The organism is Vibrio sp. Vb2131, assembly GCF_033338535.1.
GTDB lineage: Bacteria > Pseudomonadota > Gammaproteobacteria > Enterobacterales > Vibrionaceae > Vibrio > Vibrio alginolyticus.
Genome location: NZ_JAWOSW010000005.1, coordinates 115,343 through 293,177 on the forward strand (window position 1 = coordinate 115,343; position 177,835 = coordinate 293,177).

Annotated in this window: 174 protein-coding genes and 1 tRNA gene; 73 read left to right on the forward strand and 102 right to left on the reverse strand. The window is 45.0% G+C overall.

Features of this window, described 5'->3' with window-relative positions; all coding sequences use genetic code 11:
• The first annotated feature begins 176 nt into the window (after positions 1 to 176).
• A complete protein-coding gene (gene fusA, locus R7E38_RS07935) occupies positions 177 to 2,201 on the forward strand; it encodes an elongation factor G (RefSeq protein WP_318081725.1) in 2,025 nt (674 codons plus the stop codon).
• A gap of 75 nt (positions 2,202 to 2,276) precedes the next feature.
• On the opposite strand, the gene R7E38_RS07940 is transcribed toward fusA, so the two are convergent.
• Complete coding sequence (locus R7E38_RS07940) at positions 2,277 to 2,471, reverse strand: hypothetical protein (RefSeq protein ID WP_005373920.1); 195 nt, start codon at positions 2,469 to 2,471, stop codon at positions 2,277 to 2,279.
• A gap of 187 nt (positions 2,472 to 2,658) precedes the next feature.
• Here R7E38_RS07940 and R7E38_RS07945 point away from each other — a divergent pair, with 187 nt between their 5' ends.
• The gene (locus tag R7E38_RS07945; protein ID WP_226083365.1) at positions 2,659 to 3,471 is read left to right on the forward strand and encodes an aminoglycoside phosphotransferase family protein; all 813 of its coding nucleotides are present in this window, start codon (positions 2,659 to 2,661) and stop codon (positions 3,469 to 3,471) included.
• On the opposite strand, the gene nqrM is transcribed toward R7E38_RS07945, so the two are convergent.
• From nqrM to R7E38_RS07960, 3 genes are read right to left on the reverse strand one after another with little or no spacing between them, the layout of a single operon-like run.
• Positions 3,449 to 3,658 carry a (Na+)-NQR maturation NqrM gene (nqrM, locus tag R7E38_RS07950; RefSeq protein ID WP_017635136.1) on the reverse strand — a complete coding sequence of 70 codons (210 nt, stop codon included), beginning with the start codon at positions 3,656 to 3,658 and terminating at the stop codon, positions 3,449 to 3,451. The genes R7E38_RS07945 and nqrM overlap by 23 nt on opposite strands.
• Before the next feature lies 1 nt (position 3,659).
• The gene (locus R7E38_RS07955) at positions 3,660 to 4,166 is read right to left on the reverse strand and encodes a NifB/NifX family molybdenum-iron cluster-binding protein (protein WP_226083363.1); all 507 of its coding nucleotides are present in this window, start codon (positions 4,164 to 4,166) and stop codon (positions 3,660 to 3,662) included.
• Complete coding sequence (locus R7E38_RS07960; protein ID WP_005373924.1) at positions 4,163 to 4,453, reverse strand: DUF134 domain-containing protein; 291 nt, start codon at positions 4,451 to 4,453, stop codon at positions 4,163 to 4,165. The genes R7E38_RS07955 and R7E38_RS07960 overlap by 4 nt, the downstream gene beginning before the upstream one ends.
• 500 nt (positions 4,454 to 4,953) lie before the next feature.
• Here R7E38_RS07960 and R7E38_RS07965 point away from each other — a divergent pair, with 500 nt between their 5' ends.
• From R7E38_RS07965 to ompV, 4 genes are all read left to right on the forward strand, one after another.
• On the forward strand, positions 4,954 to 5,853 hold the full coding sequence (locus R7E38_RS07965; RefSeq protein ID WP_005387211.1) for an ABC transporter permease: 900 nt from the start codon (positions 4,954 to 4,956) through the stop codon (positions 5,851 to 5,853).
• The gene (locus tag R7E38_RS07970; RefSeq protein WP_005387213.1) at positions 5,846 to 7,075 is read left to right on the forward strand and encodes a quaternary amine ABC transporter ATP-binding protein; all 1,230 of its coding nucleotides are present in this window, start codon (positions 5,846 to 5,848) and stop codon (positions 7,073 to 7,075) included. The genes R7E38_RS07965 and R7E38_RS07970 overlap by 8 nt, the downstream gene beginning before the upstream one ends.
• 273 nt (positions 7,076 to 7,348) lie before the next feature.
• Complete coding sequence (locus R7E38_RS07975; protein ID WP_005373930.1) at positions 7,349 to 7,882, forward strand: copper resistance protein NlpE; 534 nt, start codon at positions 7,349 to 7,351, stop codon at positions 7,880 to 7,882.
• Between the two features lie 222 nt (positions 7,883 to 8,104).
• On the forward strand, positions 8,105 to 8,881 hold the full coding sequence (ompV, locus tag R7E38_RS07980) for an outer membrane protein OmpV (RefSeq protein ID WP_226083361.1): 777 nt from the start codon (positions 8,105 to 8,107) through the stop codon (positions 8,879 to 8,881).
• Between the two features lie 75 nt (positions 8,882 to 8,956).
• Here ompV and R7E38_RS07985 read toward each other — a convergent pair whose 3' ends face one another.
• The 3 genes from R7E38_RS07985 to R7E38_RS07995 all read right to left on the reverse strand — a co-directional run bounded on the left by R7E38_RS07985 (position 8,957) and on the right by R7E38_RS07995 (position 12,464).
• Complete coding sequence (locus R7E38_RS07985; protein ID WP_064354517.1) at positions 8,957 to 10,624, reverse strand: ABC transporter substrate-binding protein; 1,668 nt, start codon at positions 10,622 to 10,624, stop codon at positions 8,957 to 8,959.
• Between the two features lie 160 nt (positions 10,625 to 10,784).
• Entirely contained in the window at positions 10,785 to 11,399 is a 615-nt protein-coding gene (locus R7E38_RS07990; RefSeq protein WP_005373936.1) for an outer membrane beta-barrel protein, read from the reverse strand.
• A 180-nt stretch (positions 11,400 to 11,579) separates the two neighbouring features.
• On the reverse strand, positions 11,580 to 12,464 hold the full coding sequence (locus tag R7E38_RS07995; RefSeq protein ID WP_005387224.1) for a LysR family transcriptional regulator: 885 nt from the start codon (positions 12,462 to 12,464) through the stop codon (positions 11,580 to 11,582).
• A 93-nt stretch (positions 12,465 to 12,557) separates the two neighbouring features.
• Between R7E38_RS07995 and R7E38_RS08000 the strand changes: the two genes are divergently transcribed.
• Positions 12,558 to 13,439 carry a DMT family transporter gene (locus R7E38_RS08000; RefSeq protein WP_005373940.1) on the forward strand — a complete coding sequence of 294 codons (882 nt, stop codon included), beginning with the start codon at positions 12,558 to 12,560 and terminating at the stop codon, positions 13,437 to 13,439.
• A gap of 63 nt (positions 13,440 to 13,502) precedes the next feature.
• On the opposite strand, the gene R7E38_RS08005 is transcribed toward R7E38_RS08000, so the two are convergent.
• The 4 genes from R7E38_RS08005 to pncB all read right to left on the reverse strand — a co-directional run bounded on the left by R7E38_RS08005 (position 13,503) and on the right by pncB (position 17,176).
• On the reverse strand, positions 13,503 to 14,282 hold the full coding sequence (locus R7E38_RS08005; protein WP_226083359.1) for a class I SAM-dependent methyltransferase: 780 nt from the start codon (positions 14,280 to 14,282) through the stop codon (positions 13,503 to 13,505).
• Between the two features lie 170 nt (positions 14,283 to 14,452).
• Positions 14,453 to 14,971 (reverse strand): glycine zipper 2TM domain-containing protein, encoded by a 519-nt coding sequence (locus tag R7E38_RS08010; RefSeq protein ID WP_005373945.1) that lies wholly within the window; start codon positions 14,969 to 14,971, stop codon positions 14,453 to 14,455.
• A gap of 214 nt (positions 14,972 to 15,185) precedes the next feature.
• A complete protein-coding gene (locus R7E38_RS08015) occupies positions 15,186 to 15,545 on the reverse strand; it encodes a hypothetical protein (protein WP_017819785.1) in 360 nt (119 codons plus the stop codon).
• Positions 15,546 to 15,865: 320 nt separating this feature from the next.
• On the reverse strand, positions 15,866 to 17,176 hold the full coding sequence (gene pncB, locus R7E38_RS08020) for a nicotinate phosphoribosyltransferase (protein WP_132936988.1): 1,311 nt from the start codon (positions 17,174 to 17,176) through the stop codon (positions 15,866 to 15,868).
• Positions 17,177 to 17,474: 298 nt separating this feature from the next.
• Between pncB and R7E38_RS08025 the strand changes: the two genes are divergently transcribed.
• The 4 genes from R7E38_RS08025 to R7E38_RS08040 all read left to right on the forward strand — a co-directional run bounded on the left by R7E38_RS08025 (position 17,475) and on the right by R7E38_RS08040 (position 20,320).
• A complete protein-coding gene (locus R7E38_RS08025; RefSeq protein ID WP_005373953.1) occupies positions 17,475 to 18,200 on the forward strand; it encodes an NUDIX domain-containing protein in 726 nt (241 codons plus the stop codon).
• A gap of 32 nt (positions 18,201 to 18,232) precedes the next feature.
• Positions 18,233 to 18,886, forward strand: a complete 654-nt coding sequence (locus R7E38_RS08030; protein ID WP_033906301.1) for an isochorismatase family protein — start codon at positions 18,233 to 18,235, stop codon at positions 18,884 to 18,886.
• A 29-nt stretch (positions 18,887 to 18,915) separates the two neighbouring features.
• Complete coding sequence (locus R7E38_RS08035; RefSeq protein ID WP_042523322.1) at positions 18,916 to 19,272, forward strand: VOC family protein; 357 nt, start codon at positions 18,916 to 18,918, stop codon at positions 19,270 to 19,272.
• Between the two features lie 154 nt (positions 19,273 to 19,426).
• Entirely contained in the window at positions 19,427 to 20,320 is an 894-nt protein-coding gene (locus R7E38_RS08040; RefSeq protein WP_005373960.1) for a DMT family transporter, read from the forward strand.
• Here R7E38_RS08040 and R7E38_RS08045 read toward each other — a convergent pair whose 3' ends face one another.
• Positions 20,321 to 21,061, reverse strand: coding sequence for a DNA-binding transcriptional regulator YciT (locus R7E38_RS08045; protein WP_054865466.1), 741 nt, complete (start codon positions 21,059 to 21,061; stop codon positions 20,321 to 20,323). It abuts the gene before it with no gap.
• A gap of 217 nt (positions 21,062 to 21,278) precedes the next feature.
• Between R7E38_RS08045 and R7E38_RS08050 the strand changes: the two genes are divergently transcribed.
• On the forward strand, positions 21,279 to 21,758 hold the full coding sequence (locus R7E38_RS08050) for a peptide-methionine (S)-S-oxide reductase (RefSeq protein ID WP_054701515.1): 480 nt from the start codon (positions 21,279 to 21,281) through the stop codon (positions 21,756 to 21,758).
• 38 nt (positions 21,759 to 21,796) lie between these two features.
• On the opposite strand, the gene R7E38_RS08055 is transcribed toward R7E38_RS08050, so the two are convergent.
• From R7E38_RS08055 to R7E38_RS08070, 4 genes are all read right to left on the reverse strand, one after another.
• Positions 21,797 to 22,852, reverse strand: a complete 1,056-nt coding sequence (locus R7E38_RS08055) for an NAD(P)H-dependent flavin oxidoreductase (RefSeq protein ID WP_042523324.1) — start codon at positions 22,850 to 22,852, stop codon at positions 21,797 to 21,799.
• Positions 22,853 to 23,039: 187 nt separating this feature from the next.
• Positions 23,040 to 24,443: an ethanolamine permease gene (gene eat / locus R7E38_RS08060; RefSeq protein ID WP_005373969.1), complete on the reverse strand. Its 1,404-nt coding sequence runs from the start codon at positions 24,441 to 24,443 to the stop codon at positions 23,040 to 23,042.
• 11 nt (positions 24,444 to 24,454) lie between these two features.
• Positions 24,455 to 25,339, reverse strand: a complete 885-nt coding sequence (eutC, locus tag R7E38_RS08065) for an ethanolamine ammonia-lyase subunit EutC (RefSeq protein ID WP_203345297.1) — start codon at positions 25,337 to 25,339, stop codon at positions 24,455 to 24,457.
• Entirely contained in the window at positions 25,332 to 26,744 is a 1,413-nt protein-coding gene (locus R7E38_RS08070; protein WP_025768012.1) for an ethanolamine ammonia-lyase subunit EutB, read from the reverse strand. The genes eutC and R7E38_RS08070 overlap by 8 nt, the downstream gene beginning before the upstream one ends.
• 184 nt (positions 26,745 to 26,928) lie before the next feature.
• On the opposite strand from R7E38_RS08070, the gene R7E38_RS08075 reads away from it, so the two are divergent.
• Entirely contained in the window at positions 26,929 to 27,879 is a 951-nt protein-coding gene (locus tag R7E38_RS08075; RefSeq protein WP_064376176.1) for a helix-turn-helix domain-containing protein, read from the forward strand.
• A 44-nt stretch (positions 27,880 to 27,923) separates the two neighbouring features.
• Here the strand turns inward: R7E38_RS08075 and R7E38_RS08080 are convergent, their stop codons facing one another.
• Complete coding sequence (locus R7E38_RS08080; protein WP_005373975.1) at positions 27,924 to 28,451, reverse strand: TetR/AcrR family transcriptional regulator; 528 nt, start codon at positions 28,449 to 28,451, stop codon at positions 27,924 to 27,926.
• A 122-nt stretch (positions 28,452 to 28,573) separates the two neighbouring features.
• Here R7E38_RS08080 and R7E38_RS08085 point away from each other — a divergent pair, with 122 nt between their 5' ends.
• Positions 28,574 to 28,795: a hypothetical protein gene (locus tag R7E38_RS08085; RefSeq protein WP_017635120.1), complete on the forward strand. Its 222-nt coding sequence runs from the start codon at positions 28,574 to 28,576 to the stop codon at positions 28,793 to 28,795.
• Positions 28,796 to 28,893: 98 nt separating this feature from the next.
• On the opposite strand, the gene R7E38_RS08090 is transcribed toward R7E38_RS08085, so the two are convergent.
• Together R7E38_RS08090 and R7E38_RS08095 are read right to left on the reverse strand one after the other, a co-directional pair.
• Positions 28,894 to 29,265 carry a VOC family protein gene (locus R7E38_RS08090; RefSeq protein WP_053304622.1) on the reverse strand — a complete coding sequence of 124 codons (372 nt, stop codon included), beginning with the start codon at positions 29,263 to 29,265 and terminating at the stop codon, positions 28,894 to 28,896.
• Between the two features lie 59 nt (positions 29,266 to 29,324).
• Positions 29,325 to 30,215: a LysR family transcriptional regulator gene (locus R7E38_RS08095; RefSeq protein ID WP_104976287.1), complete on the reverse strand. Its 891-nt coding sequence runs from the start codon at positions 30,213 to 30,215 to the stop codon at positions 29,325 to 29,327.
• Positions 30,216 to 30,324: 109 nt separating this feature from the next.
• On the opposite strand from R7E38_RS08095, the gene R7E38_RS08100 reads away from it, so the two are divergent.
• Positions 30,325 to 30,936: a LysE family translocator gene (locus R7E38_RS08100; RefSeq protein WP_203345296.1), complete on the forward strand. Its 612-nt coding sequence runs from the start codon at positions 30,325 to 30,327 to the stop codon at positions 30,934 to 30,936.
• Between the two features lie 131 nt (positions 30,937 to 31,067).
• Here the strand turns inward: R7E38_RS08100 and R7E38_RS08105 are convergent, their stop codons facing one another.
• From R7E38_RS08105 to R7E38_RS08115, 3 genes are all read right to left on the reverse strand, one after another.
• Positions 31,068 to 31,277, reverse strand: a complete 210-nt coding sequence (locus R7E38_RS08105) for a hypothetical protein (RefSeq protein WP_005373984.1) — start codon at positions 31,275 to 31,277, stop codon at positions 31,068 to 31,070.
• Positions 31,278 to 31,382: 105 nt separating this feature from the next.
• Positions 31,383 to 32,981, reverse strand: a complete 1,599-nt coding sequence (gene groL / locus R7E38_RS08110) for a chaperonin GroEL (RefSeq protein ID WP_042523329.1) — start codon at positions 32,979 to 32,981, stop codon at positions 31,383 to 31,385.
• A 33-nt stretch (positions 32,982 to 33,014) separates the two neighbouring features.
• Complete coding sequence (locus tag R7E38_RS08115) at positions 33,015 to 33,305, reverse strand: co-chaperone GroES (RefSeq protein WP_005373989.1); 291 nt, start codon at positions 33,303 to 33,305, stop codon at positions 33,015 to 33,017.
• Positions 33,306 to 33,572: 267 nt separating this feature from the next.
• Between R7E38_RS08115 and R7E38_RS08120 the strand changes: the two genes are divergently transcribed.
• Positions 33,573 to 33,923 (forward strand): rhodanese-like domain-containing protein, encoded by a 351-nt coding sequence (locus R7E38_RS08120; protein ID WP_064376174.1) that lies wholly within the window; start codon positions 33,573 to 33,575, stop codon positions 33,921 to 33,923.
• Positions 33,924 to 34,016: 93 nt separating this feature from the next.
• Here the strand turns inward: R7E38_RS08120 and R7E38_RS08125 are convergent, their stop codons facing one another.
• The 4 genes from R7E38_RS08125 to R7E38_RS08140 form a co-directional block, all read right to left on the reverse strand.
• On the reverse strand, positions 34,017 to 34,415 hold the full coding sequence (locus R7E38_RS08125; RefSeq protein WP_005388696.1) for a GFA family protein: 399 nt from the start codon (positions 34,413 to 34,415) through the stop codon (positions 34,017 to 34,019).
• Between the two features lie 252 nt (positions 34,416 to 34,667).
• A complete protein-coding gene (locus R7E38_RS08130) occupies positions 34,668 to 34,931 on the reverse strand; it encodes a DUF3012 domain-containing protein (RefSeq protein ID WP_005373992.1) in 264 nt (87 codons plus the stop codon).
• A 194-nt stretch (positions 34,932 to 35,125) separates the two neighbouring features.
• Positions 35,126 to 36,145 (reverse strand): type 2 isopentenyl-diphosphate Delta-isomerase, encoded by a 1,020-nt coding sequence (gene fni, locus R7E38_RS08135; RefSeq protein WP_213910101.1) that lies wholly within the window; start codon positions 36,143 to 36,145, stop codon positions 35,126 to 35,128.
• 238 nt (positions 36,146 to 36,383) lie between these two features.
• Entirely contained in the window at positions 36,384 to 38,183 is a 1,800-nt protein-coding gene (locus tag R7E38_RS08140) for a cation:proton antiporter (RefSeq protein ID WP_005373994.1), read from the reverse strand.
• A 440-nt stretch (positions 38,184 to 38,623) separates the two neighbouring features.
• On the opposite strand from R7E38_RS08140, the gene R7E38_RS08145 reads away from it, so the two are divergent.
• The gene (locus tag R7E38_RS08145) at positions 38,624 to 41,287 is read left to right on the forward strand and encodes a DUF2339 domain-containing protein (protein WP_411978671.1); all 2,664 of its coding nucleotides are present in this window, start codon (positions 38,624 to 38,626) and stop codon (positions 41,285 to 41,287) included.
• An 88-nt stretch (positions 41,288 to 41,375) separates the two neighbouring features.
• Here R7E38_RS08145 and R7E38_RS08150 read toward each other — a convergent pair whose 3' ends face one another.
• Genes R7E38_RS08150 through flgB form a run of 12 tightly spaced genes read right to left on the reverse strand, consistent with a single transcriptional unit; the run spans position 41,376 to position 51,366 of the window.
• Entirely contained in the window at positions 41,376 to 42,416 is a 1,041-nt protein-coding gene (locus R7E38_RS08150) for a flagellin (protein WP_136976308.1), read from the reverse strand.
• Between the two features lie 18 nt (positions 42,417 to 42,434).
• Positions 42,435 to 43,334: a flagellar hook-associated protein FlgL gene (flgL, locus tag R7E38_RS08155; protein WP_005373998.1), complete on the reverse strand. Its 900-nt coding sequence runs from the start codon at positions 43,332 to 43,334 to the stop codon at positions 42,435 to 42,437.
• Between the two features lie 13 nt (positions 43,335 to 43,347).
• On the reverse strand, positions 43,348 to 44,721 hold the full coding sequence (flgK, locus tag R7E38_RS08160) for a flagellar hook-associated protein FlgK (RefSeq protein ID WP_226083356.1): 1,374 nt from the start codon (positions 44,719 to 44,721) through the stop codon (positions 43,348 to 43,350).
• Complete coding sequence (locus R7E38_RS08165; protein ID WP_005384422.1) at positions 44,722 to 45,270, reverse strand: rod-binding protein; 549 nt, start codon at positions 45,268 to 45,270, stop codon at positions 44,722 to 44,724.
• A 10-nt stretch (positions 45,271 to 45,280) separates the two neighbouring features.
• Positions 45,281 to 46,417 (reverse strand): flagellar basal body P-ring protein FlgI, encoded by a 1,137-nt coding sequence (locus R7E38_RS08170; protein ID WP_411978672.1) that lies wholly within the window; start codon positions 46,415 to 46,417, stop codon positions 45,281 to 45,283.
• On the reverse strand, positions 46,402 to 47,073 hold the full coding sequence (gene flgH, locus R7E38_RS08175) for a flagellar basal body L-ring protein FlgH (RefSeq protein WP_017635111.1): 672 nt from the start codon (positions 47,071 to 47,073) through the stop codon (positions 46,402 to 46,404). Before flgH ends, R7E38_RS08170 begins: the two co-directional genes overlap by 16 nt.
• Before the next feature lie 32 nt (positions 47,074 to 47,105).
• Positions 47,106 to 47,891 (reverse strand): flagellar basal-body rod protein FlgG, encoded by a 786-nt coding sequence (gene flgG / locus R7E38_RS08180; protein ID WP_005374008.1) that lies wholly within the window; start codon positions 47,889 to 47,891, stop codon positions 47,106 to 47,108.
• Between the two features lie 24 nt (positions 47,892 to 47,915).
• Positions 47,916 to 48,647 (reverse strand): flagellar basal-body rod protein FlgF, encoded by a 732-nt coding sequence (gene flgF, locus R7E38_RS08185; protein ID WP_005374009.1) that lies wholly within the window; start codon positions 48,645 to 48,647, stop codon positions 47,916 to 47,918.
• Positions 48,648 to 48,659: 12 nt separating this feature from the next.
• Positions 48,660 to 49,856, reverse strand: a complete 1,197-nt coding sequence (gene flgE, locus R7E38_RS08190) for a flagellar hook protein FlgE (protein ID WP_137282833.1) — start codon at positions 49,854 to 49,856, stop codon at positions 48,660 to 48,662.
• Positions 49,857 to 49,883: 27 nt separating this feature from the next.
• Positions 49,884 to 50,567 (reverse strand): flagellar hook assembly protein FlgD, encoded by a 684-nt coding sequence (flgD, locus tag R7E38_RS08195; protein ID WP_005384410.1) that lies wholly within the window; start codon positions 50,565 to 50,567, stop codon positions 49,884 to 49,886.
• The gene (flgC, locus tag R7E38_RS08200; protein WP_005374012.1) at positions 50,567 to 51,001 is read right to left on the reverse strand and encodes a flagellar basal body rod protein FlgC; all 435 of its coding nucleotides are present in this window, start codon (positions 50,999 to 51,001) and stop codon (positions 50,567 to 50,569) included. The genes flgD and flgC overlap by 1 nt, the downstream gene beginning before the upstream one ends.
• A 2-nt stretch (positions 51,002 to 51,003) precedes the next feature.
• Positions 51,004 to 51,366 carry a flagellar basal body rod protein FlgB gene (flgB, locus tag R7E38_RS08205; protein WP_005374013.1) on the reverse strand — a complete coding sequence of 121 codons (363 nt, stop codon included), beginning with the start codon at positions 51,364 to 51,366 and terminating at the stop codon, positions 51,004 to 51,006.
• Positions 51,367 to 51,443: 77 nt separating this feature from the next.
• On the opposite strand from flgB, the gene flgA reads away from it, so the two are divergent.
• The 4 genes from flgA to R7E38_RS08225 all read left to right on the forward strand — a co-directional run bounded on the left by flgA (position 51,444) and on the right by R7E38_RS08225 (position 53,844).
• Positions 51,444 to 52,241 (forward strand): flagellar basal body P-ring formation chaperone FlgA, encoded by a 798-nt coding sequence (flgA, locus tag R7E38_RS08210; protein ID WP_025768020.1) that lies wholly within the window; start codon positions 51,444 to 51,446, stop codon positions 52,239 to 52,241.
• 136 nt (positions 52,242 to 52,377) lie between these two features.
• Positions 52,378 to 52,659, forward strand: a complete 282-nt coding sequence (gene flgM, locus R7E38_RS08215) for a flagellar biosynthesis anti-sigma factor FlgM (protein WP_005374016.1) — start codon at positions 52,378 to 52,380, stop codon at positions 52,657 to 52,659.
• Positions 52,660 to 52,679: 20 nt separating this feature from the next.
• Positions 52,680 to 53,117: a flagellar export chaperone FlgN gene (flgN, locus tag R7E38_RS08220; protein ID WP_005374018.1), complete on the forward strand. Its 438-nt coding sequence runs from the start codon at positions 52,680 to 52,682 to the stop codon at positions 53,115 to 53,117.
• Positions 53,098 to 53,844 (forward strand): lytic transglycosylase domain-containing protein, encoded by a 747-nt coding sequence (locus R7E38_RS08225; protein ID WP_137282834.1) that lies wholly within the window; start codon positions 53,098 to 53,100, stop codon positions 53,842 to 53,844. The genes flgN and R7E38_RS08225 overlap by 20 nt, the downstream gene beginning before the upstream one ends.
• 435 nt (positions 53,845 to 54,279) lie before the next feature.
• Here R7E38_RS08225 and R7E38_RS08230 read toward each other — a convergent pair whose 3' ends face one another.
• A complete protein-coding gene (locus tag R7E38_RS08230) occupies positions 54,280 to 54,798 on the reverse strand; it encodes an NUDIX hydrolase (RefSeq protein ID WP_005374021.1) in 519 nt (172 codons plus the stop codon).
• Between the two features lie 277 nt (positions 54,799 to 55,075).
• On the opposite strand from R7E38_RS08230, the gene R7E38_RS08235 reads away from it, so the two are divergent.
• Together R7E38_RS08235 and R7E38_RS08240 are read left to right on the forward strand one after the other, a co-directional pair.
• Complete coding sequence (locus R7E38_RS08235; protein WP_005374023.1) at positions 55,076 to 55,342, forward strand: DUF333 domain-containing protein; 267 nt, start codon at positions 55,076 to 55,078, stop codon at positions 55,340 to 55,342.
• 248 nt (positions 55,343 to 55,590) lie between these two features.
• Complete coding sequence (locus R7E38_RS08240; RefSeq protein ID WP_005374025.1) at positions 55,591 to 56,247, forward strand: hypothetical protein; 657 nt, start codon at positions 55,591 to 55,593, stop codon at positions 56,245 to 56,247.
• On the opposite strand, the gene R7E38_RS08245 is transcribed toward R7E38_RS08240, so the two are convergent.
• Positions 56,237 to 57,079 (reverse strand): YdcF family protein, encoded by an 843-nt coding sequence (locus R7E38_RS08245; RefSeq protein ID WP_137282835.1) that lies wholly within the window; start codon positions 57,077 to 57,079, stop codon positions 56,237 to 56,239. The two genes, R7E38_RS08240 and R7E38_RS08245, sit on opposite strands and share 11 nt — an antisense overlap.
• Before the next feature lie 131 nt (positions 57,080 to 57,210).
• Between R7E38_RS08245 and R7E38_RS08250 the strand changes: the two genes are divergently transcribed.
• Entirely contained in the window at positions 57,211 to 58,581 is a 1,371-nt protein-coding gene (locus tag R7E38_RS08250) for an L-serine ammonia-lyase (RefSeq protein WP_137282836.1), read from the forward strand.
• A 121-nt stretch (positions 58,582 to 58,702) separates the two neighbouring features.
• On the opposite strand, the gene R7E38_RS08255 is transcribed toward R7E38_RS08250, so the two are convergent.
• Positions 58,703 to 58,939, reverse strand: a complete 237-nt coding sequence (locus R7E38_RS08255) for a hypothetical protein (protein WP_005374030.1) — start codon at positions 58,937 to 58,939, stop codon at positions 58,703 to 58,705.
• Between the two features lie 248 nt (positions 58,940 to 59,187).
• On the opposite strand from R7E38_RS08255, the gene R7E38_RS08260 reads away from it, so the two are divergent.
• On the forward strand, positions 59,188 to 60,063 hold the full coding sequence (locus R7E38_RS08260) for a LysR family transcriptional regulator (RefSeq protein WP_005384388.1): 876 nt from the start codon (positions 59,188 to 59,190) through the stop codon (positions 60,061 to 60,063).
• Positions 60,064 to 60,131: 68 nt separating this feature from the next.
• On the opposite strand, the gene R7E38_RS08265 is transcribed toward R7E38_RS08260, so the two are convergent.
• The 5 genes from R7E38_RS08265 to R7E38_RS08285 all read right to left on the reverse strand — a co-directional run bounded on the left by R7E38_RS08265 (position 60,132) and on the right by R7E38_RS08285 (position 65,853).
• The gene (locus R7E38_RS08265; protein WP_137282837.1) at positions 60,132 to 61,001 is read right to left on the reverse strand and encodes a LysR substrate-binding domain-containing protein; all 870 of its coding nucleotides are present in this window, start codon (positions 60,999 to 61,001) and stop codon (positions 60,132 to 60,134) included.
• A gap of 200 nt (positions 61,002 to 61,201) precedes the next feature.
• Positions 61,202 to 62,182, reverse strand: coding sequence for an OmpA family protein (locus tag R7E38_RS08270; RefSeq protein WP_053307160.1), 981 nt, complete (start codon positions 62,180 to 62,182; stop codon positions 61,202 to 61,204).
• Positions 62,183 to 62,636: 454 nt separating this feature from the next.
• Positions 62,637 to 63,761: a carboxypeptidase family protein gene (locus tag R7E38_RS08275; RefSeq protein ID WP_176311420.1), complete on the reverse strand. Its 1,125-nt coding sequence runs from the start codon at positions 63,759 to 63,761 to the stop codon at positions 62,637 to 62,639.
• Between the two features lie 113 nt (positions 63,762 to 63,874).
• On the reverse strand, positions 63,875 to 65,275 hold the full coding sequence (locus R7E38_RS08280; RefSeq protein ID WP_176311419.1) for an FAD-dependent oxidoreductase: 1,401 nt from the start codon (positions 65,273 to 65,275) through the stop codon (positions 63,875 to 63,877).
• Positions 65,276 to 65,493: 218 nt separating this feature from the next.
• Positions 65,494 to 65,853, reverse strand: a complete 360-nt coding sequence (locus tag R7E38_RS08285) for a DUF3316 domain-containing protein (RefSeq protein WP_064369428.1) — start codon at positions 65,851 to 65,853, stop codon at positions 65,494 to 65,496.
• 412 nt (positions 65,854 to 66,265) lie between these two features.
• On the opposite strand from R7E38_RS08285, the gene R7E38_RS08290 reads away from it, so the two are divergent.
• Together R7E38_RS08290 and R7E38_RS08295 are read left to right on the forward strand one after the other, a co-directional pair.
• Entirely contained in the window at positions 66,266 to 67,192 is a 927-nt protein-coding gene (locus tag R7E38_RS08290) for a VirK/YbjX family protein (protein ID WP_005384371.1), read from the forward strand.
• Positions 67,193 to 67,204: 12 nt separating this feature from the next.
• Positions 67,205 to 67,756: an outer membrane beta-barrel protein gene (locus R7E38_RS08295; protein ID WP_149192177.1), complete on the forward strand. Its 552-nt coding sequence runs from the start codon at positions 67,205 to 67,207 to the stop codon at positions 67,754 to 67,756.
• A 68-nt stretch (positions 67,757 to 67,824) separates the two neighbouring features.
• Here the strand turns inward: R7E38_RS08295 and R7E38_RS08300 are convergent, their stop codons facing one another.
• From R7E38_RS08300 to R7E38_RS08320, 5 genes are all read right to left on the reverse strand, one after another.
• Positions 67,825 to 68,730 (reverse strand): EamA family transporter, encoded by a 906-nt coding sequence (locus R7E38_RS08300; RefSeq protein WP_176311418.1) that lies wholly within the window; start codon positions 68,728 to 68,730, stop codon positions 67,825 to 67,827.
• Positions 68,731 to 68,796: 66 nt separating this feature from the next.
• Positions 68,797 to 69,501 carry a phosphonate utilization transcriptional regulator PhnR gene (gene phnR, locus R7E38_RS08305; protein ID WP_005442366.1) on the reverse strand — a complete coding sequence of 235 codons (705 nt, stop codon included), beginning with the start codon at positions 69,499 to 69,501 and terminating at the stop codon, positions 68,797 to 68,799.
• Between the two features lie 9 nt (positions 69,502 to 69,510).
• On the reverse strand, positions 69,511 to 71,235 hold the full coding sequence (locus tag R7E38_RS08310) for a putative 2-aminoethylphosphonate ABC transporter permease subunit (RefSeq protein WP_226083350.1): 1,725 nt from the start codon (positions 71,233 to 71,235) through the stop codon (positions 69,511 to 69,513).
• Between the two features lie 8 nt (positions 71,236 to 71,243).
• Positions 71,244 to 72,350: a putative 2-aminoethylphosphonate ABC transporter ATP-binding protein gene (locus R7E38_RS08315; protein WP_226083349.1), complete on the reverse strand. Its 1,107-nt coding sequence runs from the start codon at positions 72,348 to 72,350 to the stop codon at positions 71,244 to 71,246.
• A 269-nt stretch (positions 72,351 to 72,619) separates the two neighbouring features.
• A complete protein-coding gene (locus tag R7E38_RS08320; protein ID WP_038890633.1) occupies positions 72,620 to 73,630 on the reverse strand; it encodes a putative 2-aminoethylphosphonate ABC transporter substrate-binding protein in 1,011 nt (336 codons plus the stop codon).
• 266 nt (positions 73,631 to 73,896) lie between these two features.
• Between R7E38_RS08320 and phnW the strand changes: the two genes are divergently transcribed.
• From phnW to phnX, 3 genes are all read left to right on the forward strand, one after another.
• Entirely contained in the window at positions 73,897 to 75,000 is a 1,104-nt protein-coding gene (gene phnW, locus R7E38_RS08325; RefSeq protein ID WP_226083348.1) for a 2-aminoethylphosphonate--pyruvate transaminase, read from the forward strand.
• 26 nt (positions 75,001 to 75,026) lie between these two features.
• Positions 75,027 to 76,406, forward strand: coding sequence for an aspartate aminotransferase family protein (locus R7E38_RS08330; RefSeq protein WP_226083347.1), 1,380 nt, complete (start codon positions 75,027 to 75,029; stop codon positions 76,404 to 76,406).
• Between the two features lie 89 nt (positions 76,407 to 76,495).
• A complete protein-coding gene (gene phnX, locus R7E38_RS08335) occupies positions 76,496 to 77,311 on the forward strand; it encodes a phosphonoacetaldehyde hydrolase (RefSeq protein ID WP_226083346.1) in 816 nt (271 codons plus the stop codon).
• Positions 77,312 to 77,396: 85 nt separating this feature from the next.
• Here the strand turns inward: phnX and R7E38_RS08340 are convergent, their stop codons facing one another.
• The gene (locus R7E38_RS08340) at positions 77,397 to 78,425 is read right to left on the reverse strand and encodes a LacI family DNA-binding transcriptional regulator (protein WP_005442357.1); all 1,029 of its coding nucleotides are present in this window, start codon (positions 78,423 to 78,425) and stop codon (positions 77,397 to 77,399) included.
• Positions 78,426 to 78,673: 248 nt separating this feature from the next.
• On the opposite strand from R7E38_RS08340, the gene R7E38_RS08345 reads away from it, so the two are divergent.
• Genes R7E38_RS08345 through R7E38_RS08355 form a run of 3 tightly spaced genes read left to right on the forward strand, consistent with a single transcriptional unit; the run spans position 78,674 to position 80,730 of the window.
• Positions 78,674 to 79,117, forward strand: a complete 444-nt coding sequence (locus tag R7E38_RS08345; protein WP_005384357.1) for a PTS sugar transporter subunit IIA — start codon at positions 78,674 to 78,676, stop codon at positions 79,115 to 79,117.
• A gap of 59 nt (positions 79,118 to 79,176) precedes the next feature.
• Complete coding sequence (locus tag R7E38_RS08350; RefSeq protein ID WP_005374080.1) at positions 79,177 to 79,464, forward strand: PTS sugar transporter subunit IIB; 288 nt, start codon at positions 79,177 to 79,179, stop codon at positions 79,462 to 79,464.
• Positions 79,465 to 79,473: 9 nt separating this feature from the next.
• A complete protein-coding gene (locus tag R7E38_RS08355) occupies positions 79,474 to 80,730 on the forward strand; it encodes a PTS ascorbate transporter subunit IIC (RefSeq protein ID WP_005374089.1) in 1,257 nt (418 codons plus the stop codon).
• 201 nt (positions 80,731 to 80,931) lie between these two features.
• Here R7E38_RS08355 and R7E38_RS08360 read toward each other — a convergent pair whose 3' ends face one another.
• Both R7E38_RS08360 and R7E38_RS08365 read right to left on the reverse strand, forming a co-directional pair.
• Positions 80,932 to 81,294: an ATPase gene (locus R7E38_RS08360; protein ID WP_158159452.1), complete on the reverse strand. Its 363-nt coding sequence runs from the start codon at positions 81,292 to 81,294 to the stop codon at positions 80,932 to 80,934.
• 9 nt (positions 81,295 to 81,303) lie between these two features.
• On the reverse strand, positions 81,304 to 83,334 hold the full coding sequence (locus tag R7E38_RS08365) for a S8 family serine peptidase (RefSeq protein ID WP_176311413.1): 2,031 nt from the start codon (positions 83,332 to 83,334) through the stop codon (positions 81,304 to 81,306).
• 466 nt (positions 83,335 to 83,800) lie between these two features.
• Between R7E38_RS08365 and R7E38_RS08370 the strand changes: the two genes are divergently transcribed.
• On the forward strand, positions 83,801 to 85,057 hold the full coding sequence (locus R7E38_RS08370) for a type 2 secretion system lipase (protein WP_017819748.1): 1,257 nt from the start codon (positions 83,801 to 83,803) through the stop codon (positions 85,055 to 85,057).
• A gap of 151 nt (positions 85,058 to 85,208) precedes the next feature.
• Here the strand turns inward: R7E38_RS08370 and R7E38_RS08375 are convergent, their stop codons facing one another.
• Positions 85,209 to 85,811 carry a TetR/AcrR family transcriptional regulator gene (locus R7E38_RS08375; protein ID WP_005384344.1) on the reverse strand — a complete coding sequence of 201 codons (603 nt, stop codon included), beginning with the start codon at positions 85,809 to 85,811 and terminating at the stop codon, positions 85,209 to 85,211.
• A 111-nt stretch (positions 85,812 to 85,922) separates the two neighbouring features.
• Between R7E38_RS08375 and R7E38_RS08380 the strand changes: the two genes are divergently transcribed.
• Positions 85,923 to 86,465: a carboxymuconolactone decarboxylase family protein gene (locus R7E38_RS08380; protein ID WP_005374097.1), complete on the forward strand. Its 543-nt coding sequence runs from the start codon at positions 85,923 to 85,925 to the stop codon at positions 86,463 to 86,465.
• 96 nt (positions 86,466 to 86,561) lie between these two features.
• Here the strand turns inward: R7E38_RS08380 and R7E38_RS08385 are convergent, their stop codons facing one another.
• From R7E38_RS08385 to R7E38_RS08395, 3 genes are read right to left on the reverse strand one after another with little or no spacing between them, the layout of a single operon-like run.
• Positions 86,562 to 87,938 (reverse strand): efflux transporter outer membrane subunit, encoded by a 1,377-nt coding sequence (locus R7E38_RS08385; protein ID WP_176311412.1) that lies wholly within the window; start codon positions 87,936 to 87,938, stop codon positions 86,562 to 86,564.
• 14 nt (positions 87,939 to 87,952) lie between these two features.
• On the reverse strand, positions 87,953 to 89,917 hold the full coding sequence (locus R7E38_RS08390) for a MacB family efflux pump subunit (RefSeq protein WP_064369486.1): 1,965 nt from the start codon (positions 89,915 to 89,917) through the stop codon (positions 87,953 to 87,955).
• Between the two features lies 1 nt (position 89,918).
• Positions 89,919 to 91,094 carry an efflux RND transporter periplasmic adaptor subunit gene (locus tag R7E38_RS08395; protein ID WP_021821302.1) on the reverse strand — a complete coding sequence of 392 codons (1,176 nt, stop codon included), beginning with the start codon at positions 91,092 to 91,094 and terminating at the stop codon, positions 89,919 to 89,921.
• A gap of 771 nt (positions 91,095 to 91,865) precedes the next feature.
• Between R7E38_RS08395 and R7E38_RS08400 the strand changes: the two genes are divergently transcribed.
• The 4 genes from R7E38_RS08400 (at position 91,866) to R7E38_RS08415 (ending at position 95,093) form a co-directional block, all read left to right on the forward strand.
• Positions 91,866 to 93,209: an OmpP1/FadL family transporter gene (locus tag R7E38_RS08400; protein WP_226083344.1), complete on the forward strand. Its 1,344-nt coding sequence runs from the start codon at positions 91,866 to 91,868 to the stop codon at positions 93,207 to 93,209.
• Between the two features lie 78 nt (positions 93,210 to 93,287).
• Positions 93,288 to 94,007 carry a carbonic anhydrase gene (locus R7E38_RS08405; RefSeq protein ID WP_005374104.1) on the forward strand — a complete coding sequence of 240 codons (720 nt, stop codon included), beginning with the start codon at positions 93,288 to 93,290 and terminating at the stop codon, positions 94,005 to 94,007.
• A 79-nt stretch (positions 94,008 to 94,086) separates the two neighbouring features.
• Positions 94,087 to 94,638, forward strand: a complete 552-nt coding sequence (locus tag R7E38_RS08410) for a YtfJ family protein (RefSeq protein WP_005374105.1) — start codon at positions 94,087 to 94,089, stop codon at positions 94,636 to 94,638.
• Between the two features lie 20 nt (positions 94,639 to 94,658).
• Positions 94,659 to 95,093, forward strand: a complete 435-nt coding sequence (locus R7E38_RS08415; protein WP_005480927.1) for a hypothetical protein — start codon at positions 94,659 to 94,661, stop codon at positions 95,091 to 95,093.
• A 78-nt stretch (positions 95,094 to 95,171) separates the two neighbouring features.
• Here the strand turns inward: R7E38_RS08415 and R7E38_RS08420 are convergent, their stop codons facing one another.
• On the reverse strand, positions 95,172 to 95,711 hold the full coding sequence (locus R7E38_RS08420) for an NUDIX domain-containing protein (protein ID WP_176311410.1): 540 nt from the start codon (positions 95,709 to 95,711) through the stop codon (positions 95,172 to 95,174).
• A gap of 51 nt (positions 95,712 to 95,762) precedes the next feature.
• A complete protein-coding gene (yjjG, locus tag R7E38_RS08425; RefSeq protein ID WP_005374109.1) occupies positions 95,763 to 96,437 on the reverse strand; it encodes a pyrimidine 5'-nucleotidase in 675 nt (224 codons plus the stop codon).
• A 138-nt stretch (positions 96,438 to 96,575) separates the two neighbouring features.
• Here yjjG and R7E38_RS08430 point away from each other — a divergent pair, with 138 nt between their 5' ends.
• The 6 genes from R7E38_RS08430 (at position 96,576) to R7E38_RS08455 (ending at position 100,765) form a co-directional block, all read left to right on the forward strand.
• The gene (locus R7E38_RS08430; protein ID WP_005384329.1) at positions 96,576 to 97,499 is read left to right on the forward strand and encodes a LysR family transcriptional regulator; all 924 of its coding nucleotides are present in this window, start codon (positions 96,576 to 96,578) and stop codon (positions 97,497 to 97,499) included.
• 120 nt (positions 97,500 to 97,619) lie between these two features.
• Positions 97,620 to 97,934: a hypothetical protein gene (locus tag R7E38_RS08435; RefSeq protein ID WP_176311409.1), complete on the forward strand. Its 315-nt coding sequence runs from the start codon at positions 97,620 to 97,622 to the stop codon at positions 97,932 to 97,934.
• 47 nt (positions 97,935 to 97,981) lie between these two features.
• On the forward strand, positions 97,982 to 98,668 hold the full coding sequence (locus R7E38_RS08440; RefSeq protein ID WP_005497912.1) for a helix-turn-helix transcriptional regulator: 687 nt from the start codon (positions 97,982 to 97,984) through the stop codon (positions 98,666 to 98,668).
• Positions 98,669 to 98,832: 164 nt separating this feature from the next.
• A complete protein-coding gene (locus R7E38_RS08445; RefSeq protein ID WP_021035913.1) occupies positions 98,833 to 99,015 on the forward strand; it encodes a hypothetical protein in 183 nt (60 codons plus the stop codon).
• Positions 99,016 to 100,079: 1,064 nt separating this feature from the next.
• On the forward strand, positions 100,080 to 100,397 hold the full coding sequence (locus R7E38_RS08450; protein WP_226083341.1) for a hypothetical protein: 318 nt from the start codon (positions 100,080 to 100,082) through the stop codon (positions 100,395 to 100,397).
• Entirely contained in the window at positions 100,385 to 100,765 is a 381-nt protein-coding gene (locus tag R7E38_RS08455) for a hypothetical protein (protein ID WP_005374128.1), read from the forward strand. Before R7E38_RS08450 ends, R7E38_RS08455 begins: the two co-directional genes overlap by 13 nt.
• An 87-nt stretch (positions 100,766 to 100,852) precedes the next feature.
• Here R7E38_RS08455 and R7E38_RS08460 read toward each other — a convergent pair whose 3' ends face one another.
• Positions 100,853 to 101,407 (reverse strand): sugar O-acetyltransferase, encoded by a 555-nt coding sequence (locus R7E38_RS08460; RefSeq protein WP_042523386.1) that lies wholly within the window; start codon positions 101,405 to 101,407, stop codon positions 100,853 to 100,855.
• Positions 101,408 to 101,536: 129 nt separating this feature from the next.
• The gene (locus tag R7E38_RS08465; protein WP_005374132.1) at positions 101,537 to 101,935 is read right to left on the reverse strand and encodes an OsmC family protein; all 399 of its coding nucleotides are present in this window, start codon (positions 101,933 to 101,935) and stop codon (positions 101,537 to 101,539) included.
• 202 nt (positions 101,936 to 102,137) lie between these two features.
• Here R7E38_RS08465 and msrB point away from each other — a divergent pair, with 202 nt between their 5' ends.
• A complete protein-coding gene (gene msrB, locus R7E38_RS08470) occupies positions 102,138 to 103,280 on the forward strand; it encodes a peptide-methionine (R)-S-oxide reductase MsrB (protein ID WP_005374134.1) in 1,143 nt (380 codons plus the stop codon).
• A gap of 33 nt (positions 103,281 to 103,313) precedes the next feature.
• Positions 103,314 to 103,460, forward strand: coding sequence for a DUF2256 domain-containing protein (locus tag R7E38_RS08475; protein WP_005374142.1), 147 nt, complete (start codon positions 103,314 to 103,316; stop codon positions 103,458 to 103,460).
• A 61-nt stretch (positions 103,461 to 103,521) separates the two neighbouring features.
• Here R7E38_RS08475 and R7E38_RS08480 read toward each other — a convergent pair whose 3' ends face one another.
• From R7E38_RS08480 to R7E38_RS08490, 3 genes are read right to left on the reverse strand one after another with little or no spacing between them, the layout of a single operon-like run.
• The gene (locus R7E38_RS08480; RefSeq protein ID WP_017819732.1) at positions 103,522 to 104,229 is read right to left on the reverse strand and encodes an SDR family oxidoreductase; all 708 of its coding nucleotides are present in this window, start codon (positions 104,227 to 104,229) and stop codon (positions 103,522 to 103,524) included.
• Complete coding sequence (locus R7E38_RS08485; RefSeq protein WP_226083339.1) at positions 104,229 to 105,773, reverse strand: cryptochrome/photolyase family protein; 1,545 nt, start codon at positions 105,771 to 105,773, stop codon at positions 104,229 to 104,231. The genes R7E38_RS08480 and R7E38_RS08485 overlap by 1 nt, the downstream gene beginning before the upstream one ends.
• Positions 105,773 to 107,125, reverse strand: a complete 1,353-nt coding sequence (locus tag R7E38_RS08490) for a DASH family cryptochrome (RefSeq protein ID WP_226083336.1) — start codon at positions 107,123 to 107,125, stop codon at positions 105,773 to 105,775. The genes R7E38_RS08485 and R7E38_RS08490 overlap by 1 nt, the downstream gene beginning before the upstream one ends.
• 349 nt (positions 107,126 to 107,474) lie before the next feature.
• On the opposite strand from R7E38_RS08490, the gene R7E38_RS08495 reads away from it, so the two are divergent.
• Positions 107,475 to 108,488: a GGDEF domain-containing protein gene (locus R7E38_RS08495; RefSeq protein WP_054728615.1), complete on the forward strand. Its 1,014-nt coding sequence runs from the start codon at positions 107,475 to 107,477 to the stop codon at positions 108,486 to 108,488.
• 90 nt (positions 108,489 to 108,578) lie between these two features.
• Here R7E38_RS08495 and R7E38_RS08500 read toward each other — a convergent pair whose 3' ends face one another.
• On the reverse strand, positions 108,579 to 109,157 hold the full coding sequence (locus R7E38_RS08500) for a hypothetical protein (RefSeq protein WP_226083325.1): 579 nt from the start codon (positions 109,155 to 109,157) through the stop codon (positions 108,579 to 108,581).
• Positions 109,158 to 109,331: 174 nt separating this feature from the next.
• Between R7E38_RS08500 and R7E38_RS08505 the strand changes: the two genes are divergently transcribed.
• Complete coding sequence (locus R7E38_RS08505) at positions 109,332 to 110,888, forward strand: DUF3612 domain-containing protein (RefSeq protein WP_080773721.1); 1,557 nt, start codon at positions 109,332 to 109,334, stop codon at positions 110,886 to 110,888.
• A gap of 387 nt (positions 110,889 to 111,275) precedes the next feature.
• Here R7E38_RS08505 and R7E38_RS08510 read toward each other — a convergent pair whose 3' ends face one another.
• Positions 111,276 to 112,631 (reverse strand): diguanylate cyclase, encoded by a 1,356-nt coding sequence (locus tag R7E38_RS08510; protein ID WP_226083322.1) that lies wholly within the window; start codon positions 112,629 to 112,631, stop codon positions 111,276 to 111,278.
• A 132-nt stretch (positions 112,632 to 112,763) separates the two neighbouring features.
• Between R7E38_RS08510 and R7E38_RS08515 the strand changes: the two genes are divergently transcribed.
• Both R7E38_RS08515 and R7E38_RS08520 read left to right on the forward strand, forming a co-directional pair.
• Positions 112,764 to 113,369, forward strand: coding sequence for an alpha-ketoglutarate-dependent dioxygenase AlkB family protein (locus R7E38_RS08515; protein ID WP_182015931.1), 606 nt, complete (start codon positions 112,764 to 112,766; stop codon positions 113,367 to 113,369).
• Positions 113,370 to 113,438: 69 nt separating this feature from the next.
• Entirely contained in the window at positions 113,439 to 114,527 is a 1,089-nt protein-coding gene (locus tag R7E38_RS08520) for a DUF3541 domain-containing protein (protein WP_085569244.1), read from the forward strand.
• Positions 114,528 to 114,581: 54 nt separating this feature from the next.
• Here the strand turns inward: R7E38_RS08520 and R7E38_RS08525 are convergent, their stop codons facing one another.
• On the reverse strand, positions 114,582 to 115,790 hold the full coding sequence (locus R7E38_RS08525) for a NupC/NupG family nucleoside CNT transporter (RefSeq protein WP_017635515.1): 1,209 nt from the start codon (positions 115,788 to 115,790) through the stop codon (positions 114,582 to 114,584).
• Positions 115,791 to 116,349: 559 nt separating this feature from the next.
• Here R7E38_RS08525 and R7E38_RS08530 point away from each other — a divergent pair.
• A tRNA-Leu gene (locus R7E38_RS08530) sits at positions 116,350 to 116,433 on the forward strand.
• A gap of 32 nt (positions 116,434 to 116,465) precedes the next feature.
• On the forward strand, positions 116,466 to 117,077 hold the full coding sequence (locus tag R7E38_RS08535) for a DUF2913 family protein (RefSeq protein WP_054574504.1): 612 nt from the start codon (positions 116,466 to 116,468) through the stop codon (positions 117,075 to 117,077).
• A gap of 78 nt (positions 117,078 to 117,155) precedes the next feature.
• On the opposite strand, the gene R7E38_RS08540 is transcribed toward R7E38_RS08535, so the two are convergent.
• Together R7E38_RS08540 and R7E38_RS08545 are read right to left on the reverse strand one after the other, a co-directional pair.
• On the reverse strand, positions 117,156 to 118,556 hold the full coding sequence (locus R7E38_RS08540) for a tryptophanase (RefSeq protein WP_054728609.1): 1,401 nt from the start codon (positions 118,554 to 118,556) through the stop codon (positions 117,156 to 117,158).
• A 298-nt stretch (positions 118,557 to 118,854) separates the two neighbouring features.
• A complete protein-coding gene (locus R7E38_RS08545; protein ID WP_047102825.1) occupies positions 118,855 to 120,099 on the reverse strand; it encodes an NADH:ubiquinone reductase (Na(+)-transporting) subunit B in 1,245 nt (414 codons plus the stop codon).
• Between the two features lie 159 nt (positions 120,100 to 120,258).
• Here R7E38_RS08545 and R7E38_RS08550 point away from each other — a divergent pair, with 159 nt between their 5' ends.
• From R7E38_RS08550 to R7E38_RS08560, 3 genes are all read left to right on the forward strand, one after another.
• Entirely contained in the window at positions 120,259 to 121,647 is a 1,389-nt protein-coding gene (locus tag R7E38_RS08550; RefSeq protein WP_054579216.1) for a cytochrome ubiquinol oxidase subunit I, read from the forward strand.
• A gap of 10 nt (positions 121,648 to 121,657) precedes the next feature.
• The gene (cydB, locus tag R7E38_RS08555) at positions 121,658 to 122,656 is read left to right on the forward strand and encodes a cytochrome d ubiquinol oxidase subunit II (protein WP_226083320.1); all 999 of its coding nucleotides are present in this window, start codon (positions 121,658 to 121,660) and stop codon (positions 122,654 to 122,656) included.
• 174 nt (positions 122,657 to 122,830) lie between these two features.
• A complete protein-coding gene (locus R7E38_RS08560; protein ID WP_053349385.1) occupies positions 122,831 to 123,223 on the forward strand; it encodes a hypothetical protein in 393 nt (130 codons plus the stop codon).
• A 46-nt stretch (positions 123,224 to 123,269) separates the two neighbouring features.
• Here R7E38_RS08560 and R7E38_RS08565 read toward each other — a convergent pair whose 3' ends face one another.
• The 5 genes from R7E38_RS08565 to R7E38_RS08585 all read right to left on the reverse strand — a co-directional run bounded on the left by R7E38_RS08565 (position 123,270) and on the right by R7E38_RS08585 (position 128,674).
• On the reverse strand, positions 123,270 to 123,752 hold the full coding sequence (locus R7E38_RS08565) for a hypothetical protein (protein ID WP_033906248.1): 483 nt from the start codon (positions 123,750 to 123,752) through the stop codon (positions 123,270 to 123,272).
• Positions 123,749 to 124,066 carry a GrpB family protein gene (locus tag R7E38_RS08570; protein ID WP_033906247.1) on the reverse strand — a complete coding sequence of 106 codons (318 nt, stop codon included), beginning with the start codon at positions 124,064 to 124,066 and terminating at the stop codon, positions 123,749 to 123,751. Before R7E38_RS08570 ends, R7E38_RS08565 begins: the two co-directional genes overlap by 4 nt.
• 144 nt (positions 124,067 to 124,210) lie before the next feature.
• Positions 124,211 to 125,443 carry an L-2-hydroxyglutarate oxidase gene (gene lhgO / locus R7E38_RS08575; RefSeq protein WP_053349387.1) on the reverse strand — a complete coding sequence of 411 codons (1,233 nt, stop codon included), beginning with the start codon at positions 125,441 to 125,443 and terminating at the stop codon, positions 124,211 to 124,213.
• Positions 125,444 to 125,451: 8 nt separating this feature from the next.
• Entirely contained in the window at positions 125,452 to 127,575 is a 2,124-nt protein-coding gene (locus R7E38_RS08580) for a TRAP transporter permease (RefSeq protein WP_226083315.1), read from the reverse strand.
• 88 nt (positions 127,576 to 127,663) lie between these two features.
• Positions 127,664 to 128,674, reverse strand: coding sequence for a TAXI family TRAP transporter solute-binding subunit (locus R7E38_RS08585; RefSeq protein ID WP_017635521.1), 1,011 nt, complete (start codon positions 128,672 to 128,674; stop codon positions 127,664 to 127,666).
• A gap of 836 nt (positions 128,675 to 129,510) precedes the next feature.
• Between R7E38_RS08585 and brnQ the strand changes: the two genes are divergently transcribed.
• Together brnQ and R7E38_RS08595 are read left to right on the forward strand one after the other, a co-directional pair.
• A complete protein-coding gene (gene brnQ / locus R7E38_RS08590) occupies positions 129,511 to 130,821 on the forward strand; it encodes a branched-chain amino acid transport system II carrier protein (protein ID WP_226083314.1) in 1,311 nt (436 codons plus the stop codon).
• Between the two features lie 103 nt (positions 130,822 to 130,924).
• Complete coding sequence (locus R7E38_RS08595) at positions 130,925 to 132,133, forward strand: GGDEF domain-containing protein (protein ID WP_226083313.1); 1,209 nt, start codon at positions 130,925 to 130,927, stop codon at positions 132,131 to 132,133.
• A 43-nt stretch (positions 132,134 to 132,176) separates the two neighbouring features.
• On the opposite strand, the gene R7E38_RS08600 is transcribed toward R7E38_RS08595, so the two are convergent.
• Positions 132,177 to 133,526 (reverse strand): sigma-54-dependent transcriptional regulator, encoded by a 1,350-nt coding sequence (locus R7E38_RS08600; protein ID WP_053349389.1) that lies wholly within the window; start codon positions 133,524 to 133,526, stop codon positions 132,177 to 132,179.
• A 178-nt stretch (positions 133,527 to 133,704) separates the two neighbouring features.
• On the opposite strand from R7E38_RS08600, the gene R7E38_RS08605 reads away from it, so the two are divergent.
• On the forward strand, positions 133,705 to 135,765 hold the full coding sequence (locus R7E38_RS08605) for a sensor histidine kinase (protein ID WP_226083312.1): 2,061 nt from the start codon (positions 133,705 to 133,707) through the stop codon (positions 135,763 to 135,765).
• 147 nt (positions 135,766 to 135,912) lie between these two features.
• The gene (locus R7E38_RS08610; protein WP_213972276.1) at positions 135,913 to 137,304 is read left to right on the forward strand and encodes a glycoside hydrolase family 1 protein; all 1,392 of its coding nucleotides are present in this window, start codon (positions 135,913 to 135,915) and stop codon (positions 137,302 to 137,304) included.
• 99 nt (positions 137,305 to 137,403) lie between these two features.
• Here the strand turns inward: R7E38_RS08610 and R7E38_RS08615 are convergent, their stop codons facing one another.
• Entirely contained in the window at positions 137,404 to 139,440 is a 2,037-nt protein-coding gene (locus tag R7E38_RS08615) for a PhoX family protein (protein ID WP_017635525.1), read from the reverse strand.
• A gap of 266 nt (positions 139,441 to 139,706) precedes the next feature.
• Here R7E38_RS08615 and R7E38_RS08620 point away from each other — a divergent pair, with 266 nt between their 5' ends.
• Complete coding sequence (locus R7E38_RS08620) at positions 139,707 to 140,045, forward strand: YggL family protein (RefSeq protein ID WP_017819719.1); 339 nt, start codon at positions 139,707 to 139,709, stop codon at positions 140,043 to 140,045.
• Between the two features lie 1,332 nt (positions 140,046 to 141,377).
• Positions 141,378 to 142,277, forward strand: coding sequence for a LysR family transcriptional regulator (locus R7E38_RS08625; RefSeq protein WP_017819717.1), 900 nt, complete (start codon positions 141,378 to 141,380; stop codon positions 142,275 to 142,277).
• Here the strand turns inward: R7E38_RS08625 and R7E38_RS08630 are convergent.
• A complete protein-coding gene (locus tag R7E38_RS08630) occupies positions 142,245 to 142,589 on the reverse strand; it encodes a DUF5329 family protein (protein WP_053307122.1) in 345 nt (114 codons plus the stop codon). The genes R7E38_RS08625 and R7E38_RS08630 overlap by 33 nt on opposite strands.
• Positions 142,590 to 142,671: 82 nt before the next feature.
• Positions 142,672 to 143,685, reverse strand: coding sequence for an MBL fold metallo-hydrolase (locus R7E38_RS08635; protein WP_031780877.1), 1,014 nt, complete (start codon positions 143,683 to 143,685; stop codon positions 142,672 to 142,674).
• A gap of 155 nt (positions 143,686 to 143,840) precedes the next feature.
• Between R7E38_RS08635 and R7E38_RS08640 the strand changes: the two genes are divergently transcribed.
• The 3 genes from R7E38_RS08640 to R7E38_RS08650 all read left to right on the forward strand — a co-directional run bounded on the left by R7E38_RS08640 (position 143,841) and on the right by R7E38_RS08650 (position 146,184).
• Positions 143,841 to 144,455: a TetR/AcrR family transcriptional regulator gene (locus R7E38_RS08640; RefSeq protein WP_025768062.1), complete on the forward strand. Its 615-nt coding sequence runs from the start codon at positions 143,841 to 143,843 to the stop codon at positions 144,453 to 144,455.
• Between the two features lie 329 nt (positions 144,456 to 144,784).
• The gene (gene rimK / locus R7E38_RS08645) at positions 144,785 to 145,690 is read left to right on the forward strand and encodes a 30S ribosomal protein S6--L-glutamate ligase (RefSeq protein ID WP_005374224.1); all 906 of its coding nucleotides are present in this window, start codon (positions 144,785 to 144,787) and stop codon (positions 145,688 to 145,690) included.
• Positions 145,691 to 145,755: 65 nt separating this feature from the next.
• A complete protein-coding gene (locus R7E38_RS08650) occupies positions 145,756 to 146,184 on the forward strand; it encodes an ATP-dependent zinc protease (RefSeq protein ID WP_005384193.1) in 429 nt (142 codons plus the stop codon).
• 66 nt (positions 146,185 to 146,250) lie between these two features.
• Here R7E38_RS08650 and R7E38_RS08655 read toward each other — a convergent pair whose 3' ends face one another.
• Entirely contained in the window at positions 146,251 to 146,976 is a 726-nt protein-coding gene (locus tag R7E38_RS08655; RefSeq protein ID WP_225455359.1) for an MBL fold metallo-hydrolase, read from the reverse strand.
• A 323-nt stretch (positions 146,977 to 147,299) separates the two neighbouring features.
• On the opposite strand from R7E38_RS08655, the gene speA reads away from it, so the two are divergent.
• From speA to R7E38_RS08675, 4 genes are all read left to right on the forward strand, one after another.
• Complete coding sequence (gene speA, locus R7E38_RS08660; RefSeq protein ID WP_031778854.1) at positions 147,300 to 149,210, forward strand: arginine decarboxylase; 1,911 nt, start codon at positions 147,300 to 147,302, stop codon at positions 149,208 to 149,210.
• Position 149,211: 1 nt separating this feature from the next.
• Positions 149,212 to 150,132, forward strand: coding sequence for an agmatinase (gene speB, locus R7E38_RS08665; RefSeq protein ID WP_053307121.1), 921 nt, complete (start codon positions 149,212 to 149,214; stop codon positions 150,130 to 150,132).
• Between the two features lie 409 nt (positions 150,133 to 150,541).
• Positions 150,542 to 151,747, forward strand: coding sequence for a multidrug efflux MFS transporter EmrD (gene emrD, locus R7E38_RS08670; RefSeq protein ID WP_005374234.1), 1,206 nt, complete (start codon positions 150,542 to 150,544; stop codon positions 151,745 to 151,747).
• A gap of 311 nt (positions 151,748 to 152,058) precedes the next feature.
• On the forward strand, positions 152,059 to 154,224 hold the full coding sequence (locus R7E38_RS08675; RefSeq protein ID WP_213910083.1) for a S9 family peptidase: 2,166 nt from the start codon (positions 152,059 to 152,061) through the stop codon (positions 154,222 to 154,224).
• 217 nt (positions 154,225 to 154,441) lie between these two features.
• Here R7E38_RS08675 and R7E38_RS08680 read toward each other — a convergent pair whose 3' ends face one another.
• The 10 genes from R7E38_RS08680 to R7E38_RS08725 all read right to left on the reverse strand — a co-directional run bounded on the left by R7E38_RS08680 (position 154,442) and on the right by R7E38_RS08725 (position 162,071).
• Positions 154,442 to 155,464 carry a porin gene (locus R7E38_RS08680; RefSeq protein WP_206958688.1) on the reverse strand — a complete coding sequence of 341 codons (1,023 nt, stop codon included), beginning with the start codon at positions 155,462 to 155,464 and terminating at the stop codon, positions 154,442 to 154,444.
• Between the two features lie 215 nt (positions 155,465 to 155,679).
• Complete coding sequence (locus R7E38_RS08685; protein WP_226083310.1) at positions 155,680 to 156,549, reverse strand: metal ABC transporter solute-binding protein, Zn/Mn family; 870 nt, start codon at positions 156,547 to 156,549, stop codon at positions 155,680 to 155,682.
• A gap of 22 nt (positions 156,550 to 156,571) precedes the next feature.
• Positions 156,572 to 157,447: a metal ABC transporter permease gene (locus R7E38_RS08690; RefSeq protein WP_005393560.1), complete on the reverse strand. Its 876-nt coding sequence runs from the start codon at positions 157,445 to 157,447 to the stop codon at positions 156,572 to 156,574.
• Positions 157,447 to 158,175 (reverse strand): metal ABC transporter ATP-binding protein, encoded by a 729-nt coding sequence (locus R7E38_RS08695; protein ID WP_017635536.1) that lies wholly within the window; start codon positions 158,173 to 158,175, stop codon positions 157,447 to 157,449. Before R7E38_RS08695 ends, R7E38_RS08690 begins: the two co-directional genes overlap by 1 nt.
• Positions 158,175 to 159,101 carry a metal ABC transporter solute-binding protein, Zn/Mn family gene (locus R7E38_RS08700; protein WP_065275096.1) on the reverse strand — a complete coding sequence of 309 codons (927 nt, stop codon included), beginning with the start codon at positions 159,099 to 159,101 and terminating at the stop codon, positions 158,175 to 158,177. The genes R7E38_RS08695 and R7E38_RS08700 overlap by 1 nt, the downstream gene beginning before the upstream one ends.
• A 22-nt stretch (positions 159,102 to 159,123) precedes the next feature.
• A complete protein-coding gene (locus R7E38_RS08705; RefSeq protein ID WP_054576195.1) occupies positions 159,124 to 159,675 on the reverse strand; it encodes a DUF6162 family protein in 552 nt (183 codons plus the stop codon).
• Positions 159,672 to 159,992, reverse strand: a complete 321-nt coding sequence (locus R7E38_RS08710; RefSeq protein ID WP_005374251.1) for a hypothetical protein — start codon at positions 159,990 to 159,992, stop codon at positions 159,672 to 159,674. The genes R7E38_RS08705 and R7E38_RS08710 overlap by 4 nt, the downstream gene beginning before the upstream one ends.
• A 42-nt stretch (positions 159,993 to 160,034) precedes the next feature.
• Positions 160,035 to 160,865 (reverse strand): DUF4198 domain-containing protein, encoded by an 831-nt coding sequence (locus R7E38_RS08715; protein ID WP_025768070.1) that lies wholly within the window; start codon positions 160,863 to 160,865, stop codon positions 160,035 to 160,037.
• 15 nt (positions 160,866 to 160,880) lie between these two features.
• Entirely contained in the window at positions 160,881 to 161,420 is a 540-nt protein-coding gene (locus R7E38_RS08720) for a DUF2271 domain-containing protein (RefSeq protein WP_033906231.1), read from the reverse strand.
• A 21-nt stretch (positions 161,421 to 161,441) separates the two neighbouring features.
• Positions 161,442 to 162,071, reverse strand: coding sequence for a PepSY-associated TM helix domain-containing protein (locus R7E38_RS08725; RefSeq protein ID WP_005374254.1), 630 nt, complete (start codon positions 162,069 to 162,071; stop codon positions 161,442 to 161,444).
• 378 nt (positions 162,072 to 162,449) lie between these two features.
• Here R7E38_RS08725 and R7E38_RS08730 point away from each other — a divergent pair, with 378 nt between their 5' ends.
• Positions 162,450 to 162,938 (forward strand): hypothetical protein, encoded by a 489-nt coding sequence (locus R7E38_RS08730; RefSeq protein WP_042523421.1) that lies wholly within the window; start codon positions 162,450 to 162,452, stop codon positions 162,936 to 162,938.
• Positions 162,939 to 163,005: 67 nt separating this feature from the next.
• Here R7E38_RS08730 and R7E38_RS08735 read toward each other — a convergent pair whose 3' ends face one another.
• The 9 genes from R7E38_RS08735 to R7E38_RS08775 form a co-directional block, all read right to left on the reverse strand.
• Positions 163,006 to 164,178 (reverse strand): tetratricopeptide repeat protein, encoded by a 1,173-nt coding sequence (locus tag R7E38_RS08735; protein ID WP_053304673.1) that lies wholly within the window; start codon positions 164,176 to 164,178, stop codon positions 163,006 to 163,008.
• Positions 164,175 to 164,795 (reverse strand): energy transducer TonB, encoded by a 621-nt coding sequence (locus R7E38_RS08740; protein ID WP_005374256.1) that lies wholly within the window; start codon positions 164,793 to 164,795, stop codon positions 164,175 to 164,177. The genes R7E38_RS08735 and R7E38_RS08740 overlap by 4 nt, the downstream gene beginning before the upstream one ends.
• Positions 164,795 to 165,199: an ExbD/TolR family protein gene (locus R7E38_RS08745; RefSeq protein ID WP_005374257.1), complete on the reverse strand. Its 405-nt coding sequence runs from the start codon at positions 165,197 to 165,199 to the stop codon at positions 164,795 to 164,797. Before R7E38_RS08745 ends, R7E38_RS08740 begins: the two co-directional genes overlap by 1 nt.
• Positions 165,196 to 165,750: a MotA/TolQ/ExbB proton channel family protein gene (locus tag R7E38_RS08750; protein WP_005374258.1), complete on the reverse strand. Its 555-nt coding sequence runs from the start codon at positions 165,748 to 165,750 to the stop codon at positions 165,196 to 165,198. The genes R7E38_RS08745 and R7E38_RS08750 overlap by 4 nt, the downstream gene beginning before the upstream one ends.
• The gene (locus R7E38_RS08755; protein WP_226083305.1) at positions 165,750 to 167,117 is read right to left on the reverse strand and encodes a MotA/TolQ/ExbB proton channel family protein; all 1,368 of its coding nucleotides are present in this window, start codon (positions 167,115 to 167,117) and stop codon (positions 165,750 to 165,752) included. The genes R7E38_RS08750 and R7E38_RS08755 overlap by 1 nt, the downstream gene beginning before the upstream one ends.
• The gene (locus R7E38_RS08760; protein WP_206955101.1) at positions 167,118 to 167,885 is read right to left on the reverse strand and encodes a DUF3450 domain-containing protein; all 768 of its coding nucleotides are present in this window, start codon (positions 167,883 to 167,885) and stop codon (positions 167,118 to 167,120) included. It abuts the gene before it with no gap.
• Positions 167,886 to 167,959: 74 nt separating this feature from the next.
• Positions 167,960 to 170,053, reverse strand: a complete 2,094-nt coding sequence (locus tag R7E38_RS08765) for a TonB-dependent siderophore receptor (protein ID WP_206955103.1) — start codon at positions 170,051 to 170,053, stop codon at positions 167,960 to 167,962.
• A gap of 207 nt (positions 170,054 to 170,260) precedes the next feature.
• A complete protein-coding gene (locus tag R7E38_RS08770; RefSeq protein WP_064369509.1) occupies positions 170,261 to 171,634 on the reverse strand; it encodes a sensor histidine kinase in 1,374 nt (457 codons plus the stop codon).
• Positions 171,634 to 172,299: a response regulator transcription factor gene (locus R7E38_RS08775; RefSeq protein WP_017635544.1), complete on the reverse strand. Its 666-nt coding sequence runs from the start codon at positions 172,297 to 172,299 to the stop codon at positions 171,634 to 171,636. Before R7E38_RS08775 ends, R7E38_RS08770 begins: the two co-directional genes overlap by 1 nt.
• Positions 172,300 to 172,529: 230 nt before the next feature.
• On the opposite strand from R7E38_RS08775, the gene R7E38_RS08780 reads away from it, so the two are divergent.
• Entirely contained in the window at positions 172,530 to 173,240 is a 711-nt protein-coding gene (locus R7E38_RS08780) for a glycerophosphodiester phosphodiesterase family protein (protein ID WP_005374268.1), read from the forward strand.
• Between the two features lie 35 nt (positions 173,241 to 173,275).
• Here R7E38_RS08780 and R7E38_RS08785 read toward each other — a convergent pair whose 3' ends face one another.
• Positions 173,276 to 173,758 carry a L,D-transpeptidase family protein gene (locus R7E38_RS08785; RefSeq protein ID WP_005374271.1) on the reverse strand — a complete coding sequence of 161 codons (483 nt, stop codon included), beginning with the start codon at positions 173,756 to 173,758 and terminating at the stop codon, positions 173,276 to 173,278.
• 237 nt (positions 173,759 to 173,995) lie between these two features.
• On the opposite strand from R7E38_RS08785, the gene R7E38_RS08790 reads away from it, so the two are divergent.
• Together R7E38_RS08790 and R7E38_RS08795 are read left to right on the forward strand one after the other, a co-directional pair.
• Positions 173,996 to 174,991, forward strand: a complete 996-nt coding sequence (locus R7E38_RS08790; protein ID WP_054579202.1) for a 2-hydroxyacid dehydrogenase — start codon at positions 173,996 to 173,998, stop codon at positions 174,989 to 174,991.
• 85 nt (positions 174,992 to 175,076) lie between these two features.
• On the forward strand, positions 175,077 to 175,433 hold the full coding sequence (locus R7E38_RS08795) for a YibL family ribosome-associated protein (RefSeq protein ID WP_005374274.1): 357 nt from the start codon (positions 175,077 to 175,079) through the stop codon (positions 175,431 to 175,433).
• A 157-nt stretch (positions 175,434 to 175,590) separates the two neighbouring features.
• Here R7E38_RS08795 and R7E38_RS08800 read toward each other — a convergent pair whose 3' ends face one another.
• Together R7E38_RS08800 and R7E38_RS08805 are read right to left on the reverse strand one after the other, a co-directional pair.
• Positions 175,591 to 176,622, reverse strand: coding sequence for a hypothetical protein (locus tag R7E38_RS08800; RefSeq protein ID WP_025768076.1), 1,032 nt, complete (start codon positions 176,620 to 176,622; stop codon positions 175,591 to 175,593).
• Positions 176,623 to 176,725: 103 nt separating this feature from the next.
• Positions 176,726 to 177,487 carry a cytosolic protein gene (locus tag R7E38_RS08805; RefSeq protein WP_226083303.1) on the reverse strand — a complete coding sequence of 254 codons (762 nt, stop codon included), beginning with the start codon at positions 177,485 to 177,487 and terminating at the stop codon, positions 176,726 to 176,728.
• Positions 177,488 to 177,835: the final 348 nt, after the last annotated feature.

Here is a 177,835-nt window from a genome sequence, read left to right on the forward strand (position 1 = left end):
ATGCTAAGATTCCAGTAGTCCAAGAAGGTGGTCTTATGCATCGAGTCATCCGGAAAATGACGTGGAAAACGAATAGGCGGTAATCCCGCCCTACTCCAATGCAGTGCGTGGGTTTCTATAACAACCCACTTCCTAGCAATTCGTAGGTTTTTCACGCCATCTTGCAAGGAGGCTTTATGCCTATCAATAAAATACGCAATATCGCTTTTGTCGGCCAAACCGGGACCGGTAAAACCACGCTGATAGAAAAACTGCTCTTCACCTGCGATGCCACCCACCATTTAGGCAGCGTAGAAAAAGGCGATACCGTTACCGACTTCGACCCTCAATCCATCCAATATCAACACAGTATTGAAGCAACGCCAGTCGCACTGCGCTGGAATAAACACCGGCTCAATATCATCGACACTCCGGGACAAAACGAGTTACTTAGCCGTACTATCAGCGTTTTTCCTGCCGTTGAAACATCCGCCCTTGTCATCGACCCTCAAACACCACTTAACCAAACTTCCGATCGCTTATTCACCTTTGCAAAAGAGCAGCAAAAATGTCAGATGATCATCATCAATAAGCTCGATAACCACGGTAGTCAGTTAGAAAGATTGATGGAGAACATCGTTGAGCATTTTGGTGACCACTGCTTGCCGATCAACTTACCTTCGACTGACGGGGAATCTGTAGTTGACTGCTATTTCGAACCAGAATTGGGACGAGAAACCTTACTTGTAACGGTAGATGAAGCTCATGAGACCTTGATTGACCAAGTTATCGAAGTCGATGAAGAACTAATGGAACTGTATCTGGAACAAGGCTCCGAACTCACCGCAGAGCAACTGCATGATCCGTTTGAAGAAGCACTGAGAACTGGACATGTGATTCCGATCTGTTTTGTCTCAGCACAAACCGGGGCGGGCGTCGAGCTGCTGCTACGTACCTTGGCGGAGATCATGCCCATGCCAAACGAAGGTAACCCTCCTCTACTGGAAAAGAACAGCAAAAAAATCAAAGTAAATTGCGAAACCTTAGAGCACACCGTCGCACACGTGTACAAAGTCAGCGTCGACCCATATATGGGAAAACTTGCCTACTTACGTGTGTATCAGGGTGAAATCAATGCGGGCAGCCAGCTTTATATTGGCGAAAGCAACAAAGCATTTAAAGTTGGGCACTTATATCAACTGCAGGGCAAAGATAGAACCGAGATCCCTCGCGCGCTTGCAGGCGACTTCTGCGTTTTAGCCAAAGTGGATGATCTCGAATTCGATTCAATCGTTCATGACTCTCACGAAGAAGATGGAGTTCAACTCAAAACGTTGGATCTTCCTGACTCCATGTATTCTTTGTGCTTGAAGCCTCTTAAGCGTGGAGATGAGCAAAAATTAGGAGATGTGCTGAATAAAATCGCCAGTGAAGACCCTTCTCTGCGCATCGAACATCGCGCTCGCACCAACGAAACCATCATCAGCGGCCAAGGGGAGTTTCACCTCAAAGTCGCATTAGAAAAGATGGCGAACGTGTACAAACTGGACGTCGAAACCTGCCAACCAAGCGTCGAATACTTTGAAACCATCACCAAACCTGCCGAAGGGCATTATCGACACAAAAAACAAAGTGGCGGTGCAGGCCAGTTTGGTGAAGTGCAATTGAAGGTTCGTCCACTCGAACGTGGCGCCGGATTTAAGTTCATCAACAAAGTGGTGGGTGGCGCTATTCCAACCGCGCTCATTCCTGCTGTTGAAAAAGGTATTTTGCAAGCGTTAGAGGAAGGCGCGATTTCTGGCAACCCAATTAAGGATGTGGAAGTCACCGTTTATGACGGTAAATATCACTCCGTCGATTCAAAAGAAATTGCGTTTGTCATCGCAGGTAAGAAAGCGTTTTTAAATGCGATTAACAACGCAGCTCCTATTGTGCTAGAACCCATTGTCCAGATGGAACTGCACATCCCAACCGCGAATGTTGGCGATGTTTCTGGTGATTTATCTGGAAACCGAGGCTTAATCGAAGGCTCCGAGCCAATAGACAGCAGCTTCACTTTACTCAGAGCCAAGTCACCAGTAAATGAGCTGCAAGATTACGCTCGTCGATTGCGCTCCATCACGGGTGGTGAAGGCAGTTTTAGTATGACTTTAAGCCATTACGAGCCCGCGCCACCAGCAGTGCAAAAACAGGTCTGCCAAGGCAGTGCACAACAAGGTTAATTCCCTACGATTCAAATCAATAACATAAACAAAAAAGCGCCCTCATTTTGAGGGCGCTTTTAGGTAAAAGAAAAATTATTTATCGAGAGACAAACCTATCTGACTGATTTTGCTTTCAAACTCTTCGATGCTGTTCGCTTTGTAAGTCGGAGCACCGTTAAAGTAGCGCGGTTTCTCTGGCAGCATCGCATTTTTCAGCTCTTGTTCTTGATCGATATTGTCATGGTAAACCGTTACACGATTTGGAATATCCTGCTTCATTACAGCCATTTTGGTTCTCCTTTATTAAGACGAATAGTAAGCGTAGAACGAATTTATCGGAGTACAGGCGAGACTGTGTAAAATTTAGACACTCACAGCAAAATCATATTTAAACGGTTGCATTTAATATTTTTGAGGCACTTTGTCGTGGCTATTGGAAAACGTGAGTGCAGCGATTAAGGTGAGCTCTCTCTACATGAAGACAGGAAGTCCGGTGTCGCAACAAGAACTCAACCAAATGGGCAGTGCCAAAGTTTTTCTCATCGAAAAAGATTGCGTCCAAGTAATAGAAAAACGTAACCCTACTCAAATAGAAGTGGCGTTTTATCAACGCTATGCCGAGCAGTTTAACGCGCTTGGAATACACGTACCGCGCTTGATTCAACTCGACGATCAGAAAAACGTTCTGTACATTGAATACGTTCCCCACGCAGTCGAGCAAGCATTCTTACTTGAAGATGATCGAGTCATTGAACAACTCGTCAAACTGCACCGACTTCCACCAACATCAGATGGTGTTTATCACCGCCACCAGTGGACACCACAAGCGACTCAACAAGCACTCACTACACTTAAACTGGGCTCAGAGACAGAACAGTTCTTCCACCAGCTACAACAACGATCGGCGCACCTTTTTGATAGGCAGAACTTGATCTCCGGAGACACCAATACAGGAAACTGGGGACAGCGCGAAAATGGCGAGCTGGTGCTGTTCGACTGGGAGCGCTTTTCTACAGGGCATGTCGCGATAGATTTAGCGCCGCTCATCGAGGGCATGGGCACATTTGATGATTACTTGAACGTAGCAGACAAATATATAAAGTGCGCAGAGAAAGGTGAAACAACAGAATTGGCGCGCGATATCGGACTAGCAAAAGCGTGGATCGTTGTCGAGGTAGTCAACATACTGGTCTCCAGAGAGAATCCGCAGACCAGCAAGTATTTGGACTGGTTTCGGCAAACCTTGCCGCAATGGGCCAAAAGCCTTAGCGCTCAGGTGATGAGTTAGGCTCTGAGATTTGATATAAACGCCTTTCAGGTTCTGCGCATGAGGTTTCGCAGTTGCATACTTTATCAACACCGACGTTGTTTAAACCGCCGCAACTTCCTTGAATACGCTTGTTATGAAAAATGACGCCAAGTGACATCAACAAAATGATTGCGAGAAAACCAAGAAAGGTAAATAACCAAACCATATTAACCTGCCTTATTAGCCATCGACTCTAGCTTAAGTATAGCAGGGCTAGATGTTGCTTTGAGTAGCGCTTTAGGTCTTGCCAACAAGGAGGGTTTTGATTTTTGGCCACCACAACCACAGGAGCCGCAGCCGCCTTTTTGTTTGTGAACACCTTTCTTATGATTGTTTGATGGGCGTCCTTGAGAGGGCTCAATCAAAGGCTCTCTTGGAACCGCAAGCACATCTTCCAAGGAACTACGAGTAGACAGCCTAAATACTGGCGTGCCACTGCTAAGTAGCTTTGCCAATACACGTTCACCGATATTTCGCACAAGAACAGCATCCACATTGTACCCTTTTAGAGACTGAATCAACTGAGACTTCGCATTACAACCCGCTTGTGGCATAGAAGCTATGTTCGCTAAGTTTTTTAGCATACCGTCAGTATCAGAATAAATAGCGATGTATGGTGCTTTTACAAAGTGGTTTGCCACCCGCTCACCATCATTAGGAATAGCATAAATCATAAGTTTGACTCCTCATTCGGAAAAACTAATGCATGACCTTCAACTAAACTTTTTGCGACTTTCAATCTTGCACTTTTTACTGTGTTACCAAAAGTTTGTCTAGAAACGCCCATCTGCTCCGCAGCTTGCTGCTGGCTAAGCCCCTCTAAGTCGGCTAAACGTAGCGCTTCTAACTCTTCTGGTAATATGGCGACTTGCTCCAACTGATTAAATGGAATGCCATTGGGCTTAAAGCAATGGTGAGCCGCACGTCCGCATATTCGTCTTTCTATCTTTGGTCTTGCCATCATTGTCCCTCAAAAACACAGAGTCAAATTACGCCTTAAACTGGCATATGCCAATAACATTTTTAGCATATGCCAATAAACTAAGTTTGCAAAAATCAACACGACAAATACGTAATACATCAGCATTAATTAGACATCTAATAATTTAGAAATTTCGATGACAAACGAGCAAAAAGATCAATTCTAATTAACCGGATAATAAAAACGTTAGTTTGCGCAGATTTTTCATACAAATACACGCTAATGTGTTCATTTTATTGAAGAAGAAAAACTATAATCCAAGCAAATCATTAGTTTGAACACTAATGATTGTTTTATTTAAAAGGATGTATACCTAAGGAACGAAAAAGAGAAGCTTGACGATATTCGCCTGAGCTTAAAGAGTAATACGTTCGATAAAGAACCTGTCGAACGACCATTACTTGGCCTAGGTGCCCTACTCTTCTTGCCAAATTAAGTTTCTTGAAAGCGCTTAGGTATATCAGAAAAAGGAAGTACATATGTCTGACTCAAATTGGCTCAGCGAATTCCCGGAAATGGATGCCTCTGATCTCAGGGCGATTCGCAAAACACTCGACGGCGCCTACAGAGATTTCTCTCGCGAGTATGGTGAACTCATTGAGTCTCTGTTTGATCCGCTCCTGGCGTTTCTTGTCTGGTTTGAAAAACTTCTGATTTCTACACCTTGGTTCATTATTTTAGGTGTCTGCACCACTCTCGTTTATGCCGCTAGCCGCTCTTGGAAACTGGCCGCTGCATGTTTTGGTTCGCTGATTCTGATTGGCTATTTTGGAATGTGGGAAGACACTATGCGTACGCTCAGTATCATCACTGTATGTACTATGCTTGCCATCGCACTTGGTATCCCTATCGGCATCGCTATGGCGCGCTCTAATCACATTCAGTCGGTGGTAACACCATTACTCGACGTCATGCAAACCATGCCGGCATTTGTGTATCTCATTCCAGTTGTGATGTTATTGGGCATCGGGAAAATTCCTGGCCTTATCGCCGTAGTGATCTACGCGATTCCACCGGTTATTCGTTTAACCAATTTGGGCATTCGTCTAGTTGATAAAGAAGTATTGGAAGCCGCAACCGCATTTGGTGCCAGCACTCGGCAACGGCTTTTTGGGGTTCAGCTTCCGCTTGCAATGCCAACCATCATGGCGGGAATTAACCAAACGATCATGATGGCACTGTCAATGGTGGTCATCGCATCAATGATTGGGGTAAAAGGTTTAGGTCAGCCTGTTCTAAAGTCTATTACCAATCAATATTTCACTCTTGGTCTTCTCAATGGTTTAGCAATTGTCGCCCTAGCAATCCTTTTTGATCGTGCTTCACAAGCGTATGCGAAACGCACTCAAGCTCATTTAGGAGACTCAAAACATGACTAGTCCACTTATCGAAATCAGCGGTCTTTATAAAATCTTCGGTACCAGACCCAATAGCGTGATTGAGCGCGTTAAGTTGGGACATAGTAAAGAGCAGGTTTTAGCGGAAACGGGCCACACGGTCGGACTAAAAGACATCAACCTGCAAATTCAAAAGGGTGAAATTTTTGTCATTATGGGATTATCCGGTTCTGGAAAATCCACCATGATTCGCCACTTCAATCGATTAATCGATCCAACCATGGGGCAGATCTTGGTAGAAGGGGTGGATGTCATGCAACTTTCTAACAAAGAACTTGAACAGTTTCGCCGTCACAAGATGTCTATGGTGTTCCAACGCTTTGGCTTGCTGCCTCATCGCACTGTTATCGACAACATCGCATATGGTTTGGAAGTTCAGGGAATGAATAAAGAGGCGCGCTTAGAAAAAGCAAATGAATGGTTAGAAACCGTTGGACTGACGGGTTATGAGCACCAGTATCCTGCTCAACTATCGGGTGGACAGCAACAGCGTGTGGGCCTTGCACGGGCACTGGCTACCGACGCCGAAATACTGTTGATGGACGAGGCTTTCTCAGCATTGGACCCTCTGATTCGAAGCGAAATGCAAGATCAGTTGGTAGAGCTGCAACAGAAGCTGCACAAAACCATTATTTTCATTACTCATGATTTAGATGAAGCGCTTCGACTTGGCGATCGCATCGCGATTCTTAAAGACGGTGAACTTGTCCAACAAGGTTCACCAGACGAAATTTTACTGCATCCTGCCGATGAGTACGTTGAAGCCTTTGTAAAAGACGTCAATAGAGCGCGAGCACTGACCGTCGAAACGCTGATGCAGCCACCTTCGTACTGTGTTCGCGCTGAAACCATTGAAGATGCACTAAGTGAAATGAAACGTGTTAAACGTGATTATGCCTACCATGAGACCAATGCAGGCTATCAAGGCGTGATAACACAGCAAGGATTGCTAAACGCAGCGAAGTTAACTCATATATCAGATTGGCGTGATGATATCTATGAAGAGGTGCCTATCATCTCTCCACATTTAGCCATTGAGCAAGTGCTGACTGAAGTCATGTCGTGTGAACATTCACTGCCCGTCATCGATGAGCACGGCCATTTGAAAGGCGAATTAAATCGTCAGGTTATTGCGGAGCTGTTTTCTGATCAACGAAGCACAAAACGAGGCACTTCACGCTCAAGCTTCAATAACGTTTCTTAGATGATGTTGATAATACAGCTCACAACAATGTGGGCTGTTATCAATTAACTCACTCCCACTCCCACTCCCACTCCCCTTTTTAGATATTTATCTGTGGGCTCAAGCTTGATACCCCAAGCAACATTTACATTGTTCTGATTTTCCTGACAATTTCATGCTCATATCCGGTTTTATTGACATAGTTAGATCATTCTATTGCTTTTTGATGACGCAAATCCTCGATAAATGTCTACTATTACTCTCATACAAAATCTTGATTTAAAGAGGGATAAAATGAAAAAGACAATGTTGGCACTAACAGGCGCGGTAATCATTCTTGCAGGCTGTCAAGATGAGAAACCTGCCGAAACAAGCGCAGTTGAAGTACCTCAGGCAACGGAAACTGAAGTCACCACCAGTGCAGACGTTACGACTGAGACAATTGACACGTTACCAGTAGAAGAAGAACAGGTAATTACTGAAGAGACATTTGTAGACTCTGAACACAACGCACAAAGTGCTCTGGACTGGAACGGCACCTACAAAGGAACACTACCTTGCGCGGATTGTGCTGGTATCGATATGACCATCACACTAAATCAAGATGGCACTTACGTACTTGAAGAAAGCTACCAAGACAAAGAAGACGGTCAATCAAAATCTGAAGGTCAATTCACTTGGGACGCAAATGGCAGCATCGTAACGTTGACAAATGAAGATGCACCAAACCAATACTTTGTTGGTGAAAACGTACTTATGAAGCTAGACATGAATGGCGAAAAAGTAACGGGTGACCTAGCACCACTATACAACTTAACGAAACAGTAAGAAGTTAGTATCAATACCTGATAAATACCCCAAATCCGAGCCACCCCAGCTCGGATTTTTTCGCTGTTTTAACGAAAGCTATTCCAGCAACCTTTCTATTCTGAAGCAACATTCTGCTTCTTACCCTGATTGTTCATTACATTTCCATACGCTTTGCCGATAGATGCTTACAACGTCATTTTGTACAGTGTTCAAAACAAAACAGAACAACTCGGAAAAATGATGAAAAAAACATTAATTGCACTACTTACTCTGACAGCTGCTGGCTCAGCTTTCGCTGGCGATACTTACATTCGTAACGGTAACATCTACAACAAAGAAGGCGGTTGGAACGTAGAAGCTGGTGTGGCTCAAGGCAGCGATCTTTTCAAAGATCAAAAGCATAATACAGCACCAATTCTCAACGGTGGTTACCATGGTGACGACTTTAATGCCGACCTAAGTGGCATTAACTACCGCTTCTTCGGTAACACCAATGAGTTAATCAACATGAGTGCCTACCTTGTAGGTAGTGGTGTAATGCGCGACGGTGATACAGCCAAAAGCCTGAAAGGCACAGATAAACGCCGCTTCGCCGTCGATCTAGGTTTAAACGCAGACTTTACACTGGATCAAAACAACGTCATTTCTACGTACCTTCAGCACGATATCAGTGGTGCTTACAAAGGTTACTTAGCGGGCGCGACTTACTTCCACATCATGAAATTCGGTAGTGTTGATTTTGTTCCTTTTGCTAACCTAACTTATCAAAGTGAAGACTACGTAGATTACTACTTTGGTGTAAAACAACGCGAAGCAAACGCAAACCGCAAAGCATACAAAGGTGATTCAACGGTAAGCTATGGTGTGGGCTACAAACTTGTTATGCCAATCAACGACAACTGGCAAGTAAGCCAAATGACACAATACACGCGCCTAGGCAGCGGTATCAGCGACTCATCTATCGTTGATAGTGCAAACCAATGGGTTGTTGGCGCAAGTGTGTCGTACAACTTCTAATCCGATACGCCCTTATAAAGCCATCATTTCGATGGCTTTATGCGTTGGACATTTGCATAATCTTGAACACCGACTCTAGTGTGAATGAGCAATCCATAACCTATGTAAATCGCTATAGCCTGTATTCTTCACCTGCACACCTCGCACTTGCTGTGTTTTTGTCACTTCTTCGTAGCCAACAAACAAAGGCAAATATAGGTACTGATCGCGCAGCGCTTTCTCTAGGTTTAATAAAGACTGTAGCGAGTGATCATCTGCCATCGCCCTGCGAACCTTTTCTCTATGGCTTAACATCTGGCTTTGATCAAAACTAAAACGCAGTCCAGTTGCTATCGACAGCCATTCGAAGATGCCATATTCAAATGGTGCTTCCATGACTTCCTCAATGAAGAGCAAATCTGCTTGGTGAGACACTACCTCAGGAAAACTAATGTCATCAATAACAATGATCTCTAACTCTAATCCCGTTGCACGAATCACACTGTGCAACCATTCGGAATGACGAATTAAACTCGGAATCGTCCAGACAGGTTCAGCTAATACCACTTTACCTTTCAGTTTAGGTATCACAACACCATCTGTTATTGATAAATCTTGCTCGTGAGTCTCTAACTGAATGCTGTCAACGGCACTTGGCGCATCATAAATTCGCTTTTGCACATGGATGTAATCAGCGAGTTGATACCAAGTCTCTTTTGTGAGTTGGGATTCCACGCGTTCGCGGTAGGTCAAATATGAAAATGCGCTAATTTTTTCCACTTCAACGTGATCGGAGCTTTGGTTAAAGCTCAACATATTTAAGGTTTTAACATCACCATGAGACAGCGTTATTTGATCTAACAATGCGCGTGCTGAAAAATACTCTTTGTGCGCTTCAAGAGTCATACTCTCCTGGTTCCAGCCGCTGATTTTAAATGGTCCAGTCCCTATGTGGTAGGAATAACTAGAACCGAAAGAGACGACATCTCGACATAGAATAGACGCATGAGGAGTTGCTAGCATGTATGGAAACAACTTGTTCGGATACTTCAATATAATTTTTAAGCAGTTAGATGTTTCTGCAACCACGCTATCAATACACTGCCAGAGCTCGTGAACTGGTCCTTTTATCTCCCTAAGTCTTTCTATACTCCAAACCACATCCTGTATGTTAAGGGGCTCGCCATCATGGCGATATATGCCTGGCCGCAACCATAACGTCATTACCTTGCCTTCCATTTTCCATTCGTGTGCTAACGATGGCTCGATACCACCATTGGAATTTTGGGTCAGCAATACGTCATAAACGCTTTTCGCGACGTGTAATTCAGTGTGACGGTAAGTATTCGCAGGGTCGATTTTGGATACCCAAGGGTAAGAAGAAATCAAAATAGCGTTATTTGATTCATTCAATCGATTCACTTTTTCAGAAGCGATAGTTAGTGCTCTAACCGCGGTTTGACCGAACCAATCAATAAGTTTCGTTATTGAGTTCATTCTTCCTCTGCCAAGCTCCTCAACCAAAAACTCGGTCATCGCTTGTTGGAGGGAAATATTAATACTGAGACGGCTAGCGTTACTTCGGCCAATCGCAGGTTGCCAATCGACCCAATCGTAAGTGGCAAGCTTTTTCATCACAATAGAAACATTGCGCCTCGACGTGCAAATCACCGCTTCTAGCTCAGAAAGCGTAACAAGGTGATACTGGTGAGGTTCAAAGTGCTTTAACAGTAGATCCAGATACCTAAGATTGACATCGTTCACAAAGATTCCTAAGAGTTATTCCAAAGCAAAAAAATAGCACAGGACGCTTAGCAACTAAACTTCCTGTGCTATATCTAAACAAATTCAAAGCTTGGACTCAGCTCGACCAACAGAAGTCAAAAACGTTTACTAAGCCAAGAGGTAACTTGAATAAGTATTCTTAGAAACGGTAGCTCATACCTACAGAGAATACATTGATGTCTGCATCAACCGTTACTTTTTCATTGCCAAATTTCGCAATGTCTAGCTCAGGCATCATGTATTCCCATTCAACTTGTAGAGCAAAGTTTTCAGTAATAGCGAACTCTGCGCCTAAACCGTACATGCCTGTTACAGTGCTGTCAGAAATGGTGGTATGGCCTGCGCTACCGTCAATCACAGAGTTGCTAATTTTGAATTCAGCATTGAAGTAAGAAAGACCAGCTTTAGCAAAAAGGTTGAAACGATCGCCAATCGGTAGAGTCGCTTTTGGCTGAATCGATAGATACTTCATATCACCAACAGTAACAACTTTGCCGTCTAAAGCATCGTAGCCACCAATGGCTGCTTCTAGAGAAATGTATTCGTTGAATTTGTAACCACCGAATACTTTGCCTGAAAGGCTTGAGTCATCTTCAAGTTTAAGTTTAGTGCTAGCGTTAGTACCACCACCATTGATAGAGCCATTAACATCACCAAACGATGCTTGACCTACAGATGCACCAACGTAAGGAGCTGCGTTTGCAACAGAACATGTTGCTAGAAGGGCTGTCATTAGCCATGTTTTTTTAAACATTGTATTTCACTGCCTGTTAATTATTGAGGTTGTGTTTTGCCCATCCTTAAGCATGCCATGCTATCCATTTCACTTGGTTTCAAAACCAAGTGGATGTTAATGAATAAAAACTCAATAAAACATGAAATATTTAGACACAACTTTGCCACTTTCTTTCTTAATTTTGACAATTTAGTCATTTCACAAGCATTGCTGCTTCAACCAGTTAGTGAGCTTGATGATTTCCGCTTGCTTGGCTCGACTCTTTTTATGAATAAAATAAAAGCTGTCGCCGGTTTCCAATCCATGCGAAGGGATATACACCAAATCGTGCGCTTTATCTCTTTCATTAAGCATAAAATCATTCGCAAATGCGATGCCTTGGTCATAACGCGCCGCCTCTATTGCCAACAACATATGACTAAAATGTTGAACATCGACATCTTTCGGCAAGGTGTAACCGCCCGCTCTGCACCACTCAGCCCAGTCTTTTCCTCTCTCACGATAAATTGAGTCTGTCGACAAAATAGGGTATCGCCAAAGCGCTTCTGGAATCGGTTGATCTTGCAACTCTTTCCAAATTTTATGGCTGCAGACCGGATACAGCGTCTCCGCGTATAACTTTACCGACATGTAGTTTCGCTTTGGCTTTTCTACCGTGATAAAACAATCGCCAACGCTGTCTGTCTGTTCAGGATCACCAACGACCATATTGAGTGTCAGATCGATTTCTGGATGTAAGCGCTTAAAATCAGACAAACGAGGAATAAGCCACTTTACGGCAAGCGAGCTATAAATCGCCAACCGTATGCTGCCTTTGTCCCCTTCTCGCACCTTTTGGCTGGCCATCGCAATTGAGCTAATTGCTGGGCTAATATCCTCTAAATAGCGGGTGCCCGTATCGGACAAAGAGAGCTTTCTGCCTTGACGGATAAATAATGATTCACCCAAATAATCTTCTAATAGTCGTATCTGGTGACTAACGGCACTTTGCGTCACATTGAGTTCTTCAGCAGCAAGCGAAAAGCTAGAGTTTCTGGCAACAGATTCAAAACAGTGAACCGCTCTGAGTGGTGGCAATTTCATTATCTAAAAATCTCATACTTAAACTAATAAATATCACTTCACTTCATCCTATGACATCACCTACTCTTTGGCAAAGAAAGAGGAGAGGAAAAAGTGAAAGTTACATCGGTCGGAGCAGCGATGCTGCTATTAATTGTTGGAAATCTCATTGCGGTGCTTTCGGACTCTTTAATTAAAAGTGTCGGAAATGAAGTGCCTATTTTTCAATTTGTCTTTTTCCGACAAATTTCAGCGGTGCTTTTCCTGCTGCCAGTCTACTTGCTAACAAAAAATGCGCCTTTTCTTGAAGGGTTTAAGTGGCATGCTGTTCGCGCTCACGTATGGTTACTTGGTGCAATATTCATGGTTTTGGCGATCTCATCTTTACCGCTCGCAACTGCGAACGCGATCTTTTACGCCGCGCCATTGATCATGTTGCCGCTTGCAGCAATCTTTTTTGGCGAACAGCTATCTAAACAATCGGTCGCCGCAGCGATAATGGGCTTTGCCGGTGTATTGGTCATCATTCGTCCAGACCAAATCGATTGGGCAGCGATTTCAGCTTTAGTTGTTGCAATTACTTTAGCAATCAATAACTTGCTCATTCGAAAACTGCCAAAAAATCAGTCTGTGATGCAAACATTATTGATGACAAACTTGGCAGGTATTCCAGTAGCCTTCTTGCTTGTTCTGATCGAAGCAGAACCTTGGGACTGGAGTGCTTTCCCTGTTGCTGCTGGCTCAAGTCTGTTCATCATGATTTATGCAGCAACATGTGTCATCGCTTACCGCTCGATCGATAGCAACAAAATTGCCAGCGCTGAATACAGTGGCTTAATTGGTGCCGTGTTTGTGGGATTGATTTGGTTTGGAGAAGTGCCAGATATATTTATGGCAATAGGAACCATTATGATTGTTGTGCCTCTGGTTTGGCTTTCTAAACGAGAACGTCGTAAGAAAAAGTTGCAAGAGCAACAAGAAGCGCACGTTACTTAAAGTTGTGCTCTAACCCAAAGACTAAAAAACCGAGCCGTAAGCGCTCGGTTTTTTTATGTGGCTCTAATCGGTTTTTACGTAAGCGACTACGTGAGATAAAAACTGCCTTGCAAAGCGATCATTAAACCGGATGCGATATTCATGCTCGGCTTCCGATACTAGACGCCAGCCTTCAGCAAAGTATTCTTTGATATCATCAACCGCCTCTTCTTTATTTTTGATGTGTTTCGCGTTCCACTGATAAGTGCAAGAGACAACGATCAGCCCACCCACCTTGGTGGTTTTTTTTAGAGCATTGATCACGCTAAGTGGCGACTCACATTGATCAATCACATTTAAACATACGACTAAATCAAAGCGAGATTGGAGAGTATCGAGCTCAAAAGGCTGGTTAATTAGCGTCAAATCAACATGAGCACATTTCTGTACGATATCTCTATTCTCTACCTCTAAAGTGTTTAAGGTGTTCACATCGTGAAGGTAAGTAAGCCCGACGCGTTGTTCTTCTATTAATCGTTGCTTCAAGCCATCCATTAACCTATTTGAAGGCTCCACAAGCGTCGCTTCTTTAAGGTTAGGTAAGCGTTGCACTAGCTCATAATAATTTCTTCCCAGCGCCGCCCCAACCTCAAGTAGGGAGTACGGCTGAACGCTGCTTTCGATTACCGCTTGCGCAATAAAATCAGCAACTTGGGAGCAGTGAGGTGATGACAAAAAAGAAAGTGGGACTTGTTTTGAGCGACTGGTTATCATCTCAATCTGTTGCTCCTCAATGAACTTGTCGAACCATTGCGCCTCGAAATAACCAGCCAAACCGTGCTCGGTCAGGTAAAAATCTTCCATGTTTTTTCCGTTCGTACTTTAAGAAAAGTGATTGTATCGAACGCGGAAATTAACGGGTATTTCTGGCCGCACATTCCAATGGGAAAACAGATGAAAACGCCGCTTATGTGAAAAAGCCCTTTCATCTCAAAGATAAAAGGGCTTGTTAATCGCTTCGGTTAAGTCGCTAACTATTGTGGTAGAACAACGTTACCATCTTGAATTGGGAACGTTTTTGTCGCTGGTTTGCTCGCCAAACGAACCGTCGTTGGTGCACCTGAAACTTCGTAAGTGACGTCGTAACCCACTACTTTATCAGATGTCGTATATTCTGTATGACACTGTTTTTTCGTCGTTGTTACTACATCACCTTTTTGCACATTTTCCTGGATCTTACGACCTGTCAGTGCACCAGCAATCGTACCAGCTGCAGTTGCAATCACTTTACCTGAGCCACCACCGATTTGGTTGCCCAGCGCTGCTCCAGCTGCTGCGCCACCAACCGTACCAATAATTTTATTGTCATCCGCAGGGGCAACTTGCTCGGTTACTACCACGTCTTTACATACTTGGTGCGGCTTTTTCACCGTTTCAGTCACCGCTTCAACCAAAGTAATGTTTGCTTGAGTTGGAGCTGGTGGCGTTTTGTCTTTACAGCCTGCTAGTACAGCAACAACTGCCGTTGCAATTGCGATAGATTTCATATTCATGATTTACATCCCAGTATGGTTTGCTTTGATGAGCGTTATGGTAAATCGCAAAAGGGAAATCACATCAGACGAAAACAAACCCTCTGTTATTAACAAGTAAAGAAACACTGTTTTATAAGAGGTACGTCAAGAAACACTCAGCAGAATGTCAACAGAGATAAAACTGTATCACTACTGATTATGATTGGGCTGGACTAGTCTATGAGATTTATTTTTAAGCCAAGCTCAAAAATAGTTCGTCATCCGTTAAATACTTATGACGGTGGCTTAGATTACGCACGTGCATAAACATAAAATCAGGGAAACCAGGCGCTATAATGTTATTTGGTTCCCAGCATACACCGCCAACAAACACATATCGCCCCTGCTTGTCATCTTCGTGAAGGGGGTTATTAAGAGGAGAAGAAAACTCTGCTCGGCAACCTTCAACCACACAAACAATTTGTCCTTTAAAAAGGCCAATCACGCGCTTTACAAGATTTGCCTTGATACCACACCTCCATGCTTGGCGAGTGGCCATCTCATAGCCATATTTTCGGATCGCTTTCTTTTGCAAATGTACTACTAGGTTCATTTTGACTCCTGATTCAAGCAACTACGTGAAGCCCAAAGTCATAAAAGCAGATAGACGTCTATACCCGAGTGAGCTCATGGTACGTGGGAATAAACTACGTGATTAGACTGAGTTTAGTGTCGGATGAGATACACCGTCCACGATGCTGTAACGTATCGATTTACACCTATCAAAGGCAGATAACACATCAACTTTTGAGTGCTTTCCTGCGCTGTATCTGGTTACTTCTGTATATTACTATAACGAAATCACCCTCCACGTTTACCTATATAAATTTGTCGTAACGATAGAGGGTGCTTATCATGGAGAGAAGATAACGCCTACGCGTCGATGAGATAATTTTGACCTTCAGTTTCTAAACGATCAATCATTTTACGACACTCATTTAAATCAAGAGGTTGTTCAAAGCGGCGCTTGAGATTCATCAAAAAGAAGATATCTTCACACATGGCTTTCTCAGGTTCGTCACTGATTTTGGCGACCGGTGAACCATTGCACGTGACCATTTTTATCACGATAGAAAGTGGCTGGTAGGCTTCACCATCTTTATTGACATAATCACCCATATCATTGGCAAGAAAAGTACCGATACCAAAACTCACCTGAATACGTCCTTGGAAATACTCGCAAATATCTAACGCTTGTTCGAAGTTAAGTCCGTCGGTAAACACCAGTGTTTTTGTTAATGGGTCTATATTCAGCGACTGGTAGTGTGCAATGATTTTTTCACCCCAGCTATAAGGGCAACCACTATCGTGACGTACACCGAAGTACGCGTTACTTAGTTCTTCATCAAAGTCTTTAAGGAAAGCATCGATACCAATCGTATCGGTTAACGCAATACCTAGTGCACCATCAAACATTTTTTGCCAACGTTGCAACGCCACTTTTTGCGAATCTCGCACATTCACCAGAGCTTGGTGTCCCATAAACCATTCATGAGCAACGGTGCCGATAGGCGTCAAATTCAGCTCTTTTGCTAAGTGATAGTTGCTTGTTCCTGTCAAACATTCCGGCACTTCCTGGCACAAATATTCCAGCATAGTGCGCTGAGCTTGAAAGGAAAAACGTCGACGCGTCGACATGTCAGAAAATTTAAAGTTAGTAATGTTACGACGTTTTAGTTCCGACTTTAGGTGTCGAACTTTCTCTTCTAAAACAGTGGTAAATTGCGCAACAGGGATGTCTGACCAACGCTGACGGCTACGAACTTCAGACACGATGCTCATGATGATCGTTTCGTACAAGATGGTGTCTCGCCACAAACCGTTAATGGTAATTCTTAACTGGCTTGAGCCATCAGCCATGGCTTTGTTATGGAAAGAGACATCGCTTTGTGGGTTGAAACGGAAATGGCGCAGTGCATCAACAAAGTCAGGATTCAGGTAAGGCGCGACACGCTTAATATATTCAATTTCTTCTTGCGTAAATTGAATATCTTGCAGTTTAAGGACTTCGGCTTTTACCTCGGGCAAAAGCTCAGAGAGGTCTTCCTCACTGCGCACGATAAACTTATATGACACCATCGCATCAGGGTAAAGCGCTGTTACAGCGCTCATCATATTGACTTTGTAGACATCGAAATCCAAAGCACTTTGAATGATGCGGGAAGAAAATAGTTTGGTGGTCATTAGGTGCCCTTCTACATGCCCTTCCTGGGTATATAACTTTTTGTTACTAACTAATTTGCGTAAACAATAAACACCCATCTATAGTTTGTCAACTTTTGTTACTAACCACTCATTTTTATAAGGTTTTTTTGTCTAGAATTCGAGCAAGCATTGTGAATAAGTCAGAGTCATCCGTAAATTTATGCTCAAACCGTATTACGAACACTACCAAAAACGTTTCTAACAACTCGTTACTTACCCATTGATTGACCACTTGTTATGCGCTAGATTACTTACAAATCAATATTAGGACCCAACCATGATCGTATCTGTCGACATTATTCCATTCAGGCTATCTGGCTGTGCCGATAAGGGATTGGAAGTGTTGTTGATTAAACGTTCAAATCCAAATCGGCCATACCATGGAGTCTGGGCACTACCGGGCGGATTTGTCTTTGATAAAGACTTAACCAGTGAAGGCGGACGCCCGGCCGATGAAAACTTTGAAGCGGCGCGTCGCCGAATTTGCCGTGAGAAAATCCATACCTACCCTCGCCATTTTAGCGAAGCATTTATCGACGGTGATCCAAAGCGCGATCCAGAAGACTGGAGCTTAAACATTACGCACTACGCCTTAGTTGATCGTAACAATGTAGAGCAAATAAATAATGCAGGTGTACCGGAATGCCAACTTAAATGGTTTTCGCTACAGGCTATTCTCAATGGAGAAGAAACCCTCGCATTTGATCATCAAAAAACCATTGAAAAAGCGTGGCAAAAGCTTCGTGCATCCATTGAATACACATCGGTTCTTTTGTTTGCATTAGACAAAGAGTTTTTGGTTGCGGACATCATTTCTGCTTATCAAGAGTTTGGTATTGATATCAGCCGAATGACGATTAAGCGCCGCTTGATAGATTCAGGCGTACTAAAACCCACTAATAAAGTCGCTTCAACCAACAAAGGCAAAGGTGGAAAACCCGCAATGGTATATACGCTGACTAGCGACGAAGTAACCTTTTTTCAAAACTGTTTGCGTGGATAAACGCAGACAATCAGACAGACAAGGAGTCTGCCATGACTGTTCGAGTAAACTATCAAACTACAGCAGTGATCGACGTTGATCCAGAGAAAGGCTTTAGTGAGTTATGTCCAAATGAACTGCCCGTTGCAGGTGCGTTGGAAATCGTACCGGAGCTTTTGAACAATCATGCCAAAGGCCGATTAAAACTGGTCAGTCGTGACTTGCACCCACCGAAAGCAAAATGGGATGCAGAATCGCCAGCCAATATGCTTGAGCCCGTTGGTTTACCGAATGTGGATATAAAGTGGAACCGTCACTGTGTGCTTGGCACAACAGGTTCTGAGCTGCTAGATGGCTTACCACCCGTGTTGGACTACGATTTTCAAGTTAATAAAGGTATGGATCCTGACGCACACCCTTACGGTATTTTTTTCCATGATATTGCCGACACCAAAACGACAGGCGCGCATGAATTTCTAAAGTTCAACGGGATTGATACCTTAGTTATCGGTGGCCTTGCCTTAGACTTTTGTGTGAAAAAATCCGTCATGCAAGCGCTGGAACTTGGCTACAATGTGGTAGTTAATCTTGCTTCAACTCGTGCGGTGCTGCCTGATAATGTAGAGAATGTGCTGACAGAGCTCAGAGATAATGGCGCATTATTTGTCGAAAAAGCGGACGACATCATCGTAGAAAAGTTCGCTTAGAAACGATAGTAACCGAGAAGGATTTCACCATGCATCAACATGAAAAATTGAATTACGTTGAATTTGGTTCCACTAATGTCAGTGCGACCAAACAATTTTTTGAGCGTGCTTTTGACTGGAGCTTTACCGATTATGGTCCAGAATATTCTGCATTTTCAGGACAAGGGTTGGATGGCGGATTCTTCAAATCTGAGTTTATAAACCAAACCGCAAATGGTGGCGCACTTTTAGTATTTTATAGCTCAGACATTCAGGCCACTCAGACAAAAGTAGAGCAGCATGGTGGAAAAATTATCCGCCCTATTTTCGAATTCCCCGGCGGCTGTCGATTCCACTTCACTGAACCGAGTGGAAATGAATTCGCAGTATGGTCAGAGAGCCATTAAGTGATCACAAATCAACAACACACCATCAACGTGAGCCCAAGCTAGCCAGATCCGGAACTGGCATTACATTTCTGGTTGACCTCATCCTTGGTTTAATTCACTGTTAGCGCAACAATTAATCGATGAGGCGCTAGACCTCGACCAAGGATGTCAAATGACTGCCGTCAGTTTTTTTCGCTTACTCTGCCTCGCTGCTATTTGGGGTGGCTCGTTTCTGTTTATGCGAGTCGCCGCCAACACATTCGGGCCGGCTTACTTAATCGAATTTCGAGTTACATTTGCCGCCGTCGCTTTGTTATTGATCGCCGTATATTTGAAGAAGAAACTCACGTTAACTGCGCATACTAAACACTTCTTTATTATTGGCTTATTCAATAGCGCAGTTCCATTTTTACTCTTTGCGTACGCAGCCCAGACACTGAATGCATCAACTTTAGCAATATTGAACTCAACCGCCCCAATATGGGGAGCACTAGTTGGCTTTGTTTGGTACCGCAGCCCACTCACAGCGAAATCTGTTCTCGGTATGCTAATAGGCATTGGAGGCGTTGCAGTCTTGGTCGGCTTAGATACTTCAACCATAGGTGAAGAAGCCATGCTCCCTATTGCCGCCAGTTTGATGGCTTCTTTCAGCTATGGCATTGCTACCAACTACACTAAAAATGCGCCACAAGTACCAGCTTTTGACAATGCTCACGGCAGTATGTGGGCGGCGGTTATTTGGGTACTGCCGCTGCTACCATTCTTACCAATGCGTGCAGAACCAAGTCATTTCGAATGGAGCTCTGTTGTCACGCTCGGCGTTGTATGCACAGGGTTCGCTTATTTGCTCTATTTCCGCTTAGTTTCTGATATCGGCCCAGCGTCAGCACTGACTGTCACTTTTCTTGTTCCTGTTTTTGGTATCTTATGGGGCTACTTGGTGCTAGATGAGCCCGTCGGCTCTAACACCATCATAGGAACAATTCTAGTGCTTAGCGGCACTATGCTAGTCACCGGTTTCTCCCCAACAGCAATGCTCGCGAAGCGAAAACGAAGCGTGGCTTAATCAGCCTAATATAACTTCCACACCTCGCTTTTTGATTTGTTCAAGGTCGCTTTTCGGAGCGGCTTTGTCAGTCAGCAGCACTGATATTTCGTCAGTCTTACCAATTGATGAGGGATAAATTTGCCCAAATTTACTAGAATCCGTTAGAACAATATTGCGCCTTTTTTTCGCAATGATGGTTTCTGCGATCTCAGCGCGCATCATGTCGCGGCTAGTAAAGCCAGTGTCTTGATGGAAGCCGTCAATACCCAAGAAGGCCGTGCTGAAATGAATGTTCTCAATACACAACTTAGTCAGCGGTCCGACCAAGCTCTCGCCTTGGTGCTGATACACGCCACCAAGCAAGATAATGTTGGCAGAAGTGTTACGGATGAGATGGGCGATATACGCCGATGGCGTAATAATGGTCACATCGCCGCGCTCAGCCAATGTCCGAGCCAACAACGCATTGGCACTGCCTCCTTCAATCAGCACTGTCTCATTCGATGCGACCAAATCCGCAGCTTGGTTTGCGAGCGATTGTTTAATATCGAAACGTACTTCTAGGCGGGCATCAATGTCATCACTTTGCAACGCGGTAGCTGCGCCGTGAACGCGCTTTAGGTAGCCCTGTTGCTCCAGAAAGTTCAAATCCTGTCTGATGGTCACACCCGACACGCCAATGATGTCAGAAAGCTCTGTGACTTGAACGCGTTTACGGTCGTTCACTAATTGCAGGATTTCATTTTGTCTTGGGTTCACAGGTTCGCTCCTTATTGATGAGCTTACAGTATACTCACCTGATGTTTCATATGAAAAGAACTTGAAAGTAAAAAGGAAAAAACGCGTGGTCTGATTAGCCAAGCTGTACCTTGCGAATATCGCTCCCATCAACAGATAATAGGGCAACGAAAATGGGATGGAAGAAGAGGGGTTAACTCCCTACATCCCAACAACGGTAAAGACTAGGATAAAAGTAATGGAAGAAATTTACTTCGCAGGCGGTTGCCTTTGGGGCGTGCAAGAATTTATGCGCCACCTTCCGGGCGTAATCAACACAGAAGCCGGGCGAGCAAATGGCACAACGGATAACACTCAATCCGAATACGATGGCTACGCAGAGTGCGTGAAAACCCAGTTCGACCCTGAGCAAGTTTCGGTTGAAACTTTAATGGGGTATTTGTTTGAGATAATCGACCCTTACAGCGTTAACAAGCAAGGTGAAGACGTAGGTGAGAAGTACCGTACTGGTGTTTATAGCCAAAACGAACAGCATCTCACCATCGCGAAAGCGTTTATCGCAGCACGACCGGACGCCGACAAGATCGCCGTAGAAGTACTGCCACTCACAAATTATGTGCCAAGTGATGATGAGCACCAAGACAGACTCACAAACTTTCCGAATGATTACTGCCACATCCCATTAGATTTACTACATAAATACAGGGATAACTCGTAACCATTCAGTCAGCATCGCTTTAAAAGGCAAGATGCATATCAGTTTAAATCGATGCCTTCCACTAATGACAATGTCATTTCTGCCGCCGATATTTCCTTACAACCCGACGAGTTTTGTCCGCACCACAACGGTGTGAATTCATCTCGGTTTTGCTTTTCCATAAGCGCTCTTAGTTGAGCCATTTCAATGGAGGCGTATGGGAATTTCGGCGCAAACTCACTGATGTAGCCTAGCTCCGACATCGCGCGATTCACAATGCCTCTCGCTGGTCGGCCCGAGAAAACATTGGTCACAGCGGTATGTTGCGCGCGTTCACTGGCAATGGCATATCGATGTAAAGACGATGTTTTCGCCTCATCACACAACAAATAGGCGCTGCCAACTTGAACGGCACTCGCTCCTAATCTCAACGCGGCTTCCACCCCACTTCTATCAGCGATTCCGCCTGCAGCAATAACAGGCAAATTCACCCGTTTGGCGATTTGTGGTAATAACGCCATCAAACTTAATTGAGTAGTTAAATCATCCGATAAAAACATACCTCGGTGTCCACCAGCCTCCAAGCCTTGGGCGATAATACCGTCAACGCCTTTTGCTTCTAGCCAAAGTGCTTCGTCCACCGTGGTCGCTGACGAAAGGATCTTCCCTCCCCACCCTCTAATTCGAGCTAACAGATCATCGTCTGGCAAACCAAAGTGGAAACTGATCACTGGCGGTGCAAATGGTTCAATCGCGTCAGCAATATCATGATTGAAAGGCATCCTTGTCGGAGCGTTTGGCTGAGCCTGAACGGTTGCATCAACCTCGGAAAAATACGGTTGCAGCGTTTTTTGCCACTTTTCGTGCTTGTTGGCGTCATACTCCGGCATTTCATGGCAAAAGAAATTGAGGTTAAACGGTCGGTTAGTTGCCTGCTTGATAAGTTGAAGTTCTTTTACGATGGCGTCTTTGTTCAGCATTCCACAAGGTAACGAGCCAAGCCCGCCAACATTACTGACGGCTATGGTCATTTGGCTGTCTTGCACACCGGCCATTGGCGCTTGAATAATCGGTAACTCTGTTCCCAAAAGTGTATTAAATACCTTATTTATCATGACCTTTCCTTGAAAACTTAACCTTTACCTGTGATGGATCTGCGCCATCGTTATCCAGACTAGACTTTCACATGATTAACCACTTATAAAGTTAAAGTGATGCATTTGTGCGCTATGCACTTTTGATAGAAATGACAAAGGGAGCCTATGGCTCCCTTAATATGCTGAATAACAAGAATCAGAGTGACTATCGTACGACATCTGATTCAAGCTCTAGCTCTGCTACAGACAGCATGGCAAACTCTTCCTCGGCGGTTGCTGCCACCAATTTGTTGCGGCTGTATAACCCATAATAAACACCACCGATAAGAAACAATCCCATTGTCATGAAAAAGGCCGAGGGATCAAAAGCATAAACACCTGTCATTGCGATCAAAGAAAGCACCAGAGAAATACTCGAAGTAATTATCCCACCAGGCGTTTTATATGGACGAGTTAATTCAGGCTGTTTAATTCGCAATAAAATATGGCTCAAGGACATTAATGCGTACGATACAGTCGCACCGACAACAGCCATCGCCAAGATTAAGTCCCCCTCACCCGTAAGTGAAACCAAGAACCCAAAAACGCCCGGAACCAACAGCGCACGAGAAGGCACTTTTTTGTCACTGGTTAATGACAAAGTTTGCGGTAAATAACCCGCGCGGGAAAGCGCAAACACCAAGCGGCTGTAACCATAAATGATAGAAAAGAAAGAAGCGATAAGACCAGCTAACCCGAGTAAGTTCACAGCCATTGCTACCGTTGAATTGCCCGTAAGCTTTAGGGCGTCAACTAATGGCACCGCGCTATCGCCTATGACCTTTGAGCCAACCGCACCAGCCAAAAGGACGACTACGAGAGTTGCGGTTAGCAATAAAAACAGCATCGCACCAATGATGCCTTTGGGAACATCTTTTGCCGGATTTTTTGCCTCCTCTGCCGCTAAAGGCACACCTTCAACCGCAAGAAACAACCACATTGCAAATGGCAACGCAGCCCATACGCCATACCACCCAAACGGCAAGATTTCTGTTGCCTGAGCCGTCGCCGGAGCAATATCGAATAAGTTATTAACGTCAAAGTGACCAATAAGCACAGCAGCAGTAATGAGAATAGCTAGCACAGCCAAACCACTGATGACCATCATTACTTTGAGAGCTTCGCCAACACCTGCCATATGAATAGCGATAAAGACGGCGTAGAAAAGTGCGTAAACAACAGGGCCATCGATACCAACCAATTCATTCACTGCTGAGCCAATAAAAATCACTATCGCAGCAGGCGCTAGCGCATATTCAATCAAAACTGATAAGCCAGTGAAAAAGCCACCTGTCGGCCCCATCGCCTGTCTTGCGAAGCTGTAACCACCACCCGCAGCAGGAATAGCCGCAGACATTTCAGCTAAAGACAATACTAGCGTGAAATACATTACTGCCATCGCGATAGCAGCAATAAGAAAGCCTCCCCATCCTGCTTGAGCGATGCCAAAGTTCCAACCGGCGAAGTCACCAGATATAACATACGAGACACCTAAGCCAGCAAGTAAAATCCAACCTGCGGTGCCTCTTTTTAGCTGCCTTTTGGCCAAGTACTCCTGATGTTTAGACATAGTAAATCCTTCTACTTTGATGAAATTAAAAAGTTGTCGCTGTGTTTATCTTCAACACTTGCGCCACTTGGCTCATTGATATCGGAGCGATCTTTCAGATTCACTCCTGACAGTTGTAATTTTCGAGCCTCCTTGAGCAAGTAAAATGCGCGTTCACAGGCATCGTCATAGTTGAGCCCCTGAGGGCGCACATTGGAAATGCAGTTTCTTTGGGAATCTTTAGAGCCTCGTTTAGCCCCCCAAGTGAGATACATACCCATGCTATCCGGAGAAGTTAGACCGGGCCTCTCTCCAATTAAAACCAGCACGGCCTTAGCGTTAAAACATTCACCAACATCATCCCCTACTGCTACTCTTCCTTGCTTTACGATTGTGATAGGTGTGAATTTCCATTGATGTTCATCATCAGCACTTAAAAGAGAAATCAATCGCGTAACAACAGGCACGGCATGGTTTTGAATTGCGACGGAAGAAAGTCCATCAGCAATAACAATCGCAAGATCAATGTCAGTGTTATGCTCATTTGCTATCGAGTTGAGCGTTTGCCAAGAAGATTCATCGAGCTGCCGTCCTAAATCGGGCCTTTGCAAGTACATAAGCCGATCACTCACTTGGCTGCTCACTACCACTGGAGGCTCTAAGGTATTTTCAAGAATCGAGTAAGAGTCCGACAAACCAGCAACGAGAGACTCAATATTCAAACTGCAATGCACTGCATCCATAGCTTGGGCATGATCCAGCTGAAATGAGAGTAACTCGTTGGTTGGTACACTGTTTCCGCTGCGACCCAGAGCGATCCGAGCAGAGGTGAAGTCGCGTAACTTGCCCCACGGGTTGTGTGTGACAACTCCAGACTCATCTTGTGGAGACTGAGCAATGGTGATTACTTTACCCATGAGAATACCCCTTATTCAGTTGGTTAATTGCTCCCGAAAACGAGCGAGAGATTTGCTCACTTAACCGAACGTCTTGCACGCTCTCGAAAATCTGCATCTCCATTAACCATTTTTCAAACTCTGGTGCTGGCTTCAAACCGAGTACTTTTCTTGCGTAAAGGGCATCGTGAAATGAGGTAGTTTGATAGTTGAGCATGATGTCATCAGACCCTGGAATACCCATGATGAACGAGCACTCGGCCACACCTAATAGTGTCAGCAAGTTATCCATGTCATTCTGATCGGCATAGGCATGATTGGTGTAACAGATATCGCAACCCATAGGTAAACCAAGCAACTTCCCACAGAAATGATCTTCAAGCCCAGCACGAATGATTTGTTTGCCATCAAACAGATACTCAGGGCCAATAAACCCAACAACTGTATTAACCAACAAAGGATCGAACTGTTTCGCGACAGCATAAGCACGGGCTTCACAAGTCTGTTGATCGACCCCATGAAATGCATTCGCAGACAGCGCGGTACCTTGTCCGGTTTCAAAATACATCACATTGTTTCCTACGCTACCTCGATTCAAAGACAACGCGGCTTCATGGGCCTCTTTCAAAATCGACAAGTCGATTCCGAAGGTATCATTCGTCCCTTGCGTGCCACCTATCGACTGAAAAACGAGATCGACTGGTGCACCCATTTCAATGGCTTCTATCGTGTTCGTTACATGAGTTAACACACAAGACTGAGTCGGTATTTGATAGTGTTGAATCACCTCATCCATTAAGTTCATTAACTTGATAGCTTGAGGCACATTATCTGTTGCCGGATTGATACCGATAACCGCGTCGCCATTTCCGTACATCAGACCATCAAAAATGGTCGCTGCGATACCGTTGAGAGAATCAGTGGGATGATTCGGCTGTAAGCGAGTAGACAGGCGACTCGGCAAACCAATCGTATTCCGAAAAGCCGTGACAACTTGGCATTTTTTAGCAACGAGAATCAAATCCTGGTTGCGCATAATCTTACTGACTGCGGCCACCATTTCTGGTGTTAAACCTTGACGAATTTTAGCCAACGTTTCACCATCGGCTTCTTCACTCAGCAGCCAATTTCGAAAATCTCCGACCGTCAAGTGCTCAATCGGCTTAAAGGCTTCAAGGTCATGCGTATCGATAATTAGACGAGTGATATCGTCGCTTTCGTATGGAATAACCGCCTCGTTAAGAAACGTTTTAAGTGGTAACTCAGACAGCGCCATTTGTGCGACTACACGTTCTGCCGCTGACTGAGCACAAACCCCGGCTAACGCATCGCCTGAGCGCTCCGGTGTCGCTTTCGCCATCAAGTCAGCTAATGACTTAAAGGTATAGACTTTACTTCCTTGTTGCCGACGATAAGTTGCCGTCATTGCTCTTCCTCTTCACTATTTGGTTCGCTTTTTGCTGAACTATCAATAAGCTTTAAGAAAGTATTGCCAAATGTGTTCCGTAGCGTTATCAAAAACTGGCAACATTTATAAACCAATAATAAACAATGAGTTATGTAAATACTGCTCCAACATGACTCACAAAAAAGGAATGAGCATCACAAGGATGAGTAACCAAATGCCCCAAACTGCACCAATGCTGTGCATCCATCACACTAAGGATGCAAACCAACAAGCTGCGAGTCTGATAAACTGGCAACAGGAATATGACCAACTCAGCGATGGTCGATTTTTAGGTCAAATTCGAGAACGACGATTTCCCAATTTCCATGTATTTCGTGAAGACAGTAACCGCTCGCTAAGACAGCAATGCAGGGTTGAACAGGGAGGTATTTGGTTGGGTTTGAGTACGGAAAATAAGCCGCTACACCTAAATCACAGTCAGTTTAATTCAAGCCAACTTTTGCTTAGGCAAGGTGGCGCTGATTTTGAGTTAATGACACCGGAGCAGTTTTCTATCTATGGAATAGTGCTCGACAAAAACTTCGTTCACATCATAGAAAATCAACTTGAGCTTGGGAGCATCCAAAACAACACATTGCACTTAACGGGGTTGACGGAAAAACACATTCAACAACTTAAATACTACTTAGGCATGTTACTTGGTTCCGCCGAGCCAAGATGGTCTGAAACCACACATCAAGCAATCTTAAAAGATATTGTGCTGGAGTTGTTCTCACTCAGTTCACTGCACACGAGCCATCCGATATCAATCTCTCATCGTCAACACGTGATGCACCGTATAAAACAACAGCTACAGGATCTAGACTACCGTACGCCGATAACCGTCAGTGAACTGTGTGACGCAGTACACGTCAGTCGTCGCACACTACAGTACACCTTTGAACATTGCTGTAATACTTCCCCAAAGCAGTTCATACATCGAATGCGCCTGAATCAAGTACGTAGAGTGCTACAAAGCCCTGAAGATAATCGAACAATTGCAGAAATCGCTTTTGACTTTGGTTTTTTCCATCTCGGGCAGTTCAGTCAAAGCTACAAGCGGCTATTTGGTGAGACGCCAACTGAAACGAGAAAATGGGAGCCCAGCAAATAAAATGACAGGCAGTATATTCTTTCAGCTCCTGCGTTGGGGCCATGTTATGCAGTCGCAATGATTTGCTGAAACTTAGCATGAAGCTCTTCAAGTGCCGCTTCAACATCCGGTTCTGCACGGCTCAAGTGCGAGATTAACGTCATAAAATAGCAGTCAAAAATCAGCGGTATTTTTCCCTCAAGGACGGAGCTTCCGTTTACAGATTGAAACAAAGCTTGGTTAAACGACTGATAATAATCCAAATCCCAAATCACCTCTTTCAACAAAGCTCGGCTCAGCTCAACGTTCGCAAAATAGTAGCGATAGTATTTCTCCGTCAGCGCCAAACCAATGTCGATATCGGTTTTACCTTCCACACTGACTAGCGTTTCTTGGCTGATCTGTTGCAGTTGCGCCAGCATCCCTTCGCGCAAAATCGACAGTTTAGTCGGGAAATGGCTAAACACTGTGCCATCGGCTACTCCTGCTTCTCTCGCTATCTGCCTTGTGGTCGTCATGTCATAGCCATTTTGAGCAAAAGATGCCCATGCGGCTTTTAGAATTTTATCTCTGGTTTGTTGTCGCTTCGTCATTGATGTGTCTGCTTAATGAGCCTGAAAGGATCATACCTTGCGTGGTTGAGATTGACAAATTGAGCGCGCTCATTTATAAAATTGAGCATGCTCATTTTATATAAAAACAAAAGGAATCGCTCATGTACGTATTAAACAAACTAGGCCAAGGATTGATTTTCTTCCCGACCATCTTCTGCTTTTCGTATATTTTAAGACCGATATTAATGGTCATCCTTATTCCAGGAGGACTCGCACTTTTGGCGTTAATCGGTGGCGCAGAAGTCAGAGCGGAACTCAAAGCCATGCTGCTTGAGGAGTTTTTTGGCGTTAGCCCATCGCACACCACCTCGAAAAAGGCGTGAGTGCGCTACAAACGTTGGCAAGGCTAAGTAAAAAAGAAAACGCGCAGATATCGAGATCTCAATACCTGCGCGTAGATGCGGTGAAAATAAGACTGGCTTTAGTCAGTATTCATGTTCTGGCCAATTCGCCATAAAACGCCACTAGGGTCAAACAAACAACATTCGCGTATGCCCCAAGGTTGCTCGACTAGCTCTGTCAAACGCGAACCAAATTCCTCATGACCCACTTTGGATAAGTGCTGATGCCAACTTTCTGCGTCTTCTACGAGCAAGTGCATCATGAAGTTATTGCCGTGTTCTGGCTCATAAAAATTCTGTAAAAGAAACGCGCAGCTACCTTGAGAGAAGTATGCTACATCACCGAAGTCCGACGCCATTTCAAAGCCAATCGCCTCATAAAAGCGTTTTGATAGCGCGTAATCTTTCGCCGGAACAAATGATTTGATTTCAACAATATTGAGGTTTTCCATTTCCAATTTCCTAAGCCTTTTTCCATAAAACTGACTGACGTAATCTCGCTCTATGCCTTCTATTCGCCTTGCGTAATCTGCTGTGATGACAGTGGCACACACTCTGCCATTTGCGTTTGTAACCACGTGATAAATTTATGTTCGAGTTCTGTACGCTTTTTATCTTGACTCAATAAAACGTAATTGCAACTTGATGGAGAAAACCCAAATGGTGCGACCAAATTACCACGCTTAATATCGTCCATGACAAAAGGATACGATCCCATTGCGACGCCTAAGCCATCCACTGCGGCTTGTATGCAAAAATAAAAATGCGCGAATGATTGCTGAGTGTTGCCGTTGAAAGTTTCACAACGTGTTGATTGCTGCCAATCCGCCCAAGCATTCGGTCTGGTTTGGCTATTCAACAGTCGAGCTGCTTTCAAATTGTCTTTAATGAATTGCCAATACTCAGGAGAAAATACCGGCCCCACCCACTCTTCCACAAGAATGGTTTTGTCGTAATCGTGATGCTGCGCAAAATCGTCTCGACGAATCGCCATCGAAAGCCCAGTTGATCCTAATGTTACCGGGCCACCAGCCGTCGACAAACGAACATCAGCACGGTGTTCATCATTAAACGCGGCCAACCTTGGCATCAACCAGCGCATGGTTAATGTCGGTTCACAAGACACTTCAAGATGCTGATGCTTCTCTTGAATAAGCGTATTCACGCCTGTTTCTAGCGTTTGGAATGCCGTTTCTGTGTATGTCTTGAGTAATTCGCCTTCCGCCGTCAACACGACTTTCCTGCCCTCTTTGAAGAACAAGGGTTGAGACAGATATTGCTCAAGTTGCTTGATCTGCTTACTCACGGCTCCGTGGGTAATGTTCAGTTTGTCAGCCGCTTCAGTGTAGCTTGAAGAACTCGCCGCAACGTGGAAGACATAAAAAGATTTCAGGTGACGCATCTGTGAGTTTTTCTCACCAATATGGGAATATTTTTCGATTATAGTTAGTAATAAAGACGCCTACAATTTCGCTACATCCCAGACTTCATCATTCAAACAGGAAATCGATATGGAATTTGTAACTCTTGCGTTATTAGGTGTGCTTATTGTCATTAGCCCTGGCGCAGACTTTGTTTTGGTATTAAGAAATAGCTTAAATCAAGGACGAAAAGCAGGCGTGTATAGTGCGATTGGTATCAGCATGGCGATCAGCATCCACATCGCTTACTCCATGCTGGGGATCAGTTACTTAATTTCACAAAATGAATGGTTGTTTAATCTCGTGCGCTATCTTGGGGCCGCTTATCTTGTCTACCTTGGGATTAAAGGAATATTCTCCTCGCAGCCTGCGTCAAACTCAGAAACCATTCAACAGAGCGAGTATTCAATGTGGCGATTTTTCATGCAGGGATTTCTGTGTAATTTACTCAATCCCAAGACGATGCTGTTTTTTCTGAGTATTTTTAGCCAAGTGACTTCTCCCGACTCTAATCAGCAACACATCGCCTTTTTTTACGGGATTTATATGATTGCGCTGCATGGTATTTGGTTTTCTATCGTTGCTGTTTTATTCACGTCATCCCAGCTACAAGCTTTCTTGTTGAAGATTAAGCATCGACTCAATCAAGCATGTGGGGCGGGATTGATCATTTTCGGCGCAATGCTGGGCTTAAAGGTGTAGTGCGCTTGCGGTCCGATTACCCCAGTTCAAATTGATCATTGAACAAGTGGCAGTAATCAAATAAAAATCTACATTATCAATACTTTAAATTAGAAAAAAACAGCCAACGTGCGCTGGCTGTTTCGATACAGTTAATGGATGACCCGAGCGTCCCCTTTAAATAACTGAGACAGATCGATAGTGAATATCGTCACTGTCGGACGTTTAGGCAGAGCATTTTCGATCGAAAACTCTGGCCCAGCTGGAACGAGGGGGAAGTGAATAGCAGTCGGCCACGTTGACGAAGCTTCATTACCGCCCGGCTCAGATATTGAGAAAGAAAACGCAGGTAAACGGGTCATAACACTTACCTCAAATGACTGATTAGCGGGCTCAAGCGAGCCCGCTTAGGTTTTGCAATGTTATTGTTATTTTAACGCTTACTTAATCACTAACGATTGATGACGTTAGATATCAAGTTCTTTGTCTTCAACGTGGTTGGTGATCATCGCTTCAGTGGTGATCATCAAGCCAGCAACAGACGCAGCGAATTGAAGCGCTGAGCGTGTTACTTTCGCAGGGTCCAAGATACCCATTTCGATCATGTTGCCGTATTCACCTGTTGCAGCGTTGTAACCGTAATCGGCATCACCCGCTTTGACAGCGTTCGCCACAACAGAAGCTTCGTCACCTGCGTTAGTTGCGATTTGACGAAGAGGCTCTTCCATTGCACGTAGCGCAACTCGGATACCCACGTTTTGGTCATCATTGTCGCCTTTTAGATCCGCCAATTCTTTCGCGATCTTAGTTAGGGCAACACCACCACCAGCAACAATACCTTCTTCAACCGCTGCGCGGGTAGCGTGTAGCGCATCGTCCACGCGGTCTTTCTTCTCTTTCATCTCAACTTCGGTTGCAGCGCCGATCTTGATCACCGCTACGCCGCCAGAAAGCTTCGCAACACGTTGTTGAAGCTTGTCTTTATCGTATTGAGAGGTGGTTGTTTCGATTTGTTTTTCAATCGAAGCCACACGATCAGCAATCGCGCTTGCTTCTGCTGCACCACCCACAATGGTTGTTGTGTCTTTGGTGATGGTAACTTTCTTCGCACTACCTAGTTGCTCTAACGTTGCTTTTTCGAGCTCTAGGCCGATTTCTTCAGAGATGACCGTACCAGCAGTTAGTACCGCAATGTCTTCCATCATCGCTTTACGGTTGTCACCAAAGCCAGGCGCTTTCACCGCGGTCGCACGCACGATGCCGCGCATGTTGTTCACAACCAATGTCGCTAGCGCTTCACCTTCGATGTCTTCAGCAATGATCAATAGCGAGCGAGAAGATTTCGCCACTTCTTCTAGTACAGGCAATAGCTCGCGGATGCTGCTGACTTTTTTGTCCACCAATAGGATGTAAGGGTTGTCTAGCTCTACGCTGCCATTTTCTTGGTTAGTGATGAAGTATGGCGACAAGTAACCGCGGTCAAATTGCATACCTTCAACCACAGACAATTCGTTGTTTAGACCTTGGCCTTCTTCAACCGTAATCACGCCATTGCGACCCACTTTCTCCATCGCTTCTGCAATGATTTCACCGATCGCGCGATCGCTGTTTGCAGAAATGCTACCCACTTGGGTAATGGATTCTTTGTCGCTGCATGGCTTAGACATTTCACGTAGTTTCTCAACCGCCGTTTCAGTGGCTTTGTCGATACCACGTTTTAGGTCCATTGGGTTCATGCCAGAGGCTACCGCTTTAAGACCTTCATTGATGAAAGATTGCGCCAGTACGGTAGCGGTCGTTGTACCGTCCCCCGCTTCATCATTCGCTTTGGACGCCACTTGTTTCACCATTTGTGCGCCCATGTTTTCGAACTTATCTTTCAGTTCGATTTCTTTCGCTACAGACACGCCATCTTTGGTGATGGTTGGCGCGCCGTAAGATTTATCAAGCACAACGTTGCGGCCTTTCGGGCCTAGTGTCACTTTTACTGCGTCCGCCAGTAAGTTCACACCTTTCAGCATTTTTTGACGTGCGTCATTAGCAAATAATACGTCTTTTGCAGCCATGGTTATCTCCTCAAAAAACTACTACAAAAATAATTACTCAACGATTGCTAACACATCAGATTCGGACAGAATTAAGTATTCTGCGCCGTCAATTTTCTCGGTTTTCACGCCGTAACCGTCATTGAAAATGATTTGGTCGCCCACTTTGACTTCCATCGCAGCGCGTTCGCCATTTTCAAGACGTTTACCTAAACCAACAGCAATGACTTTCCCGCGGTTTGATTTTTTCACCGACTGAGAAGTTAAAACGATTCCCCCTTCAGATTTATTTTCCACCTCTTGTCTTTCAACAATTAGCTTGTCATTTAAAGGACGAATTTTCATTTTTAAGTGCCTCCTACTTGGAACCAAAAATAAAAGACAAAATAAACATCAAGATGGATTTGCGAGTCGACAGCTCGCTTTCGATGAAAATAATAAGGTCGAAAAATGAGAGTTCAAGAGGTGAATTTGATAAAAATTTTTTATTAAATTAAATAAAATTTTCTATCGAATTATCGTATTCACAACCACTTAGCATCTCTTTATGATGGAAAATATGCTCAATCAAATCTAGAGTGGTTACGTACTCTTAAAAAGGATAATCAAACAATGAAAAAGGCCGTATCTCTATTTCTTGCAACGTTGTGCGTTGGCTTCCTCTCACCCAACGTGTCGGCTTCTGAACGCGCTGAACAAGGGTGGCAATTGATTGACAAGGGCGCGATGATTGTCGATGTGCGTACGCCGCAAGAGTTTTCTGAAGGGCATTTGGATAATGCCGTCAACTTCCCTTTATCTGAACTTGATAAACATTTTCAAGACGTCGATAAAGATCAAGCTATCGTGTTGTACTGTCGCAGTGGTAACCGCTCTGGCAAAGCGTATCAATACTTACAATCGCAAGGCTTTACGAATCTGCACAATGCAGGTGGCTTAGAAGAACTACAAAACGCCAAATAGTCGTCTCCGTTCTAATATACAAAGTAAAAGCACAGAGCGTGTCGCAAGCGTATTGTAACGCGCTCTGTTTCTAAATACTTATCTACAACAACTCTATTTTGGCCCAGCATCAAATTGAGTCAGGTTATCCGATATCTCGAGCCACGGCGCTTTCGACGCGACAAAAATATGGAAATCAGGCTTGTGAGAAGGTGTGTCATCCAAGATACCAAGGCGAATATTGACGATCCCATTGTTCTTTTTCGAATACAGACTTGATCCGCAGTGGCGACAAAAGCATAGCATGGTATTTTCGCTTTTCTGATAAGTTTGAATATCTTCTTTCCCTTGGATAATAAGCAGTTTATCCAACGCAATACCACCGGCAGATGAATAGTCAGAACCTGTGAACTTGCGGCATTCAGAGCAATGGCAATTTCCCATGTACTTAAATTCATCTGCCACTTCCAACTTTACCTTGCCGCACAGACATGAGCCTTTTAGTACTTCCATTTGAATTCCTTTTTGTTATGAATCTAATTGAACTAGATGGCTATCTCGACACCATGCCACTGCAATACGAAAAATTAAAGACAGGCAATACAGGTTTTCAAAAATGAAACGAAAATGTAAAACATTCCATTCAGAGGGAAGTGCGCTCGACACGTGAAAAATCGAGCTATTTTAGATACAAAAACACCAAGCAATAACGCTTGGTGTTTACCTCACAGAATGTCACCTCAGAAAAGGCGCTTTCCGCTGTGCTTAAAAAATGCAGTGTTTAGTAAAGCTGGTCGCTTCGTTTGCAGTCCAGTCACCTTTCGGCTTATCTTTCAGGTTTTCACACCATTGCTCGCTGCCGACACCATCTTGCAGAACACAATGCTTTGCAAAGTCTACCGCGTTGTCTGCTGTCCATTCTGTTTTTGGCTTATCGCGCATGTCGTTACACCAGCCTTCAGTGCCCACTTCATCACTACAAGCGGTCAAAGCAGAAGCCGCCAACATCAGCATGACTAGTTTTTTCATAAATTTAAGGTTCCAGTTGCAAACAATAGTAAAATTAAACTCAATCTCTTCAACACGAGCCCATTCAAATGTCTGAATAAAGGCGTCACTAGCTGAAGTGACTTTTGTATCAACTATAACGAAATTATCAGTCTACGTGTTAAGACACCGAAAAATTATTGAGCGACTCTGTGTAAAGCGCGCCATTCTAAAAGCTATAGGCAGCGCGCTTTCGTTAGCTCACCAACCTTAGAAGAGCCAGTACCAAAGCACGCTAAACGCAGCTCTAATGCCATTTGTTCAAAGTGATCGACGACAGATTGCGTGCTGATCGTCGCAGCTTTTAATACTGCACCTGCTTGCCCAATGAGATTAGCCCCCAGATGAATGGCTTTCGCCGCTTCAAGCCCATTACGAACACCTCCCGAGGCGATCAAGGGTAATGTAGGATGCAGTGCGCGGATTTGAGCCAAACATGTTGCTGTAGGGACACCCCAATCGCGGAAAAGCTCGGCTGCACGCTGCATTTTCGGATTATCTTGGCAATACCCTTCAACCGCACTCCAGCTTGTGCCACCCGCGCCCGCAACGTCAATTGCATCCACACCAGCATCAATTAATCGCTGCGCAATGTGTCCGCTAATACCAAAACCGACTTCTTTGATAATGATAGGAACCTTCACGCGAGATTTAAGCATCTCAATTGCCTGGAAAACACCAACCCAATTGTGGTCGCCATTTTTCTGAAACGCTTCCTGCATTGGATTAACGTGCACAAACAAGGCATCGGCTTGAATCGCCTCAACCGCACGTTGCGCATTATCGAGTTTACCTTTATCGAGCAATTGAGCGGCTCCAAGATTGGAATACAACGGTACTTCTTTCGCCAACTCACGAATGGTTTTACCCAAGCCCGAATGCTGACTTTCTTCTAAGCTAATCCGTTGCGAGCCGACGCCCATGGCAATACCTAATTCACTTGCGGCTTCAGCCAAACGACAATTGATCGTTTCTGCGTCTTTTGCTCCGCCAGTCATCGAGCTAATCAAAAATGGTAGCGCTAATTGATGACCAAGAAACTCTGTCGATAAATCGATCGCGTGAAAGTCACATTCTGGCAGCGCACAGTGTTCAAACTCGACAGACTCAAAACCCGCCGTTTTATGCTTCATGCTCATATCATGATGTAAAACAGCATCTAGGTGTAAATCTTTTCGGTTAGTTTGCGGAGCCATAATGTCACCCTAAAGTAAAACAGTCGCGCAGTATTGCGATCCTTATCAGTAACGTCAATGCGAATTTTGTGAATTTGCCGGATTACTTTTCCGAAACGAGTAATGAATCTCGACTGCCCCTGACATTATAAGAAAAGAAACTCGCTTTCCGTTTTAAACAAGCCGGCAAGTTTCTCTTCAAATTGAGATAATCAGCGTACGATACCCATGATGAAAATGGATCACATTGCTCTGTAGTTTACTTTACGCTGTCCGACAGAATTAGCGACACAACAGTGCTTGTCGTCGTTGGTTCAAACTGTTCGGGATCATCACAGAATTGAATTTTTCCTTTTTCTTCTACATGGAACAGCGGTACAACTGAACTACCTTTGTGATGCGCTAAATAATCTTGATACGTGAAGTTATCGCTCAATTTCGTGTGTTTAACCTCTGCACCACGACTTAACATACTGGCTAGCTGGGTATAGCTTACATTGCCGCCCATCAGCAATTTACCATGGTACTCCTGAGCCACGGAGTGCTTCTCGCTGCCATTGCCGTTGGTTTTCACTTTTTGTAAGCAGTGAACTTTATCTTCCCCAAACTCGTCGACGAATTGCATGCAAGCCATAATGTTGAAATGCTGATCGGGCGTTAATGCAACCACTTGTCCAACTCCTATCAAGTTCAAGTTGTCGTCCGCGTGACTAGAAATAGGGTTGCCGTAATAGTAATCCAACCCCAACATACGAACCTGACTGATGTACTCCCAGTTTGAGTCAGTCATTAATACGCGGCGGTCATAACGCGCCAGCGCCTGCCCTATTTCTCTTGCTACTCGGTTAGCACCAATCAACAAGAAGCCGCGTGGTGCTGGCTCTGCAACGCCCAACGTCAGCGCTACAGGACGTGCCGTCGCACTTTGTAACACGACCGTTCCTATAATCACCATGAAGGTCATAGGGACCAGTAAAATCGCTTCATCAATGCCGTATTCGGTCAATTTGATCGCGAAAAGAGACGAAATCGAAGCAGCAACAATACCGCGCGGTGCAACCCAAGACAAAAACAGCTTATCTTTAAGACGCAAGTTGCTGCGGAAGGTTGAAAGAAAAATCGATAACGGACGCGACACTAACTGCATAAATACAAACAACAATAACGCACCGCTACCTAGCGCAGCAAAATCATCCAGACTGATTCGAGCCGCAAGGAAGATGAACAATCCGGTGATCAGTAAAATGGTTAAATGCTCTTTAAAGTGCAGAATTTGCTGAATATTGATGTCTTTAGCGTTTGCGAGCCACATACCCATTACGGTGACGGTTAGTAACCCAGCTTCAGACTCAATGTGGTTAGAGACCGAAAATACACCTAGAACCACCATCAAAACCGCAAATGGCTGCAAATATTCCGGTAGCCAAGAGCGACGCATGATCGTCGCAACTGCATAGCCTGAGGCCGCACCTAGCATGACACCGACAGCAATGATCGTCCCAAACACTTCGACGCTATTTATCGCGCTGTGAGATACGATAAACTCGTAAACCATCACAACAAAAAGCGCACCGAGCGGGTCAATCAAAATCCCTTCCCATCGCAAAATGTTAGCAAGCGTACTGTTAGGTCTTACGGTTCGTAGAAGTGGCACGATGACCGTCGGCCCTGTTACTACGGTTAAGCTGCCGAACAACATGGCAAGCTCCCAAGTAAAGCCGAGGAAATAGTGTGTTGCGATACTGGTCGCCGCCCACGAAATGATCGCCCCGATGGAAACAATGCTCCATACCGAACCACTCACGCCACGAATTTCTTTAAAATTTAAGGTCAAACTGCCTTCAAATAAAATCACTGCCACCGCCAAAGAGACCAACGGAAAGAGCAAATTACCTAATATCTCATCAGGATTTAACCACTGCATAAATGGCCCGACGATCAGCCCTGCCAACAACAAAAATAAAATCGCTGGCAAACGCAATCGCCAAGCTAACCATTGGCAACCTAAACCAATAACCCCAACCGCTGACAGCACCAGCGCTTCATTACCCACTTGCATCAATAATTACCTGTTTTTGTCTTTTTTCGCGTGAATGCGCTATACCCGAATACATTCAGCCTTACGGTCAAATAGAAACAACCGAACGTGCAAATCAAACGACTGACCTTCGATGACATCGCTACGAAACGCACATGTTTGAAGTCCTTTGGCGATCGCATCAGAACTATGAATATAGTTGACCCCCAATGACTTAACGACTCATTTTTGTTCATCAGGTCTTAAAGTGGCACACAAGTGTGCGACTTTGTCGAATTCATCATTACGCATTGAGTTTCATTATGTAGAATAATTTCTGAAGAAAGCGCGGAACCTAGCACTATATGAGGCTAAGGCATAGAGCATGAACTAAGCTTTAGCGTAAGTGCTCAAAGTTAAGAATCGTGGGTCACGCGACGTACGCAAGGAGAAATGGATTGTACGTAATACTAGCACTGTTCATGGCGTGTCTCGCCATCCTCATCGGAGTGAAAGCCGCCAACCGAGCTGCACTTTTAGAAAAAGAACTAACCAAACTTCGTGAGGAAGTCACATCACTACGAGCCAGTGTCCATGGGGGCTCAAGCCCACAAGTGCACCAACAATCCAGCATCGAAAAAGACACACCATCTGTAGCGACGTCACCTCACATAGAATCACCACAGAAAAATGTCTCATCCTCTGGGGAACATGATCCAGCTGCCAACCTAGACTTGGACCAGAGCGCTGCGAATCAAGGGTACGCCCAGACAAGAGAAGTGCAACTGGATGTTTTTAGTCAAGAAAATGAGTCATTCCTTCAGAGTAAAGTTCAGAGCCTGCTTAGCAACATTCAAGAAAATTGGTTGGTTTGGGTAGGCGCATTGGCCATGCTGATCGGTGGAGGTTATCTCGTACAGGTGATTGGTAGTCACATCCAGTTTTCGCCATTTATGCGAGTGTCCTTTGCCTTTGTGATCTCATTACTTATGGTGCTTGTTGGCGAGTGGTTTCACCGTAAAGAACAACAGAATCCGCAACGGGCAGCACGAGCCCAAGGCTTTACGTATGTTCCTGCTGCTGTTACCGGTACGGGATTAACGGGCATTTACTGCACCGTCATTTTTGCCTTTGTGGTTTATCAAATGCTAACGCCGAGTATCTCGTTGATCATCTTGGCTTCAGCGGCATTTTTCAGTTTAGCATTATCATTGCGACAAGGGCCGTTAATGGCCGTGCTTGGCTTAATTGGTGGCTACACAGCACCACTGTGGATTGGGGGTAATGAACCCAACTACTTTTTGTTAGCCGGATACATCTGCGCAATTTCGTTCGCGGCGACCTTATTGATGCAAAAAGTGCGTAGGTCATGGATTACGCCAAGTATCGCGATTCCACATGTCATTTGGATGTTGCTGTTGATTGAGAGTACACCAACAGAACTGTTGTTCTCGTGGCTCGCGATTTATCTCTCCATCACTTTGTATCTCATTTTCGCGGTTCCGAGAATGGGTTGGATGCTCAATCCTCGCTTTCGTCACTATCAAAGCAAGTGGACAAACTCGCCGACCGCTACCGCTCTCGCAACTGCTTTATTGACCTTTTCTGCCGTCACCAGAATGCCGGTTCTGAACACTCTACAAATGGCGTACTGTTATACGCTGCTTGTTGCGATCATCTGGCTACCAGCACTTCGTACAGGCTGGTCATTACGTGTATTTTTGCCATCCATTCTCGTCTCAGCAACCGCGCTGATTGTTCTTACCATCGCTTTTAATGCGCTGTATATGTTAGAGCGAGAAGCTAGCATCCTATTCGCATTGGCGGTGAGTATTGCGCTGATCTGCTATCGAACATATTGCCAATCACTTAGTGACCGTTCGCAACTCAGTGGGCTGCTTCTGCTGGTACTGGCTCCCGCGATGAGCTTAATTACGTTGTTTTATATTGACGAATTTATGCAAGGCTACCTGTGGTATTGGACTGCATTCTGCGCATTGATGGCCACTTACTACGTTGTGCTTGGTCAGCGTGCACGTTCGTTGGCATTAGAATGCTCTGCCGTTATGCATGCTTTAATCGTAGGTATCGCTTTTGTTTGGTTGAGTGATACTTGGTTAACAACAGTAATCTCAATACAAGTTGCGATAATGGCCTTACAGGCTCAAGTCGGGTTATTTCGACCTGCGAGTTGGGCGATTAAAGTGGCAATGGGAATACTGGTTATCCGACTCACGCTGCTACCTTTCATACCCGAATGGCAACCGGTAGAAGCTGGGCATTGGGCTTGGGTTCTGGTGAGTTATCTGCCTTCTCTCTTCATCTTGTCTTATGCTCGTTCAACACTAAAACAAGTGGACCGAGAACTGACCAACTGGTTTGAAGGGGCGTTTTTACATGTATTCTTAATGGCATTGTTCACCCAAACTAACTACTGGTTAACGGGGCAATATGGTTACTTGGGGAACATCGACTTCACAAGTGCGGCAGTCTTTGCCAATCAAGCATTAGTTATGGGTTTGGTATACAGCTACCGCAGCCAATTTGCGCAACGCTTAAGCCGTATCTACGAAATCTATAGTTACTTGCTTTGGTGCGCGTTCGCTATATTGATTATTTTGCTTAATACGGCAGAATCGCCGTTGGTGACTGACAACGTCTCGGCACAAGCACTTCCCATCTTTAACATGCTGAGTATCGGCTGGCTGTTACCAGCTTGCATCCTGCTTATCGCAACCTTTAAACGCTGGAATACGTTGCAAGTTCATCGATTTGCGATTGCTAGTCTAGGCTTTTTACTTGCAGCCATTTGGTTGGGGATGTCTATCCGTCAATTCTGGCAAACCACATCGATGATGCTGTATCAGCCAACCAGCATGGCAGAGTTGTTCAGTTATTCAGTGGCTGGCTTGCTCGTAGGTGGATTGCTGACTTGGCGCGGCGTGACCCAACAGGGGCTGATGATGCAGCGTGTCGGTCTAGTGGTCCTTGCCGGTGTCGCACTGAAAGTATTCTTATGGGATGTGAGCTCTCTGGATGGGTTCTGGCGAGCGATAAGCTTCTTAGGCTTAGGTGCGTCTTTGATAGCACTTGGATGGCTATTCCAGAAATTGAATCGTTCGGTGGCAAAAGCACTCGAGCCCTAGACGAGTCAAAGAGAGATTCCCGACAGTGCGCTGTTTTCGTTATTGGGGGACGATAACAGTGTAAAGCCGGGAATCATTGGAGTGTTCGTTACTTCAGTAAAGCGACCACAGTATGACGACGCACGTTTGCTTGCGCATTCAATGCCTGAAAAGTTGAAGTAAACTCGCCAGACTTTTGCATGAATCCATCCAGTTTTGCATTCACCTCATTGACTGAAAGCTGTGCGGTTTTGGTTTGGATAGAACGCATTTGAGTATTCAGTTCACCATGAAAAGCTTTCGCTTCCTGCAAGCTCGTTTGAACTTGTTTCAGATGCTGATTTACTTTGGCAATCGTCTGCTTGATGCCGTCGCGTGAGCCTAGATCAAACCCGAGCTCCGCAATACCATCTGGCTCAGACTTTAAGTTCAAAACGTTAGGCTGTCCCGCAGGGAAGCGGTGCCCTTCCCCCGTTACCATCACCTTTTGCTGCATTTGTTGATAAGCGTTGTCTCTGGCTTCAAACAAAATGCTGCCATCATCGGCTAATGAGGCTCGCATTCCTAACGCAATCAAGCTGCGATCCAGCATTTTGACCGTTCGCTCACCGTCTGATTGTCCATCAAACTGAATCATCACCGCTTGACCTTGAGGAAAATCCAAACGGATTTGCTCGGCCTTGTCGCTTAAGCGATGAACATTCAAACCTGGAATAGAAAAGCGACGAATATCCGCTTTATCCAGTTTTAAGTGCAGTTCGTTATTTAGGACTTTCTGGCCATCGAAACGTGCTTGCTCAACGACTTTTTGGATGGTGGCTTTAGAGCGAACCAATGTATCCTGCAAACCAGGAACATTTTGTACGCCTTGATTAACAGCTTGCGTCAAACCACGTTTAATTTGCGTGAGCTCTTTGCCAATCACCTGCAGCGATTTGGACGCGATCTGAACCGCCGTGGCTTGCTGCTGACCCTGCGTAAGCTGAATACCAGATACAGAGTAGGCTGACGCAGTGTCAGCCTGAATTTGCGCCGGGCGCGGTTTAATTGCCGTACTTGAGTCTGCAGAACGGGTCGGCATGATAGAGGCTTGTTCTTGTCCACCTAAGCGTATGCTATGGGGTCTAACCTCTACTGTACTCATTACCATAAAAAGAACTTCCTAACCTTATAAACGGTCAAACAGCGACAAACCATCGATCTTCACATAGCTTGCTTGCGTTGCTTGCAAAGCGGCCATGTAATTACTCAATCGTACCGACGCTTCACCATAGTCCAGAGCAGAGAGGTCTCCAGATACCTTGTCAACGAACAGCTTGTTTTCACTGTGCGCGCCACCAACAAGATCTAAGTTGTTGTGTCGACCACCAATCTCAGTCATGGTCCCTAGTACGTTTGAAAAAGTATCGTCGATAGCGCTGATACTCGCCTCAACTTCAGCTCTGAAGTTGGCGGTAGGGCTCTCAAACTCTTTGATCAGCGCATCAATTTGGTTAAGCACGTTATGGCCTCCCCCAAGGTCCAATATTTCTTTTGCAGTCATATTGGAATCCATCGTGACACCTTTAGCAATTGTTACTACGCGCTTGTCACTATTACCTTCAATTACGTAGCTGCCGCTCGCTTTACTTACAGCCGCAGTATCCGTTTTAGTACCAGAGAAAAGGTAGTGCCCTTCTTCATCCTGCGCGTTAAAAGACGACTCAATAGAGTCACGGTAACTCTTAAGCTCTGTAATCATACCGCCACGACTTTCGTCAGTAAGAGAGCCGTTCGCACCCCAAAGCGCGATGTCTCGCATGCTTTTTAAGCTTTCTTTGATCGAATCTAAATGGGTTTCTTGACTCGATAGCGTCGTTTTTACGTTTTCAATGTTGTTTTTGTACTGAGCAATCGCACTGGTTTCTCGGTCTAAGTTAAGCAACTTGATCGAAGCCATTGGATCATCAGACAGCTTGGTTAAGCGCTTGCCAGTAGACATCTGTTGCAGAGCTTCGCCTAATCCCGCGCTATTGCTCTGCAAGCTGTGCAACATCATTTGACTAAATTGATTGTCACTAATTCGCATCTAAACTTTCCTCTTAGAATAACTGCAGAATAGAATCGAGCAGTTGATTTGCTGTGCTGATCACTTTCATGTTGGCATTGTGCGCATTAGCAAACATCATTAGGTTAGCCGCTTCTTCATCGCTGTTTACGGAACTAACATTATCGCGAGCTGCGTGCGCTTGCTTGTTCATGGCTAACTTCGCTTGATAATCAGCATTAGCTTGGCGTGCTTTAATTGCGGTTTGACCCACCATTGAACTAAAGGCATCGTTCAAGCTTACTGAGCCGTAACCTGATACCGCCACTGGCTTGTTGCTTAACTCGATCAATGATTGCAACGCATCTGCGTTACCAGGTGTTCCATCACTTGAGAACGCAAGCTCATCTGGAGTTAGCTTGGTAATATCCAAACTGGCTGCAGGGTTTGCTGGGTCATAGCTGAACAAAGGTTTACCTGGGTTGCCATTTAAGTCTTTGCCAGTCGCAAGCACGGCGTTGTATTCATCCGCGAGAGCTTTCGCCATGTCATTCAGAGCCAATTGGTTTGGTTTCAACACTTCGGTTTGATAGTCATTAATCGCACCTAATTTGCCACCAAGCGAGTCACCAATCGCAAAACTTTGATTCGAGAACGTGACGTGTAAGTCCGCCAAGTAAGGATCACTCGGGTCAGGAATGGCTTCCAGTTTGCCATGGTCCGTACCCATCACAAGCGGTTGACCAGAGGTTAGTGTGACCTGAACACTGCCGTCATGCTGCTGTGTTGTTTTGATTTCAATGGTTTGAGATAACTCACCGATTAACCTATCTCGTTCATCCATTAACTGTGATGGGTTACCACCTGTACCTTGCATCTCTACCAGTTGCTTGTTCACCTTCGCGATATTTTCCATAAGGCTATTCGCGTGGTTAAGCGCTGCATTACGTTGATCGCTCATGTCTTTATGTTGATTGTATAAAGATTCGGTAAGCGTATTAAAACGGCGGGCCAAAGCTTCAGATTCGTTAATGATCTGCTGGCGGTAAGGTATGGATTCCGGCTTAACGGTCGCATCGTTAAGCGCAGCGTTTAGCGAGTCCAAGCCAGCCGATATACTGAAACCATCGGCACCAAGCGTATTCTCCAGCTGACTCATGTTACTGGTGTATCCAGATGCGTATGCCGCCATACTGTTAGTCGACCACGTTTGCTTAATCAGAAATTTATCAGTAACGCGGCGAATGCTAGTGACTTCTACCCCTAAACCTGGACTTAAGCGATTGGCTTTACCATCATCGACAGACGCCATCAACGCTTGTTGACGACTGTAACCCACGGTATTCACGTTTGCCACGTTTTGCGCGGTTACGTCTAGGGCCACACGGTTCGCGCCTAAACCTGAAAGGGCAATATTAACTAGGTTCATTTACAGCTCCATTTTTCTGATCAACGGCTGAGAAAACGCGGTAGTCATACCGGCCTCACCGAATACCTGTTTAACAGAGGCGACGGCTTGAGAAGCGGTATTAAATAGGCTTGAATTCTTCTCCACCTCTTTAGAATCTACTTGTGAGATAGATTCAGAATTCGAACCTTTACCATCGTTAGCGGATGAGATGTTGCGCGCAGCATCGAAAGCAACCTCACGCATAGACGGGCTCAGCTGCTGGATGAGCATATTGGCAATGCCTGAGCTCTGTTTCTTTGCTAGTTCCATCGCCAGCTGTCCGTCATACATATCACGGAATACCCCTTGTTGCTGACTGGCAAACGGGCTGTCTTTATCAGCAAGAGCGTCACTACTGCTGCGCATTTGGCGTAACACCATTTGTAGGAACATTGCCTCAAATTGACCTGCGACGACTTCAAGTGCGCCTTCTTGATCACGACTATGCTTGATGTTAGCCAATGCACTATTGTCGTGATAAAGCATCGAATTTAACTGAGTTTGTTCATTGGTACTGTCTAGCTTCATCCTTAACTCCTTATATCACGACCAATTCAGCGTTCAATGCACCCGCTTCACTCAAAGCTTGCAGGATAGACATCAAGTCTGTAGGCGTGGCACCTAAACTATTTACCGCATTAACTATGGTGTTAAGTTCCGTGCCTGGAGGCCAAATCACCATCTGAGCGAGATCTTCATTCACATCAAGATCCGTTTGGTTAACGACTTTCGTATCGCCATTTGCAAACGCATTAGGCTGACTAACTTGTTGTGATTCAGAAATTCGCACGGTTAAGTTACCGTGACTTACTGCTGCTTCACTCACTTTGACACTCTTACCGATCACCACGGTGCCAGTGCGAGAGTTAAAGACAATACGAGCAGGTTTACGGCCTTCAACAACGCTCATTTCTTCAAGCATCGACATCATGACGACACGCTGCTGTGTATCTTTTGGTGCACGCATATCAATGCGCGCTTTATTGATCGCAACTGCAACGTTAGGTCCAAAAGTGTTGTTAATTTCACGCGCAATATTTTTTGCTGTAGTGAAGCTAGGCTTGCGCAGGTTTAGGGTGATTTCATCACGTTGGTTGAAATCGGTTTTGATTTCTCTCTCTAAAGTCGCACCATTCGGAACGCGACCCGCCGTTGGTGTGTTCACTTCTACTTTGGAGCCACTTCGCCCCTCTGCAGATAAGCCCCCCACAACCACGTTGCCTTGCGCAATCGCGTACACTTCGCCATCAATACCACGTAAAGGCGTTAGCAATAACGTACCACCGCGAAGGCTCTTTGCATCACCGATTGAAGACACAACCACATCCAACGTTTGTCCTGGGCCTGCCATTGGATCAACGGACGCTGTCACACTCACAGAAGCCACATTTCGTAACTTAGGGTTCATACTGTCATCAATTTGAACCCCAAACTGACGTAGCATGTTGGTAATAGATTGAGAGGTAAATTTCACTTGGTTTCGGTCACCTTGGCCGGCTAAGCCAACCACCAAACCATAACCAACCAGTTGGTTTTCTCGAATGCCGCGAACATCGACCAAGTCCATGATCGGAATTTCCGCTTCAGCACGTGAAGTGCCTGGTAGTCCCATGGTCAACACCAATAGGAGAGACATAAAGAAAGATTGCATTGTCTTCATTAGAAAGGTACCCATGGGCTGTTGAAGAACTGAGTTAGCCACCCGGCTGCGTTGCTGTCAGCTAGGGCTCCGCGACCTGCGTAGGTAATTCTTGCATCAGCAATTCGTTGAGAAGAAACTTGGTTACTGCGGTTAATATCATCCACACGGACGATACCGGTTAGGCGAATAAACTCGTCGCCTTGATTAAGACGAAGCCATTTTTCACCGCTGATACGCAATACGCCATTAGGTAATACTTCGTGTACCGTTACAGTAATGGCACCTTGAAGCTTGTTGCCTTGTGAACTTGATGCACTGCCATCGAAGTTACGTTTGCCATCCACGCTAACCCCTAACTCATCGATAGTTTTCGTGCCTATGGTCGGCGCCACAAAGTTAATTGCTGAACTTTTACCGAACTTAGTACCCGCATTTTTACTCGATGAGGTTTCTTCTGATAGTTGAACCGTTAATACATCGCCAACTCGGTAAGCACGACGATCCTGAAACAGGGTCATCGTGTATTGGTGACGATAAAGGCTACCAGATTGGGTTTCCGGCAGCGTGTAATCGAGCGTTGGTGGTGCATATTCCTCAGCATTCGGCTCAGGCGGAATAAATTCCTGACGGCCAGCACATCCCACCAGCAACACGGCGGCTACTGCCCAACTCTTAGAAAGCCATTTCATTGCTTTTTCCTTCATCATCACCAATTTCATACTTACATTGATTGCGAAACAAACTTCAGCATGTCATCTGCAGCAGAGACCACTTTCGCATTCATCTCATACGCACGTTGAGTGGTGATCATGTCGACCATCTCTTCTACTACTTGTACGTTTGACCCTTCCAGTGCACCTTGCTTGATAATGCCGGCACCATCAGCTCCTGCAATCAGCTCATCAGCTGGACCGCTGGCTTCCGTTTCACGGAATAAGTTGCCACCCATGGCCTCTAAGCCGGCTGGATTGATGAATTTTGCAAGTGTAATTTGACCAAGCTGCTGAGGTGTTGGATCGTCTGCTGTTGTTGTAGTCACGGTGCCATCAACACCCACAGAGAAAGAGACCGCATTGTCTGGGATCTGGATTTGAGGCTCTAAAGGCAGGCCCTGACTGTTCACCATTAAGCCTTCTGAGTTTCGATGGAACTGACCATTACGTGTATACATGATCTGTCCGTCCGAGTTTTCTATTTGGAAGAAACCCTGACCCATTACAGCAAGATCCAACTCTTGCGTTGTGTTTTGGGTATTACCTTGCGTGAACACTTTTTGTGTGCCAACAACGCGAACACCGCTACCTAGCTGAATACCACTTGGTAGTTCGTTAACTTGGTCTACTTGAGCGCCTGGTTGACGCTGAATGCTGTAGAAAAGATCTTCAAATACGACTCGGTCACGCTTAAAGCCAACCGTGTTTACGTTTGCTAGGTTGTTAGAAATGGCAGTCATCTTCGTGTCTTGCGCTGCCATGCCTGTTTTACTTACCCATAATGCTGAATGCATTTTTTACTCCTTGCGGGGCGAGACTTAGCTCGCCGCCATTAATTTGTTACCAGCTTTTGCTAAAGTTTCCGCCGTTTTCATCATGCGAACTTGCATTTCAAAGTTGCGCGTCAGCGACATCACACTAACCAATTCATCAATAGCAGATACGTTACTGCCCTCAATGTGCTCAGGAGAGAGTTGCACGGTTTCATCTGCCGCGAATGGCACGCCATCTACGCTGTGCAGCAAGCTATCGCTCTCTTTTTGCAGTTGATTAATTTCCGGTTTAACCAACTTCAAAGTGCCTGCCACAATTTCTGCGCCGCCACCTGGTGGGATCACTGAGACTTGACCACGCTCGCTGATTTCAATCTTTTGATAATCCGGCACAACCAAAGGACCATTGTCACCGAGGACAGGGAACCCATTGATTGTTAGAGCGCCAAAAGTATCGACCTGAATATTGCCTGCACGGGTGTAAGCTTCGTTACCCGCTGGGGTTTCTACAGAGAGATACCCCTCACCCATAACCGCAACGTCCAACGGACGTCCTGTTTTCACAATATCGCCAGCGTCGAAACGTGTTGAGGCAGAGTTGGTCACAACCATAGTGCGACCATCAAAACCTGGGCCTTGCATCTCTACACTACGCACACGCTCCATATCCGCTCGAAAACCCGCAGTATCAGCATTTGATAAGTTGTTTGAACGAACGTGCTGCGCTTTAAGAACTCGGCTGGCACCCGACGTTGCCGTAAATAACAAACTATCCATGCAAAACTCCCATTACACCGCGTTAAACAAAGCTTGAGTAAGCTTGTCGCTGGTAGAAATTGTCTTTGCGTTTGCTTGGTAGTTGCGTTGTGCAGTCATTAGAGCAACAAGCTCGCTGGTTAAGTCAACGTTAGAACCTTCTAATGCACCCGGAGTTAAGTCACCCATCGTACCTGAACCCGGAACACCCATAATTGGAGCACCTGAGCTAAAGCTTTGAGTCCATGATGTTCCACTCACTTTCGCTAAGCCTTGTGTGTTTGCAAAATCAGCAAGAACAACCTGACCTTGTAGCTGTGATTGGCCGTTAGTGTAAGTCGCGTAAACCATGCCGTTACCTTCAACGCGTACACCTGCAAGTTCACCTGATGTGTACCCGTTAGGGCTATTAGTACTTACGCCAAAAGCTGCACCAAATTGCGTGCTGCCTTTCAGGTTAATGTCTACACTCATCGCGTTCGCGCCTGCAGCAGGGAATGAAACATTAAACGGTGCAGTCGGTGTTGAAAGCGAGCCATCTTTACCAAACGTTACAGGCACAGTTGCTACTGGCGTCGTACCGCCATCTACTTGAACGTTCACTTCCCACGAGTTAGAAGCAGTCTTAGTAAAGTACTGAGTTACCGTGTGCGAGTTACCCAATGAGTCGTAGACTTTTGTTGTGTAAGACGAGTTAAATGAGCTTGGATCTTTTGGATTGAATGGCGTTACGGCTTTATCAATAACAGACGCGCTTGCGTCGAAGTTCGCAACAAAATCTAAGCTGTCTGTTGCTTTAGCATTCAGCGAGGAAGTCGATACCTGAATATTACCCACAGAACCTGTCATTAGGTTGTTGTTGCTATCGACACTGTAACCTTGAAGCTTTGCACCGCTGTTAGCCGTAACAAAGTTGTTCTTATCCGTTGAGAACACACCTGAACGTGTGTACAACATTTGACCCATATTATCTTTAGTAACAAAAAAGCCACCGCCATTAATAGCTAGGTCCATCGCGCGGCCAGTTCCTGTGATACTGCCGTCTTTGTCGAAGTTCTGTGAAATTGACGCGACTTCCACACCACCAAGTTGCATGCCGTTATATACAGCGGAGAATTCTGTGCGGCCACCTTTAAAACCATACGTTGATGCGTTGGCAATGTTGTGACTGATTGTGTTTAGCTCTGTGTTGGTCGCGTCCAGACCACTTAGTGCGATGTTAAAACTCATAAATAGACCTCTGATTTCCGTATTTGGTTAAGCACCAAACTGAGTGATTTGATAGAAAGGAACGTTGCCAACGCCATGGACATTGACTAATGCTGCGCCACCGGTATTAGGAATGCGCACTTGCTCAACAGTGCCTGCCATCAGCACATTTGGACTTGCTTGCCCTTCTTGCACTTCTACGGCCACTGAGTATTTGCCTGGTTTAAGACCAAGTTCTTCAGGATTAATTGAAAAGTCGACGTCACCTTTACCGTGAGCACCTAGTGGCACTTTAGTTGATTGTCCAAATTCATCTTTAACAACTAACGTGACTTGGTTTGAGCTATGAGCGAGTTCGATTTTTCCGTTTTGTACGTCTTCACCAAGCTGAAATTCATCCGCGTTGACGTAAACCGTTTGCCCAACAAGGCCCGCTGTTGACAGCACTTGCATGTTGTCCAGTAACACCATGCTCTGTTGCATTGTCTTAGACATATTCTCGGTACTTTGTACCTGCGAGAACTGAGCCAATTGACCAACGTATTCCGTACCATCAAGGGGATTAAGTGGGTCTTGGTTTTGAATTTGAGCCACCATCAAAGAAATAAACTCATTCTCCAATGAAGAAGCACTGTTCATGTCTTTAGGGTTTGGTGAGATACCGTTGCTGTCTTTTGCTTTTGTATTTACTGGAGCGTCAGACGATAAAGGGGTGTATTGTGCAATACTCATTAGCTACCCTGCCCTAATCTAAGCAGACCTTGCTGCATACTTTTTACATTGGCTAATACTTCAACATTCGTTTCGAAGCTGCGTGTTGCGGACATCATGTCTGCCATTTCAGCAACTACATCAATATCTGGGTAAAACACATAGCCTTCATCATTAGCCAGTGGGTTGTTCGGCTCAAAACGCTTCTCTGCATCTCCAGCATTTTTAACAACGTCAACAATGCGAACTTCTGCATTGGGATAAGCTCCATTTTCCGTTGTCATTTGCGTTTTTTGGTACACAGTCGCAAATACTGGCTTAAGCGCTTTATAAGCATCTTCTGGATTTGCAGATACTGCATCTGCGTTTGCTAAGTTACTGGCTACCGTATTCAGACGCACAGTTTGTGCTGTCATCGCGGAACCAGTGATCGAGTAAATATCAGTGAATGACATAATTAACGTCCCTCAATCGCTTTCGCTAAGCCATTAAATTTCATGTTGAGAAACGTCAGGCTAGTTTGAAAGTCCATGTTGTTTTGCGTGAATTTTGCTTGTTCAACACCAAGCTCTACGGTGTTGCCATTTTTGCTATTCTGGTAAGGCACCGAGTATTGGGCCTGAACCTGGAACTTTGGCACCGGTTTGTTCACACCACCTGCCGTCACTTGGTTCATTACGGTGGTGAAACTTAGGTCTTTCGCCAAATACCCAGGGGTGTCAACATTTGCTAGGTTACTGGCGAGGACTTTGGTACGCTGAACGCGAAAATTAAGTGCCTCTGGATGTACTCCTAAAGCATTTTCAAATGTGATCGCCATGCATCTTCCTTACAGTTGGCTCGAATACGCCAACATACAAACAAGATACGTGCCATAAAAAATAGCTATATATATCAATGACTTACAAACAAGGATGGAAGCCAAACTTCCGGTTCTCGGAAAGCATTAAAAACAAGAGGAAAGTGTCCACTTCCTCAACAATAATGCTGACGTTACTCGCTTTGACATCAGAACAAGCATTCGCCAACACCAATGACAAAACCCTAAGCGTTGAAGAGATAAAATCCGTTGTAGCAACGGATTTCGAACAAGAGGTGGATCGCGTAGCGCTCTCCAATCAGTGGGGGAAGTACAAACTGGACTTCGACATGTGGGTGCCCGGTTCCGCCAATCACTTGCCAGAATGTCAATCGCCTTTAGTTATCACAGGTCGTGACAACAACACGTTGCCAGTCGGTAACCTCAAGCGCTCAGTCAGCTGCGACAATATCGCATCACCATGGCGAATTAACGTTACGATAAAGTCTTCGCTGACTCTGCCTGTTTTGGTCGCGACAACCACGGTTGGCCGAAATGAAGTCGTAACGGCTAAACACATAAAGCTTGAAACCCGAACCATCTCTCGCCAAGACGATTTTTATACTCGCCCCGAGCAAGCAGTAGGCTTAGAAACCTCTCGTCGTTTGAGGGCTGGACAAGTGGTTAATCCATCCAATTTGTCGGCCCCACCTCTAATCGAGAAAGGCAATGAAGTCATAGTCATTGCGAGCAAAAATGGATTTAGTGCCAGCACAAAAGGAGTCGCCTTAGAAGATGGAGCGAAAGGGCAACAAATTGACGTGGAAAACCCAAGTTCGGGCAAGGTCATAAGAGCAGTCGTAACTGGATTAAACCAGGTTCATACTCAATTTTGATTTTTTGACTCGGGGTAACATTTTTTAATTTTGGCTCTCGTCAGTAACACTGAACTTCGAGTACAAAAAAAATATTTAATGTTTATCACATTCTAACCGCCTACTTAATTTAGAACATGATGATGAGGACCACAGCATGAAAATCGACAAAGTCGCGGGCGGTCATGTCCCACAAACAAAATTACAGCAAGCAAGCAAACAGCCTGTCGACGTCGTCGAACAGAGCAAAGTACACGAGCCTGCATTTCAAGCGAATACCGTAGCGATAGATCGCGCTCAAGCTGAAATGGCATCACTACCTGATGTTGATATGGAAAAAGTAGAACAAGTACGCAACGCATTAGCGCGTGGTGAACTTAGCCTAGATACAAAAGTGCTATCCAAGGCAATCATGCAGTTCCATACAGGTCACGAGTAATAAAACGCTAGGAAGACATCATGGCAAGCGCAGTATCGCAGCGAATTCAACAATTTGTTCGCTCTATATCTGAGGATATTAAGCTTTATCAACAACTGCTTCCTTTGCTGCAGCAGCAAAAGGTATTGTACTTAAAGTTTGATGGAGAGGCACTGAACGACAATGTTCAGAAACAAATGCCGATACTCAATAAACTCAGCCGCTCCGCCAATGACAGAAGCCAGTGTATGCGAGCGCTGGGGTTAGCGTGTAATGACGCCAGCGTAAAACGAATTTTCAATGCTTTGCCTGCCCAAATAGGTATGCAAGCTAGAAAACAATGGGCGCTATTGGAAACGTTGGTAAGTCAGTGCCAACAATACAATCAGAGCAATGGCCACAGCTCTGCGGCGTTCCATGAGTTGGTCAGTCAACTCAAACAACCTGTGCAACACACTTATGAAGATAAATCGTTCTAAACGATGTTCGTCTTGCCTACAGATTCAGTCGCCATCTCGGCTGAGTACTGTAGGCCTTTTTATTTTTATTGCCTTTCTGTCCTACCTTCCAATCACGTGCCAGGCAAAACCAAATGCTGTCGATATTCAAACGCAGTATCAAGTATTAGCCCCATACAAACCACAAATTGCCAAGCGTCTCGATTCATCCAAGCCGGTAATTAACCACATTTTCAAACAGCTTCAAAACCACTCATTACCAAATAGCCTAGCCTTAGTGCCAATGTTAGAGTCTTCTTACAATCCCAAAGCCGTTTCTCACGCTAACGCCGCCGGACTTTGGCAGCTGATACCAGCCACAGCGAAACGATTCGGATTAACGATAAATACAAAACAAGACGATCGCTTTGACACAGAAGCCAGCACAACGGCCGCGCTCAAGTACCTGGCGTTTTTATACAACAAATTCGATCAAAATATGGCTCTCACTTTAGCTGCATACAATGCCGGAGAAGGACGTGTTGCACGTGCTATTCAGCGAGCAGGAAGTCGAGATTTCCAACAACTCACGCTGCCTAACGAGACTCGCCAATATGTCAGCCGCTTCTATGCATTGGAAAAGTTGATAGATATCGGTCAGTTACAATCCTCATCATTTCAACCTTTACTCTTGTTTGCTCCAGACGCTCCTATGATTTCACAACCGCTGGTCGACTTTAGCCGACTGCCTCCGCTAGTTAATTTGTGATAAAAGCTACGACAGAGCTCAATGTCAGAGAAACGTAAAATTACAAGATCCTGTTCGGCGAATTTGAAAACTCGTGATCTCTATGCAAACGTGTGCAAAAAAGTTGAGGTAAGGTATCTCAAAGATAAGAAAGAGTAGTGGTTTACTAAAAAGCGCCCCAATTGCGCTTGGCAATTGGGTAGATATGCGTCACATTGCGTTTGCAAAAAAACATGAAAACCAATGGTCAGACCTAATAATTATTTACACACTAAATGTAAAACAGCTATTGTTTTCATAGTTCGAAACAAATCTAACATATCAAGATGACGCTTCGCTTGCGCGTCTGGAATAAGTCCGGGTTCCGGGGGGGAGTCCGGACTTTTTTATTGCTCTAAAATCTTTGCCCACAATAGAGCCAACAGAAGCTAAGTCGTAATGATGCAAACTAGCTGTTTATAGTAATTCTTTAGAAATCAACTGAAGTAAAAACGTTTCGCGCTCAATGCTCATGCCTTTTTTCGGGCTTTCTGCCATCGTTTTTTCATTGTGTGCAATTGCTTCGTGTATGTTCATCCATACCGGGCGCATTCCATTTTTAACTTCGTAATCTTCATACGCCGTTTCGCCTAGCTCACGTTCGATTTTACATGTATAACAATACGACACCATGTGCATCACGTCAGCGTCATCCTTGTACCACGGACGAAACTCCTCAAAGATTCCGAAAGGCTTAATACCATGTATATTTTGGGCGCCCGTTTCTTCCTCTAATTCACGGACTAATCCAGCAATGACATCTTCACCATCATCAATACCACCGCCTGGTAGCGTGTAGTCATGGTAACGTTCTGTATAGAGCAACAGCACATCTTCACCATCAAGTACAATGGCTCGCGCTGCATTGCGCTGAAAAACAATTTTGTCATCCAAATGCTCTATGTCTGGATGAACGGTCGATTTTAAATGTCTCATCGAAAATACCACGGTCAATGTTTTGTGCGCATATTACCGAATTTCACACTTTAAATCATTGTTGTAGGCAAAGTACGTTCGAGCGCTTGTCAGGGAGTGATTGATATGACCTTCACAACAATACGCCTAGAACAAAAGTGTGACGTGCTAATCAGCAATAAATGAGAATATCTAAATTCTTATACGTCCCTCTTACTTTTAACATCGATAAGACAATAATCTCTTAAAGTTGCCTATAATCAATACAATACTCGCCCACCCCATGCGGAGATAAAGAATGAAAAAGACAAATTTAATGATGGCTATGGCTGCAACATTGGTACTGGCTGGTTGTTCAACTTACGAGGGAGCGACCCGATCAACTGAGTATACCTCCGTTGCAAATCCCGCAGCCGTATACTGTGTTCAGCAAGGTGGTGAGCTGGATACCGTGTCGGAAAACGGCGAACGTGTCACTTACTGTGTGCTGTCGGACAATGAACGCGTCGAGCAATGGGAATACTATCGCGAGAATCACAAAGAAAATGAGGGTGACAACTACTAATTATTTTTATCGATACGTCACCTTCCCTCTATCACTTAGGAGCCTTTGGGCTCCTTTTTATTTGATTTATCAAAGTGTTCTTACGTTGTTTTTACATATCTCTGACTTTACCGCACATCGACCCTATATCGAACAGTGTTCTATTCTTGACATTCCCCTGACATAACTTTCCACTTGGACAATAAAATTCCAAACACAGATCACACTAATTCACATTTCTTCCACATTTTCTGGGACAGGTGAGCAAGATGAAAACACAAATAGTAAAAGAAGCCGAGTCAGCCCCAAGCAACGTTGTTACTGAAAAATCAAAGCGCATTATTTATAAATCGAGTTTAAACGCCTTGATGATTGTCGCTATAAGTATTCTCGTTAACCTTAGTCTTCGTCTTGATTATGTCGTGTTGGGATCAAGCCTTGGCGAGCTTTCCGTTACAGAAACGCTCCAGCTTGTGATGCTTGCTATTGCATCATGGTCGTTTTTCAGCTTATCGAAACAACAGCCTCAGCTAAAGCATGCGGCTATTTTGATTGCAGGATTTTTTGCAGTACTGATTATTCGCGAAACGGACTATTGGACAGACATGATTCATCATGGCTCTTGGGTTTTCCCAGCACTTGCTGTCACCGCACTGGCTTGCGCCAAAGCCTACCAAGGTGGTAAAGGTACCATGAACGAAATGGCGACTATTTTAACAGTGCCACATATGAAGCTATTAGTTGGCGCTGTGATGCTATTATTAGTCTTCTCTCGTCTGTATGGTATGGGCAGTTTTTGGCAACAAGTGATGGACGAAAATTACATCCGTGATGTTAAAAATATCTCAGAAGAAGGTATAGAACTGCTTTGCTACTGTTTGATCGCATTAAGCGCCGTCCGCACAAAACGCGAGCTTAATGAATAGACTCTGGGTCAAAGCGACGGTTCAATGCAGTCAGTATCGGATGGAAGATACTTAATGCCTTTTCCGCAGCACCCACAGATTCATCCAAGGCCGTCATTTCGACGGCCTTTTTCATTTCTTCAATATGTTGCAAAGCCTCTTTATCGAGCGGTAAAGAGAGCAATTTGCGAATAGCATCTCTTGCGATCATCAGTGGCTTTTTTCGGACAATTGATAAGTCTCGGAAAAATGCGCCATGCTTGACCCCTTCTAAATAAACTCGGTAGGTTGTGAGTTCATCGAGTAGCAAGAATGTCTCCGCCATAAGCCCTTTATGTGGGTATGGCACGCGAATATGTTTGCTGATATCCAGTGGAATATTGAGAGTCACCCCAATGGATTCGCAATCGGATTTAAGTACTCGTAATAAGCCTTGCTCATCCATCAAATTCTGGATATCAATGATTCGTTCGAGGTGGTAGTCATTAGACAGCAAGATAACCTCAACCGGATGCCCCGACCATAACTCGAACAACCCACTTTTGCACAAAACTTGGGAAACATAACGCATGTTTTGAAACGTGTTCAACGACTCCGTTTCTAAGAGTATATGACGTTCAGGGAACGGATTCACAGAGTCTGCGTTTAGGGTTCTAAAATACGCGTACATCGCCTCTGCTTCAGAAACACTTTGTCCTTGCGTTACTCCGCCACAAAAAATAATCGCCGTTCGCTCTGTCGGTAGTGATGCAGTCCTACAAGACAAAACTTCGACTCTGGTTATGCCCTCAGAGGTCAACCTGTTATTGACGAGGCGTTTACCTAAAACGATGACGATGTTGTCTAACTTCATTTTAAAATCTCGCGCTTAGTTGGCAGTGTTACAAAAATCTTCTTTCACTCCCGACCCACAAGCTTTAACATCTAGTTAACAACACTGTTCTAGAGACCTTTATAAAGGTTCACTGCTAAAGGAAGTCAATTATGCTGTCGATTTTCGATATATTTAAAATTGGTGTCGGGCCATCCAGCTCCCACACTAATGGTCCTATGCTTGCCGGATTCCATTTCACTCAGCTAGTTAGCGACTCTATGGCGAAAGTGCATCGGGTGCAAGTGGACCTTTATGGCTCATTGTCACTGACAGGTCGAGGGCACCATACAGACCGAGCCACGGTCCTTGGTTTGATGGGAAATAAACCTGATACCATCAAAATGAGCAGTGCCAAAAGTGCGCTACAAAATACCATAGACAATAATACGCTCATGCTCGCCGGTACACACCAGATTGAGTTTAGCTACGACCATGACATCGTCTTTCATAGCGACAACCTTCCCCTGCATGAAAATGGCATGACGATTACGGCATTAGACGCTGCTGGAGATCAAGTAGCGTTTGAAATTTATTACTCCATTGGGGGCGGATTCATCGCCACCGCCGACGAACTAGAGAACGGCACGCAACAAGATGAGGTCGCAGTACCATTTCCGTTTACATCCGCAGATGAGATGCTGGAAAAAGCCGAGACGAACGGTTTCAGCTTGGGAGGCATGATCCTCCAAAACGAACTCGCATTTCGCTCAGACGAAGAAATTAAACAAAGAGCAGAGCAAATTTGGAAAGTGATGTCGCTCTGCATGCAACGTGGCTTCGATACGGAAGGGATTTTGGAAGGTGGTCTAAATGTCACTCGTCGAGCACCAAACCTTTTGAAAAAGCTCGAAGCCAACGCTGCAGTTGAAAACGATCCGATGGAGATCATGGATTGGATCAATCTCTTCGCCTTTGCGGTTAGTGAAGAAAATGCAGCAGGAGGGCAAGTCGTTACTTCTCCAACGAATGGCGCAGCAGGGGTGATTCCGGCGGTATTGATGTACTACCATCGCTTCATCAAAGAGCTCGATGTTAAACAGCTAAAAGACTTTCTCGCAGTCGCCGGCGCTATCGGCATCTTATATAAAACTAACGCGTCAATTTCTGGTGCAGAAGTGGGGTGTCAGGGAGAAGTTGGGGTTTCTTCATCCATGGCTGCCGCTGGCTTAACAGCGCTAAGAGGGGGCAGTAACGAGCAGATTTGTATTGCTGCGGAAATTGCGATGGAGCATTCATTGGGTATGACTTGTGACCCGATTGGCGGCTTGGTTCAAGTACCTTGTATTGAAAGAAATGCCATGGGAGCAATGAAAGCGATTAATGCATCGCGTATGGCATTAAAGCGCACAAGTAAATGTTTAATTTCGTTAGATAAAGTTATCGAAACCATGTATCAGACTGGTAAAGATATGAATAAAAAATACCGTGAAACCTCTTTGGGGGGCTTAGCTGTCATTCATATGGCACCGCCATGCGAATAATGGCAAGTGGTCATTGCGCTTAGCTTCTCACCATACGCTTATCTGGTAATTATGATCTGATGATATTACATATAGAAATGCCGCGTTCTTCGCGGCATTTTCTTAACAAGAAACTATTCGATTAATCACGTCGACCACGAAGTTCAATTTTTTGAGTTGCAGCATCCGAATGGATTGTTACACCGCCATAGGCCATTTCATTGCGACCCTTCAGCGTCAATTGAGAATCTGCACGCTCTACGTCAACCTGATTTTTCGTTGCCATCGTCATATCAATCGTGCCTGTGTATGACCCATCGCCAGCAAATGCTACGTTTGTTGAGCAAACCATCAAAACAAGTGCGATTAGTTTTTTCATACATCACCTCTATTATCGTTCTTACTTTCTGTCGGTGGAAAAACTGTAACAACAGAAACGCGCTCATACGAGGAAAGCCATTATTTACCAAATGGAAATCCATGCTAATAAACTGATGTAACCAAGAATAACTTATCGTTACCTTCAATAAATCAGGGATAAGGCAGCAACGTAAATTGACCGAGCGTTGTCTTTTCTTCAGAAATTCAGCGATATGATTTGTCGACAAAAGCCAAGCGAGACAATGTATGAGCGTTAATCTGGATATTCAAAATATTTTGGTATTAAAACGGATGTATGAGTTACGTAACGTCCGGTTAGTCGCAGAATCACTCGGTAAAACGTCAGGAGCAATCAGCAAAAATCTGACAAAGATGAAAACTCAGCTCAATGATCCGCTATTCGTTCAGACCAAAAATGGCTTTGAACCAACAGCTTTTGTGGAAGCGAACATTGCGCATTTTGAGCAAATAATCAACAGTATTGATTCCATCAAACCACAGCATTTTTCACCAGCTCATTTTGACGGTTCAATCACTATTTATGCCAACACATTGTTTTGGGAGTACTTTGGTGACAAGTTTTACTTGGAGTTACTAAAGCACGCCCCAAACGCAAAATTCTCATGTTTGCGCTGGGGTAGCGAAGCAAAAAAACGATTAATTGACGGTGAAAACGCCATTGCGATTCATTACTTTGATGAAGATCTGCCACAGTCAATTGTTCAGACCGAACTAGGGCGAGGAAAAGCGGTATTTTTTGTTCGACAAGATCATCCCGCTCAAAACTCCCAAGAACTAGAAGAATACCCTTTTATACTTTTTAAAACGCCGGGATGGAACGACTACCGATACCCAGTGTTGGAAAGGCTCAAACATATGGGTTTTAGAACCACACCTAAAGTGGAAATTGAGCATCCAGCGATGATTCAAAAAGTGCTTCTGCAAACGAATCATTTTGGCATAACGATGAGTGGACATGTTCCTAAGGGTTGCCGGAGTATCGCGCTTCCTGCTGGGCTAGAGCTTGATGTTCGCTACGTGATGAGCTGTCGTCGCTCTCAACAGCAAGCTCCGGTAAATCAGTGGTTATTAGATGTCATTAAGCATGTCGCTCAGTCCTAGACTGATGACTTGCTACTGCTAATAATAGCTAAACCACACATGCGCTCTACTCACTCGCTGAACGAACATTAAAGACTCTGTATTAACCATTGAGCAAAGGTGTTTACGTGTGATTTTTCGGATGCTCGAACCATCATATAATGTGCACCAGAACTTGGCATATGCCAATTTCCAGCCTGGACTAATACGCCCTGTTGCAGCTCATCCTCAACAAGAAAGTCTCTTACCAGCAACACGCCAAGTTGATTAATCGCAGCATGAATAGCAAGCAATGAGTGTTCAAACTCGGCGACGACTTTGCTCAACTTCCCTTGGTAACCTTGGTGTGAAAACCACTCTTGCCAAGATTCATGATAACCGCTAGTACAGATTTTAGGCGCTTTAGCTAACTGCGAGAGGTCATTTATCGGGTTTAAATGCATAAAGCCGGGGCTTGCGACAACAATCCAGTTTTCTTGGGTTAATCGTATGGCTTCTTGCTCTTGCCAATCTCCATCTCCGTTAATAATTTCGATATCCGCAATCGCACTGGCGTTTGGAACCGTATTAGCAGTTGTCGAGACTTTAAAGGAAATGTCTGGGAATTGTCGCTGAAAATCAGCCAATCTTGGCATTAACCACTGAGAGCAAAAGCTGTGAGCGACATGTAAGTTAACTTGCGTATTCTTGGGACGAGCAAATAAATGCTGCGTCGTGGTCGATAATGTTTGAAGCACATGATTAACCACAGGCCAGTATTCTTGTGCGGAGCAGGTCAGCGTAAGGTGAGTGCCCTTGCGCTCGAATAACGTCGCATTGAGCTGTGACTCTAGCGATTTCACCTGTTGGCTTACGGCCGCACGAGTCACATTTAGCTCCTCTGCAGCTTTTGTAAAACTCTGTAGTCGAGCCGTGGCTTCAAAAGCTCGGAGCAAATTGAGCGGCGGTAAACTTTGCATATCATTCTCCCAGACATTTAGCTGTCATGCTATGAACTGGTGATGACAAATTGATGAAGGTGCTGAGTTTACGTATGTTGAGCATATGTCAAAGCGTCCCGATATAACTATGTTTCTACACAACTACTTAGTTTGTTAAGCGGGATCAAAAAAGCCAGCGTGATACACGCTGGCTTTTGGAACTTTATCTTAAGCAGGAATTATTCTGCTTTTTCAGTTGTTTGGTATTCAAACGCAGGAACAACCACTTCAACACGACGGTTCATTTGACGACCTTGACGTGTCTCGTTGCTTGCCACTGGGTTAGCTTCACCCATGCCTTTCACTGTCATACGCTCAGCCGCAATACCTTTTGCTTGGAACTCGTCAGCAACGGCTTTCGCACGTTTTTCTGTGAGTTGTTTGTTGTAAGCAGCAGAACCTGTCGTATCGCTGTAACCCGTGATCTCAACTTGAGCTTGTGGGTAAGTATTCATCAAATCAACGGTACCAGAAAGGTTCGACGTGTCTTTCACTTCTGCACTTTCTAAGTCGAATTGTACTGTCGCTGTTGTTTGAGCAGGGTAAACGTGATCTACAATGCGTGTTGCAGGACGTGCTTCTACCATCTCTTCAACGGCTTTTTCTTGAACGACTGGCTCAGAACCAAACTTGTAGTTGAAACCGATACCGAAGAAATCTGAATCCATGTCTTCAATTACATCATCAGACATATCTTGGTAGCGTTGGTATTCAGCACGTAGGCTCCAGTTGTAGTTGATTTGGTATTCAGCACCCAGAGAGCCAGTTGGTACGAAATCTTTCTCGTCACCAGCCATCATGTATGCAGCACCAACTTTCGCGAATAGATTCCAAGAATCCGTTAGCGGTAGGTTAAATTTAGGAGCAAGCGTCAACGCCCAAAGATCACCATCAACGGTGTTTAGGCCAGGCTTTTTGAAGTTTGCAGTGAAGTCACCAAGGTAATCAACACCATACTCTGCTGCAACGTACTTGTTGAAGCTGTAGCCTAAGTGCATAGATGCTGCAAAACTGTCGTCGTCACAAGGTTCGTTTAGGTAACACGCATCGTTTAGAGAGTTGTAACCTATTTTACCGCCCATGTAAGTGTCAGCAAGTGCAACGTTTGAGATCACACCACCAGCAAGTACAGTAGCCACTGCTATAGCGATTTTTTTCATTATTCTTTTCCTTTTTCTTGTACACAAAGCAACACATCGCGGCAGCATACTGCCGTAAAATATGAAGCCGTAACTTTCTCTTTTCTTCGAATAGAAATAGCTAAATAGCGTAGGAAAGAATCAAAAATGATATTCAAACGCCAATGACGTAAAACGGAAAAAGGTAACCTCAAGACCATCTATTCATGAGCTTCATCCGCATACCCAACCGAAAAACAAAGTTCGTTGCGTTGGTTTAGCCATAGTCAATTCGTTGCGGAGAATATCACAAAGAAGCCAACTTTCTGTGACGCAAATCACCATAAAAAGCCACTTTCTCAAATTTAAGAATCATCATTTAAGCTTGTGAATGGCAACAAATTTTTACAGGGGAGCGTGGATCTGGAGAGCACAAAAAAACAGCTCATTTAAATGAGCTGTTTTCGAAATAATGAAAAAGCGTTAACTCGTCGCGCTAAATTTTATCCGCTACGGTTAACGTTGCAGCTAATACATCTTGCCCAAACAAGACACTACGCTCAGGAGACCAACCGTAAAGTGGATCTGGGTGATTGTTGTTATCTTTAAATGGCATTTCGATTGTGTAAGACAAGCATTTGAACTGCTCTGCAACCCAATTTGAACCCACCGTCAAATTCGCTTTACCAGGCTCATCTTTATCGTAACCAATCTCATCTTGGAACTCTGGCGTAATAGTCAGTAACGCTTGCTTAAATGATGTCTCTAAAGCGGCAAGATTTTCATCGTAAGAAGGAATACCTTCTGAGCCAGCGACGAAGTTATACGGAATCGCTTCATCGCCATGAATATCTAAAAACATGTCAACACCCGTTTCCAGCATGCGCTGACGCACAAGGTAGACTTCTGGGCTCTTTTCCATTGATGGCGTTTGCCATTCACGATTTAGGTTTACACCTACTGCGTTGGTACGCAAGTGACCGCGAATACCACCGTCTGGGTTCATATTTGGTACGACGTAAAGCACCGCTTTTTCAAGCAATGCACGCGCAACCGTGTCGTTTTCATCTAACAGACGTTGGACCATACCTTCCATGAACCATTCTGCCATCGTCTCACCTGGGTGCTGACGTGCAATCATCCAGATTTTCTTTTTACCTTCTTCTGGCTCACCGAAAGTAAGCAAGCTCATGTCGTTGCCGTCTAATGTGTGGCCTAGTGTTTCAAGTTGGCAGTGGTGCGCGCTTTGTGCCATGTGTAACAAGTCTAAATGACGATCGTACGTGTATGGCGCAAAGTACGCGAAGTAAATTGAGCTGCGCTCAGGGATTACAGTGAAAGTCAGCGTGTCGCCATCGAACTCTGCCGGTACTCGGAACCATTCTTCACGATCGTAAGACGCAACCACATCGTAACCTTGCCATCCTTCTGGATAAGCCGATTTAGCCAAATCAAGCAATTTGATGGTGTGTGATTGCTCGGCTTCTGTCTCAAGACGGAAGTGGAACCACTGGTAGAATTCCGACATATTGTCGTTAGGAATTTTGAGTTGGATGTCGTTTTTGTCGTCCGCTTTCACTACGTGAATGCTGCCGCTATCGAAGTTGCTGAATACTTTCATTTTATGACTCACCTTTTAAATCTGAGCTTGAAAGACAGAGGCTAACACAAGGCTTCATCGCGCCCCAATGACTTTCACTGCAAACTGTCTCGTTTGTGGCTAAAGTCTTCAGTTTAGTCAAGTTTATCCGCTTTGCCTGCTGGTCCCGCGAGTTTTGCTAGCCACTTATCCCAGATGAATGGCGTCTGCTCGTTATCTTCTGCTTCCTCTTTGCGACGTACCGCGTTGCGTACCATCATTGCTCCCGTCCAACGGAATGGCTCTGGCGGGAAATGCCCCAACGGCCCTTTGGCTAAACCGCTTTTCGTCCATTCATTATCGATTCCCAATGCCAACGAAGATAAGATTTTTCCGCCCATTCGAGTCTGCGCTACACCATTGCCTGAATAACCAAATCCGTAAAAGATATTGCTCTGTTTATCTAGCTCGCCGAAAAAAGGGAAACCAGTAGCAGAACGATCAGAGCCCCCCGTCCATGAATAAGCAAACTCCTCTCCTCTCAAATGAGGAAACAACTTATCGAACGACTTGCGCAGTAGACCTTGGTAGCGTGTTGGCTTGTTAAACATTGCGTCAACTTGGTTATTGAAAGAAAACTGATTGCCGCCTTTCCCCAACATCAAACGGCCATCTGGCGTATCTCGGTAATAGTGTACAAAAATACGAGAATCCAACACACTAGAACCTGCCTGCCAACCAGATTGAGGTAGTGCGTCACCAAGCGGCTTGGTGATCACCATGTCGGAAGAGACCACCACGATACTGTTTTTAAACTGTTTAAACTGCTCCACCATCCATGCGTTCAATGCCAACACCACCTGCTGCGCTTGAACATTTCCTTTAGGTGTACAGACAGTGGCAGGTTTTCCATAATCTAGACGCGTCATCGGCGTATTCTCATAGATTTCAACATCCAACTCCATTGCGACGCGTCTTAATCCTCTCGCCAATAAAGCAGGTTGAACGCTGGCTGCAACTGGAGAGTGAAAGCCTTCTATATTGCGCGGCGATCCCGCATTGGCACGCAGTTCCTCCACCGAGCAACGACGCCAACTGTTCACTTCTAATCGCTTTAACTCGTCCACAACTGGCTGCATTCCCCCAGTTTGAGCCTGATTGGTTGCAGTGTAATAAACCCCTTTCAACGATAATTGCGCATCGATGTTGTGCTGCTGACAAAAGTCGTCAATCTCGAGCACTGCTTGTTCCGACTCTTTTACCAACCAAGCAGCATGTTCTTCACCGAATAACCGTTTCAATGTCGGAAACTTTGTCGACCAAGTCAGCATACAACCGCCGTTTGCGCCCGATGCACCACTGCCACAAAGGCCTTTTTCAATCACGACTACCTTTTTTTCCGGAGATTGCTGCTTAATCATAATCGCGGTCCAAAGTCCGGTGTATCCGCCACCAACAATCGCAACGTCAGTATTAATGTTCTGCTGTAACGGTTGTGGCGTTTCTCGTTGCTCAGCTTCAATTGCCTGCTTGAACCAATATGAATGATGTGTCATCGGGTATCCTCGTTAGTGCGTTACATCCATTTCCGCAAACACTTTACAAACGATGATGACAATCAACGAGCAAGAAAATCTAACGCTGAGCGATAGAAAATGTTGCACTGAGAGTGTGCGAATTTTCGCTTCCAACAAAAACAAAATGGGGAGCTCGTGGCTCCCCAAAACAAACAGCAAAAATATTAGTGGTAAACAATTCGAGTCCGTCTTACTGGTTAATATTTACCGGTATCACGCATGCGGTACTCGTATTGAACATTGAGAATAGGCTGGTAAACAACTTGCCCGTCACTTTGCAAGAACTCATTTACCATGACTTTTGAGTCAGTGATAGAAAACGATTGGCGATCAACATACGTTGTAAGGCTCGTAAACTCATCACGGAGTTGTCCAGATGATTTATTTTGGTAGCTTTGGATCATGTCTCGGCCCATTTCATAAGCCGCTTGTTTGCTATCCATTACGTCGCCATGGATAGTTTCGGTATCGTTTGTCCAATGATAACCACCAGCAAGAGCCATAGAAGGTGCAGCAATCAGAGCAATCGTACTTGCTAAAGTTGTTAAGCGTTTCATAAACCTCTCCTTACTTACCTTTACATCGAGCCAAAATTGGCTCGATACTTATAAGGTACGTATAAAGACCTAAAACACGTCAAAACAATTTCAAATAATGTTCAATTTTCGTTCAACTTATTTCACATTAACTTAGCAACTCAACGTCATATTCAGCCGACATTCGCATTTTCTTCCTTTTGAACAATGGGTTTCAACCTGACATTTCCTTACCAAACCATACAATACCTAAGGTCAATTTTCTCTTAGAATTCCAGCAAAAGAACAGTGTTCAAAACCTTACAAAAACGTCGGACACAGCAAAAACCACCTCTTTTCAGTCGTGCTTTGCATTCCTCCTTTTCGGGTTCTTCGCTGCTCGTCCGTCGGTTCTTAATTGTCGCTATTGAGCACAAGTTAATCTGGAGTGAAAATGACCGCGAACAAATCCATTTTTTACCATAGCAAATCGATTTACTCAGATGATTATGCTGATGTCTACAAGCCAATTTGGACCTACAGAGCTAAGTTCATCTTACGTGCGCTTTATTACAAACGTGCATTTAAGCACCTTTCAGACAATATTGAATCGTCATTGTTAGAGTTGCTTTGTACACGTACGCATCGGTTTTTAGAGAAACCGTTTCGTCCGTATATCATCAAAAACAACTCAGCGTTCGATCGTTCTAACTTGGTAGTTGATCACTATAAAACTATTTCAGAACTGTTTTCTAAACAAACAATCGAAGAAATCTACACAGACTCGAAAGGCCTAACATTAGCCTCTTTTGAAATTGACGAAATCCTGTACTCGGTGAGATTAGTATACGAAGCACGTTATCAAAAAGAAGGCGATATGAGCCTAGTGCTGCACAGCGCTGAAGATGGCAACTTCTACACGCTCTCTTTTACGCTCGGTCACATCGAATCTGGACGCAGCATTATGATTGGCGGCTTACAAGGACCGCGAAGCAGTGAAGAAAACAACGCGAAAATTAAAAAGCTAACTCGTAAGCTTTACGGACAGAGACCAAAAAGCTTGATGGTGAGCTTGCTCACTTTGCTCGCACAAATTTGGGAAGTGAACACGATTCTAGCAGTGAAAACGCAGTCCCATACTTACGCAGCTAAGCGCTACAGCAAAGGGCGAATCAAAACAGATTACGATGCACTCTGGCAAGAATTAGGCGGCACCGAATACAATCGTCATTTTTACTCAATTGATGTAAATGCACCCCGTCGAGATATCGAAGGCATGTCGCGCTCTAAGCGTTCGATGTATCGTCGCCGTTATGAATGGCTAGACAACACCAAGATCACTTTCGAACAAATATTAAAAGGCGAGCAAGCTAAAAGCTAAGGAGAAGCGTTCATGCGTTATTCATTCATTACTGCTTTAGTGTTGTCGGCTTTTTCTTTGTCAGCCAATGCAGAAACCAGTGAGCACATCATAGGTACAAACATTGGCTATGGCGATGTGAACTACAATGCTCCGACAAGCAAAGAATCAGGCGACATGTTCTTAGGTGAAATATATTACCGCTACATGCCAACACATAACTTTGGTATCGAAGCAGGTTATAAAGGCGCGTTTGACGGTATCGGCTCGATACTCGTGAGTCCGATTTCAGAAGTCACCGATACGAGCTTCTCCGGACCTCGCTTGAGTGGCTATGCTAGCTATCCTCTGGGTTCAGGTTTCGAACTGTACGGCAAGGCAGGTGTCACTCTCTACACTCTCGAATACACTTATAAAGTGAACGGTCAGAGTAAGAACATCGAACACTCAAGTGTCGGAGGTGAAGCGGCTGGCGGTATCGGCTGGAGCTATAAACACTTTGGTTTGAATGCAGAATATGTGTACTCAAAAAACAGCGATTTTGACTCTAGCGGCGTGATGTTTGGTGCGCAACTGCGTTTTTAAACAAGGCTTACAAGTTAATACAAAAGGCAGCGAGAGGCTCATTCGCTGCCTTTTTTCGTGAATATAGGTCAATACGCAAGCGCGAGAATGATCCCCGCCACGATAGAAGTAACGCCAAGCCCTCGGGTGAGATACCATTTCTCAGACAAAAACCAAATCCCCATAAACAATCCAAACACAATACTGATTTGCCTTAGTGCTACGACCAAACTCACGTTGTCGGTCATGGTCATCGCAAACAGCACCAAGCCGTAGGTGGATGCCATCATTACCCCTGCCATGCTGGCTGTTTTTCGGATATGCCAGGCTGTCTTAATCTCATCTGGCTTGCCCGTAACCAAGCACCACACAAGGGCAGGAATACCAATTGCCCAAAACTGCACGCCCAAATAGAAGATTGCACTGTACTGATCATTCAAGATCTCTGATGCTTGTCCTGTGAGTAAACTCAGCGCTTCTTTATCAACCACGGAGTAACCCGTTGTACCTATTGCGGCAATTAATGCCCAGAACACACCGACATTCAAATAAGAGCTCAGCGTCATCTGACGAAAGTTCGTCAGTGGTACCAGCATACAACCAAGGGTTATCAGCAAGAATCCAAGCCACTGCTGACTGGATAATTCATGCCCTAATGCCACACTGATTGCGCCGACCATCATCACAGGCAACGCCCGAGCAATTGGATAAACCACCCCCACGTCTGCGTGCTTATAAGCGACAATCAAACCGACTAGATAGACCATTTGTGAAATGCCGCTAATGAGCAGCAATCCCCAAAATTCACTCGGTAATGATGTCCAGCCAATGGTCACCAAATACCAAATCAAATAAGGGGTAAGAATGAAACATGCAGAAAAGCTGGCGGCCATAGTAAACGCGAGCCCAGAGCCTGAGTTGCTTTTGCCAAGGATATTCCACCCCGCATGGAGAACAGCAGAAAAAACGACGAGACCAATCGCCAACAAATCCATTTCAATGTTCCTGTCTGAATAAAATAAAGGCCCCGAGATGGAGCCTTAGATAATGAGAAAATCCACTTAACGATTGAGTTCCGCTAGAGATTCAATGCTGATGGCATCGTGTCGCCAATACTCGATATCGCAATCAATCAACTCACCGTGTTGGTTGTAGTTGATGCGCTCCACCACCATCGCTGGCGTGCCGGCTGTCGCGCGCAGTGCTTGAGCCATTTCACCCAACAAAGTGCTGGTTGAAATGCGGTAGCGAATCTTTTGATATGTAACGCCATAATGATCGCGATAAATGTCCGTCAGTGAATTTGATAAATCGTAGTCCAACAGGTTCGGAAACAGCTCTGGGCGAATGTAGTTTGTTACGAATACCACAGGCCTGTCTTCAAGGTATCGCACACGGTCAACTCGATACACATCCGAGAAAGGCTGCAAGTCCAGCAAGCGCGCCGCTTGTTTGTTTGCCAACGTTCCTTTTGCTGCGACCAACTCTGTTTTTGGCACACGATTTTGCGCTTTCGCCATGTTCGGGAAGTTTAGCGTTTGGGTAGGGTCGTAACGCAATGGCTCAGGTGAGATAAACCAACCTCGGCGATCTTCGCGATAGATTCGACCTTCCGCTTCTAACAGTGATAAAGCTTCACGCAGAGTGACGCGTGTAGTATCGAACGACTCCGCCAACTTACGCTCTGCTGGCAGTTTTTGACGCGGCGATAGCATGCCCGCTTCAATCTGTTCAACAATCGAATCTTTAATTTTTACGTATTGCACGAAGTGTCCTTATCTTTTGCGCCAAGCTTGTGTGCGATTCTCTAACAATTTACCCAAAGTCATCTGAACAATCTTCGCAATTGCGGCAGCCATCATAATCATCACCGCCATTGCCGCTGCAGCGCCAGTTTGACCTGCATCGTCCATATTCAGAATTGAGACCGAAGCCGGAATCGTATCGGTTGAGTAAAGGAATACTACCGCAGAAGTGGTGGTCAATGCATTAACAAACAAGTAAGTCGCAATGTCCAAAATCGCAGGTAAACACACAGGTAATGTCACTTTAAAGAACAACTTGTATTGAGGAAGCTTCACCGATGCCGCCGTGGCTTCAATCTCCGATGGCAACTGCTTTAGCGCTGTCAGGGCTGTCATGTGACCCACAGTGTAGTAATGCACTACCGTGTTAATCACCAAGAATGCCATGGTGCCATAAAGCACGTTCAGAGGATTGTTCGCATCGTTGAAGTAAAAGATGTAACCCAAACCAAGCACCATACCCGGAACCGCCATTGGCACCACGCTAAGCATTTGCATCACTTGGCGAATTGGACCAAACGCACGCCCTTTCTCAATGCAGTAAGCACCGACAAAGATGATGGCTGTACCAATAACTGCCGTCCAACCTGCAAGTGTTAGCGAGTTGAAGAATGGGCTCCAACCGTAAGTGCTCATTTCGGCAAAGTTGTAGTTGTTTAGCGTCAGCGCTTTGTTCCAAGGCCAGAACGTAACTAACGAGCCATACACCGCCATGCCTAGCACTGCCAACACTGCGATAGAAATGATGCTGCAGTAAACCAAACAAATGCTGTCGCGCGCTTTGTTAGGTTCTGGCTGATACGGCACCGAGCGAGTGTCAAATAAGCTCTTTTGCTTTTTCTGAGCCCAGCGGTCTGCGCCGAACGCCATTACCGCAGGAAATAGAAGCATGATGCTGGTCACTGCACCCATGGCAAAGTTTTGCTGTCCCACAACTTGCTTGAAGATGTCAGTCGCCAGAACGTTGTAGCTGCCACCAATCACTTTCGGCACACCAAAGTCCGTGATAACCAGCGTAAAGACGACGATAAGCGTACTGATCAAACCGTATTTCGCCGCAGGTAACGTCACCATAAAGAAGGTTTTGATGGGCGAAGTTTTCAGTGCGCGGGCTGCTTCATAAAAGCGAGCATCAGAAGTGCGCAGCGAAGTGGTTAAGATCATCAATGCATGAGGAAAGGTCCAGAAGATCAACCCCATCGAGATACCAATCACGCCGTAAATCGAGTTTCCTAACAGCATCTCTTTGGCAATGCCTTGATTACCGAAAAGGAAGATCAAACTGATCGCCGGCAACAACGAAGGCGCAAGGATTGGCGCAGTGCCTAGGATTTGAAACAAGCCTTTAAACGGCATGCATGAACGAGTCAGCGCGTAGGCATAACCAAACGCAAGCACACCCACTACAGAGGTCACAATCACGCCCAAAGTGAAGGTGTTTCCCACCGACACCCACAAGCTTGAAGAGGAAAAGTACGTCGCAAAGTTTGCCAGACCGACAAATTCGCAATTGGCATTTTGCACACTCTTGGTCAACATTGCCCAAAGCGGCATTAAGATGAACAGCACCATCATGGTCGACAAGCCAGCGAGCAAGCCAAACAACACAAGGTTGTCGCGGCTAACACGTCCGAGTAGGGATTTTGCTTTGTCTTGTGTGGTTAGGCTATTCATCGTCATTGTCTTCGCATCCATGTTTACACCTACGCTGCTAGCGCTTTATCAACCGAGGGCACGGCGTAACCATGCAGCCCTTCTTCAGCAAACTGGATGTAACGTACATCGCCCGCCTTGATATTGAGTTTTTGAACCGTTTCCACAGGTACATCCACTACGATGGCTTTCGTTGAGCCGTCGTTTTGCAATACGCAATCAATGCGGAAAAACGCCCCCAGAAACTCGGTAGCGGTAACTCGCACAGGTAAAGAGTTGTTGTAGTTTTCAACGAACTTGATGCTTTCGGGGCGTACCGCAAGGTCGAAGCGGTCACCACGTTGAATCTTACGATTGGTCAAGCTTGGCGCTGGCATTAGGGTTTCTGCAATGCGTACCTGAGAATCCGTTGCGGCTGAGGTTTCAATAAAGTTCATGCTGCCGACAAACTCAGCGACAAAGCGCGTTGCTGGTTGTTGGTAGATTTCTTGAGGTGTGCCGACTTGCTCAATCACGCCATGGTTCATTACCACGATACGATCCGCCATTGACAGCGCCTCGTCCTGATCGTGCGTAACCATGATGGTGGTAATGCCAAGCTTGCGTTGCAGCTTACAAATCTCGTCACGTAAGTGAACACGCACTTTTGCATCTAGCGCTGACAGCGGCTCATCAAGTAACAGTAGACCCGGAGACAACGCTAATGCGCGAGCGAGTGCCACACGCTGCTGTTGACCACCAGAAAGTTGGTTAGGAAATTTCTCGCCAGAGGTTGGAAGACCAATGGTTTCTAGCCAGTAATCCACCTTCTCTAACGCTTCTTTGGTAGACATGCCTTCGTTCTTCAAACCCACCGCAATGTTCTCTTGCACAGTTAGGTTCGGAAAAAGCGCGTAAGATTGGAAGACGATGCCAAAATCGCGCTTCTCTGGTGGTAGAAATGTGGTCTCTTGACCGTTTTGAAAAATCGCACCAGACGTTGGCAAATCTAAACCTGCAATGGCACGTAGCAGAGTGGTTTTACCGCAGCCAGAAGGACCAAGAAAACAAACAAACTCGCCCTTTTCAATCGCTAGCGAGATTTTCTTTAATGCAGTGAACTGTCCGAATTGCTTCACTACATTTTCAATATTTAGGTAATGTTGGTTAGTTGACATAACACACGCTCCAAATGGTATATACCAACTTTAATTTTGGAGTGTTACGTTCCAATGACAAATTTATAGCCAGAAGATGACAAATAGATGAAGAGAAGCGAAGTTTGTTTACGTGACAATTAGAGATTCCCGACTTTCTTAAGTTCGTCATTCCAGCGAACCTAGGTGAGACTAGGAATCTACTTTCAGCAAACTTTGAAATAACAGAGAAAACAAAAAATCCACCTCAACCGAGGTGGATTTCAGTATTCAAATTAGAGCAAATTCAATTAAGATTTTGGCTCTGATTTCGCGTCGAACTTCTCAGACCATGCCGCTAGAATCTCTGCACGCTTACTACCCATTTGCGCGAAGTCCATCTTCGCCATGTTCTCTTGAACGTTCGGGAAGTTAGAAACCTTAGCTTTCACTTCTTTATGTGCAACCACTGGGTACATTTCTACGTAAAGCTCGTTTGCCGCTTTAGAGATTGACCAGTCGACAACACGTTTCGCTGCATCCGACTCTTTTACTAGACCAACGGCTTCTGATTCCCAGCCGATGCCTTTTGGTGTGATAACCGCTAGTGGTGCACCTTGTGTTTTCAGCTTCGCGCCGCGGCTTGCCATCGAAATACCGATAGCCACTTCACCCATACCCGCTTGAACACATGGCTTAGAGCCAGAGTGCGTGTAGTGTGCAATGTTCTTATCTAGGTCACGCATGTAGTTCCATGCCTGATCTTCACCCATGTTTTGTAGCCAAGCAGAAACCTGCATGTAGCCAGTGCCTGAAGACGCTGGGTTCGGCATTGCAATGTGACCTTTGTAAACCGGCTTCGTTAGGTCTTCCCAAGACGTTGGTTTCGGTAGGTTAAGTTGTTTCGCTACCGCTTCGTTGAAACAAACTGCGTTAAAGAACGCATCGTTACCAAACCAAGCTTGGTTTGATTGAGGGTCGTTTAGGTTCGCGTGCAGCTCTTCCAAACCTTTTGGTGTGTATGGCTTAAGAAGACCTTCATCTTTAAGCAGTGCCATTGACGAGCCAGCAAGACCCCAAACCACTTCCGCTTGAGGGTTGTTCTTTTCTGCCAGCAATTTCGCCGTCATGATACCGGTGGAATCGCGAACCCACTTAATCTTGATATCTGGGTTATCTTTCTCAAACGCAGACTTGTATTTCGCAAGAATGTCAGTTTCGAAAGCGGTGTAAACCGTGACTTCCTGTGCTGCCATTGCATTCGTAGCTAGCAGAGAGACAAGTGCAGCCAGCGATCCTTTCATCAAACGGTTTTTCATCATTTTCTCCAGTTAATTTGGCTAAGTTTTCATTTGGTCTGTACCAGTTGACGATAACCACCCTACTGAGCCTTTGTGACGAATTCATGACCATTAAATGGCAGTTTTACGAAAATTATCGATGAATAATCGTTCAATTGATCCGCCATTTTCTGGATATTAAAGTTTTATGAAATTGGAGATTCGCCTATTTACTGCCCTTTTCTTCCTCGCTAGAGTGAACTGGAAATTTGGTGTAGACCAATTAGCCTATTCTGATGGAAATCGAGATGAAAAACGAATACCTACTACTGACTCCAGGTCCTCTATCTACTTCTGAAACGGTACGTGAAGCCATGCTTAAAGACTGGTGTACTTGGGATGATGAATACAACAAAGACATCGTAGAAGTGATCCGCACTAAGCTTGTAAAACTGGCGACTCAACAAGACGGCTACACCTGCGTACTAATGCAAGGTAGCGGCACCGCATCAGTAGAAGCGACGATTGGCAGCGCCATTGGCAAAGATGGAAAATTGTTGGTTGTCGACAACGGTGCGTACGGTGCACGTATCGCTCAGATCGCTGATTACCTAAATATTCCATGCCATGTAGTTTCCCCAGGCGAAACATCACAGCCACACTTGAACGAGGTGGAAACTGCATTGGCATCGGATCCTGCGATCACACACGTGGCGATTGTTCACTGCGAGACAACCACTGGCATGCTTAACCCAATTGAGGAATTTGCTTCTGCAGCAAAAGCACACGGCAAAGTGGTGATTCTCGATGCCATGTCGAGCTTTGGTGGCATTCCTATCGATATCGCAGAGCTAGGCATCGATTTTATGATCAGCTCTGCAAACAAATGTATTCAAGGCGTGCCGGGCTTTGGCTTTGTGATTGCGAAACAAACTGAGCTAGAAAAGTGCCAAGGTCAGGCACGTTCTTTGAGCCTTGATCTTTACGACCAGTGGCACTGCATGGAAGTGAACCACGGTAAATGGCGTTTCACGTCTCCAACGCACACGGTTCGCGCTTTCTACCAAGCCTTGTTAGAGCTGGAACAAGAAGGCGGCATTGAAGCTCGTCATAACCGTTACCAAACTAACCAGAAAACACTGGTTGCAGGTATGCGTTCTTTGGGGTTTGAGCCACTACTGAATGATGACCTTCACTCGCCAATCATCACTTCTTTCTACTCTCCAACGCACAGTGATTACCAATTCAAAGCGTTCTACACACGTTTGAAAGAGCAAGGTTTTGTGATTTATCCGGGTAAAGTATCGAACGCAGATTGCTTCCGCATCGGCAACATTGGAGAAGTTTACCCAGCAGATATCGAGCGCTTAATCGGTGCAATTGAAAAAGCAATGTACTGGCAAGTTGCGTAAAGCAGCCTTCTGATTGAGAGAGCGTTATGACTCAGAATATCAAACCGACTCATTTCCGCAGCGAAGGTGATGTCAACACGACACCAGCGCGCCAAGCTTGGAATGCATCGATGGACGACGAACGCACGCAAGCATTACTAAAGCGTGATTCAGAGGTCTTTCTTCATCAAGCAATGTCGACACCTTGCTTAGATACCTTGGAAGCAGCAGAAGGCATCTATATCCAAGATGCTACCGGCAAAAAGTACATGGACTTCCATGGCAATAACGTCCATCAGCTGGGCTACGGTCATCCGCATGTGATTAAACGCGTGCAAGAGCAAATTGCCAAACTGCCGTTTTCACCACGTCGTTTTACCAACGAGACCGCGATTGAATGTGCCGAAAAACTCACCCAAATCTGTGGCGGCGAATTGAACCGCGTGTTGTTTGCTCCGGGTGGCACATCTGCGGTTGGCATGGCACTTAAACTAGCGCGCCACATCACGGGCAACTACAAGGTGGTGTCTCTGTGGGATTCCTTCCACGGTGCATCGTTGGATGCCATCTCAGTAGGTGGCGAAGCGTGTTTCCGCCAAGGCATGGGACCATTAATGGCAGGTGTTGAGCGCATTCCACCAGCCGTATCTTACCGTGGCGCTTTCCCAGTTGCGGACGGCAGCGACGTGCATTACGCCGACTACCTTGAATACGTGATTGAGAAAGAAGGCGGCGTGGGCGCATTTATCGCAGAAGCGGTTCGTAATACCGACGTACAAGTGCCAAGCAAAGCCTACTGGAAACGCATTCGAGAAATCTGTGACAAACACAATGTCATGCTGATCATCGACGACATCCCTAACGGCATGGGTCGCAGCGGTGAATGGTTTACCTACCAAGCCTACGACATCGAGCCAGATATGCTCTGCGTCGGTAAAGGTTTGGGCGGAGGCTTAGTGCCTATCGCAGCCATGGTAACCAAAGACAAATACAACACCGCCGAGCAAATCTCCATGGGTCACTACACTCACGAGAAGAGCCCTATCGGTTGTGCTGCGGCACTGGCAACCATGGAAGCCATTGAGCAAGACGGCTTGCTAGATAAAACCAAAGCCGACAGCCAGTTCATGCGTGAAAAGCTGCTAGAGATGAAAGCCAAGTACCCAGTGATTGGTGATGTTCGTGGCATCGGCATGTTATGGGGCATTGAGCTGGTCACCGACCACGAGAGCAAATCGCGCGCGTATGACGAAGCGGAAGCTGTGCTATACCAGTGCCTCAACAATGGCGTGAGCTTCAAGGTATCGCAAGGCAATGTGATTCAACTCAGCCCACCGCTGATCATCACCCGCGAACAACTGACAGAAGCGTTGGCGATCTTCGAAGAAGCGATCGCCAAAGTGTGTAAAGACTTTAACTACTTTTAGGGTCGACTGACCTCAACAAAAACCAATTTATCCAGAGCGCGGTTCCAATGTGTAGGCAGCGCTCTGGCAAGCAAGAAAAAGGATTGAACATGAGCAACTCACCAATTCAAGCAGTGATCTTTGACTGGGCTGGCACTATCGTCGATTTCGGCTCTTTTGCACCGACCAGTATCTTTGTGGAAGCGTTCAAACAAGGCTTTGATTTCGATATCGATCTTGAGGAAGCGCGCGAACCAATGGGGCTTGGTAAGTGGGATCACATCCAAGCTGTGGGTCGTATCCCTGCAGTTGATAAACGTTGGAATGAGAAGTTTGGTCGCTCAATGACCAGTGAAGACATCGACGCTATCTACGCAGCATTTATGCCTCTGCAAAAAGCAAAAGTGGCTGACCATGCAGACCCAATCCTGAATGCGATTGAAGTTGTGAACGGTCTGAAAGACAGAGGCATCAAGATCGGTTCTTGTTCTGGTTACCCCCGCGAAGTGATGGACGTGCTGATTCCAGTGGCAGCGGATTACGGTTACAAGCCAGATTACGTAGTAGCAACGGATGACCTACCGCAAGGTGGTCGCCCTGCACCATTTATGGCACTGAAAAACGTGATTGAGCTGAATGTTACCGACGTTAATGCGTGTATCAAAGTGGATGACGCCGCACCGGGTATCGACGAAGGTCACAACGCCGGTATGTGGACCGTTGGCTTGCTGCTTTCTGGTAACGAAGCCAGTCTAACGTTTGAAGAATACCAAGCTGCGGATGAAGCAACGCTTAATGCTGCTCGTGAAAAGGCGCGAGCAAAGCTGATTAAAAGCTCTCCTCACTACCTAATCGATACGATTGCCGACTTCCCAGAAGTCATTGCTGATATCGAACGTCGCCTAGCGGCAGGTGAACGTCCTTAGTCGACAATCACGATTCTCACGCATAAAAAACCTCTCAGCATTGAGAGGTTTTTTGTATCGCGTTTTAGTATCTAACCAAATAAAATTAGTTGATCGCAGTGCTCGCTCGGCGTTTTAGTTTAAAGCCCATGTCCGTTGCATGCTCTACCGGCTCACCTTTAATGGCTTGCAGTAACTTGTCTGCGGCTTTCGTCCCCATACGTTCGTAATCGAATTCCGCACAGGTCAAACTTGGGTAGGCGTGCTCACCCATGGAAGAGCCTTCCAAACAAATAATCGCAATGTCGGTCGGGACTTTCAGCACTCGGCGATGACACTCAAACAACGCGCCAATCGCAATCTCTTCATGGCTACATACCAGAGCATTCAAACTTGAATCGCGCAGCAATAACTTTGCCAACCCTTCCGCACCTAATTGTGAAGATGGCGCTTCGTGGGTGGTTAAGAAATGGTCCGGTGCAAGGTAGTTCTCAATCATCGCGCTTTGCCAGCCGTGTAGCTTACGTTGCAAAGTGGAGTGATCCCCACGCGCACCAATGAAGCCCACGTTCTTGAAGCCTTGCTCAATCACATGCTTGGTACAGGCTTTACCCACCTCAAAATGGTCAACACCGATATTGAGATAACTGGCTTTCGAACTTAACTCAGCAATTTCCAATACTGGCGTGTTCGAGGCTTCCAAAAGTTGATTGGTTCGTTGGCTGTGTTCATTACCAAACAACACCACTCCGGCTGGACGGCTCTCAAGAAATGTCGAAAGCAGTTTCTCTTCTTGTTCTACCGAGTAGTCGCTGTAGCCAAGCAGCAACTGATAACCCGCCTTGTTCAACGCTTGTTGAAAGCTCGGTAAGAAAAGCGCGCACGCTTTTTCAAACAGGGAAGGAATGATAAGAGCGATGGAGTAACTTTCAGCAGACGCCAAAGCCCCTGCCGCTTTATTCGGGATATAGCCGAGCTCATCAACCACTTGTTGAATCTTTTCTCTCAGCTTGTCAGATACTAGCTCGGGCGTTCGTAATGCTCGCGACACCGTCATGGTGCCTACGCCGGCTTTTTTAGCGACGTCCGCCAAGGTGACATTGCCAGTACTTCTTCGTTTGCGAGGTTCGCTCATTGTTCTTATTTAGTGTTCTCTATTTTCTGCCGCGACATCTTACCACAGCGTTTTAGTGGTTTTGATATTAGCGCATTAGAAGTCGATCACAAGCATATGAAACTCGGATGACTGATAAAAATGGTAGCGCTATCACAATTTATGATAGCGCTATCAGATAGCGCTACCATTTGTGATCATTCTCAGGTTTTTCTGACAAATTGATCGATAAAGTACCCATCAACAAAACAACAAACCGGAAAGATCCAATGCTACGTGAACTGATTACCTCTGATGTGATTCGCATCCATTCTGATGCTACTGACTGGAAAGATGCGGTGAGCAAATCCTGTGAAGCACTGATTGAAAATGGCGCGATTGAGCCAAGCTACGTGGACGCTATTTACCGCTCACACGAAGAGCTCGGTCCTTACTACGTGGTAGGTCCTGGTATGGCAATGCCACACGCTCGCCCTGAAGATGGCGTTAACCGTTTGTCTCTTGCCATCACGGTGATTCAAAACGGCGTGAACTTCGATTCTGAAGGTAACGATCCAGTGAAAATGCTGGTTACGCTAGCCGCGACAGACAGTAACTCACACGTGGATGCGATTTCTAAACTGGCTGAGTTGTTTATGAATGAAGAGCATGTAGAAGCCATCTGCACGGCTCAAAACACACAAGATGTTCTAGCGATCATCGAAAAATACTAACTCCTGATGTGCCCTTAAAAAATGGGCATACACCCCTATAAAAAGAAAAGGTCTGAATTATGAAAATTATGGTTGTTTGCGGTCACGGTCTTGGTACTAGCCTAATGATGGAAATGAGCATCAAAGGCATCGTGAAAGAATTGAATGTAAACGCAGAAGTGGATCATATCGATCTAGGTTCTGCAAAAGGTACGGATTGTGACATCTTCATCGGTACTAACGACATCGTTGAACAGTTGAACGCGCTTGGCGTTGAACCTCGCATCGTTGCGCTTGATAACATGGTCGACAAAGTGGCAATGAAAGAGCGTCTATCTGTGGCACTTCAAGAGCTTGGCGCTCTATAAGGTGGCGTTATGGAATTCTTCAGTTTCTTAATGAACGATGTCCTATCAGAGCCGGCGGTTCTGGTAGGTCTCATCGCCCTAATCGGCTTAATTGCCCAGAAAAAACCGGTCACCGAGTGTATTAAAGGCACGGTAAAAACCATTCTAGGTTTCATCGTGCTTGGCGCGGGTGCTGGTCTGGTTGTGACTTCTCTGGGTGACTTTGCGACGATTTTCCAACACGCATTTGGCATCACTGGCGTGGTTCCAAACAACGAAGCTATCGTCTCTATCGCGCAAGAAGCGTTTGGTAAAGAGATGGCGATGATCATGTTCTTCGGTATGTTAGTGAACATCTTGATCGCTCGCTTCACGCCATGGAAATTCATCTTCCTAACGGGTCACCACACACTATTTATGTCGATGATGGTAGCAGCAATCCTTGCTTCTAGCGGCATGAAAGGCGTTCCACTGATCGCGCTTGGCTCTCTAGTTGTGGGCTCTGTGATGGTGTTCTTCCCTGCGATTGCTCACAAGTACATGAAGCAAGTAACAGGTTCTGACGACGTTGCGATTGGTCACTTCTCTACCCTTTCTTACGTGCTAGCTGGCTTTATTGGCAGCAAGCTCGGTAACAAAGAACACTCTACTGAAGAGATGAACGTACCTAAGAGCTTGTTGTTCCTACGTGATACGCCAGTAGCAATCTCATTCACCATGGGCATCATCTTTATGGTGACGTGTATCTTCGCTGGCGGTGACTTTGTACGCGAAGTCAGTGGTGGTAAGCACTGGTTCATGTTCGCATTGATGCAATCCATCACATTCGCCGGTGGTGTGTACGTTATCCTTCAAGGTGTACGTATGGTTATCGCAGAAATCGTTCCAGCATTTAAAGGTATCTCAGACAAACTAGTGCCAAACGCAAAACCTGCGCTTGATTGTCCGGTTGTATTCCCATACGCACCAAACGCAGTATTGGTTGGCTTCCTATCGAGCTTTGCGGCGGGTCTTTTGGGTATGTTCCTACTTTACGTGATGGGGCTTACTGTGATTATCCCTGGTGTCGTTCCACACTTCTTTGTAGGTGCTGCGGCAGGTGTATTTGGTAACGCTACAGGCGGTCGTCGCGGTGCAATCTTGGGTGCTTTTGCACAAGGTCTACTGATTACCTTCCTACCAGTATTCCTAATGCCAGTACTGGGCGACCTAGGCTTTGCTAACACGACCTTTAGTGACGCAGACTTCGGCGCTGTTGGTATCCTACTGGGTCTGATTGTTCGCTAAGTAGTTAGTCTGAATATGACTAGCTGATAACTGACTTGATTGATGCGGGAGTAGGCTCATCGGCATCAATCTTCAAGAATATCTCGTCATAGCAAGCGACTAGCTTTAGAAGAAACCAGTCATAAAAAATAATCATAGAAAACAAACGCCCCTCACGTGAGGGGCGTTTTTCTTTTTGGCACTATCTTAAGGAGGTTTGGCTTATTGAAGCGTATTTCCGTTAGATAGCAGCTTTCTTGTCGGCTCTTGCTCAGTGTATTCGACCGCATCGTGAGCGGCGAGCTTATCGACTTCCGCCTGTTCACCCACCACAACCAACACGTGTTGTTTCACCAGAGCGTCGACAACTTCAATGTTGTGCTGACGAAGAAGCGCTCTCACTTCGCTCTCTTTTCCTTCATGATACTTAACAAAGTAACGTGCAGGTTGCTGCTCGGCTTGATCTTGGCGTTCATCCACGAGAGGAAATCCTTGATTGTTTGCCAAGCTGCTTGAGCTCAGTCCGATTGCCAATAGTGCGGTAGCGCCTACCGCAGACAAAGAAAGTAAGGTCAACTTCTTCATAGTCACTCCTTATTGAAAGGTCAGAGTCCAACTGTTGATGGTGCCTGTGTCTCTTCTGGCACTGTCTACCGCTTTTAGTTCCCATGTACCTTGCGATTCAAAACCAGAGAAGTCCACTTGGAACGTGTTTTTTATATCGTTAGCGCTGCCGCCAGTATTATTGTGAAGTACAACTTCTCCACCAGTCGGTGACGTTAAAGTCACTCGTAGATCACCGATGTAAGTGTGGCTAATATCAACGTCAATACTTACTGTGCCTGAATCACCAGAGCGATCGACTTCTACTGCACTGATTGCGCCAGAAGATTTATTATCTGGAATCGCAACAGGGCTGGTATTTGAGAAGCTAGAATCCGAAGAGCTACCACCATCAGGTCCATTACAGCCAGCGTCCAAGAACAGCTTCGCCGCTTCAGCATTAACTAGGCCGTGGCCAGTACGGTTGTCTCGACCAGCAACATCAATATCTGTTGCAGTTTTCACTAGGGCATTACGCACTTGCGCTGCTGTACAGGTTGGGTGGTAACTCCACACCAAGCCAGCTACGCCCGTTACGTGCGGTGTCGCCATTGATGTACCATTGTAGTATTCGTAATCTTCACCAGAGGTTGTTGCAACAGTAATTTCCTGACCAACATACCCCAACAGCTCTTGACCAAATGCACGATCAACCGTTACCGAAACCATACGATAAGCGTTGTTTGTGTCTACCAAGAATGGGTTTTGTAAACCAGGTAGTTCAGAGTTGCTGTATACGATTGCAGCTCGCGCACCCGCATTGTAACAAGCCTGAACCGCATCTACTTCAGGGTAGTTTCCTGAAGACTGGTTGCCGATACGCTCAGTCAAACAAATTTTGCCCGACATATCACCACAGTTAACGTTACCGCCAGATACATCACAGCTATCTAGCGTTGCCGTTACTGAACCCGCGATTGGATCCGGAACATACGAAGAACCGTTATTGATCAAACGATTGTGAGGAACAATCCCACGATCAAACTGGCTTACACCATTCAAGGTAATATCAGAAAGTTTACCTTCACCTACCGTAACCGTTGATAAGATCGCCACACCCGGGCCTGAGATCTCAACTTGATTAGTAGATTGTGAGAACGCCGCATGATCATTTTGATTATCAACAGCCGCAACAGACATCACTGAGTCATAAGAAGCTGGATAGCTGTGCGCTGTATTGCCATCATTACCCGCAGCGGCGATCAATAGAACGCCTTGATCGTAAATATTTTGCAGTGCATTTTGCTCAGTTCGGCTTGATTGACTACCACCAAGGCTCATGTTCACAACGTTAGCACCATTATCGGCACAGGTCTGGATTGCTTTAACAAGCCCAGATGAGTAACCCCAACCCGATTCATTAAATACTTTCACGATGTGCAAATTAACATTCTGGTTTGGCATCACACCCTTTACACCTTCGGTGTTGGCAATCGCAGCAATCGTACCCGCGACGTGAGTACCGTGGGCATTGTTGTTACCCGGATCACTCCATGATCCCGTACCACTATCGTTAGTACCAGCAACGCGGTTACCGCTTAGGTCGTTGTGCGAAATGTCGTACCCTGAATCGATAATACATACAGTGCGATTACCCGCATTGAAGTCAGCTAGCAGTTGAGCATTAACCGCTTCATATCCCCATGGGGTCGTTTCGCTGAGCAAATAGCGAGGTGGATCGACTTCCACGTATTCCACATCACTACGGTTACGAAGCGGCTCTAAGTCATCGCCATCCAATTCAACGCTGTAAATGGCGCGATTGCCCAGTTTTTCCACCTTACGTGCCTTCACCTGTTCTAGAACAGACTCCTGCGCGATTCGTGGCCCCCAGAATGAGTTACCACCCATTGAAGAACGGCTGACTGCATCTTCTTTGAATTTGACGATGTACTTCGTCGGTAACTTAGATTCATCAAATCCCATTGGTGGAGCCGCAAACGCTGACATCGAAGTGGTCAGTGCTATTGCTACGGCAGACAACGAAAATAAGCCTTGTTTTTTACTTGTTGTGTAGTGCATTTGCCCTATTCCTTATTTGAGCTAATTTTTATTCACTATATTCTCATGAAAAGTCATCATCATGATGTTTGCATGAGAGCTTCAGCTATAGTTTACAGAGCAAAAATGCCAAACAATTTGTTTCATGAATATACAAATTTGTACAAAAGATCATTCAATAAACACTTTAAGTTAACATTAAAAATCATCAACAAAACCTTATAAAGCAATTACTTAATTAACAAAAAGTGAATGTTAAATTAATGTTAGTGAGTAATTATTCTAAATATAACCCATTTAATCGATTGCTATGCTGAATGGATTTTTTGACCGTGGTGCCAAAACTGAAATATTGAATATTTAGTTGTTGACTGTCTTGAGCATTTACTCAGAATTAGAAGGTTTAGTGAGAAAAATTCTCATCTAAATACTGTTATAGCCGAGCGTATTCACGCATTCGGAACAATAACCATTACAAGAAGAGTGAATGATGAAAAAAACAATCACACTATTAACTGCATTACTTCCGCTTGCCTCCGCCATTGCAGAGGAGCCAACTTTATCACCAGCAATGGTTTCTGCGGCTGAAGTGGTTAGCGCGCAAGAAAATCAAACTTATACGTACGTTCGATGCTGGTATCGTACGAGCCACTCTAAGGACGATGCGGCTACCGATTGGAAATGGGCAAAAAACCAAGATGGTAGTGACTTCACTATCGATGGTTATTGGTGGAGCTCTGTTTCATTTAAAAACATGTTCTACACCAATACCTCACAAAACGTAATTCGCCAGCGTTGTGAGGAAACACTAGATCTAGCGAACGAGAACGCAGACATTACATTTTTTGCTGCTGACAATCGTTATTCTTATAACCACACGATCTGGAGCAATGATGCTGCAATGCAACCAGATCAAATCAACAAGGTAGTGGCTTTGGGCGATAGCTTGTCTGATACAGGCAACATCTTTAACGCGTCCCAATGGCGCTTCCCTAACCCGAATAGCTGGTTCTTGGGTCACTTCTCAAACGGTTTTGTTTGGACGGAATACGTTGCTAAAGCCAAAAACTTACCGCTATACAACTGGGCAGTTGGTGGCGCAGCAGGTGAAAACCAATACATCGCGCTAACTGGTGTCGGCGAACAAGTTTCTTCTTACTTAACCTACACAAAGCTGGCGAAGAACTACAACCCTGCTAACACATTGTTTACGTTAGAGTTTGGTTTAAATGATTTCATGAACTACAACCGTAGCGTGCCGGAAGTAAAAGCGGATTACGCTGAAGCTCTGATTCGTTTAACAGACGCTGGCGCGAAGAACTTCATGTTGATGACACTGCCTGATGCAACCAAAGCACCACAGTTCAAATACTCAACACAGGAAGAAATTGAAACGATTCGTGCGAAAGTATTGAAGATGAACGAGTTCATCAAAGCACAAGCGATGTACTACAAAGCCCAAGGCTACAACATCGCATTGTTTGATACACACGCACTGTTTGAGAAGTTAACCTCGGCACCAGAAGAACACGGTTTCGTAAATGCAAGCGACCCTTGCTTAGACATCAACCGTTCATCTTCTGTTGACTACATGTACACTCACTCATTACGTTCTGAATGTGCAGCATCTGGCGCAGATAAGTTCGTGTTCTGGGATGTGACTCACCCAACCACAGCAACGCATCGTTATGTGGCTGAAAAAATGTTAGAAAGCAGCAATAACTTAGAAGAGTTTCGCTTTTAATAAGCCGTTGTTGTTCATTGCAAGTTAATCTGCATAAAAATGACCACGATGCTTCGTGGTCATTTTTTATCGATATCGACCCCTGATAACGGGTTTATTTGAGCTCGCTTAGTTCAAGCCGTTGATTTAGAGACGTTGACTTTGAGCAGTCTCATTCAGCGTTCTGTTTTGGTACGTTACCGCGGAAGCTGTTCACCATAATAGAGATCAACGTCTTTAAGGTTTCATCATCACTGCGGTATGAGTAGGCTCGTATACCCGTAAACTGAACCTGGAACAACTGAGCAAGAAGCAATGTATCCTGGGCTTCAATTTCGCCATTCTCGATTGCTCGCTCAAACAGCTTTGCAAGAAAAGATTCAAATTGGTTTGCTAAGCTGTTTGTTTGATTGCGCAGCGCATTAAAATCCTCAGCAAATTCACTTGCTGATTTGACTAACATGCACACTTCACTGGGATTGGAGTCTCGCTGATTGATAACCACATCAATCGCGAAAGCTTCTATTGCATCTAGAACCGTTGTGTTCTGAGCTAAATGCAACTCAAACAGGGCTTGTAAGTTCGCAACGTACATTTTTAGCGCTTCACAATATAGCCCCTCTTTTGACCCAAACGTCGCATAGATACTTCCAGGACGCAGATTAACGCTATCTTGCAAATCACGTGTAGATGTTGCATGAAAACCTTTCTTCCAGAATAGATCCGAGGCGGCTTTCACCACTTCATCACGTTGGAATTTCTTTGTATTCGCCATGAGCAATTATCAATTTTGAACATATGCTCAATTTTATATTGAGCGACCGCTCAAAATCAACTATCCTGTTCTTGCCTAATTCGCTCATATCCAATTACAGGAGATTTAAACATGGCAGAATTTAAACTGTATACCGCAGAAAACGCACCCGAAGGATCAAAGCATCTGATTGAAAATTCAGTCAAAGCGTTTGGCATGCTACCAAATCTTCATGCTGTTATGGCTGAAGCGCCAACCTTGCTTGAGGGTTATCAAGTTGTGCATGAGCTCTTTCAACAAACATCATTTAACGCAGAAGAATTGACCGTCGTATGGCAAACCATCAACGTTGAACATGGTTGTCACTACTGCGTTCCTGCTCATAGTGCGATCGCGGCGTCAATGAAAGTGGATCAGGAGATTGTTGATGCTCTCGTCAACCAAACACCATTGGCAGACGAAAAACTTGAAACACTACGAGAAACAACGCTTCAAATGGTGCGTCAACGTGGTGTAGTGGAAGAGTCTCAGATAGAGAAGTTCTTTGCGGCAGGTTACGGACAGCAGCAACTGCTTGAAATTGTACTTGGTCTAGCGCAAAAAGTGATGAGTAACTACACCAATCACCTAGCTGACACCCCGGTTGATGCACCTTTCAAGAAGTTCGCCAAGTAACTTAAGCTTTTATTACTGGTCCCATTCATGGGACCAGTAATACCTTCAAAAAAAGCTTTGTTGCATGGCGCTTCGCTAGTGTGTGCTGACCCCTAATTACAACGGCGCAACGTCGGTTCCCCCTAAAGACTGGTAAAGCGTAACCTGAGTGAGAAACTGGTTGTAGCGGTTTTCCAACAAAGAAGCTTGCGCGTTTCTGGTGTCTTCTTGTGCATTCAAATAGTCCATGATCGACGTCGAGCCATACTGATACCGCGCAGCATAAATGGACTCAGCGGCACTTGCGGCATCATATTGCTCTTGTAAACGCGCCGCCTGATACTTCAATTTTTCGCGTGCTGACAAGGCATTTTCGACATCTTGGAATGCGGCGTACAACACTTGGCGATAACTCACAATGGCCGATTGATAGTCTAAATCGGCAATGGCTTGGCTATTTTTCATCTCATTCCACTGCAAAAACGGTAGCGTCATATCCACACCTAAGCTGCCAATCGGGTTGGAAAGCAGGTCTTTAAGCGCTTGTGATGATCCACCCAGAGCCCCAGTGAGCGTCAGCTTGGGCAAGTAGTCCAAATCTGCTGCGTCTTTATTTGCTAGCGCGGCTTTGACTTCATAAATCGCTGCTTTAATGTCGGGTCTGCGGATCAATAAATCAGACGGAGCACCAACACTCAACGATGGCATATCGCCTTCAGGCAGCATTTGGATGTTTGCACTGATGCTCTTCGGCGGTTGATTGAACAAAATCGCAAAGGCGTTGTTTGCCTCAAGTAAACTCTGTTCAAACTCACTTTGCTGCGCTTGTAAGCTTGCCAACGTACGTTTGGCTTCAAGCACATCTAACTGATCCACAGCGCCAAGTTGGTACTGTTTTTCAATCAATTGTAGCGTTTGAGCTGCGTCTTCCACATTACGCTGACTGAGGTTTAAGCGCTGTTTCAGATAGCCGATTTGCCAATATAACGATGCCGTCGTTGCCACCAAACTTTGTGCGGTCGCCTCGCGATCTTGTTGACTTGCCATCGCCGTCCACTTGGCTTGGTCAACGTCCGCCGAGATTTTTCCCCACAAATCCAACTCGTAATTGACGGACAAGTTAGTGCTGTAGCTATCTGCCGATTCCCCGCCATCAAGAGATTTTTGAACTTGTCCTGATGTGGAAGAACTCAACGTAGGGAAAAGGTCATCTTGCGCTAAACCCAGCTGTAAACGCGCTTTCTTTAGCGTTAGCGTTGCCAGCGTCAAATCGTTGTTTTGAGCCAACACCTGAGTAATGTATTGATTAAGCGTTGGGTCGTTAAACGCCAACCACCAAGGATCCATACTGACATCACCCGCAACATGCATCTGTTGCCAATTTGCAGGCACTTGCACCTCAGGAGCTTGATAGTCGCTACGCATAAGCGAACCACAACCTGACAACCACACTGCGCTTAAGGCAGCCGCGACCAATCGAGTTTTGAATTTCATTGTGTTACTCATTTTTAGTCTCTCGCTAGCGCTTCTATCGGATCGAGTTTGGCGGCATTGCGAGCGGGTAAAAAGCCGAAAGCGATGCCAATCAACGTTGAGCAAATAAACGCCCAGATGATCGAGTTCATTGAGTAAATCATTTGGAAGCTGCTGCCAGATGTACTGAATGCAAAACCAATCAAAAACGCCAAGCCAATACCAGCAATGCCACCACACAAACACACCAGTACCGCTTCAATCAAAAACTGACGCAAAATATCCGCTTGCCGCGCACCCACAGCCATTCGCACACCGATCTCTTTCGTGCGCTCTGTCACCGACACCAACATAATGTTCATTACGCCAATTCCGCCGACAATTAGTGAGATCACCGCAATCGCTGAGATCAGTAACGTCATGGTTGCGGTGGTTTTCTCGATGCTCTGACGAATGGTGTCAGTGTTAATCGTGAAGAAATCTTCTGTACCGTGGCGCATTTTTAACAAGTTGATGATGCTCTGCTCTACCGCCGCACTTGGGGCGTTCTCATCAATCCGTACAGTAATGCCGTTGAGGTAGCGTTGTCCCATCATGCGTCCCGACATAGTGGTGTATGGCACCCAAATTTTCAGCGCGTCGCTGTTACCAAACGCGTCTTCTTTTTTCTGCGTGACACCCACAATACGCACTGGCAATGAACCAAGAAAAATCACTTCACCAATCGGATTTCTATCCGCAAACATTTCCTTTCTGGTGTTGTCATCAATCACTGCTTCTTGGGCGAGTGAGTTCACGCTCTCTTCATCCCAAAACTGACCTTTGGCAATCTCATAACCGCGCACACGGAAATAATCTTCCCCAACCCCTTCCACAGACGCGGTTGCATCCTGATTGGCGTAACGCACGGTTAAGCTGTTGGATAAAGACGGCGTGACACTGTCGACAAAAGGTAGACTCTCCAACGATTTAGCATCGTCGGCGGTTAGCGTTTTCACTCGTCCGGAGCGGCGGTCACCAAACCCTTTGCCCGGCCTGACATCAATGGTGTTTGTTCCCATGGATGAAATATTCGACAAAATTTGCTGTTGTGAACCATTACCTAGTGCCACCACGGAAACCACCGAGGCTATACCAATAATGATGCCGAGCATGGTCAAAAACGTGCGCATTCTGTGGCTAGACATCGCCAGCAGCGCCATTTTTAGCGCGTCAATAAAACTGTCCCACTTCCACCACTTACTGGCGGCTTGCGCTGGGCGATGAAAAGATGCGCTCGGTGTCTTTGCTGCTTGCTCATTGATTACAACTTGTGCATTTGGCGTATCTGCAATGATTTCACCATCTTTGATTTCAATGATGCGATCCGCAAAGTTCGCCACGTTCATATCATGAGTCACTAAGATGATAGTATGCCCAAGTTGATGCAACTCTTTAAGCAGTGCCATCATCTCTTGCCCACTGTGACTGTCTAATGCGCCAGTGGGCTCATCAGCGAGAATCACCTCACCACCGTTCATCAGTGCACGAGCAACACTCACGCGCTGTTGCTGGCCACCACTCAGTTGGCTGGGCTTGTGGGTCAAACGATCTTCCAGCCCCAAGCGAGCCAATAGTGACTGCGCTCGATCCGTTCTTTGACGATGAGGAACTCCCGCGTAAACCGCCGGTACTTCCACGTTTGCCACCGCGGTTAAATCCCCCAGCAGATGGTAACGCTGGAATATAAAGCCAAAATACTCGCGGCGTAGTTCCGCCAGTTGATCAGATTCCAACGTCGAGACATCTTGCCCATTAATGAAGTATCGACCGCTGGACGGTTTATCCAAGCAGCCGAGCACATTCATCAGCGTCGATTTACCTGAACCTGATGCTCCCACGATCGCGACCATTTCACCGCGTTTTATCTCTAAATTAATGTGGTTCAACACAGTAAGCGATTCGTCGCCAGAGACAAATCGTCGAGTTAAATCCTCAACTTTTAAAAGCACGTCACTCATCTTAGAACCTCATTGGAGGTCGACGACGATCACCTCGGCTTGATGATTCTCCATCCATGGCATTGCCAAGAACAACTTGGTCGCCCTCCTTCAAACCTGAGAGAATTTCTGCGTTCACTTTGTTGTTAATACCCACTGTCACGGGCTTTTGCACCACTTGGCCCTGTTCAAGAACTGGCACGGTATAGTTGCCTTTGCCGCCAGATTTTTGCAGCACTTGTGAAGGGACAATCAAGGTATTTTCCGATTGCTCAAGGACAATCGAAACTTGCGCAGTCATGCCGATGCGCAAAATACCTTGCGGGTTCTTCACATCAAATACAGCGTTGTAGTAAATGGCGTCGCTATCTGAAATGCTCAAATCGCTGTCATCGCCATCCATGATGGTTGGCCCCGGCTCAATGGCGCGCAATGTGCCTTTAAACTGCTGATTCGGTTTGCCTAAAATGGTGAACAGCGCCGTTTGGCCTGGGTGAACAAAAATCACATCGGCTTCCGAAATTTCGGCTTTCACTGTCATCGTATCTAACTTGGCTAACTCGATAATAGTTGGCGTGGTTTGATTGGCGTTTACGGTTTGTCCTTCTTCCACCGCGGTGTAGACCACCGTGCCATCCATCGGTGCGTTGATGGTGGTGTAACCGAGATCTAACTGCGCATTGTCGACGTTGATTTTGGCTTTCTCGATTTCGGCATCCAGTTGCGCTAACTCGGCTTTGTAGATGGCGAGCGTCGCTTCGGCATTCTCGTAATCAGCTCGTGAGCTCGCTTTCGCCGCTAGCATGCCTTTTTGGCGCACGAATTCATAGTTTGCTTGTTTAATCTGCGCTTGCTTAGCTTGATACTGAGCATTGAGACTATTAAGAGACGCTTGGGCTTCTTTGAGGCTGTTTTGCTGAGTCAGGCTGTCAATCTGTGCAATCAAGTCCCCCTGTTTGATCTCATCCCCTAAGTTCACAGCGAGGCGTTGAATTTGCCCAGATACTTGCGCACCTACATTCACCAATTTGGACGCTTGCAACATGCCGTTGGCTAATACCGCCTTTTCGATATTGCCTTTGCGCACGACTTCTGTCGCGTAAGGAGAAATGGGTTCTGGACGTTGCAGATAATGATAACCACCAGCACCAATAGCGAGTAGGCCACACAAAACGAGCCATTTTTTATTGAGTTTCATAGCAGGAGTGAAGTAAATAATCGTTTTGATTTTATACTGCTATTTGTCCTAGCCGTACAGGGTACGAGACGTAAAGATAGGTAAATTAACGTCAAGATACTGAAGGAATAAAATCACTAACGTGAAAAATCCGAGATATTATAGTCACTTCAAAACTTTATCATTCAATAAATATAACAAAGATCATTTTTAATATAGAAATTCAAGTTATAAGTATTATAAACAAAACTTTTAAATACCAACAAACCAGTAAAATCCAAAATTATTCAACATTCCATCAATTTAAATTTCATTATAGCCATTTTTAATTATTGAATTTCAAGAGGAGTTAAGTGATAAGTTAAATAAAAAATACCCACATAACACAGGTAAGACCGAGAGGAGTGTGTCATGTGGGTTTAAAACGATAGTTCTCTTGCTGATTCGAACTACCAACGTTGGGATGCAATGGAAATACAAATGACTCAGAGTTTCCATCACGAACACTTTATCGCTGGATTTGCCTCTGTTTGTTAGGGAACAGTCAGCACAATAAAAATAGAGAAGTAATACCGCAAAAATAAAAACAGAGGCTCAGAGTTTAATTTACACTTAAAATAATCACAATATTCACGACATGAACCATTAATAAATTCATCAATAAATATTTATTAATTTAAATCTATTTATTGTCAACATACTGTTAGTTTTACCCCTAAATGTACTGGTCAGATTTGTTTATTTTACTTCTTTTCGTTGCAATACAACTTCTAATTAATTCATGAGAAAAACATGCAGCGACAATTCACTCTTTCACCGATTTATTTATTAATCGGGTTAGCCTCCTCGACGGCGTATGCCGGTGGTTTTCAAATTAACGAACATTCTGCGACGGGTCTTGGTCGTGCTTTTGCTGGTGATGCCGTCATTGGTGATAATGCGTCTGTAATCAGCCGCAACGCCGCAGCGATGACGCTGTTTAAACAAAATGCCTTATCGTTCGGTGTCACTTACGTCAAACCTGACGTTACCGTTAAAAATGCGCAATATCATCGAGCTAACATTAATGCGGATGTCAATGTTGGTATGGGTGGTTTTCCTCCGTCCCCTCAAGTTGACATTACCCCGTCCTTCTCTCAAACCGTGACCGACATTGATGACATCGATGGCGTTGGTCAACCAGCCGTTGTACCCAATTTTTACTTTATTCACCCTATCAACGACGACTGGTATCTAGGCTTATCGGCATATTCCAACTTCGGAACCGACATGGAGTTTAAACCAAACTATGGCGCACCTGTTTTTGGCGGTGTCACCAGCGTAGCGAGTGTCAACTTTGGCGCAAGCTTGGCATACAAGGTGAACGACCGTTTTAGTATCGGTGGTGGTATTGATGTGATTTACGGCTCTGGTGAGCTGTACCGCGATATGGACGTGGGTGTTTGCGTTGGTGGGAACATACTTGGAAACGAACTAGAACAACGCTGTGGATCCGTAAAAGGCAACGCACTTGATGTGGAAGCTGGCGGCATTGGGCTTGGCGCGAACATTGGCATGATGTACGAGTTTAACGAACGTCATCGCTTAGGTTTAAGCTACAAGCACAGCCCTAACATAGATGCCAAGGGCGACATCCACTTTGCTGGCGAATCGTACGACTCGCTTGCTATGCCGCTACCGGATATTGCGGAGTTTTCCGGTTATCACCGCGTCTTACCTAAATTTGCCCTGCACTATTCTGTGCAGTGGATTGGTTGGTCAGCATTTGACAGCTTGAAAGCTGATGATCAGTTGCTAAAAGATTTTCAGTGGCAAGACTCCGCGCACTACTCCATCGGTGCGACTTGGTACGCCAATGAACGTTGGACACTTCGCACGGGTTACATGTTCGACAAAACACCTGTCGATGAGCTGACTTCGCTTTCTATTCCAGATTCGAACCGTCACTGGTTATCTGCGGGCGCATCTTACCAATGGTCATCAGATACCACGGTTGACATCGGCATGACGTACTTGATTGGTGAAGATGTCAACGTAGAAGAGTACGCGTATAAAGGTGTTCCTGCACCTATGGTGACGGGCGTGACCCATTCAAATGCGTTCCTAATTGGTGCCCAACTCAGCCACCGTTTCTAATTTGTCAGGCAGTGATCAAACCTCTAGGTCATTGCCTTGTAACAACGCTTATCGAAGCGACCGAACAGAGACATTATTATGAACAAAACACTACTTGCTTTTTCACTCTCACTTCTCACTCTAAGCGCAGCTCAGGCTTCGGAATGGGGCTATGGCAATGACAAACACGGGCCAGAGCACTGGGGAAAAATCGCCAAAGACTGCGCAACCACGAAAAACCAAAGCCCAATCAACATCGACAACCCAGCCGATGCAAAACTGGAAGCACTGAACCTTTCGTACACTGGTCAGGTCATTGGTTTAACCAACAATGGTCATACGCTGCAAGCGCAAGTGAACGGACGTAACAGCTTCACCATCGATGGCGAGACGTTCGAGCTGCAACAGTTCCATTTCCACACACCATCAGAAAACCAAATCAAAGGCCGCCAATATCCACTTGAAGCGCACTTTGTACACGCCAACGCAGACGGCGAGTTGGCGGTAATTTCGGTGATGTTTGATGCTGGCGATCAAAACGCAGCACTGTCTAAACTGATCAACGCAATCCCACAAGAGAATCAAACCACGTTCTTTAAAGATACGTTTGAGATTAACGACTTACTGCCAAAAACTGCAAACTACTATCGATTTAACGGCTCTTTAACCACACCGCCATGTTCAGAAGGTGTGCGCTGGTTTGTGCTTAAAGACACTCAAACCTTATCCAAAGATCAAGCCGCGAAACTGATGGAAGTCATGGGACAAAACAATCGTCCGCTGCAACCGCTAAATGCGCGCGTTGTACTTTCTAACTAAACGCCACATCCGATAAGGGGCATCGTATTTGCCCCTTATTTTGATTCGCTCTAACCTCACTTCGTTACAGGAACCCCCAATGAAAACTCCATCTGTTCTGTCACTCTTACTCGCACTCGCCCCGACACTCGCCTTCTCTCATAACCTTTCTGTCGGTCAAACCACCCCTTCCGTCAGCATTGATACCTATGGCGAAATGACGCTGCAAGGAGACGATGTGGCTTATCAACCTTGGGCAACTCAGCAGATGTTAGGCAAAGTCCGTGTGATACAAGCCATTGCAGGTCGTAGTAAAGCCAAAGAGATGAACGCGCCGCTGATGTCAGCAATCACTGCCGCTCACTTTCCTGAAGATCAGTATCAGACCACAACCGTGATCAACCAAGAAGACGCCATTTGGGGAACCGGTACATTTGTTAAATCGTCGGCAGAGGACAGCAAAAAGACATTCTCTTGGTCTTCCATGGTGTTAGACAAAAATGGCGTATTAGCAACAACTTGGGATCTACAGCAAGAAAGTTCTGCGATTATCGTACAAAATAAACAAGGCGAAATTTTATTCGTGAAAGAAGGGGCTTTAACTCAAGACGAAGTCACACACGTCATCGAACTGATTAAACAGAATATCTAAACCTAAGGTAAGGAAAAGCTATGAAACTGTTCAACACCATCGCACTCTGTCTTTTAGCGGCTGTAGCCTCTTTCCAATCGGTTGCAGGAGACAACGATTGGGATAAGATTGCAGATAAAACCGTCAGTTTTAAATCGGAAACCGACACAGTCAATCCACTGTCACCATTTGCTAACGCTCGTTTCAGCCACATAAAAATCAAATGTACACAAGGTACGGTCGATCTGAAAAGCGTTAAAGTAATCATGAAAGATGGTCAGGAAAAGACGTTCGACAGTTTAGGTGTTCTGACTAAAGGCATGTCATCAAGAAGCTTAAGCCTACCAACAAAAGATAACGCGAAGTTAGACAAAATCGAGTTGAACTATGAATCGGTTGGCAGCACTGCGCTGCAAGTCGCGGGGGTGACCAAAAAAGCGCAAGTGGAAATCTTAGGTAAGAAAATCGACGAGTAAGCGATGGCTCAACGAACTCACCCAAACTAAAAACAGCGGCAATAGGCCGCTGTTTTCATTAAAAATCGTCATGGATAACTAAATGAATTTCTTCAGCTTCGCCAAACCATAAGCGGCGATGGTGACACAATCTTTGATCGTGCCGTCGATCATCATCTGTTCGAACTCCTCAACAGAAAAAGCGCGAGTGATCAAATCCTCTTCTTCACTGTCGAGTTGATTGCCCACGGCCGTTAAATCACTGGCGAAGTAGACGTGACATGTCTGATTCAAAAAGCCGTATGCGATAAACTGCGCGCCGACATACGCCATGGCGCTCGCCTGCATGCCCGTTTCTTCACGCAGCTCGCCTTTGGCAAGCTCAAGATGATCCGCATCAGGATTTGATTCCCACGCCCCTTGTGGGATCTCCCAACAACGTTGACCTACGGTGTAACGGTACTGCTGAACCAAGTGAATCATCCCGTTATCGATAGCCAGAATCGCAGCACAATCAGGTTTGTCGACCACACCATAGATGCCCTCTGCGCCGCTCGGACGTAAAATTTTGTCCTCACGCACCGTCATCCACTTATTCTGGTAAACGACTTTGCTGTCTAGCTGTTTGATATCTGACATGATTATTCCTTGATTTTTCTGAGGGTTACTACGGAATAATACCCGATTCGGTTACGCCACCAAAATGTTCTTTAGTTCACTCAAAGACTCAACGGTGTAATTTGGTGCGATACGCTCATCGACGCTTGCGCCTGTGGTATTTAACCAGCAAGTTTCAATACCAAAATTATTACCACCCAGAATATCGGAATGCAGGTTGTCACCCACCATCAGTACGCGCGTTTTGCATGGGTTGCCCATTTGCTGCATCGCGTATTCAAAAATACCTAAGTCCGGTTTTGCTACGCCCACTTGTTCAGAGATCACCACTTTATCGAAGTACTCAGTCATCCCTGTGCGCTCAAGGCGAATTGCTTGCAACTCTGTAAAACCGTTGGTGATGATGCCCATTTTGGCTTTGCCTTGCAGCGCTTCCATCAGCTCTTTTGCACCTGGCAACAAGCTGCAAATATCGGCCATTGCTTCTAAAAATGCGCTATTGAGATCTGCTGTTGTGGTATTCAGCTTCTCAGCCCACTCGGTAAAACGCTTATGTTTTAGCTCATCTGCCGTTACTTTGCCGTCTTGGTAATCCACCCAAAGCGGTTTGTTTACGGTTTGGTAATGAGCAAAATCTTGTTCAGTAAAATCTACGCCTTTGCGAGAAAACATAAGCTGCAAACCTTTGAAAGCATCAAAGTGGAATAAGGTTTCGTCAGCGTCAAACAGGATCCAATCGTACTTCATTTTCTTCTTCCCAAAATCAAGGTCGTAATACTGGTGCATAGTCTAGATTGTTTTCTTCTTGAAGATAATCTCTATAATTGGAAATTAATTGTATCCTTGTGCTCAACAATAAATGCTTCACGATAATAGGAGATTGATGTGAACGCGATTGCCTCCCTGCCCGTTTTTGTTGCTGTTGTCGAATGCGGCAGCTTTTCCCTTGCGGCCAAACAGCTGAATCTGACGAAATCGGCGATCAGCAAACGCATCAACCAACTAGAAGACGATTTGGGCATTCGTCTCCTTAACCGAACTACGCGTAAGCTGAGCCTGACCGAAGCGGGAGAACGCTATTTTGAGTACGCTTCTCAAGCGCTCAATCTGGCCCAGCAAGGCGTAGACGCGGTATCTGAACTGCAAGGCTCTCCACAAGGTCGGCTCAAAATTACCGTGCCGATGTCTTTCGGTGTGCTGCATATCGCGCCTTTGATCAGCGAGTTTCTCGCTCGTTACCCGAAAATTGAAGTGGATTTAAACCTCGAAGACAAAATGGTCGATTTGGTTAAAGACGGTTTTGATTTGGGGATCCGTATTGGTGAACTCACCTCTTCCAATCTAATCGCAAAACGCCTCGCCCCTTGTAAAAGTGTGCTTTGTGCCTCGCCAGATTACTTAGCGGAGTTTGGAACACCACAAAAACCAAGTGATTTAGTCAGTCACAACTGCCTGCGCTACTCCTATTTCCGTGGCGGCGTCGAATGGATGTTCATCAACAACGGCAGCGAATACAAGGTGCTTCCAAAAGGAAACTTTATCGTCAATAACAGCGAAGCCATTCGCCAGTTGCTGTTAAGAGGTTCGGGCATTGCGCAACTGCCAACATTTATTGCAGGAAGAGACTTTGCCGCAGGAAATCTAAAACCGGTGATGGAAGAGTATTCTCTACCAGAACACGCCATTTATGCGGTTTTTCCTGAGCGCAAGCACATGCCGTTGAAAGTAAGAGCCTTTATCGATTTTATCAGTGAAAAACTCGGCACAGATTTACCTTATTGGGATCGTTACAACAGCCCAGAAAAATAACCATATTGATGATAAGTGAGTGAGATTTCACTACTGACATGTTCTGACATTCCATCCGCGTAACCTTATTTGGAACTCAACAGGCAATCCGCCAAAACCAAACCAATAAGGAATCACAATATGGAAACCGTTATCGAAACTGTGCAATTTCGTCTAACCGCAGGCACAACAGAGCAAGACGTGATCGCCGCTGCCAAACAGTCACAAACGTTTGTGAAGAATCTGCCGGGCTTTTTGTATCGCTCGCTCAGTCACGAAGCTACGGACGATGTGTGGACAGACATCATTTACTGGCGTTCAATGGACGATGCCAAACAGGCGGGAAAACAGATTAACCAAGCCGCTGAATTTCAGCCTCTGTTATCAATGATTGACTGCGAAAGCTTCGAGCTTAAACATCACAACTTAAAAATGTGCAGTGAGCTAGAGAAGTAATCAGCCACACTACCACTAACAACCAGTAGGTCTAGATAAGGAACATCATGAGCAAATCAGAACGACTGTTTGAGCTACTGACGCTTCTGCGCGCAAAGCGTTACGCCGTGACAGCGAAAGAGCTCGCAGAAAGAATGGAAGTTAGCGAACGTACGATTTATCGCGATATTCAGTCGTTGCTTAGTTCTGGTGTTCCTATTCAAGGTGAAGCAGGTGTTGGCTACCTATTGCAAGCTGGCTCTCATCTGCCGCCTTTGATGTTCTCAGAAAAAGAGATGATGGCGCTTGAACTGGGTATGCGGATGGTTCGAGCTTGGTCGGATGCCGAACTCGCCGAAGCGTCTCACTCTGCGTCCACCAAAATACTTTCGGTATTGCCCGATAAGCTCAAGCAACAAGTGGAAGATTGTCCGCTGATTGTGCCCGATTATCACACCCAATCCGAGACTGCCAAACGAGGGCAGCTTCTGCGCCATGCGATTGATCATCAGTTTAAGGTCAGTTTGGATTACCAAGATGAAAGCGGACAAGTGACCGAAAGAAAAATCCAACCGTTAGGCCAGTTCTTTTGGGGCAAAGTCTGGACGCTGGTCGCCTGGTGCGAATTGCGCGATGACTACCGCCAGTTCCGCCTCGACCGTATCCAAGCACTGCGTATGCACGATGAAGAGTTTCAGAGTGCGGAAACCAAATCTCTCAAACATTATATTGCGCAGTATGAATCGAAAGATTGAGTGTTCTTCATCCTTCCATCACAAGGATTCTACATTGCTCTGCTCAATGCGAGATATTTGGAAAGGCACATTTAGTTAAACTAATGTTTCATTTTTAACAGATGCGCAACCAACCTAAGATCGTTAACTTAAGTAGCACGTCAACCACACCGGAGCGTGAAGCTATGAAAGTACTGATTCAATACACCCAAGCAGGGAAATATCGAGATCAAGCGTGGGAGTCTTTAACTCTTCGATCTAAAGGTGATATGCAGGCAGTTACCCCTTCTTATGCTGCCCAACTTATCGAACAAAGCAAAGCGACACTTGTGATGACAGAGGAGCAACAAATCGTTATTCATCCATAACCGATTATTAGCCTTGTTTAACCAACCTTTGTTAGTTGTGCAAGGCTTACATCTCGCCATTTCACGTTATCAATTTTATACACGACCAACTATATTTACATAAAAATCAATAAAATAGTTCTTATTTTCGTTCTCGACACTCCTTCAAAACGGCCTTACATTCATAGCTAAGATATAGGTTATCTGTTAGTCTCTTTATTTCTTCATGATAAAAATTAGGATAAAACCTTTGAAAAAGCATCGGTTTATTATAAGGATAGGTGCAATATGCAATTGATCTGGAACATTATTGGATACTTAATGTTCTCTGGTGTATTAGTTATTTTTTTTCAAACATTCTTTATAGGTATCATGCACCTTTTAATGCCAAAAGACATTGTCAATAGCTACTTTAAAGAACCTTATTTTAACACTTTCGAACTAGCTCTATTTACAGGTTGGCCTTACGCATTTTTCCGAACATTGATGTTTGTTCGTTTAATCGTTCAACCTAACTCAGGTAAAAAACGAAAGTTACCCGATGTATCCCAAGAGGTGCCTAGGTGGTACCGTCTATTATCCTTCATAATAATATGGGTAATTATCATAAACTCTACAATGTTAGCACTTGTATTTTTTATCGCAGGTTTTTTATCACTAGCAAATCATGTATGACCTTCACTTATCCAACCAAGTTTAATATCACACTTTAAATGTAAAAAATCACATTAACAATTTCATACAAATAATAAATACATCAGCTAATTTGTAACTTTTTAAAATGAAAGTCTAGAAGGCAAAAAATAAACCTTTTTAAATATAGTTTTTTGTTAGTATCTGCACAAACAAATTATTAGCTAGAGGTGCTCTGTGTCGGGATTATTTGAGTATAAAATAAAAACTCATGATAACTTATCATCAATTATATTAAACATGTATGGTACTCCATATGAAAGGCTAAATTTATCACTTGATAATAAAAAGCTTACGAGTCTATCCGCATCGCTCGAAGTTGAGGGTTACCTGCGAATGCTCATATAGTTAAACAAGCCGAAAAACTGAATAAAATAGCTCAAGCATCTAAAGTGGGCGGACATGTTTTAGTCGGTGTTGGTCTGACGGCTTCCTGCATTCAGATTGCGAATACACAAGACCAACATGAGAAGAATGAAATTTTTGTTGAGTCAATAACTAGCACAGCTGTAGGAATGGGTACCAGCGCGTTAGTCGGTCTATTTTTAGTATCAAACCCTATTGGCTGGGTGACTGCCATTGTACTCGCTGCCGGTTCACCGGCTGTAGGTTATGCATCCGGTAAAGTGGCAAAAAGCTTTTATAATTCAATTGAAAGCAAGCCAAACTTAGTCGCTAGTACTGGAATAGAGTCTATATGCAGCAAGTAATCACATTTCTTTTTTACACTTTAATGACTGGTGTGATTATTATTTTCTTACAAACCATTTTTATCGGTGTCATGCACTTTCTGATGCCGAAGGAGATTGTTGGGAACTATTTTAAAAAACCATATTTTAATGAATTTGAGCTTTCTTTATTCACAGGGTGGCCTTACGCATTTTTCCGAACATTGATGTTTGTTCGTTTAATCGTTCAACCTAGCTCAGGTGAAAAGCGAAAATTACCTAATATTTCTAGAGAAGTACCAAAATGGTATCGTTATTTGTCGATTCTATTACTGGGTATTATCATTGTTAACTCTGTTGTCGTTGCCCTGACTTTATCAATTGGTGCCGTTCTTTTAGCAATTGAATGAGAAATTAACATTAAAATATAACGATGTACTCGACGAAGAGAGCTCAGTCAGAACTCTCTAATCGCCAGTGTTATTGCATACTGATCTCTACTCTTCTTCGTTGAGACGACGAATCAACTTAGCTGGCGTGCCTCCGTATAGACAATCTGGCGGCACATCATGGTTGACTACCGAGTTCGCTGCAATCACCGAGCGAGCGCCAACTGTTACACCTTGGTTAATAACGGAGTTACCGCCAATCCACACATCATCTTCAATCGTGATGGGTTTACAAAACGTTTCCCAACGTCGGCGACTGCGGTAATCAACAGAATGAGAAGCGGTATAAAATTGCACGCTCGGTCCAATGAGCACGTGGTTCCCGATGGTAATTTTGGCACCATCGAGCATGACCACGTTCATGTTGATAAAGGTTTCTTCACCTATTTCGATGGTCTTACCAAATTCACAATGAAAAGGGGCCTGGACAATACAACGGCCTACCTTGCCAAATAGCTGCTTTTGCAATTCGTCGCGCTGACTTTCGTCGGTGTTATTATTGAGCGCTCTAAGTGCTTGAAGAGCATGGCTTCTAATGGCGTCAATTTCTTTGTCCATGCCATCAAAGACCTGGCCAGACATCATTTTTTCTAGTTCTGTCACTGGAAGACTCCTACAACCTGCAATTACTGCTTTCAGATTCTTCACAAGGTACGTGAACTGCGAAATAAAAAAAGAGAAAAGCCCGGACTTTTCTCTTTCCTGTTTTTATATTTTGTGGAGTCTGTCGGCTTACACAATTTCCCAGCTGTGGGTCATCTCAACACCTTCACCTAGCATTAAGCAAACCGAGCAGTATTTTTCTAGCGAGTCAGCCGCCACTTTTGCTACGACTTCTGGGTCAAGCTCGTCACCTGACACTTCAAAGTGGATATTCACTTGCGTAAAGATACGCGGCGCGGTTTCACGACGCTCTGTGGTTAGCTTGGCATTAACTGACGAAACCTTTTGGCCTGCTGTTTTCAAACCATCAACAACATCGACAGAGCTACAGCCACCAGCAGCCATTAGTACCATTTCCATTGGGCTTGGTGCGGTTGCACCACCATTGCCATCCATCACTACGGAGTGGCCCGACTGAGATTGCCCAAGGAATTTAAAATCTTCTATCCATTTAACTTCAGCTTGCATGATTTACCTCATTTAGCATCGCTTATTCAAGGCATCGTTGCCCTTACTAGCGGTATGTTTCTTGTCGATACTTTAGCTCTATCGCATAAAAGGGCAACGGAATTTTCAACATTACTGTAATTTTTTCGCTCGGTTACCTTTCTCTATACGTAACACTTTTTATTTAAGTAACACTTTCTACAAAAATAACGATGAGGTAGCTATGAAGAATATGTCTAAGTTATTGGCCGGTTTCTCCTTCGCACTTCCAGTCTTGTTTCTACTATTGAGTAAAACAGGTACCGCCGATACGATGGATAAGCTGAAGGCTTCAGAGAATACAAGAATCGCAACGCTAGCTGGCGGTTGTTTCTGGTGTACAGAATCGGATTTAGAGCAACTGCCCGGCGTAATCGATGTTGTATCAGGTTATTCAGGTGGTCATATTGAAAACCCGACTTACCGCCAAGTCTCTTCTGGTAAATCTGGTCATATTGAAGTGATTGAGGTGAAGTACGATCCTGCTGTCGTGAACTACGAGCAAGTGCTGGACTACTTCTTCCGTCATATCGACCCTACCGACGATAAAGGTTCATTTGTTGACCGTGGTCCTCAATACCGTCCAGCGATCTTCTACCATAATGCGGAGCAAAAGCAGATTGCTAAGCAGTTTATGATGGAAATCGACAAGGCGATGATCTATCCAAAACCGTTGAAAACAGAGCTGATCGAGTTTGAAAAGTTTTACCCTGCGGAGTCGTACCATCAGGATTACTACAAGAAGAGTAGCTTGAAGTACAAATACTACCGCTACGCATCAGGTCGCGATAAATATCTCGACGAAGTATTTGGTGAAGATCGAAAAGAAAGTCCTAAAACACTTCGACAGTTGATTGAAGAAAAAAAGCTGCTTTCGAAAGTGAAAGCGTACAGTAAACCTGCTCAGTCTGAAATCAAATCAAACTTAACAGAGCTACAGTATTACGTGACGCAAGAAGAAGGCACGGAGCGTCCGTTTGATAATGAATACTGGGACAACAAAGAAGCGGGAATTTATGTGGATATTGTGACCGGTGAACCGCTATTTTCTTCTACTGATAAATACAAATCTGGCACAGGTTGGCCAAGCTTTACTCGACCAATTAACCCGGGTTACATCGTGGAGAAAACCGATTATAAACTGCTCTACCCTAGAACGGAGATCCGCAGTAAGTTTGGTGATTCACACCTAGGTCATGTGTTTAAAGATGGTCCGAAGCCGACGGGATTACGCTATTGCATGAACTCTGCTGCGATGAAATTTGTACCTGTGAACAAGATGGCGAGTTTAGGCTACGGCGATTACCTGTACCTATTTGATAAGTAGTTTTAACCAAATTAGGAGTGAACATTCAGCGCGATGAAAGGTTTTAAATCCAACCTTCCCATGAAAGTCTGTCCGGTCTGTCAGCGCCCATTTTCTTGGAGAAAGAAGTGGGCGCGAAATTGGGAGGAAATCGTTTATTGTTCTGAGCGTTGCCGAAGAAATAAATCAACGAAAACGTAGGTCACTCCGACCCTCTCTGGAGTATGTTATTTCATTTGTATTAACGTTTGTACGCGTTCTCTTACCAAGGTAATAACGTCCCATCATAAGCCCAAAACGCCCCGCTATCTTGCGGGGTTGCTTTTTCTATCAAGCCTAATAAATCCTTAGCAACTCGCTCTGGCGTGAACAACTTTCCCTCTGGGACATTGGTTTGAAAAGGTGCCGACAAAGCGGTATCTGTGGTGCCAGGGTGAAGTGAAAGCACCGTGCCATGTTTGACCACTCTTTGCCATTCGATCGACATGGTTTTTAGGAACATGTTTAATGCGGCTTTCGATGCTCGATAGCTGTACCAACCACCTAACTGATTATCGCTAATGCTGCCAACTTTGGCCGAAATGGTCGCAAACTTGGGTGCAGTACTGCGCTTTAGCTTGGGCGTGAAGTATTTCGCCAACAGCAAACTTGGCAAAGTATTAACCGTGATGGTTTGCTGAAAGAAGTCTGCGTCGAGCGAGCTAAGATTCTTCTCAGGACCTTTCTCTTGGGTGTGCAACATACCAACACAGTTCACCAACCAATCGACGTGTTCAATCTGCTCACTGAACGCTTTTACCTGCTCGTCTTGCGATACATCCACTTGATGCCAAACGACATTTGGGTGTTGCCAATCTGGTTGCTGCTTACGATAAGTGGCATGCACGCGAGCTTGAGGAAACCGAGCTGCGGCTTCTCTCACCATCGCCAAACCAATTCCACCATTGCCACCGACGATGAGTATTTCCATCACAAGTTCTCCACGTTTTCTATGTAGTGCTCTGCGGTATCAAGTATCGCTTGGCGCTGCTGTTCTTCCATGGTGTCCCAAGAGCGGAAAATCATCCCGATTCGTGGATTGGCTGCGAGGCGCTTGTCGTGTTTGTTCATAAAGCGCCAATAAAGGCTGTTAAACGGACACGATCCTTCCCCACTCCTCGCCTTATTGTCGTAATAGCAACCCTTACAGTAGTCGCTCATTTTGTTGATGTAAGAACCACTCGCCGCGTAAGGTTTGGTGCCAACAATGCCGCCATCCGCAAACAATGCCATGCCACGTGTGTTCGGCATTTCGACCCATTCAATCGCATCAACATAGATACCGAGATACCACTCATCCACTTGATCTGGGTCGATCTCGGTTAGCAAGCAAAAGTTACCAGTGACCATCAATCGTTGGATGTGGTGTGCGTAGGCGTAATCGAGGGACTGCCCAATCGCATTGCGCATACAAGCCATTTTAGTTTCACCACTCCAGAAGAAATCTGGCAGCTTTCTTTCTGCGCCCAATTCGTTGTTTTTCGGGTAATGAGGCATGTTCGCCCAATAGACCCCTCGAATGTACTCTCGCCATCCTAAGATTTGGCGAATAAACCCTTCAACTTGAGAAATGTCGATGTCCGCGTTGGAATGAAATGCCTTGAGTGAAGCATCAATGACTTCTCTCGGGTGCAGTAATTTGCTGTTAAGCGAGAATGAAATTCGGCTGTGATACAAGCTCCACTTAGCGTCGTGCTGGCCTGTCATGGCATCTTGAAAACGTCCGAATAACGGCAGACAGACTTGGCAGAAATGCGCGAGTAAAGAGAGGCTTTGCGCGCGATTAATCGGCCACAACAAGTCCCCTTCGAGATTTCCGATGGTTTTGATGTCATGTCGTGCCAGCCGCTCAATAATGCCGTGGATGTCAGTACTGAACATCAAAGGTTGTGGCAGTTGTTCAATGTCTTTGGCTTTGAGCTTGTTACGATTATTGGCATCGTAATTCCATTTTCCGCCGACGGGCTTTCCGTCTTGCATCAAGATGTCGAAGCGCTTGCGCATACGGCGGTAAAAGTGCTCCATCATGATGTGTTTACCTTGAGGAAACTGCGATTCTATTTCCTCAAACGGCAACAAAAAATGTTCCGAGTCGACACAACGCGTCACGACCCCATCAAGCTTTAGTTTGGCTAACTGCTCCAGAAGACGGTATTCATCCGGGCGTTGATATTCAAACTTACTTGCACCAACTTCACTCGCGTAGTGTTGCAAGACTTGCTCAAGATCGTCGAAGGATTGTGTGTCATCCAATGTGAGGTACAGAACTTGGTGACCTTCACTCTGACGCTCTTTCGCAAACTGTTCCATTGCGGAAAAGAACGCACACACTTTCTGAATATGATGCGTGACGTAAGTATTCTCTTGCTTGAGCTCCGCAATCAGGTAAAGCACTTGCTCATCCGGTTGCTGAAACCAAGAGTGCTCACTGTTAAGTTGATCGCCCAAGATCAATCGTACGGTTTCAAATTGCATTACGGTTTCTCCGATGACGAAGCTTTGTTACTGCTACCCATCACAATCGGCCAATCGACCATGTCTACACTATCCAAATGCGCGCCAGGACAACGACCTTGCCACCTATCGATGAACTCCATGTGCGGGTCGTACATTTCGGTTTGCTTTTCGAGGTTGAATTGTCGTGAACCACGCGGATCAGCACCAACGCCTGCTAAGTATTGCCAATTTCCCCAGTTTGATGCCACATCGTAATCAACCAGTTGTGACTCAAAGTACGCCGCGCCATAACGCCAATCGAGGCTAAGTTCATGCACCAAACAACTGGCGACTAACTGTCTGCCACGATTCGACATATAACCCGTTTCATTAAGTTGGTGCATACACGCATTGACGATAGGAAATGGCGTTTCACCTTTCTTCCATTGTTGAAAACGGTGCGCGTAAAAGCTGGTGAGTGGTGCTCGATTTTGGATGCCACCGAATCGGAAGAGCTGTCGCTTGTGTCGACGGGCATACCAATAAAAGTATTCACGCCAAAGCAGTTCGAAGTAAATCCAGTAGGTTGAATCATTTGCACCATTCTCCGCTTCATAACGTTTCAACATGGCATAAATAGTTTTCGGAGAAACGCACCCATGAGCTAACCAAGGAGAGAACTTGGTGGAGTAATCCATGCCATCTAAACCGTTGCGTGTTTGTTTGTATTCACTGGCTAGTGTGGAAGCAAAATACTGGCGACAATGTTCAAGCCCGCGGCTTTCTCCACCATGAAACGCAGCTTTTGCGTCAAAGTAATATGCAGTAACGGAAGGAAGATTCACACCTAAAGGAATTGGAGGTAACGAACGGATACTCTCCTGGGGCCGAGAGATGTCTAAACCTTCAACTTGCTTTCTAAACTGCGTGAAAGTGGTAGGCAGATTGCTCAAGTCAAATGGCAGTTGTTCTTCCCTTAACAGGGTCCGGATTGCTTGCTGTTTTATTTTTACATGAGAAGCGCCTTCAGCTACGCGATCTAACGCTTGTTGCTCATCCGAACCGGGAAAGGCGTCAGCATATATATGTGTGACGCCGAAGCGATTAACAGCATACTTGATTGCTTGATCGGGCGTTAGTTCAACCGCCCATAATCGCTGACCAAGGTGATTCAAAGATTGATTGAGTTCACTAAGCGATGAGTCGAGAAACTGCAATTTCGCGCGCCCGAAAGAGGCTTCCTGCGCAAAGTGATGCAAGTAAGGCGTCATTGAAGGGTAGCAATACAAGCAAATTAACTCGTCCATTTCTACACTGGCGCTTTTCAACAGTGGGTTGTCGTGCAATCGCAAGTCGTTCGTGAACCAATAAAGTCCTATTCTCTTTTTCAATTCGCACCCTCAGATGTTAATTCTTCGTCTACGAGTTCTTTTCACGGAGACCCTGACGTTAAGCCTTTTGATTTACTTGCTTTTATACGAAAGCGAGAGTTTGACGATCATTAGGTTACTAACGTTTACACAGAATCCATTTGCTGGATATCTCAAAACACGCAATACCACCAAATGCCTGTACATGTTTCATACTGATATTTTATAAAATTCGAATCCAACGGTATTGATCACGATCTTAATCACTCATTTTCTATATAAACCATGCAAAAGTGATAAAAATTAAAGCGACATTAGTTAATATCCGTTAATCTAAGCCCAATCCCATTTTGCTAGTACCATCGCAGAAATGACCGACGAGTTTAAGAAATCAACCGCTAATTTAAAAAAAGCGGTCCCACTGATGATCAAAAACCATGTTGCTGCCACGCCAGCCAACTACGCGCTTTGGTATACCTACGTTGACAAGACCATTCCAGAACTCAACTTTGAGTTAGACATGGTGTTAGAAAACTACGGTATTTGCCCGCCAGCAACCAATAAACAGCTTTACAACAACTATGTGGCCAGCAAAGCAGAAACCAGCCTTGAAGATCTTAGAACCAATGTAGAAGTTCTGCTACACGAAGTATCCAGTTCAATGAGCGATACGATTTCAGATACTTCCTCCTTTTCTGAGATGGTAGACAAAAGCTTTAATAAACTGGAAAAAGTTGAGGACAATAGCCTAAGCATTGAAGAAGTGATGGTAGTGATTCGTCAACTTGTCGCAGAGTCACACGAAATTCGTCACTCAACAAAGTTTTTGAATAGCCAATTGACTAACGCGAGTGAAGAAATTTCTCGCCTCAAAAACCAACTGGCTGAAGTACAGCAAGATGCGTTGTTCGATGGTTTGTCAAACCTATACAACCGCCGAGCATTTGACAAAGATCTCTCTTCACTTATTACATCAAATCAGGCAATGACCTTGATCATGCTTGATATCGATCATTTCAAATCATTTAACGACAATTACGGGCACCTTTTTGGCGATACAGTATTAAAAGCCATTGCCCGCCGGCTACAACAAAGTTGTCGAGATGGGATATGTGCGTACCGTTTTGGTGGTGAAGAATTCGCGTTAATTGTACCTAACAAATCTCTGCGAATTGCTCGCCAATATGCAGACACACTACGCCGGATGATAGAAAAACTGCGTATCAGAGATAAGCGCTCAGGCACACAAGTTCACAGCATTACCGCTTCTTTTGGGGTAGCAGAATTTGAGCCGGGTGATACGCCTGAAGCCTTAATCAATAAAGCCGATAAACAGCTTTATGAAGCAAAACAACTCGGTCGTAACCGCGTGATGCCAATTTAAATAAACTGACTAAGCGAAAACGACTTTTACGATGAAAAAGAAAACCCCGCGACGTAAAGTGCGGGGTTTTTATATCCAATCATGAGTATCTTAATCGACGCTGTAGCAGTAACTTAGAATGTAGTCGTCACCATTTTTTGCGGTATATTCTTTATCTTCACTGCATGCCATCGGCTTACCTTTTTTGTCGCCTTTGATTAGACTTATCCAATGGCGCATCGCGGTTGGAGAATTGCCAGTTAGTTCAGGATGAAACGTCGTGCGAGTTTCCAATTGAATATCGTCAATGTCCACTAATTCCACGCAACCAGTGCCTTTATGACAGCCAAACAGCACTTCTACATGATTGCCCGAATCATCTTTGAACAAAATAGACTTTGGTTCTTCCTTTTCACCAGTGTACGCCACGAAGTGTTTTGGGCTTTTCAGGCCGCTGTGTGTACCGTCTTTGAAATAAGCCAAAACATGGCGGTAATCAATCACGTAACTTGATACATCTTGGTGCGACCCGTTCTCCAATGGGAACATGCGGTCAAGCAGTTGCTTCGCTTTTACTTGTTTCTCACTCTGCTGCTCAGCACTTACCGCTTCGACGGCAAATACGGCTTCAGCGATAAATGGGCGTTGTTGTTGTTGCATCTCTTTTTTATCGAAGTTCAGCATATTCATCGTCATATCCTCGCACTTAAAAACTCGTCCTAGAGTAAAAACTTAAATCCTTTATTTAAGTTTCAGGCAATTCTGTGAAGTGGATGGTTAATTTCCTTGCCTGCTCATTATGTAGACTAGCGAAATATTGACTACAATTTCACAACAAAAATTTTACAATGTGAATTTTACAAAATGTCTGTGTCAAAAAGCCTTATTCGTCAGTCTCATTTTCTTGGTACGAAAATTCGTAATCTAAGAAAAAACAACCATTTAACGATGGAAGATTTATCTGCCCGTTGCGTAAGAATTAATCCAGAGTACGCTCCTTCGGTTTCTTACCTTTCGATGATTGAGCGCGGAAAACGCGTACCGAGTATCGATATGCTCGAAGTGATCGCGGAAGTTTTTCAAAAAGATCCGGCGTGGTTTTTAGATGATGAACCCGAATTAGAAGCCATCACACCCAACAAAGGGAATCGTGGTGGGATTAGTGGCATGGCGTTGGAGCCGAGCTTCCTATTCTCCAATGATATTCTTCAAATCGCGATACCAGAAATGCTCTCCCAAACAGGTATCACGGGGCGTCAATTCGCCCACTTACTGATCCGCGCACACCAAGAAAACCATCAAAACCATTTTCCTGATTTAGAGCGCGCCGCCGAAGAGGTCGGCTTGAAGCGGTTGAATCTATCTGTAGAAGATCTCGTAGACATTGCAAAGAGTATGGGATTGGATATCCGCTGGGTAGATCGAGCGCCACAAGATGTGATTGATGAACTGGGCGTCAGCGCCAAACAGTTGATTACGTCTTTCATGGAGCCACCTGGGACTATTTATCTCAATAAACGAATGCGTGACTATCCAACCCGATTGAAGTATGACTTGGCGGTATATATCGGCCATCGAGTGCTCCATAGCAGCGATGCAATGAATAACGTTTTATCTATCGGGCATCAAAACAATTGGGAGCAAATGGACAGCCCTGTGTCGAACTCTGAACTCAATTCGCAAGATATCCTGCAAGCTTGGCGTGATTTTGAGTCCAGCTTCTTTGCCGGTGCCCTACTCTGCCCCAAAGTACCCTTTCGTCAGCTGCTTGACCGTTCTGGTTACGAGATTGATGTTCACAAAAAGGCGGGAGTTTCTCCTTCTGTTGCAATGCGTCGCATGACGGTGGTCTCGCCTTACCCTCATTGGCACTATTTTGATGCCTATGGCCCCGGCAAGTTAAAAGCCGTGTATCGCGGAAATGGTATTCCATTGCCTTGGGGCAACATGCGCAAAGTGAACGACCCTTGCCAGCACTGGGCGGTATTCCGACGCCTTTCTCAGCCTTTGGATACCAGTTCAGCGCAAATTTCGATTTTAAATGTTGGCGACGAGCCACGTATCTACTGCTGCGAATCGGTCAACGTATTTGACCCTGCGGGGAATAATCGCGTGCTATGTGCCGGTATTGATCTTAACCCTGCCATTTCTGCACAAGGTGGCGATGCCGTTTCCATAGCGGAAGAACTTAAGTCCCTTTGTGTCGCTTCCGGCGGAAGTAGTGTTATTCCTCCCCACATCAAAAAAGACTTAACGACTATCGCTAAGATATTAAACATCAACTGGATAGAGCGCGGGATTCAAACCCAAGCAAGGTTGATCTGCTCCAGAGGGGCGGTTTGTCCAAGACAACCTAGTTGTTACAGCAAGTGCGGAGAAGCTGATGAGACGGGCAGCGACGTGAATATCATCGGGCTTTAGAAAGAAAAAACGCCAATCACAATAAACGTGATTGGCGGTATATACTTGTGAACAATTTGTATTCACTAACAACGTCAGTTGGCTAGGTGACCCTCGGCTTAATAAGGGTCACTCTAAGTAAAGCACGATGCGTGCCAACTTTAAAAAAGCCGTTTTTTAGTAGATCCAGATGCATATCGTTGCTTTATTAACCATTAATTTCGCAAACTGCATTTGCAAAATGCAACATTATGCAAATATGCCACTGAATGCACTGCTAATAACGACTCTCTCAGCAAAGTGTCTGTGAACATATGAAGTCACATATTCTTGCACCTCAATGATGATGAGATTTCGGGCTCCCAACTTTACCATTCCTCTAACCCCTTATTGAAACTGGGTTCAGGCTCATCCGCCATGCTTTTGTTGATACATTCTCTCATCGGCTATTTTCATCATTTGCTCAGGAGATGACACTTTCGGGTCAAATATCGCGTACCCAATACTGGCTTTCAAATAGATAAGCGTTTCATCGTAAATGACGGGCGTCGAGCATAGCGCTAATCGAAGTTTTTGTAGAAGGGACTGAACATTTTCTTCCGTTCCAGGGTGATGGACTACAACTAAAAACTCATCACCGCCCATTCTGGCCACGATGTCTGATTTACGCAGAGAGCTTTTTACCCTTTCAGCCGTAGCGATTAAAACTTTGTCACCTGCGTCGTGACCATAGGTATCGTTAATGTGTTTAAACCTATCTAGGTCAATATTAATTAAGGCGAAGCTATAACGCTTTTTATAACGTTTCGCTATTTCGAACTGCTGCTTGTAAAACTTCATAAAATAGCGACGGTTTGGTAAATTCGTGAGTTCATCGTGTAAAGCTCTGTCATCTGCAATGGTATACAGTCGATAAATGGCGAACAGCGCGAGGCTAAGTGCGAATATAATGGGATAGCCGATTACTCTAGCTAAATGCAACTGATGCCAAGAGATTTGGCGATCAGCTTTGCCTCCAGAGAAAACCACCATACTCCACCCACCATAAGGAAAATGAACCATCTCTTTTGCATATACCATGCTATTTACACTTTGCGCGCCAAAGAAAGCATCACCAAATGAGCCACCGCTATCGTAACCACGGATCATTAAAGGGTAACGATACGAGAAATCAATTACGCCGGTTTCTCTCATCAGAGCATCGAAATCAATCACCGCACTGATCACTCCCCAGTAGTCCTGATTCATTGGAGGATCAAGAAAAACAGGCACACGCACGATCAAACCTCGGCCACCTTGGATCAATGTAACGGGCCCTGCGATGAAAATTTCTTGTACATCCTTGGCTTTTTGCACCTGTACCCACTGCTGTGGCACTGCGCGGTAATCAAGGCCGATTAGGCGCTCATTACCTTGGCGTGGAAATACGTGACTAATTACATCATTTTTCGCGATACCGATTATTGTAATATGTTTACTTTTATTTAGGATTCGGTGAGCGGCGATACTCAATTCTTCTTCTTGGTTTTTAGGAAGTAAAGTAATGAGTGTCGCTAAAGTACTGGCTTTGTAGATATCCGCCATAAGTACCGCTTCCAAATTGGAACGGAGAATGGAAAGTTGTTCTTTGGCCTCAACTTGAACTCGCTCTTTGTGAAGCTCTTGCTGGTTTCGATTTAACAGCTCAATAACCCCAATACACAAAGCGAAAAAGGTGAGGAAGAACAATGCAAAATAGCATCGCTTTCTGGGTAAATAACGCATTTTCTCCCCACAACTCGTATACAACTACGAGATTTTTTATTTATTGTTAAAATTCTTATTATCACAAGAATAACCAATCATAATCAGAAAGGTAACAGTGATTGACAACTTTTATGTTTTAGGTGTGAGATGATGCATCAACAAGGCGATTTATTTGGCGGCGATCTATGGCAAGAAGTAGAAAGAGGAGAACTTTATTATGATCCTCATTTTCTTAACCATCTTGAGGCGGATAATTACTTTGACCAACTTCGAAAGACACTGCCATGGCACCAAGAACACATTACTATGTTCGGCAAGTCAGTACTTCAACCTCGCTTACAAGCGTGGCACGGTGATGCAGCATATACTTACTCAGGCTTAACCATGCAGCCTCACCCTTGGACTCCTGAGTTAACTCAGCTGAAAGTGCGTTGTGAATCAGTTGCTGATGTCACTTTTAATTCTGTTCTCGCTAACTTATATCGACACGGCCAAGACTCAATGGGCTGGCACCAAGATAATGAACCAGAGTTAGGTAGAAACCCTGTTATCGCATCTTTGAACTTAGGTGAAACACGTCGATTTTTGCTTAGAAATTTACATTGTAAAACTGAGATTGAATACGAGCTTTCTCACGGCTCCTTACTGATTATGGCTGGCGAGCTTCAGCATCACTGGAAGCACTGCGTACCAAAAACCGCGAAAACCAAAGATGAACGTATCAACCTGACTTTTAGGCAAATTTTCAACTATTGACTCAGCTTTTACATTCTCAATTAATATTGATGGTAGGTTTAGGTTCAGGACTTCATAGGGAATGGATTTATGCGTATTAAACCTCTTAGCTTAGCGGTCTTACTCTCTTGCTCACTTACCTTTGCTGCTCAGGCATCACAGGAAGACGTACCGCTTCTCGATAATACTCAATCAGCGCAGTTGATTCGTAGTACCTACGAACAAGAACTGTTCACTCTCCCGGCGTTTAAAGAGGGCCATTTTGGCTTACGCATGTACCGCCAAACATTAGATGAGAAATATCACGCTGCCATTTGGACCGACATGGCACAAGTAGCCAGCCGGTTAAACCAATTTGCTAATGAAGTTGTTGAACCAGAAGACATCATTCTCTATTCATCTCAAAGGCTGACCACGTATCAAGAGAAAGAAACCGAACGAGGGCAGCGACGCTATACCGTGACTAAACACCATCCTGAGTACCTTTATCTTGGTGTGGATTTGCTTGGCGCAATGGCAAGAGCAAACGAATACGGCCTAAAGCATAAACAAGACAAAACGCTGAGAAAAATTATTAGGCGCTACGATTTCTCGCGTTACGTTACGGACAAAGAGATGATAGAAGCATGGGCAGCTCAGCTTGCAAACCAAGTCTACTGGCTTCGTCAGTTAGGAGAGCAAGATGTGGTCGAGGAATTCACTCAAACCTTCCGTGACACCTACCCCGACGATAAAGATAAGATGCTTTCAGCTCAGCAGTATTGGAACAAACTCTATGGTATGACGCACATCATCTTTGCCGATTCACAGTATTATCAGGAGCGAGTAAGCGAGAAGAAACACCAATGGATTTATGATTACTTTCGCAACAATATAGACACTATCCTACTGCGCGCCAAAGAAGACGTGATTGCGGAAGTCGGCATTTCGTTTTTGTTAGCAGGCTTGGACCATGATCCGGTCGTAAAGAAAACCCGCCAAGCCATTCGTCACGCAATCAACGCAGAAAAAGGGATGATTCCGTCGGTCGACGGTAACTTTGATCTCAAGTACGGCGAACACCGTAACGTACTAGCCATCATGCTGCTCGATTGGAAAGGGGTACATAAAGCGCCAACTTATCAAGAGCACCCAGAGGCTTTTAAATCGATACCTTACGGCTTAATGCCCAAGCCTTAGAAATAACAAAACCCGCCATTTAGGCGGGTTTTTAGTGTGTATCTTCAATCTAAATTAGAGAGAGATAAAAATGCCCGCTAAGCACGCACTCATCAGGTTAGCGAGTGTACCAGCAGCAACCGCTTTTAGGCCTAGACTTGCAACATCTTTGCGGCGCTCAGGTGCCATCACGCCGATAGAACCCAACTGAATCGCAATTGAGCCAATGTTCGCAAAACCACACAACGCAAAAGTGATAATAATTTGAGTATGCTCAGACAGTGTCGCTTTGTGCTGCACAAAATCGATAAACGCAACAAACTCATTCATCACCACTTTCTGACCAATGTATGAACCCGCAGCTAGAATTTCGTGGCTTGGCACACCAATCAACCACGCTAGAGGTGCAAACAAATAACCAAAAATCGCTTGTAGCGTTACGCCAGAGAAACCAAGTATCTCGCCCAAGTTTTCTAGCCCCGTGTTCACCATCGCGATAACACTCACGAAAGCGATAAGCATGGTACCAACAGCAACGGCAACTTTCATACCGCCCATGGCACCGCTTGCTAGCGCATCAATAACGTTACTTTCTTCTGATTTATCTAGCTCAATATTGTTGTAATCGCTTGGCGTTTGACGCTCAGGAACGATGATTTTTGCCATCATCAAACTACCTGGTGCTGCCATAAAGCTTGCCGCGATCAAGTATTTGAGGTCGACACCCAAACCAGCATAACCACCAAGCACACTGCCCGCCACTGAAGCCATACCACCAGCCATCACGGCAAACAGTTCAGAGCGAGTCATGTTAGAAAGAAATGGACGAATAAGAAGTGGTGACTCGCCTTGAGATAAGAAAATGTTCCCTGTTGCAACCAAAGACTCTGCTTTACTCGTACCCAAGAACTTCTGGATAGCGCCGCCAATAAATTGAATCACTTTTTGCATAATGCCCAAATAGTAAAGGGCGGAGATAAGAGCACTGAAGAAGATGATGATAGGAAGGACACGGATAGCGAAGATAAAGCCAGAAGAAGCGAGGTCACCAAAGAGGAATTTAATCCCTTCATCAGCAAAGCTGAGTAGCCCCGCGACACCATTACTTAAACTCGCCAGCGCCGCTTGACCCAACGGGAAATAGAGCACCAAAGCAGCAAACCCCATTTGTAGCATCAAGGCGCGAGATACAGTTTTCCAATTAATGGAAGAACGACCCTCAGAAAGTAGGAAAGCACAACCTAGCAGTGCAACAATACCAAATAGACTAAATAGAACACTCATGAGCTGGACCTACTAAACGTTGAAAAAGAAAAAAGAGCCAAAGGAATTGGCAGAAGAAAGGGACAACGCAGCGAGTGATAACTCACTTTTAGATCCAGAATGTAGACAGAACGAATAGTTCGACATCTTATTTTTACCTTATACAAGCAATTGAACGTAGCTGGTCCGGTCCGTGGGGTCATTCACTGCTGGCGAGCATGTTGCTTGGCCTGCTCCATGTGACGGCTTGTATGGGTAAGGGTCCTGAACAACTAAACCCTAATTCCCGCTTAAACGGGACGCAAGTATAGCCAACAAAAAGAGATATTCATCACATTTATTTACGCAAACGTTCAAGCGTTCAAAATTTAGGCAAAAGCACTCTTTTATCGTCATACCATTAGTAAAAGTAAGGAAATGAGGATAGGCGTTGATGGTAAAAAACATAAAAGTGACCAATAAATATGCAATCAAACTCGAAAGAGCCAAAATTCGTCATTTTGCTCTCGCCAACAGGTGGATTTTGGTTATAATTCGCGTTGCTTCTTTCGAGGCCTCTGAGTATTCAGAGCATCATGATGCCGAGATGGTGAAATTGGTAGACACGCTAGCATGAGGTGCTAGTGCCTTTGGTGTGAGGGTTCGAGTCCCTCTCTCGGCACCATTATCCTTCTTCCCTAATTTTGTTCGAGTGTAATGCAAAGTTCTAAGCAGGCAAGACAGTCTACAGATGCTAATCAACTTCTGAGTGAGCTTGCGGTTCACGCTTTATTACACCTGCACTTTAAAATTCACGCGTCCTCGCATGGCCTATCCCTTAAAGAACGTAATGACTTACTTCAGAAATGGCTGAAACCAAAACTGAAGAGTAATCGCTATAAGCTGATTAAAAAGCCGTTAAAGTCTTTGACTCAGCAGGCAAAAGGTGAGAACGGAAACCTGGAAGCATTACTCGAGCGCTGCGTCGGTGCAGACAAACCCAGCAACCCTCAACCCGATCTAGATAGCTACTTGCTGCTGATCAACGAGATTGAGAAGAAACTGGGGACTACCGTGTTATTATCTCGACCGGAAGACGTCGACTTATCTCACGACCAACACGGCTGTTTGCTGTGTGTGCTTTCTGAGAACTTAAATCAGCACTTTGATGGCAATAACGCCCTAATCGCTCCTATTTCGATGCTGTTCCGCGGACCAATGAGTCAACGCTCACTTTTCCTTGGCAGCATTTACGCCAGTGGTACCTTCAATTATGAAGTGCAGTATCAAGACGACCAGTTCGTTCGCATCACGTTAGAGTTAGCCTAACTGTAACGCTAAGAAATAAACGAATCGAAAAAGGCCGCGAAACTCGCGGCCTTTTGCTTATCTAGATTTAAACTTGAGTTAATCGATCTCTTTAAATCGAGCAGTAAAGTGGCGCAGCACTGGTGGCTCGTACTCGAAAGTGAGCCCTTTTAACTCATGTGCACGATTTTTCAGTTCGATAATCGCATCCGCAATGTAATCCATATGATCGTTTGTGTAGACACGACGTGGAATGGTCAAACGCATCAACTCAAGCTCTGACACTTTTTGTTTACCCGTTTCCGGATCTCGACCAAGCAGCAACGATCCTATCTCTACTGCTCGAATACCCGCTTCCAAGTACAAAGCATTACACAATACCTGCGCAGGAAACTGATCCTCTGGAATATGTGGCAAAATCTTAGCGGCATCCACAAACACCGCATGACCACCCGTTGGGTATTGAATCGGAATACCGCCTTCACGTAAGCGCTCACCTAAGTATTGAACTTGGCTAATTCTATAGTGAAGAAAATCCTCATCCGCGGCTTCATACAAACCGCGAGCGAGCGCTTCCATATCACGCCCAGCCATGCCGCCGTATGTTACAAATCCTTCCATGGGTACGCAGCGCGTCTGCACCGCCTGGAACAACTCCTTATGATCACGAATACAACACATGCCACCAATGTTTACCATCGGGTCTTTCTTAGCTGACATGGTGAGCATATCACCGTACTGGTACATCTCACGGATGATTTCCAGAATCGATTTATTCTCGTAACCCGCTTCACGCTGCTTGATAAAGTAGGCGTTCTCACAGTAACGAGCCGAGTCAATCACCACTGGAATATCGTACTTGGTTGCAATCTCGTACACACTGCGCATGTTTTCCATCGACACAGGCTGACCACCGGAGCTATTACAAGTAATCGTGGTGATAATTGCACAAATGTTATGCGAACCGTGCGCTTCAATTGTTGCCACCAGCTTATCGATATCAAAATTGCCCTTCCAATCATAAGGCGTAGTGGTGTCGAATGCTTCTTCCGTTACCACGTTAATCGCTTTACCGCCATTGAGTTCAATGTGACCCGCTGTGGTATCAAAATGGTAGTTCGAGATAAATACTGGCGTTTCGCCACCACGCACCTGACGCATACGCTCAATCAAAGCTGGGAACAAAATTTGCTCGGCACCACGCCCTTGGTGTGCAGGCACGGTGAGCTTATAACCGAAGAAGTGCTCCACTGCATCACACAGGTTGTAGTAATTTCGACTCCCCGCATAGGATTCATCCCCCATCATGATACCAGCCCACTGATTATCACTCATGGCACCAGTGCCTGAGTCAGTCAGCAAATCGATATAAACATCATCACTACGAAGAAGAAATGGATTATAGCCCGCTTCTTTTAACGCGACTTCACGGTCTGCCAAAGTCGTCATTTTGATTGGCTCAACCATTTTGATACGGAAAGGTTCTGGAATACGTTTCATTGTTAATTTCCTTATACGCATTGCCCTACGCAGTTTCACGTAAGACTAAAAAACAAATAGATAGAATGCTTTTCAATGCGATTGCATTGAGGAAATCAACGAGAAGAGATTTTACTAAGAAGAGACAAGCAGTAGTCTAGGTTATACCAGAACGACAGCACCAAACGGCTATCGAGAATATCCTTTATTCTCATCGTCTTCGTCCTCCTGATAAAAATAAAAAGTCAGAAACCCCATGTCTCTGACCTTTTCAATATAGTGCAGTTTTCAATCAATTTTCAGTGAGGTCACCCTCATTTTAAGAAGGTCTCGCCCTTTTCATTCTGCGTTTGATATTACTTTCTTTGACTAGGTAATCGAAAAGTGGCGCGAATAAGTTAGCAAATAGAATCGCTAACATGATGCCTTCTGGATAAGCCGGGTTCAGCACTCGGATAAAAATCGTCATCACGCCGATTAATAGTCCGTATGCCCATTTCCCGTTATTGGTAAAAGCTGCCGAGACAGGGTCTGTCGCCATAAAGAAGGTACCAAACGCAACCCCACCAATCACGAAGTGCCAGTAGAACGGCATGGAGAACATGGGGTTAGAGTCTGAACCGATCGCATTCAATAGTAATGAAGCTCCGATTAAACCGACCAACACGCCCGCAACAATTCTCCACGATGCAATCTTCATAAAGATGAGAACCAAGCCTGTTAGTGCGATCAACAACGTGGAGACTTCACCCATCGAGCCTGGTAAATTACCAACAAAAGCATCTCCCCATGAAATTGGCTCTCCCGTCATATTATTTATCAAAGCACTTTGCCCTCCTTCATACCATTGGCTAAGTGGAGTAGCGCCAGAGTAACCATCAGCCGCGACCCACACGGCACCACCGGACATGTTGGCAGGATAGGCAAAGTATAAGAACGCGCGCCCTGCTAAAGCTGGATTTAGGAAGTTTCGTCCAGTACCACCGAAAATCTCCTTCGCCACAACAATACCGAAAGTGATACCTAAAGCCGCTTGCCATAGTGGAATTGTCGGAGGAAGGATCAGCGCAAAGAGTATAGAGCTGACAAAAAAGCCTTCATTTACCTCATGCTTTCGCACAATAGCAAACAGAACTTCCCAGAAACCACCAACGATAAACACCGTCGCATAAACCGGGAGAAAGTAAGTAGCACCAAGCCACATTTTACTTCCCCACCCCGCTTGTGAAACCGCATCTAACGAGCCCCATACCCAACTCAGTTGCCATGAAGAAACAAGCGCTTGCTGAGCTGAGGCTTGATCCATTCCATACAACAAGGCATCACTCGCTTGCTGGCCTATGTTGTACATACCCCAGAACATGGCAGGGAAGACCGCCAACCACACCATGATCATAATACGTTTTAAATCGATGCTATCTCGAACGTGAGTCATGCCCTGGTTTACCTTACCAGGCGTGTAAAAAATGGTTTCGACAGCTTCGAAAAGTGGGTAGAACTTGTGATACTTCCCACCTGGACCAAACTTAGGTGTCGCTTTCTCAAAGTAATGTTTAAGGCTCATAACGCTCCTCCTTTATCTAAAAGATGGTACGCACATGTGTAAAAAGCGATCGTTTTTTAATCTCTTCGTCTTCCTTCTTCGTATTTCACCTTGTTCGCCACTCTTCTGTCTCCTCTTTAAATCCGGCGAACAGTTTATCCAACGAAAAAGGGACCGCTCATGGACACACTCGCCATTGACCTAGCTAGATTCCAATTTGCCTTTACTGTCTCTTTCCACATTATTTTTCCAGCGTTTACGATTGGTTTGGCAAGTTATCTCGCTGTATTAGAGGGCTTGTACTTAAAAACGGGCAACAAACAGTACATGCAAATCTATAAGTACTGGCTCAAAATCTTTGCCATCAGTTTTGGTATGGGTGTGGTGAGTGGCATCGTGTTGAGCTATCAATTCGGTACTAACTGGAGCGTGTTTGCCGACAAAACAGGCCCAATCCTGGGCCCGCTAATGGGTTATGAAGTTTTTACTGCGTTTTTCCTCGAAGCGGGGTTTTTAGGCGTGATGCTTTTCGGTATGGATAAGGTGGGTAAGAAGCTTCACTTCGCCGCGACTTGTATTGTTGCATTCGGGACGTTTTTGTCTGCGTTTTGGATACTTTCGGTTAATAGTTGGATGCAAACACCAGCGGGCTACAGTATCAACGAAGCCGGACAGTTTATCCCAGAAGACTGGTGGGCGATTGTCTTCAACCCTTCCTTCCCTTACCGGCTCGTTCATATGTTGCTCGCCGCTTACCTTACTACTGCCTTTGTTGTAGCCGGCGTTGCCGCTTATCACTTACTAAAAGCAAACCATAACCCTCTAGCCAGAATTATGTTCTCGATGGCAATGTGGATGGCTGCCATCGTGACACCAATTCAAATCGTTGCTGGAGACATGCATGGTTTAAACACCCTTGAACATCAACCCGCCAAAGTCGCCGCGATGGAAGGGCACTATGAGTCTCACCAAGGCGCGCCATTGATCCTCTTCGGTATCCCTAACGATGAAGAAAAACGCATGGAATACGCACTGGAAATCCCCAAACTCGGTAGTTTGATTTTAACTCATGACCTCAACGGTGAAGTGAAGGGATTAGATGCTTTTCCAGAGGAGGAACACCCTCCTGTCTCTATCGTTTTCTGGTCTTTCCGAGTCATGGTCGCGCTTGGTTTTGGCATGCTTGTTATTGGTTTGTGGAGCCTTTGGCTAAGAACACGTCGCAAACTTTTTGATTCGAGGGCACTTCAACGTATTTGTGTGCTGTTTGCCCCAGCGGGGTTCATTGCAGTTTTAGCAGGCTGGATAACTACCGAAGTAGGTCGACAGCCTTACACCGTATACGGTCTTTTAACCACAGCCAATTCGGCATCGCCTATTGATGCCGCCGCGGTGAGCGTCTCCCTGACGGCGTTCATCGTGGTTTACTTTGTGGTTTTTGGAGCTGGCTTCTTCTATCTCCTACGTTTGATGCGCAAGTCTCCAACTCGATATGAAGAAGGTCTAGATAGCCGACTTCCTGATGGCACGAAAACTGATGCCATCACACATTCTAACCATCTAACCTAGGAGCTAACTCATGGATTACGCATTAATTTGGTACGCTTTGATTGGGCTCGCCGTTCTGATTTATGTCGTGTTAGATGGCTTTGATCTCGGTATTGGTATCCTATTCCTCAGCGCTAATGACGATGAAGAGCGCGACATGATGATGAACAGCATCGCTCCTGTTTGGGATGGGAATGAAACTTGGCTAGTTCTTGGCGGTGGTGGGCTTTTTGCCGTGTTCCCCCTCGCCTACGCGGTCATTATGCCAGCACTCTATGCTCCTCTGATTTTAATGCTGCTCGGATTAATTCTGCGCGGGGTTTCTTTTGAGTATCGCTTCCGAACACAACGCGGAAAGTTTTTATGGGATAGCGCTTTTTTCATTGGTTCACTCACCGCAGCATTGATGCAAGGCATTATGCTCGGAACCCTGCTCCAAGGTATAGAGGTTAGTGAACGAGCATACGCAGGTGGATGGTTTGATTGGCTTTCACCATTTAGCGTATTTTGTAGCTTGGCGCTTGTTTGTGCTTATATTCTGCTCGGTTCATGCTGGTTATTAATCAAGCTTCCAGAAGAGCTGATGGGGCGCTATTACGTGGTCGCGCGACGATGGGGGCTAGCGATGGTAGCCTGTATATTCATCGCCAGTTTGTGGCTGCCATTGAGCCAAAATATCGTATTTGAACGTTGGTTCTCATTACCAAACTCGCTACTGTTTTTCATTTTACCAATTATTGCAGCGGCACTTATTTGGCAGTTATTCAAAGCCTTACTCGACCACAAAGCCGTCCGAGCCTACGTTCTTGCGATCGGCCTGTTTCTTGTGTCCGCGATGGGTTTCGGTGTCAGTACATTCCCTTACTTGGTCCCATTCGCACTCACTTATCAAGACGTCGCCGCGCCAGACAAAAGTTTGGCATTTTTACTTGCCGGTGCGGTGGTATTACTTCCTCTGATCATAGCCTACACGGCTTATTCGTACTGGGTGTTCCGCGGCAAGATGAAACGTGGAGAAGGATATCACTGATGAAACTAAAGCCCATTTTGTGGTTCATTGGCATTTGGCTGGCAAGCGTGGTCGCCTTGTTTATCATCAGTTCGTTGATACGAACTGCGATATTGTAGGCCCAGAGTCGACTGCACCACATCTGAAGCCATTGAGGTCTATACTCAAGCAAGAGTAAAACAACGGAGTGTTTTTATGACCTTAAAGCGGTTTCTGGTAACTTTGATTCCTTTGACGGTTCCACTGTTTTCACCAAATGCATTGGCCGTAGACAAGCAGATGTCATCCGCCATGAAAAGTAAAATGCGGTCTATTTGCTCCGCAACAGACGAGCAGGGCCATTGGCAACTTGCTGAAGCAACTCCTGACGCCAGACGCTCACTCAACATGGTGCTTTATCAAATGAATGCCGATGATAAATTGAAAGCAATTCATGAGGTGAGAACGAAAATGGTCGGCGGCACCCATTATGCGTTTGAGTTCGAGTTGCAAGATGGTCAAGTCTGGAATGCAATTGTATTGCACAGTGCCCGAGGCGATTACATGATCGAAAGACACGCAAAGAAAGGCGAACTCTGCCCTAAATAGCAATAGACACTACGACTCTACAGCCGACACAATAAAGTCGACTGATTCAGTCGCCTTTATTGTTGGTATGTTTAGGTATCGCTTCAAAAGCTTGGGAAAAGTAATAGCTTTCAACCTGAGGCCTAACTAAATCACAAGCTAACCCAAGGTCATCATTTTTTGTGAAAGGTAAATGTTCTGATAGAACCTCTTTTGACTTTTTATCAACCGTTTTAAAAGATTCAATAATTCTTAGAGGAACGTGAAACTGATGATCTCTCACGAGAAAGAAATAGTATTGGAGATGCTCGCCATATGTCGCAGCGTTATTAATCTCGCTACCAATTTTCACAGCTTCAACACGACTGCCTTCACAATCAAATTTAAACACATTGGTAATTTCTGCTTCCATAGAGCCTGGTACATAAACGATATAGCCAGCACTGAGCTCATGACCAATTAATACATAGCTCTCGTCGCGCTCATGCAGTTGATACGCAAAAGAATGAAATGCACTACAAAGTAAAATGAATCCAAGCCGTTTCTTCATTTTGTCTTCAACTCATCTATGACTTTACGTACGAAGTTTGCCTTAGCATCCGTATATTTTTCGATGGTAATTTCAGCTTGTTCCATCAAAGAAAGTTTTAGAGAAACATGAGGAAAGTGCGCAATACCTAGTACCATATCGATAATAGGTTTGGCAGGCATATCCAAAATGGCAGTACTGCCAATATGCTCGATTTGAGTTGACATCATCTCCGTCACTAACGCCAGTTCAGATCGGCTGCGTGCAAAATCCTGTCGACATGCAGGATCATGCTTAACAACACCTACGTTGTAGTTGGCTAAACCTAGTTTCATCCATCCCTCTCCTAATAAATCCAAATATCATAAGAAGGAAATTATCCAATCACCAAAGTAAAAGCCAAACTTCCGGCACACCCGACACTAATTACTCAACAAATAGAGTCATCTCTGGTGTACTTTTGGTTTGGCTTTCTACTGTTAAACCGTCTCGGTTTTCGCCTCTATCTTCTCATTCACCTTATCGCAAATGTACTCCCCAATCGGCATTGCAGATGTCGCTGCTGGAGAGGGGGCGTTGCAAACGTGCAGGCTTCTTGCGCTCTCTGCAAACAAAAAGTCATGAACCAAGGTTCCGTCGGATAACACCGCTTGCGCGCGAATACCCGCAGGATATGGTTTGAGGTCTTCGACCTTGATGCTTGGGCAGTACTTATTGACCAGTTTGAGATAGCCCGGCTTCCACCACGAGTTCTTGAACTCATCCAATCCGGTTTTTAGATGCTTTTGTGTTACCTTCCAGAAACCGGAGAAGCTCAGCATTTGCATGGTATCTTGCAAGCTGAAGTTAACCTTGTCGTACCCTTCTCGCTTCCAGCCTTGCACCGCATTTGGACCTACGGTCACACTGCCATCAATCATGCGAGTCAGGTGGACGCCCAAGAATGGCAAATCAGGGTCGGGAATTGGATAAATAAGATGATTCACCACTCGGTCGTGTTTGCTATCTAAGCGGTAGTATTCACCACGATAAGGGATGATCTGAAAGTCAGTTGGAATACCCATCATCTTAGTCATGCGATCCGCCATCAAGCCGCTGCAAGTAACCAAGAACTTGGTATTAAGTTGCATGGTTTGCCCGTCTGAAATGCAGGTCAGTTGAACTTCTTCATCCTTCTCTTCGGCAGCCACCACTTTGGTTCGCAGACTGATTTGACCGCCAAGCTTTTTGAACTCTTCCGCCATCTGCTCAGTGACCAAACGATAGTCCACAATACTGGTGGTTTTGACATAAATCGCGCCCAATCCCGTGATGTTTGGTTCAGCCAGTTTAAGTTGGACTTCATCGAGTAGCTTTACGTCGATGCCGTTGACATGGCAGCGCTCATAGAGGGCATTCATGCGCTCGACTTCTTGCTCATTGGTCGCAACCAGTAACTTGCCACAGTTCTCCACCGGAATATCGTGCTCGGCGCAGAAAGAAATGGTTCGCTCTACCCCGCGCTTACAAAAGTCCGCCTTTAAGCTGCCCGGCGCGTAGTACACCCCGGCATGAATCACGCCGCTATTGTGTCCGGTTTGATGCTGGGCAAAACCGGACTCTTTCTCAACCAATAAAATGGATTTGTCTGGATGACGTTGCTGTAGTTGCCATGCTGTCGACACACCAACGATACCGCCACCAACAATGATGTAGTCATAGACTGATTTCATACGACCTCTTATAAAACCGATAGTTGAGATTGTTGCAATTTGAACTTGCGACCACTGTAAATGAACACCGCGACAAATACCGCGCAGCTTGCCACACGAACCAACATTGGGATGTCGTGCCAAACCAGCAAAGTACCTACCACTACCAACAAGAGACGCGTCAGAATGTTTAGAGGACCTTCCAAGTAGCCTTCAATCGCACCAATCAATGCATAGGTACCGATGATGGCAAAGAAGCCCACGGTAATTACCGACGTCACATCCCAACTGACTAAGCCTGTGTAAGCAATCAACAGCGGGACAAGATACAAACCTTTGGCGATTTTCCACGCCATCAAACCGGTGCGCATTGGCGGTGTTTTTGCGATGGTTGCCGCAGCAAAGGCGGTCAAACACACTGGGGGTGTAACGTTACTGTCTTGCGATAACCAGAAGATGATGAGGTGAGCAGCCAGCAATGCCAAACCTACCGCTTCCATACCCAAACTTTGCTCTAGTAGGGTTTCCATAAAGTCCGCAGGCACTAGCGCCACCATTTCTTTCGCGGTTTCCAACGCCATTGGTGCATTAAGCAGTTCCAGCTTTTCTGGCGCCGCCAACATGAAGATCGCTTTTGCTTGTTCAGGCAATTGACCTGACACCATCAATTCAAGCAGTTGGTTTTCCGCAATCAACTTGTAAAGCGCAGGGGCAGACAGTGTGCCCAATACAATATACGCCGCTGTCACGGGTAAACCCATCCCCAAAACAAGAGAAGCAAGCGCAATCAGAACGATCATGATGAACAAGTCGCCATTCGCCCAACCGTCGATCATCAATGAGAACGTGTTGCCGATGCCCGTGGTGCTGATCACGTTGATCACCAAACCAATACCCACCAGCAATACGGCGGTTGTCGCCATATTTTTCGCACCTTGTGATAGCGCTTCGATGATCGCTTTTGGTCCCATCTTATGATCTTTCGAGAACCAAGAAGCCACCACCACAGAAATGATCGACAAGCCCGCAGCGTAAGTTGGCGTAAAGCCTTGAACCAACAAAGTAACCAACACCGCCAGCGGGATAAGATTGTGCCAACCGCTGATCAACACTTTCAGTAGAGACTCATCGCTGGTCGTGATTTTTTGCACGCCGCTGCGTTTGGCTTCGATACGCACAAAGAACGCCACAGACAAGAAATAGATAAGAGCAGGAATGAAAGAAACGGCAATAATATCAACATAAGGAATTTGCGTGTAAGACGCCATGATGAAAGCACCCGCGCCCATCACTGGTGGCATCAACTGACCACCTGTCGACGCCGCAGCTTCAACCCCCGCCGCAAAGCGTGAAGGGAAACCTGCTTTTTGCATCAAAGGAATACTGATAACACCGGTGGAAACCGTATTTGCCACACTTGAGCCAGATACTGAGCCCATCAATCCCGAGCCAATCACTGCTATAAAACCGGGACCACCGATGATTTTACCAGCCGCAGCACGTGCCACATTGATGATGTAATCACCGACACCAGAGCGCACAAGAAACGCACCAAACAGAATGAACATGAATACGAAAGTCCAACTGATGCGCGAGATAGAACCAAACATGCCCTCAGAAGAATAGAAGCTACGGTAGAGCAAGGTTTCCATGCTCAAACCCGGGAAATGGAAAATACCTGTCGCCCACTCACCCCAAAGCACAACGTAACTCAGACACACCACAATCAGCACAGGAATAAACCAGCCCATGGTGCGTCGGATCAGCTCAATCACAATCAGGATTGCCATGATGGCGAAGACCCAATCGCTGGTCACGAACTTCACGCCACGTTCGTACAGCGCATCTTCGGCATAGGGAATGTAGAGCAAACACGCGACCGCGCCCATAGCAATTAACACATCGATGCCGAGTGCAAGCTTACTCTGCTTGAGAGAGATATGAGCCGGATACCAAAGCGCACAAATCACCGCAAAGCCAGCAAAGTGGGTCGCGGAAATCCATAACTCTGGTAACGTCGATAAGGTATTAAACCAAATGTGCAAAGCAGACAACACCACGCCAAACACTGTGATTGTGGTGGTTACCCACGGAAAATCAGTGCGCGTGGGCAGCTCAAACTTCTGCAATTCCTTTTCTATTGAGTCGCTCATCTCATACTCCAAGCTCTGGTGGCTTTTTCCATCTTAGAAATCGGTAGGGATAAAATGCCCCGAGCCGATACTCGGGGCGAAGTTGGCGTTATTTCGCCATTAGGTCTGATGGGATTTCGATGCCCATTTCTTTGTAGTAACGCACCGCACCTGGGTGAAGAGGCACTGGCAAGCCAGCGATCGCTTTCTCAATCGCCATTGCTTTTGTTGCTTTGTGGATGCCTTGTAGGAAAGGCAGGTTCTCGTAGATCGCTTTGGTTAGCTGGTAAACGTCTTCTTCCGAGATATCTTCACGAACTGCCAAGAAGTTAGGCTGTGCAATGGTGGTGATCGGCTTATCTAGACCCGGGTACGTGTTCGCTGGGATCTCGTACTTCGTCCATAGGTTGTAATTGCCGTTCGCCTCTTTGATTTGTTCGTCAGTAAACGAAAGAATCGAAATGTCTTTACCCAACGCAGCAAAAGCTTGAGTGACCGCACCAACAGGTACACCCGCAGGCGTGTTCATGCCGTCAATGGTGCCGTTTTGAAGTGCGCTCGCACTGCCGCCGTAACCCATGTAAGCAAGATTGAATTTATCAGGGTCGACCTTCAGACCTTTCATGATTTGGCGACCAGAGTTCTCAGTACCTGAGTTCTTCTTACCGATAGAGAACTTCTTGCCATCTAGGTTGTTCAGATCAGTCACTGTGCCCGTTTTTGCGAGATCCGAGCGAACAATAAAGTGCTCAACGTTTTGCCAAAGCATAGAGACTGAGCGCAGTTGTTCTTGGCGACCGCTCTTCTCATAAGGACCTTCGCCAGACCAAGCCCATGCACCGTAAAGACCTTGCAGAATCGCGAACTGTGCTTCGTTTTCGTTCAGCAGTTTGACGTTTTCACCAGAGCCCGCAGAGCTGATTGCAGAAAGGGAGAAGTGGTGCTTTGGTGCCAATTTCACTTTGCTTAACGTCGCCAACGCTACGCCCACAGGGTAGTAAGTACCACCTGTCGATGCCGTTGCAAGAATGTAGCTACGATCTTCTGCCGCAGCGTTAGCAGCAATACCAAAAGAAGTCACAGCGACAGCCAAAGCTTTTACCAGCTTATTCATTTTCATTATTACTCTCCGTGTAGTCGTTTCACGATTGGGGATTTACATCATGTTAAATCTTTATTAACAACACATTCCCTGGAGCAATTGAAATGCCAACTTTTAACCCTTTGTATTTATTGAACTAAGTGCTGAAAGACATCAAAAATGAGCAAAATTATGCTGATTTGATAGCAAAGTAATGAGCAAGATCTTGCTCATTGAAGAGAAGAAGGTTGCACGCCTAGATCGCAAAAGGTTAAAAAAATGTGATCAAGACAAAACAAATGCACGATTCACTAATAAGCAATATTTTGCCGATGCAATTTTGGATTGAACTGCAACTAATGAGCGTCTTAACAATAAGAAGAAAAAGCGCATCATTCTAAGCTGCTCACTTTATCAGCGGAGGTTTATAGCCTAAACGACTACAAATAGCACAAAAATACAGCAAAACAAGCCATGTTAAAGAAATGAAAAGTCATTTATTCTAATTTTGAATTTAAAAACCAGTTCGATCCACCAGTTAAGAAACAAACATTGACCGTATCAACTTATTTTCTACTTCGGGGTTGTGCCAATAGCCCGATGTTCGTTAGGGTAACAACACGCCAAGGCAAACGTATTCCTTGGTATTTTTTCGTCATTAAGGATCACCCATGTCAGCAACTGCGCAATTACAATTCGCTTTAAAACGCCCATCTGGCGTTGCTGCTGCGATCCTCCTGCTCTCTCTGAAACTGATTCAGAGCTGACAGGCTATATCTAAACTTTCTGTCAGCTTGAGAAGAAGCTGACGGGAACACCACATACTCCTCCCATTCCTTTCAGTTTCTTCCAAGCGAAACATAAGAGGAATAACAATGTTAAGCGCACGCAATATCGCCGCTTTGGGCTTCATGACTTTCGCCATGTATTTAGGCGCGGGTAACCTGATCTTCCCTCCATTTTTGGGTTACCAAGCAGGTGAAAACTTTCTGAGCGGGATGTCTGGCTTCCTCTTAACGGGCGTAGGCCTGCCTGCAATGGCACTGGTGATGGTGGCTATCGTAAACGGTTCAGACAAATTAACCGCTGCCCTACCTAAACCTTTGGCGACCAGTTTTTGGGTGATGGTGTTTATCGTGATTGGCCCTGCGTTCGTGATCCCACGTGCAATTACCGTGGCTTACCAATTTAGCTTTGCGCCAATGTTTGGTGATGCAGCTTTGGTGCCTTTCACTATTGCCTTCTGTGCTATCACCATTCTATTTGCCCTATATCCGGGTAAATTGGTCGACAACCTAGGCAAGATCTTAACGCCTGCCTTGATGGCAATCTTGATCATCATGTCTGTGACGGCTTTGGTTTCTCCTGCAGGTGAGCTAACTGCCGCAACGGGACCATACCTATCTGGTGCATTTGCTGAAGGCTTAACCCAAGGTTACATGACCATGGATGCATTAGGTTCTATCGGTTTTGGTTGGATTATCTTCCGCGCGATTCGCAGCATGGGTGTGGATTGCCCGAAAGCCACCGCAAAATACACGCTAATCGCAGCTTTGATGTACGCGGTTGCCATGGCGTTTGTTTACATCTCATTGGCTTACATTGGCTCGACAAGCTCATACTTGGGTTCTGAGTTCAGCAATGGTGGCGACATTTTAACGGCATTCACCTTCAGCCACTTCGGCGCGTTTGGTTCACTACTACTAGGTGCCGTGATGGTATTGGCGTGTTTGACTACTGCTATCGGCGTAACCACCGCAGGCAGTGAGTTCTACGACAACACTTTCAGCAAAGTGAACTACAAAGGCTGCGTTATCACGACCATGGTATTGGCTGGTTTGATCGCCAACGTAGGTCTAGAGCAACTATTGGCTATCACATTGCCAGCGGTTGTGGCGCTTCACCCAGTCGCGATTGCGTTGATGATCATGGCACCAGTGCGCAACAAGATGTCGCAAATCATGGTCGTCGCAACCGCGTTCACTGCTCTAATGTTTGGTTGTGTTGATGCGCTGCACATCCTAGGTTACATGCCAAGTTCCACTGATGAGTGGATGGGTAATTACATGCCTCTGTACAATGACTTTGCTAGCTGGATTGTGCCTAGCGTATTTATGATGATTGTTGGTCTGCTGTTTACGACGAAAACCAACCAAACCGAACAATTCGAGCTGGTGAATGAATAGCCGTTTAACATAAGACATCGCTCAATAAGTGCGTTACTATGTAGCTCGCTTATTGATATCAGGCAAAGGAGTTGCCTGAATGAAAGATTGATATGGGTCGCCTATGGATAATCAGTATCTAGACATCAGAACACTGAACTTTATCGTTATTCTGTTCTCTTGCATTTACTCTATTAGTCTGCTTTGTTATCAATACACTCAGGGTAGAGTCAAAGGCTTAAAAACCTTCTCGATATCACTACTGTTTATTGGTTTAGGCCCTTTTTTACTTGGCTTTAGAGGCTCTGCGCCAGACTGGCTGACCATCATCATAGCCAACACTCTCATATTAGTCGGCTTCTTGCTTACGCTATATAGCGTAAGCATTTTTCGTCAATACCCTTTAAAATTGGCTCACTGTCTTACCTTGTTAACACCTGTTTTCAGTGGTTCATTTTACTATTTCACCTTCCATGACCCTTCTATCAAAAGCCGCATTATTTATCTGAGCATGTATATTTGTATCGTCACCTTCTTTAGTGGTGTCGCCATGCTTAAAGGTACCCAAAAGGACTTAAAGCTCCCTGTTAAAGCAATGGCTTACTCTTTCTTTGGATTTAGTTTTTTTATGGGATTTAGGGCGCTTTGGAGTACTTTTTCAGGTGAGTTACCAAGCTTTATGGTCGCAGGCCTTATCCATCAGCTGACGTTCTTATTTAGCATCTGCCTGATCGTTGCTTTGAGCTTTAGTATGCTGTGGTTAATTAACGGACGCTTGGTGCAATCCATTAATGCTCTCTCTCATTTAGATGCACTCACAGGGCTATATAATCGTCGAGCCATGGAAGAAATCGTTCCAAACTTGGTTAGTAAAGCACATAAAAAAAGCCAAGCAATCAGCATTATTATGACTGATGTCGACAAGTTCAAAGCGATTAATGATCACTATGGTCACACGGTTGGCGACTCCGTCATGGCAACGATCTCCACTATTTTTAAAAAGCATCTTCCTGAGTCCGCCTGCATTGTGCGATTTGGTGGTGACGAGTTCATGATTGTTTTGCTCGAAAAAGCACAGCAAGCCAAAATTGTCGCAGAGCAAATTCGCCTTGCGGTCGAAACTGAAACCGCTTTGCAATCATTTAAAACTGAAGTGACCATGAGCTTTGGTATCAGTCAGTTATCTGAGGGGCAATCACTTCAAGAGGCGCTTGCTGAAGCAGACGAAGCGCTATATAGCTCTAAACATACTGGAAGGAACCTCGTTACCTTGTTTGGAGAAGGTAAAGACCTAAATTATAAGTTTGTCCCAGCTCCAGCCAAAAGCGCATAACGTGTTTGTTATGCCAGTAATTTCGAATTAGCTAGAAATCGCACTAAGTATAGTCGGAGCGATTCAAACCAAACTTCTGCATCTTTTGGTTAAGGGTTCGACGTGGTAAATCCAACTCCTGCATCACCTCATTGATGCGTCCATGATGCCTGACTAAAGAATCATGTAGCACCTTACGTTCAAAGTTATGTAGCTGAATCGCCAACGGCACGCCCGCATGCGTCTCTTCGGTTGTTGAGGATGGTCGACTGGAGAGAATTTCCATCACGGAGACGGTTTCATCCAATGCAAAACGCATCGCTACATTCCTAAGCTCACGTACGTTACCGGGCCAAGAGTAAGCAAGAATGGCCTTTCTATCGGCTTCACTCAGCAGACGACTCTCAGGATTACTTTTCAGAGCAAAGTGTTCGAACAAGATCAACGCATCTTCTTCTCGCTCACGTAGCGGTGGCAAATAGATCTGCGCCACATTAAGACGATAGTACAAATCCTGACGAAACTCGTCATGATCATTGAGATCTTCTTTCGCGGCGGCGATCACTCTCAAATCAACTGAGATCTGTTGGTTGCCCCCAACGCGCTCTACCGTATGTTCCTGTAATGAACGCAACACTTTCACCTGCATGGACAGCGGCATACTCTCGATTTCATCAAAGAATAAAGTGCCTTTATCCGCGTATTCCAACTTACCAATGCGCTTTTTACCCGCTCCGGTAAATGCCCCTGCTTCATGCCCAAACAGCTCACTTTCAAACAGGTTCTCAGGAATAGCGCCACAGTTGATTGGCACAAAATGATAGGATCTGCGTTGGCTTTCATTATGCAAACTGGTCGCCACCAGCTCTTTACCACAACCTGTTTCGCCGTAAATGATCACGTTAGTATCAATGCGTGCTAACTTGGCTACTTGTTCTCTAAGCTGTTGCATCACTCGGCTTCGCCCAATCAACACCTCTTCTAAGCCGCTAACGCTAGATAGGTACTCTTGGCGATCTTGAGTAGACGTTTGTGCGCGATAGCTCTCGACCGCTTCGGTTACTCGTTGGGATAAACGCTCAGGTTGGAAAGGTTTCTCAATAAAATCGAACGCACCGTTTTGTAACGCCCCTACTGCCATATCGACGTCACCATGTCCGGTGATCAAGATAACTGGCGTTGGGACGTGATTGGCAATCAGGCTTTCTAGTATCGACAAACCATCGGTGTCTGGCAGGCGAACGTCACTGACAATCGCATCAAATTCTTGGCTCAGAATGGCCGCTTTGCCCTCTTCGCCTAAACTGAATGAGGTCACATCGAACCCCGCCAGTTGCAGCCATTGGCTGGTAGCCTGACGAACAATGTCATCGTCTTCGATAAGTGCAATTTTAGGGATGTCGTCAAAAGCCATGAGTTACTGCCTGCTTTATGGGGTGGGAAAGAAATCGATCTTTATTAACGGTAGCAAAAACCACTGAGGAGAAAAGGAGCTAGATCTCACTTCTTGCTTACAAGTCTTTAACATCCAACCAGTTAGGCGCACTCTTTAATGACTGTTGGTGAGAACGCACTAGCTGAATGGAGTCGGTATGCAGCGCAAAAGGAATGGCAAAACATGGCTTGTGGTCGCAATTGCGGCAGTGCTGATGCTGTCTTGCTATAGCGCCAGCAGAGAGGTTGCCCGTCAGTGGTTGAGTGTACAAACTCAAACCGAAGCTCAACAAAAACTGCTCGACTATATTGGTGAAGTTCGCCGTGCACTCAAACGCTTCTACCACTTACCTTACCTCGTAACCAATAACCCAGAAACCATCGCGTTTGTGAAAGGGAATCTGACTTATTACGAGCCATTGCAAACCCAACTGACTCAGCTAGATAAAGCCGCCAATACGGAAGGTTGGCTAATCCTGTCTAACTCTGGCGAAGTATTGGTCTCGAGTTTAATCGAAGAGCGCTTTAGCCTGTCTGACCGAAAAGCCATTGTGGAACAAATTCACAACCAAGGCGGCGGTGTTTCCTTGGTGAACAAAACCAAAGGTTCGAGCCCATTGTATTATCTTGCAGCCCCTATCTACGATGGTCTGGATATCGCTGGCATTGTGGTGGTGCAAATCAACCTTAGCTTGTTGACCGAACAGACCATTACTAGCCAAGACATCATCACGTTGCAAAATCGCCAGCAACGCTTTTTCCTATCGAGTAGCGCGCTTTATAACGCTGACTGGTTTAACGAACCGAGCAACACCGTTCAGTTAGAAACGCAACGCTTATACGACAACACCAATATCAGTGTGTGGACGCTCAACCAGCAACGCTATTTTGCGCACACCGTTAAATTGGATGATTTGAATTGGTACGTAAGCTACCTCACCCCTTCTAAGCCGATTCAACAAACCATCAACGTGATTGGTTGGAGCGTCGCTGTGTTGCTCTTATTGGTTGTATTACTCGTCATCATTGGTCTACAACGTCGCCAAAAGCACATCAACCAACAACGAATTCAAGCCCTGTTGGAAGAGTCCCAACGCCGCTTGAAACAGATGATCAATAAGACCCACGTTGGTTTGCTATTGATTGATGAACAAGGTCAACTGTTCGATCTCAACCCAATGGCGAAGCGTTTGTTCTGTTTACCAGAAAGCGTCAATCGACACGCTTTTGCTTGGGAATTATTCGACGCAGGCAATCCTAATTCCACCACACTTAAGTTGCTCAAGGATTTACCTAAACATAAAGAGCTCGCAGAGATCAGCACGGTCGAAACCATTGCCAGACGCAGTGACGGAAGCGTCTTCCCTGTCCTGTTCTCGCTAACCAGTTTCCCTTGGCATGGCGAGCAGTATTTCCTTGCAACGATCATCGACATCAGCAAGCGGAAAAAAGCCGAACAGTCACTGCAACAGGTCAACCAAGAACTGGCACAGCGAGTAGAAGAGCGAACTCAAGCGCTAAAAGAAGCACAAAGCCAGTTGATTGAATCGAGCAAAATGGCCGCTTTGGGTCGCATGTCGAGCGCGATCACTCATGAGCTCAATCAGCCACTAACAGGTTTGCGAACCCTGCTCACTACAAACGAGCTGCTAGCGGAACGTGGCGAAACCGAGATGATGAAAGCCAACAATGTTTTGGTACAGAAGCTGATTGATCGTATGGCAAGCATGACCAGTCAGTTAAAGACGTTCGCCTACAACAAACCAGAAAGCTTACAGGCAATTTCTCTCACCTCTGCACTCGAAGAGACCTTACGCGTTTATCAAACCCAATTAGACAAGGTGGATGTGCGTGTGCGCGTTCCTCATGATTTACCTAATATCATGGGTGAAGAACAACGACTGCTTCAGGTGCTCGGTAATCTTGTCTCGAATGCGCTAGACGCAATGAACAATACCACCAACCCGCAGCTCAGCTTGATCGTCAACCCAACCAGCAATCAGGTCGAACTGATCATCAGTGATAATGGCTGCGGCGTGTCGGATGAGATGCTTGAATCCATGTTCGAACCCTTCCAAACCTCAAAGAAAATTGGTGAAGGATTGGGGCTGGGTTTAGCGATTACGGCCAACAATATGCGTGATATGAACGGACAAATTACTGTGCATAAGAATGAACAAAATGGGCTGACTTTCACTTTATTGTTCAAATCAGCCTAAGGTGATATTGATTACAAAATCATCATTAGAACTAGGCATCCCCGCTGTTTGAGAAAAACACGATCTCGATACAAGAATCCCTCCTTGACCTACACTATTCTCAAGCAAATAAGACGAATAACTTCCGAACGATAAAGAGTGAGAAACATGATTAAGTTTCCTGAACATTTTCTTTGGGGCGGTGCCATTGCTGCAAACCAAGTAGAAGGGGCGTACAACCTTGGGGGTAAAGGGTTATCGACATCAGACATGCTGCCAAACGGTATTTTGAGTCCGCATCAAACCCGTGAAGAGCGTACACCGGGTATCAAAGACGTGGCGATCGACTTCTACAATCGCTACCCAGAAGACATCGCGCTGTTCAAAGAGATGGGCTTTAACTGTCTGCGTCTCTCTTTGGCATGGAGCCGCATCTTCCCGAACGGGGACGAACTAGAACCTAACGAAGAAGGTTTGGCGTTCTACGATAAAATTTTTGACGAACTTGCCGAGCACAACATCCAACCTTTCGTGACATTATCTCACTACGAAATGCCTTACGCACTGGTCGAGAACTACGGTGGTTGGGGCGATCGTCGCGTCATCGAATTCTTCGAACGTTATGCTCGCACCGTGCTGGAACGCTACAAAGACAAAGTGAAGCTGTGGTTAACGTTCAACGAAATCAACATGTCTCTACACGCACCATTTACTGGTGTTGGTTTGCAAGAAGACGCCAGTGAACAAGAGATTTACCAAGCGATTCACCACCAACTAGTCGCCAACGCAAAAGCGGTAAAACTGTGTCAGCAAATCGTACCAAACGGCAAGATTGGTAACATGCTGCTTGGCGCAATCAACTACCCATATACCTGTAACCCTGATGACGTGCTTGCTGCAATGCATGAAAACAACAAGTGGTTGTTCTTCGGTGATGTGCAAACACGTGGTCAGTACCCTGGCTACATGAAGCGTTACTTCCGCGAAAACGGCATTGAAATTCAGATGGAAGCAGGCGACTTAGAAGAAATTGCGTCTGCGAGTGTCGACTTCATCTCATTCAGCTACTACGCAAGTGGCTGTGCTAGCGCGGATCCGAAACAGAAAGAAGTGGGTAACATCGTCGATAGCGTACCAAACCCATATCTTGAAAAGAGCCAATGGGGCTGGCTGATCGATCCAAAAGGTCTTCGCGTTCTGCTGAACTTCCTTCACGATCGCTACCAAAAGCCACTGTTCGTCGTAGAAAATGGCTTAGGCGCGCGTGATGAAATCGATGAAAACGGTGAGATTCAGGATGATTACCGCATCGCTTACTTGAACGACCACCTTGTGCAAGCACACGAAGCGATTCTTGATGGCGTTGAGCTGATGGGCTTCACCAGTTGGGGACCAATCGATTTGGTCGCGAACTCAACCGCTGAGATGAGCAAACGTTACGGCTTTATCTATGTCGATCGTCATGATGATGGGCAAGGAACGCTAGAACGTAAACGCAAGAAAAGCTTTTTCTGGTATCAAGACGTGATTCGTACTTCAGGCGGTTCATTGAAAAGATAAGCCTGTTGTCTAGGTATAAAGTGCAACTAGGCATTCGCCTAAACCATCAAGCCCTGCAATTGCAGGGCTTGAATTTTAAGGTGTTTATTCATTTAGAGATTAAACTGCAATCTCTCCACCGTCTTCACGGCGAATAACCACTGTCGCCGCTCGTGGGCGCACAGAAACACCAGCAGGTGTTTCTTCGGCTGCATCTTCACTGTATGGCCAGTTACCTGGGTGCTGAATATTCACAAACAATGATTTGTAATCAGGGCTGATGGTAAAGCCTGTTACTTCACAACCATTTGGTCCGACAAAGAAGCGTTTCAATTCAGCTTGATTATCCGCACCAATCACAGCTTGATCACCATTCTCATCTGTTAGCTTAGATGGCACAACAGCCAACATTTGATCATTGGTGTAAGACGTGACTTCATCTGCGCCGTTGTCCGTTTGAATCCACAAAATACCACGGCCATCAAACGCTAATCCGTCTGGGCTCGCAAACTGGTTTAACTCATTCAAGCCAGAACGGTTGGTATCTGCATCACCATTTGCTGGCGAACCAAACACAAAGATATCCCAAGTAAAGTCAGTTGCTGAAGCACCTTCATCCCAACGAATAACATGACCAAACTTATTATTTAAACGTGGATTCGCAGGATTGGTTTCATCTGTACGGCGCGTATTGTTCGTCAATGTTAAATATACTGAACCCGTGAATGGATCAACCGTACACCACTCTGGTCGATCCATTGGTGTTGCCCCAACTAAATCCGCCGCACCCGCAGTATTGATGATAATTTCAGCCAGTGAATCAAAGTGATCCGCTAATGTACCACCAGCGGTTGTTACGCTATCAAGCGTTAATGGTAACCAAGTACCTGTGCTGTCTTCATTGAAGCGCGCCACATACAGTGTGCCTTCGTCCATGTACTTGTCACCCATCGCCAAGCGGTTATCAGGGTTAGCATCTGCTGGATCCCACGCTGCCGCAGATTCAAATTTGTATAGGTATTCAAAGCGAGAATCGTGACCAGAATAAAATACCACTGGTTTGCCTTCTTCAAGCTTACCGAAAGTACAGCCCTCGTGACGGAAACGACCTAGCGCAGTACGTTTCTTCGCACGTGAGTTTTGCGTGTAAGGGTCAATCTCGACAATGTAACCGTGACCATTGGCTTCATTACGGTAATCATCCATCGCACTTGCTCCTGTTGGAGCCACATTAAAGCGAGAGAACTCATCAAGACGCTCTTCTGCATTTCCTGCTAATGTCTCCCATAGGTAACGAGTGCTTTGGTCATCGACACCAATGCGATCTTGCTCTTCTGTACGAGTCCCGGCGTTAACAAAGTAACCTGGCCAGTTCTCTTCACACGTTAAGTACGTGCCCCACGGCGTGTAGCCGTTGCCACAGTTGTTTAACGTACCACGCGCTTGGCTGCCATCTGGTGAGAAACGAGTGACAGTTAAAGATGTGTGGGCTACCGGGCCAGACAAATCCATGACTGTCGCACCAGTATAACGACGGTTTAGTGGGTCGGTATCAACCAACTTCCACATGTTGTCTTCCAGTTGAATGCGAACCACTGATACACCGTGCGCGTTAATCTCTTTGCGCACTTCATCTACAATGGTACGTACGCCATTTTCAACCGTCGGACCGTTTGGATGCAGTGCTGATGTGTCGATGTACTCGTGGTTAATACATAGCAAGCCATCTGTAGTGCTATCGTTCAATGGGAAAAAATGCATGCCGTCATGGTGCATGCCTAGCGCATTTAACTGATCGGTACTGGTGTTGGTACCATCATTTTGCCATGCGCTGCCTTGTGCATTAAGTGGTGTTCCCCAAGGTACTAGTACTTGTGCGGTGTAGCCTTGTGGAATTGAAACTGCGTCAGTGAGTGAGCCAGGGATAGATTCAAAGTTAAGAACGGCTTTAGATGCGCCCGAACCACTGCTTACTGTACTCCCTGAGTCAGACGAGTTACAACCAGCCAATCCGAAAGCACCAAACGCTGTCATCGCACTGATACCTAAACCACCTTTCAGAATGCTGCGTCGAGATAGGCTCGCTTCTAATACTTCTTCAAATGGTTTGTTTTCACTTTGGTTATAACGCGTCGCGTCAAAGGTTTCCTTGCTCATTTTTACTTTCCCGATCTTATAGTTTAATTAATAAATAAGTGATTAGTTGAACGGCAAGAAGTTTGGATAAGAAAAATGACAAAAGTGCTTAAAACATATGAAACTTGTGTTTCAACAATACTGCAAACCAACCAACACAGCTAACGAAGCAATTAAATTCTGGTCACATAATCACCAACTGTATCGCTTCATTCTGATTTTACTTGGGCTAAAGTGTGATAGAAGGTATAAGGTGTACGAAATCAAATCATCTACGAGAGATAATCATGAAATTAGACAAGATCGGTAACAAGAGCCGTCGTATCCGTAAAAAGCTGTTCTTAGGTGAGTTCGCAATCCTAGGTTTCGAGATCAGCTGTGAAACAGACATTAACGACTTCGACCGTTACGATGCATTCGTTGATGACTTTATCGACTACATTGACGAGCTTGGTCTTTGCTTCGGTGGCGGTGGTCTAGAACTGTTTGAAGGCTTCCTATGTTCTACTGACCGTTACGGCAGTGCGACTGAAGAACAGAAAGCGCAAGTTATCAAATGGTTAGAAGCACGCCCAGAAGTGAAAAGCGCGCAAGCGGGCGAACTAGTTGACGCCAACTACCTGTAACTAAAGGGCAACCTGTAATACGCAGAGCTCAGTAAATGGTAGAGAAAGCTGGTCTTAAGACTGGCTTTTTTATTTTTTGAAGAATGCGATATTAAAAATAGGGTGCTTGGGAAGTTGCGCGGAGTGATTGTGGCGTTTTTGAGCTGGCAATCAACGGGAAACTGCGTTCCACAGCCAGCTCGTGCCTTTAGGTATAATTAACTATGATTTTTTAGCTGGTGCGTCTTTCGTGTCTTTCCAGTATTGAATACGCACACGATGTAGCTGAGCTCTTCTAGTCTTTTTCATAGTAAAGTCCCTCATCTTATATAAGTAACGCTCCTCATGGAGCTTATTGTCTAAGGTCGTATCCCCTTCAATCTATAAGGGAATCAATCATTTAACCGTGACCAATTTCACAACATAATGATAATTACCGATTTCTTGCAGCCTGTTTTTACTGGCAAACGGCATATTATCTATCTGACACAGTTAACTTACTCACCAGATATGACAGAAAAATGGCAATCAAGTTCCCTACTTATACTGTCATTGAATCTTAATAAGGATTAACAAGGTGGGCATTTCAGATTTACCATACTGTTTATAAAAACCGCAAGAATTTTTATTTCTTTTCAAACAAATCTCTACTCAAGATCAATTCACTTTCATCTTTATCGTCTCCCTTTTAACGCATTGTGATCCAGTTCAATCCACAGAACTCGGAACAAAAAGCGCACATTAATACATTCACCACCAAACTTGTGCGAGATCTCTTACAAGAGTTGTGAGCAAATAGATTAATCACCTCTAAGAGCAATGCCAGAAAAAACATTAAATATATGATTTAAAAGTAATATTTAAATTCACTTAAAATAATCAGTAAAAATAATTTAGAAAAGTTAATTGAGTCAAATCAGCAAAACATCAATACTCAATTTGTCGACAGGATGTTGGCGGGAACAGGAAAAAAGCCTAAAGGATTGGGTATCTTCAGGATGAAGATTTGATAACTTAGGATGAGTTGTCAGCAAGGATGTAGTTAAGCTCTAGGATAGAGTTCGCCCGTCAGGATGATAGGCAAGAATGGACACCGCTAGGAAGGCGATGAACAAGGAACTCGGTTAAAGGACTTAGCCACAATCAAGGATAGATGCAGGGAGCACCTATTAGTAGCTGGATTGCTGCGAAAAAGAATAAGCCCCGTCTGGGAAACCAGGCGGGGTTTTATTTTGTCTGTAATGTATTGATAACGATTCATCTTTTATCGTTTAAGTCTTCTCTGTTTTCATAAAACACCGTGCTATCATTTTCTTTACGTCTCCCAACAAAGCTCTCAGAAAATCACACACTATGCTTAATCCTGTTTGGTTACATACATTTAAGACATTGATTGAAGTCGGTCATTTTACGCAAACGGCAGAAAAACTTTTTATGACTCAGCCTGGCGTCAGCCAACACATCAAAAAATTAGAGCAAAGTTGTCAGCATGCCTTGATCAAGCGCGAAAACAAAAGCTTCGAATTAACCGAGCAAGGCAGGATTGTCTACGCATATGCGCTCGAGTTAGAAGATAGAGAAAAGAAGCTGCTCGAAGAGCTCAGTTTTGATGATGCGTTTTCAGGCCATTGTAAACTGGCTTGTTCTGGTGCAATGGCGTTAATGTTGTATGGGCCCATTTTGGAGAAGCAAAAACAGCACCCGAGCTTATCGTTACATTTAGAAGCCGCGCCAAATCAATCTATTCTCAACGCCATAACGCAAGGGCACATTGATATTGGTATCGTGACTGATGTTCCCAACAAAGGTCTGTTTCACAGTGAGCGAATTGGTAAAGAGAGGTTGTGCTTGGTTCTGCCAAAGCAATATCAAAATAAGCAGATAACGCCACAACTCTTGCATGACTGTGGTGTCATTAGCCACCCTGATGCCGAGCATTACATGACGCTGTTTTTTGACCAATGTGAAGAACCACAGCTCCAAGAAATTAAGATGAGCGATTTACCATTATCCGGCTACGTAAATCAATTGAGCCAAATTTTGCTGCCTGTCAGCAAAGGACTTGGCTTCACCGTGCTGCCTCAAAGTGCGGTCGACAATTTTCCACTAAAAGACACGTTATACATTGCTCAACTGAAAAACACTGTATGTGAAGAGCTATTTCTGGTTCGTAAGCGCAGTCGTGCTCTACCTCTGCGCTATCAGACCATCAAAGAAGTGTTATTGGATGTGATCGGTGGTGCGCATCAATGATGTTAGCCACTCTTCGCTGGTAATGCGTTCCTCTTGGCAATCCACCCAATATGGTTTGCCAGATAACCAACTTTTCGACGCAACTTCTTTTATAAACACATCCACGGAATCAACGTCATCTTTGGCGTAATCCCATTTATTGCGCATGTGTTCTGCTGCTTCTTGATTAGTGTACGACTTGCCGTTGCGGATAAAGGTGCAAGAGGATTGCTCAACTCGTGTTATCAACGTCAAGATATCTTGCTCTACTCCTGCTAGTGCAAAGGTAGGCAGAATGCTTAATGTAAGTAACAACGTCCACTTTGCTTTCATCGCACCTTTATCCTTATCCCTGACCAAGTAACTACTAATAAGTGACTTAACTATTCTGATGTTTGGCTTTTTAGCTCAGCCATTATTGCCACCATGCCTTCGCAGGCTGAGGCTCCGCAATCGCCAAGCGTTGACCAATCTCAGGGCTCACTAACGTTACACCGCGCTCTTCACTGATATCTAACGCGCGTTGCATCGGCTCATTCCAATCATGCATCGATAAATCAAACGTACTGTTGTGAATTGGCATCATCACTTTGCCCTGCACATCAATGTGTGCTTGAACGCTTTGCTCTGGGAACATGTGAATGTCTGACCAAAGTTCATTGTATGCGCCGGTTTCGATCATAGTGAAGTCAAACGGACCGTACTTTTCACCAATCTCTTTAAAGCCATTGAAGTAACCAGAGTCACCACTGAAGAACACTTTGTGTTGTTGTGCATTAATAACCCAACTGCCCCACAGTGTCGTATCGCGGTCTGTCAAACCTCGACCGGAGAAATGCTGAGTCGGAGTCAATGTATATTCAATACCGTCGACAGAATGTGACTCCCACCAATCTAGCTCGATCACTTTCTCCTTCGGCACACCCCAATTCACCAGTAATTGGCCAACTTTTAACGGTACCAAGAAAGTGCCCACCTTGTCGCCTAGCACTTTAATAGAAGCTTTATCTAGGTGATCGTAATGGTCATGACTGATCACCACCACATCGATAGTTGGCAAATCTTCTATCGTGATGGGGGTTTGGTGAAAGCGTTTTGGCCCTGCCCATTGTACAGGAGACGCGCGATCACTGAATACAGGGTCGGTCATCACCAGTTTTCCGTCGAGCTTCATTAATACGCTTGAGTGACCCAGACGATAGATGACGTCATCTTGCTCTTCTAACAGTTGCCGCGCTGTGATCGCATGCACTGGAATTTCAATCGTTGGTGTTGGGTTAAGGCGCTCAGTCGTAAAATACGCTTTCATGATTTCGAACATGTCGCCCAAACCGCTTTTGTATTCCAACTCTGTATTTGCAAATTTGTCCGGGTATGTTGGCGCTTTTTCAGTATCAACATTAGAACAAGAAATCATTGATGTACCCATCGCGAACGCTCCTACTGTGGCTAGCAAAGTTTTTTTCATAAAAAGTTAACCCGAACAGAAGTAAACTACACGGTGCAGTTTACATTCTAATTATCAAAAGTAAACTACTTAGTGTAAAATAGATCAAGAAACGATCTTCTTAACTTAGCAAGCTTATGAATGTAAAAAGAAAAAGTCGTAGTGAAACCAAAAGAGAAGCCATCTTGTGCGCGGCAAGGCAAGCGTTCCAAGAGTTTGGGGTGCAAAACACCAGCATGGATAAGCTCTCTGCAATCGCACAAGTCTCTAAGCGCACGGTCTATAATCACTTCCCTTCTAAGGAAGCGATCGTGACTGAGTTGCTGACTGAGCTTTGGCGTTCGTCAATGATGGAAAGCGATATTAAACGCTTGGCCACTCTGCCACTCAAAGATCAATTGATTGAATTACTCTACAGCGAGATCATTGTGGTAACGGAACCAAACTATATTGAGCTGGCAAAAGTGGCATTTGGGCACTTCTTATTTAAGCCGGAAGATCTCAAAGAACAAGCAGAACAAATGTCGAAACAGGAAACCGCCCTATACCGCTGGCTTACTGAGAAATCGAACAGTGGCGCTTTGCAAATTGATGATGTACATATAGCAAGCACTCAATTGCACAACTTACTTAAAGGCAGTGCATTCTGGCCGCAGTTAATGGGAATTCGCCCCTCTTTGTCGAATGAAGAATCTAGGCTGTTAGCTACCCAAACGGCGGAACTTTTTTTAAGTCACTATCAAAACAGCTAAAAACAGCGGTCAAATTGGCCGCTTTTTTAAGCGATAATTCGTGACAAAGCGATGAAATTTTTGCTCAATTTTATTTATCTCACCCTTGACAGTCTCATACCGCAAGGCGTGAGCGTTCGATAAAATATTTTTGTCGTGTCGACGATGCTTTTTCGTTTTCATCTCACAAAAAAACGCCCTAAGGTGCGCACCTCTGACGACGTGGTTGTTCAACCACAATTCTAAATCGTTGAAGTAAGTAGGTTATGTCATAACATGATCACCTGCCTACTGCATTCTATGCTCTATACTTATATTTTAATTTGGTACTGACTTACTAAGGAATTGCCATGCGTATTGCTATTCTCTCTCGTAATGAGAATTTATATTCAACCATGCGCCTAAAACAGGCGGGTGAAGAACGTGGGCATCAAATCGATGTGATCGACACGCTTCACTGTTATATGGACATTACGAGCAACAACCCTAAGATCCGCTACAAGGGTGAAGAATTACCGCAATACGATGCTGTTATTCCACGTATTGGGGCATCTATTACGTTTTACGGCACTGCTGTTGTACGTCAGTTTGAAATGATGGGTACATTTTGTGTCAACGAATCTGTCGCGATCAGCCGCTCTCGTGACAAGTTGCGCTCATTACAACTGCTATCACGTAAAGGCATCGGTTTGCCACGCACTGGCTTTGCTCACCATCCTGACAACATTCAGGACGTGATCAAAAACGTTGGTGGCGCACCTCTAGTGATTAAATTGCTAGAAGGCACTCAAGGCATTGGTGTTGTACTTGCTGAAACAAATAAAGCGGCAGAAAGCGTGATTGAAGCTTTCATGGGTTTGAAAGCTAACATCATGGTGCAAGAATTTATCGAAGAAGCAAAAGGCGCGGACATCCGTTGTTTTGTTGTCGGTAATAAGGTGATTGCCGCAATGAAGCGCCAAGCAAAAGAAGGCGAGTTCCGTTCTAACCTTCACCGTGGTGGCTCTGCACAACTCGTGCGTTTGAGCAAAGAAGAGCGTGCGACCGCTGTAAATGCAGCGAAAGTGATGGGCTTGAACCTTTGTGGTGTGGATATCCTTCAATCTAAAAATGGCCCAGTGGTAATGGAAGTGAACTCTTCCCCTGGTCTAGAAGGCATCGAACTAGCAACTGGTAAAAACATTGCAGGTATGATCTTCGATTTTATCGAGAAAAACGCTAAGCCAAATTCAAACCGTACTCGCGGTAAAGGTTGATTTTTGTTTAACGCACAAGAGAGCCAAAAACCGGCTCTCTTGTTACTCGTCGCTAGGATGACACTATGAATCAGAAAATGATCATTGGGAATGCCGAAGCTATTTGCTTGCCAGAGTTAGGGATTACTCACCTTGAAGCGCGTATTGATACAGGCGCTCAAACCTCTTCATTACATGTAGACAATATTGATTGCTTTGAAAAAGATGGTCAGTCTTATGTTGCATTCGATTTGCACCCAGATGTATACCATTTAGAACAAGTGGTTCGCTGCACAGCGAAACTAAAAGCAAACCGTAAGGTTAAATCTTCTAACGGTACTTTTGAGCACCGCTGCGTGATCACAACGATGCTGCGTATGGGCGACCAACAATGGCCAATCGACATTACGTTGACTAACCGTGAAAAAATGACTTACATGATGTTGTTAGGTCGTCAGGGTATGGCAGACAAAGTGCTCGTTGATCCTAGCCAATCTCACTTATTGGCATCTTAACCCCGTAGCTTCAGATGAGTGATCGAACGTTTTTGTTGAGCATCACTCGTCTGGCTTTATCTTCGCCTACTTCCTACGAAATAACGCAAACAACAATCCCTTCGCTTTAACTTTTGTCACTCGCCAGTGCGTCATTGGCTTAGTCGGCGCTGTATTCAAAATGTGCTGATACGCTTTTTCATCCAAAGTCACCTCTCCCCCATGTGCCAGAAGCAAACATTGCGGATTCATCTCAAACACACGCTTTAATGATTGCCGATATTGATTCGGATGAAATATGGGAAACGGCGCAATCAGATGCTTTTTCACCTGCACCATTAAATCCGCCACATACAGCACATCTTGTTCAGAATGATAAACCGACAGATCTCGGTCGGTATGCCCAAGCGTTTCTAGCACCTGCCAATCATCAAATCCAGGAATAAACTCTCCATCAATAAGTTCAATATCTGGATTTAACTTGCGGGAATACCAAAGGTTTTGCTTTGGTTTACGCATCCGATTCGCCATCCAGCGTGCTAACATTAAATCGGTCAAATGCATTAGCCAACCGTCTACACCGCTATACCACTGGCTCTCTCGCTTTGCGGCCAATAGCTTACATCCTGTTAAATCACGTAGTTTGTGCGCACCACCAGCATGGTCTGGATGCATGTGGGTCACAACAACCAACTTTAGGTCAGAAAAAGGACGATGGAGTTGATGTTCAATAAAGCCTTTAAGATGAGGAATGTCTGCTCGACTGGCACCATCAAGCAACAATAATTTATCGGGATATTCGGCGAGATACATGGTCTGAATGTACCCCTGAATTCTGTGCAGCTGCAAAATATGTCCTTATTTTAGTGAGATGCTTCATGACCGAATCCTTACTGGTCAGACCAACTATAACAGCAGAATGGACGCTTCGGTAAACAAATATTCACACGTAGCGACGACAACAAATCATAATCGAGATGATAGATTTTAATCATTAGACTCAAGGGCCCTTTTATCCGTTAATGCGCGCACACGGAGTTCGTGTCAGGGTATGAGGTAAATACCTCATGATTTGCTTTTTTGTACTTTTCCTTCTAATTAATTAAGGAGTTAAGTACATTTTTGTGAGAATCGAGTTGGAAAAAGCAACTAAATTAGACCGCATCCGCGCGGACTACAACGTTCACTACTGGAGCCAAGGTTTCTACGGCATTGATGACCAAGGCGAAGTATATGTATCACCACGTAGTGATCGTGCACATCAAATCCCTTTCAGCGCTATTGTAAATGAGCTAGAAGCGAAGCAGTTAAATCTGCCTGTATTAGTACGCTTCCCGCAAATCGTGCACCAACGTGTGCATGGTATTTGCCACGCATTCAACCAAGCAATTGAAGAATACCAATATCCAAACAAATACTTGTTGGTGTACCCAATTAAAGTAAACCAACAACGTGAAGTGGTGGATGAAATTCTAGCGAGCCAAGCTCAACTAGAAACCAAGCAGCTTGGTCTTGAAGCGGGTAGCAAGCCAGAATTGTTGGCGGTACTTGCATTGGCTCAACAAGGTAGCTCCGTGATCGTGTGTAATGGCTACAAAGACCGTGAGTATGTGCGTCTTGCACTGATCGGTGAAAAGCTGGGTCACAAGGTATTCATCGTATTAGAGAAGCTTTCTGAGCTGGATCTGGTACTAGAAGAAGCGAAAAGTTTGGGCGTAAAACCGCGCCTTGGTTTACGCATTCGCCTCGCCTCTCAAGGCGCAGGGAAATGGCAAGCAAGTGGCGGTGAAAAATCGAAGTTTGGTTTATCAGCATCGCAAGTGCTTAGCGTTATTGAACGTCTTAAACGCGAAGGCAACCTAGACGCGATGCAACTGGTTCACTTCCACCTTGGTTCACAGATGGCAAACATCCGTGATGTACGCAATGGTGTGAACGAGTCTGCACGTTTCTACTGCGAACTACGCGCACTCGGTGCAAACATCGAGTACTTCGATGTGGGCGGCGGCTTGGCAGTGGATTATGACGGCACACGCAGCCAATCATCGAATTCGATGAACTACGGACTTGCAGAATACGCACGTAATATCGTCAACACTGTGGGCGATGTGTGTCTGCAATACGAACAACCAATGCCAGTGATCATTTCGGAATCGGGTCGCTCGCTAACAGCGCACCACGCTGTATTGATTTCTAACGTAATTGGTACCGAGTCGTACCTACCGGAAGAAGTACATGAGCTTGATGAGGACGCTCCGCTGTTGCTACAAAACATGTGGCGAAACTGGGAAAACTTACAAGATGGTACAGACGCTCGTGCGTTAATTGAGATTTACAATGATACCCAAAGTGATTTGGCAGAAGTGCACTCTCAATTTGCTACAGGCGTGCTTAACTTGGAACAACGTGCGTGGGCAGAACAATTGTCACTGCGCATTTACTTCGAATTAAGCCGCAAGATGAGCACTAAGAATCGCTTCCACCGTCCGATTCTGGACGAGTTGAGCGAACGTCTTGCGGATAAGTTCTTCGTGAACTTCTCTCTCTTCCAATCTCTACCAGATGCTTGGGGTATTGATCAGGTGTTCCCTGTTCTGCCACTTTCTGGTCTGGGCGAGGCGGAAGAGCGTCGTGCAGTGATGTTGGACATCACATGTGACTCTGATGGCGCGATCGATCACTACGTTGATGGTCAAGGCATCGAGAGCACGCTACCTGTACCAGCTTGGAGCAAAGACAAACCGTACTTAATGGGCTTTTTCCTAGTAGGCGCATACCAAGAAATCCTTGGTGACATGCACAACCTATTTGGTGATACCCACAGTGCTGTAGTCAATGTTGATGAACACGGTCAATTTGAGATCAGTTACATCAACGAAGGTGATAGTGTAGAAGACATGATGCGCTACGTTCATATCGACGTGGATGCGATTCGTGACAATTATAAACAATTGGTTTCACAGCGAGTTGAAGCCAATGAACAAGCACAAATCCTAGCAGAACTAGAACAAGGTCTAGCAGGATACACCTATTTAGAGGACTTCTGATATGAATGATTTGTTTACTAAAACTGATTATTCGCTTTACTCCAACTCTATGTCGTTTTTACGTCTGCCGTACATTCGTAACCCGGTATCGGCAGACGCAGACGTTGTGGTGTTGGGAGTCCCTCTGGACATGGCAACATCTGGGCGTCCAGGTGCGCGTATGGGTCCAGATGCAATTCGCCGTGCCTCAGTCAACTTGGCATGGGAAGGTAAGAAGTTCCCGTGGAGCTTCAACGTATTGGATAAACTGAAAGTGATCGACGCAGGTGATCTCGTGTTCGATTGCGGTGATGCGGAAGATTTTACTTACCGCCTTGAAGCGGCAACCAGTGAAATTCTAAAAAGTGGTAAAACCATGTTGGGATTGGGCGGTGACCACTTCATTACGCTACCTATCCTGCGTGCCTATGCGAAGCATCATGGCCAAATGGCGTTGATTCACTTTGATGCTCATACGGACACCTATGCAAATGGCAGTTCATACGACCACGGTACGATGTTCTACCATGCGCCGAAAGAAGGTTTGATCTCAGCGAAGAACTCAATACAAATCGGCATTCGTACGGAATACAAACAGCAAGATCACGGCTTCAATGTGATTAATGCGATGCAAGCGAATGACATGTCGGTGAACGAGATCCTAGAAGAAATTCGTCGCACCGTCGCAGACAAGCCAATATATGTCACTTTTGACATCGACTGCTTAGACCCGGCCTTCGCACCGGGAACTGGTACACCAGTTTGTGGTGGCTTGAACTCAGACAAAGCGCTGAAAATTATTCGTGGTTTAGCCGGCATGAATATCGTGGGTATGGATGTTGTCGAAGTATCGCCTCCATACGACCACAGTGATGTTACCGCACTAGCGGGAGCAACCATCGCACTAGAAATGCTTTACGCATACGCATCTGAGCGCGAATAGACATAATCATTTCTAAGGGAGCTTCGGCTCCCTTTTCTTTCTGATGCTTTCCTCTACCTTTTATTCACTCGTTTCATCTTGAACTCAGATCAACCGAGCAGACGCTTTATTTTTGCACTTTAACCATTAAAACCAGTTACCTATAAGGCTCATTCTATTCACGAAAAGTAAAAGATTTAACGTAATTAGACAAAGAAATGCACCGCTTTTTGAAAACAAAATCGGATTAGTTTTTCTAATTGAAATCATAGATTTTTATCTTGCTCAACTTCACACTTTTCGATTGCTAATTATACAAGCAAGCACTATTATCTCGCGCAAATACCCCCGCAACACAAGAATTCAGTCGGCACTCTGTAAAAGAGCGCTAAGGGTTTTTACGTCTTAAATTTTTTGGAGAGATACGCAAATGTCTGCTTCGTTTCCATTAGCGAAACTTACCTTTTTAATCGCTATATTGACTGCCGTGGGTCAAATGACCCAGACAATGTACGTGCCTTCAATCGGTCATATGGCGGGCGAGTTTTTGGTATCTGCGTCATCACTTCAAGCTGTGATGGCTTGTTACCTAATCCCATATGGCTTGTCGCAATTTGCGTATGGCACACTATCGGACCGCTTGGGACGCAAACCGATCATCATCGTCGGGCTGCTTATCTACATCGCGGGTACACTGGTAGCATTATTTGCACATCAATTTGAATGGTTCTTGATTGGTAGCTTTATCCAAGGCTTAGGTATTGGCTGCGGCGGTGCGATGTCACGCACTCTGACTCGCGATTGCTTTGAAGGCTCTGATCTACACAGAGCAAACAGCTTAATTAGCATGTGTGTGATTTTCTCACCATTAATGGCACCAGTATTAGGCGGCTACCTAACAGAAGCTTTCGGATGGCGGTCGAGCTACTTGTTCTTAGCGCTATTTGCTATCGCGGTTGTGATCACCATGATGACAAGCATGATGGAGACGCTACCAAAAGAGAAACGCAAATTCGAACCAGTAGCCAAAAGCTACAAACACGTTTTGTCTGACCGTCGCTTTCAAGGCTTTTTGATTTGCCTGGTTGCAACATTCGCTGGTGTGGGTGTATTCGAAGCGGCGGCTGGGGTGTTGTTAGGTGGGGTATTAGAATTACCTGCAACAACGGTAAGTTTGCTGTTTATATTGCCGATCCCAGGTTACTTGGTGGGTGCGGGCTTATCTAGCTACATCGCAAGACGTCGCTCTGAGCGTCGTGCTTTAAACGTAGGCTTGGTCTCTATTTTTGTGGGCTCTGCTATTGTGCTCATCCCAGGCTTGTTTGGTTTGACCACGGCGTTAACGCTAGTTGGAGGCGCAACCGTGTACTTTTTGGGTGCGGGTATTCTCTTCCCAGCAGCAACAACTGGAGCGATTGCGCCATTCCCATACCATGCAGGAACAGCAGGCGCGACATTAGGTGGCATGCAAAACTTGGGGGCAGGTGTCGCAACTTTGCTCGCGTCACTATTTCCAGCGCATAACCAGATGCCTTTGGGCATTTTGATGATGGCAATGTCGGTAATTGCAATGCTTGGGTTAATGTGGGTGAATCGAGCACACAATCACTCAAACGAAGTACCGCAAGTTATCTGATCATTATCAGCTTACTTTCAAAATCCAAAAGGGACACACTCAACAAGTGTGTCCCTTTTTTCATATCACACTATATCGATTCCCCGATGAGAATGATTTAACTTTCGAATTGATATTTGTTAAAAATAACAGCTGCTTACACAATGTGTTTTCAGCGCCCTTCAAATTGAGTATCCAACTCGGAAATATTGAGGATTCTCACTTTTTCGGTATACCCCATAACAAAGAATGGACAACTGAAAACCACTAACAAAATGAAAGCCCAGCCCTCAGGATGAGGCCACTTGGGTGTACAATAAGGATAAAATCAGATGCGTTTCACTTTAACTACGTTGGCCGTCTCGGTCGCGCTTGTCGCCGGATGCAGCAATCAAGGAATCCCCAGCATGACTCAATACTCCCAAACACAGATCGTTGCTCAACAAACTCAAGCTCCAGTTGCGAAAAAAGTCCCTCACGCGATGACTATTCATGGCGATACCCGCGTTGATAACTACTACTGGATGCGTGACGACGAACGTAAAGACCCTGAAATTTTACAGCACCTAGAGACAGAAAATCAGTACGCAGAAACCGTTCTAAAGCACACTGAAACACTTCAAGATACGCTATTTGAAGAAATTAAAGGGCGCATCGCAAAAGACGACAACTCAGTACCGGTTCGTAAAGGCAACTACTTCTACTCCAGTGAAGTGACCGGAGATAACGAGTACGAAGTCCATTTGCGAGCTAAAGACTTTGCAGGCAAAGACAAACAAATCATTTTAGATGTCAATGAACTAGCAAAAGAACATGAATTTTTCAGTATCGGCGGCCTATACGTTAGTCCGAATGAAAACTTATTGGCGTATGGCGAAGACACATTAAGCCGCCGCGTGTACACCCTTAAGATCAAAGACCTGACAACAGGCAATTACCTACAAGATGAAATCGAAGGGGCCTCAAGCGCTGTCGCATGGCAGAACGATAACAACGCCTTTTACTACATCAAAAAAGATCCACAGACCTTATTGGGCTACCAAGTTTATCGTCATGTATTGGGCACACCACAAAGCAGCGATGAGCTGATTTTTGAGGAAACCGACAGCGCCTATTACACCTCACTAAGCAAAAGCAAAGATGGCGAAGATATTTATATCTGGCATTCGAGTACAGAAACCAGTGGGGTCTCTATTATTGATGCGAACAACCCTAAAGCAAAGGCGAAACCGTTCTATCCTCGTGAAGATGGCATTGAATACAGTATTTCTAAGCTAGGCGATTGGTACTACATTTATACTAACTATCAAGCCGTCAACTTCCGTTTGATGAAAGTTCATCAAAATGACATGCATGACCGCTCTAAATGGCAAGATGTGATTGCCGCAGACGACAACACTCAACTTGTCGACTTCGAGTTATTCGATGATCACATCGTCTATGAGCAGCGCTCTAACGGCCTAGCAAGCGTCACTGTACGTCAGCTTTCAACAGGAAAAGAACTCCCCCTCACATTTAATGACGATGCGTTTGCTGCCTATTTGACAGGTAACCTAGAGCTGGATAACGAGAAAGTTCGTATTTATTACAGCAGTTTAACCACTCCAGGAACCTACTACGATTTCGATCTAAAAACGGGCGGGTCAGAAATCATGAAGCAAACACCTGTACTTGGTGATTTTAATCCTGACAATTACCAATCAGAACGCATCATGGTCACAGCCCGTGACGGTAAAGAAGTACCCGTTTCTTTGGTGTATCGTAAAGACTTATTTAAGAAAGATGGTACGAATCCACTCTACCAATATGGTTATGGATCTTATGGCGCAACCATTGAGCCAACTTTCCGCTCGACACGTTTGAGTCTGTTGGATCGCGGCTTTGTTTACGCCATTGCTCATATTCGTGGATCTGAAATGCTTGGCCGCCCTTGGTATGAAGACGGTAAAAAACTAACCAAGCAAAACACATTCAACGACTTTATTGATGTGACTAAAGGTTTGGTTGAACAAGGCTACGGCGCGAAAGATAAAGTCTTCGCTGTTGGTGGCTCTGCAGGAGGTCTCTTAATGGGGGCTATCATCAACCAAGCACCAGAACTGTACCGCGGTATCGGTGCACATGTTCCGTTTGTGGACGTGGTAACCACTATGCTCGATGAATCAATTCCATTGACCACCAATGAGTATGATGAATGGGGTAACCCAAATAACAAAACATACTATGACTATATGTTGAGTTACTCGCCTTACGACAACATCAAGGCGCAAAACTACCCGAACATGTTGGTAACGACTGGCTTGCACGACTCTCAAGTACAGTACTTTGAACCAATGAAGTGGGTCGCCAAACTTCGTGAAATGAAGACAGACGATAACGTTTTGTTGTTCAAAACCGATATGGAAGCCGGACACGGCGGCGCATCTGGTCGATTTAAGCGTTTAAAAGAAGATGCGCTAGAGTATGCCTTCTTCCTCGATTTACTCGATAAAAAATAAGCGTATTAATAGAACTGCATCTCTTCTAACAACAAAAATGCCCGCAAGTTGCGGGCATTTTTTATAGACGCGCTCTATAAACAGAGACTTGGGTACCTAAGCAAAGAATGACCAGCGTCTCTTATAGTCAAAGGATAGCAGAAAGAAAAACGCCTACTCACAACGAGTAGGCGTTAACACAATAAATGTGTTTAGGCAGTAGAAACTGGCCTATTTATTAGAAGTAGTAACGAGCACCTAGAGTCCAGTAGTCGTTCTCTTCGCCAGGGTAATCGTTACCTAGGTCAAACTGGTAAGCAGCAAACGTTACGAAAGCAGGAGTTACAGCGTACTCTGCTTGTAGCGCAGTTTCGCTTGAAACTGTCTTGTTTTCTTCTTCGTCTTCTACGCCTTCGTAGTTAACGCTGAATGTCCAATCGTTCACGCCGTATGCCAAAAGAGCTTCAATTTGAGAAGTGTCTTTACGCATTTGGTAGAAGTACTCGTTCATACCGTATACTACCGCTGCGTAAAGGCCTGAACCGTATTGACCGTAGTTTACAGAGAATAAGTGTGATTCAGCTGTCTTAGTACCTATAGAAGAGTTCTCAACATCACCGCCGCTGTATACGTAGCCAAGACCGAAGCCCGCAACAGAACCGCTCAGTGCGATTTGACCACGATCTTCAAATACTGTTTCAGGCTTAAGTTGGTCTGTTACTTTGTATTCGCTAGTTTGCTTACCCTGCCAACCTAGACCAAGGTTGAAAGCAAAACCTTCACCAAATTCAAAACCTTTACGGTAGCTAAGCATTTTATCAGCACGAGCTGATCCTAGGCTACCGTGGTTGCTGTACAAGAAATCGTTCGCAAACGCGATTGGTAGATCCGCAACGCCAGCGACATCGTAGTACGGTGACCATTGAGTACCCGCAACAAGGCGACCGTACTGCTCATGAGTTGCACCGATGTAACCTAGACGCGTAGAAAATGACTGATCACCACCGTCAAGGTAGTTAAGTGCCCATTCGCCTTTAGCATCGATAGTAATACCGTTGCCAATGTCTTTCTTACCCGCAACGTTAATACGTGGAGACACTTGGTGAACTTTTACATCTTCTTCGAAATACTCACCCACGCCAACTGAAACGTGACCGCCGATCGATAAAGATGTACCATCGCTGTTGTAAACTTCTGCTGCGAAGGCCTGTGAACCACATGCTAGTGCCGCCACTGCAACGGCTAGAGTTTTCATTTTCATTGTTAACATCCGTATAGTTGTTTGTACCGGTTCGCTTAGAAACAGATTAAATCCGAATCAATCGCAACGAACACATAACAAAGTAGTAATGAAATAGAAATGAAACAAACACTTTCTTATGCAACCAGTGGTATTAATGCTCGCATTTTGAACTGAGTCACAAAAAAATAGGGAACTTTTCATTCCCCATCATAAAATTTGTGGCTTTTTACGTGTCACATCTCCCAACGTGCGAGTGGCTTCTCAGTTTTGATACCCTTACTGCCCCAGCGGTCAATAACATCAATTTGCAGTATGCGGCTCGGTTTAATAAGCGATGTCAAGGTTTTCGACGGTCGTTTATCCGTCACTAACCATAGCGTTTTATCTTGCTCAAACTGAGCTTTTAAAGATAATTTGTCTTCTTCTGTCCACTCGAGTTCCGGCTTAAATTCGCGCCCAACCACAAACAATTGGTTGCCAGAGGCAAAGTCCTCTAGTGACTCACTCATCAGTACCACTGAATCGATGCATTTATCGAAGATCTCTGCCTGTTGTTGGTTGATCAGTTCACGCACATTGAGCATAAGAGCCTGTTGATTCGTTTGAATCGTCTTTTGGTGTTCAGGATATACACGTTGTAGATCCTCTCCAACAATACCCGCCATTCGGATTAAGTTTGTAGGGTTCAGCCATGCGTACTTCGATGTTGACCCGTTTTCCAATGTCAGTACTGCAACTCCTTGAGCTCTAGGAGAAATGGCCTGTGATGCATCGATTTCAATCAAGTGAATGTTGCCCTGTCGAGCGTAAACATAAGTCGGGTCTTGTTTCCAAATCGCACCAAGAGTAATAGCAACCGTCGCGGCTTGACCCGCTTGCTTAACTTGCTCTGTACCTTTATTTGCGAACCAGTTCTCAAGACGCTCAACGCCGTAACGCTTTGGAGGCAGATACTGAGTCTCTATCCCTGTACCTTTCATGAGTTGCTCAGACAACATGTACGTGACGGGAGTGCTGGTTAAAATGTCTTTGGCGCTTGCCAACGATGGAAGTGTTGTCGCTATAACCAAACCAAAAGTTATCGCTAATTTTTTTATCTTCATGTTCATTACTTTATAAAAAGGGTTACGCTTTTTGGATAATTCGGTAAACCGTTGCTGTTAGGAAAAATGCCGCAGAAACAATGATGATGGATGCGCCTGATGGCACTGGTAGCTCAAGCTCCATCGGCAGTATGGTTCCTACTAAACACGCAATGGTTGCCAATAAAGAAGAAAGGAGAACAAAACTGCCCATGCGTTTAGTCAATAACCGAGCCGTTGCACCAGGAATCAGTAGCAATGCACCAACCAATACAGCGCCAATAATCTTTACCGCGGCGATGGTGACCAAGGTGATCATCATGACAAATAAGTAATCATAAAAGCTGGTATTAAAGCCGCGTACACGTGCAATATCCGGGCTAATACAAGTCAGCAAAATGCGGTTAAACGTTGGAATAAGAAGCAGTAATATGATCAAACAACTGATCGCTAAAATAAGGATATCGTTGTCCGTCACAGTCAAGATCGAGCCAAACAACACGTTCTCCAACATGTGAATGTTGATCTTGCGAGCAACGTACATTAACAGCGCAGCACCAACCGCTAACGCTAGTGCAAGAAAAACCCCAACCAGTGTGTCGTAAGGTACATTCGTACGATTACGAACAAAGTGAAGCAACAGCGCAAAAATCATACAAAAGCTAAACAATCCGATGATCGGATTCTCTGGCGGCTCACCGAGCAACACACCAATCGCGATTCCGGTAAGCGCAGCATGCCCAACCGCTTCAGAGAAAAAAGCCAGTCGCTTGGCGATGACTAATGTACCAAGACCACCAAGTAATGGTCCTAATATCAGCGCTGCAACAATTGCGTTCACCATGAAAGCATAAGAAAAGCTATCGCTTAACCATCCAGCTTCAACGCCGCTAACCGCTAACTCTCGCAACCAATCCATTATGCAGCCTCCACTTTTGCTGTGTAGTGCTTAAATAATGTTTCTATACGATCAGGACTTAGTACATCTGAATGGTGCCCTGACGCCACAATTTGACGATTTACAACATGGACCTGCGCATCTAAACGGCGCACTGCGGTCACGTCATGGTGTACTGCCAGTACCGTTTTGCCTTCTCCAACGACTTCATGAATCAAACCTTCAAGATATCGAACACCTTGCTCATCCATGCCAGTTGTAGGTTCGTCTAAAACCAATAAATTGGGCTCATCCAGTAAAGCTTGCGCAAACAAAACACGCTGTTGCTCACCGCCAGAGAGTTGCCCCATACGACGGTCGCTACGCGTTGCCATACCCACGCGATCCAGCTGGGCCAGGGCATGTTGAGTTTGTTTCGTTTTACGTCGCCAAAATAGAGGGATACGAGTTTGGTTAAGCAGTACAAAATCCATCACGGTTAACGGGAGGCTTGCTTCAAACATCGCTTTTTGTGGCACATACCCTATCTTCCCCGATGCAGCTGATGGTTCTGGCCAATTGAGCGCTATGTTTCCCGAAAATGGCGTGAGTCCAAGTACCGAACGAAGCAAAGAGGTTTTACCACCGCCGTTCGGTCCCATAATCACGTGACATTTCGCGTTCTCGAATTCGGCGCTGATATTCTGCAAAATGATATTGTCGGCGTATTTTAGGCCCACGTTACTTAAGGAAACGGAAGGTCCAGTCATTACGCCTTTTCCCCTGCTCGCTTACTCGCCACAAATTTCATGGCTTCGATTAGTGTTTCCACATTATCTCGCATCTCAACCTCAACTTTATCGGCCTCATACTCACCGTGAGTCATGTGAGAAAAGCGATAAAGCTGCACCCCAGTCGCCTCTTCGATGGTATCAACAAAGCGATTCGGCATATTGAGCTCATAAAACAGAACATCAATGCCCGATTCACGAATTTTCTCTATCGTTTCCTGTAGCTGACTTGCACTTGGTTCTACACCATGAGCAGGCTCAATGACAGCGGCAACGTCAACACCAAACTCCTGAAGGATATATCCGTAAGCATTGTGGGTTGTCGCCACCTTCATACCAGCCGTGTCCAACTCACCAAGAGACAACATTGCATCACGCTTCATCAGGCGAAATGTTTTCGCGTATTTACGAGCATTTTGGCGATAGAACGTAGCATTGTCTGGGTCCAATTGGCTTAGCTCACTCGCGATGGTGTAAACCTTTTGAATGGTTGTTGATAAACCGACAAAGGTGTGAGGGTTCACTGCTCCTTGACCAACAGACTGCCCCATAGCAGGCAATAAAGGCACTTCTTTGTTCGCCTCGATAACCACGAGATCATCACGCTGAGAAGCCTTGATCACTTTCAGTGCAAAATCGTCATGACCAATACCATTGATCACTATTACGTCCATTTCATTTAAGCGCTTAAGATCATTAGGTTGTGGCAAATAGTTGTGAGGATTAAAACCAGCATCAACCAAAGGAATGATGTCCGCCTTCTCACCAACAACGGCTTTAACATAGCTGTAATAAGGTTGAAGCGTAATACCAATACTGAGTTTATCGGCAGCAAAGCCAGTAGAAGACACCGTCAATAACGCGGTGGCTGTAAGAATACGACGTAAAAGAGAGCGTTTGATCATAGTACTTATCAATTATGTTGTCTTAATGGGCGTGAGAGTGAGAGGAAGAGTCTGACAGAATGATTTGTTTCCAACCGAAATCGTGGCGTTTTGCTAGCTCGCTCAATCCCTCCACATTTAACGAACGGCTAGAATCATTAAACCAAATATCAGCTTGAGAACTGCGGCTATCCAACAGCATGGAAGCAGAGCCTTGGGCACTGGTCTTCACGCCAATGTAGACACCGTCATCAATTCGTTGCCACTGATGAGAGCCTTTACGCTTCCAGTTTTGGTCTTTCACGAATGGAGCAATCCAAAGCGCCTCCATATCAGAGATCTCAGGCCAAGTTCCGGTATCTAACTGCAAATCACGAATCTCTTCATGAGCGAGCTTAAGTTCAGCGATCAACCCCAACTCATTTTGATGTAAATCCGTGATTAACACTTGATGAGACTGCATGTCTGGCTTTTCAGTCGCGACCTGATGGTAGGGCATAAGTATGGCTGCTGAACTGAGAATCGCTGCGATTGTCAGTGCGACCCACTTTCCTTCTCGGTTACCATCATCAGGGCGAACTTTCTGAACGCTCATTTCTCTTTCAGCTCAACGATATCCACTTCCACCGGGCTTTCATGTCCGGCATCAAATACCAAATAGAAATCTGTTTCAGGGTGAGTAAATTCTGCGATGGAACGCTTATCTGTTTTTTCTTTGGCGATCAGATTGTCGTCGTAATCGTACATTTCGACATCGTAGTCGACCGCTGTCGATCCATCCGAGTAGCCCGCTTCACAAATCACTTTATCTTGCGCCAAGTGACAGCTCATCAGAGGAAAATGTGCAGCAGCGTGAAAGGACGCAAATCCAGAAAAAAGCAAAACCGCTTTTAGAAGAGAAGTGTTATTCATGATAATTCCAAAATGGCCCAGCAATTGCTGAGCCTAATTCGATTAGTTAAGTTGAGTTTCAAACGTAAGGTGAACATTGGCACTCGCTTTATCCGCCAATGGATTATCTTTCAATTCACCTTTGTAGTTCGCTTTCATTAAGTAGCGCCCGGCGACTTCTGGCGTGAAGATCACTTTGCCATCTTTATCGCTCACCACATCGATTTGTTCTTGATGGTTTCGGTACATAGTACCTTCACGTGTAATCTCAGCAGTAACGCCCTCTTGTGGCTCTCCGTTAAAGAAAAACTGGAACGTCACAGGCTCACCTTCAATGATGTCCGATGGATGCGTGATCGGTTTCATCTCCAGCATTTTGCCTTCAATCTCCAACGCTTTGTCCGTTGGCATACCAACCGTAATGTAGCTTTCTGCTCGGGTGTAACTTAGTTGAGTAACCACATCACGCGCTTGCTCGGGAAGCACATCACCACGCTCAGCTTTGCTTGCTCGCGCCCATTTCACCGTATCACGACGGCCCGCTTTGTATTGTGTGTAGTAGCTCGGCTGATTATTAATCGCAACTTTGTGCGTGCCTTCTTCTGTAAAAAAGAAATCAAACATAGAGCGACGCTTGCCACGAACAACAAAGTTAGGACGCTCAGAGCGGCCATCCGGCATCACCACAAATGCCTGATCACTACCCGCAGGCTTATCAAAAACAAACGTTCCGTGAGAGGCAGTAACATCAAATGTCAGCCAGTCACCGCCTTCTTTAGAAACCGTAAAGTGAGAGGGCAGAACCCAACGTGGATGTGCTTGCGCGGTGGTGGTTACAGCCAATCCCATTGCCATTACACTCGCCAATGCCACTGCTTTCATTTTGGTTTTCATTGTTGTGTCCTTTAATCACTTAACTTGATAATTGACGGTGATGACACCCGTCTCTTGTGTTGGTTTAAGCTCATAGCGCACGTCACTGTCCGCTAGCGTTATTTTTTGACGTAAGTAGTTTCGCCCACCATGTTCACGAACGACTTCGACGTACAACGTGTAATTTCCTTGTTCCAAACGCTCCCCTGCGTCATTGGTTCCATCCCAGACAAAGCGGTATTGACCAGCAGGACGTGTTGCAGAAGTCACCGCATCAACAAGTTCACGATCATAACGACCCGCTTTTCTCCACCAGCTGCGTAGATCTTTTAACCATTCGTCTTTCCCTACCCATAACTGAATGGTTTTAACCGGTTTACGCTGATCGTTTTCAACCCAAACCGCCACATAAGGGCGTGCATACATTGAGGTATCTATCTTTGGAAGTTCGAGTTCGAAGTCGACCTTCGCGTTATCTGGTAGAGGCGCCGCGGAAAGAGAGAAAGGAGCAAAAGCCGCGATCAAAGCGGCTTTACAAAAGTGATTACGGCGGAAAAATCTTCCTGTGTTCAACATAAGTGTTCTCTAAAAAAGCTGTTATGGAACAGCAACAAAATAAATTACGAGCGACAGTAACGTACCAAAGCTCATCCATTGCATTGACGTTCTGAGCGTCTTCTTCTTAGGCAGTAACAAGCACACGCCTGTAAGAACAAAAAACACCATCAAAAGCGCAGTGACGTCGATAAACCACTTCCAAATCCCACCACTGTTGCGTCCTTTATGTAGATCGTTCAGCAGCGCAACAATACCGTAGTGCGTCGTTTCGACGTCTGCTGCACCAGTAGTCATATCAATAAAGACCGTAGCGTTATAACCCGGGCCTTTAAAATCCATAGAAAGCTCTCCGAGTAACAACTCACCTTGCTCAACTTCGGTATACACATCTAGTGCGGAGGGAGTGCCGCGAAGCTCGGTTTCTTTAGTCAAGAAAGCCACCAGCCCTTCACGATTAGGTTGAAAGGTATCTGAATGTGAGAATAAAACTGAGTGCGGAACCGTCAGAGTATGTTGTTGAATGATAGGTTCACTGCGTTCAAACAATTCGGGGCGATTGAGGGTAATACCAGTTACTGCAAAAAACAGCGTAACTAAGAGAAGAGCCATCGAAATATAGATATGTAGGCGGCGAGCCCAAGTTTGAACACCTTTGCTTTTAAGCAACATAAAAACAATCATCACCAATAAATGTGGGGCATAATTTAGGTGATAATCATTCGTATTGGCATTTAATTTACATTGTTTACTTTTTCAATTCAGCTTGGCTTGCACATGTTTTAGCTATTTGGGCCAATGCGAGTTACCGATTGCCTACCCTCTAGATAATAACCCTATCAATTTTAATGACTCAAAATTTAATGATATTTCCAATACTAAAAGTGGGATAGACTCCACCAAAATGCGCCTTTATGTATATTTAATGAAAAGCTTAAAAGCTATCCATAAACTAGATAAAAAAGGTAAGCTAAGAAGTTAGTGTAGGGTTAGATAGAGAAGATTTTCTGATGCTAGCCAAACGTTATGGTGTAGTTCAGAAGGAAAAATATGAACAAGAATGTTGGAATAATTCTCTTATCACTTTTCTCAAGTGTCACTTTCGCAAGTGAAAAGTTTGAAGCCAGTTTGTTTAACAACGTAAGCCAATCTATCGATAATTATGGTGCTAAGATAAAGCTGTGCGAATCTATGGCAGACCAGAATACACCTGACAAACAAACCCTAGAGTATTCAAAGAAGCATATAGAAGCATTAACTCCTGTTCTGCCGTTTTTAAGCGAGAAAGCTTTTGAGGCTTGTGTATTAAAAGAGAAGCAAGAGCTAGCATATTATCTATTAATAGCAAAAAATAACGCTTCAAGAACCTCAACATTAAAGCTTGTAGAATCGACTGAAAGCCTAACTTTTCATATCGAACCTACATCGAGAGAAAAGTTTGAAACACTGAGCAAGGTACATCAAGAATATATAGAGAAAAGCCCTTTTTTCTCCCGACCATTTGATGCATTAGCTTTTTATGAAAAGCTCATACAATAAATAGCCTTTATGACTTTAGACAAAAAAATACCCGAGACTGAGCTCGGGTATTTAATAAAAATGTTCGCTATGAGTTCTGCGTCGATTCTACTTTGCGTAGCTGTGATAGATACTTAACCCAACTCTTTGCCTGATTCGATGGCTTAATCTCATTCGCTCTTTTGGCATTAGCGAGCGCATCGTCAAACCGCTTAAGTTTGTAGTAAGCGCGAGTTTTGATAAGTGCAACATCCGCTTTACGACCTCTGACCTTATCGAGCGCGGCAATGGCATCTTTATAATGGCCTTCTTGCACCAACAGTTGAGAATAGTTCCAGTAATACTGCCTATCTAGCTGAGCTGCAATACGCCAGCTATCGATAGACTCTTCCCACTCTTTTGCCATTTGCCAATACGTTGCTTGCTGAGCTTTTAGCTTACTATTCGAGTTTACATCCTCTAGCTCGTTCATCACCAACGCAGCTCTCTCAGGAATACCTCGTTTCGCGTACAATTGTGCCAGCAGCTTTAAGTCATCTTGGCTAAGTTGTAACCCTTTCAGTTTTGCCAAAGCCAAAGAGTCTAGGGCACGTTTGTTGTCATCAACCCGTAGGTATAGAGCAACAAGCTGACGCCACCATTCAATTCGCTCAGGTTCAATCACTATTAAGCGTTTGATGGTCGAGATTGCCGGCTTCCACTTTTTCAGTTCTAGCTCAGCAGAAAGCTTTATCGACAATGCGCCAAGCTTGTCTGGCTGACCAAATTTCTCATAACGAGCCATTGCTGAAAGCACTTTTTGCCACTGACTCAGTTGATAATGAGATTGGGAAATACGCAGCCATAGCTCATGCGCTTGTTGACCTTTAGGAATGTTTTGGCTCAAGGCATAGTAATGAGGTAACGCCTTAGAAAAACGTTGCTCGTTCAGCAGTATATCAGCCAACATTTTTCGGGTTTGCCATGCTTGCTCATCTTGTAGCAAACCACTATTGACTGCCAACTCAAGTTGCTTAATCGCCGCTTGAGTTTGCTCATTCTGCCAGTAAAAAATACCCAACATTCGAGCGACATAAGCTTGGTCATATCCACGAGAAAGCTCCATAGCTTCAAGAGATGAAATCGCTTCTTTCAGTTTCTCTTCTTGAGCCAAGTTGTGTGCTCGTTGAACTCTCGCTGCGGTGTATTGGCTTAACTCACTGGCAATGGTTGAGAGTGCACTCAGGCTTAATACCGTACCGATTAAGAATTTTTTCATCATTTGGCTAACTTGAACTCCACTTTAGCGGTTTGTCCGAACTGCTCAATTGACACACCATCCTCAACTTTTGGCTGATACTTCCATTTTTTAAGCGCACGGATTGCTTCCCTTTCAAACATGCGCTCGGGCTCAGCCTCGATCACTTCAATATCTTTTGGTCGTCCAGTTGCATCGATCGTGAAACGCATAATGACATAACCTTCCACTCTACGTTTCAGCGCCTTACTTGGATAACGAGGATCAACACGATACAACGGCAGTGCTTGCTGGTTGCCCATTGTTCCCTTCAAGTTTGGGGCGCTAATCGCGATGCCTTCAAGGGCTGTGTTTAAACCTAAAGCACTGACTGGCGTCATCTGACTCATTGGTTCCATTTGAGTGTCAGCTTGAGACAGATCCATTGGCTCCGGCGCTTGAGGTGGTTCTGGTTGCTCCGGCACTGAACGTTGACGACGCTGCACGTCTGCTTCATTCTCTACCATCACCATATCAAAACGAACGGCTTCTGAAGCTTCTGGTGCACGCTGGTTGCCTTTATCAACCATCCACGCCATAAAGCTAAACAAGCTCACAGAAATTAACAGTGATGCTGGTAGTGCAAGTAACAGCCTGCCCATTAAGGTTTCTCCGCCGCCAATGCAATGTTCTTCACACCCGCCGCCTTTGCAGCGTCCATCACTTTCACGACAGTGCCATTGTAAGCATGCTCGTCAGCTTGGATAACTAACGAGGCATCAGGTTGATCAAGTAACAGGTGCTCAATAGAGGCCTCAACACGCTCAATATCAACCACTCGTTTGTCAATGTACACATCATTCGCTGCCGTTACTGCGATAAAAATGCCCGCGTCTTTTTGACTTACTACATTAGAAGCCTGGGGGCGATTCACTTCTACACCGGATTCACGTACAAACGAACTGGTCACAATGAAGAAGATCAACATGATGAAGACGATATCAAGCATCGAGGTTAAATCGACTTGAGCTTCATCTTGTTGGTTAGGTCTGCGTCCGAGTCTCACTTTTGACTCCTTAAAGATTGTTCTAACTGGATAGCTTTTCGTTCACACACTTTGCTAAGGCGAGCATGAATAAACATGCCCGCAAGCGCTGCTACCATACCTGCCATGGTTGGCAGCGTAGCAAGTGAGATACCAGAAGCCATCAATTTCGGATTGCTGCTGCCTTGCGATGCCATTACGTCAAACACCGTAATCATGCCTGTCACCGTCCCTAACAACCCTAGCATTGGGCAAACCGCCACAAGTAGCTTAATAGTCGATAGGTTTTGGCGTAGTTCGATTTGCGCTTTTGCAATCCATCCTTCACGGATTTGATGCGCGTACCAAGAGTGGTGCTCTGATCTTGCGTGCCACTGCTCACAAAGCTGTTTTTTTACCCCAGGGAAAACCGTTGTGAGATAAATAACTCGCTCCATAACCAACAGCCAGCACACCGCCACGACGGCGGCCAGCCACCATAGGATTTGACCACCTTGCTGCATAAAGCTCGTCAAGGTTGTGGCCCAATCCTCACTGATCAAACCCAATGTGCTGAGTAGGATCTGCTCCATTACGCTGCGTTCTCCGCTAAGGTGTTAGAGTGACTTTTGTTATTCGGCATATCACGCTCAGCTTGTTCTGCAACTAAACCGATGCCTTGTTTTTCTAAGATACTGCGAATATTTTCTGCTTGAGAGCTCAATACGTTGTGCGCTAATAGCAAAGGCATGGCTGAAACAAGGCCAAGTACGGTAGTCACAAGTGCCATCGAAATGCCACCCGCCATTACTTTCGGATCACCATTACCAAATTGAGTGATGACTTGGAAGGTTTCGATCATACCCGTTACCGTGCCTAGTAGGCCAAGCATCGGAGCTAGAGCAGCAAGAAGCTTAAGCATCGACAACCCTTTTTCTAGGTGGGTTTGCTCATCAACAACGGCTTCCAAAAGACGTAGTTCTAACGCTTCTACGCTGCGATGCTTGTCTTTCTGGTATACCGCAAGCACGCGACCCAAAGGGTTGTTTCCTGGCTGCGCTGGGGTTTTCAGTTGCTTCATGATTTTCTGGCGCGAAATCATCAGAGATGCACCACGTACGAGCGCAATCAATAGGCCGATAGCCAATAAACCAAGGATGATTTTGCCGACAACGCCACCCGCATTTAGGCGATCAGCCAAAGTCGGTGAGTTTGCGAGCTGCTCAAGAAGAATGCCACGTGACGGATCTATGACAAGCGCATCAATGTCACCAGAGGAAATAGTATTCGCTGTTGGACCGCTTTCAGGCTGACGAAGATAGTTTACCGCATCTCCGCGTTGACCATTCCACTTAACGTAGCCAGTGTCATCCAGCAGCGCCATAGAACCAAGACGAACACCATTAAGCGTTTGTTCACGACCCTCGCCATTTAGCAGTGTGAAAGAGACGTTTGCCATTTCACCGCTTGCTTTGATTTGTTCTTCCATGCTGCGCCACATCGCCTGAAGTTGGGTCAACGTTGGCAGTGATTTAGCCGCAACAATAGCATCGATATCTTTCTGATATGAGTTTGCATCTACACCGGTTACTGAGCTTTTTAGCTCAGACTCTAGCTCTTTTGCGTTCTGGCGAACGACGCCAAATAACTCACCTAGGCTCCCGGTTTCTAGACGCAACTTTTCTTCTAGCTGTGCCAGTTCTGCTTCATTTTCACCGAAGGTAACACTTAATGAGTCCGCCTCTGCTTGAAGAGCAGCACGCTCTGCCACCAATTTATTCTTTATAGCCTGTAGGTCTTGCTCTGTTTGCTTAAAACCTGATTCACGCGCGACATTGTGCGATTGCTGTTGACGATTTTCTTGCTGCGCCTTTTGTAACAACGCATCACTAGCAAAAGTTGTATAAGGCATTAATGCGGCTGTCGAGATTAATGCAACCGATAACCATTTTTTCATCATTTATTTGCCCTCCGCAGCGGTTAACGACACTGGCAGAGTTAACATACTCGGCGCGATCTGTTTATTCGCCATAGCGAACGCTTTGTCTAGCTCTGATTTTTGCTCAGAACCCACTTGTTGCCATGCTTGTTGTTGCTGTGACCAGCTCCAAAATGTGTCACCAGATAAGCTACGCGCTACCAAAGACAAACGGCCTAAATAGAGAATGTCCGCCTCCACAGCTTCATTGTCACCTAGGTTAATCTTGCCTTGGTAAACGCCAAGCTTGGTGCCGTAATCCATTTCAATTTGGTACGCTTCTAAAATACGACGAAACTTCTCTGCATCCGCAACGTCTGCACGCGTCATCATGGAATCCAGCTTTGCAATTCGCTCCTCACGTTGCGCTTTGCGTATAGGCTTGTCGTTAGCGACGAGCACTTTTAAGCCCTCAAGCATGTGATACATTAAAGGCACGACACCTTGACGAGTTTGAGCAATCTGTTCAATTTGCTCGTTCAAGCTATCAACTTCTTGATTTTGGCTCTCAACAAGGCTTGCAAGATGATCGCGATAAATCTTCAAGTTACCGACTTCTTCTTGCATCTGCTCAATTTCAGCTTCTAGAGTAAGTGATTTTTCTGCGCTTGCATCAATACGTTTTTGGCTTACCGCCGACGACTGGTTTGTTTTACTCTGCACAGCTTGTGCATCGTTTAAGTTCGCCGCGTGAGCGGGAATCAAAACCGATGATATCAACAGAGCGATACTTGATTTCATTAGATTCATACGAGTTATATTTCTGTGTTCCAAAAACGACCAAAGGGGAAGACTACCCTTCCCCTTTAATAATCAAATTGTTATCAGTACTTGAACTGGATTGTTGCCATGTAGTTGCGGCTTTCTCCAACCACAACCCCACTCGCACCTTTTTGCTCGCCATTCGTGCTACCACCACCTGCGAAGTAGTCGGTATCGAATAAGTTTTCGACATTGAATCGAGCAATAATATCCAAGTTTTCATCGTACTTATGTTTGTATGACACGCCCATATCAACGCGAGCGTAGCCATCTTTCTTGAAGGTGTTCTTTGCATCACCGTAGCGATCACCTTCATAAATCAAACCAAGGTTTAAGTTAGTGTTGTCTTGAACCTTGTAGCTAGACCATAGACTTGCCGAGAACTCTGGCACGTCTACAGGGCGGTTACCTTCATATCTTTCTGCCTTCTTAAGCTCTGCATCCAAATACATTGCAGAAGCGGTTAGCGACAACTCTGAGGTCACAAAACCTTGAGCCATTAACTCAGCGCCTTTGTGAACTTGCTCACCACCTTGCGTTTTCTTGTGTAGGAGATTGCCGCCCGCGTCTTTGCCGCTTTCAACATCCAGCGAGATGTTCTCTAACGTGATATCAAACACAGCACCAGATACAAATAAACGCTGATCAAACAGTTCCCACTTCGTACCGATTTCATAAGAGATACCACGCTCAGCGTCGAGTTTCTCACCTTCATTGATGTAGGTACGACTACCGTTGCTGACTTCACCTTGAGGCATGAAGCTTTCAGAATACTGAACGTAAACCGAGCCATTCGTCGATGGGTGGAAAATGACACCAAATTTTGGAGAAACCTGGTTTTCGGTCAGTTCATCATCACGCTTTTCGTCATAACGAACACCTGCAAGCACTTGCCAGTAATCATTAATCGTCATCATATTTTGCGCGTAGATACCCCAAGTATCGTACTCAGCTGTTGGTGATTTCTTCGAACTACGATAGCTAGGCTTAGGCACCGTTTCTCCTGGAGCAATACTCGCCTCATTATGAATTGCCATAAAGCGATCATAACTGTAATCTAAGTAGTTAGCGCCCACTAACAACGTGTTTTCCGTACCGAACAAAGTAAAGTCCGTCGTCACATCTATATATGCAGTATCAAATACCCAATTATCGGAGCGATCGTTGCCTCGATGCTTAATCGTATTTAACTCTTCATACTGATCAAACTTAGGGTAAGACTCTACATCAAAACGCTTAAAGTCTTGGCGGTTGTAACCTGCTTTTACGTTCACGTTATCCGTGACTTGCGCATTAATATCGACACCGTAGTTTTCTACTTCGTTATCAATTTCAGACCACTGCGCATCCCAAATGTACTTATCACCGCGAACCGCTTTGCCATCAACAATGTATGCGCCAGAGTCCACGCTACCATCGTCTTTCGTGCGATCGTAATGAGCCGATACCATAAAGTTGTCTGTGATATCGTACTCAACCACTAGGCCAGCTACCGTACGATCTGTTTTAGGCTCAGTGCCATCACCGTACCTGCGCCAAGAGCCGTAGCTTTCTTTGGCAAAAATTGCGCGCGCTCGCAGTGTCTCTGCATCATTTAGCGCGCCACTCACATCAAGCACAGTGCGTGAGTGATCATTCGAACCTAGATCTTGACTCAAACTTGCTTGTGTTTGAGTTGTTGGTTTTTTCGAAACCATGTTTACCAAACCACCCGGCTCAGATTTACCGTATAGCAGACCTGATGGACCTTTAAGCACTTCAACACGCTCTAAAAGCTCAATTGGCTGACGGTAGTGTGACCAGTGTTGACGACCATCACGAAGAAAACCGTCTGAACTGCTAAGTTCAAAACCACGTAGAGAGAAACGTTCGCGGTTACGGCTTGTACCACCCGCGCTAACACTTGCATCGTTACGTAGCACTTCACCAAGTGTACTTGCACGCTGCTCATCAATTACCGTTTCATCGATAACCGCTACTTGTCCCGGCGTTTCCAGCTGCGTCATTTCCATGCGCATTGCTGTACTGTTTGTATCTGCCTTGTAGCCGAATTCTCGACCTTCTACAACTACATGTTCGTCTGTTTGAACTTCCGCCACTGCAGGTGTTGCTAACACTGCACCGATCACTAACGCCAAATGGCTCTTAGTAAACATATCCTTTCACTCCGATTATTATTTTTCGGGTCACATACTTGTTGAATGCGATTCCCTCTTAATTATTTCGCGGGTGAATATAAGTGATAAGTATTACCATTTGCATTAAATTTACATTCTTTGCATTTGCAAACTTTTGTAAAGTACTCTCTGATGATGCGCCTTGATAATGTGACATTAATCACAAAAAATACAACTTAATCATACTTATTGTTTGAACACTAAAGTAACCCTCAAACCACCTTGCTCACGGTTTTTCGCCGTGACTGCTCCACCCATAATACGCATGGATTCTTTGACAATCGCAAGACCTAAACCGTAGCCACCAAGCTTTTTATCTCTAGAAGCATCTAAGCGTGTAAACGGATCAAAAATATCGACCAGCTTGTTCTCTGGAATACCAGGCCCATTATCAGATACTGACATGGTGGTGAATTGCTGCCCTTCTTTGACATAATTTTCCAGAGAAACTTCTATCTGAGATGCTTGTCCTGAATATTTAATGGCATTACCAATAAGATTGTTCAAACAACGAATGACCAGCGTTTCTTCACAAATGGCTTTAGCACATACAGCTTCTGAGCGGAAAGACAACGTCTGTTCTGACTTCAAATCTATTTTGCAACGTTCTACTTGCGGGGAGAGCAAAACTTCTAAATCACAGCGTTTCGTGGCTTTGTCGAAGCGCGCATTTTCCAAGCGACTGAACTCCAATATATCGCTGATCAAATGGTTTAGCTCTTTTGCTTCATCTTCTAGCCTTGTCACTAGGCTTTGCTCACTTTCTCCAACACGCTTTCGCAAAAGATGCAGAACCAAGTTCTGCCTCGCTAACGGCGTTCTCAATTCGTGAGAGACATCTCTTATAAGCAGTCGCTGCTTTTCAGCGAGAGAATGAATCTGTTGCGTCATGTGATCGAAGTCTTGCGCTAACTCGTTAAACTCACGCGTGCTCGACTTCAGCTCTTTCACGACACTAACATTAAAATCGCCATTAGATAGCTTTTTGCTTGCTTCTCTCAATCGATCCAATGGTTGCTGTAAGTTACGTGCCATTAGCAGCGAAAAGAGCGCCAAAATAACCACTGCAATCACGACTTTGAGAATAGAGAAATACAGAATGAAGTCATTTGCAGGGTGCAGTCGATGTGGCAATTGAATCACTAAAGTATTGCCATGAACTAAAGGAATATTGATGATGGGGCGATTCACTTTCCCCTCAAGTTGATCATCGATGCTTCTCTTAAATTGAAGTTTGAACTCGAAGTGCGGATGCATCAGACGGTGCGTAACTGGTTGCTGATGTTCATTCAACACAAATAAATAAAAGTTTTGCGCATTTGCCCAGTCAGCAAGTTCGTCCATGTCTCCGTGCTCAATCAATACGTTAGCTTGATGTGCAAGGTCTAGCATTTCTTCTCGCACACTATCGGGCACTTTCAACATGGCTTTCACCAGAGCTTGTTCCGCTAAGGATTGCACGACCAAAATGCTAATGACAATTGCGGTCATGCAACTAAATAACTTGAACGCTAAGCTGTCTTTACGTTTTGCAATAAAAGGTGGACACCGGAGCTTCATTAACAGTTTACAGCCTCTAAATAACTGTAACCTTTGCCACGGAAGGTTTTGATATGTTGCTTGGAAAGCCCCGCTTCAACTAACTTGCGACGTATGTTACTGATGTGCATATCAAGGTTGCGATCAAAAGGACTCAGCTCTTTCTTTAACACTTCGGTTTGAAGCTCTGCTTTTGAAATCACGACTCCTTGGTTTTTTACCAAGTAGCTCAATAGTTCAGCTTCCGTACTTGTGAGGGGTAAGCTATTAAGCTGGTCACTGATCGTTTGAACGGTACTACACATCGTCTGACGTTGACGTTCCAAGCCAACACGACGAAGAATCGCTTTGATGCGCATTAGAAGCTCAGCGACATTAAAAGGCTTTCCGATATACTGATCGGCCCCCGCTTGGTAACCATCAAGCATCGAGTTTTCATCGTTGAGAGCGGTAAGCATTAGAATAGGTGTCGCGAAGCGCTGACAGATCCTACGAGCAACTTGCATGCCGTTAAGGTTTGGTAACATGACATCAAGCAATACAAGATCTACAGGCGTTTTTTCCATATATTGCAGCGCACTTTCACCGCAATGTACAGAAGAGACGATGTAGCCCTCCTCTTGCAAAACCGCTTCTAACAGCTCACACAAAGGAACGTCATCATCGACTATCAAAACTCGTGACATTACCACTCACCATTCAAATAAAAATGGTTCGCATTTTATTACTCATTTACCAATTAAACAACTACACACTCTAAGGCTTTAAGTCCACAGGACTCAGTCCAAGAAGCAGCAACGTGCCATTAGAGTTTAATGTTCACTTTTACTAAAGGTTCCTAACAATATGCACCTAGATATATCTTCATAGAAAAAACGAGTACAATCTGGCAACCGCAAAGCAAAAGATAAAGCGAATGGAAACGTTATTAATTGGTCACCGTGGCGTGGCAGGTTCATACCCTGAGAATACAAAAATAAGCATTCAAGCAGCCATTGACCTGGGGTTGAAGTGGGTGGAAGTGGATATACAGCCTACCAAAGATAATGTTTTAGTGGTTTGCCATGATCATACCGTCAATCGATGCAGCAATGGACAAGGCCGTGTTGATGAGCTCACCCTGGAAGAGTTAAAAGCATTAGATTTCGGTAGTTGGTTTAGCACAGACTTTTCAGGCGAGAAGATCGTGACACTAGATGAACTGCTCACTTTAGCTACTGAGAATAAGCTTAACTTGAATATCGAAGTTAAAGTAGACAACCATCCAGCGGAAGAAGTGGCGCAGACTCTCGCCAATGCGTTAACAAAAAGTCCAATGCCGCAAGAGAATGTACTCCTATCGAGCTTTAGTCATGACGTCATTAGAGCGATGCACAAATACTGCAGTGGCTACCGATTGGGTGTGTTAAGTGAATTCTTTACGAGAAAAGATAAACGCCTTTTGGAGGAAGTTAGTGCCTATAGCTGCAACCTAAACATTAACTGGGTTCGTACTCGCCAGATAAACAAACTCCAACAAGCCGGTTACAAAGTGATGTGCTATACGGTAAACAATCCAAATAAACTGAAATACCTACCTCAATTAGACGGTATTTTTAGTGATCATCCACAGCGCTTTATGCCATAGCCTATAAGAGCCAGAACATTAAAGGGGACCTTTTATTACCACTCAATCTGAATTGGTGTCCCCATCTCGACAAGCTGGATAAATTCGTCCATCTCCTCGTTGGTAATCGCAATACACCCATTAGTCCAATCAAAACTTTGGATATAAATCGGCAACTGACTCTCACCGTTTTTTAAGCCATGAATTTTGATGTTCCCTCCAGGGGACACACCTCGGCGCTTCGCTTCCAACGTATCAATCGCATCAGGGTAACTGATATGCACAGAACGATAAAAAGCAGAGTCCTCTATAACATAATCTAGAGTGTATTCGCCCTCTGGCGTGCGATTGTCTCCCTCTTCTTGTTTATGTCCTTGCGGGTTCGCTCCTAAAGCAATTCGGTATTCTTTTAGCACTGCTCCTTGTTCCATCAAATACATTCGACGCTTAGACTTGTCGACTTTAACAAGGTCAACAGCTGCGTGAGTGCCCGAAGCAAACACACAACACAAGAACATAGAGAACCATTTTACTGACATTGTCGTAACGCCTAAGCTAATAAAGTGAACAAGAAAAGAGCGATAATGCTAGTCAGTTAAGGCTCGTAAAGCAAACAGTATCTAATGCGGAACCGTAAGATAGCACTCGCTGAAAGGCGTACTTCTTATCGTTATTTGATACAACAAAGTCAAAGAGAAGATTTCTCTATTCATTGCGGCTAAGTTGCATTACTTTATAAGCATATTTATAAAGTCCGTACTTTTTGAGAGGGAACCATGATTAACATTGCTTTTTTTAGTGCAAAATCCTACGACGAAGCCTCTTTTAATAAAATTAAAAATAACCGCGATTTTGAATTTCACTATCACGACTTCCGACTAACCGAAAAAACAGCCAAGATGGCGCACGGCAGTGATGTTGTATGTGCGTTTGTTAATGATGATCTTTCAGCTCCTGTCCTTAAACAGCTTTCTCTGGGCGGGACCAAGCTTATTGCTATGCGCTGCGCGGGATATGATAAAGTTGATCAACAAGCAGCCAAAGAACTAGGCTTACAAGTGGTTCGAGTTCCTGCTTACTCACCAGAAGCAGTGGCAGAGCACACGGTTGGTTTAATGATGTGCCTAAACCGCCGTCTTCACAAGGCCTACCAACGCACACGTGACGCCAACTTCTCGCTAGAAGGTCTTGTTGGCTTTAACTTTTTCGGAAAAACCGTTGGTGTTATTGGTACGGGTAAGATTGGTATCGCGACGATGCGTATCTTCAAAGGGCTTGGCATGGAACTGCTTTGCTACGACCCCTACGAAAACCCATTAGCGCTAGAAATGGGAGCCCGTTACTGTTCGCTTGAAGAAATCTACGCTAATGCGGATATTATCTCTCTCCATTGTCCAATGAGTGAAGAAAACTATCACTTATTGAACGAAAAAGCCTTCGCGCAAATGAAAGATGGTGTAATGATCATTAACACCAGTCGAGGCGAGTTGCTAGATTCACTAGCGGCGATAGAAGCGTTGAAACAAGGTAAGATTGGTGCGCTTGGCCTAGACGTGTATGACAATGAAAAAGACTTATTCTTCCAAGATAAATCTAACGATGTCATTGTAGATGATGTTTTCCGCCGTTTATCGGCTTGTCATAACGTGCTGTTTACTGGCCACCAAGCATTCTTGACTCACGAAGCACTGAATAATATTGCCTCTGTGACGCTTGATAACGTCGAAGCCTTTTTCTCTGGTAACGTATCGGGCAATGAACTGATTAACTAAAGCCAGACAATCGAGAAGTATAGTAGAGCGTGTGATCTCAGCTATGCTATACTCCTCGACTATTTAAAATTTGAGCCAAATTACCATGAGCATAAAAACTGATATTCAAAAGCTGCACAACCGTTTAGATACATGCCAACGTAAACTTGATGCGGCACGTTCTCGTGGTGATCACGAAATGATTACAAAGTTCACGGATGAAGTAGAACAGCTTACCAAAAAGCTTAACCAGTTAAAGCACAAGCAAAACTATGAGCTGAACAAAGAACGTAAAAGCTTACTTGATATGCCTTTCTCTCGTGAAATCACCAAAGCAGAACAAGCGGACATCGGCAAACTGAAAAAACGCGTACGCGGCTTAGTAATCGTTCACCCATTAACAAAAGTTGGTAAAGAACTTCGCCTTGATGTGATGACAGGCTTTGCGCCAAAAGAGTTTTAAAACTCGCATTAACATTTATGGAGCCCAAGCATTTGCTTGGGCTTTTTATTTTGTACTGCTTCATTAAATTTCATCGAAATATCAACCCATAAGCTCTTAAAAAGGCCAGCGACAAAAGCCACTGACCAAATTCAAAATGCCAGTCTGCATTACTCGCCTACGACAGTTGCTGCAACTTGTGCTCCACAACGGGGTCATTCGGAACTAACTGCTGAGCCACTTCCAAAAGTTGTACTGCATCTTGCGGATTGTCATGCTCATGCTTCATCGCAATATCAACAAGTGGCTGAATATCGATTTGCGCTTGATGCTCCTTCACATGTTCTTTCTTTTCTTCAATTAACACATTATGAGCGGTACTCAGTAAGTTCAAACGATGCTGTGAACTCGCATTCGCCTTGTTAAGGCACTGATAGTAATCTTCTTTTAATCGCAGCGTTTTAGTCTGATGACGAAACTGCGCTATATCTATCTTCTGATAACGTATAAAGTCTACAGCCACTTGCTTATAAAAACCGAATTTATTCAAATACGTCGCGTGGGTACCATGTCCCATCCCGAAGACTCTTAAGTGAGTGAGCTCTGGGTAGCGTTTGGCGTGAAGGCGGTCGATTTCATTAGTTGGATCATAAATGATGTAGCCTTTTGCATCGCCAAGGTCAAGGTCGTGATACTTTCCTTCCCAATCAAATTGTTGGGCTAGTTCAGTACTTGGCCTATCATCCCATGGCACCAAAACTCTGTTTTTTGTGCTGACCGGGTGAAACATCAATACTTGATCCAACTTTAATAGATTGGAAAAGGCACCAATAGCAAAACCACCGCGGCTAAGCCCATAACCTAAACGACATTCAAAAGGCTCAAGTAAAGTTGATAGCTGCTCTAGAAAGAAAATCAAATTACGGCTGCGAAACCAGTTACTTTTCCCAAGATGCTGAAATGAAATAATATTTACTTTTTGTTTCTGGGCTAAGCGATAGCCCCAAGGCGCAAAGTCTGAGTGTAAGTCCTGTACTTGTAGATTCGTACCAGCAGGGGAAAAGGTGAACAACAACGGTTTATTGCGGTCGACAAACTCATACTTAACAAATACATCATCAAGTAAGTCCTCCCCGGACATCGGTAGCCTGGTTTGCTGTTCTTCACGAGAAAGAGCCAGCCATTCATCCAACCAGTACAGTAACTTCATTAATCCTCCATCTAAATTGCGCCTAGCAATTGTGTTAAAAATCTAGTTTTTAGTGTGTGATCATCTCCCCCTGGTTACAGGGGACTCTGATATCAGTCCTCTTTTAAAACAAAGCGTGAATTTGCTTATTAAATTGGTCAATATCTAAGGTTTGATGGCGAACAAACTCCTGCGCCACCAGATTAAAAAATTCTAATTTATCTAATTGTGTGGATTGAGTGCCGTGTCCCATACCGACGACTTTTAAATGGGTAAGCTCTGGATAACGTTCAGCATGAAGACGATCAATGCGATTGGATGGGTCATAAATAATATAACCTTTGGCATTGCCCAAATCTCGATCATGGTAGCCGCTTTCCCAAGCAAACTGCTGAGCAAGCTCAGTACTCGGCCGATCATCCCAAGGCACTAACGCTTTATTTTTAGTGCTAACAGGATAAAACAACAAAAGATGTTCTAGTTTCAGCAAGTTAGCGAACGCGCCAATTGCAAAGCCACCTCGACTTTGCCCATAACCCAAACGACATTTGAAGGGATGAAGCAACTCAGATAGCTGCTCCAGAAAGAAAATCAAATTCCGACTACGGAACCAATTACTTTGTCCTAAATGTTGAAAGGCAATAATGTTTACTTGTTGTTGTATTCCGAGCTCGTAGCCCCAAGGAGAAAAATCCGGAGTTAAATCTTGTACCTGCACATCAGTACCGGAAGGAGAAAATGTAAACAACAATGGCTTGTTAAGATCGACGAGTTCATACTTCACAAACACATCATCAAGTAAATCGTAGCCAGAGATAAGTAAAGCCATCTCTTGTTCTTGTTGAGTAAGAGCTTGCCATTCATCTAACCAGTAAAGTAGCTTCATTTTTTCTCCAAGTGCATCCGCAGTATTTAGACTGGAACTCTATCAAAATGCGTTTAAGCATCCCACGTTGAGACTTAAGAAAGCTCTATTTGAAGCCCAAATGAGACGTATGGCAATGTCTTCGATTGAAGGTATTACTGCGTAAACTAAACCCAAAGTAGGTACGCAAAAACTTGGAGAAAGAGCTAGAGAAAAATCAATTAGAAGTTTCGATAACAGCGGTTAAAAAACAACAGATACAAAAAAACCGCTGTAAGAACAGCGGTTTTTTTAAAAGTGGCGGAGAGATAGGGATTTGAACCCTAGATACGCTATTAACGTATGCCGGTTTTCAAGACCGGTGCTTTC

Excerpts from the sequence above, each read along its gene's own strand:
- R7E38_RS08165 (WP_005384422.1), bottom strand. The coding sequence starts at position 45,270 with ATGAAGCTAGACAGTACCAATGAACAAACTCAGTTAAATTCGATGCTT.
- R7E38_RS08695 (WP_017635536.1), bottom strand. The coding sequence starts at position 158,175 with ATGACTGGACCTTCCGTTTCCTTAAGTAACGTGGGCCTAAAATACGCC.
- R7E38_RS08570 (WP_033906247.1), bottom strand. The coding sequence starts at position 124,066 with ATGAAACTAGGTTTAGCCAACTACAACGTAGGTGTTGTTAAGCATGAT.
- emrD (WP_005374234.1), top strand. The coding sequence starts at position 150,542 with ATGTCTGCTTCGTTTCCATTAGCGAAACTTACCTTTTTAATCGCTATA.
- R7E38_RS08760 (WP_206955101.1), bottom strand. The coding sequence starts at position 167,885 with ATGAATCTAATGAAATCAAGTATCGCTCTGTTGATATCATCGGTTTTG.
- R7E38_RS08740 (WP_005374256.1), bottom strand. The coding sequence starts at position 164,795 with ATGGGCAGGCTGTTACTTGCACTACCAGCATCACTGTTAATTTCTGTG.
- R7E38_RS08735 (WP_053304673.1), bottom strand. The coding sequence starts at position 164,178 with ATGATGAAAAAATTCTTAATCGGTACGGTATTAAGCCTGAGTGCACTC.
- nqrM (WP_017635136.1), bottom strand. The coding sequence starts at position 3,658 with ATGGTTTGGTTATTTACCTTTCTTGGTTTTCTCGCAATCATTTTGTTG.
- R7E38_RS08580 (WP_226083315.1), bottom strand. The coding sequence starts at position 127,575 with ATGAGCGACTCAATAGAAAAGGAATTGCAGAAGTTTGAGCTGCCCACG.
- R7E38_RS08535 (WP_054574504.1), top strand. The coding sequence starts at position 116,466 with ATGCAAAGTTCTAAGCAGGCAAGACAGTCTACAGATGCTAATCAACTT.
- flgE (WP_137282833.1), bottom strand. The coding sequence starts at position 49,856 with ATGAGTTTTAACATCGCACTAAGTGGTCTGGACGCGACCAACACAGAG.
- R7E38_RS08435 (WP_176311409.1), top strand. The coding sequence starts at position 97,620 with ATGGAAACCGTTATCGAAACTGTGCAATTTCGTCTAACCGCAGGCACA.
- flgN (WP_005374018.1), top strand. The coding sequence starts at position 52,680 with ATGGCAAGCGCAGTATCGCAGCGAATTCAACAATTTGTTCGCTCTATA.
- R7E38_RS07970 (WP_005387213.1), top strand. The coding sequence starts at position 5,846 with ATGACTAGTCCACTTATCGAAATCAGCGGTCTTTATAAAATCTTCGGT.
- eutC (WP_203345297.1), bottom strand. The coding sequence starts at position 25,339 with ATGGGTAAAGTAATCACCATTGCTCAGTCTCCACAAGATGAGTCTGGA.
- R7E38_RS08050 (WP_054701515.1), top strand. The coding sequence starts at position 21,279 with ATGGAAGAAATTTACTTCGCAGGCGGTTGCCTTTGGGGCGTGCAAGAA.
- R7E38_RS08620 (WP_017819719.1), top strand. The coding sequence starts at position 139,707 with ATGAAATTAGACAAGATCGGTAACAAGAGCCGTCGTATCCGTAAAAAG.
- R7E38_RS08405 (WP_005374104.1), top strand. The coding sequence starts at position 93,288 with ATGAACAAAACACTACTTGCTTTTTCACTCTCACTTCTCACTCTAAGC.
- R7E38_RS08505 (WP_080773721.1), top strand. The coding sequence starts at position 109,332 with ATGTCTGTGTCAAAAAGCCTTATTCGTCAGTCTCATTTTCTTGGTACG.
- R7E38_RS08655 (WP_225455359.1), bottom strand. The coding sequence starts at position 146,976 with ATGTATCTCGCCGAATATCCCGATAAATTATTGTTGCTTGATGGTGCC.
- R7E38_RS08070 (WP_025768012.1), bottom strand. The coding sequence starts at position 26,744 with ATGACGGCAACTTATCGTCGGCAACAAGGAAGTAAAGTCTATACCTTT.
- R7E38_RS08705 (WP_054576195.1), bottom strand. The coding sequence starts at position 159,675 with ATGAGCGTTCAGAAAGTTCGCCCTGATGATGGTAACCGAGAAGGAAAG.
- cydB (WP_226083320.1), top strand. The coding sequence starts at position 121,658 with ATGGATTACGCATTAATTTGGTACGCTTTGATTGGGCTCGCCGTTCTG.
- R7E38_RS08770 (WP_064369509.1), bottom strand. The coding sequence starts at position 171,634 with ATGAAGCTCCGGTGTCCACCTTTTATTGCAAAACGTAAAGACAGCTTA.
- R7E38_RS08545 (WP_047102825.1), bottom strand. The coding sequence starts at position 120,099 with ATGAGCCTTAAACATTACTTTGAGAAAGCGACACCTAAGTTTGGTCCA.
- R7E38_RS08355 (WP_005374089.1), top strand. The coding sequence starts at position 79,474 with ATGGAATTCTTCAGTTTCTTAATGAACGATGTCCTATCAGAGCCGGCG.
- R7E38_RS08790 (WP_054579202.1), top strand. The coding sequence starts at position 173,996 with ATGATTAACATTGCTTTTTTTAGTGCAAAATCCTACGACGAAGCCTCT.
- R7E38_RS08520 (WP_085569244.1), top strand. The coding sequence starts at position 113,439 with ATGCGTATTAAACCTCTTAGCTTAGCGGTCTTACTCTCTTGCTCACTT.
- R7E38_RS08510 (WP_226083322.1), bottom strand. The coding sequence starts at position 112,631 with ATGCGTTATTTACCCAGAAAGCGATGCTATTTTGCATTGTTCTTCCTC.
- R7E38_RS08310 (WP_226083350.1), bottom strand. The coding sequence starts at position 71,235 with ATGGATGCGAAGACAATGACGATGAATAGCCTAACCACACAAGACAAA.
- R7E38_RS08255 (WP_005374030.1), bottom strand. The coding sequence starts at position 58,939 with ATGAAAAAACTAATCGCACTTGTTTTGATGGTTTGCTCAACAAACGTA.
- R7E38_RS08085 (WP_017635120.1), top strand. The coding sequence starts at position 28,574 with ATGTACGTATTAAACAAACTAGGCCAAGGATTGATTTTCTTCCCGACC.
- R7E38_RS07990 (WP_005373936.1), bottom strand. The coding sequence starts at position 11,399 with ATGTTTAAAAAAACATGGCTAATGACAGCCCTTCTAGCAACATGTTCT.
- R7E38_RS08390 (WP_064369486.1), bottom strand. The coding sequence starts at position 89,917 with ATGAGTGACGTGCTTTTAAAAGTTGAGGATTTAACTCGACGATTTGTC.
- R7E38_RS08090 (WP_053304622.1), bottom strand. The coding sequence starts at position 29,265 with ATGGAAAACCTCAATATTGTTGAAATCAAATCATTTGTTCCGGCGAAA.
- R7E38_RS08565 (WP_033906248.1), bottom strand. The coding sequence starts at position 123,752 with ATGAAGAAACGGCTTGGATTCATTTTACTTTGTAGTGCATTTCATTCT.
- R7E38_RS08560 (WP_053349385.1), top strand. The coding sequence starts at position 122,831 with ATGACCTTAAAGCGGTTTCTGGTAACTTTGATTCCTTTGACGGTTCCA.
- flgL (WP_005373998.1), bottom strand. The coding sequence starts at position 43,334 with ATGCGAATTAGTGACAATCAATTTAGTCAAATGATGTTGCACAGCTTG.
- phnW (WP_226083348.1), top strand. The coding sequence starts at position 73,897 with ATGAAAAACGAATACCTACTACTGACTCCAGGTCCTCTATCTACTTCT.
- R7E38_RS08260 (WP_005384388.1), top strand. The coding sequence starts at position 59,188 with ATGAGCGTTAATCTGGATATTCAAAATATTTTGGTATTAAAACGGATG.
- R7E38_RS08035 (WP_042523322.1), top strand. The coding sequence starts at position 18,916 with ATGCATCAACATGAAAAATTGAATTACGTTGAATTTGGTTCCACTAAT.
- R7E38_RS08290 (WP_005384371.1), top strand. The coding sequence starts at position 66,266 with ATGACCGCGAACAAATCCATTTTTTACCATAGCAAATCGATTTACTCA.
- R7E38_RS08675 (WP_213910083.1), top strand. The coding sequence starts at position 152,059 with ATGCGTTTCACTTTAACTACGTTGGCCGTCTCGGTCGCGCTTGTCGCC.
- R7E38_RS08635 (WP_031780877.1), bottom strand. The coding sequence starts at position 143,685 with ATGGGTACATCAATGATTTCTTGTTCTAATGTTGATACTGAAAAAGCG.
- R7E38_RS08445 (WP_021035913.1), top strand. The coding sequence starts at position 98,833 with ATGAAAGTACTGATTCAATACACCCAAGCAGGGAAATATCGAGATCAA.
- R7E38_RS08780 (WP_005374268.1), top strand. The coding sequence starts at position 172,530 with ATGGAAACGTTATTAATTGGTCACCGTGGCGTGGCAGGTTCATACCCT.
- R7E38_RS08170 (WP_411978672.1), bottom strand. The coding sequence starts at position 46,417 with ATGGGTACCTTTCTAATGAAGACAATGCAATCTTTCTTTATGTCTCTC.
- R7E38_RS07995 (WP_005387224.1), bottom strand. The coding sequence starts at position 12,464 with ATGAAATTGCCACCACTCAGAGCGGTTCACTGTTTTGAATCTGTTGCC.
- R7E38_RS08440 (WP_005497912.1), top strand. The coding sequence starts at position 97,982 with ATGAGCAAATCAGAACGACTGTTTGAGCTACTGACGCTTCTGCGCGCA.
- R7E38_RS08115 (WP_005373989.1), bottom strand. The coding sequence starts at position 33,305 with ATGAAAATTCGTCCTTTAAATGACAAGCTAATTGTTGAAAGACAAGAG.
- R7E38_RS07975 (WP_005373930.1), top strand. The coding sequence starts at position 7,349 with ATGAAAAAGACAATGTTGGCACTAACAGGCGCGGTAATCATTCTTGCA.
- R7E38_RS08235 (WP_005374023.1), top strand. The coding sequence starts at position 55,076 with ATGAAAAAGACAAATTTAATGATGGCTATGGCTGCAACATTGGTACTG.
- R7E38_RS08400 (WP_226083344.1), top strand. The coding sequence starts at position 91,866 with ATGCAGCGACAATTCACTCTTTCACCGATTTATTTATTAATCGGGTTA.
- R7E38_RS08720 (WP_033906231.1), bottom strand. The coding sequence starts at position 161,420 with ATGTTGAACACAGGAAGATTTTTCCGCCGTAATCACTTTTGTAAAGCC.
- R7E38_RS08320 (WP_038890633.1), bottom strand. The coding sequence starts at position 73,630 with ATGATGAAAAACCGTTTGATGAAAGGATCGCTGGCTGCACTTGTCTCT.
- R7E38_RS08625 (WP_017819717.1), top strand. The coding sequence starts at position 141,378 with ATGCTTAATCCTGTTTGGTTACATACATTTAAGACATTGATTGAAGTC.
- R7E38_RS08125 (WP_005388696.1), bottom strand. The coding sequence starts at position 34,415 with ATGGAAGTACTAAAAGGCTCATGTCTGTGCGGCAAGGTAAAGTTGGAA.
- R7E38_RS08100 (WP_203345296.1), top strand. The coding sequence starts at position 30,325 with ATGGAATTTGTAACTCTTGCGTTATTAGGTGTGCTTATTGTCATTAGC.
- R7E38_RS08410 (WP_005374105.1), top strand. The coding sequence starts at position 94,087 with ATGAAAACTCCATCTGTTCTGTCACTCTTACTCGCACTCGCCCCGACA.
- R7E38_RS08600 (WP_053349389.1), bottom strand. The coding sequence starts at position 133,526 with ATGGCTTTTGACGACATCCCTAAAATTGCACTTATCGAAGACGATGAC.
- R7E38_RS08420 (WP_176311410.1), bottom strand. The coding sequence starts at position 95,711 with ATGTCAGATATCAAACAGCTAGACAGCAAAGTCGTTTACCAGAATAAG.
- R7E38_RS08495 (WP_054728615.1), top strand. The coding sequence starts at position 107,475 with ATGACCGACGAGTTTAAGAAATCAACCGCTAATTTAAAAAAAGCGGTC.
- eat (WP_005373969.1), bottom strand. The coding sequence starts at position 24,443 with ATGTCTAAACATCAGGAGTACTTGGCCAAAAGGCAGCTAAAAAGAGGC.
- R7E38_RS08710 (WP_005374251.1), bottom strand. The coding sequence starts at position 159,992 with ATGAATAACACTTCTCTTCTAAAAGCGGTTTTGCTTTTTTCTGGATTT.
- phnX (WP_226083346.1), top strand. The coding sequence starts at position 76,496 with ATGAGCAACTCACCAATTCAAGCAGTGATCTTTGACTGGGCTGGCACT.
- R7E38_RS08225 (WP_137282834.1), top strand. The coding sequence starts at position 53,098 with ATGAAGATAAATCGTTCTAAACGATGTTCGTCTTGCCTACAGATTCAG.
- R7E38_RS08095 (WP_104976287.1), bottom strand. The coding sequence starts at position 30,215 with ATGCGTCACCTGAAATCTTTTTATGTCTTCCACGTTGCGGCGAGTTCT.
- R7E38_RS08485 (WP_226083339.1), bottom strand. The coding sequence starts at position 105,773 with ATGCAATTTGAAACCGTACGATTGATCTTGGGCGATCAACTTAACAGT.
- R7E38_RS08010 (WP_005373945.1), bottom strand. The coding sequence starts at position 14,971 with ATGAATATGAAATCTATCGCAATTGCAACGGCAGTTGTTGCTGTACTA.
- R7E38_RS08395 (WP_021821302.1), bottom strand. The coding sequence starts at position 91,094 with ATGAAACTCAATAAAAAATGGCTCGTTTTGTGTGGCCTACTCGCTATT.
- flgG (WP_005374008.1), bottom strand. The coding sequence starts at position 47,891 with ATGCATTCAGCATTATGGGTAAGTAAAACAGGCATGGCAGCGCAAGAC.
- R7E38_RS08685 (WP_226083310.1), bottom strand. The coding sequence starts at position 156,549 with ATGAAGATAAAAAAATTAGCGATAACTTTTGGTTTGGTTATAGCGACA.
- R7E38_RS08005 (WP_226083359.1), bottom strand. The coding sequence starts at position 14,282 with ATGGAAGATTTTTACCTGACCGAGCACGGTTTGGCTGGTTATTTCGAG.
- R7E38_RS08130 (WP_005373992.1), bottom strand. The coding sequence starts at position 34,931 with ATGAAAAAACTAGTCATGCTGATGTTGGCGGCTTCTGCTTTGACCGCT.
- yjjG (WP_005374109.1), bottom strand. The coding sequence starts at position 96,437 with ATGAAGTACGATTGGATCCTGTTTGACGCTGACGAAACCTTATTCCAC.
- R7E38_RS08300 (WP_176311418.1), bottom strand. The coding sequence starts at position 68,730 with ATGGATTTGTTGGCGATTGGTCTCGTCGTTTTTTCTGCTGTTCTCCAT.
- flgB (WP_005374013.1), bottom strand. The coding sequence starts at position 51,366 with ATGGCGATCACATTTGAAAATGCTTTAGGAGTACATCCAGAGGCACTT.
- R7E38_RS07960 (WP_005373924.1), bottom strand. The coding sequence starts at position 4,453 with ATGGCAAGACCAAAGATAGAAAGACGAATATGCGGACGTGCGGCTCAC.
- R7E38_RS08250 (WP_137282836.1), top strand. The coding sequence starts at position 57,211 with ATGCTGTCGATTTTCGATATATTTAAAATTGGTGTCGGGCCATCCAGC.
- R7E38_RS08015 (WP_017819785.1), bottom strand. The coding sequence starts at position 15,545 with ATGAACCTAGTAGTACATTTGCAAAAGAAAGCGATCCGAAAATATGGC.
- R7E38_RS08730 (WP_042523421.1), top strand. The coding sequence starts at position 162,450 with ATGAACAAGAATGTTGGAATAATTCTCTTATCACTTTTCTCAAGTGTC.
- R7E38_RS08145 (WP_411978671.1), top strand. The coding sequence starts at position 38,624 with ATGGCGTGTCTCGCCATCCTCATCGGAGTGAAAGCCGCCAACCGAGCT.
- R7E38_RS08725 (WP_005374254.1), bottom strand. The coding sequence starts at position 162,071 with ATGTTGCTTAAAAGCAAAGGTGTTCAAACTTGGGCTCGCCGCCTACAT.
- R7E38_RS08270 (WP_053307160.1), bottom strand. The coding sequence starts at position 62,182 with ATGAAAAAAATCGCTATAGCAGTGGCTACTGTACTTGCTGGTGGTGTG.
- groL (WP_042523329.1), bottom strand. The coding sequence starts at position 32,981 with ATGGCTGCAAAAGACGTATTATTTGCTAATGACGCACGTCAAAAAATG.
- R7E38_RS08700 (WP_065275096.1), bottom strand. The coding sequence starts at position 159,101 with ATGATCAAACGCTCTCTTTTACGTCGTATTCTTACAGCCACCGCGTTA.
- R7E38_RS08615 (WP_017635525.1), bottom strand. The coding sequence starts at position 139,440 with ATGAGCAAGGAAACCTTTGACGCGACGCGTTATAACCAAAGTGAAAAC.
- R7E38_RS08365 (WP_176311413.1), bottom strand. The coding sequence starts at position 83,334 with ATGCACTACACAACAAGTAAAAAACAAGGCTTATTTTCGTTGTCTGCC.
- R7E38_RS08375 (WP_005384344.1), bottom strand. The coding sequence starts at position 85,811 with ATGGCGAATACAAAGAAATTCCAACGTGATGAAGTGGTGAAAGCCGCC.
- flgA (WP_025768020.1), top strand. The coding sequence starts at position 51,444 with ATGACTTACAAACAAGGATGGAAGCCAAACTTCCGGTTCTCGGAAAGC.
- R7E38_RS08275 (WP_176311420.1), bottom strand. The coding sequence starts at position 63,761 with ATGAAAGTATTCAGCAACTTCGATAGCGGCAGCATTCACGTAGTGAAA.
- R7E38_RS08265 (WP_137282837.1), bottom strand. The coding sequence starts at position 61,001 with ATGCAAAGTTTACCGCCGCTCAATTTGCTCCGAGCTTTTGAAGCCACG.
- R7E38_RS08150 (WP_136976308.1), bottom strand. The coding sequence starts at position 42,416 with ATGGTAATGAGTACAGTAGAGGTTAGACCCCATAGCATACGCTTAGGT.
- R7E38_RS08120 (WP_064376174.1), top strand. The coding sequence starts at position 33,573 with ATGAAAAAGGCCGTATCTCTATTTCTTGCAACGTTGTGCGTTGGCTTC.
- R7E38_RS08630 (WP_053307122.1), bottom strand. The coding sequence starts at position 142,589 with ATGAAAGCAAAGTGGACGTTGTTACTTACATTAAGCATTCTGCCTACC.
- R7E38_RS08415 (WP_005480927.1), top strand. The coding sequence starts at position 94,659 with ATGAAACTGTTCAACACCATCGCACTCTGTCTTTTAGCGGCTGTAGCC.
- R7E38_RS08105 (WP_005373984.1), bottom strand. The coding sequence starts at position 31,277 with ATGACCCGTTTACCTGCGTTTTCTTTCTCAATATCTGAGCCGGGCGGT.
- lhgO (WP_053349387.1), bottom strand. The coding sequence starts at position 125,443 with ATGAAATCAGTCTATGACTACATCATTGTTGGTGGCGGTATCGTTGGT.
- flgM (WP_005374016.1), top strand. The coding sequence starts at position 52,378 with ATGAAAATCGACAAAGTCGCGGGCGGTCATGTCCCACAAACAAAATTA.
- R7E38_RS08585 (WP_017635521.1), bottom strand. The coding sequence starts at position 128,674 with ATGAAAATGAATAAGCTGGTAAAAGCTTTGGCTGTCGCTGTGACTTCT.
- R7E38_RS08055 (WP_042523324.1), bottom strand. The coding sequence starts at position 22,852 with ATGATAAATAAGGTATTTAATACACTTTTGGGAACAGAGTTACCGATT.
- R7E38_RS07965 (WP_005387211.1), top strand. The coding sequence starts at position 4,954 with ATGTCTGACTCAAATTGGCTCAGCGAATTCCCGGAAATGGATGCCTCT.
- R7E38_RS07940 (WP_005373920.1), bottom strand. The coding sequence starts at position 2,471 with ATGGCTGTAATGAAGCAGGATATTCCAAATCGTGTAACGGTTTACCAT.
- R7E38_RS08080 (WP_005373975.1), bottom strand. The coding sequence starts at position 28,451 with ATGACGAAGCGACAACAAACCAGAGATAAAATTCTAAAAGCCGCATGG.
- R7E38_RS08075 (WP_064376176.1), top strand. The coding sequence starts at position 26,929 with ATGAGTAACCAAATGCCCCAAACTGCACCAATGCTGTGCATCCATCAC.
- R7E38_RS08285 (WP_064369428.1), bottom strand. The coding sequence starts at position 65,853 with ATGAAACGCTTAACAACTTTAGCAAGTACGATTGCTCTGATTGCTGCA.
- R7E38_RS08330 (WP_226083347.1), top strand. The coding sequence starts at position 75,027 with ATGACTCAGAATATCAAACCGACTCATTTCCGCAGCGAAGGTGATGTC.
- R7E38_RS08380 (WP_005374097.1), top strand. The coding sequence starts at position 85,923 with ATGGCAGAATTTAAACTGTATACCGCAGAAAACGCACCCGAAGGATCA.
- R7E38_RS08715 (WP_025768070.1), bottom strand. The coding sequence starts at position 160,865 with ATGAAAACCAAAATGAAAGCAGTGGCATTGGCGAGTGTAATGGCAATG.
- flgC (WP_005374012.1), bottom strand. The coding sequence starts at position 51,001 with ATGTCATTCACTGATATTTACTCGATCACTGGTTCCGCGATGACAGCA.
- flgK (WP_226083356.1), bottom strand. The coding sequence starts at position 44,721 with ATGAACCTAGTTAATATTGCCCTTTCAGGTTTAGGCGCGAACCGTGTG.
- R7E38_RS08640 (WP_025768062.1), top strand. The coding sequence starts at position 143,841 with ATGAATGTAAAAAGAAAAAGTCGTAGTGAAACCAAAAGAGAAGCCATC.
- R7E38_RS08800 (WP_025768076.1), bottom strand. The coding sequence starts at position 176,622 with ATGAAGTTACTGTACTGGTTGGATGAATGGCTGGCTCTTTCTCGTGAA.
- fni (WP_213910101.1), bottom strand. The coding sequence starts at position 36,145 with ATGGCTCCGCAAACTAACCGAAAAGATTTACACCTAGATGCTGTTTTA.
- R7E38_RS08295 (WP_149192177.1), top strand. The coding sequence starts at position 67,205 with ATGCGTTATTCATTCATTACTGCTTTAGTGTTGTCGGCTTTTTCTTTG.
- R7E38_RS08775 (WP_017635544.1), bottom strand. The coding sequence starts at position 172,299 with ATGTCACGAGTTTTGATAGTCGATGATGACGTTCCTTTGTGTGAGCTG.
- R7E38_RS08370 (WP_017819748.1), top strand. The coding sequence starts at position 83,801 with ATGATGAAAAAAACAATCACACTATTAACTGCATTACTTCCGCTTGCC.
- speB (WP_053307121.1), top strand. The coding sequence starts at position 149,212 with ATGAATGATTTGTTTACTAAAACTGATTATTCGCTTTACTCCAACTCT.
- R7E38_RS08765 (WP_206955103.1), bottom strand. The coding sequence starts at position 170,053 with ATGTTTACTAAGAGCCATTTGGCGTTAGTGATCGGTGCAGTGTTAGCA.
- R7E38_RS08795 (WP_005374274.1), top strand. The coding sequence starts at position 175,077 with ATGAGCATAAAAACTGATATTCAAAAGCTGCACAACCGTTTAGATACA.
- R7E38_RS07945 (WP_226083365.1), top strand. The coding sequence starts at position 2,659 with ATGAAGACAGGAAGTCCGGTGTCGCAACAAGAACTCAACCAAATGGGC.
- R7E38_RS08805 (WP_226083303.1), bottom strand. The coding sequence starts at position 177,487 with ATGAAGCTACTTTACTGGTTAGATGAATGGCAAGCTCTTACTCAACAA.
- flgF (WP_005374009.1), bottom strand. The coding sequence starts at position 48,647 with ATGGATAGTTTGTTATTTACGGCAACGTCGGGTGCCAGCCGAGTTCTT.
- R7E38_RS08605 (WP_226083312.1), top strand. The coding sequence starts at position 133,705 with ATGCAGCGCAAAAGGAATGGCAAAACATGGCTTGTGGTCGCAATTGCG.
- R7E38_RS08385 (WP_176311412.1), bottom strand. The coding sequence starts at position 87,938 with ATGAAATTCAAAACTCGATTGGTCGCGGCTGCCTTAAGCGCAGTGTGG.
- msrB (WP_005374134.1), top strand. The coding sequence starts at position 102,138 with ATGAAGAATATGTCTAAGTTATTGGCCGGTTTCTCCTTCGCACTTCCA.
- R7E38_RS08480 (WP_017819732.1), bottom strand. The coding sequence starts at position 104,229 with ATGGAAATACTCATCGTCGGTGGCAATGGTGGAATTGGTTTGGCGATG.
- R7E38_RS08230 (WP_005374021.1), bottom strand. The coding sequence starts at position 54,798 with ATGAGACATTTAAAATCGACCGTTCATCCAGACATAGAGCATTTGGAT.
- pncB (WP_132936988.1), bottom strand. The coding sequence starts at position 17,176 with ATGACCACCAAACTATTTTCTTCCCGCATCATTCAAAGTGCTTTGGAT.
- brnQ (WP_226083314.1), top strand. The coding sequence starts at position 129,511 with ATGTTAAGCGCACGCAATATCGCCGCTTTGGGCTTCATGACTTTCGCC.
- R7E38_RS08610 (WP_213972276.1), top strand. The coding sequence starts at position 135,913 with ATGATTAAGTTTCCTGAACATTTTCTTTGGGGCGGTGCCATTGCTGCA.
- R7E38_RS08525 (WP_017635515.1), bottom strand. The coding sequence starts at position 115,790 with ATGAGTGTTCTATTTAGTCTATTTGGTATTGTTGCACTGCTAGGTTGT.
- R7E38_RS08750 (WP_005374258.1), bottom strand. The coding sequence starts at position 165,750 with ATGGAGCAGATCCTACTCAGCACATTGGGTTTGATCAGTGAGGATTGG.
- R7E38_RS08540 (WP_054728609.1), bottom strand. The coding sequence starts at position 118,556 with ATGAAACGTATTCCAGAACCTTTCCGTATCAAAATGGTTGAGCCAATC.
- R7E38_RS08245 (WP_137282835.1), bottom strand. The coding sequence starts at position 57,079 with ATGAAGTTAGACAACATCGTCATCGTTTTAGGTAAACGCCTCGTCAAT.
- R7E38_RS08040 (WP_005373960.1), top strand. The coding sequence starts at position 19,427 with ATGACTGCCGTCAGTTTTTTTCGCTTACTCTGCCTCGCTGCTATTTGG.
- R7E38_RS08680 (WP_206958688.1), bottom strand. The coding sequence starts at position 155,464 with ATGAAAATGAAAACTCTAGCCGTTGCAGTGGCGGCACTAGCATGTGGT.
- R7E38_RS08315 (WP_226083349.1), bottom strand. The coding sequence starts at position 72,350 with ATGTCAACTAACCAACATTACCTAAATATTGAAAATGTAGTGAAGCAA.
- R7E38_RS08455 (WP_005374128.1), top strand. The coding sequence starts at position 100,385 with ATGCAGCAAGTAATCACATTTCTTTTTTACACTTTAATGACTGGTGTG.
- R7E38_RS08140 (WP_005373994.1), bottom strand. The coding sequence starts at position 38,183 with ATGCAAGTGGGTAATGAAGCGCTGGTGCTGTCAGCGGTTGGGGTTATT.
- R7E38_RS07955 (WP_226083363.1), bottom strand. The coding sequence starts at position 4,166 with ATGATTTATGCTATTCCTAATGATGGTGAGCGGGTGGCAAACCACTTT.
- ompV (WP_226083361.1), top strand. The coding sequence starts at position 8,105 with ATGAAAAAAACATTAATTGCACTACTTACTCTGACAGCTGCTGGCTCA.
- R7E38_RS08475 (WP_005374142.1), top strand. The coding sequence starts at position 103,314 with ATGAAAGGTTTTAAATCCAACCTTCCCATGAAAGTCTGTCCGGTCTGT.
- R7E38_RS08595 (WP_226083313.1), top strand. The coding sequence starts at position 130,925 with ATGGATAATCAGTATCTAGACATCAGAACACTGAACTTTATCGTTATT.
- R7E38_RS08755 (WP_226083305.1), bottom strand. The coding sequence starts at position 167,117 with ATGATGAAAAAATGGTTATCGGTTGCATTAATCTCGACAGCCGCATTA.
- R7E38_RS08340 (WP_005442357.1), bottom strand. The coding sequence starts at position 78,425 with ATGAGCGAACCTCGCAAACGAAGAAGTACTGGCAATGTCACCTTGGCG.
- R7E38_RS08030 (WP_033906301.1), top strand. The coding sequence starts at position 18,233 with ATGACTGTTCGAGTAAACTATCAAACTACAGCAGTGATCGACGTTGAT.
- R7E38_RS08345 (WP_005384357.1), top strand. The coding sequence starts at position 78,674 with ATGCTACGTGAACTGATTACCTCTGATGTGATTCGCATCCATTCTGAT.
- R7E38_RS08550 (WP_054579216.1), top strand. The coding sequence starts at position 120,259 with ATGGACACACTCGCCATTGACCTAGCTAGATTCCAATTTGCCTTTACT.
- flgD (WP_005384410.1), bottom strand. The coding sequence starts at position 50,567 with ATGAGTATTGCACAATACACCCCTTTATCGTCTGACGCTCCAGTAAAT.
- R7E38_RS08240 (WP_005374025.1), top strand. The coding sequence starts at position 55,591 with ATGAAAACACAAATAGTAAAAGAAGCCGAGTCAGCCCCAAGCAACGTT.
- R7E38_RS08025 (WP_005373953.1), top strand. The coding sequence starts at position 17,475 with ATGATCGTATCTGTCGACATTATTCCATTCAGGCTATCTGGCTGTGCC.
- R7E38_RS08690 (WP_005393560.1), bottom strand. The coding sequence starts at position 157,447 with ATGGATTGGTTGCGAGAGTTAGCGGTTAGCGGCGTTGAAGCTGGATGG.
- rimK (WP_005374224.1), top strand. The coding sequence starts at position 144,785 with ATGCGTATTGCTATTCTCTCTCGTAATGAGAATTTATATTCAACCATG.
- R7E38_RS08785 (WP_005374271.1), bottom strand. The coding sequence starts at position 173,758 with ATGTCAGTAAAATGGTTCTCTATGTTCTTGTGTTGTGTGTTTGCTTCG.
- R7E38_RS08515 (WP_182015931.1), top strand. The coding sequence starts at position 112,764 with ATGCATCAACAAGGCGATTTATTTGGCGGCGATCTATGGCAAGAAGTA.
- R7E38_RS08650 (WP_005384193.1), top strand. The coding sequence starts at position 145,756 with ATGAATCAGAAAATGATCATTGGGAATGCCGAAGCTATTTGCTTGCCA.
- R7E38_RS08360 (WP_158159452.1), bottom strand. The coding sequence starts at position 81,294 with ATGAAGAAGTTGACCTTACTTTCTTTGTCTGCGGTAGGCGCTACCGCA.
- R7E38_RS08280 (WP_176311419.1), bottom strand. The coding sequence starts at position 65,275 with ATGACACATCATTCATATTGGTTCAAGCAGGCAATTGAAGCTGAGCAA.
- R7E38_RS08465 (WP_005374132.1), bottom strand. The coding sequence starts at position 101,935 with ATGCAAGCTGAAGTTAAATGGATAGAAGATTTTAAATTCCTTGGGCAA.
- fusA (WP_318081725.1), top strand. The coding sequence starts at position 177 with ATGCCTATCAATAAAATACGCAATATCGCTTTTGTCGGCCAAACCGGG.
- R7E38_RS08500 (WP_226083325.1), bottom strand. The coding sequence starts at position 109,157 with ATGAATATGCTGAACTTCGATAAAAAAGAGATGCAACAACAACAACGC.
- R7E38_RS08350 (WP_005374080.1), top strand. The coding sequence starts at position 79,177 with ATGAAAATTATGGTTGTTTGCGGTCACGGTCTTGGTACTAGCCTAATG.
- flgH (WP_017635111.1), bottom strand. The coding sequence starts at position 47,073 with ATGAAATGGCTTTCTAAGAGTTGGGCAGTAGCCGCCGTGTTGCTGGTG.